Consider the following 230,686-nt stretch of genomic DNA (forward strand, 5'->3'; position numbering starts at 1 on the left):
TGCCGTATATTTGACGCATACGGCAGATGTCTTCCTCAACGGTGGGACCGGAACCCGAGAGCGGATGTGCAGGCGACCGCTCTGACAGGGCCGGTTAGGGGAGCAGATGGAATTCCGCATCCTGGGACCGCTGCACATCGTCGCCAACGGTCGTCCCGTCGACGTCGGCGGACCGCAGCAGCAGGCGGTGCTCGCCGCGCTCCTGCTGGCGGCCAACCAGGTCGTCCCGATCGACCGGCTGGTGGACGCGGTGTGGTGGACCTCGCCGCCGTCCGCCCGCGCCAACGTTCGCGGCTACATCGCGGCGCTGCGCCGGGCGCTGCGGAACGCGGGCGAGCCCGCGGACCGGCTGATCACGCGGTCGCCCGGCTACCTGCTCCGCGTCGAGCCCGGCGAGCTGGACCTGGCGCGGTTCGAGGAGCTGTTCGCCCGTGGCGAGCGGGCCTTCCACGACGGGCGGGTCGAGCAGGGGGCCCAGGACTTCGCCGAGGCGCTGCGCTGTTGCCGGGGGCGGCCACTTGAGGCCATGTCGCTGGGCGCCCCGCTGCTCGCCGACGTCGAACGGCTGGAGGAGCGGCGGCTCCTGCTCATGGAGCAGTACACCGACGCGTGCCTGCGGCTCGGCCGCTCCGACGCGCTCGTCCCCGACCTGCGCCGCCTCGTGGCGCGCCATCCGCTCCGGGAGCGGCTGTGGGAACGGCTGATGCTCGTCCTGTACCGGGCGGGCAGGCCCGCCGACGCGCTCGACGCGTACGCCCGGGTCCGCGCGCATCTCGCCGACGATCTCGGCATCGACCCCGGCCCCCGGCTGCGGGCCCTGGAACGCCAGATCATCAGCGGCGACCCGGTCCTGGACGAGGCCGCGTGGAACGCCCCGCCCGCGGGCCCGCCCCCGGGCACGGTGCGGCAGCTTCCCATGGACATCGTCGAGTTCACCGGCCGGGAGAAGGAGCTGCGCGCCCTGAACCGGCTGGCCGAGGACGCGGGCGGGGGCGGCACCGCGCTCACGGCCATCGCGATCGAGGGCATGGCCGGGGTCGGCAAGACCCGTCTCGCCGTCCGCGCCGCGCACCAGATCAGCGCCCGTGGCCGCTTCGGCGCGCTCCAGCTCTGGGCCGACCTGCGCGCCATGGACCCCGACCTGCCCGCCGCCGACCCGGCCGAGGTGCTGGGCGGCTTCCTGCGCCAGCTCAACGTGCCCCCGTCCCAGATCCCGGCGAGCGTGGGCGCCATGGCCGCGCTGTACCGCGACCGGCTGCACGGCGAGCGGGCCCTGGTCATCCTCGACGACGCCACCGACGAGGCCCAGGTGGAGCCGCTGCTCCCGGGCGACCCGACGAGCCTGGTGCTCATCACCAGCAGGCGCAGCCTGGCCGGTCTGGACGGCGTCCACCGGTTCCAGCTGGACGGCTTCGCGCCCGGGGAGTCACGCGACCTGATGGGCCGCATCGCGGGCCACGAACGGGTCACCGCCGACGACGCCGCGACCGCGCGGATCGCCGAGCGGTGCGGGCAGCTGCCGATGGCGGTGACCATGGCGGCGCGGCGGTTGCAGACCCGTCCCGCGTGGACACCGGCCGAGTTCGACGGACGGCTGGCGGACGAGGACCGGCTGCCGGGCGAGCTGGAGTTCCGCAACCGGTCCATCAGCGCGTCCTTCGAGCCGTCCTACCGGGCGCTCGCCGACGACCAGCGGCGCATGTTCCGGCTGCTCGGCCTGCATCCCGCCGCCGACTTCACGCCGTCGTCCGCCGCCGCGCTGGCCGACCTGCCGCGGGAGCGGGCCGAGCAGCTGCTGGAGGCGCTGCTGGACGAGAACCTTCTCCGGCAGGCGTCCCCGGGCCGCTACCGGCTGCACCACCTGCTGCGCGTCTACGCCCGGAAGAAGGCGCGAGCGGAGGAGGCGGCCGACTCGTGCGACGCGGCGGTCGGACGCGTCTGCGCCTGGTATCTCGGCGCCGCCCACTCGGCCGCCGAGGCGCTGAACCCGCACGGCCGCCGGATCGAGCCGCCCGGCGGGCCGGGCGGCAGGGTCGCCGCGCCCGCCTTCGACGCTCGGGCCGAGGCGCTGGCCTGGCTGGACGCCGAGGCGGACAACTTCGCGGCGGTGATCAGGGCCGCTTCCGGTCATGGCCATCACCCGGTCGTCTGGCGGCTGCCGGCGCTCCTGTTGCCCGTCTTCCGCTTCCGCCGGAGCCGGGACGAGTGGGTCGCGATCTACCAGGCCGGGCTGATGGCGGCACGGCGGCTCGGTGAGTGGCCCGGCATCGCCGCCATGCTCAGCGGCCTGGCGTTGGCCTGCGCCGACGCGCGGCGTTTCGGGGAGGCCGCCGGGCATCACCGCGAGGCCCTGCTCGTCCAGCGCAGGCTCGGTGACCTCGACGGCCAGGCCCGGAGCCTGAACGGGCTCGCCGCCGCCTACCTCGGTGACCGGCAGCCCCGCCGGGCGGTCGAGTGCCTGGCGGAGTCGGCGCGCGTCCTCCGGCGCCTGCGCGACCCGCTCGGCGACACCGCCACGGAGGTCGGGGAGGCCGACGGCGGCCATGTCCGCGTGCGTGAGGCCGTCACCCGGCCGGGCTCCGGCACGATCGCGGTGGCCGCCCGCCCGGCCACGGCCGACCGTCCCGCTCCGGACCTGTGGACCTACGGCCACTGATCACAACGCGCCGCACGCGAGAAAGCCGGGGAATTACGCATGAACATTCCACATGGTCAAAGCGTCCGGCTCCGACAAATCCCGGAGCGCGGCGAACGGCCGTATTCGGGGTGGTCCCCGTTCCAGGGGTCGATTATCGTGCGGGTTTTCCGGCCCACCGGTGAGAACGGCCGACCGTCAGTCGTCGATCCAACCGTGCTTGTGGGCGATCTCGACGAGGCTGCGGCGGACCTTGACGATCTGGGCGCCGGTGAGCTCCGGCACCTCCGCCAGCAGCACGTCGACGATCTCCCGGCTGAACTCGGCGCGCGACAGCACGTCGCACAGCATGTCGTCGGGGCCGTCGCCCGTGGGGGCGCGGTCGATCGAGGACGCGGCGCCGTTGGACGGCGGGCTCACCGCCCGGACGGCGAACGCCTTGAGACCGCGCTCGCCCTCGGTCACCTCGAACTCGACCGCCGTTCCGGGCCCGAACGCCGCCTTGTCATCGAGAAGCTCATTGGCGTGGACGAAGACGTCCTCGCCACCGCCGTCCGGAACGATGAATCCGTAACCACGGACTTCGTCGAACCGGAGAATTCTTCCTGAACGCACCGCAGACCTCCACACAACCAACAGAAAAAACGCTGCTTAACACGCTTCGCAGCGCCCAGGCTAGCACACGAATATGAGCGGTAACGCTCCGTGATCTGCGAAGACGGGCCGTTCGCCGGACCGCGGCCGCGGAGCCCCGGTGCCCGCGCCTGTGCACAGCGTGCCAGGAACGTGCCGACCGAAGGCGTCGGGGTTGACGGCGCGCCACGAAGGGTTCACCTTACTCAAAGGAAAGTTTCCTTTTGAGTTGGTTGCCGGGGCCGGCTCACCCTCGCCTCCAGGTACTTCGTACCTCCCGCCAAGGAGAAGCAGGATGCCAAGAAAGACCAGCCTCGCCGTGGCCGCGGCCGTGACCGTCGGACTCCCGGTGGTGCTCGCCGTGCCCGCGTGGTCGCACGGGTACACCACCTCGCCCCCGAGCCGCAGCTACCTGTGCGGCCAGCACAAGGTCACCAACTGCGGCCAGGTCCAGTGGGACCCGGACGGCGTCGAGGGGCCGAAGGGCTTCCCGGCGCGCGGACCGCGCGACGGCACCATCTGCGCCGGCGCCGACGGACGCTGGTCGCCGCTCGACGACCAGCGCGGCGGCACCGGCTGGCCCGCGACCAAGGTCACGGCCGGAAGTTCCTTCAGCGTTTCCTGGCACTTCACCGCCGCGCACTCCACCACGTCGTTCCGCTACTTCCTCACCAAGGACGGCTGGGACCGCACCAAGCCGCTGACCCGCGACTCCCTCGACCTCACGCCGTTCATCGAGCAGGCCTACCGCGGCCGGCAGCCGTCCGACCGGGACGTCCACACCGGGACGCTTCCGCAGCGGCAGGGCAGGCACATCGTGCTCGGCGTCTGGGACATCGCGGACACCGGTAACGCCTTCTACCAGTGCATCGACGTCGACTTCGGCTGACGTCCGAACCCCGGTCCACCGGCTGAGCGGCGCCGCGAACGCTCAGCCGGTGCGCCGGTCCCGAACCGCGCCGAACCCCCTCATCACGCGGGAAGAGATGACAACGGGGTCGGTCGGCTGCGAGGCTTTGCACGCACCCCGGACATCTCGCGGGTGGCCGGGTGCTGAAGGCCGGCGCGCTCCGGAGCGGGGCCGCGCGGCGTAGGGGACGACAAGGAGGCGACGGCTGTGACCGTCTCGATGGTGAAGGGCCAGCGGATCTCGCTGGAGAAGCCCGGTGGCACGCTGAGCATGGTCCGGATGGGGCTGGGCTGGGACGCGGTGAAGAAGAAGGGCTTCTTCGGCTCCCGGGAGCGGGACATCGACCTCGACGCGTCCTGTGTGCTCTTCGCCGACGGGGCCCTCGCCGACGTCGTGTTCTTCGGCAAGCTCGTCAGCGACGACGGCTCGGTCCGGCACACCGGCGACAACCTGACCGGCGCGGGCGACGGCGACGACGAGTCCGTCATCGTCGACCTCGGGCGGCTGCCCGTGCACGTCACCTCGCTGGTGTTCACCGTCAGCTCCTTCAACGGGCAGACCTTCAACGAGGTGGAGAACGCCTTCTGCCGCCTGGTCAACGAGATGGACGGCGGTGAGATGGCCCGGTACACGCTGACCGGCGGCGGCGCCCACACCGCCATGGTGATGTCCCGGATCTACCGGCACGGGGACGGCTGGAAGATGAACGCGATCGGAGAACCCTGTCACGGCCGCACCTTCCAGGACATGCTGCCGGTGATCGCCAACCACGCCTGAACCGCCCGATGGCCGAACTCTCCCGCGGCGCCAACGCGCCGCTGCCCGCCCGGCGGGTGACCGCCACCGTGTCCTGCGCCGTCCCCGTGGACGTCAGTGCCCTGCTCGTCGGCCCGGACCTGCGCGTGCGGTCCGACGCCGACCTGGTGTTCTTCAACGCCCCCGAGGCGCCCGGCGTCCGCTGGGCGGACGGCGGGGGACCCCAGCGCGTGGAGCTCGACCTCGACGCGGTCCCCGCCCACGCGCACGCGGTACTGATCGCGGTCAGCCTCGCGGGGACGGGGACGTTCGGTTCGGCGCCGCCGCCGCGACTCCGGCTCACCGGGGACGGCGGCGACCCGCCGACCGAGTTCACCGTCGCGGGGCTGGACGCGGAGAAGGCCATCATCGGGCTGGAGATCTACCGCCGGGCCGACCGGTGGAAGGTGCGCGCCGTCGGGCAGGGCTACGCCGGCGGGCTGGCCGAACTCGTCGAGGCGCACGGCGTCCAGGTGGACGACCCCGGCGACCGACCGGACGCGCCGAGCGCCACGAGCGGCGCGAGCGCTTCGGGCGCCCCGGGTCATTCCGGCGCCTCGGAACCGACCGCGCCGCGGCCAGGTCCCGCCGCCGGGGCGCCGCCGTCCGCGCCGCCCGAGGCGTCCGACTCGGAGGTCGGATATCTCGAACGGTGCTGGCTGGTCTGGGAGGACGCGAGCCGTTCGCTGGCGTCGTTCCGCGCGTCCACCGAACACGCGCTCAACCTCCGCAACGAGGAGATCGCCGGGCGGGCGCCGCGCGGCCGCTTCGACCAGCTCATGGCGGCGGCCGACGCGCGGCTGCGGGCCGACGCCGACCAGCTCCGCGACGAGCTGGCCCGAGTGGAGCCGCGGGTCACCGCCGAGGTCGCGCCGTTCGACGCGCCGTCCTGGCTGACCTGGCAGCCGGGTCCCGAACCGGCCGAGGGGCTGCTGGCCGGGCGGCTGTCCACCGCCGAACTGCCCGACCTGCGGATCCCGCTCGTGCTGCGGCTCCCATGGCGGCGCGGCGTGTGGATCTCCCCGGGCGCGATGCCCGGCGACGCTGCCGCCTACGCCTGGTCGCTCGTCACCCGGTTCCTGGCCTCCGTCCCGCCCGGGCTCGCCGGTCTGGAGGTCATCGACGCGTCGGGCCTGTCGGGCGCGGGCTGGCTGCGGGAGTTCGACCCGGTCACCAGTGTCCGGCTGCTCGGCGGCGGGGTGGCCTCCGGGCCCGCGGCGGCCGAGCGGCTGCGGCGGCTGCTCGACCTGGTCGACCTGCGCCGCATCGGCGGCCCCGACGGCGAGGCGTCCACCGGCCCGGCGGACGGCCCGCCGGTCCGCCTGGTGGTGATCCTCGACGCGGGCGCCGCGCTCGACGGCGAGGACGCGCACCAGATCCTGCGGCTGGTGGAGGACGGGCCGCTCGTCGGCGTCCCGGTACTGCTGGTCGAGACCGACACGCCCGCCACCGACTCGGTGCGGACGATTCGGGTCCGGCAGACCTGCAACAACCTTCCCTCCAGCGAGGGCACCATCGGCGACTCGTGGGTGGGGACGGACTGGACGCTCACCCCGGACGTGCTCCCCGACGCCACGGACACCACCAAGCCACCCGCGCTGTTCGCCCACGTCCTGGGTGTCCACGCCCGCGCTCTCGCCTCCTACGACTGATTTCTTGCAGGCCCGGCCACTGCGCTCGCCTTGCGGCTCGCTACGTGACCGTTCCTGTGCGAACGCGCATCGCTTCGCGATCCGCCCGGCTCCGCTTGCCTTCGGCGTCGCTCCACCGGGCAGGTAACGCGTTCGCGTGCGGGCTGAGGCCGCGTCGAGACGGGCCCTAGCCTGCGCGACCGGTCCGCCGGGCGCGCTACCGTGCGGAAGTGGATCATTTCTCGCGCTCGTGGACGGCCCTGCGCACGGCGGTCGGCGACCTCACCGACGCGGACATGGCACGACCGTCGGGCTGCGCCGGCTGGCTCGTCCGCGACCTGGTCTGCCATCTCGTCATCGACGCCCAGGACGTCCTGATCACGCTGGTCACGCCAGCCGACACCGAACCGACCGCGGACGCGGTCACCTACTGGGACCTCGTCGAACCCCCGACCGGCGACGACCCGCTCGACGCCCTGATCCCGCGGCTGGCCGCCGCGTACGGGGAGGCGAGCCTGCTCAAGTTCCATCTCGACGACGTCGGGTCCGCCGCCGGGCGCGCCGCCGAACTCGCCGATCCGGCCGCCCGTGTCAGCACGCAGGGGAAGGTGCTGACCGCCGGCGACTACCTGTCCGCGTACGTCCTGGAGTGGACGCTGCACCATCTCGACCTGGTCGCGCACCTGCCCGCCGGACGGGTCGCCGGACCGCCCGCCGAGACCCTCGCGGTCGCCCGCGCCCTGCTGGAGCGGATCGCCGGAACCCCGTTCCCCGCGTCGTTCTCCGACCGGGACGCGCTGCTGGCCGGGACGGGACGTCGCGCGCCGACCGACGCCGAACGGGTCGAGCTCGGCGAACTCGCGGCGAGGCTCCCGCTCGTCCTCGGCTGAGCGGAAAGCTTCGCCGGACGCCCCCGCATTGGATGTCGCGGGAGCGTCCGGCGAGATGAGAAGGGTCAGTTGGTGAACGGGGCGTGCTGGTTCCAGAAGTTGCAGTGGTGCGGCCCGGAGATCTCGCGGGTCATCCGGCTGGCCCCGGCGGGCAGCAGCGACATCTGCGCCTCCTTCTGGGAGGTGAACCGGGTCCAGCGCGGGGTGCCCTCCACGTTGGGGTCACCGGTGCGGGCGAAACCTGTCCACTGCGCGGTCAGCTGAGCCTGCATGGCCTTCTGGTTGGGGTCCAGCGCGGGCTGGGTGGGAAACGTGCCGTGGTACAGGTAGCTGAACTCGCCGACGTGGAACGCGCCGGTCGGCCGCGTCGCGTCGATGAACGGAAGCGGCGGCGCGTGCGTGTCGTCGAACCGGTAGGCGTACACCGGGACGTGCTCGGCCAGCCGCCGGTCGTTCAGCAGCGCCGGGCAGACGGACGTGGAGTCGGCGAGGATCGTCCGGGACGTGATGTACACGGCGGGCTCCGGGTACTCCGACAGCGGGTAGCGCTTGAGCACCTTCGGCGCGAGGTTCCCGTACTGGCTCTGGATCAGGGCCTGGAACTGCTGCGGGGTGTCGGCGGGGTGGATCTGCGTCTCGTCCCTGGCCACACCGTGAATGACGGGGACCTTGTTGAAGTCCCCGGTGTCGAACGCCTTCCCGGGCGACTTGGTCAGGGTCTTGCCGTCCACGATGGGCGCGAGCGTGCCGCTGTCGGGTCCGAGACCGTCGCCCGCCTTGTCGAGCAGGGTCTGCACCGGCACCTGGCGCAGGCACGCGGCGACGTCCGCCGCACCGCCGCAGCCGACCGCCGTGGCGAACCGGGCCCCGGCCTGCTGCGCCTCCTGCTGGGTGGGCAGCTTGGCCGCGCAGTCCTGCGCCTGCCAGGTGGCGTGGACGCCGCGCAGCGAGTTGTACTCCCCGCTCTCGATGATGCCCTTGTGGAACAACCCGGCGGCGGTGGGGGACGCCATGTTCGCGCAGACGCTCGACCCTCCGGCGGACGGGCCGAAGATGGTGACGTTGCCGGGGTCGCCGCCGAACTTGGCGATGTTGCGCTTCACCCAGCCGAGCGCGGCCTGCTGGTCCTCGATGCCGTAGTTCCCCGCGTTCGCGCCGAGGGACGCGTGCGACAGGAAACCGATGATGCCGAGCCGGTACCGCACCTCGACCTGGATGACCTTCCCGGCGGTGGCGAGCCGGGTGCCGTTGGACGGCACCCCGAGCCGGAACCCGCCGCCGTGCAACTGCACCATCACCGGCAGCGGACCGTTCCCGGCGTTCTCCGGGACGCGGACGTCCAGCTTCAGGCAGTCCTCGTTGGTGGAGCCGGGCCGGAAGTCGCCGGGCTGCGGGCAGGCGCTGCCGCTCTCGGTCGCCTGCAACGTCGAGGCCCAGCCCGGGTGCGGCGCCGGGGCCTCCCAGCGCAGGTTTCCGACGGGCGACGCGGCGTACGGAATGCCGAGCCAGTTCTTGATGCCGTCACCGTCGAGGCCGCAGACCGGTCCGTTGTCGGTCTGCACGACGGTGCCGTCGGAGCAGTCGGGCGGGGCGGCCGCCGGTGCCGCCGTCGCCGTATGCGCGGCCGTCAGCCCGGCCGCCGCGATGATGATGGACGCCGCCACCTTCAGAGTCGTTTTCAGGGTCGTGCTGGGTCTCATTCGGGGGTCCTCCGGTCGAGGCCTTGTGAAAACCGGGCAACCCTGATCCTCGCACCGTCGTTCGATTCATCGCCCTATCTGACATGTCTCTGTCGCATATCGAGTTGTTCGCGTCAGAGCCCCGAAGCCCTTTGGTTTCAGGCGGAGTGCACCACCCGGCCGCCCACGACGGTGAGGGTCGGCGCGAGTCCCTGCAACGCGGTGTCGTCGGCCCCGAGGAAATCGCCGTCGAGGACGACGAGGTCGGCGAGAGCGCCCGGAGAAATGGTGCCCTTGCGCTTCTCCGCGTTCTCCAAATAGGCGCCCGCGGTGGTCCACAGCCGAATCGCCTGTTCACGGGAAAGGCGCAGGTCGGGCGGCACGTCGGAGAACGGGCCCGGCGCGGCGCCCGCGAAGGTCGCGATGCCGCGCAGCCAGTCGGGATGGGTGATCGGCGCGTCGGAGCTGTCGGCGACGTGCACGCCCGCGGCGAGCAGCGCGCCCGCCGGGAACGCGCGGGCCCACCGGTCCGCGCCGATCGCCCGGGTCATGGACGCGCCGCTGTGCGACTTCATCAGCGAACTGGTGATCACGCTGATGCCGTGTTCGGCGAGCAGCGCGTAGGAGTCCTCCGACAGGAGCGTGCCGTGGATGAGCGCGTGCCGCGCGTCCGGCCACGGGTCGGCCTTGAGCGCGCGGACGATGCCGTCGGCCGCAGCGTCCGCCGCCCGGTCGCCGGTGACGTGCACCTGCACCTGGAGCCGGTTGCGGTGCGCCAGCTCGATCATCCGCAGGAGTTCCTCGTAGCGGGCCTCGTCGTCGTCGCCCGCGGTGATGAGGTGGCCGTGGTCGCCGGACGACGGGTACGGGTCGTGCAGCCACGCCGTGCACTGGGTCGGGACGCCGTCCGCGAACAGTTTCGCGCCGCCGATCCGGAGCCAGTCGTCGCCGAGGCCCGTGGACAGTCCGGCGAAGCCGAGCGCGGTCTCCAGTCGTTCCGACGTGCTCGCGGGGGAGGGCCAGTCCCAGTGCAGGAGCGCGTTCACGCGAACGGTCATCCGGTCGTCCCGGCGCAGCGTCGTGTAGTCGCGCAGCAGCTCCGGCCAGACGATCGGGTCGGTGACGCTGGTGATGCCCAGCGCGTTGAGCCTGTGCATCGCCGACTCGATCGCGGCCAGCCGCTCCCGCTCGGAGTAGTCCGGGACGTACTGGGTGATGAGTCCCTTCGCGCCTTCGAGGAAGAGGCCGGTGGGCTCGCCGGACGCGTCGCGGACGATGCGTCCGCCCGCCGGGTCAGGGGTGTCGCGGGTGACGCCCGCGATACGCAGCGCGGCCGTGTTGACCAGCACCGAATGCCGGGACGCGTGGTGCAGGACCGTGGGACGGTCCGCCGTGACCGCGTCGATGAGGGAGCGGTGCGGGCCGGGCACGTCGGCGTCGAACTCGGGGATGTTCGCCTCCCGCCAGCCCTCGCCGATCAGCCATTCGCTGCCGCCGGGGCCCACGGGCCCGTCGGTGAGCGCGTCGTTCAGCGCCCGGACCGAGTCGACGCCGTTGAGGTCGACGGAGAATCCGGCCAGCCCGAACATCGCCAGGTGCAGGTGAGCGTCGTTGATCCCGGGCAGCACCGTCCGTCCGGCGAGGTCGACCACCTCGGTGGACGGGCCCGCCAGCGCCCGGATCCGGTCGTCGTCGCCGACCGCCGTGATCCGGTCGCCGGTGATCGCGACCGCGCTCGCGACCGTGAACCCGTCGTCGACGGTGACGACCGAGCCTCCCGTCAGCACCATGTCCGCGTGTGCAGCGGTGTTTTCAGACATGTCACCAGCCCGTCGTGAGGATGTCGTCGAGTGTGTCGGTGAAGTCGTCGGCGTCCGCCCGCGTGAACGTGAGCGGCGGCTTGAGCTTGAGGATGTTCCAGTACGGGCCCGTCGGATACACCAGGACGCCCTGGTCCTTGAGCCGCTCGCAGATGATCAGGGTCTCGGCGGAGGCGGGCTCCTTGGTGTCGCGGTCGAGGACGAACTCGACACCGCTGTAGAAGCTCTGGCCGCGGACGTCGCCGATCAGCTCGTGCCGTTCGCCGAGCCCGGCCAGCCGGTCCCGTAGGTACTGGCCGACGACCAGCGCGTTGTGCTGGAGGCCCTCGTCGTCGACGATGTTCAGCAGTTCGAGGCCGACCGCGCAGGCGACCGGGTTGCCGCCGTAGGTGGAGAAGAACCGCCCGGTCGGGTCGAACGCCCGTGAGATCTCCCGGGTGGTGACCAGCGCCGCCATCGGGAACCCGTTGCCCATGGCCTTGCCCATCGTCACGAAGTCCGGAACGACGTCGGGGCCCTGCGTCTGGAAGCCCCAGAACGCCTCGCCGAGCCGTCCGAACCCGACCTGGACCTCGTCGGCGATCGTCAGCACCCCGCGCTCGGCCGCCGCCGCGAAGATCGGCGCGAGGTAGCCGGGCGGCAGCACCACCTGCCCGCCGCCCGCCAGCAGCGCCTCGAACAGGTACGCCGCGGGCGGGCGACCTGCGGCGGTCAGCCGGTCGAACTCGTCGATCACGTGCCGGGCGTACTTGGCTCCGGCGTCCGGGTCGTCGTACCCGTACGCGCCGCGATACCGGTCGGGGACCGGGGTCGGGTGCGTGGTGTCCGGTTTGCCGTAGTGCTTGTACCGGGACGGGCTCACGTCGGACACCACCGAGGTGTAGCCGTGGTAGGCGTCGTCGATGATGACCACGTCGTCGCGCTTCGTCAGATACCGGGACATGCGGAGTGCCAGGTCGTTGGCCTCGCTGCCGGAGTTGACGAAGTAGACGACGTCCAGGCCGTCCGGGAGAGTGGCGGTGAGCCGTTCGGCGTACTCGGTCAGCGAGTCGTACACGAACCTGGTGTTGGTGTTCAGCCTGCCGAGCTGCCGCGCGGCGACGTCGACGAGCCTCGGATGGCTGTGTCCGACCAAGGTCACGTTGTTCAGCGCGTCCAGGTACGAGCGGCCCTGCTCGTCGTAGAAGCGGGTGTCGCGGGCGCGGGCCATCGCGATCGGCTGCTCGAAGTACATCGGATGGCTGTCGGGCAGGTGGGCGCGGCGGCCCTGGAGCGACCTGCCGATCACCGGCGTCCACGCGGTGACCGTGTTCTGCGCGCCGAGCAGCGGTGTCGGGTCCGGGAGCAGCCCCTGCCACAGCGCCTGTTCGGAGTCGGTGGCTGCTGCGGGCACGGTCGTCCAGCCGTCGAGCGGCGTGACCGCGACCTGGACGCGGACGTGCGGCGGCAGCCCCTCACCTGGGGCGATCCGGCCGATCGTCGCTCCCGCCGCGACCGCCTCGCCCGCGGCGGGAGCGTCGTTCAGGCCGGTGTAGAGGGTACGGAAGCGGACGCCCTCGGCGGGCTCGTGCAGCAGCACGAGGTCGACACCGGCGGTGTCCGTCGCCTCGACCAGGCCGGGCAGCGGCGCGCGGACGAGTGTTCCCGCCCCCGCGAACAGGTCGATCCCGAGGTGGACGTTGTCCGGCTCGTCCGCGCTGGCGGCCCCGCGGCGGCGGCGCGGCTCCAGGAACCGGGGCTCGCCGTAGCGTCCGACCGCCACACCGGGACGGCGGCCGATGAGGGCGGCTGTCGCGGCCGCGCGCAGCGCGCCGGGGTCGCGGGGATCGACGTCGTCGAAGATCTCGGACGAGGCGCCGAGATCGATGGGGACGAGCGGCCCGTCAACCGGCGGCACCGCGGACGCGGCGTTGCCCGCCAGCCAAGCCGTCACCGCAGGGGCGTCCGGATACGCGGGCAGCCCGCACGCGTGCCGGACGGCGGCGCGCCCCACCTCGGCCGGAACCGGCGCCAGCGCGCGCACCAGGTCGGCGGCGGCCGCCGACCGGTGCCGGGGATCGCCGTGCCGCCGTTCCGCGTCGAGCCGCGCGGCGGTGACCGCGACCGTCGCGGCCCGCACGGCGATCAGCGGGAACAGCAGGTCGAGTTCCGCCTCCGTCAGCGGGTGGGCCTCGTGGTAGGCGGCGGCGAGCGTCGCCGCGACGGTCAGCGGGCGGGCGGCCCCGCGCATCACGCTGGACGCCAGCACCGCCAGGTCGGCGATCCGCGCGGTCGGCAGCGCGTCACCGAAGTCGATCACGCCGGAGACGCGGCGCCGCCCGCCGTCCCGGTGGACCAGGACGTTGAAGGCGTTGAGGTCGTGGTGGACGACCGCCGTCGGCAGTTCCGGCAGCCGCTCGGTCAGCAGCGGCGCGTACCGGTCGCGGATCGTGGTGGCCGCGTCGCGCAGGCCCGGGTCGGTGACGTACCCGAGCGACGCCTCCAGCACGGTGCCCGCGTGCGGGAACTCCCAGTAGTGCGGTGCCGGGGGAGCGGGATGGGAGAACGTCGCCGTGGCCGCCGCCAGCCGCCCGGCCGCCGCGCCGACGTCCGCCAGCAACTCCGCCGACCGGCCGCCCACCTCGGCGAGCGGGGTACCCGGAACCCAGGTGAGCAGCCGGACGGGGAGTTCGCGTTCCCCGTCCCGCACGGACGTGACGGGTGAGCCCGCCAGGTCCGCGACGGCGCGGGGCACGACCAGACCCGCGTCCCGCTCGGCGAGATGCGCGAGCAACGCCGTCTGGAACTCGATCGCCGGGAGGTCGGCGGGGTCGCTGATCTTGAGGACGTACTCGGTGCCGGAGCCGTCCACGACATGCGTGTTCTGGTCCGTCTCGCCCGCGAGCCGCCTCAGGGACACGGCCTCCAGCCCGTAGCGGTCGCGCAGCACGTCCCGTAGCCGCTCGTCGGAGAGCTCCGGAACACCGGCGGTGATGCGCTCGAAGCGTTCGTCGACGCCTTCGCGCTCGGTCTGGACTGCCATGGGTTAGCGACTCCTCCTTGTCGGCGGTGCGGGTGTCAGGTCAGGTGGCGGCGGCGCCGAGGGTCTCGGCGGGCCGTTCGGCGGTCGGCTCGTCGGCGGGGTCGGCCACGACCGACTGGTGCTCGGGGTCCCAGCTCACCGTGACCTCCTCGCCGGGCACCGCCGGGAGGTCCCGGCCCGCGACGCGCATGGCCGAGCCGTTCGTGCCGTCCGCGAACCGCAGCCCCACCTGGTGGTGGTTCCCGACGTAGACGATCTCGGTGACGGTGGCGCGGACCCGGTTGTGGCCGGTGGGCACGGAACCCGCGTCGGAGTGCAGGTCCAACCGCTCGGGACGGACGACGGCGACCCCGCCGCTGCCGTCGAGCCCTGCGTCCAGCCGCGGCGCCCGGGGCGTGAAGCCGCCGCACCGAAGGACGCCCGCGGACACGTCCACGGTCCCGCGGAAGCACGTGGACTCGCCGAGGAACTGCGCGACGAACAGCGTCTCCGGCCGCTCGTACAGGTCGGACGGGGTGCCGACCTGCTCGATCCGGCCCTCGTTGAACACCGCGATGCGGTCGGACAGCGTGAGCGCCTCATGCTGGTCATGGGTGACGAAGATGAACGTCATGCCCAGTTCCCGGTGCATGCGGGCGATCTCGCGTTGCAGCTCGTCGCGGAGCTTGCGGTCGAGGGCGCCGAGCGGCTCGTCCATCAGCAGCGCCCGCGGCCGGTACACCACCGCGCGGGCGAGCGCGACGCGCTGCTGCTGCCCGCCGGACAGCTGGCTCGGCAGCCGGTCCGCGTACTCCTCCAGGTGGACCAGCCGCAACGCCTCGTCGACCTTGGCGGCGATCTCCGCCTTCGGCATCCGCCGCTGCTGGAGCGGGAACGCGATGTTCTTGGTCACGCTCATGTGCGGGAACAGGGCGTACTGCTGGAACACGACGCCGAGGTTCCGTTTGTGCGGCTTCTGCCGGGAGACGTCCTTCCCGTCGATCTCGATCTTCCCGGCGGACACCGAGACGAACCCGGCGAGCATCGAGAGCATCGTCGTCTTGCCCGAGCCCGACGGGCCCAGCAAGGTGATGAACTCGCCGGGCGCGATGTCCAGCGAGACGTCGTCCACGGCCGGACGGGACGTGCCCGCGTAGACCTTCGAGACGCCCGCGATCCGGATGCCGTGACTGTTGCCAGGGCTCTTGCTGTGGTCGGCTTGGCTCATCGTGTGCTCCGCTTGCGGCGAACGAACTGCGGGATCAACAGGACGAAGCTGGTCGCCACCACCATGAGACTGGACGCCGCGGCGATGGTGGGGTCGATCTCCAGCGTGATGGAGTTGTACATCTTGACCGGCAGCGTCGTGATGTCGGGCGACTGGAGGAACAGCGCGATGACGACCTCGTCCAGCGAGTAGACGAACGCGAACGCGAACCCCGACATCACGCCCGGCGCGATCAGCGGCACGGTGATCCGGAGGAAGGTCGTCAGCGGGGTTGCGCCGAGCGTCGCGGCGGCGGTGTCCAGGGTCCGGTCGTAGCCGGACAGGCTGGTCAGCATGACCGTCACCACGAACGGCAACGCCATGACGGTGTGCCCGATCACGAACCCGATCGGGGTGCCGGTGAGGTGCCAGCGCAGGAAGACGCCGTAAATCGAGACGGCGACGACGATGCTCGGGACGATCAGCGGGGCCATCACCAGCGAGCGGATCGCGCCCCGGCCGGGGAACCCCGCCCGGTTCAGGCCGAACGCCGCCGCGCCGCCGAGGACCGTCGCCGTCACCGCCACGAGCAGCGCGAGCTGCACCGAGGTCAGCAGCGCGCGCATCCACGCCTCGGAGGTGAAGAACGACTCGTACCAGCGCAGCGACCAGTCCTTCGGCGGGAACGCGAAGGTGGTGCCGCCGGAGAAGCTCATCGGGATCACCACCGCGGTCGGCGCGATCAGCACGAGGCTGGTCAGCGCGACCACGGTCTTCAGGCCCCAGCCGAGACCGCCGTCCTTCCCGGCCCGCAGCGCGGCGGGCTCCACGGCGGGCTCGGCGGGCACGGCGTCCGGCTCCGTGGCGGTCGCCTCTTTACTCATGGGTCACCGCCTTCTCGGTGGTGGACGACAGGTTCACGAACCTCGACACCACGAACAGCGCCAGCAGCGTCACCACGAGCAGCACCGACCCGAGCGCTCCCGCGCCGCCGAAGTCCAGCAGATCGCTCACCCGGGTGGCGATCAGTTGCGGGATGAGGGACTGCTGCGGCGACCCGAGCAGCGCCGGGGTGACGTAGAACCCGAGCGTCAGGATGAACACGAGGGTGAACCCCGACAGCACCGCCGGCAGCGACAGCGGCAGGTACACCTGGACGAACGCCCGCCACCGCGGCGCGCCGAGGCTGCCGGCCGCGTTCAGCAGGCGCTTGTCGATGCCCTCCATCCCGCTGTACAGCGGCAGGACCATGAACGGCAGCATGACCTGCACCATCGCGACCGTCACCCCGGCGACCGAGCCCAGGAGGACCACGCCGTCGATGCCGATGAGGGAGAACGCGTCGTCGATGAGGCCGTCGCGCTGCTCCAGCATGTACCAGGCGAAGTTGCGGGCCATCATGGACGTCCAGAACGGCAGCAGGACCACCACCGTCATCAGGTTCCGGGCGCGCGGGCTCACCCTCGTCATCGCGTAGGCGTAGGGGTAGGCCAGCGCCAGCGTGCAGGCGGCCACGATCAGCCCCGTGACGAGCGTGCGCACCAGGATCTTGACCGAGACGCCGTCCTTCAGCAGCTCGGTGTAGTTCTCCAGCCCGGTGGACGGCTCGGTGAAGCTACGCCAGATGATGTTGCCGAGCGGGTAGGCGAAGAACACCAGGAGGAAGGCGGTGGCCGGCAGGATGAACCAGCCGACCAGCCGCCTCCGCGACCTGGGCGCTCGGGCCGTGCTCACCGGCGATGCGGAAACGGTCGATGCGCTCATCGTCCTCTTACCCGGAGAGCCACTGCGTGTAGCGCTTGGTCACCTGGTCGAAGTTCTGCCCCCACCACTGCGCGTCCGCGTGGACGATGCCGGCCCTGCGTTCCGGCGCGTACACGTAGACCTGCTGCTGGAACTGGTTGAGGTTCAGTTGCAGGTCCTTGTTGACCGGCAGCACCGACGCCGACTCCGCGATCTTCTTCGACGGTTCGTCACCGGCCGTGGAGGCGATGAACTTCATCGCCTGCTCCTTGTTCTTCGAGCCCTTCGGGACCACGAAGACGTTCCAGTTGACGATGGACTTGTCCCAGATGCCCTTGTAGGGGGCGCCGGCCTTGAGTCCCTGGTAGGCGCGGACGTTCAGCATCAGGCCCATGTCGAACTGCTGGTCCACCATCATCTGCTGCATCTGCCCGTAGGTCTTGGCGAAGGTGGTGACCGACTTGATCTTGTCGAGCTGTTTGAAGGCCCGGTCGAGGTCCAGCGGGTAGAGCTGGTTCGGCTGGACGCCGTCGGCCAGCAGCGCCGCCTCCAGCAGCCCCACGGAGATCTCGGGCGGAACGATCCGCTTTCCGGGGTACTTCTTCACGTCGAAGAAGGCGGCCATCGACGTGGGCGGGTCGCTGGCGTACTTCTTCGTGTTGTACATGACGAACGTGCTGTAGAAGAAGTTCGGCACGCCACAGTCGTTGACGGTCCCCTGCGGGTACTTCGACTTGTCGATGACCGAGAAGTCGAGCTTCTCGACGTACTTGCCGCAGTACTGCACGGCCACGGCGGGCGTGGTGTCGACGAGGTCCCAGGTCACCTTCTTGGCCTCGACCATCGTGACCATCTTCGCCTCGTCGACGGGGCTGTCGTTGCGGAACTTCACCCCGGAGTCGGCGGTGAAGGGCTTCTGCCATGCCTCCGCCTGCGCGTCCTGGAAGGGCGGGCCGGTGGAGACGTACGTCAGCGTGTCGCCTTCGTCGTCGCTCGCGTTGCCGATACTGCACGCCGTGGCCACCAGGCTCACGGCCAGACCGGCGGCCGCGAATCTCGCGGTCGGGCCCGTCTTACCTATTCTTCGCCCCACGATCTCCTCCTGGAGTGCTGCTACTGGGGTTCTCGCGTGCCCTGCCCCGTCAGGCCGTCGCGACGTGTTCGGTCAGGACGCGGGTGAGCGCGTCCAACTGCTGTTCGTCGATCACCAGCGGTGGTGAGAGGACGATGGTGTTCCCGGAGGCCCGGACGATGACGCCGTCGGCGCGGGCGCGGGCCTGGACCCCGGCCGCCGCGGCGGCGGTGTCGGGGCCGCGGTCCAGCTCGACGCCGAGCATCATGCCGACGCCGCGCACCTCCAGGACGTGGTCCAGCCGTTCGAGCGGCTTGAGCGCGTCGAGCAGGCGGCGACCGAGCCGGTCGGCCCGCGCGAGGAGCCCCTCGCGCTCCAGGATGTCGATGTTGGCCAGCGCGACGGCCGCGCCGACCGGGTGACCGTTGTAGGTGAACCCGTGCAGGAACGCGGCGCCGCCGGCGAGGTCGAGCACGCGTTCTCCGACGAGGACCGCGCCCATGGGGATGTACCCGCTGGACAGGCCCTTAGCGGTGACGATGATGTCCGGTTCGACGTCGTAGCGCTCACAGCCGAACCAGTGGCCGATGCGACCGAAAGCGGTGACGACCTCGTCCAGGATGAGCAGGATGCCGTGGCGGCGCAGGATCTCCTGGACCCGCGGCCAGTAGTCCGGCGGGGGCGGGACCATGCCGCCGACGCCGAGCACCGGTTCCCCGACGAACGCGGCGATCCGGTCCGCGCCGATCCGCTCGATCCGCTCCTCGATCTCGGCGATCAGGGCGTCGGTGACGTCGGCGCCGCGCACGGCGTGCGGCTTGGCGAGGAACTCGATCCCCGGCATGAGCGGCCCGTAGCCCGCGCGCAACCGGTCGATCCCGGTGGCGGCGAGGGAACCGCCGCCCATCCCGTGGTAACCGCCGGTGCGCGCGAGGATCACGGAGCGTTCGGGTCGGCCCGCGTGGTGGTGGGCCAGGCGGGCCAGCTTGATCGCCGTCTCGTTGCCCTCCGACCCGCCGTTGGTGAAGAACACCCGCCGCATGGTCGGCGGGGCCAGCTCCAGCAGGCGTTCGGCCAGCCTGATCGACGGCTCGTTGGAGTAGTCGCCGAACGACGAGTAGAACTCCAGCTTGGCGATCTGCTCGGCGGCGGCCTCCGCCAGTTCGGGCCGGCCGTGCCCGACGGGGCACTGCCAGAGGCCGCAGGTCCCGTCGATGTAGGCCTTGCCGGTGACGTCCCAGACCATCGCCCCGTCCCCGCGTTCGAGGATCAGCGGTTCCTCCGGGGCCCCGATGACGCTGTGCGGGTGGATGACCGTCCGGACGTCCAGCTCCGCGAGCCGCCTGGCGCGGTCGTCGTGCTCCCGTCCGGACGGCCCGGTCGAGGTGGTGGTCTGCTGTTCGATCGCCATGGTTTCGCCTTCAGAGTTCCTTCAGCGCGATGTCGTTCGGGGGCGCGGCCCGTCTCAGAGCCGCACCGCCACGGACTTGGTCTCCAGGTAGGCGTCGATGCCCTCGCTGCCGCCCTCCCGTTCCAGCCCGCTGTTCTTCACACCCCCGAAGGGAAGTTCGGGACGGACGGGGAACGCCTCGTTCACCGCCACCACCCCGAAGCTCAGCCGGTCGACGGCCCGCCACACCCGGGCGAGACCGTCGCCGAAGACATAGGCGGCGAGCCCGTAGTCGGTGGCGTTGGCGCGTTCGATCGCCTCGTCGTCATCGTCGAAGACGTAGATCGGCAGGACCGGCCCGAAGGTCTCCTCCGAGCTGATCAGCATGGTGTCGTCGGCGCCGGTGAGGACGGTCGGCTCGTAGAAGGCGCCGGTGAGCTCGGCGTCCTCGGGCGTCCAGCGGCGCCCGCCCGCCGCGACGGTGGCGCCGCGCTTCACCGCGTCGGCGACATGCCGCTCGACCTTGTCCAGCCCGCCGAAGTCGATCAGGGGCCCGGTGGTGGTGCCCTCGGCGGCGCCGTGCCCGAGGCGCAGCGCCGCGACCTTCTCCAGGAGCAGCGCCAGGAACTCTTCGTGCACCGCCCGGTGCACGAAGAGCCGGTTGATCGCGATGCAACTCTGGCCCGCGTTGGCGAACTTCGCGGCGGCGACCGCCGCGGCGGTGGCGGGGACGTCGGCGTCGTCGAACACGATGGCGGGGGAGTGCCCGCCCATCTCCAGCGACGTCCGGCGCAGATGGTCACGGGTCGAGGCGAGCAGGCTGAGGCCCACCTCGGTGGAGCCGGTGAAGCTGACCTTGCGGAGCCTGGGGTCGGCGAGCAGCGCGCCCGCCACCTCGCCGGGACGGGACGTGGTGAGCGACTGGAGCACCCCGGCGGGCAGCTCCCCGGCCTCGTTGATGATCCGGACGAGTTCGGTGCCCACCAGCGGGGTCTGTTCCGCCGGCTTGACGATCACGGGACAGCCGGCGGCGAGGGCGAGGCCCGCCTTGCGGACCAGCATGCTCGCCGGGAAGTTCCACGGGGTGATCGCCAGGGTCGGGCCGATCGGGACGCGCAGCACCATGCCGGGGCCGCCCGGACCGTCCGGCGTCGTCCGGCCGTTGGCGCGCCGGCCCTCCTCGGCCGCCCATTCGAGCATCCGGGCCGAGCCCAGGACCTCGCCCTTGGCCTCGGCGAGCGGCTTGCCGTTCTCGCTGGTCATCAGGGCCGCGAGGGAGTCGGCCTGGGCGCGGATCCGGCCCGCCGCCGCGCGCAGCGCGTTCGAGCGCTCCTCGGCGGTGGTGCGCCGCCAGGTCTCGGCGGCCTTGTCGGCGGCGTCGAGGGCCGCGAGTGCCTCCCCCGGTCCCGCGTCGGCCACCTGGGCGATGACCTGGAGCGTCGCGGGATCCGTCACGTCGAAGGTGGCGGTTCCCGATCGCCAGGTTCCGTCGATGAGCAGAGTGGCGGACGGGTCTGCGGGCATGTTGCGGACCTCCCTGTGCCTTCTGTTGCGCCGACCGTAATCCATTTCGCAGCAGTCTCATCGCACGGTGTTGTATTTGTCAACACCTTCCCATGGGGGAGCGTCGGATTGCTTTCTCCGCCTTACAGTGGGGGCATGAACGCCCTACCGTCACGCTCGGCGGACCCCGCCGCCGAGGAGTCCGAGCCGATCCCGATACGGGAGTTGCTGTCCTACCGGTTGCACCGGGTGGCGAACGCGCTGTCCCGCAGCGCAGCCCTCCGCTACCGGCGGGAATTCGACGTCAGCCTCCAGGAGTGGCGCACGATCGCATTGCTGGGAGAGGACGAGCCGCTGACCGTGAATCGGCTGGCTCGGTTGGCCGGGCTGGACAAGGCTCAGATGAGCCGGGTCGCGGCCAAGCTCGCCGAGGCCGGACTGGTCGAGCGTGAGCCCGGTCCGGGCCGGACGACCCAGCTCACCCTGACCCGTAACGGGCGCTCCCTCTACCGCGGTCTCATCGCCGCCGCCAACGAGCGGAACAACGCGTTCCTCGTCTGTCTCACCCCGCTTGAGCAGGAAGTTCTCGACTCGGCTCTGCGTAAGCTGGCCACGCTGGCCAAGGCGCTGGAGCGCTCCGAGCGCTAGATTCGGTCCGCCGTCGGGAGTCCGTCACCGAGGCCGGGTGTTGATGTTGTCAACAGTAGGTTATATTCCTTGCTGTGATGACCTCGACGCTCCCCTGGGAGGCGGACTCGCATGGCTGACCGCGTCACGATCTGCGAATGCTTCGCCCGTGACGGGCTCCAGCACGAGGAGACCTTCGTCCCGACCGAAGTCAAGATCGACCTGATCGGCGCCTTCGCCGCGGCCGGTTTCACCCGGATCGAAGCGACCAGCTACAGCCATCCCGAGCGCGTGCCCGCCTTCCGCGACGCCGGCGCCGTCCTGGCCGGGCTGCCCCGTCCCGCCGGCGTGGCCTACAAGGCCACCTGCCCCAACCCCCGGGCCGTGGAACGTGCCATAGCCGACCTCGACGCCGGGCACGGCGCCACCGAACTGAGTTTGCTGGTGTCGGCGACCGAGTCCCACACCGAGCGGAACATGCGCACCACGCGCGCCCGCCAGTGGGAGCGGGTCGCCGAGATGGTGCGGCTGGCAGCGGGCCGGTTCCGGCTCGTCGGCGTGATCTCCGTGGCGTTCGGCTGCCCCTTCGAGGGCGCCGTGGACCCCGGCGTGGTCGCCGACGACGCGGCCCGGTTCGCCGACCTCGGCGTGGACCTCGTGACCCTCGGCGACACCACCGGCCTGGCCACCCCGACCTCGGTCAAGGGCATGTTCCGGCGGGTCACCGAACGGATCTCCACGACGGGCGCGCAGGCCCCGCCGATCGTGGCGCACTTCCACAACACCCGCGGCGGCGGGCTGGCCAACTGCGTCGCGGCGCTGGAGGCCGGCTGCCGCGACTTCGACAGCTCCCTCGGCGGGGTCGGCGGCCACCCGGCGCAGATCCAGTACGGCGGCGGCATGACCGGCAACGTCTGCACCGAGGACCTGGTGAACCTCCTGGAGTCCGAGGGCGTCGACACCGGCCTCGACCTGGACGCGGTCATGGCGGCCTCGCGACGGTGCGAGGAGGCACTCGGCCGTCCCCTGCACAGCATGGTCGCCCGCGCCGGATTCGGCCTGGTGGGCGGGAAGACGGAGGAGAAGGTGGCGCACGATGCCTGAGCCCGGTGTCCTGATCGTCGAAGACCACGGCGCGGTGCGGCTGCTGCGGCTGAACCGGCCCACCAAGCTCAACGCGCTGAACACCGAACTCACCCGGGCCCTGCACGACGCGCTGCGCGCCGCCGACGAGGACTCCGCCGTCCGCGCGGTCGTCCTCACCGGCGCCGGCCGCGGGTTCTGCTCCGGCGCCGACCTGTCGGAGTTCGCCGACCTCACGCCCGCCGACCAGCACGCCGTCATCCGGCGCGCCGAGCTGACCACCCGCACCCAGATGCTGCTGCAACAGCTCACCAAGCCCATCGTGTCGGTGGTGCGCGGCCCGGCCATGGGCGGCGGCGCCGGGCTCGCGATCGGCTGCGACATGATGGTCGCCGCCACCGACGTGAAGTTCGGCTACCCGGAGGCGCGGCACTCGATCGTCCCGGCGATCGTGATGACCGGCATCCAGCGCAACCTCGGCCGCAAGCTCGCCTTCGAACTGATCAGCACCGGCCGCACGCTGGGCGCGGCGGAACTGGCCGAGTACGGCCTGGCCAACCGGGTCACCGAGCCGGACAAGGCCGAGGCCGCCGGGCTGGAGATCGCGGCGGGCTGGGCCGAGGTGAACCCGCTCGCCATGGCGGCGGCGAAGGACCTGTTCTACCGCGTCGCCGACCTGCCGTTCCCGGAGGCCATGCGGACCGGCGGCGACATCAACACGATCATGCGCGGGTTCCGGGGGGCCGGGGCATGAGGCCGCTGGACGGCATCACCGTCGTCGAGTTCTCCCGCGTCCTGGCCGGTCCGTTCGCCACCCAGATCCTCGCCGACCTCGGCGCCGACGTGATCAAGATCGAGCGGCCGGGCGGCGGCGACGAGTCCCGGAGCTTCGAACCGCGCCTTCCCGGCGGCGAGAGCGCCTACTTCTTCGCCTTCAACCGGGGCAAACGGTCGGTGACGCTCAACCTGCGGACCACGCGCGGGCAGGAGATCGCCCGCGGGCTCGCCGCCGGCGCCGACGTCCTGGTCGAGAACTTCATGCCCGGCACGATGGACAAGTACGGGCTCGGCTACGAGGCGCTCGCGACGCTGAACCCCGGCCTGGTCTACATCTCCAGCACCGGGTTCGGGCAGTCCGGGCCGTACGCCGACCGCAAGGGATACGACACGGTCTTCCAGGCCCTGTCGGGGATCATGTCGCTCACCGGGCACCCGGACACGCCGCCCGCCAAGGTCGGCATCCCGGTCTCCGACATGACCTCGGGTCTGTGGATCGTCATCTCGGCCCTGACCGGGCTCTTGGAACGGAAGAACAGCGGCCGGGGCGGGCATGTCGACCTGGCGATGATGGACGTCCAGGCGAGCCTGCTGGCCCTCGCCGCCGCCCGGATCTTCGCCCTCGACGAGGACCCGGGACGCACCGGCACCGCGCATCTCGGCCGGGTGCCGTCGTCGGCGTTCGAGTGCGCCGACGGGGGCTGGCTCCACATCAGCGCCAGCGACCAGCACTGGAAGCCGCTGTGCGAGGTCCTCGGCCTGGGCGAGCTGGCCGCCGACCCGGCGCTCGACGCCAACGAGGGCCGCATCGCGCAGCGCGAACGGGTGACCGCCGCCCTCGCCGCCGCCGTCGCCCGCCGGCCGCGCGACGAGCTGGCCGTCGCGCTGCGCGCCGTCGACGTCCCGGCGGGCGAGGTCAAGACCGCCCGCGAGGCGCTCGCCGACCCGCACACCATCGCGCGGGGCATGGTCGGCCACTTCGACCACCCCACCGAGGGCCGGTTCTCCGCGCTGCGGACCCCGCTGCGCCTCGACGAGACCGAGTACCCCGAACCCGGCGTCCCGCCGCTGCTCGGGGCCGACACCGAGGAAGTGCTCGCCGAACGGCTGGGCCTGGACCACGACGAGCTGGCCCGGCTCCGCGAAGAAGGGACGATCTAGCGTTGAGCGACGACGATCCGGTGCTGGTGCGCGCGGCCGATGGTGTCGCGCACGTGGTGCTGAACAGGCCCGGGGCGCGCAACGCGCTGAACCTGCCCATGTGCCACGGGCTGAGCGACGCGTTCGCGCGCCTGGACGCCGACGACTCCGTCGGGGCCGTCCTGGTGCGGGCGAACGGGCCCGCGTTCTGCGCCGGCGCCGACCTCAAGGAGCGCGAGGGCCGCGACGAGGTCTGGGTGCGCAACCGCCGTCTCGCGTCCTTCGCCGCCTACGAGGCCATCGAACGGTGCTCCAAGCCCGTGGTCGCGCTCGTGCACGGCCCGGTCGTGGGCTCGGGCGGGGAGATCGCCATGTCGTGCGACTTCATCGTCGCCGCCGACGACGCCACCTTCCGTTTCCCCGAGCCGCACTGGGGCACGGTCGGCGCGACGCAGCGGCTGCAACGCGTGATCGGCAAGCGCCGCGCCAAGGAACTGCTGTTCACGGCCCGGACGATGCCGGTGGACGAGGCCGCCGCCGTGGGGCTGGTGGCGCGGATCGTCCCGGCCGCCGAGCTGCTCGCCACCGGTGCGGAACTCGGCGCGACGATCGCGAGCGCGCCCCGGCTGGCGATGTCGCTGACCAAGCAGGCGATCGACCTCGGCTCCGAGACCGACCTGGCCAAGGGCATCCGGATCGAGATGGCCGCGATCGAACGCTGCCTCGCCGACGGCGCTTGGCGCGGCGGCGTGGAGGACTTCGCCAGCACCATGCGGGAGAACCGGGCGCGAGCGGCGACGCAGGAGGGGAACTAGGTGATGGAAGGGACCCACGGGCCGGCCGGGGTGTGCCCGTTGACCGTCCACGACGCGCTGCGTCGGGCCGCGGTCATCGGCCCGGACGTGGAGGCGGTCGTCGCCTCGCACGGCCGGATCACCTACGCCGCGCTGGACGCCGAGGTCGCCGCGGTCCGCGCCGCGCTGTCGGCCGCCGGGGTCCGTCGCGGCGACCATGTCGCCGTCTGCCTGGGCAACGGCCCGGAGTGGGTCACGCTCTTCCTGGCCATCGGGTCGCTCGGCGCGGTGACCGTGCCGATCAACACCCGGTGGCGTCCCCCCGAGATCGCGTACGCGTTGCGGCAGTCGCGGTCCTCGATGCTGTTCGTCGCCGACCGCTTCCTGAACATCGACTTCGTCGCCATGCTCCGCGAGATCTGTCCGGGCGTCGACACCGGGCTGCCGGACGCCGAGCTGCCCGACCTGCGGTCGGTGGTGGTGCTCGGCTCCGGGGGCTCCGCCGCTCCGGCCACCGTTCCCGAGGCGGCGCGGTCGTGGGAGGACTTCCGGGCGGCCGGGACGACTCCGGTGGAACCCTGCGGGACGCCCGACGACGTTGTGCTGATCCAGTACACGTCCGGCACGACGTCCCGTCCGAAGGGCGTGCTGCTGACCCAGCTCAACATGTGCGGGGACGCGTTCTTCTCCGGGGCTCGCCTCGGGCTGCGGCCGGGCGACCGGTTCCACAGCGTCCGGCCGTTCTTCCACGCCGCCGGCAGCACCCTGACGGTCCTGGCCTGCCTCCAGCACGTCGCCACGGTGGTGACCATGGACCGGTTCGAACCGGGCGAGGCGCTGCGGCTGATCGAACGCGAACGCTGCACCCATTTCTCCGGCAACGACACCATCGCCCTGATGTTGCTGAACCATCCGGACCGGCCGCGGCGCCGGCTCCGGTTGCGCGGCGCGTGGGCCGCGGCGTCGGCCGCCGTCGTCCGGCGGATCATCGACGAGCTCGGCGCCACCGAATGCGTCGTCGGCTACGGGCTGTCGGAGGCGTCGCCCAACGTGGCGCAGTCGGCGTGGTGGGAACCGGAGGACGTCCGGGCGAGCGGCCGGATGATGCCCGAACCGGGCGTCGAGGTCCGCGTCCACGACCCCGAGACCGGACGGGACGTCCCGACCGGGGACGTCGGCGAGATCCTCGTCCGCGGCTGGAACGTCATGCGCGGCTACTACGCCATGCCCGACGAGACCGCCGCGACGCTGTCGCCGGACGGCTGGCTCCGCACCGGCGACCTCGGCCGCCTCGGCGAGGACGGCCGGCTCGAATTCGTCGGACGGGCCAAGGAGCTCATCCGCGTCGGCGGCGAGAACGTGTCGCCCACCGAGGTCGAGGACGTCCTGCACGGCCACCCCAAGATCAGGCAGGCGGCGGTGGTCGGCGTGCCGGACGAGCGACTCATCGAGGTCCCGTTCGCGTTCGTCGTCCTCGCGGAGGGCTGCGCGGCCGACCCGGAGGAGATCACCGCCTGGGCCGCCGAGCGCCTCGCCCGGTTCAAGGTGCCGCGCCACATCCGGATCGTCGACGACTTCGAGCGGTTCGGGATGACGGCCAGCTCGAAGGTCCAGAAGCGGCACCTCGCCGCCCACGCGCGGCGGCTGCTCGACGCGGTGGAGGCGGGATGACCGGCGGCACGCGCGCCGGCCGGGCGCGCATCGACACGAGCGTCACCCGGCTGCTCGGCTGCGACCTGCCGATCGTCCAGGCGGGCATGTCCTGGGCGTCGTCGGACTCGCGGCTGCCGCTCGCGGTGTCCAACGCGGGCGGTCTCGGCGTGATCGCCGCCGGCCCCATGCGGCTCCCTGACCTGGACCGCTCCATTTCCGAGGTCGCCGCGGGCACCGACCGTCCCTACGCGGTGAACCTGCCGCTGTACCGCAAGGGCGCGGACGAGGTCATGGACCTGCTCGTGGCCCGGCGCGTCCCGATCCTCATCGCCTCCCAGGGCGGCCCGCGCCGCTACCTGCCGCGCTTCCGGGACACCGGAACCATCTGCCTGCACGTCGTGGCCACCGAGGAGCACGCGGCCAAGGCGATGGACGCCGGCGTGGACGGTCTCGTCGTCGTCGGCGCCGAGGCGGGCGGCCATCCGCCCGCCGGGCTCGTGTCCACGCTGGTCACGGTCCGCGCCGTCGCCCGGCGGTTCCCGGACGCCCCGATCATCGCCTCCGGCGGGTTCGCCGACGGCTCGGGACTCGCCGCCGCCCTCTCCCTCGGCGCCGGGGCCGCGCAGTTCGGCACCCGCTTCCTCGCCAGCGCCGAATCGAACCTGCACCCCGCCTACAAGGAGGCCGTGCTCGCCGCCGGCACCGGCGACACCCGCACCGTGGGCCGCGACCTCGGCATGATCCGGGTCCTGGCCAACGACTTCGCCGACCGCATGGCCGAGCTGGAGAGCACCGGCGCCGACCTGGAGCGGCGCCGGGCGGAGTTCACCGCGACCAGCCTGCGGACGGCCGCCGTCGACGGCGATGTCATCGGAGGAAAGGTCGAGATGGGCCAGTCGGCCGGGTTGGTCGACGCGCTCCTGCCCGCCGCCCGGATCGTCGAGCTGCTCGTCGAGGAGTACGCCGCCACGCTCACCCGCCTGCCCGAGGTCCGCCCCGCCGAGGACCTGCCCGCCCGTCCCGAACGGACACCGCTTCCCGCCTCCTAACCCGCCACCCGCCACCAAGGACTCGGGGGAAAGTCAGCCGACATCAGGATCTGGGAGGTCTTGAGTGAGGACGAACGACACGGACACGCGGACGGCGTCCGGCCCTAGAATCGGGCGAAGAGGTCTTCTAGGAGGTGCCACCCTGCTCGCGGCCAGCGGAGCGACCTTCGTCGCCGGAGGCGGGACGGCCCTCGCCGGCGACCCGCGCACCGACTCGCCGCTGCCCATCATTCCTATTCCGAAGCAGGTCCCCGCCAAGGAAGGCTACGTGCCGGTGCCCGGCGGGCGCCTGTGGTACTGGGACACCGGGGGCCGTGGCGCCCCGGTCATCTTCACGCACCCCGGAAGCGGCAGCGCGGAGTTCTGGCCGTACCAGCAGCCGTACTTCGCCAAGGCGGGGTACCGGGTCATCGGCTGGTCCATGCGCAGCAAGTACAAGTCGAGCGCGGCGGACCCGGCCAACCCGGGAACCGGCGCGGGCGACCTGCACTCGCTGGTCAACTACCTCGGCATCGACAAGTTCCACCTCGTCGGTGTCGCGCTGGGTGGGGGAGTGGCGCTCGACTACGCGCTGCTCCATGAGGAGCGGCTGCTCAGCCTCTCCATCAGCGGCAGCCTGCTCAGCGTGACGAACCAGGAATACGTCGACATGCTGCGGCGGCTTCGTCCCACGGGCTTCAGCAACATGCCGGCCAGCTTCATCGAGCTGGGCCCCACCTACCGGGCGATCAACCCGGCGGGCATGGCCATCTGGGACGAACTCCACGACCGGGCCTCGCACAGCAGCGTCGGTCAGCCGTACGCCACCCAGCCCACCTGGAAGGACGTGGAGCGGCTGAGGGTGCCGACCCTGCTGCTGTGGGGTGACGGCGACCTCTACAGCCCGCCGTCGGTGCAGCGCATCGTGGCGAGCCACTTCCGCAACGTCACGACCGTCGTCGCGAACGAGTGCGGTCACGCGCCGCAGTGGGAGCGTTCGGACATCTACAACCCCACCCTGCGCAAGTTCCTGCGCAGGAACTCGCGGTAACCACCGCCTGAGAACCGGGGAGCCTGATCCCGTTGCGGGCTCCCCGGCCCCGCCAATTCGCGCGGGTCGAACGGCTTGTGTCAGGCCAGGTGGGGCATGACCTCGGCGGCGAGCCGCTCCATCTGCTCCGCGTCGTCGAACAGCGGGGTGAACAGGACCATCTCGGCGCCCGCGTCGATCACCTCGCGGACCCCCTCCACGCACGCGTCCGCGGATCCGCAGACGGCGACCGGGGTGAGGTCGCTCCGTCCGTAGAACCGCTCCAGGGTGTCGGCCCCCCTCTTCCAGGCGCGGGCCTCGTCGTCGTCCACCCCGATGTAGACGCGCTTGGCGATCGAGAAGTCGGCGGCGTCCCGTCCCTGTTCCGCGAGCGCCTCCCGGACGACGCCCACCTGCTCGGCGAACTGCGCGGTCGTCGCCGACCCCGCGCCGAAGAACCCGTTGCCGAGTCGCACCGCACGCCGCAGCGCGTTCGGGTGGCGGGCACCGAACCAGACCGGGGGATGCGGCTTCTGGAACGGCTTGGGTTCCATCGCGGCGTCGTCGAGCCGCCAGAAGCGCCCGTCGAAGGTGACGCGGGGACGCGTCCAGCACGCCTTCATCAGGTCGAGCCCCTCGGTGAGCCGCGCGACGAGTTCGTCCGGTTCGACGCCGAACGCCGACAGCGACCGGTCGCGGGCGCCGATACCGACGCCGACGTCGACCCGGCCCCGGCTGAGCTGGTCCAGCGTGCTCAGGCTCTTGGCCAGGTGGACGGGGTTGTGCCGCGGGGTGACGAACACCGCGCAGCCCAGCCGGATCCGTTCGGTGCAGGCGGCGGCGTAGGTCAGGGTCTCCAGCGGGCTCGACCGCGCCGCCGTCCCGAGTACCTGCTCCTGCGTCCAGGCGCCGTCGAAACCGAGCTCCTCGGCCCGTCGGAGGAAGGCGCGGAAGGCCGCCGGGTCGAACTCGCCGTCGTTCAGGTCCTGGGGGATGGAGATCGCGAACCGCATCCCTCAAACTTATCGATCATTCAGCCCCCTGACCAGGCCGGATGGCAGCCAGAGCCAGGCCCGGACGTCCCTGACCTCCTTGCAGCTCACCCACAGCCGCCGGTACGCGGAGGACGGGACGGGACCGCCGCCGCGCAGGACCACGTCGGTGTGCAGCGAGTCGGACGTGATCAGGCCGAGGTCGGCGCCCGACGTCCGGAGGACCTCCCTGAACGCGTCCGCGTCCAGCAGGCGGAAGAGGAACATGGCGGCGGAGCCGAAGACGCCGTAGGCGTCCCGTTCCACGTCGCCGTGGTGGACGGCCACGCGCAGCCGCAGCCGGTCGCCGTCGCCGGCCGGCCCGTTGTGCCGCCGCAGGACGACCGCGAGCCCGTGCCCCAGCCGGCCGAGGAACGGAACGGGATCGACTCCGGGAGGCGCGACGATCAGGACCCCGTCACCGCGGTCCTCGTGGTCGCAGGTCGCCCAGGGCACCCCGGTCAGGCGGAGCGCCGCGCGGAGCGTGCCGTACAGCTCGCGGCGGACCCGCCGCTGGGACGCGGTGTCGGGGCAGCGCCGCCCGAAGTCGACGATGTCGACGGCGACCAGTGTCCTGAGCGGCGACCGCGACGACTCGGCGGGCCGGGGCGGCGACAGGTCGAGCATGCGAGATTCTCCTCCCTCGCTTTCGTCCGCGCCGGAATGGCGCGCGGATACCACTCTGGCGGTGTTCTCCGTACTTGCATACCGATTGGGATGAGTTGGGACGCCCTTCCCCTCGAAGAGCGCGGCGGAAGGAGATTCGAGTGGATTTTAGCCATTGTCATAATTGTCCGGATTGTCCGGTGGACTATGGTGGCACTTGGGTCTATGCGGAAGCATGTGAAATGTGTACGGTTACGCCGGTGTTGTGGTGGCGAGGTGGCGGATCATGAGAGCATCCGATAATGACCAATCGGTCATTCTTTGTCGCTTCATCGACCGGCTCAACGACATCTGGATCACGGCGTGCCCGTCCAGCTACCAGGAGGTGGAGGCGCTGTCCCGGAAGTTCGCCACTCCGGTGCAGGGCTTGACGGTGCGGCTGCTGGCGACCTCCACGCTCCAGGGCATCCTGACCCACCAGCGGAAGAACCTGCCCCGGTGGTCGTGGGTGGCTTCCTATGTGATCGTCCTGCGTGCGATCGCGTCCCGTAACGGGGTGAACCCCGACACCCTCGGCACCCTGGACGAGTGGAAGGCCGCCTACGACGACGCGTCGCGGCAGCTCCGCGGACTGCCCCCGGACGCGGCCGGTGCCGAGGCGGAGGAGGATGTCGCGGCGGTGCGCGAGGCACGGCGTGCGAGGACGCGCCCGGCGAGGCTTCCGGTCGCGGCCGGTGACCGCCCGCGCGGTCGTCCCGGCCGGGACGAGGCACTGGACGCGCTGACGCGGCGCTTCGGGACGGCCGGCTGGTGGCACCCGGACTACCAGGACGTCGTCACCCCATGGGTGGAGTCCTACCTGGAACTGGAGCAGGCGGCCCGGGTGATCTGGTGCTACGAGCCCCAGTTCGTCCCCGGGCTGCTCCAGACCCCCGCCTACGCCAGGGCGGTCATCGCGCACGAATACGGAACATCCCCCGAGACGCAGATCAGGCGGCGGGTCGAACTGCGGACGCGGCGGCAGCAGCGGCTGTGGGGGCCGAACCCGCCGCGTCTCTGGGCGATCCTGGACGAGACGGTGCTGCGCCGCGACCACGGCGGCCCCGAGACGATGCGCGCCCAACTGGACCATCTGCTGGAGGTCTCCTGCCGTCCCAACGTCAGGATCCAGGTGATGCCGCTGGCCAGAGGCGGATACGCCGCGGCGGGCGGCCCGATCACCGCCCTGCGGTTCGCCGCGGCGGAACTGCCCGATGTGATCTATCTGGAACATCTCGGCAGCGCCGACTACCTCATCGACCCCGAGGAGAAGGTCTGTTTCGGCCAGGTTCTGGATCGGCTCAAAATCGAGGCCGCAACCCCCGAGCAAAGCCGTGACATGCTGCGCCGCCTCCGCACGGAGCACTGACCGCGCAGCGGGTTGTCCGGCGGCCACCCACCTGATTCCCTGTCCGCGGAAAGCCTTTTCGTTGAAGCGCGCCCCCGGCGCTTCACCAGGTGGAAAGCGGCGGGGCCGCACGGTTGGAGGTCGTGATGAGTTCCGGCGACGCCTCGTACTCCTGGCGGGAGGCCGAGAAAGATCTCATGGCGGGGATCGACACGTCCGTGCCGCACTCCGCCCGCATCTGGAACTACTGGATGGGCGGCAAGGACAACTACCCCATCGACCAGGAGGCCGGCGAGCAGTTCGCCGCGATCTATCCGGGCATCCGGGACATGGCGCGGGTCTCGCGCTACTTCATCTCCCGCGTCGTCCGTTACCTGGCGAGAGAAGAGGGCATCCGGCAGTTTCTCGACATCGGCACGGGACTGCCGAGCCACGACAACACCCATGAGGTCGCGCAGCGCGAGGCGCCCGACAGCCGCATCGTCTACGTCGACAACGACCCCCTGGTCCTCGCCCATGCGCGCGCCCTGCTGACCAGCAATGACGTGGCGGGCACCGACTATGTCGACGCCGACCTGAACGAACCGGGGAGCATCATCGACATCGCGCGGACGAAGCTCGACTTCGACCGTCCGATCGCGCTGATGCTGATGGGCGTCCTCGGCCACATCCCCATGACCGAGGACGACGAGCGCGCCCGCTCGATCGTCGACCGGCTCAAGACCGCGCTCCCCGCGGGAAGCCTCGTGGCCGTCTACGACGGCGCGAACACCGACTACGCCTATGTCGAGGCCACCCGTCTGTACAACGAGGGCGGGTCCGTCCCCTACACCCTGCGCAGCCCAGGGCAGATCGCGCGTTTCCTGGACGGCCTGGAACCGGTGGAGCCCGGCGTCGTGCGGCTCGACCGGTGGCGTCCGGATCCCGGCCCGCTCGGCCCTTCCGTGGCCGTGGACGCCTGGGGCGGCGTGGCGAAGAAGACCACCTGAACGCTCTGGTCAAGTACCGCTCCATTCTCCCAAGATCGGGGGGGTGTGATTACCGTCGAAACCGAGCCAGGAGACCTGCAACGTGTAGGAGAAATCATGCCCGGACTCGAACGAATACTCCCGGGTGATTCTGAAATAGGCCCAGCCGACCGTGGGAACTATCATGTAGTCGCCGCTCCTATCCTTGTCGGCCTTCACGGTGTGGTCGCGGATGCCGTTGTAGAGGGTCACTGCGATTGAACCGGCATCACAATTTCTCACCTGGACGGTCACGACGAGCAGGCCGGGTCCCACGTCCAGATAATTCTTGTCGTACTCGTCTATCGTGCGTGACGTCGTCAACCAACCGTCTTCGGCGACGAGGGGTTTCGCGCAGGCGGGCGCGAGGCCCGCGATGGTCGCCTGGTGCGTGATGGTGGCGCGTTCCGCGGTGAGCCGTTTGGTGTCGACGTCGCCGCTGCCGACGATGACGGTGGTGGCCGTCGCGTGCCTGGCGTGTTCCTGGCCGTTCTGGTAGACGGCGACGAGCTGGTACACCGTGGTGGCGTGCAGGTCCCCGGTGCCCAGCGGAGGCTTGATCTTTTCCGATTTCAGGCCGCTGTTCTTGCCGTTCACGTGCAGCTCGTAGGTCACATGACTGTCGCCTCTGACCGTCCAGAGAAGGTCGGTGCCCTTGCCGTACTGAACGATGGGGCTGCTGGCCCGGAAGTCGGCGAGCTGGAATTCCTGCGGGAACTTGCCGATCGGGTAAATCTTCTGGACCGGCGATCCTTTCTCCGTCTCCAGCGCGCTGATCACCACATTGGTGACGCCTATCCGCCTGCTGAGCGGGACGTTGCTGAGCCTGATCCGTACCGTCTCGTTCAGACCCGCCTGACCCTTCTTGGGCCTGAAGAGGAACTCGCCGTCCTGGGAACTCCTGATCTGGTCCCATGCCGGCGGGGAGGTCGCGGAGCGAGTGACGTTGCCCCAGTCGGGGGTGAGGACACCGGGGCCGTCGTCGTCCCAGCTATTGGTCACGGTGAAGGTGACGGACAGCTCATAGAGGCGGAGCTCAATGAACGCGCCGGTGCTGACCAGGACTTCGACGTTTCCATAGGCGGGCTGGTCCTTTGCGGACGAGACGCTCATCGGTGAGGGCGTCGTGGTGACGCTGGTGCGCAGCGGGAAGTCCGTGTCGGTGAGCGCGACGGCGCCGCCGTCGGCGTGAATCGTCATGGTCGGCCCTTCTCTCTTGTGGCGGTGGTCAGCGAGGGGTGAGGCCGTTCTTGAGGTGGAGCAGCCCGGTGCGCAGATGGGCGCGCGATTCGGGGGTGATGCGGGCCGCGGCGTCGACGCCGGTGACGGGCAGGGTGCCGGAGTCGGGACGGCGCCAGGACCAGGTACCGGTCTCCACGACCGGTAGCGGGATGCCGAAGGCGGTGACCGTCGCCCTGGTGGAGTACCCCACGTCGACCGAGATCGGGCGCATCGTGCCGAGGGCCGGGCCGACGTGGAAGACGGCGTCCATGCGTTTGAGCGCGTGGGTCACGAGGTCGGGGTCCACGCTCAGCACACGGGTCGGCAGGATGTGGGAGGTGGCCTGCACACCGCCCCAAGGATCCGCCAGCAGAGTCACCAGGCGTGACTGGCCCAGCGCCAGTTCCGAGTTGGTGTCCTTGGCCCTGCTCAGCACGTAGGTCGTCTGAGGCGCGGGGTCGTTGGGCGTGCGGACGGCGTACAGCGTGCCGTAGTCGCTCTGGTCGAAGTAGCCGACAAGGCCGTCGGTGAAGGACGCTGCCGAGCCGAGCAGAACGGGCCAGGTGTAGGACTGGTACTCGGCCGTGGGCGGGTCGGCGGTCAGGCGGCTGGGCTTGAGCGGCACGACGGGGTCGGCGTCGGGTTCCAGGTGCAGCCGGGCGCGGATCAGGACGAGGGGCCGCCCGAGCATGCGCAACGTGGGGTGACCGGAATCCGCGCGGTACGGGGCGATGGTGTACCGGATCTCCTCCACGGTCGCGACCAGATCCTGCAGCGCCTTGACTGCGTCCGTCCGGGCGTGCAGGCCGTTGAGGAAGCGGGCGAGGTTCGGATGCTTGGTGCTGGCCTGTCCGAGGACGGGCGCGTCGGGGTGCAGGCGTTCGAAGGCCAGCGCGCCTGCGGGAGTGGGACGCAGCTCGCCGAGCAGCGTGCCGTCCGGCGCCATGCACAGCAGGGCCTCGTCGAAGTAGTTCGGCACGACCCATGCGCTGATCTGCTCGTCGGAGGACGCCGTGAGCGCCGTCCGGGCGTCGTCGAGCCGGGAGACCGCGTCGAAACCGAGCCGGACCGGTTGCGGCAGCCGCGGCCGCAGATGGAACAGGTGCGGCGCCCACAGGGTGGGCTCGGTGACGTGGACGACCGCGTCGGCCGCGTCGGGCTTGCCGGGGGTCTTGGAGTCGGGGATGACGCTGGCCGCCCGCGCGGGTTTGGGTCGCCGGGCGAGGTCGACGGCCGTGTCGATGATCTCGCGTCCACGGCCGAACCGGTCGACCAGGAACATCCTGCGCACCCGGAACTGTCCCGCGCGCAGCGGCCGGTAGTAGGGCGGGACGACCCAGTTCTCCAGTATTTCGGGCTGTGCGGGACGCCGGGTGACCGGTTGCAGGTCGCGGGGGGCGAAGGTGTGGCGGCCGTCCAGCAACCCGGCGACGCTCGCGGGTGGACGTGCGCGCACCAGCGAGCACCGGCCGGTGAGGAACTCGTTGAAGCCGTCCAGGGCCTGGGAGATCAGGTCCGAGCCGGTCGTGGCGCTGGAGAGGTGGTCGGCGAGCCTGCCGACCGCGGCGACGAAGTCCGGGGCCTGTCCGGGTGCCTCCTGGGCGATGCGGTGGAGCCGTTCCGTGAGGTTGTGCACGGCGTGTGCCGACAGCAGGGCCTTGCCGCGCACCGTGAGCGGGGTGGCCTCCTTGTCGTCCGCGTCGCCCTCGCCGCGCCACACGTACTGCCCCGGGCCGAACTCCCAGTTCTTCTTCGTGGGATCGCTGTGGTGGTAGTAGGGAATGGCGAAGTATTCCGCGTCCCACACCAGCAGCAGCGGCGTCCACGGCTGCCGCCACGCCTGCGTCCCGCGCATCGCCGCGCGGACCCGGCGGTCGGCTGATCCGGTTTTCCAGTCGGCTGTGGTGTCGTCGGCGAATGTGACCTTGGTCGGCTGCGGGTGGCGGTCGAGGGTGGCGAACTCGGTGAGCACCGCGTCGGGCAGCGCGGACGGCAACCTGTCGCCGATGACGGTCGGCAGCTTGGTCCAGCCCTCGGGCTTGACGGGGGGGACGGAGGTGCCGTCGGCCTTGGCGACGAGGTCTCCGGGCAGCCGGCAGGGCAGCAGGGCCGGATCGTCCAGGAGCCGCGCGGCCCGCGCGCCCTTGATCATGACGATCGGTTCGCGGGCCACGTGGAACGGCGGGCGCGGGGTCCGGGTGGGGCGGCCCTTGGGGTCGCGGCCCCACAGCTTCTTGAGGCGGGCGACCTCGGCGTCCACGGCCTTGGCCAGTTCCTCGGGCGTGGTGGCGCGCACCAGGGCCTTGGCCTTGGCGAGCTGTTCCCGGTCGCTCTTGACCCGGCCGATCAGCGTGGTGAGTTTGGGCTCGACCTCCTTGAGCAGCGCCTCGAGTTTCGGGCGGATCTCCGATGGCCTCTTGGCGAGGGCGCGGAGCTGCTGGACGTACCACCACAGCTCGTACATGCGTTCCTGCCGCCGGGCCAAGGCGCGCACGGCGGCGTCGTGAGTGTTCTGGTCGGCGTTGGTGCCGGTGAGCCAGGCGCGTTCCTCGTCGGGCAGCGGTCGCACGGGCGCCGAGGGCTTACCCGGGGCGGACGAGGGGGTGGTGAAGTCCCAGACGAACCCGCCGGCCCTGGGTTCGAACCGGGTCTCGCCGGTGCGCAGCTGGGCCGCCGCCGCGCCCGAGGCGCTGTCGAACTCGTGCAGCAGGCCGTACTGGAGCGCTTGCAGGCGCCTCAGCCGGTCGCCTTGACCCCAGGTGGACGGTTCGTAGGCCAGCGCGAGCGCGCTGACGCCGTCCGCCGTGGACTCCCCGACCCCGTAACGGATGGCGGGTTCCCCGGCGTCGGTGGCGACGGGCGGGGCCTCCTCCTTCTCCTTGTCCGGCAGGCCGGTGCTGGTCCACACGACGCCGGTGACGGTGCCCGCGCAAACGGTGCGCATGGTGCCCGACGGGGCGGGATCGAGATGCCAGCCGAGCTTCTTGAGCAGCTCGGCCGGTGTTCCCGCCGCCGCCAGGGGGTCGTCGTTGTCGCCGGCGTACCAGCCCATGACCAGGTAGGACAGCTCGCGCCGGTCGCCGGTGAGGCCGGACAGGTCGTCGTGGAGGGAGAAGACGCCGAGGTTGTAGGGCTGGTAGAGGCAGAACGTCGGCAGGCCCGGCCCGACGGCGGTGAGCGCCGCCGACTGCCCGGGTTCCGTCAGCGTCCCGGTGAGCGGCAGGACACGTCCGATGCGCTTGGCCGCCAGCGTGGCGTCGGTGTCGGAGGTGGCGACGGCGTAGGGCGAGTTGTCGGTGTGGTCGGACGGGTCGTCGCGCAGGCAGTTGCTCTGCACCAGCCACGCGGTCGCGGCGCGGTTGTCGGCGGGGCCGCTGTAGCGCACCACCAGCCACCGGGCGGGGACGGCGCGGTAGGTGGTGATGCCGTCGGAGCCCAGCGCGCCGTTGCGCAGTGCCAGGGGCAGTTCCCAGTGCACCGTCACCCCGGTACGGGGACGGCTGACGTCGAGGGTGAGCGGGTCGGGTTCGGGGCTGAGATGCGGCGCCCCGCTGAAATCGGGGACCCAGCGCCTCCAGTCCGTCCTGCGCACGTCGTCCCGCACGGCGCCGTTCACCATCAGGGCGGTGACGCGAACCGGGACCACGACGGGCTGGTGACTGCTCATGTGCGGGCTCCTGCGCTACTGGCGGCCGTCATCGGCCGCCGAAGGTGGTCAGCTGCCAGTTATGGTCAAGGTGGCCTTCTCGGGTGACTGCACCATCTGCAAGGCCAGGTCACCGGGCCCGGCCGCCGATCCGCCGGGGGGCCGGTACTTCGCGGTCAGCTTGTCCCACACCAGCGCCGCCAGGCCCGCGCCCGCCTGGTTGATCTTGATGGTGTGGGCGCCGGGGCCGCTGGTCCGCCGGAACGGGACCTCGACCCGCGCTTCGGCCAGCTTGCCCTTGAGCGACTGGCCCACCTTCACACCGTCGCCGGTGTCCTCGACCAGGCTGCGGAGCCCGATGTACGTCCTGCCGAGATCCTCGAACACGCCCAGGTGCAGGCCGTGCATGGGCTCGTGCAGCTCGATCCGCGCGGGCAGGCCGTCGAACAGGCACAGCAGGACGTCGGGCGCGATGCGGTCGCGGCGCAGCACTCGGCCCCGCGCGTCCTTAGAGCCGTCGGCCTGGCTCTTGGACACGACCACCTCCGTCCGCGGGTAGGCCGACACCAGCCGGGAGCGGATCAATACGCCCGCTTTGGGCGGGGCGGCCGCCCGCGCCCGGTACCCGGCGCGCAGCGCGTCGAGGGCCCTGCGGTCGAGCCGGGAGCGCTCGGCGGCCCGGAACGCGCCCTCGGTGAGCGCGTCCAGCCAGACGGTGTCCACCCGGAAGATCCGCAGGCTTTCCGGCGGCAGCATCGCGGTGTGCGGGACCAGGTGGTCGAACGGCACCTGCTCCAGGCGGCGCAGCCGGTCCAGCCACCGGATGATCTTCGGCTCGGCCGGGTCGGTCCCGCCCAGGGTGTGCTCCGCGATCGCGTCCAGGATGTCGTCCCTGGCCAGCAGGGTCTTCATCAGGTCCAGCAGGGCGGGCGCGCTGTGGTGGGACGCCAGGTCCTGTTCCCGCAAGATCTGGATCGTCTGCTGGTCGGTGAGCGGGCCGTCGTGCGGGCGGGAGGACGGTGCGGGCGAGGTGAGAACGGCGCCGTGGCGGTGCACGGGTTCGCCGCACGCCACCCGGTCGAACGCGGCACGCCACCGGTCGTCCGCGCCGGTCAGCAGGTCGTCGACGGCCCGCCGCAGGTCCGCGCGGTCACCGGTGTCCCGGGGGCGGGCGGCGAGGTCGGGGTCGAGCAGGGCGGGGTCCAGCAGCGGCGCGATGACCCGGCAGGCCTGGGCCAGGCCGCCGTGCGCCCGGTCCAGGTAGGCGCCGAGCGCGGCGGCCATCTCCTGGTCGGCGAGTACCAGCGCCCGGCCCAGCTCACGCGCCACGGCGTAACTGAGGTCGGCGGCCCCGTACTTGGCGTCGGTCTCGGACGGGGCGGTGACCTTGTAGGGGACGAGCGGGCCCCTGTACCAGGCGAAGTCGTCCGGGACGCCGTTGTCGTGCGCGAGCGGGATCCAGCCGTTGGCCAGCCGGTACCGCACGTGCCGGGTGAAGTCGTCGGTGCCCGTGGTGGCGGGCTGCGGGTGGCGCAGCAGGAACTCCCGCGTGCGGTCGGCGGTGTCGGAAGCCTCCCTGGTGAGGTTCCGACGCAGCTCAGAAAAGCTGGCCTCTCCCTGGGGGCTGGAGGTGAAGGACCAGGAGTACAGCGACAGCAGCCGGATGTCCTTGGTGAGCGAGCCCGGGTTGTCGAACATTTCGGTGTGGCCCTCAAGGGACACCAGGTGCGCCACATACGGGGCGCCCTTGGGGCCCGGGTAGGGCAGCCGGTTGGCGACCACGAACGAGTACTCGGTGGCCCTGCGGGTGGCCTCGTTGTCCTCGTCCTTGTCGTATCGCTCCTCGTCCTGGAGCCCGATGGCGGAGGTCTCGCCGGGCAGCGGGCCGCGCACGTGCGCCAGATGCGCGACCTCGGTTGCCAGCGGCGCCAGGGCGGCGAAGACGTCCTTGGTGACGCGGATGGTGTGGACGGGCGTGGCCTTCTCGGCGTCGGTCAGCGCGGGGGTGAACGTCGGCAGCCGCAGCGGGTCCTTGGCGTCCACCAGCAGTTCCCCGGCGGTCCCCTGGGTGGTCAGGCCGGCGGCCTCGGGATCGTCCACCAGCTCGCCCTTGGTGAACAGCAACAGAGCCAGCCAGGGCCGCTTCTTGTTCTCGCTGTCGCCGGCCTTCCAGTCCAGCCGCGTCTCCCACGGCAGGACCCGCCGTTCGAACGCGATGTGCGGCAGCAGCGTCTGCACCGGACCGCACGAGCCGGGCGGCGGGTAGGCGCCGTGCACCTCCTGCTCGCCCAGATGCAGGCGAAGGCCGGTGACCTGCACGGTCTGGACGAGGCCGGTGGGATTGGTGCCGCCCAGGCCGGGCGGCAGTTTTTGGGCGACCGTGATGGAGTAGGTGCCGCGCGGCGCGGACGGGGTGAGGTTGTCGCTGAACGTCAGCGTGCCCGCCGCGGCGGTGCCGGTCATGGCAGGACCTCCAGCAGGGTCATGTCGGTCAGGACCTTTCTCAGCCGGGCGGCCGCCGCCTTCTGGTCCATGCCGGGATCGCCCGGTGCGGTGCGGGTGGAGGCCCCGTGCTTGAGCGGGTTGGCGCGCGCCGTCTCCGGCGTGTACTTGATGACCTCCAGTGAGGTGTCGCGCCGGTCGCCCTCCAGCGCGGGCGGCGGTATCCGCACCTGGAGACCGACCGCGTACACCGCGGTGGTGTCCTCGGCGGCCTTGTCGGCGGGAGGCGGCGCGTCGAGACGGACACCCCACAGGGCGTCGGGCACGGCGGCGTACAACGGCTTCACCGGCCACCCTTCGGTGCTGGACGTCAGGTCGGTGTCGGCCGTCCCGTCCGAGGCCGTGCGGTCAACGGTGACGGTGAGGGTGCAGTCCTCCGAGGAGCCGGTGTACTGCACCGGGCGTACGTGCAGGTGCTTGCTGCGGTCGCGTTCCCGTCCGCCCACCTTCGGCCTGTCGTTGAGCGACTGCGCGGCGGTGTTGTAGACGAGCTTGGTGACGGGGATGACGGTGCGGGCGGCGAAGGTGAACCCGTCGGTGGACACCACCCAGCGGTCGCCCCTGGCGGTGGTGGCCTGCCTGACCTTCACCGGATCGGTCAGCAGCCCGTCCAGCGCGCCGATGGTCAGCGGTGCCGCGGGCAGCTGCCTGGCGGCGAAGTCCGTCCACGACATTTTCGACCCGAGCGGTCCCCAGGGCTCGCGGGAGTCGCCGAACCTGGCGGTGACCGAGAACGGGCCCGTCTTCAGATGGACGCGCCCGCCGGTCGGCGGTCCCCACACCACCAGCGTCGCGGCGATCTCCACCCGCGTCGTCACGCTGCACACCCAGGCGTCCAGGGTGTAGGACGCGCCGACCGTGACGCCGATCTCGGCGCGGAACGACAGCGGCGCCCACCACACCGTCACGTTGAAGTAGGCGATCAGCCAGGCCCGCAGCCCACCGGCGTCGTAGTGGACCTCCAGCCGCCCGCCGACCATGCCCGCCTTCGGCGTCACCGCCACGTACAGCTCGCCCTTCACCGCGACCGCCGAGCTGACCGACCAGCTCAACCCCAGCCGCGGCACCTGCGGATAGTGGCCGGGTACGGGGAACGCCGGGTGGTAGCCGCCGACGGTGGCGACGAAGTCACCCTCGTTCGCGCTGCCGGGGAACCACACGTACACCGCGGCGCCGCCGGTCACCTTGCAGTCCGGGTGGACGATCCAGGAGTTGTCGGTCAGCGCCGCCGTCAGCGAGAACTGCCGCTTGACGTGCTCGTACAGCGCGCGGAACCCGAGCTCCAGGTGCGCCACCGCGGGTGTCCTACCGCCGGTGGAGCGGGCGGGGAAGTCGGCCGAGACCCTGCCGAGCAGCGCCACCAGGAGATCGTCTCCGCCGAACTGCACCATCAGCAGGCCCGCGACGTCGACCGTCTCGGCGATCGAGCAGCTCAGGCCCGCCGCCAGCCACATCACCCCGTTGGCGGGCCCCACCACCGCGCCGGTTCCGCCGGTGACCCTGCGCAGGACCTCGGTCGCGCTGACCGGCTCGTCGGGGCCGACACCCGTCAGCTCCTTCATGTTGCCGAGCGCCCGCACGAACGGGAACTCGGTCACGCGGTCGGCCTCGGGCAGCGCGACACTGGAGTTGTACCCGAACCCCAGCGCCAACCCGGTGAACACCACCGGCGGCGGGCCGTTGACCCTGCCCTCAAGCGCACCGAACACGAACAGCGAGACGTAGTCCGGCTGGTTCGCGGTGCCCTTGATCCGGGCGTAGGAGCCCACCGCCAGCAGCCCCCACGTGGCCGCCTTCACCATGATCAGACCGTCGTAGGCGAAGTGGCAGGTCTCGTCGGCGGGACGCGCCACGAGCGCGCCCATCACCCGCAGTGGGTCACGCGCGTACGCCACCCCGAGCCCGCGCAGCACCACCCGTACGGTCGGCTCCTCGACCAGTTCGATCTCCATGCCGAGGCCGGTGGCCTCCAACTCGAACCCGGCCGCGACGAACGCCGCGTCCAGCTCGACGAGCAGCCGCTCCTTCCGTGACCCCGACGCGGGCAACAGCCGCAGCCGCACCTGCCGCAGATGCAGCGGCCCGAGCGTCCGCTCCGTACGGATCAGCGAACCGCCCTCTTCGGCGTCGTCCTCACCGATCGCGGCGGGGGCGGGCCTGCGGACCCGCAGCTTGTAGGTGGTGTCGCCGGTGCTGACCCACGTCAACAGCGTCAGCCCCGCCCCCAGCGCGGCGCGGTCCGGCAGCGGACCACCGCCCACCGCGGCGTTCAGCTCCGCGAGCGACTCAGCTGCGATCTTCTGGGAGGCGTACACGGCCTGAACCCGCACCCGGACATCGGCCTCGGCCGGGATCTGCCCGCGCAACAGCCCCAGGGAGGACAACCGTGTCGTGGCCCCCAGCGGCGCCAGCACCGAGACCACCACCGGCGGCCGGGACTCCTTCGCGCTCTTGGGCAGCAGGGCCACCAGCCACGGGGTGGTGGCCGGGGTCTCGTCAACGGCCCACAGCAGGAACCGGGTCCCCGAGCCTCCGGTGTCCATCATCAGGTTGAACGCCCGGACCTTGGGCAACCAGGGCGGAAGCCGGATCTCCTGCCCCCCGGTGATCTTCGCCAGCAGCGACGTCAACGACCAGCCGCCGCCCGGGGGCGGCAGCGCCATCAGCTGCGCACTGGTGACGCCCCCGGACTTCGCCACAGTGCCCAGAACCTCGACCCGCTTCCCGTTCTCCCAGGGCAGCCAGGCGCGGGCGTAGAAGCCGACCATCGGTTTCGACCATTTGCCGACGTGCCAGATCTCCAGGACGAGTGCCAGATCGGTGCCGCCGACGGAGCCCAGCGATTTGAGCGCGTCGGTGACGGGGAGCTCCAGCGCGATTCCGTAGACTCCGTCGCTTTCGGTGGGCGCGTCCTTGCGGGTCAACAACCGAACACCGATCGGGACATCACCCGCTTTGGCGCGAAATGACAGCTTTTCCCTGTTTTTGTCGGTGATGCTCTTCAGGGGCAGGTCCGTCCCGTCCGGGAGCGGCACCCACGATCGGGCCTGCCCCAGATCCCAGCCGCTCTTCACCTCGGCGAGTCCGGCGGGCAGTTGGCCGGGGAGGGTGACCTCACTCGACAGGGCGTCCAGCCAGCTTCGGACCTCCTTCACCGTGATGGCCATCCGGGCAGTCCTCTCGCCGCCGAAAAGAATCGAATCCGGTGATCAATGTAGGAGAGATCCGGCCGCGTATGGCCCTCGGCGGCGAAACCATGACACAGCCTTTGTCGAACGGCAATTTGAGGACCACGCGCCTTGCCATCCCTGGTGATCAGATGAGACGCCCACCGGTTTTGGCCCTTCTCGGCGGGGGAACCTGTGAACAGAACTATCTGCGCCGAGCTGCATGATCAAATGGAAGGCGAGCTTCTTGCCACTCACCAAGACGCTGGATCCGCTGGAGCTGGCCGAAAAGAAGCTGCCCGACGACCTGGCCAAGGCGGTGGCGAGTCTGTGCTTCACGAATTGCCTTGGACTGAGACGGGGACCCGGCGAGGTGGTGGGCGACGCCCACGCCTTCACCGATTGCATCGGAGTGGGACCCCTCATCCCGGTGGGAAGACCCCCGCTCTACGTCTGGATCGCCAGGCCGAACGACGAGAGGTTCCAACCGCGCTGGAACGGTCGGCTCTGGAACAGTTGCTTTTCGATCATCCAGAAGACCAGGGGGCAGGAGGCGACGGCCAGCGTCGTTTCCGGAAGCACGCCCGGCGCGGAACGGTATGCGGTGCGCAAGGGCCTGCTGACCGTCGATATCGACAAGGACTTTCCGGATACGTACAGTTTCGCCAAGATGGTGAAAAAGCAGCTCGGCAAGAGCTTCGGCGCCCCGATCCCCATTCCGGACTTCCTTGATACGGCGCCCAGGGTCGAAATGGTTCGCTGCATAGCGACCTTCTACCTTGCCGTTTACGACGTGCTGCTGGAATCGGTCACCGACGGGAAGAAGGGGCTGGCGCAAGAACTTCTGTTCAAGCTCGATGACATCGGTTGATCGAACGCCGTTCGGGCGCCCGGCGGTGAGCCGGGCGCCCGAACGTGGTGTGCGTCAGTGGTTGTACGGGGTGAGGCGGTCCCAGAAGGCGCAGTGGTGCTGGCGGCCGATCTCCCTGGTCAGTTGGCTGTCGCCGGCCGGGGCCAGGGACATCACGTCCGGGTTGTGGCGGGTGAACCTGGGCCACAGCGGCGCGCCCTCGACGGTCGGGTCGCCGGTGCGGGCGAAGCCGGTCCACTGGGCGGTGATCTGTGCGCCGAACGCCTGCTGGTTAGGAGTCAGTTGCTGTCCCGGACGCGGTGACAGGAACTGGTTCAGCAGGACGTGGTAGGCACCGTTCGGTTTGGTCTGGTCGAGCCAGGTCGCCGGTGGGGCGTCGGCGTTGTCGGACTGGTAGGCGTACACCGGGATGTGGCGCGACATCCGCCTGTGGTTGAGCAGGGACGGGCAGACGGAGTTGGAGTCGGCCACGATCGTCCGGTAGGCGATGAACGCGGAGGGCGTCGGGAAGCGTTCCAGCGGGTAGCGGGCGAACACCTGGTCCGCGTAGCGCCCGTACTGCTGCCGCACCAGCCTCCTGTAGTCGTCGGGGGTGTTGGCGGAGGCGAGCTGGGTCTCGTCGCGGTCCACGCCGTGCATGAGGGTGACGTCGTTGACGCGACCGGTGGCGAACGCCTTCGCCGGGGACATCGTCAGGGTCTTGCCGTCGACGATCGGCGCGATCGTGCCCATGTCAGGGCCCATCCCGTCGCCGGACCTGTCCAGCAGCGTCTTCACCGGCACCTGGCGCAGGCAGGCGGCGGTGTCGGCGGCGTCTCCGCAGCCGACGGCCGCGGCGAAGCGGTCACCGGTGCGGTGCGCCTCCGCCGCGGTGGGCAGTTCGGACTTGCAGTCCTGCGGCTGCCAGGACGTGTTCGTGCCCAGCAGCGAGTTGTATTCGCCGCTTTGCACGATGCCCTTGTGGAACAGTCCCTTGGCGGTGGGGGAGACGGCGTTGGCGCATACGCTCGACCCGCCGGCGGAGGCGCCGAAAATGGTCACGTTCCGCGGGTCGCCGCCGAATTGGGCGATGTTCCGCTGCACCCAGCGCAGCGCCGCCTGCTGGTCCTGGAACGCGTAGTTCCCCGAGTTGCGGCCCAGATCCCTGTGCGCCATGAATCCGAAGATGCCGAGCCGGTAATGCACTTCCACGGAGACGACGTTCCCGGATCGGACGAGGTGGCTGCCGTCTGCGGGGGTGCCGAACCGGAACCCGCCGCCGTGGATCTGCACCATGACCGGAAGCCGCTTGGAACCGGCGTTCTCCGGCGCCCTGACGTTCAGGTTGAGGCAGTCCTCGATGGTCGACCCGGAGCCGAGACCGTCCGCCTGCGGGCAGTTGGCGCCCCGCTCGGTCGCCGGGAACGTCGAGGTCCAGGGGCGGGCCGGCGTGGGCGGCGCCCAGCGCAGGTCGCCGACCGGCGGGGCCGCGTACCGGATTCCGAGCCAGGACGTGACGCCGCCGGTGACCGTTCCGCAGACGGCGCCCCTGTCCGTCCGGACGGTGGTGCCCGGTGCGCATTCGGGTGCCCCGGAGGCTTGGGGAGAGGTGCGCGCCGCGGACGCCGGGGCGGTGAACGTCAACGCCGCCACGGCCGCCACGACCAAGGCGGGCCATCGCATTTTCTTCGGCTCCATACCGACCTTCTCTCTCGCGGGAAAGGGAAACTCGCGGGGAAGTGAAGACGCCGTCGGGAGCAGCGGAAAGGCGCCAGGATCGTTGGCGGGGTGGACGGCGACTACGGTGGCGCCGCTGATTTTGCCGGATGGTGTGCACGCCCATCGTGATCACGGATGAACCGAAGATTAAATTGGTGTTGTAGAGCCGGATAGAGTTTCGTGGCGCCGCGATCGGCCAGTGGCCTCGAACGAGCGGCGACCGGCGCGCCTGGTCGATGAGCGGTCGGATCTCTGCGACCGGCGGTCGGTGCGCACCGCATGTCCCTCACCCGTCCCACCAGGCACAGCAGAGTGCGACATCGAGCGCGAAGTCTTCTGTTCATCGTGTGTTCCGGACCATTCGCCGCAGGGCCCGGGGGTGCTCGACGCGCCGGGTCGGCGGTTCGCCGCACTGACCGGCCGGCCCTCCTGACCACCCGGTGTGACCATGTGATGCTCCGCCCGACGGCGTCCGATGCTCGATCGAAGGGGAGCGGCGATGAGAACGAGACGGCGAATGACGAGGCGGCGGTTGTCCCTCGGGGGCGCCGCGGTGGTGCTGGCCGGCGCGGCGGCCGTCCCCGGGGCGAGCGCCGCGAACGGTGCCGGGGCCGCCGGTGACCGGTGTGAATTCACCGTCCAGAAGGACGTCCCCACCACGATGCGGGACGGGACCGTCCTACGGTCCAACGTGTTCACTCCGAAGGGAGACGGCGACTTCCCCGTCATCCTGATGCGGCTGCCGTACAACAAGGAGCGCGCGGAGAACATCTTCTACGCCGACCCCGACTTCTACGCGAAGGCCTGTTACCTGGTCGTGGTGCAGGACGTCCGCGGGCAGTACAAGTCGGACGGAACCTTCTACGCCTACCGCGACGAGGCCACCGACGGGTACGACACCATCGAGTGGGCCGCGCGGCTGCCGCGCTCGAACGGCAAGGTCGGCATGTACGGCTTCTCCTATCCCGGGTTGACGCAGTGGCTTCCGGCCACGCTCCGGCCGCCGCATCTCGTCACCATCGTCCCGGCGTTCACGTCGTCCGACATCTACGACGGCTGGACGTACGAGGGAGGCGCCCTGTACCAGTCGTTCACTCAGTCGTGGCCGCTGTTCTCCCTAGCCAACAGTTCGGTCGACCGTCTGCCCGACGGCGAGAAACTGAGCGCGGAGATGAACCAGGCGTCAGGGGACCTGTTCCGCAAGTGGTACTGGTACCTGCCGTTGAAGAAGTTCCCGCCGCTGTACCCGAAGGACGAGCGCGTCGCGCCGTACTTCTACGACTGGATCAAGCACCCGAGTAACGACTCCTACTGGAAGCGCTGGAGCATCCGTGACCGGTACCCGCAGGTCCAGGTGCCGTCGCTGAACTATGGCGGGTGGTACGACATCTTCCTCAACGGCACGGTCGAGAACTTCGCCGGGATGCGCGCCGAGGGCGGCACGCTTACGGCCCGGCAGGGCACGAAGATGCTCATCGGACCCTGGACGCACGGCGGCTCCGGCCGCAGGACGGGCGCGATCGACTTCGGGCAGGACGCCGTCGTGTCGATCGAGGAGGTCCAGCTCCGCTGGTTCGACCACTGGCTCAAGGGCGCCCGCAACGGGGCCGACAAGGACCCCGCCGTGAAGATCTTCGTGATGGGCGCGAACAAGTGGCGCACGGCCGACAGTTGGCCGATACCCGGCACCGCGTACACGAAGTACTACCTGCACAGCAACGGCGACGCGAACACCATCACCGGCGGCGGCACGCTCAGCACCAGCCCGCCCGCGGAGGGGGAGGAGCCCGACCGCTACCGGTACGACCCGGACAACCCGGTGCCGAGTTTCGGCGGACGGTTCCAGGCCTCGGTGCCCGGCGGCCCGCACGACCAGCGGCTCATCGAGCAGCGGCCGGACGTCCTCGTCTACAGCACACCGCCGTTGCAGCAGGACACCGAGGTCACGGGGCCGATCTCGGTGACGCTGTACGCGTCGTCCTCGGCCCGCGACACCGACTGGACGGCGAAGCTCACCGACGTCCACCCGGACGGGAGTTCGATGCTGATCCGGCACGGGATCCAGCGGGCCCGGTACCGGGTCTCGCTCGAGAAGCCGTCGCTGATCCGCCCCGGAAAGGTCTACAAGTACACGATCAAGCTGTGGCCGACCAGCAACGTGTTCAAGGCGGGCCATCGCATCCGGCTGGAGGTCTCCAGCAGCAACTTCCCGATGTTCGACCGTAACCCGAACACCGGCCACGAGTTCGGCACCGACCGCGGGACCAGGACCGCCGACCAGACGATCCGTCACGACCCCGAGTACCCGTCGTCGGTCACGCTGCCGATCATGCCGCGTCCGATCGACTGAAACTTTTTACACAGACAGTACTTAGCGAGTCGAACGACCCTCCACGGCCGGTGCTCCGGCAGGTGCGACGCCCCAGGTGACGCCTGCCGGAGCACCGGCCGTGGCCACATCCGGACCGAACCGCGCTTCCGTTCCGACCGCCGCCGGCCTGCGCGTCGGACGTCGAGGAATGTCGCGAGCCCCGGTCCCGTGGGCGGTCCGGCCCCCTACCGCCGAATCCTCGGTCGGGGGAGGTTTAGCGCACGCGGATCGGGAAGATCCAGCATCACGTCATTGACGGATGCTTCCGGAAGAAATACTTTTCTCAGAAAGTAAGAGACCTGGTGGCCGGGAGGCCCGTCATGGTGACCTATCAGTACCGCTGCGCCCAGTGCGGACCGTTCGACCTCACGCTGCCGATGGGCGAGGCACGACCAGAGCAGCGCTGCGCGCAGTGCGAAGGCACGGCCCGCCGCGTGTTCACCGCGCCGACCCTCACCCGTCCCGGCGCTCCGCTGACCCGGGCGCTCGACGCCCAGGAGGCGAGCCGGCACGAGCCGCGGGTGGTGACCTCGCCGCCTCCGGCGGGGCGCCGTCCGGCGCCGCCGTCCGATCCGCGGCACGCGCTGTTGCCACGGCCTTAGGGGGATCTCATGGGAAGCGTGGGCCTGCTCTACGTCGGCGCGGTTCTCTTCGTCAACGCGATGATGCTGCTGGGACGCGTCGAGGCGCGCTCGGCCGCACCCATCAACCTGTTCGTGGGCGCGATGCAGGTCATCCTGCCCACACTGCTGCTGGTCGCCGCGGGGACCGACGTCAAGCTGATCAGCGCGGCGGCGGGCATCTACCTCTTCGGCTTCACCTATCTCTACGTCGGCATCGGCCTGCTGGCCGGTCTCGACAACACCGGCGTCGGCTGGTTCTCGCTCTTCGTGTCCTTCTCGGCGATCATCTTCGCGCTCATCAACTTCTTCGACGTGGATGATCCTCCCTTCGGCGTCATCTGGCTCTCCTGGTCCTACCTGTGGTTCCTGTACTTCCTCGTCTTCGGGCTCGGTCGTGAGGAACTGACCGCGTACACGGGATGGATGACCCTCGTCAACGCGCTGGGCACCGTCACGATGCCCGCGTTCCTGCTGCTCACCGACAACTACACGACGGACACCTGGTTCGCCGTCGTCCTGGCGGTCTGCGTCGTGGTCCTCGCCGTCGCGCTGTGGCCCCTGACGCGTCCCGGACGCGGCGGGGCCGCCGCGCCCGGCCAACCGGCCACCGGCCCCTGACCGCGCGCCGCGCCGGGCGCCGCGTTCCGGCGCCCGGCGTGCGGCCCTCGCAAATTCCGAAAACTCCAAGGCACCTATCTCTGGGAGGACTCATGCCCGAAGTCGTGTTCAGCGTCGACCAGGCCCGTTCGATGCGAGATCAGGACGTGCCCGGCCACAACCGGTGGCACCCGGACATCCCGGCGGCCGCGACCGTGCGTCCCGGCGCGGAGTTCCGCGTCGAGTGTCGCGAGTGGACCGACGGCCAGATCGGCAACAACGACTCGGCCAACGACGTGCGCGACGTGAACCTCGCGCCCTGCCACATGCTGAGCGGACCCATCGCCGTCGAGGGCGCCGAACCCGGCGACCTCCTCGTCGTCGACATCCTCGACATCGGCCCCGTCCCGCAGGAGACCGGGCCGGTGCCTGGGCAAGGATGGGGTTACACCGGCATCTTCGCCAAGCAGAACGGCGGCGGCTTCCTCACCGACTACTACCCGGACGCCTACAAGGCGATCTGGGACTTCCACGGTCAGCAGGCGACCTCGCGTCACATCCCCGGCGTGCGGTTCACCGGCATCACCCACCCCGGGCTGTTCGGCACGGCCCCGTCCCCGGACCTGCTGGGACGGTGGAACAGCCGGGAACAGGCACTGATCGACACCGACCCGACCCGGGTGCCGCCGCTCGCGCTGCCGCCCCTGCCGGACGGGACCCTCGCCGGGACGCTCACGGGGGACGCCCTGGCGAAGGTCGGCGCGGAAGGGGCGCGTACCGTCCCGCCGCGTGAGAACGGCGGCAACCACGACATCAAGAACTTCACGCGCGGCGCCCGCGTGTTCTACCCGGTGCACGTGGCGGGCGGCCTGCTGTCCGGCGGCGACCTGCACTTCAGCCAGGGCGACGGAGAAATCACCTTCTGCGGCGCCATCGAGATGGGCGGGTTCATCGACTTCCACGTCGACCTCATCAAGGGCGGCATGGAGAAGTACGGCGTCACCAACAACCCGGTCTTCATGCCCGGCAACGTGGAACCGCGCTACTCCGAGTTCGTGTCGTTCATCGGCATCTCGGTCGACCACGACTCCAACACCAACTACTACAACGACGCCACCATCGCCTACCGCAACGCCTGCCTCAACGCCATCGAGTACCTCAAGACGTTCGGCTACAGCGGCGAGCAGGCGTACCTGCTGCTCGGCGCCGCGCCGATCGAAGGACGCGTCAGCGGCGTCGTCGACATCCCGAACGCCTGCTGCTCGCTCTACCTGCCCACCGAGATCTTCGACTTCGACATCCGTCCGACGGCCGAGGGCCCGCGCCGGGCCGACCGCGGCCAGTGCGCCGTCTCGTCCTGACCCCACGACGACACACGACGAACCACGACGACCGGTGAGGGCGGTTCACGCCGCGTCGCCCTCACCGTCCTCACGGCCCGGTCCCCGCACGGGGACCGGGCCGTCCCTTTCCCGGTCATTGCGGCGCGGGGCCCGATGTGCTCCGCTGGAGAGGCGGCGTCACTGTCAGCGACCTTTCGAATGCTGTAGCTTCGAGATGTGGGGTCGGAAATGCGCGATGGACGGCGGCTCACCCAGTACGCGCACGGCGGCGGATGCGCCTGCAAGATTCCGCCCGGTGAACTGGAGGAGGTGGTCGCCGGGCTCGGCGCGGACGGCCGGGGCGACCGGGACGACCTGCTCGTCGGGCTGGACTCCGGCGACGACGCCGCCGTCGTGCGGATCTCCGGGGACACCGCGGTGGTGGCGACCGCCGACTTCTTCACCCCCGTCGTGGACGATCCCTACGACTGGGGACGGATCGCCGCCGCCAACGCGCTGTCGGACGTGTACGCGATGGGCGGCCGCCCGCTCGTGGCGGTGAACCTGCTGGCCTGGCCCAGGGAGGTGCTGCCGTTCGAGATCGCTCGCGAGGTGCTGCGGGGCGGACGGGACGTCGCGGTCCTCGCCGAATGTCATCTCGGCGGCGGCCACAGCGTGGACGACCCCGAACCCAAGTACGGAATGGCGGTCACCGGGATCGCGGAGGCCGCGCGGTTGCTGCGCAACGACCGGGGACGCGCGGGAACGCCCCTCTCACTCACCAAACCCCTCGGGCTCGGCGTGCTGAACAACCGGCACAAGACCACCGGTGAGGTGTTCGAACAGGCCGTGGCCGTGATGACCGAGCTCAACCGGGCCGCCGCCGAGGCGGCGCTGAAGGCCGGCGCGACCTGCGCCACCGATGTCACGGGATTCGGGCTGCTGGGCCACCTGCACAAGCTGGCGCGGGCGTCCGGCGTGTCCGCGGTGATCGACGCCGCCGCCGTCCCGTACGTCGACGGCGCCCGCGAGGCGGTCCGCGACGGCTTCGTCAGCGGCGGGACCAGGCGCAACCTCGACTGGGTCGCGCCGCACACCGACTTCGGCGCGGCGGACGACGACACCCGGCTGCTGCTGGCCGACGCGCAGACGTCCGGCGGTCTTCTGGTCGCCGGGGAGGTACCGGGCGCGCCGATCGTGGGCGAACTGGTCGAGGCCCGCGAGCACAGCCTGCTGGTGCGCTGAAACGACGCCGCCCGGAGGTGCCAGTGAGCGCCACCCGGGAGTGAGCTCAGTCGCAATGTTGAGGTCGTCGATAGGTACATTGACCTGGGAGTGTGACCGGATTAGTGTTCGGAAGAAGAACACTTGTTTGCCATCCGAACCAACGGCTAGTTGGCGATAGGTCGATGACGGTGCGGGACGAGTCGAAGGACGAGGTCCGGGGGGCGCACTTCGTCCAGTCCCTGGAACGCGGCCTCAACGTGATCAGGGCGTTCGACGCGTCCACGCCCCGGCTGACGCTCAGCGAGGTCGCCCAGGCCACCGGCCTCACCCGGGCCGCCGCCCGCCGGTTCCTGCTCACCCTCGTCGACCTCGGCTACGTGCGGCTCGACGGCAGGCAGTTCTCGCTGACCTCGCGCGTGCTCCAGCTCGGCTACGCCTACCTGTCCGCGCTGTCGCTGCCCGACGTGGCCGAGCCGCACCTGGAGATGCTCGTGGCGATGGTCAACGAGTCGTCGTCGGTGTCGGTCCTGGACGGCGACGACATCGTCTACGTGGCGCGCGTCCCGACCACGCGCATCATGACGGTCGCGATCAACGTGGGCACCCGCTTCCCCGCCCACGCCACGTCCATGGGCCGGGTACTGCTCGCCGCGCTCCCCGAGGACGAGCTGGAAGAGCGCCTCGCCAGGATGGAGCGGCGCTCGCTCACCGCGCGGACGATCACCGATCCGGCCGCGCTCCGCACCGAGATCGGCCGCGTCCGCACGCAGGGATGGGCGCTGGTCGACCAAGAGCTGGAGGAGGGCCTGCGGTCGATCGCCGCGCCCGTCCGGGACGTGTCGGGCCGGGTCGTGGGCGCCGTCAACGTCTCCACCTCCGCGAGCCGCACCGCCACCGGGACGATGCGCCGCGAGATGCTTCCGCTGCTGCTCGACACCACCGCCAGGATCGAGGCCGACCTGCGCGCGGCGCGCGGCTGACCTCGCCCCGCCGACGGGGGCGATGAGGACATGGGGAGGACGAGGACCATGCACGTGATCGCCACCGCCGGCCATGTCGACCACGGCAAGTCCACGCTCGTCGCCGCCCTCACCGGCATGGAGCCCGACCGCCTCGCCGAGGAGCACAGGCGGCGGCTCACCATCGACCTCGGGTTCGTCTGGACGACGCTGCCCGGCGCGGGCGAGGTCGCGTTCGTCGACGTCCCGGGGCACGAGCGGTTCGTCGCCACCATGCTCGCCGGGGTGGGCCCGGTGCCCGCCGTGCTGTTCGTCGTGGCCGCCGACGAGGGCTGGATGCCGCAGAGCGCCGAGCACCTGGAGGCGCTGAACGCCCTCGGCGTGTCCCGCGGCGTCCTCGTCGTCACCCGCTCCGACCTGGCCGACCCGGCGGCGGCGATCGAGGAGGCGCACGAGTGGATGGCGGAGAGCACGCTGCGCGACCTGCCCGCCGTCGCCGTCAGCGCGGTCACCGGGGACGGGCTGGACGACGTCCGCGCGGCCATCGCCGACCTGGTCGCGGACCTGCCCCCGCCGGACACCGCCGCGCCCGTCCGGCTGTGGGTCGACCGGTCGTTCTCCATCCGCGGCGCCGGCACCGTCGTCACCGCCACGCTCGGCGCGGGCACGGTCCAACCGGGTGATGAGCTGCTCAACGCGACGGGGCGTGCCGTCCGGGTGCGCGGTGTCGAGGCGCTGGGGGAGCCCCGCGACCGGGTGACGGCCACCGCGCGGGTCGCGCTCAACCTGCGCGGCGTCGACCGCGACGACGTCCCGCGCGGCCTGCCGCTGCTCACCCCCGGCGCCTGGCGCCCGGCGGACTCGATGGACGTCGAGCTGCGCCCCACCACCTCGGCCCCGCTCCCGGAACACCTGATCCTGCACATCGGCACCGCCGCCGTGCCGTGCCGCCTGCGCCCGCTCGGGCCCGCGCACGGGCGGCTGCGGCTGGACCGGCCCCTGCCGCTGCGGTACGGCGACCGCGCCGTGCTCCGCGACCCGGGACGCCGCCGGATCGCCGCCGGGCTCGTCGTCCTCGACGTCGACCCGCCCCCGCTCACCCGGCGCGGCGCGGCCAGGGCGCGGGCCGCCGAGCTGGCGGGCGTGCGCGCCGCGAGCGACGTCACCGCCTCCCACCTGCGCCGCGGCCCCCGGCGCGGCGCGGAACTGGCCGCGATGGGCCTGCCGACCGTGGGCGCCCCCCGGCACGGCGACTGGTGGACGGGCGACGAACGCTGGGCCGAGTACGCGGCGGAACTCGCCGAGGCCGAGCGGCGGCACCGCGCCGCCCATCCGCTGGAGCCGGGAATGCCGGTCGCCGCCGCGGCCCGGCGCCTCGGCCTGCCCGACCCCGCGCTGGTGCCCGTGCTGGCCGCGGACGCCGGGCTGGACTGCGCGTCCGGGCTGCTGACCCCGCCCGGCGACGTCCCCGGCCTGCCGGACGCGCTCGACCGGGCCGTTCGTTTGCTGGAACGCGACCTGGCCGCCGACCCCTTCGGCGCGCCCACCGCCGACCGGCTCGCCGAGCTGGGCCTGGGCAACGCCGAGCTGGCCGCCGCCGAACGTTTCGGCAGGCTGCTGCGCGTCGCGCCCGGCATCGTCCTGCTGCCCGACGTCGATCGCCACGCCCTGAAAGTGCTCGCCGAACTGCCCCAACCGTTCACCTTGAGCGACGCCCGCCAGGCGATGCGCACCACCCGCCGCGTCGCCGTTCCGCTCCTGGAACTGCTGGCCGCCCGGAACCTGTCCCGCCGCACCGAGGACGACCGGCACATGATCCGCGACCCTGACTGACCGGTTCATCGATGTCCGACGAGAGGTGCACGGATGGCCGTGCGGGGCGGTGGTGACTCGGAGGGATACTCCCGTCCCGCGCAAGTAGGCGTCGGCGGACATGGGAGTTGTCGGGGCAGTTCGGCGTCCCTCCACGCTCACGCTTCGGTGAGAGGACTTGGGCGCCCGTCTACCGGCTGGGTGCCGTCCGGTCCACGTGGGCTGACCGCAACGAGGGTTACCGCGCCCGTTTTCGGTTACTCAAAGAGTGTATTCAGTCACTCTCGGTCATGGAGGTTGTCATGCGTGTTCGTTCACTGTCGTGGGCCGTTGCCGCCATCACCGGGGCGGTGGCCTGGATCGCGGGGAGCGGTCCTGCCCTGGGTGCGGTCGGCTCCGCCTCGGCCATCATCGTCTATGACTGCGCCGGCGTGGTCTTCAACCCGGTCACCGCCGAGGCGACCGGTCATGGTTGCGCCCGCGGCGCCGACGGCGCACCCGGCCTCACCGGGTACGCCCTGAACGACCAGGCGCAGGGAGAAGAGTACGCGTGCGACAACGTGAGCACCTCTCCGGACCCGAAGGGCGGGCTGATCGTCTCCGGCACCGGATGCGAACGGGTCGTCGCCCCGTAGAGCGTCGCGGACGGCCTGAACCTTCAACGGGGAACCGGGCGGCCGATCCCGGCTCCACCTAGGGCCGGTGATGACCCTGAAAAATCCGGCCAGTTCTGGCTCGGGCCTCACTGGCGCATCGGGCTGCCCCGGAGAACTGCGCGGCATCGCCCAGGGTTGGGAGTTCGCGCCATTGAGTGGTGCGAACTCACCGAACCGGCCCGACCGGGGCAGTGTTAAGAAATGAATTGCCTGGCGACTCACTGTAGGTTGACGGCTTCTCAACGTGACCGTTCTTGAGGCGGTCAACGGCGTATCCCGCACCTCTCGGATAATTCTGTGAACTCGTTGCCTTCCCTGCGCTATAGTCCTGCCGTTTTCATCCCATCCCCCCGCGCAAGGAAGCAGATGAACCTCGATTTCAGTGTTGATCCCATGTTCTCGTGGTATGTCGTCGCCCTGATGGTCTCGGGCTTACTGATGGCCGGTGCGGCGGCGCTGCCGGGCTCCAAGCCGCTGGAGCGTGTCGCGTACGTCGCGCTGGGCATCGCGATGCTCGGCTACGGCATCTACCTGGGCTTCGTTTTCGACGGCGGTGAGTACTCGATCTTCTTCTACGTGTTCGTGGTGCCGCTTCTGGTGCTGGCGCGGGCGTTCCGTGCCGTGACCGGCCGCACGGAAAGCGCCTGACGAATATCGCCCCCGCTCCTGTGCGGGTGGTGGCTGTGAAGCCGGTCGCCGGCGAGGTCGGCGGCCGGCTTCATCGGCGTTAAGGCTGCGCCAATTGCATCAACGCGCCGCCCACTCTGCTGCTACTCGGGCTTATTCGTGGAAGAAGCCACGGAACCCGCCTCTGTGAGCAGTGGCCCGGCCAGGAGGTACGGGGCATGATGGTTGCATGAGCGACGATCAGCGGCAGGAGAGCCCGGCGGACCGGTGGCGGTCCCTTCCCCCACGCATTCCCCTCGAAGACCTGGTGGCCATACAGGAGGTTCCCCCCAAACCGCAGGTCGTCGCGGAGCCCGGAAACGTCAAGCTCGAAGAGGCCATCCGCTATCCCGGCTAGGGCGACCGGCTCGATCGGTGGGCCGCCTTGTCACGAGCGGGAGAAATCGGCTGCGGTCATGCCGGGCGGATGGCCGGGGGGCCACTGGACGAGTTCGATTCTGTAGCCGTCGGGGTCGGTCAGCCATGACGTTCGGATTCCCGGGCCCGGTTCGGACGGAGGCTCGGCGATGATGCCGCCGTCCGCGAGGTCGGCGATCGTGGCGTCGAGGTCGTCCACCTGGATGACGAGGTGGTTGACGGCGCCGATGTCGTTGACCGGTCTCGCGGGGTCGTGCACGAGTTCGAGGCTGGCGAAAGGATCGTCCGGCAGTTGAAGCATGGTCAGGCTGCCGAATCCTGACTCGGGAACGCTGCCGAGTTCGGTGTACCCGAGCGCGGTGTAGAAGGCGAGCGAGCGTTCCAGGTCGGTGACCCTGAGCCCGAGGTGCAGCATGCGCATGCTCGGCACAGTAGTGCCGGACGAGGGGCGTCCCCCGAGGCGACGCACGTTCGGTCGGTGGGGGGAGCGGGCTCACCCGCGGGAGGGAGGCTCTCGGGAGGTGGCCCGGCGAGGATTCGGGCATGACAACGCTCGCTGTTTCCCGGCCTTCCCCTCGTCCCGAGCCCCCGACCCGTCCTGAGACCTGGCCTGTCACTGCGGTGACGTGGTTCATCGGAGTCTTCATCGCGGTGTGCGTCGTCCTGGTCGCGTCCAAGCCGCTTCGCGGTGAGAGCTTCAACGGCACCGATGGTGTGATCGCGCTCGCGTGCGGGCTGCGGGGGCTGACGATCGCGATGGCGCAGGCGACGATCCGTTCGTGGGGTCGCCGGGTGCCCGGCTGGTTGCTGCTCGGCGGGCTGGCGGGCGCGGCGGGGCTCCAGGCGTTCTATCCGCTCGCCGAACTGGTGATCAAGCTGGCGGTGGTGGTGGGGCTGGTGGACGAGACCGGCCTCGGCGCGACCCATACCGACGCCACGGCCTGGTTCAATCTGGTGATGACCGCGCTGATCTGGGGCGTCCCCGGCGCGCTGCTGGGACGAAGCGCGATGCAGTACCGGCGCCGGGCGGGCGTGCGGTTCCGGTGGGTGCTCCTCGGCATCGTCGGAGGCCTGGCCTTCCTGGGCTCGCTCGGCGTCGTGATCGGCTGAGGCCCACGCCGCATGCCCTAGATGTCGAATGGAACTTCTGCGGCGCTCAACGGCCCGGATGAGGTGGTCCTATCGGCGATATTCCATGGATGTGGCGGGCGGACGCGGGCCGCGTCCGCCCGCCACATCCATTGTCGGGGGCCGCTTCTCAGCCGAGGGCGACGGCGTTCATGTACCAACTGGTGTGGGGGAGCCACTGTTCGCCCCACCGCCAGTCGTCGTCCTTGCCGGTCTTGGCGAAGCCGTGGTCCCACAGGATGCCGCTGCCGTCCTCGTTCTTGCCGGTGATGCCGTTGACGACACCGCCCGCGGTCTGGAGGAACTGCCACGACCCGAGCCACAGATACTGCGGGTTGTTCTGGCCGGAACCGTCGAGCATGCACACCTCGTAGGGGTTGGCGCCGAGGATCCAGTCGAGCTGGTCCGCGGCGTACGAGCGCAGCCTCGCCGAGAACGCGCGGTCGTCGGAGAACGCCCGCGCGGTCAGACGCGCGGCCGTCGCGAGTGAGGCGATGCGCGCGTTCTCGCCCTGCCACCACTGGTCACGGGCCCGCGGCGTCACGTTGTGCGGGAAGAAGAACTGGGCGGCCCGGTCGCCGTTTCCGTCCTGGACGAGCTGGCGGGCGTATCCGAACGGGTTGGTGACCTCCCCGGTGACCGACAGTTCGAACAGCATCGACCGGCGCACGGCGTCCAGCACCCGGTCCTTGGCTTCGCCGTCGGCGATGCCCGCGTAGGTGAGCAGCGCGACGACCGGGAGTCCGGCGTCGGACGGGTGGAAGTAAGGGCGGTCCTCGTCGTCGGCCCGCCAGTAGTCGCGGTAGTCGCGCCAGGTGACCAGCCGGGACGCAAGGCTCGCCGCGCGTTTGTCGGCGCTCTTCCTGTAGGTGTCGTCATCGGTGGCCCGATACAGTTCGACGGCCGCGAGCAACGCGTTGTAGTCGTCCTGGATGTTCTCCTTGCCGTCATTGGTGAGCCGGGCATTGTTGGCTTCGAGATACGCGAAGGCGACCTTGGCGGTCGACAGGTACTCGGCGCTTTCGTAGTCGCCTGACACGTCGTGTGTGCTCGCGATGGCCAATGCGGCGATCGCCACCCCGCCGCCCTCGCGGAAGCAGACCTGTTCGGTGCCGAGGGTGCGCTTCAGCGGGTCCTTCGGGGGGCCGGGCTGGCGGATGCCGCTGTAGAAGGACTGTTCGGGAACGTGCACGCGCCGGATGTAGTCCGCTCCGTACAAGCCCTCGTCCTGCATCCAGGTGCGCAACTGTGTGAAGTTCTCGTCTTTTCGTGCGGTCAGTTCCCGATGGGAGACGAACAACGACCACGCGGTGAGCGGAAGTTGCAGGGTGTTGAAATAGGAGAGGCTCGACAACTGCGTGAAATGCTTACCGAAATCGCCGGTCGCGTCGTACCAGCCGCCGTGCGCGTCGTACGTCTTCCCGGTCCTGCCGAGCGGCACATGACGGTCGAACTTGTCGTACTGGCCGGAGCACCGCCAGCCCTTGAAGTGATGGACGACGTGCGAGAGCGTATACCGCTCCAGCACCGTCGCCTCGATCTTGAACGGTGCCGAGCGGGCCGCCCCCACGGCGACGAAGTAGTCGCCGGGCCGCTCCACCCGGGAGAAGTCGGCCGTCCAGTAGCGGCGGTCGTCCCAGTCCGCGACCCGGCCCGCGTCGACGAGCGGCCCGCTGAGGACGGTCTCCCCGGTGGCCGCGTCGACGAGCCGGAACCCTCCCGGCGGCGAACCCGCCGTGACGACCACGCGCTTCGGCGCGGCCGGGTCGAAACCCACATTATTGAGGAGGACCCGCGTCGTCGCGTCGTCGGGTTCCCGAGGCGCCGCCCCGGTGCCGGCCGCGGCCTCGCCCGGAGCGCCCACGACGGCACCGGCCGTGTACCCGGCGCCCACCGTGGCCGCTCCGATCAGGAAGCGTCGGCGGTCGTGCCCAGTTCTCATGTCGCACCACCCTGGTGTCGCTTTGATCCCCCGATCCCATTAGTTGTCCGATTTCTCGGTATCACGGTGGGGAACGACGTCAACCCCGGGCGGGCTGCGGGTGCGCTATCCGGTGATCGGGACGCGCTGGTCGGTGAAGATGTCCAACGGCAGGAACGCGGACACCAGGAAGTTCGGCACGTTCACCACCTGGCTGATCCTGAGATCGACGGCGACACTGCAGATCGCGTACGCCTGCTGGCGGCTCCAACCCCGCTCGCACAGGTGGTCGACCATGTTCAGCACCGCGTTGCGGGCGGCGAGGGACACGTCCTCCGCCACCACCGTGGCGCCGTCGCGGCTCATCGACAGGCCCGTGGTCGCGAAGAACCGGCGCGGCGCCGCGAACTCCGGCGCCACCCAGTACTCGTCGCGGGAGAACCTCGGGGCGGTGATGCCCTTCTCCCGCGCCTCGCCCTTGTGCACGGCGAACCGGACCCGCAGCGTCGCCCGCATCTCGATCGCCGTCCCGCACGTCTCGCCGTCGCCCTGCGCGAAGTGCGCGTCCCCGGCGCTGAACAGGGCGCCGGGGGCGTCGACCGGAAGGAACAGGCGGCTCCCGGCGGTGAGCTGTTTGATGTCGACGTTGCCGCCCTGCTCTCGCGGCGGGACGGTGCGCAGCCCGGTGGAGGCGATCTCCGGCTTGGACGGCACCGCGCCCGCCGCCGACGGAGGCAGCGCCGGAGCGCCGAGTTCCAGGACCGTCCGCTCGCGTTCGGTGATCCGCCGCAGCGTGTCGGGCCCGGGGGCCAGCCCGATCGTCCCCATGAACGGGGCGCCCGGGATACGGACGCCCGGCAGGTCGGCCGACGTCGCCCAGCCGTCCGCGATCGTCCAACGGACGAGGAACGGATCGGGAAACTCGTCGCTCAGGAACCCGACACCCGGCGCTTGCGCGGTGAATCCGAACGCGTCGGGCGTTACCTCCAGGATCTCCACTTCGAGGAGGTCGCCGGGCTCGGCGCCCTCGACGAACACCGGGCCGGTCAGCGGATGCACCACGCTCAGGTCGGCCGCGGCCACCGACTCCGCCGTACTGGACATGTCGAACTGCCCGTCGAACGCGTCCCGCGTCCCCAGAACGACCTCGTCGCCCGGCGCGCAGGACACCACCGGCGGGATGTCCGGATGCCAGCGGTTGTGACCGGTGCCGGGCTCCTCGCGCAGGGACAGCGCCGGGTCGATGCGGATCTCATGTACGGCCATCCGGACATTCTCCCTATGCGGGGCTGTGGATGGTCGTGAGGGTCCGCGCCGACCCGGCCCGGTGTCAACCGCTCTCGCCGAGTCGGAGCCGGTGGTGCAACCTGCGGAGTGGCCTCGGCGCCCACCAGGTGGACTCGCCGAGCAGCGTCATCGCCGCCGGGACGAGCAGGCAGCGCACCAGCGTCGCGTCCACGGCCACCGCGACGGCGAGCGCGACGCCGAGCTCCTTGATGCCGAGCAGCTCACCGGTCGCGAAACCGGCGAACACGATGATCATCAGGAGGGCGGCGGAGGTGATGATCCGCGCGGTCCGCTGGAGGCCGCGCTCGACGGCGAGGTGGGTGGGAGTGCCCTGGTCGTACAGCTCCTTGATGCGGGACAGCAGGAACACCTCGTAGTCCATCGACAGCCCGAACGCGAACGTGAACACCAGCACCGGCACCCAGACCTCGATGCCCCCGGAGGAGGTGAAGCCGAGCAGGCCCGCGCCGTGACCGTCCTGGAACACCCAGACCAGCACCCCGAAGGACGCGCCGAGCGACAGCGTGTTCACCACCATCGCCTTGATCGGGACCAGCAGCGACCCGGTCATCGCGAACAGCAGCACGAACATCGCGACCGCGATCCAGGCCGCCGCCCACGGCAGCGCGCGCCTGATCTCGGTCATATGGTCTTCCAGGACGGCGGCGCTCCCGGTGACCCAGGTCCGGAACTCCGGTCGCTCGGCCCGCAACGTCTTCACCAGGTCACGCGCGGCCTGCCCCTGCGGATCGCCCGCCACGTGCACCTCGATCAGCGACCAGCGCGGCGACAGCGGTTCCGGTGACTCGACCGCCGTCACCCCCCGCTCGGCCCGCACGGACGCCGCGTACTTCGCGGCCTTCTCTGCCGGTGCCTCGGCGACGATGAGGAGCGGGTCGAGGGTCCGGCCCGGGAACCGCTTCGCGACGGTCTCCTCGAACTGGCGCGGACCGGCGTCGGCGGGCAGCGCCTGCACGCGTGACAGCCGCGGCTCCGCGTCGAGGAACGGCACCCCCGCCAGCAGCAGGACGGCGGCGACGGCGACCAGGGTGAGCACCGGCCTTTTACGGGTCGCCCGCGCCATGCGGGCGAACAGGCCGTCGTCGGCACCCGCGCCCTCGGCCGACCGGCTCGGCTTGATCCGCCTACCGGCCAGCCCGAGCAGGGCGGGGACCAGGGTCAGCGACACGAACAACGCGACCAGGACCACCGACAGCGCCGCCGCGCCGAGGGCCTGGAACGTCGGGACGTCGAAGATGAACAGGGCCGCCACCGACGCGCAGACCGTCATCGCCGACCACGCGACGGTCCGTCCCGCCGTGGCCATCATGCGGCCGACCGCGTCCTCGACGGCGAGACCGGCTCCCCGCTCCTCCCGGTAGCGGTTCACCATCAGCAGGGCGTAGTCGATGGACACGCCCAGCCCGAGGACCGTCGTCACCGACGCCGAATCGGGATCCAGGTCCATGAGGTGGGAGAAGCCGTAGAGGGCCGCGAACCCACCGGCGATCGACCCCAGGGCCGCGAGGATCGGCAGCCCGGCGGCGATCAGCCCGCCGAACACGAACACCATGACGAGCAGGGTCAGCGGCAGCGCCACCGTCTCGCCGTGCTCGACGTCCGCGCGGGACTGTTCGGCGAAGGCGCGTCCGACCAGTTCGGAGCCGCCGAGGTGCACCTCGGCGCCGGTCCGGCGGAGCTCGTCGAGCCGCGCGGCCACCGCGTCGACCGTGTCGCGCTCCGTCCCGTCGGACAGGTTCTTGGCGAGGTCGACGTGGATGAGCAGCGCCCGCCCGTCCGGGGCGATCAGGGACCGGTCGGACGAGCCGTACGGCCCGCGCGCCACCGCCACGTGCGGAATCCGCCGCACGTCCGTGACGGCCTGGTCGACGGCCCGCCGCAACCCCGGATCGTCGACCGGCCGACCGGCCAGCACGGCGCTGACCCGCGGCCCATGCGGTCTGGCGGCCGCGAGCCGCTCGCTCCCCGCGACCGACTCCATGTGCGCGCCGTGGAACTCGGTGCTGAACCGGTCGAAGACCCGGTTGCCGACGACGAACAACGCGATGGCGGCTACCAGCCAGGCCAGCGCGACCGGTCTCCGATGCCGGTAGCAGAAACGTCCGAGTCGTTCGAGCACCCCACACCCCCTGTGGTTCTGGGCTTCGGTGACGTCCAACGGCAGCCCGCCACCGGGAGCGGGGCGTTCGCGGTCACGGCGCCGCGCGGGGTCTGAGGCCGTGGTCTCAGTCGTGCGGGAGGCAGTGGTCGCGGAGGGCCCGCGGCAGTTGGCTGCGGTTAGTGATGCTGAGCTTACGGTACGTGCGCGTCAGATGTGCCTCAACGGTGCGACGCGTGATACAGAGCCGCCGGGCGATCTCCCCGTTGCTGAGTCCCTCACCGGCGAGGACGGCGACCCGCTCCTCCCCGTTGGTGAGCAGGTGAGGGGGCGGGCGCCGCAGCCTGCCGCCCGCGACGACGAGTTCGTCCTCGGCGCGGGCGACGAGTTCGTCGGAGCCGCAGACGACGCCGAGCGTGAGACCTTCGCGCAGGTGGTGCCGCGCCTCCCGGTTCCGGCGGCGGCGGCGCAGCTCGGCGCCGAGGTCGACGTGCGCCTGCGCGGTGTCCAGCCGGGCGCGGGTCCCGGCGAGCAGCCGGGTCGCGCGCAGCAGCGCGTCGGGGTCGCCGTGGACGACGCCGAAGGCGTGCAGGGCCAGGCCGAGATCGAGGTGGCCGCCGGACGGATCGGTCGCCGCCCGGTCCGCCGGGGCCGCCGCCCGCGCCACGTCGAGGGCCCGGGACGCGAACCGGCGGGCGTGGTCGCCGAGGCCGGTGCGGTGGGCGAGCACGGCGGCGCGGGCCCGCCGGGACGAGATCAGCGCCGGGGCGTCGGACCGGCCGTCCAGCCAGTCGTGGAAGTTCAGCAGGTCGGCGCGGGCGCGGTCGACGTCGCCCGCCGCGACCCGGACCTCGGCGCGGGTGACGAGCAGCACCGCGTCCCACCACGCGGAGGTGAGGCGGTCGAAACCGGCCGTGGCGTCCAGGGCACGGGCCGCCGCGGCGGTGTCACCGGACCGGACGGCGGCCTCGGCCTGACCGGTGAACGCCAGCCGGAGCAGCGCGGAGGTCCGGGCGGCCCCGGCCTCGACCAGCCTCGCCTGGGCCTCGGCGAGCCCGCGGCGGGCCACGGCGAGCCGCCCGGCGGACAGGGCGAGATGGCCGCGCATCAGCAGCGCGACGGCCTCGTGGCACAGGTCGCCGCGCTGGCGGGCGCGTGCGGCCTCCCGGTCGCACGCCTCCTCGGTGAGCCGGCCGGCGCGGAACTCGCCGAGACAGTCGACCAGCAGGTCCAGGTGTCCGAGACCGGCCCGGGGCACCCAGCCCGCCGGGACGGGCGAGGTGGTGAACAGCGACCGCAGCGGCCCGCTGCCGGCGACGGGTTCGAGGGTGCGGCGGGCCTCGTCGTGGCGGCCGAGATGGAACAGGGCGGTGGCCTTGCCGACCGCCGCGTCCGCCAGCAGGCGGGGGACGGCGGTCAACGCCGCCGCCCGGTCGAAGCAGGGCGGCGCCCCCGCGATGTCCCGCCGCAGGAACGCCCGGCCGAGCTCGATCACCAGCTCCGCGCCGGTGGAGGCCGGCAGGTTCTCCCGCAGGGCCCGGTCGATGAGGGGGGCCGCGCCGGGACCACGATGCAGGATCTCGGCGTGGGCCGCCGACAGCAGCGTCTCGGCCGCCCACGGCCGGAAGCCGGGGGAGACGTGCAGGAGATGCCGCGCGATCCGCTCGGCCGGGGACCGGCGGCTGCGCAGCCGGCACGCCGCCGAGCCGTGCAGCGCCGCCCGGACCGTGGCGGAGGTGTGCGCGACGACGGTGGCTCGGACCAGCGGATGGACGAGACCGGCCCGGTCCGCGCGCACGAACCCGGCGGCGGTCAGGGCCCGGACGGCGTCCTCGCAGTCGTGCTCCAGCAGCCCGGTGACATGGGCCAGCATCTCCCGGTCGGCGGCGTCGCCGAGTTCGGCGATCGCCGAGACGACGGCGCGGGGGGCGAGCCGCTCCAGGTCCGCGGTCACGCGGGCGGCGAGCTCCGGACCGGCCGCGGTCTGGTCGGTGACGGCGACACGGGTGTCCAGGAGCCGGATCGCCTCGCGGAGCAGCAGCCGGTTGCCGCGGGTGAGGCGCCAGCAGACCTCACCCGCGGCCGCGGCCGCGAGGTCGGACGCGCCGGAGGCGTGGCGGCGCGCCACCTCGACGGTCTCGCCGTGCGTCAGCGGCTCCAGCGTGACGACGCCGTGGCACACGCCCCCGCCGGCCAGTTCCGCGACGCCGGCCGGGTCGGACGCCGGTTCCCCCTCCCGGACGGCGACCACGATCAGCAACGGCAGGTTCTCGATGCGCCGGGTCACGTAGCCGAGACACGACAGGGACGCCGGGTCGACCCACTGGACGTCGTCCACGCACAGCAGCACCGGAGAACGGCGGGTCAGGCCGCGCAGCACCCGGTACAGGGTCGGTCCGCAGTCGGGGAGCGAGCCGGGTCGTCCGTCCAGGCCCTCCAGCGCGTCCATCAACTGTTCGACGAGCCCGAGGGAAACGTCACGCTCGGCGATGTGGCCGAACATGCGCAGCGTCCGGAAGCCTCCCTGCTCCGCGTGCGAGGCGGCGGCGCGCAGCAGTGTGCTGCGCCCGGACCCGAAGCTGCCCCGGACGAGCAGCGTCCCCCCTTCACCACGGCGAACGCGTCGCAACGCCGTGGTCAGCGCGTCGAACGGCGCGCCGTCACCCCAGTCCCAGCGCGGCCCGGCGAACGAAACCCTCCCGGCGGTGACCTCCCGCGCGGGCGCCCCCGGGTGCAGGACGGGTCGCCCCGACCTTTCCAACATCCCGTACCCCCGGATTTTTTCAGGCCGCGGCGGCCTCGATAGCGCTCTCGGCGCGCGGGTCCGGCACCGGTGCCGGGTGCGAGGCCACCATCTCGAAGCCGGAGCGGTCGAGCAGGTCGCGGTACTCGGCCTCGGTCCGGTCGCGGCCGGTCACCATGACGAGCATCAGCAGGTCGACCAGCTTCGCGGGGCTGAACCCGTGCCCCTCCGGGATGAGCTTCTCCAGGATGACCAGGCGGCCGCCGGGTTCCATCGCGGCGCGCACCGTCCGCAGGATCCGGACGGCCTCGTCGTCGGACCAGTTGTGGAGGCAGCGGGCGAGCACGTACAGGTCGCCGCCGGACGGCACTTGGTCGAAGAAGCTGCCCTCGACCAGCTCGACGCGGTCCAGCACCCCGGGCCCGGCACCGGCGAGCCGCCCGCGCGCCTGCCGGACGGCCTCCGGTAGTTCCAGCAGCACCCCGCGCATACCGGGGTGCGCGCGCAGCGTGTCGGCGAGCAGGTTCCCCGTGCCGCCGCCGACGTCGACGAGCGTGCGGACGCCGTCCAGGCAGTGGCTCGCGGCGAGCACGGCGGGCGTCTCGCGCAGCCCGCCCATGGCCGCGTTGAATCTGCGACTCGCCTCGGCGTCGGCGTCCAGGTACTCGTAGAAGCCCATGCCGTAGGCCTTGTCGAAGGCGGGCCGTCCGGTGCGCGCGGTGTGCATGATCTCCGCGAAGGAGCGGAACACCTCCTCCCCGTACATGATCGCGCCGAGCCGGGCGGACCGCGCGGCGTCCGAGCGCAGCAGTGCGGAGGCGTCGGTGAGGCCGAAGGTGCGCGGGCCCGGCTCCTCGAAGAGGCCGACCGCGGCCAGCGCGCGCAGCATCCGGTGCAGCGCCTCCGGATGGGCGCCGCAGGCCGCGGCGAGGTCGTCGGCGGTGCGCGGGCCGTCGTCCAGGAGGTCGGCGACACCGAGCTTGGCCATCGCGTAGCCCGCCTGGGCCAGCCAGCTTCCGGACAGGACGCTCAGCAGCACCATCCGGTCGACGCCGCCGATGTCGCCCTCGGTACCGGCGTCGGTGGTGCTCGTGTCGGTGATGGTCGTGTCGACGGTGCTCGTGTCGATGCTCGGGTCGGCGGTCGGTGTGTCGGTGGTTCGCGCGTCGGACGGTGGATTCACGGCGGTACCCCCGGTGGAATTCATGTGCGTGGACTGATCAGGGCGGGCAGGGAGCGGTTCACGCCCAAGTCGATCAATTTCGTCCTTACCCACACGATTCTGTAATGCCGCACGAGCATTATGCAAGGGCGAAGTAGGGAGCATCGTCTAGCATTTTGTAGCAGGCGAGATATCGCGCTTGACAGCGCACCGGAGCGCGCACACACTCCTACTGACCACCGGTCGGTAACAATTGGGGGAGCTCCCGTGGCCCGTCGCGCATCGCGTCGCGGACACCGCCTCGCGCCGCTGGCGGTCCTGTTCCTCAGCGCCTTCATGGCCCTGCTGGACGTGACCGTGGTGACCGTCGCCGTCCCCGACATCGGCGCCGACCTGTCCGCCGGGCTGTCCGCCCAGCAGTGGGTCATCACCGCCTACACGCTGTTCTTCTCCGCCTTCCTGCTGACCGGCGGGACGCTGGGGGACCGGTACGGTCGCCGCCGCGTCCTGCTGGTGAGCGTGGCCGCCTTCGCCGTGACGTCGGTGCTCTGCGGCCTGGCCCGGTCGCCCGGCATGCTGATCGCCGCCCGCGCGCTCCAGGGCCTCGCCGCCGCGGCCATGCTGCCCGGAACGCTGTCGCTGATCGCGTGGATCTATCCCGATCCGAAGGAGCGGGGCCGCGCGATCGGCATGTGGAGCGGGGTGGCCGGGCTGGCGCTGGTCGCCGGTCCGGTGCTCGGCGGCTGGCTGGTCGGAACGTACGGCTGGCCGGGCATCTTCTTCCTGAACCTGCCGGTCGCCGTCCTCGTCCTGGTTCTCGGGCCGCGGACGCTGCCCGAGGCGCGCGGCGGGCGCGAGGGGCTCGACGTGGCGGGGCAGCTCACCGCCGTCGTGGGCGCGGGCGCGCTGGCGTACGCCCTGATCGAGGGCGGGACCGAGGGCTGGACGTCCCCGCGGATCCTCGCCGCGTTCACGGTGGGCGCCGTCGGACTCGCGGCCTTCGCGGTCGTCGAGACCCGGGCCACCGACCCGATGCTGCCGCCCGCGCTGTTCCGGCTGCGGCCGTTCCTGGTCGGCAACCTGGTCTCGTTCCTGCTGGGGTTCGGCCTGTTCTCGATGTTCTTCTTCCTGTCGCTCTACATGCAGCAGGTCAGGGGCGAGTCGGCGCTGCACACCGGGCTGGCGTTCCTGCCGGGCTCGGTCGCCATCGTGCTGACCGCGCCGCTGTCCGGCCCCCTGGCCGCGCGACTCGGGCAGCGGCTGACGATCGGCCTCGGGTTGACCGTCTCGGCCGTGTCGCTGCTCACCATGCACCGGCTCACGGTGGACGCGGACTACGGACGCTGGTGGTGGAGCCTCGTGCTGATGGGCGCCGGGATCGGGCTGGCGCTGAGCCCGACGACGGCGCTGGTGCTGTCGTCGGTGTCGCGGCAACGGTCCGGGGTGGGGTCGTCGATCGCCAACGCGCACCGGCAGTTCGGCATCGTGTTCGGCGTCGCCGTGCTGGGCGCGCTGCTCACCGAGCGGTTCACCGCGCTGGTCAGCACGAAGTTGGACGGCCTCGGCCTGCCGCCCGCGGAGCGCGATCGGGTCGCCGACGCGTTCCTGCGCGAGGGCGGGTCGGCGGCGACCGGCGCGAACGCGTCCCCGCGGCTCGCCGAGCGGGTGATCGCCGCCGCCGAGGAGGCGTTCGTGGCGGGGCTGCACGACGTCCTCACCGCCGGAGCGATCGTGCTGCTGGCGGGGGCGGCGGTCGCGGTGGCGCTTCCGGCAGGCTCGCGCGGGCGGGCGGGCGCGGACGCCGACGAGCTCCGGCCGGTATCCGCGCCGGGCGCCGAATAATTCCGACAAGGCCGACCAAACGGAAATCCTATTTCCGTCCGGCGAACAGTTGTACCGTGCGAATGCATTTGCATTGCGGGGTCGGCGGTCGGTGGCGCGTGATCGCGCCTTCTTAGCGTGACGGACCTACCCCGGTAAAGAGCACGGTACCTTCCCTGATGCGTCGATGGACCGTGATTTCGACAATTGACGGTGAGTGGGGCGAACGGCCCCGGCAATCGACGCTTGGGAGTGATCCGATGGGGCGGCATCCGACGGCTCCGCACCGTGCGATGGACCTCGTCGAGGGCGCACGCGCCCTGGCGGACCTCGAACCGGACGGCGCCGCGTTCCGGTACGCCCCCGACGGCCGCGCGGTCACCGACCTGCTCACCCGAGGCGACCTCGACCGGCGCGCCCGCGAGGTGGCCGCCGCACTCCAGGCCGCGGGCGTCGTCCCCGGCGACCGGGTGCTCCTGCTCAGCGGGCCCGGACCGGAGTTCGTGGCGGGCTTCTACGGTTGCCTCTACGCGGGGGTGTGCGCGGTCCCGTGCCCGCCGCCGCGCTCGGCCCGCCGCCGGGGACGGCTCGAATCGGTGGCCGCCGACGCGCGCCCCGCCGCCGTCCTGACCACGCGCGGTGTGGAGCCCGCCCTGGACGTCCCGGTCCTGTTCGTCGAGGACGCCGCCGACGCCGCGTCGTGGCGGCCGTGCCGCGTCCGTCCGGACACTCCGGCCCTCATCCAGTACACCTCGGGCTCCACCAGCGCCCCGAAGGGCGCCGTGATCACGCACGGGAACCTGGTCGCCAACATCGGCATGATCAGCGAGGGGACGGGACACGACGCGGCCGGTTCGCCGCTCGGCGCGGTGTCCTGGCTTCCCGTGCACCACGACATGGGCCTGATCGGGTGCCTGCTGGCGCCCGTGTTCTGCGGCGGCACCGCCACCCTGTTGCCGCCCGAGGCGTTCCTTCAGGACCCGGCCTGCTGGCTCCGCCTGATCGGAGAGTGCGGCGGCCTCGTCTCCAGCGCCGCGCCGAACTTCGCGCTGGACATGTGCGTGGACCGCGTCTCCATCGACCAGCTCGCGGACGTGCGGTTGGAGCACTGGCAGGCGCTCATCTGCGGCGCCGAACCGGTGCGCGCCGCGACCGTGGAGCGCTTCGCCCGGCATCTGCGGCCCCTGGGTTTGCGGCCGGAGACGCTGCTGCCCGCCTACGGCCTGGCGGAGGCGACACTGCTCGCGACGGTCGACCGCCGGGGTGCCCGCACGCTTCGGGTCGACGCCGCCGACCTGGAACAAGGACGGTTGACGCCCGCCCCCGCCGGAGGCGAGGGCGGAGTCGACCTCGTCTCGTGCGGCGCCCCGGCCGCCGGGACCCGGATCGCCGTCGTCGACCCCGACACCGCCGCCCGCTGCCCCGACGGCGTGGTCGGGGAGATCCACGTGACCGGCCCGCATGTGACGCGGGGGTACTGGGGCGACGCGCCGAGCCCGCTCGCCCCGCTGAAGGACGACCCGGAGCGGCGGGTGTGGCTGCGCACCGGCGACCTCGGAGTCGTCAACGACGGGGCCCTGTACGTGACCGGCCGGCTCAAGGACCTGATCATCCTGGACGGCCGCAACCTGCACCCGCACGACATCGAGCTGACCGCCGGACGCGACGCCCCGGTGGTCCGCCCGGGGCTCAGTGCCGCGTTCTCGGTGCCCGGCGACGACACCGAACGGCTCGTGGTCGTCCGCGCCGTCGACCCGCGCGTCCGCGCCGCCGACACCGAGGCGCTGCGCGAGGTCGCCGAACGCGTCCGCCGGGCCGTGATCGCCGACCATGCCGCCGAGCCGCACGCCGTGGTCCTCGTCCGGGCCGGGGAGATCAGGCTGACGACCAGCGGCAAGGTGCGGCGGCAGGAGATCAGGCGCCGCTACCTGGCCGGGGAACTGCGCGCGCTGCATGTCCACACGGCGTCCGCCGACCCGGGACCGGCTCCTGCCGGGACGCCCGTCGGAGTGCCTGCCGGGGGCCGGTCGCCCGACCGGAGAGGGCTGCTGGGCCTGGCCCCCGGCGCCCGGCCGGGAGCGGTGGAGGCGTGGCTGCGCGACCGCGCCGCCGCGCTCGCCCGCGTCGAGCCCTGGGAGATCGACCCCGACCTGCCGCTGCCCGCCGCCGGGCTGGACTCGCGGCGCGCCGCCCGGCTGCGCGCCGAGATCCTCGACGCGACCGGCGTCGCCGTCCCGGCGGGCGCCGACGACCTGCGGGCGCTGGTGGACGCCGTCGTCTCCGGCCTCGACCGCCCGCCCGCGGACGGCGCGCCGCCGCTCGTCCCGGCGCCGTCCGACCGGCACGAGCCGTTCCCGCTCACCGACATCCAGCACGCCTACCTCGTCGGACGCGGCGTCGAGCAGGAGTACGGCGGCGTCGCGGCGCACGCCTACCTGGAGATCGACGCCGGTGACCTCGACCTGGCGCGACTGGAGGCGGCGTGGCGGCGGATCGTCGCCCGGCACGACATGCTGCGCGCCGTCGTCACCGCCGACGGCCACCAGCGGGTTCCGGCCCAGTCGCCGCCGGACGCCGGCGGCTTCGACCTGTTCGACGTGCGCGGCGTCCCGCCGGAGGAGGCGCGGGCCGCGCTCGACCACGAGGTGCCGTCCCCGTACGAGGGACCGCTGCACCGGATCGCGGTGACCCGCGCGCCGGACGGGCGCGCCCGGCTGCACCTGAGCGTCGACCTGCTGGTCGCCGACCTGTGGAGCCTGTACGTCCTGTCGCGGGAGTGGCGGCGGCTGTACGAGGACCCGGCCGCCGACCTGCCCGAGCTCGTCCTCGGGTTCCGGGACTGGGCGGTCGCCGAGCGGTCCCCGCGTCCCGAGGACGTCGCCTACTGGCGGGACCGGCTGCCGGATCTCCCGTCCGCGCCGCGGCTTCCCGTGCTGGCGTGGCGTCCCGGCGAACCCGCCCGGTTCGCCCGCCGGGAGCACCGCGTCGACGCCGCGACGTGGACGCGGCTGGTGGACCTGGCGCGGTCCCATGGCGTGACGCCGTCGGCCGTGCTCCTGGCCGCCTACAGTGCCGTGCTCGGCGCCTGGAGCCGCGATCCCCGGTTCACCGTCAACGTCACGCTGTTCAACCGGCCGGACGCGCACCCGGAACTCGCGGACGTCGTCGGCGACTTCACGGCCGTCGACCCCCTCGCCGTGGACTGCGCCGCGCCGGGCCGGTTCGCCGACCTCGCGTCGGACGTCCAGCGTCGCCTGTGGCGCGACCTGGAGCACGCGTCGTACTCCGGCGTCCAGGTGATGCGGGACCTCGCCCGCCGCGACGGCGCTACCGGAGGCGCGATCCTCCCGTGCGTCTTCACCAGCGGCCTCGGGCTCGGCGACGGCGAGCCGCCGTTCGCCTGGCTGGGACGGGCCGTCCACGGCATCTCCCAGACGCCCCAGGTCCTGCTGGACCACCAGGTCTTCGAGGACGGCGGCGGCGCGACGCTCATCTGGGACGCGGCCGCCGACTACTTCCCGCCCGGGGTGCTCGACGACATGTTCGCGGCCTACCGTCTCCTCCTGGAGGAGCTGGTCGCGGGCGGTGACCGGTGGGAACGTCCGCCGACCGTGCCGCTTCCCCCGCACCAGGCCGAGATCCGGGCCCGGGTGAACGACACGGCGGGCCCGGTGCCCACCGGCACGCTGTCCGACGGGGTGTTCGCACGCGCCGCCGAACGCCCCGGCGCCCCCGCCGTGATCGCCGTGGACCGCACCCTCACCTACGGCGAGCTGGCGCGGCGGGCCGAGACCCTCGCCGCCGACCTGATCGCCGCGGGGCTCGGACGCGGCGACGTGGTGGGCGTGAGCCTGCCGAAGGGGTGGCGGCAGATCGTCGCCGTCCTCGCGGTGACGCGGATCGGCGCCGCCTACCTCCCCGTGGATCCCGGCCTGCCCGAGGAGCGGCGGCGGTGGCTGGTCGAATCGTCGGGGGCCACGATCGTGCTCCGGGACGTCCCGGACGAGACCGGCGCGCCGGTGACCGGGCCAGTGCTCGGAGACGCCCGGCCGCGCCCCGAGGACCTCGCCTACATCCTGTACACGTCGGGTTCGACGGGGACGCCGAAGGGGGTGGCGGTCAGTCATCGGGCGGCGTTGAACACGTGCGTCGACATCGTCGAGCGGTTCGCCATCGGCCCGAACGACCGCGTTCTGGGCGTCTCCTCGTTGAGCTTCGACCTGTCGGTCTTCGACATCTTCGGGGTGCTCGGCGTGGGCGGCGTGCTCGTCCTGCCCGACCCGACCCGACGCGCCGACCCCGCCCACTGGACGGATCTTGTCGACGAACACGGCATCACCCTGTGGAACTCGGTTCCCGCGCTCATGGAACTGGTCGTCGACCACGTGGAGCGGACGGGCTCACCGAAAACGCTGCCGTTCGGCCGAGTGCTGCTGTCGGGTGACTGGATTCCGGTGTCGTTGCCGGATCGGTTGCGTGCGTTGGCTCCGGACGCGTGGGTGGTGAGTTTGGGTGGTGCGACGGAGGCGGGGATCTGGTCGATCGCGTATCCGATCGAGCGGGTGGATCCTTCGTGGGAGTCGGTTCCGTATGGTCGGCCGTTGCGCAATCAGTGGTTCGAGGTGCTCAATGAGCGTTTCGAGCCGTGTCCGACGTGGGTGACCGGTGAGTTGTTCATCGGTGGTGTCGGTTTGGCCGAGGGGTACTGGCGTGACCCCGACCGCACCCTGGCGCAGTTCGTCAGTCATCCCGGTGACGGGCGCAGGTTGTATCGGACCGGGGATCTGGGCCGGTATCTGCCGGACGGGACGATCCAGTTCCTGGGCCGTCACGACCATCAGGTCAAGGTCGGCGGACACCGCATCGAACTCGGCGAGATCGAACACGCCCTGCGCGCCGCGCCCGGCGTCGGTGACGCCGTCGTCATCGCCCACGGCGACCGGCACCGCAGGCGGCTCGCCGCGTTCGTCACGCGGGCCGCCTCGTCCGCGCCCGGCGACGCCGCCCCGTCCCTGCCGGGCGCGGACGAACTCGCCCTCCTCGACGGCGACCTGGAAGGCGTCCTGCTCGATCCGGCGGAACGGCTGGAGTTCACGGCCGCCCGCCCCGGGCTGCGCCTCCTGCCCGCCGCCGACGCGATCACGCTGCCCGAGGTCGAGGCCGCGCCGCGCCGGTCGAGCCACCGCCGGTTCACCGCCGACCCCGTCCCGCTGGACGCGCTGTCCCGCCTCCTCGAAGGGCTGCGGGACGGCGACCGGCACGCCTACGGGTCCGCCGGCGGGCTCTACCCCGTCCAGGTTTATCTCGACGTCGCCGACGGCGGCGTGGACGGCCTCCCGGGCGGCGCCTACCACTACGGCCCGGACGGTCACCGCCTGTTCCCCCTCGACACCGAGCCCCTTCCGGCGCGTCCCGGCTTCACCTCGGTGAACGCGCCGCTCGCGGCGGGCGCGCCGTTCGCCGTCTACCTGGTGGCGCAGTCCCGCGCGATCAGACCGCTCTACGGCGGCCTGTGGCGGGACTTCAGCCTGATCGAGACCGGTCTGATCGCCCAACTCCTGGACGGTGCCGCGCCCGCCGCCGGACTAGGCCTGTGCCAGGTCGGCGACCCCCACTTCGGCCCCGAGCTGCGGGCACGGTTCGACCTGGACGACGGCCACGAACCGCTGCACGCCCTCGTCGGCGGCGTCCCCGACACGGCCCCGGCGGCGCCGCGCCCGACCCGCGCGGGGCTGCGCCGGTCACTCGCTGAACGCCTCCCGGCGGCCCTCGTCCCGTCGACGATCGTGATCCTGGACCGGCTGCCGCTGACCTCGATCGGAAAGGTCGACCGGAGCGAGCTGGAACGGCTCGCGGGCGAGGCAGCCGCCGCGGGCGAGGCGCCGGTGCCGCCCGCCACCGACCTGGAACGCGTGATCGCCGCCGTGGTGGCGGCCGAACTCGGCACCGACCGGATCAGCGTCACCGACGGCTTCTTCGACATGGGTCTCGACTCGGCGATGGTCACCCGGATCTGCGGCACGCTCCGCACCCGCCTCGCCGACGCGGACCTGCCGGGCGCCGACCTGCCGCTGCCGTTGATGTTCGAGGCCCCGAGCGTCCGGGCGCTCGCCGCCCGGCTGGACGGCAGCGCCGACCTCACCGCGGCGGCCCGCGAGGGCCGGTCCCGCGGCGCCGCGCGGCGCGCGAACCGCAACCCGACCCGGAACCGGCGCCACGCCTGCGCCCAGTGGAAGGACGGAGAGGAATGAGCACTGGTGACATCGCCGTGATCGGCATGGCCTGCCGCCTGCCGGGCGCGCGCACCCCCGACGAGTTCTGGACGAACCTCGCCGGCGGCGTCGAGTCGATCAGCGGGGTGGACGCCGCCGACCTCGCCGCCGCGGGCCTCGACCCGGAAGTGGCGCGGCGCGACGGCTACGTCGGGGCGTGCTCCGCCCTCGACGGCATCGAGGAGTTCGACGCCGCCTTCTTCGGCTTCGTCCCCCGCGAGGCCGCGCTGCTCGACCCGCAGCAGCGGGTGTTCCTGGAGATCGTGTGGGAGGCGCTGGAGGACGCGGGCCGTCCTCCAGCCACGGCCCCGGTCACGGGCGTCTTCTGCGGATGCAACGCCCCCAGTTACCTGATGAGCAACCTTGTTCCCGGGGGCCCGCTGCTGCCCGGCGGTGAGGCCTTCGACGTGCTCATCCACAACGACAAGGACTATCTCGCGACCCGGACGGCGTACCGGCTCGGCCTGACCGGGCCCGCCGTGACCGTCCAGACCGCGTGCTCGACGTCGCTGGTCGCCGTCCACCTCGCCTGCCAGTCCATCCTGGACGGCGAATGCGAGCTGGCCGTCGCGGGCGGCGTGTCGATCCGCGTGCCGCAGCGCACCGGCTACCTCCACGAGGAGGGCCTGGTGTTCTCCCCGGACGGGCACTGCCGCCCCTTCGACGCCGACGCCGCGGGCACCGTGTTCGGCAACGGCGCCGGGGTGGTCGTCCTCAAGGACTTCGACCGGGCCGTCGAGGACGGCGACCGTATCGAGGCGGTGATCCGCGGCTCGGCGGTCAACAACGACGGCGCCGCCAAGGCCGGCTTCACCGCGCCCGGCGTCGACGGCCAGACCGAGGTGATCAGCGCGGCGCTGGCCGTCGCGGGCGTCGACGCCGCCACGGTCACCGCCGTCGAGGCGCACGGCACCGGCACACCGCTCGGCGACCCCATCGAGATCACCGCGCTGACCCGCGCGTTCCGCGACTACACCGCCGAGTGCGGGTACTGCGCGATCGGTTCGGTGAAGTCCAACGTCGGTCACCTGGACACCGCGGCCGGGATCACCGGGCTGCTCAAGGCGATCCTCCAGCTCCGGCACCGGCGGCTCGCGCCGAGCCTGCACTTCCGCCGTCCCAGCCCGCACATCGACTTCGACAAGTCGCCGTTCCGGGTCGTCACGGAGGAGACCGCCTGGGACGCGCCGGGCCCGCTGCGCATCGGCGTCAGCTCGTTCGGGATCGGCGGCACCAACGCGCACGTCGTCCTGGAGGAACCGTCCCCGGCCGAGCCGCGCCCGGAGCCGTACCCGCCGCGTCCCGCGCAGATCGTCGTGGCCTCGGCGCGGACGCCGGACGCGGCGCGCACGGCCGCGGACCGGACGGCCGCGGCCGTGGCCGGAGCGCCGGACGCCGGGGTGCTGGCCGACATGGCGGGCACCACGCAGGCGGGCCGCCGCCACTTCCGGTACCGGCGCTTCGCCGTCGGAACCGACGGGCCCGGCGTGTCCGCCGGCCTGCCCGGCCAGGTCTTCGACGCGGGCGAGGGCGAGCCGCGCGTGGTGTTCCTCTTCCCCGGGCAGGGGAGCCAGTACGCGGGGATGGCGCGCGGCCTGTACGAGTCGGAGCGGGTGTTCCGCGACGAGGTCGACGCGTGCGCGGAGGTCCTCCGGGACGTCGCCGACCTCGACCTGTTGGGTCCGTTGTACGGCGGCGACGGGGACCTCACCGCGACCGGTCTGGCGCAGCCCGCCCTGTTCACGGTGGGGTACGCGCTCGTCCGGCTGTTCGCGTCGTGGGGTGTGCGGCCCGACGCGATGGCCGGGCACAGCGTGGGCGAACTGCTGGCGGCGTGCGTCGCGGGCGTGCTGTCCCGCGACGACGCGCTCCGCGCCGTCGCGGCGCGGGGCCGGTTGATGCAGCGGTGCCCGCCCGGCGCGATGCTGTCGGTCGGGACGGCCGCCGAGACGGTGCGTCCCCTGCTGACCGGCGGGTTGTCGCTGGCGGCGGTGAACGGGCCGGAGCTGTGCGTGGTGTCCGGCCCGGCCGAGGAGATCGAGGCGTTCGCCGCCGGGCTCGACGTGCCGCACCGCACGCTGCACACCTCGCACGCCTTCCACTCGGCGATGATGGACGCCGCCGTCGCGCCGTTCGCCGACGAGCTGCGCGGCATGTACCTCTCCAGCCCGCGGCTGCCGTTCACGTCCAACGTCACCGGGACGATGATCACCGACGAGCAGGCCCGTGACCCCGCGTACTGGGGACGGCAGTTGCGCGCTCCCGTCCTGTTCGCCGACGGGCTCCGCGCGGTCGCCGGGGACGGCCGGACCGTGCTGATCGAGATGGGCCCCGGCGACGTCCTCGGCCGGTTGGCGCGGCACGGCCTCGACCCGGCCGGACGGACCGTCGTGACCTCCACCGTCCCCGGCCCGGACGGCGCCGGCGACGGTCATGGCGACGACGTCTCCACGGCCCTGACCGGCCTGGCCCGAGCGTGGGCGGCGGGCGTCGAGGTCGACTGGGAGCGGCTGCGCGGCGGCCCGTTCCGCAGGGTGAGCCTGCCGACCTATCCGTTCCAGCGGCGCCGCTACTGGGTGGACCCCGTGCGCAACGGCGGCGGACCCGTGTCGGGCGGTCTCGCGGCGCGTCTCGACCTGCCGCCCGCCGAGACCGTCTCCGCCGACGACGCCGCCGAACTCCGCGAGGGACTGTCCACCGCGTACGTCGCGCCGCGCGACGAGACGGAGGAACGCGTCGTCGCGCTCTGGCAGGAGTTCCTCGGCCGCGGCCCGATCGGCGTCGACGACGACTTCTTCGAGCTGGGCGGCCATTCGCTGGCCGCGGCCCGGCTCGCCGCGCGGCTCCGCGACGAGCTCGGCGTCCCGGTGGCGCTGCGGACGCTCATGCGCCACCCCACCGTCGCCGGGATGCTGGCGCACGCCGGTGACGCCGAGCCCGACACCGCGCCGCCGGACGCTCTGCCGGAGATCGTCCCCGATCCGGCCGCCCGGTACGAGCCGTTCCCGCTCACCGAGATGCAGCAGGCTCAATGGCTGGGCCGGTCGGCCGTGTTCGAGGGCGGCGACGTCGCCGCGCACGTCTACCTCGAAACGGAGGGCCGGGACCTCGACCCCGACCGGCTGACCCGATCGTGGCAGCGGCTCGTCGACCACCACGACATGCTCCGTATGGTGGTGCTGCCCGACGCCACCCAGCGGGTGTTGCCGCCGCCGCTGACCTACGCGCCCGAGGTCATGGACCTCCGGGACGAACCGGACCCCGAGAGCGTCCTGGCGGCGGTGCGCGAGCGGATGCGCGCCCAGGTCCGCCCGGCGGACGAGTGGCCGCTGTGGGAACTGCGGCTGGCGCTGCTGCCGGACGGCCGGGTCCGTACCCTGCTCAGCTTCGACCTGCTGGTGGCGGACGTCGCCAGCCTGTTCTTCGGACTGCTGCCCGACTGGCGCCGCGCCTACGAGTCGCCGGACGAGGAGACCGGTGGCCTGGAGCCGTTGACGCTCACGTTCCGGGACTACGTCCTCGCCGAGTCGGCGCTGCACGACACCCCCGGCTACGAGCGCTCCCTCGACTACTGGCGGGAACGCGTCCGCACACTGCCCCCGGCGCCGCGCCTGCCCACCGTCCGGGCGGACGCCGACGACACCGACTTCGACCGCTACACCGCCCGCTTCCCCCGCGAGACCTGGGACGGGGTGAAGAGCCGCGCCGCCGCCCACGGCCTGACCCCGTCGGTGACGCTCGCGGCGGTGTACGCGTCCGTCCTGGCGACATGGAGCGCGAGCCAGCGGTTCACCGTCAACGCCACCGCCGTGAACCGGCTGCCGCTGCACCCCGAGGTCGGCGCGCTGGTCGGGGAGTTCGCCTCGTTCGGGCTGCTGGAAGTGGACGCCGCCGCTCCCGCCACCTTCCTCGACCTGGCCACGGCGATGCAGGAGCGCAGTTGGACCGACATGGAGCACCGCCTCGTCAGCGGCGTCCGGGTGCTCCGCGAACTGGCCCGCGTCCGCGGCGGCGTGCGCGACGCGATGATGCCGGTCGTGTTCACCAGCGCCCTGGCGCGGGAGGGCACGGACTCGCCGTTCGCCTGGCTCGGCGACATCGTCCACACGATCTCGCAGACGCCGCAGGTCACCCTCGACTGCTTCGTCGTGGAGGCCGAAGGTCAACTCGACGTGAGCTGGCACGTGCTCGGCGCGCTGTTCCCGGACGGGATGGTCGCCGACATGTTCCGCGCGTTCACCGCGCTCGTCGAGGGCCTCGCGGGTGACGACGGCTGGACGGCGCCCGCCGCGGCGCCCGCCCCGGAGGAGCACCTGCGACTCCGCGCGGAGGTGAACGACACGGCCGGGCGGATCCCGGACGGCCTCCTGCACGAACCGTTGCTGCGGCAGGCGGCGGAACGCCCCGACGCGCCCGCGGTGATCGCCGAGGACCGGACGCTGACGTTCGGGGAACTGCGCGGCCGGGCCGCCGCCCTCGCGACCGCGCTGCGCGAGGGGGGCGTGCGCCCGGGGGCGCCCGTCGCGATCGGCGTCCGCAAGGGGTGGCGGCAGGTCGTCGCCGTCCTCGGTGTGGCGCTGGCGGGCGGCGCGTACGTGCCGGTCGACCCGGACCTGCCCGTCGAACGGCGCGCGTGGCTGCTCCGGGAGTCGGGCGCCGCGTGCCTGGTCGTCCCCTTCGGAAGCCCGCAATGCGCGGACGTGCCCATCGTGGAGATCCCCGAGGACGCCGACTGGCGGACGGCGCGGTTCGCTCCCGTCCCCCGAGACCCCGGGGACGTCGCCTACATCCTGTACACGTCGGGTTCGACGGGGACGCCGAAGGGGGTGGCGGTCAGTCATCGGGCGGCGTTGAACACGTGCGTCGACATCGTCGAACGGTTCGCCATCGGCCCCGACGACCGCGCCTTCGGACTGTCGTCGCTGAGCTTCGACCTGTCGGTCTTCGACATCTTCGGGATGCTCGGCGCGGGCGGCGCGCTCGTCCTGCCCGGCCCGGACGCCCGCACGGACGCGGCAGCGTGGACGCGGATGGTCGTGCGGCACCACGTGACGGTGTGGAACACCGTGCCGGGCCTGGCGGAGATGCTCGTCGAGCAGGCGTCGGCCGACGCCGTCGGCCTGCCCCTGCAACTGGCGCTGCTGTCGGGTGACTGGATTCCGGTGTCGTTGCCGGATCGGTTGCGTGCGTTGGCTCCGGACGCGTGGGTGGTGAGTTTGGGTGGTGCGACGGAGGCGGGGATCTGGTCGATCGCGTATCCGATCGAGCGGGTGGATCCTTCGTGGGAGTCGGTTCCGTATGGTCGGCCGTTGCGCAATCAGTGGTTCGAGGTGCTCAATGAGCGTTTCGAGCCGTGTCCGACGTGGGTGACCGGTGAGTTGTTCATCGGTGGTGTCGGTTTGGCGGAGGGGTACTGGCGTGACCCCGACCGCACCCTGGCGCAGTTCGTCAGTCATCCCGGTGACGGGCGCAGGTTGTATCGGACCGGGGATCTGGGCCGGTATCTGCCGGACGGGACGATCCAGTTCCTGGGCCGTCACGACCATCAGGTCAAGGTCGGCGGACACCGCATCGAACTCGGCGAGGTCGAGCACACGCTGGAACGCCACCCGGACGTGCGCCGCGCCGTGGTCACCGCGACCGGCGACCGGTCGCACCGGCGGCTCACCGCCTACGCCGTCCCGGACGGCCAGGCCGACGCCGACGACCTGCGCGAGCACCTGGCGCGCTGGCTACCCGCCTACATGGTGCCGCGCGACGTCGTCCTGCTGGACGCCCTGCCGCTGACCGCCAACGGGAAGGTCGACCGGGCCGCGCTGCCCCGCGCCGAGACCCGGTCCGCCGACGCCGCCGGGCTCGCCGCCGAACTCGACCCCGACCAGCGCGCCCTCGCCGAACGCATGGCGGCCGTCGTCGCGCAGGTCCTCCGCCTCGACCACGTGGACCCGGACCAGAACTTCTTCACGCTGGGCGGCGACTCCATCCTCGGCGTCCAGGTGATCGCGCGGGTGACGGCGGAGGGCATCGACGTCACCCCGCAGGACCTGTTCGCGCACCAGAGCATCGCGGAACTGGTCCTGGCGCTCGCCGCCGAGAACCGCCTGACCTTCGGGCCCGTCCCCGACGCGGACGGCGGCGACCTGGGGTCCGTTCCGCTCACGTCCGGGCAGCGGGAGGTACTGGCGGGCGCCGTCCCGGCCACCCGCCGCCTGGTCCTGGACCTCGCGGGCGGACCGGACATGCCACGGCTCGAACAGGCCATGGCCAGGGTCGTCGCGCGGCACGACGCGCTGCGCCTGCGGATCGACGAGGCCACGGGCACGCAGCACGCCACCGAGCCCGGCGATGTCTCGCTCCCCGAGGTCGACCTGACGGCGCTCCCACCGGACCGGCGCGCGGACGCGGCCGACCGGATGGCCGCCGAGATGGCCGACGAGATCGACCCCCGCACGTCCCCTCCGGCCAAGGCCGCGGTGATCAGGGTCGGCGAGGACGCGTCGCGGCTCGTGTGGGTGGCGCACCGGGCCGCCGTGGACGCCCGTTCCTGGCGGACGCTCGTCACCGACCTTGCGGCAGCCCGCACAGGCCCCCTCGACGGCCCCGCCCCCTCGTTCCTCCGCTGGGCGTCCAGCCGTCCCGAACCCGAGGCCGACCACCCCGAAGCCGGCGAGGTCGCCGCCGCGCCGTCAACGGCGACGACCGGAGGCGACCTCGTCACCACGTCCTTCGAGCTGTCGCCCGAGGAGACCGCCCGTTTCCGTAGCGACCTGGAGGCCGCGTACCGGTTGCGTCTCGGCGACGGGCTCCTCGCCGCCCTGGCCTGGGCGTTGTGCGTCGACGCCCGCCACGGCGACGCCCGGGTCGTCGCCGAGACCCCCCTCGGCGGCGACGGCGTGGGCTGCCACAGCACGCCACGCCGCCTCGCCCTGCACGCGGACGACGCGGAGACCGCGTTGGCGGCCGTCAAGGACGCGCGTCCCGGGAGCGGCCCGCCGACCGCCGTGCTGACGGAGGTGGACGACGAGACCTGGACCGATGACCGTCCGGCCGGAGACGGCCCGTTCCGCCTCCCCGACGGCTTCGCGGGCCCGGAGTCGCCGTTCCCCGGCGGGGCGGCGCTCCTCGTCCAGGCGGCCGTCGTCCACGGCGCGCTCCGGGTCCGCTGCACACACCCGACCAATCCGGGCGGGACGGCCCCGCTCGCCGTCGCGCGCCTCGCGGACCGGCTGCGCGCGGTCGCCGCGCACTGCGCCGCACCCGAGACCGGCGTGATGACCCCCGGCGACTTCCCGCTCGCCGACCTCGACACCGACGACCTCGCCGACCTGCTTGCCGACGACGCCGACGACGCCGACGACCAGCCGCGGCACTGACGAAGAAGGGTTACCCGTGGCCACCCCACGTGACATCGAGGACATCTACGAGCTCTCCCCGATCCAGGCCGGGCTGCTCTACGAACTGACCCGCAGCCCGGACACCGGAACCTACGTCGAGCAGGTCAGCGTCACGCTCGCCGGTGAACTGGACACCAGGCACTTCGCCCAGGCCTGGCAGCGCGTCGTCGACCGCCACCCGATCCTGCGCACCGGCTTCCGCTGGCGGCGCGGTGGGACACCACTCCAGATCGTGCACCGCCGCGCCGCCCTGCGCATCGAACAGGAGGACTGGCGCGACGTGCCCGACGAGGAGTGGGACGCGCACTACCAGGCCTGGCTGGACGCCGACCGGATGCGCCCGTTCGACCTGGCGCGACCGCCGCTGATGCGCGCCACGCTGATCCGCCGCGCCGCCGACACGTGGGTGTTCGCGTGGAGGTTCAGCCATCTGGTGATGGACGGCTGGTCGTTCGGCATCGCGATCGCGGACTTCCTGGACGGATACCGCGCGCTCCGCCGTGGCACCGCGCCACTGAACCTGCCGACCCGCCCCTACAGCGACTATGTCGCCTGGTGGCGCGAGCACCCTTCAGGCGACGACTCCGTCCGCTACTGGCGGGAGACGCTCGCCGGTGTCGAGCACGGCGATCCGCTCGGCCAGGGCGGCGGGACCGTGACGACTGGTGAACCGAGCCACCACTTCGTCCACCTCACCCTTCCCGGCCTCGCCGAACGGATCCAGCGCGTCGCCCGGGAGCAGCGGCTCACCGCCGCCACCATCGTGCAGGGCGCGTGGAGCGTCGTCCTGGCCCGGCACCTCGGCACCGACGAGGTGGTGACCGGCAGCACTACCGCGCACCGGCCCCGCGATCTTCCCGGCGCCGCGGGCGTCCTCGGCCCGCTGATCGTGACGCTCCCGGCCCGCGCCCGGATCGACCCGCGCCGCCCGGCCGCGCAGTGGTTGCGCGACTTCCAGGCCGCGCAGGCGCGCGGCCGGGAACACGACAGCGTGCCGCTGGTGGAGATCCAACGGCTGGCGGGCTGGGACGCGTCCCCCATCGAGAGCAACGTCGCGTTCGAGAACGCGCCGATGCCCGAACTGGACCTCGCCGACATCCGGCTCAAGGTCCTCGGATACTCCTACGACGGCCGTCCCCATTTCCCGCTGACGCTGGTGATCCTGCCCGGCGACGACATGCCGCTACGGCTGGTGTACGACCGTCGCCGCTTCGACCGGCCAGGCGCGGAACTGCTCGTCCAGCACCTGAAGGCGCTGCTGGAGTCGTTCACCGCCGCCCCGGAGACACCGCTGCGCGAACTGGAGATGCTGTCCGCCCCGGAGAAGCGGATCCTCGACGACCACGCGAAGGGCGACCTGGCGGAGCCCGTCACCGACACGGTGCTGCACCGGTTCGCCGACCAGGTCGCGCGTGCCCCGGACGCCATCGCCGTCACCTGCGGCCCCGACCGCCTCACCTACGGGGAACTGGACCGGCGCGCCGCCCGCATCGCCGGACGGCTCACCGCGCTCGGCGCCGGACGCGGCGGCCTCGTCGCGCTGTGCCTGAACCGGTCCGCCGACATGATCGCCGGAATCGTCGGGACGCTCCGCACCGGCGCCGCCTACCTCCCCCTCGACCTCGCCAACCCGCCGGACCGGCTCGCGTACCTGGTCGCCGACTCCGGCGCCGACGTGGTCCTGACCGACGGCGACCCGGTGCCCTTCCTGCCGGAGAACGCGCGGCGGCTGCCCCTCGCCCGCATGGACGCCCTGGACGACTCCGCGGAGGACACCGGCGAAACACCGGAAGCGATCACCGGATCCGACCGCATGTACGTCCTCTACACCTCGGGTTCGACCGGGCGGCCGAAGGGCGTGCCGATCCTGCACCGGGACGTCGCCCAGTTCATGACCGCGATCCTGGCGGAGATGGACACCGGCACGGACGACGTCTGGGCGACGTTCCACCCCTACGGCTTCGACCTGTCGGTGTACGAGATGTGGGGAGCGCTGACCACCGGGGCGCGGCTGCGCGTCCTGACCGAGGAGGAGGTGCACTCGCCCGCGGCCCAGCTCCGGGTCATCGAGGACGAGGGCGTCACCGTCCTCAACCAGACCCCGTCCGCGTTCGACCTGGTGGTCGAGGCGGACGGGCTCCGGCCCCCCGGTGAACCCGCCGGGCCGTCGCCCCTGCGGTACGTGGTCCTCGGCGGGGAACGGCTGGATCCGTCGCGGCTGCGTCCCTGGGCCCGGCGCCACGGCGTCACCGCGCCCCGGCTGGTCAACGCCTACGGGATCACCGAGACGACCATCTTCAGCACGTGGTACGAGCTGACCGAACACGACGTGTTCACCGGCGGCGGCAGCCCCATCGGCCGGGCGCTGCGCCACCAGCGGGTCCTGGTCACCGACGACGCCGGACGGCAGTTGCCGATGGGCTGCGTCGGCGAGATCCGCGTCTCCGGGGCCTCCATCGCCAACGGCTATCTCGGCCGCCTCGACCTCACCGCGGAACGGTTCGTCCCCGACCCGGCGGGCGGGCTCCAGTACCGGGCCGGCGACCTGGGCAGGCTCCGCGCCGACGGCACCCTGGAGTTCATCGGCCGCAACGACCACCAGGTCAAGATCCGTGGATTTCGGGTGGAGCCGGGCGAGGTCGAGGCGGTCCTGGCGGAGCAGCCGGGGGTGACGGGCGCGGCGGTGGTGGCGCGTCCCGGACCGGACGGCGACGCGCGCCTGATCGCCTATGTCGTCGCCGACCCGGAGACGGCCGCCGGACTCGGCGAGCGGCTGCGCGCCCGGCTGCCGTCCTATCTCGTGCCGTCCGCGCTCATCACCATGGCGGCACTGCCCCGCAACCCGAACGGCAAGATCGACCGTCGCGCGCTGCCCGATCCCGGCCGGGCGGACGGACGGAACGTCCCGTACACCGAACCGCGCACACCGGCCGAACGCGAGGTCGCCGAACTCGTCCGGGAGGTCCTGAACACCGAGCGGATCGGTGTCCTGGACGATCTCGCCGACCACGGCCTGCACTCGCTCGGCGCGATGCGGATCGCGATGCGGCTGCGGGCCGAGCGGCGGGTGGACGTGCCGCTGACGCTGATGCAGCAGGACGCGACCGTCGCCTCGCTGGCCGAACTGCTGGACCGGAGCCCCGACCCGGAGGAACCGGCCGCCCCGACCACTTCGACCGCCTCGCAACTCACCGGCTGACAGGAGAGAACGTGACACGGCAACGGATCGTCATCGCGGGCGCGGGCATCGGCGGGCTGGCCACCGCCGCCGCGCTGGGCCACAACGGCGGTGATTACGACATCGAGATCTACGAGCGCGCCGACGCGGTGCGCGGCCTCGCCGGATCGGGCCTCACGATCTGGGGCAACGCGGTCGCGGCGCTCGGCCGCGTCGGCCTCGGCGACGCCGTCAAGGAACTCGGGTCGCCGCTGGAGAGCCAGGTGGTCGTGACCGACGGCGGCTCCACGCTCACCGAGGCGCCGATCGGGCGGTTCCAGCGCGAGCACGCCGACATCGGGGTCGGCATCCGCCGCCAGGCCCTGCTCGACATGCTGCTGCGCGCCGTCGGACCCGACCGGGTGCGCTACGAGGAACGCGTCGTCGGCTACCGCGCCACCGGCGACGGCGACGGCGTCGACGTCCTCCTCCAGAGCGGCGGTGCCGTCCGCGCCGACATCCTGATCGGGGCGGACGGGCTGCGGTCCGCGATCCGCAGGCAGATGCTCGGAGACGGCGACCCCACCCCGCTGAAGCACATGGTGTGGCGCGGCATCAGCGACAGCAGCGCCCACTTTCCCGCCGAGACCGTCCTGATGGTGTACGGCGCGCACGCCACCCGGATGGTCGCCTGGCCCGTGGACGACGACAGCGTCTGCTGGTCGATCGGCCGGAACGGGACGCCCGCACGGGACTCCGCGAGCCCCGCCGTCCTCAAGGAGCAGCTCCTGTCGTTCATCGACGGCTTCCCGAAGGCGAACCGGCACATCCTGGAGAACACGCCCGCCGAGCGGCTGATCCGCACCGACCTGTTCGCCCGCAAACGCCTGAACCGGCTGGTGGACGGGCGGGTGGCGCTGCTCGGCGACGCCGGTCACGCGATGCCCACGGTCTTCGGGCAGGGCGCCTGCATGGCGATCGAGGACGCCGTCGTCCTCGCCGACTGCCTCGCCGACGCGCCGTCCGACCAAACGCCGGACGCCGGGTTGCGGGAGTACGAGCGGCGGCGCCTGCCGCGGCTGGAGTGGGTTCGCGAACAGGTCTTCAAGGTGAGCCGCTACCAGGAGTGGGAGAGCCCGCTCCTCGTCACGATGCGCAACACCGTCATGCGGACCATGCCCGCGTCCCGGCAGGAGGCCATGTGGCGGCGGATGTTCGCGTTCGACCCGGGCCGTCCGGCGGAGGAGCGCGCCGATGCCGGACACTGACACCGGCGGCCCGGGCCCGTGGCGGGCCCGCGTCCGCGCCTTCGCCGAGGACGCCGTCGCGCCGCTCGTGGACGACATGGACCACAAGGGCCGCCTGGACGACGGTCTCGTCGCCGCGCTGTTCGCCGAGGGGCTGATGGGCATGGAGACGCCCGTCCACTACGGCGGGCAGGGCCGGACGTTCCCGGACGTCGTCACGGCCGTCGAGGAGATCGCCCGGGTCTGCTCCGGCGTCGCGGTCGCCGTGGACGTCCACAACATCCTCGTGACCGGCGCGATCCTGCGGGACGGCGACGGCGACCAACGCCGCCGCCATCTGCCGCGGCTGGCGTCCGCGACCATGGGCGCGTTCGCCCTCTCCGAGGAGGGCGCGGGCAGCGACGCGTTCGCGCTCGCGACCGTCGCCGAACCCGACGGCAGAGGGTGGCGGCTCACCGGACGCAAACGCTGGACCAGCAACGCGCTCGCCGCCGACCTGTTCCTGGTGTTCGCCCGGACGGGACCCCACTCCGTCACCGCGTTCCTCGTCGAACGCGACGCCCCCGGCCTGACGGTGACCGAGCCCGCCGACCAGCTCGGGGTACGCGCGGCCCGCACCGCCGACGTGGTGCTGGACGGCGTTCCCGTCCGCCACGACCGGGTGCTCGGCGGCGTCGGGCGCGGCGAGCTGCTGGCGTTGCGGGCGTTGACGCTGGGCCGGGTGGGCATCGCGGCGCAGCTGGTCGGCCTGGCGCGGGGCGCGCTCGACGTCGCGGCCCGCCACGTGTCCGGCCGGTCGCAGTTCGGACGTCCGGTCGCCGAGTTCCAGGGGGTGCGGTTCCCGCTCGCGGAGTCCGCCGCCGAGGTCGCCGCGGCCGGCGCCCTCACCCGGCAGGCCGCGGACGCCTGCGTGAACGGCGCCGACGAGCCCGAGCGGATCCGGCTGGCGGCGATGGCCAAGTACGTGGCGTCGCAGGCGGCGCAGCGCGCCGCGATCCGGGCGGTGGACGCGATGGGCGGCAACGGCACGCGGCGCGAGCACCGGGCGGAGAAGTTCTACCGCGACGCCAAAGTCGGCACGATCTACGAGGGCACGTCCAACATCCTGCTCAATACCATCGCGTCCGAACTGCTGTCACCGGCACGAACCTCCTGATCACCGACCCTCGGCGGCGGTCGCCGCACCGAACATTTCATTCTTCGACCCTGGCATCCGATATTTCGCCATGGAACGCATCAAACGCAGATTCATGCCGTCCCGCCGAAGAATGCCCCGAAGGGGGAACTGACCGGACGCGGCCACCGGGACAGATGGTGAATGGCGCGAAGGTCGCTTAGGTTTGCCTCAACAATGCCGACCGGCGCCGCGCCCCGGGCGCGGCCATCACCGCGAAGACTCCGGTGCCGGGCGCGATCTTCCAGTCGGGTCGTGCCCGGCACCGGTTCTTTCCGCGTTTCCATCGTTCCAGCCATTCGATTTCGCGTTCGTGGTATGGAGCGCCGCGGTCGGACAACGACGTGTTCGATGACGGAAAGGCGCTGTAATCGCAGCGGTCCCGTCAGGTGATGAGGAACTCCGCGTTCTCCGAAATCCGTCGTGGACGCGGAAGGCGCGGGTCGATGATCACTACTGGGCTTCGGGGGTCACGACACGGTGGCCGAGCGTGGCCGAAATGCGTGTTCGGCCAGGGCCGGGGCCCTTTGGCGTGAGACAATCTCGCGCAGCAGCGGACGGTTCTTCCATCAGGGGTGGTCTCGATGTACCCGGTTCCTTCGCACGATATGGAGCCCGTCGTGCTCCAGATCGGCGACATGGCCCTGACCAGCACGCACGTCATCCTTCCGTACGGGCGTTACCCGCTGCACGGCGCCACGTGGACGGTCCAGGACTCCACCCAGGTCACCGACGGCATCCCGGTCGTGGCCATCGTCCTCACCATCATCTTCGTCTGGTTCTGCCTCCTGGGCCTGCTCTTCCTTCTCATGAAGGAACGCCGGTACCTCGGATTCGTGACGGTCTCCGTAACCGGTCCCGGATTCCACCACGCCGCGCAGTTCCCGCCGGGCCCCCAGTCGGGCGCCTGGGCGGCTCAGATGGTGGGCCAGGCACGGGCCATCACGGCCGGCGCGCCGCCCGTCCTCTAGAACACCTGTTCTCTAAGACACCTGTTCTCTAGGGCGCGAGGCGCGGTCGCGGGAGAGCGCGGTCAGCAGGTCGCTGGTGTTGAGGACGACGGCGCACCGCTCGGCGGCGTAGGTGATGGCCATGGCGTGGTGGTCGGCGGAGAAGTCGGCGGTCGCGTCGGCGGCGAAGAAGGTCTCGATGTCGCGCATGAACGCCTCGCACGCCGTCATCAGGCAGCCGATGTGGGCGTAGACGCCGGTGACGACGAGCTGGTCACGGTCCAACTCGGTGAGGATCCTCGCGAGCGACGTCCGCTGGAACGCGCTGTAACGCCACTTGGTGAGCTGGATGTCGCTGTCGGCGGGGCGGAGCGGGTCGATGATCCGCGCGGCCGGGGGGTCACCGGGCACGCCGTCGCCCCAGAAGTCCTGGAGGAGCCCGCGCTGCGCGAGGGTCTGCGCGCCGGGCTGAGCGGTGTAGACGACGGGGATGCCGAGCGCGGCGCAGCGCGACCGCAGCGCGAGGATGTTGGCCACGAGCTCCGGAATGGGGGACGCGTCGCGCCTGTAGGCGTCCACGAAGTAGTTCTGCATGTCGTGGACGAGCAGGACGGCCCGCTCGGGGTCCGGAGTCCAGTCGACCCGGTTCGCGGGGAGGGTGTCGGGCATCGGATACGGGGTGATTCCGGGCAGGCCCATGACGCTCCTAAGGGGTGGGGGCGAGGCGTGCGGCCAGGGCGCGGCGCAGCTCACGCTTGCTGATCTTGCCGACTCCGGTGACCGGGAACGCGTCGACGATCTCGACCCGGTCGGGGATCTTGTACGGGGCCAGGCCCCGGTCGCGCAGGTGGGCCCGCAGCTCGGCCGGGGTCGGCGGCTCCCCGCGCGGGACGACGACCGCGCAGGTGCGTTCGCCGAGGAACCGGTCGGGGACGGCCACGACGGCCGCGTCCCGCACCGCGGGATGGGTGAGGAGGTGGTTCTCGACCTCCTCGGCGGCGACCTTCTCGCCGCCGCGGTTGATCTGGTCCTTCACCCGTCCCTCGACGATGACGTGCCCGGACGGCAGGCGGCGGACGACGTCACCCGTCCGGTAGAACCCGTCGGGGGTGAACGCGACGGCGTTGTGCTCGTCGGCCCGGTAGTAGCCGCGGATCGTGTACGGCCCCCGCGTGAGCAGTTCGCCCGGCTCGCCCGGCGGGACCTCGTTCCCGGCGGCGTCCACCACGCGGACCTCGTCGTCCGCCGAGATGGGCCGCCCCTGGGTGGTGAGGTGGAACTCCTGGGGCTCGCCCGCGCGGGTGTAGCAGACGAGCCCCTCGGCCATGCCGTACACCTGCTGGAGGTCGCAGCCGAGCGTGTCGCGGACGCGGGCCGCGGCCGTGTCGGCGAACCGCGCGCCGCCAACCTGGAGGACGCGCAGGCTGGACAGGTCGTGCGAGGTGGTCTTCGCCGTCTCCATCCATAGCAGCGCGAGCGGCGGGACGAGCCCGGTGAGCGTGACGCGCTCCGCCTCGATCAGCGGAAACGCGACGGTGGGGGAGGGCTGCGGCGCCATCACCACGGTCCCGCCGGCGTGCAGGACGCCGAAGACGCCGGGGGAGCTCATCGGGAAGTTGTGCGCCGCCGGAAGCGCCGCCAGGTAGACGGTGTCGGGCGTGAGCCCGCAGATCTCCGCGCTGGCGCGGACGCTGTACAGGTAGTCGTCGTGGGTCCGCGGGATCATCTTCGGCGTGCCGGTGGTGCCCCCGGAGAGCTGGAACAGGGCCACGTCGGACGGAGCCGACCCGGTGAAGGCGGAGCCGTCGGCGCCGGCGTGGACGCTCTCCAGCGACGTGAACTCCTCGGCGTCACCGGCGACGAGCACGTGCCGCACGCCGGGAACCTCGTCGCGGACCTGCCGGGCGAGCGTCCGGTAGTCGAACCCGGCGTGCTCGTCCGCCACCACGTAGGCGACCGCCTCCGCGTGCCGGGCCAGATGGACGATCTCGCTCGACCGGTGGGCGGGCAGCGTGAACACCGGAATCGCGCCGAGCCGGAACAGCGCGAACGCCGTCTCCAGGAACTCGGCGACGTTCGGCAGCTGGACGACGACGCGGTCACGCGGCCGCACGCCGAGGGCGGCCAGCCCGGCGGCGAGCCGCGACGCGCGGTCGTCGAGTTCCCGGTAGGTCAGGCGAACGGTCCCGGCGACGACGGCGACGCGGTCGGCGTGCTCGGCGGCGAGCCGGGTGAGCAGCGCCCCGAACGTCTCGCCGCGCCAGTGACCGGCTTCGCGGTACCGGGCGGCGGTCTCCTCGGGCCATGGTGTGCAGTGAGGGAGCATCACAGATCCTGGTCGATTCCGAGCGCACGCAGGAACGTGCGGAACTTCGCGGTCGTCTCGGCCAGCTCCGCTTCGGGGTCGGAACCGGCGACGATCCCGGCGCCCGCGTAGCCGCGGATCTCGTTCGGCGCCACCTCGGCGCAGCGGATGGCGATCGCCCACTCGCCGTCGCCGGAGGAGTCCGTCCAGCCGACCGCGCCGCTGTAGAAGCCGCGGTTGAACGACTCCAGTTCCCCGATGGCCTTGCGGGCCGGCTCACGTGGGGTGCCGCAGACGGCGGGCGTGGGATGCAGGGCCGCCGCGAGCTGGACGGACGCGATGTCGGGGTCGACGATGCGGCCCTCGATCCGGGTCGACAGATGCCACATCGTCGGCGTCCGCGACAGCGACGGCCCGTCCGGGACCTCCAGGTCACGGCAGTACTCCCGCAGGCCCTCGGCGACGGCGTCGACGACCACGGCGTGCTCGTGCCGCTCCTTCTCCGAGGCGAGCAGCGCCTCACCGACGCGGGCGTCGACCTCCGGGTCCGGGTCGCGGGGCGCGGACCCGGCGAGCGGGTTGGCCGTGACGACGCTCCCGTTGCGCTGGACGAGCAGTTCCGGGCTGGCTCCGAGCAGCGTGTGACCCCGCAGCAGATCGACCGCGAACACGTAGCCGGTGGGGTTGCCGTGCGCGAGGCGGTGCAGCATCGCGGGCACGTCGGCCCGGACGACGTCGTCGAGGTGGAACGCGCGGGCGAGGACGACCTTGCGGAGTGTTCCGTCGTCCAGCCGGTCGAGTGCGGCGGCGACGCTCCGCTTGTACGCCTCCGGGGAGGGCGCGTGCCGCAGCGACCCGAACTCGACGGGCGCCTCGCCCGAGGGCGGGCCCGTCCAGGACGGTCCCGTCCAGTGCACGGTCTGCGGGACGAGCAGCCGCGCGGGCGTCGTCGGCTGGAACGGCAGCGCGCCCACCACGATCGGGCGCGGCTGCCCCGCCGCCCGCGCCTGCGCCAGCGTCTCCCGCACCCGGCGCGCGAGCGTCTCGACGGGGTTGCCGACGTTGCAGGTGGGCACGGTGGCGGCGGTGCCGCGTGCGAGGATCGTGTGCCCGGGGGAACGGAAGAAGAAGGAGTCGCCGGGCCGGTAGTCGCTGAGGAGGTCGGCGTGGGGCTCGGTGAGGATCGTCAAGGGGATCGGCTCCGGGTGTTCAGGCGCGCAGGGTGGCGCCGCCGTCGACGTACAGCTCGTGCATGGTGATGTGGCGGGCCCGCTCGGACAGCAGGAAGAGCACGGCGTCGGCGATGTCGGCGGGTTCGGCGACACGGCCGAGCGGGATGCCGGTGCGGAACGCGGCGGCGTCCCCCGCGATGACGTCGCCGGCGCCGAGGGCACGCAGCATGGGGGTGTCGGTCGAGCCCGGCGAGACGATGTTGCAGCGCACCCCGTGGGGCGCCATCTCCAGGCCGAGGCAGCGGGTGAGATGGGCGGCGGCGGCCTTGGACGCCGCGTAGGCGGCCATGCCCCCGCGGGGGACGCCGCCCGCGTTGGAGCCGACGGTGACGATGGCGCCGTGTCGGCGTCCCCTCATCCGGCGGGCCGCCGCGCGGGAGACGACGAACACGCCGGTCACGTTGACCGCGAAGGTCGCGGCCCAGTCGGCGTCGGTGGTGTCCAGGACGGTCGCCGGGCGCAGCAGCCCGGCGACGTTGACGACCTCGGTGACGGCCCCGAGCTCCGCCTCGATCTTGTCGAAGGCGGTCTCGACCGCGGGCGCGTCGCTGACGTCGACGGTGTGCGCGGTGATGGCCGGCCCCTGTTCGCCGGCCTGTTCCACAAGGCCGCGCAGACCGTCCTCGTCAAGGTCGAGCGCGGCCACGCGTCGGCCGGATCCGGTCAACGCCTCGACGATCGCGGCGCCGATTCCACCGGCACCGCCGGTCACCACCGCAACACCTTCGCGTCTCATCGCCGTCCTCTAAATTAGGCCTACCTAAGTTAGGCAAGCCTTGCCTATCGTTCAGAGATCGCACAACCCCTTGATGGGAACGGCGATCGCCCGACGGGCGGGCTTGACAGATCATGGAGCACCGCGCCATCTTAGGCAAGCCTAACCTAACTTGATCTTCCAAGGGAGTACAGCATGGAGCGGACTCGGCTCACCCCGGACCGCATCCGCGCCGATGTGGCCGAGGTGCTGGGCGTGGCTCCGGGGGACGTCGCCGACGACGTCCCGGTCATCGACCAGGGCATGGACTCGATCCGGCTCATGACCCTCGTGGAGCGGTGGCGCGCCGAGGGCGCCGACATCGACCTCATGGACCTCGCGGAGCAGCCGACGGTGGCCCGGTGGCTCACTCTCCTCGCCCGCTGACCCCCTTCACCCCCTGACCCATCGCACGGGAGAATCATGATCCACGTCCTTCGGAGATCACGGCCGCTGGTCGCCGTCGTCGCGGCCCTCGTCGCCGCGCTCACCCTCGCCGGATGCGGCGACTCCGACGACGCCGGCTCCGACGGGAAGGCGGCGTCCGCCGAGAAGCGGACGGTCCAGGCCACCAACGGGTCCGTCACCGTCCCGGCGGACCCGAAGCGCATCGTCGCGATCAGCTACGCGGCGGGCGCCCTGCTGGACGTCGGCGTCGTCCCGATCGGCACCACGAAGGTCGAGGAGCCGCTGGAGCTGACGCCCGAGCAGACGGCGCAGATCTCCAAGAGCACCGAGATCGGCGCGGGCGACCAGATCAACCTGGAGAAGGTGGCCGAGCTGCGCCCGGACCTGATCATCGTCGAGGGCGCCGACTTCGGCTGGCCGATCGACAAGCTCGGCAAGATCGCGCCGACGCTGTACTTCGAGGTCGCCAAGCCCAGCGAGCTGGTCGGCGCCGCCGAGAAGATCGCCCAGGCGGTGGGCAGGGAGGCCGAGCTCAAGCGGCTCAAGGACGCCTACACGGCCAAGATCGACCAGGTCAAGGGCGCCTACGCCGGGCCGCTGCAGAAGAACAGGTTCGCCCTGGTCTCGACCTATGGGGACGGCAAGTTCTACATCGGCACCCGCACGTCCTGGATGGGCCAGGTGCTCCACTCGCTGGGCGCGGGCTTCGCCAAGGAGTCCGACCGGACCGACACCCACGAGAACGAGTACTCGCAGGAGAAGATCTCCTCGCTCGCCGACGCCGACGTCGTGCTCATCGGCAACTCGGGCGGCAAGCTCAGCCCGGCGACCGAGGAGATGCTCGCCACGTCGCAGTGGAAGCTGCTCAAGGCCGCCAAGAACGACCAGGTCCACGGCGTGAACTTCAGCTTCGCCGACCGTTACACGACGCTGACCGCCGTCCTCAGCCAGGTCGAGACCCTGCTTAAGGGCCTGGGCTGACCGCGATGTCCGAAGCTCCCCACCTCGGGCTGACCGGAGCCCAGAAGGGGGTCTGGTACGCCCAGCGCATCGACCCCGCCCATCCCGGCTTCAACGTCAGCCAGTACGTCGAGGTGCGAGGCCCGCTGGACACCGCCGCGTTCCGCGCGGCGGTCGTCCGCGCGCTCGGTGAGGCGGACGCGCTCGGCGTCCGCTTCACCGACGGCCCGCACGGCCCGTACCAGACCGTGGGCGCGGCACCGCCCTGGCGGGTCGAGCTCGTCGACCTGAGCGGGGAGGCGGAGCCGTCCGCCGCCGCGCACCTGCGGATGCGGGCCGACCTCGCCCGTCCGGTCGACCCGTGCGGGGACGACCTCGGCGCGCAGGTGCTCTTCGTCCTGGGACCGGGCGAGCACCTGTGGTACCAGCGCTACCACCACCTGCTGATCGACGGGTACTCGGTGACGTTGATCACCCGGCGGGCGGCGGAGCTGTACACGGCCGCGGTCCGGGGCGCGCAGCCGCCGCCGTGCCCGTTCCGGCCGCTGAGCGTACTGCTGGACGAGGAGGCCGCCTACACGGGGTCGGCGGAACAGGCCGCCGACCGGGAGTTCTGGACGGCCTACCGGGGCGCGGCGCCCGACCCGGTGCCGCTGGCCGCCGTGCCGCGGCCCGCCGCGCACACGTTCCTGCGGGAGCGGATCGCGGCGCCCGAGGAGACGAACGCCGCCGTCCAGGCCGCCGCCAAGGCGTGCGGCGCCACCTGGGCCGAGCTGGTCACCGCCGCGTTCGCCGCCTACAACCATCGCGTCACCGGCGCCGACGACGTCGTCCTCGGCCTGCCGTTCATGGGACGGGTCGGCACCACGGCCGCCCGCGTGCCCGCGATGGTGGTGAACGTCCTGCCGCTCGTCGTCCCCGTCCGGCCCGGCGGGACGCCCGCCGAACTCGCCGGGGAGACCGCCGCGCGGATCGCGCGGGCACGGACCCACCAGCGCTACCGCAGCGAGGACCTGCAACGCGACCTCGGGCTCGTGGGCTCGGACCGGAGGCTCACCGGCCCGACCCTCAACCTCAAGCCCTTCACCTACGAGCTGCGGTTCGACGCCGCGACCGGCCACGCCTTCAACCTCGCCGCCGGTCCCGTGGACGACCTGGAGGTCAGCGTCTACCAGCGCGCCGGGGCGCTGACGTTCGAGTTCGACGCCAACCCCGACGCGCACACGCCGGAGGCGCTGCGCGGGCACCGCGACCGCTTCCTGGGGTTCCTGCACGCCTTCGTGGGCGGGCACGACGCCCCGCTCGGCCGCCTCGACCTCGCCCTGCCGCACGAGCGGGCACCGCTGACCGGGCGGCCGGTCGACGCGGGGCACGGCGAGCCGCTGACCCGGGTGTTCGAACGACAGGCGGACCGCACACCGGAGGCGGTCGCGCTCGTCGCCGCGTCCGGAAGCCTGACCTTCCGCGAACTCGAAGCCCGCGCGAACCGGCTGGCGCGGCTCCTGCGCGCACGCGGCGCCGGGCCGGAACGCGTCGTCGCGCTCGCGCTGCCCCGCGACGCCGATCTCGTCGTCGCGCTGCTCGCGGTGCTGAAATCGGGCGCCGCCTACCTCGCCCTCGACCCCGAGCGGCCCGCCGCCCACACCGCCCGGCTGGTGGACGAGACCGACCCGCTCTGCGTCATCTCGGACGGTTCCGTGCCGACGCCCCCGGGCGTCGCGGTCGTCCGGCCCGACGACGCCGCCGCCTACGAGCCGGACCCGCTGCCGGACGCGCCTGAGCCCGACCAGCTCGCGTACGTGCTGTACACGTCCGGGTCGACCGGACGGCCCAAGGGCGTCGAGGTCACCCATCGCGGCCTGGTCAACCTCTTCCACGACCACCTCGGCACGGTCATGGCCGACGCCGCCGCCACCCTCCCGGACGGCGCCCGGCTGAAGGCCGCGCACACGTTCCAGTTCGCGTTCGACTCCTCGTGGGACTCCCTCCTCTACCTGTTCGCGGGCCACGAGATTCACCTGGTCGGGGACGACGAACTCCGCGAACCGCTGACCCTGGCCACCCGCGGCTACGACGTCCTGGACGTCCCCCCGGCACTGGCGCTGGAACTCCTGGACGCGGGCCTGCTCGACGACCCGGCGCGGCGGCCCCGGCTGCTGGTGTTCGGCGGGGACGCCGCCACCCCCGAGCTGTGGGCGCGGCTCCGCGACACCCCGGACGTGCCCGCCCACAACTTCTACGGCCCCACCGAGTACACCGTCGACGCGCTCGGCGCCCGCGTCGCCGAGCATGAGCGTCCGTCCATCGGGACGCCGATCGCCGGGACCCGCGCCCAGGTGCTCGACGCGGCGCTGCGGCCCGTCCCGCCGGGCGGGGTCGGGGAGCTGTACCTGTCCGGCCCGGGGCTGGCGCGCGGGTACCGGGGCCGCTTCGCGCTGACGGCGGAACGGTTCGTCGCCGACCCGTCCGGCGCGCCCGGGGAGCGCATGTACCGGACGGGCGACCTGGTGCGCCGCGCCGCCGACGGGACGCTGGAGTTCGCCGGACGCGCCGACCGGCAGGTGAAGATCCGGGGTCACCGGGTCGAGCCCGGCGAGGTGGAGGCCGCGCTCACGGCGGAGCCGGACGTCGCCCGCGCACTCGCCGTGGCCCGCGACGGACGCCTCGTCGCGTACGTGGTCGGCGACGGCGAGCGGCCCCTCGATCCCGCCGCGCTGCGCGACCGGGCCGCCGCGCTGCTGCCCGCCGCGTTCGTCCCCGCCGCCGTCGTCGTGCTGGACGCGCTGCCGTTGACGCCCGCGGGCAAGATCGACGTGGCGGCGCTGCCCGACCCGGAGTTCACCGCCACCGGACGCGCCCCGCGCACCGAGCGCGAGGAGGCGCTGTGCGGCGTCTTCGCGGACGTCCTCGGCCTCGCGTCGGTCGGCGCCGACGACGACTTCTTCGCGCTCGGCGGCGACAGCATCTCCGCCATCCAGGCCGCGACCCGCGCCCGGCGGCGCGGCCTGCTGATCGCCGCCCGGGACGTGTTCGACCACAAGAGCGCCGCCGCCGTCGCGCTCCACGCCACCGCCGTGGACGACCACGGCGACGACCCCGGTGCCGAGGACCGGTCGGGGCCGCTGCCGCTGCTTCCGATGGCCGCGTGGCTCCGCGACCTCGGCGGCCCCTTCGCCCGTTACAGCCAGTCCGTGGTCGTGCCCGTCCCGCGGATGGACGGGCCGGACCGCCTCATCGCGGCCTTGCAGACGCTCATCGACCACCACGACGCGCTCCGCCTGCGGGTCGGCGCCGACTGGACGGCCGAGATCATGCCGGTGGGCTCGGTCAAGGCCGCCTCGGTGCTGTGGCGGGCTCCCGGGGCCCATGACATGGGCGCCGAGCTGGACGCCTCCGCCGACCGGCTCGACCCGGCGAGCGGTGTGGTCGTCCAGGCCGTGTGGTGCGGCGGGCGGCTCGGTCTCACCGTCCACCATCTCGCGGTGGACGGCGTGTCCTGGCGGATCCTGCTGGCCGACCTCGCCGAGGCGTTGGCGGGGGCGGCGCTCGCGCCGTCCGGCACGTCGCTGCGCGGATGGGCGGCGCGGCTGGCGGCGCACCGCGACCCCGACGCCGTCCCGTTCTGGACGCGGATGCTCGGCGGCGCGGACCGACCGCTCGGCGGACGGGCCCTCGACCGGGCCGTCGACACGGTCGGCGCCGCGCGCACGGTGCGCCGTTCCGTGCCCGCCGCGCTCACCGCCGAGCTGCTCGGCCCGGTCCCGGCCCGGTTCCGCGCCGGGGTGAACGACGTGCTGGTCGCCGGGCTCGGCCTGGCCGTCGCGGCGCGCACCGGCCACGACGACGTGACGGTCCAGGTGGAGGGGCACGGCCGGGAAGAGACGTTCGGCGGCGGACGGCCCGCCGACCTCGGCCGGACGGTCGGCTGGCTCACCAGCGAATACCCCGTCCGGCTCGAACTCGCCGGGGCGGACGCCGGTGAGGCGCTCAAGCGGGTGAAGGAGCGGCTGCGGGAACTGCCCGGCGGCGGTCTCGGCTTCGGTGTCGCCCGCCGCCTCGACCCGGACGCCGGACCCGAACTCGCGGCCCTGCCGACGCCGCAGATCCTGTTCAACTACCTCGGTCGGTTCGCCGGGGCGGAGGAGGACGCCTTCACCGTCCGGACCGACCCGGCGATGCCCCTCGCGCACGCCCTGGAGATCAACGTCTTCGTCCACGAGACCGCGTCCGGGCCGGTGCTCGACGCGCACTGGACCTGGGCTCCGGGGGTCCTGGACGAGGCGGACGTGACCGCCCTCGCCGACGCCTGGCACGCCGCGCTCGGCGACCTCGCCGGGGCCACCGGCGGGCTGACCCCGTCGGACGTTCCGCTCGCCGGCCTCGACCGCGCCGGGCTCGACGCGCTGCTCGCCCGGTACCCCGACACGACGGACGTGCTGCCGCTGTCCCCGCTCCAGGAAGGGCTGCTGTTCCACGCCGCGTACGCGCCGGACGAGGCCGACGTCTACACCTCGCTCGTCCACCTCGACCTGGCGGGCGATCTGGACGCCGCCGCCCTGCGCTCGGCCGTGTCGATCCTGCTGGCCAGGCATGACGGGCTCCGGGCCGGGTTCGTCCACGAGGGGCTCGACCGGCCGCTCCAGCTCGTCCCGGCGCACGCCGTACCGGACTGGCGGGAGCTCGACCTGTCCGACCTCACCGGGGCGGACCTCGCGGAACGGCTCGCGGCGGTCGCGGACGAGGAGCTGGCGTTCCGGTTCGATCCGGCCCGGCCGCCGCTGCTGCGCTGCCTCCTCGTCCGGACGGGCCCGCACTCGCATCGCCTGCTCGTGACGAGCCACCACCTGATCATGGACGGCTGGTCCACGCCGACGTTCCTGCGGGAGCTGATGGCCGCCTACCGGGGTGAGCCGCTGCCCGCCGCCGTCCCGTACCGCTCCTACCTGCGGTGGCTCGCGGGCCGGGACACGGCGGCGATGACGGCCGCGTGGCGGGACGCCCTCGCCGACCTGGACGGCCCGACGCTGCTCGCCCCGAACGCCGCCCGGACCGCGCCGGGGGAGGCCGCCGAGCTGACCTGCCCCCTGCCCGGCGCCGAGCTGACCGCGTACGCGCGCCGCCACGGGCTCACCCTGAACACCGTCCTGCAAGGGGTGTGGGCGCTGGTCCTCGGCTCACTCACCGGACGGACCGACGTGGTGTTCGGCGCGACCGTCTCCGGGCGCCCGCCCGAACTCGACGGCGTCGAGGGAATGGTCGGGCTGTTCAGCAACACCGTTCCCGTGCGGGTCCGGCTCGACCCGGCGCTGCCGCTCCCGGAGGCGCTAGCCCGCCACCAGTCGGAGCAGGCCGCGCTCCTCGACCACGCCTATCTGGGTCTTGCGGAGATCCAGGCGGCGGCCGGGCCCGGCGGCGCCCTGTTCGACACGCTCCTGGTGTTCGAGAACTACCCGTCGAAGGACGACGCGTCCGGGGAAGGCGGGCCGCGCGTGACGGGGGTCGGCAACCGTGGCTACACCCACTACCCCCTCGCGCTCATGGTTCTGCCGGGGGACGACCCGAGGGTCGTCCTGGAGTACCGGCCCGACCTGCTGCCCGCCGCGGCGGTCGAGGCGATCGCCGAACGCATCGGCTCCGTCGCCGCGCGGCTCCTCGCCGACGACGGCCTCACCGCCGCCCGCGCCGACCTGCTCACCTCGCGGGAACGCGCCGCCTTCGAGGAGGTGAACGCGACCGACCTCCCCGGGGACGTCCCCGACGTGCTGACCGCCTTCCACCGGCAGGTCGACGCCACCCCCGACGAGATCGCGGTCGTCGCCGGCGCCGAGCGGCTGACGTTCGCCGAACTGGACGACCGCGCCGCCCGCCTCGCGACCGTGCTGGCGCGGCGGGGCGCGGGACCGGAGCGCATCGTCGCGCTGGCGCTGCCGCGCACCGCCGACCTGGTCGTCGCGCTGTTCGCCGTCCTGAAGACGGGCGCCGCCTACCTCCCGCTCGACGTGGACCATCCGGCGGAACGGATCAGGCTGACGATCGAGGACGCCGCGCCCGTGTGTGTCCTGACGGCCGACGACCTCGACCCGGCGGAGATCGCCGCCGCCGCGCCGCACCCGCGCACCGCCCCCGGGGCCGAGCAACTCGCCTACGTCATCTACACGTCGGGTTCCACGGGCCGCCCCAAGGGCGTGCTAGTCCAGCACGGCGGCCTCGGCGTCATGCTGGCGCACCACCGCGCCACGGTGTTCGCCCGCGCGGTCGACGGGCGGCGGCTGCGCGCCGCGCACACGGCGTCGTTCGCGTTCGACTCCTCCTGGGAACAGCTCCTCTGGCTGATCTGCGGGCATGAGCTGCACCTGTTCGACGACGTGACCCGCCGCGACCCGCAGGCGGTGGTGGCGGCGTGCGCGGAACACGCCATCGACACCCTTGACGTCACCCCCTCGTTCGCGGCGGAACTGTTCGCGTGGGGGCTGCTGGAGAAGGCGCCGCCGCGGCTGCTGCTCCTCGGCGGCGAGGCCGTGAGCGAACCGGTGTGGACGCGGCTGCGCGACGCGGACGGCGTCCTCGGCCACAACTTCTACGGACCGACCGAGTACACCGTGGACGCGCTCGGCGCCGACCTCGCCGAGTCGCCGGTGCCGGTCGTTGGCCGTCCCATCGCCCGGACCCGGATCCATGTGCTGGACGGCCTGCTCCGTCCCGTCCCGGAGGGGGCGGCGGGCGAGCTGTACCTGGCGGGCGACGGCATCGCCCGCGGCTACCTGAACCGGCCCGACCTGACCGCGCAACGGTTCGTCGCCGCCCCGACCGGCGTGCCCGGCGAGCGGATGTACCGGACGGGCGACCTGGTCCGGCGGCTGCCCGGTGGCACGCTGGAGTTCCTCGGCCGCACCGACGACCAGGTCAAGATCCGCGGGTTCCGGGTGGAGCCGGGCGAGACCGAGGCCGCGCTCGCCGCGCTCCCGGGCGTCGCCCGCGCCGCCGTCGTGGTCCGCGACGGGCGGCTCGTCGGCTACGCCGCCCCCGGCGATCTGGACGGGGCCGCGCTGCGGTACGCGCTGGCCGAGGTCCTGCCGGGGCATCTCGTCCCGGCCGCCGTGGTGGTGCTGCCGGAGCTGCCGCTGAACGTGAACGGCAAACTCGACCGGGCCGCGCTGCCCGAGCCGTCCGCCGACACCGCCGCCGAGGACGAGCGGACAGTGCGCGACGCTCGGGAGGAACTGGTCGCCGCCGCCTTCACCGACGTGCTCGGCGTTCCGGCCGGCCCAGACAGTGACTTCTTCGCGCTCGGTGGACATTCGCTGCTCGCGACCCGTCTCGTCGGCCGGATCCGCGCACTTCTCGGCAAGGATGTGGCCATCCGCGACCTGTTCGAGGCGCCCACCCCGGCGGGCCTGATCCGCCGGGCGACCGGCCCGTCGACGAACCGGCCCGCACTGGTACCGGCGACGCGGCCGTACCCGGAGCGGATGCCGTTGTCTGCGGCTCAGGCGCGGCTGTGGTTCCTGCACCGGCTCGACGAGGCCGCCACCGCCTACACGATCCCGTTCGCCGTCCGGATCGACGGCGAACTCGACGTCTCCGCGATGGGCTCGGCGTGGGACGACCTGATCGGGCGGCATGAGATTCTGCGCACGATCTACCCGGACGTGGACGGCGTCCCCTACCAGGAGGTGCTGCCGTCCGGGCCGATGCTCCGCATCGCCGACGCCGCCCCCGGCGACGTGCCCTCGCTGCTCGAAGCGGCGGAGCGGACGCGGTTCGCGCTCACGACCGACCCTCCGGTGCGCGGCGTCCTGTACCGGCTCGGTGAGGGGATGTCGTCCTGGTTGCTGTCGGTGGTGGTCCACCACATCGCGGGCGACGAGTGGTCGCAGGCCGTGCTGCTGCGCGACCTCGACGCCGCCTACCGCGCCCGCGCGGCGGGCCGGGCACCGGACCTCGCTCCGCCGCCGGTCACCTACCGCGACTACACCCTGTGGCAGGCCGCGCTGCTGGAGGGATCCGAGGGCGACCGGCAGGCCGCGTTCTGGCGGGATCGGCTGGACGGGCTGCCCGAGGAGATCCCGCTGCCCGCCGACCGGCCCCGTCCCGCCCGGCCTGACCAGGTCGGCGCCGCGATCCGTGTGCCGCTGCCGTCCGGTCTGCACCGGGACGTGGCCCGGCTGGCGCGCGCCGCCGGGGCGACGCCGTTCATGGTGTGGCAGGCGGTCGCGGCGGTCCTGCTGGGACGGCTCGGCGGCGGCTCCGACATCCCCCTCGGCGTGCCCGTCACCGGCCGCTCCGACACCGTCCTGGACGACGTCGCGGGACTGTTCGTCAACACGCTCGTCCTGCGGGTCGGCCTGGACGAGGACGCCTCGTTCGCCGACCTGGTGTCCCGGGTCCGCGCCGAACAGCTCGCCCTGCTCGACCACCGTGATCTGCCGTTCGAGCGGCTCGTCGAGATCGCCGCCCACGAGCGCGTCACCGGTAGGCACCCGCTGTTCCAGGTGATGGTGCTGCACCACCGCGACACCGGTGACGACGGCGACATGTTCGGGCTGCGCACCGCCTTGCAGGACGACACGTTCTCCACCGCCCGGTTCGACCTGGCGTTCGCCGTCAGGGAAGGGGACGACGGCACCGACCTGACCCTCATCTACGCCACGTCGAGATTCGACGAGTCGACCGCCCGGAAGCTCGCCGAACGGTTCGAGACGCTGGCCGGGCGCCTCGTCGCCGCCCCGGACGCGCCGCTGGCCTCCGCCGACGCGTTGACCCAGGGCGAACGCGACCTGATCAGCGGCCGGTGGAACGCCACCCGTCACGACGTCCCGGACGGCACCCTCATCGACCGGCTGGAGGCGCAGGCAGCCCGCACCCCGGACGCCCCGGCGGTGCTGTTCGAGGACGAGACCCTCACCTACGCCGAGCTGCACGCCCGCGCCGACGCCCTCGCCGCCGACCTGCGCTCGCGTGGCGCCGGACCGGACCGGGTCGTCGCGGTCGCCCTGCCGCGCTCGACGCGGATCATGGTGGCGCTGCTCGCCGTGCTGAAGGCCGGCGCCGCCTACCTGCCGGTCGATCCCGACGACCCGCCCGCCCGCCGCGCCGACCTCGTCGGCGACGCGGACGCCGTCGCGCTCCTCACCGACGACCCCGCGGGCCTGGACGGCTTCGTCCCCGGCGGCGTGCCGGGTCTGTTCGTCCGGGAAGGGGCGCCCGCAGCCACGGCAGGGCGGGCGCGGCCCGACGACGCCGCCTACGTGATCTTCACGTCGGGGTCGACCGGACGGCCGAAGGGCGTGGTCGTGTCGCATCGGGCGATCGTCAACCGGCTGGCGTGGATGCAGGCCGAGTACGGGCTGCGCGCCGACGACCGGGTGCTCCAGAAGACGCCCGCGACGTTCGACGTGTCGGTGTGGGAGTTCTTCTGGGCGCTGTGCGAGGGCGCGTCGGTCGTTCTCGCCGTCCCCGGCGGGCACCGCGACCCCGCCCATCTCACCGGGCTGATCCGCGAACGCGGTGTAACGACGCTGCATTTCGTGCCGTCCATGCTCAAGGCGTTCCTCACCGACCCGGACGTGCCGCGCTGCCAGACCCTCCGCCGCGTGTTCACCAGCGGGGAGGCGCTTCCCGCCGACACGGCCGCCGCCCTGCACGCCGTCCTGCCGATGCCGCTGCACAACCTGTACGGGCCCACGGAGGCGGCCGTGGACGTCACCCACTGGGAGTACCGCCCGGGCGCCGAGACCATCCCGATCGGCGCGCCCGTGTGGAACACCCGGGTAAGGGTGCTCGACGCGAGGCTGCGGCCGGTGCCCGTGGGCGTGCCCGGCGAGCTGTACCTGGCGGGCGTGCAACTCGCCCGCGGCTACCTGAACCGGGCGGGGCTCACCGCCGAGCGGTTCGTCGCCGACCCGTTCGGGGAGCCGGGGGAGCGGATGTACCGGACCGGTGACCTGGTGCGGTGGAACGCCGACGGCCTCCTGGAGTACCTCGGCCGCACCGACCACCAGGTCAAGCTCCGTGGGCTGCGCATCGAGCCGGGCGAGATCGAGGCGGCGCTGCGCGCGCTGCCCGGCGTCGCCGATGTCGCGGTCGTCGTCCGCCGCGACGGTCCCGGCAGCGGGCGGCTCGTCGCCTACCTCACCCCGGCCGGACTCGACGTCGACGCGTTGCGCGCCGCGCTGGCCGACGTGCTGCCCGCGCACATGGTGCCGGACGACTTCGTCCCGCTGCCCGGCTTCCCGTTGACCTCCAGCGGCAAGCTCGATCGCAAGGCCCTGCCCGCCCCCACCCGCCGGGCGCGATCTCGCCGGACGCCCGCCCGCCCGGCGCCAGTTCGTCGCACGCCGGTCGAGACGGTGTCCGACGACCGGACCTCCCTGCTCGCGGGAGTGTTCGCCGAGGTACTCGGCCTCGACGAGGTCGCAGACGACCAGGACTTCTTCGGGCTGGGCGGCGACAGCATCCTGTCCATCCAGGTCGTCGCCAGGGCCCGCAAGGCGGGGCTGCGGGTGACGCCCCAGGACGTCTTCGAGCACCGCACGCCCGGCGCGCTCGCCGCGGTCGCCCGGCGCGAGCAGGAGCCGCAGCCCCAGAGCGGCACGGCTCTCGACCCGGTGGGGCCGATGCCGCCGCTGCCGATCATGCACTGGCTCGCCGACCTCGGCGGGCCGATCGGCCGGTTCCACCAGTCGGTGCTGCTGCGCACGCCGATGCGCGCCGACCTCGGGTCACTGACCACCGCCGTGCGGAGCCTCGTGGACCACCATGACGCGCTCCGGCTCCGCCTCGACACCACCAGCGGTGTCTGGGCCCTCGCGGTGACCCCGCCCGGCACCGCTCCGGTGAGCGTCCGGCGGGTGGACGCCGCCGGAGCCGACCTCGACGGTCTCGTCGCCGCCGAGTCGCTCGCGGCGGCCGACCGGCTCGACCCGGAGGCGGGCGAACTGCTCCAGGCCGTCTGGTTCGACACCGGCCCCGGAACGGCCGGGCGGTTGCTGCTCTGCGTCCACCACCTGGCCGTCGACGGCGTGTCCTGGCGGACGCTCCTGCCCGACCTGCGCACGGCATGGGAGGCCGCGATGTCCGGGGGACCGGCCGCGCTGCCCGCCACGGGAACGTCCCTGCGGGCATGGGCGCACCGGCTCCTGGCCGAGGCGCACGACGGTGCCCGGGTGGCGGAACTTCAGTACTGGAAGGGACTCGCCGCCCCGGACGCGCCGCTCACCGCGCGGCGCCCCGATCCGTCCCGCGACACGGCCGCCACCCAGGAGACCCTGGTCGTCACCGTGCCGGAGGCCCAGGCCACCGCCCTGCTCACCGACCTGCCGCGCCTCTACCACTGCGGCGCCGAGGACGTCCTGCTCGCCGGGCTGGCCACGGCCGTCGTCCAGTGGCGGGCGGGCGATCCGTGGCTGCTCGTCGACCTCGAAGGGCACGGACGGCACCTTCTCGACGGCACCGACCCGTCCCGCACGGTCGGCTGGTTCACGACCGTCCACCCGGTGAAGCTCGACCTCGGCGGCGTCGCCCAGGACGCCCCCGGCGCCGTGCTCAAGGCGGTCAAGGAACAGGTGCGCGGCGCCCCCGACCACGGCTTCGGCCACGGTCTGCTGCGCCATCTCAACGCGCGGACCGCCCGCGAGCTCGCCGACGCGGCCCGCCCGCAGATCCTCTTCAACTACCGGGGCCGCGTCGACGGCCCGGCGACGGACGAGCACTGGCCGCAGGCCGACGAGTCCGGTGCGCTGTCCACCGCGCCCCACCCCGACCTGCCCGCCCGCTACCCCCTGGAGATCGACGCCGCCGCACTGGCCGGCGCCGGGCTGCGCCTGGAGCTGACCTGGCCGGCCCACCTTCTCGACCGGGCCGCCGTCGCGCGGCTCGGCGAGGCCTGGCGGGCCGCGCTGGACGCCCTGGCCCGCCACGCCGCCGACCCCGCCGCGGGCGGTCGCACCCCGTCCGACCTGTCGAAGTCGCTGCCGCAGCGGCAGATCGACCGGCTGGAATCCCTGCTGAGGAGCCGACGCAAGTGACCGAGGAATCGTCCGGATCCATGCTGGAGGACGTCTACCCGCTCTCCCCACTCCAGCGCGGTCTGCTGTTCCACGCCCTGTACGACGACGCCGAACGCGACGTCTACACCGTCCAGGCCCACCTGGACCTGGACGGGACGGTCGACGCGGCGCGGCTCGAAGACGCCGTCGCCGCCGTGCTGCGGCGCCACCCGAACCTGCGGGCCGGGTTCTGGTTCGAGGATCTCGACGAGCCCGTCCAGTTCGTGCCCACCGACATCGACACGCCGTTCACCGCGACCACCGAGACCGACCTGGACGCGGTGCTGGAACGCGAGTGGTCCGTGCCGTTCGACGTGACCGGCCCGCCGCTGATCCGCTTCGCGCTCGCCTCCGCCGACCCCCGCCGCCACCGGCTCGTGGTGACGTCGCACCACCTGCTCATCGACGGCTGGTCGATGCCGGTGCTGCTGCGCGAACTGTTCGCCTGCTACGAGGGGACGCCGTCGCCCCCGGCCCCCCGGTTCCGCGACTACCTGCTGTGGCTCGGCGAACGGGATCCCGCCAAGGGGGCGCAGGCGTGGCGGGAGGCGCTGCGCGGGCTGCCCGGCCCGGTCCTCGTCGACCCGGCGGGGGCGGGCGGTGACCTGCGGGAGCTGCCCGTCGCCGTCCCGGACGAGACGGCGTCCGCGTTGACCGCCGCCGCGGCGAGTGCCGGGGTGACGGTCAACACCGTCCTTCAGACCGCCTGGGGGCTGACCGTCGGCGCGCTGGCCGGGACGTCGGACGTGGTGTTCGGCGCGACCGTCGCCGGACGGCCCGCCGACCTCGACGGCGTCGAGGACATGGTCGGGCTGTTCGTCAACACCGTGCCCGTCCGGGTGCGTCCGGCGGGGCCGGGCGACACGTTCGGTGACCTGGCACGGGCCGTCCAGGACGAGCAGGTCCGGCTGCTCGACCACCACTACCTCGGTCTCGCCGACATCCGCCGCGCCGCCGACGTCCCCGGCACCGGCCCGCTGTTCGACACGCTGCTGGCGTTCGAGAACTACCAGGGCGACGCGTCCACGCTCACCGCCGGAGGCCTCACGGTCACCGGGCTCGGCGCCCGCGACGCCACGCACTTCCCGCTCACGCTCACCGTCCAGCCGGGGCCCGGCACCCTCGGCCTCGTCCTCGCGCACCGCACCGGCGCCGTCGACGAGCCGCTCGCCGCGCTCCTCGCCGCACGCCTCACGCTCCTGCTGCGGACCTTCGCCGCCGACCCGCACGGTCCCGTTCCCGCGCTGCCCGCACTCGGCGACACCACCACGCCGGTGATCGTCCCGGACGCCGGACCCGCGCCTTACCGGACGCCCGCGCAGGGCCGTGAGGCGCTGCTCGCGGAGCTGTTCGCGGACGTCCTCGGCGAGCCGGACATCGGCGCCGACGACGACTTCTTCGCCCTCGGCGGCGACAGCATCGTGTCGATCACGCTCGTCGGGCGGGCCCGCGCGGCCGGACTGAACCTGACCGCGCGGCAGGTGTTCGAGCTGCGCACCGTCGCCGCCCTCGCCGAGGCCGTCACCACCCTGGAACCCGCACAGGACGCGGCCACGGAAACGGAGACCCCGGCCGACCGGCCGCTGGTCGAGCTGACCGCCGAGGAACGGGCGCTGATCCGCCCGGACGCCGAGGACGTCATGCCGTTGTCGCCGCTCCAGGCCGGGCTGCTGTTCGAGTCCACGTACGACACCTCGGGCCGCGACCTTTACATCACCCAGCTCGTCGTGGACATCCGCCGCCCGCTCGACGCGGACGCGTTGCGCGCCGCCGGGAACGCGCTGCTGGACCGGCACGCCAACCTCCGCGCGGGCTTCGTCCAGGAGGGCCTCAGCCGCCCCGCGCAGGTCGTGGCGCCCGCCATGCCGATGCCGTTCCGCGAGGTCGACCTGCGCGGCCAGGGCCCCGAGGCGCTCGACGCGCTGATGGACGCCGACCGCGCCGAACGCTTCGACCTCGCCGAGCCGCCGCTGATCCGCATGACGGCGGTGCGCCTCGCCGACGACCGGCAGCGGATCATCGTCACGCACCACACGCTGCTGTGGGACGGCTGGTCGTCCGGCCTCGTCGTGCAAGAACTGCTGGGCCTCGCGCACGAGCCGGACACCGTCCCGCCGACCGTCCCGTTCCGCCGCTACCTGGAGTGGCTCGACGGCCAGGACGCGGACGAGAGCGCCCGCGCCTGGGCCGCGACCCTGGACGGCGTCACCGAACCGACCCTGGTCGCCCCCGGCCACACGCTGCGCGGCGACACCCTGCCCGGCATGGTCCTCACCCCGGTCGGCGACGACCTCGCCGCCCGGCTCGGCGAGTTCGGCCGCCGCCACGGCCTCACCCTCAACACCCTCGTCAGCGGCGTGTGGAGCCTGCTGCTGGCGTCCCTCACCGGCCGCGACGACGTCGTGTTCGGCGCGACGGTGTCCGGCCGCCCCGCCGAGATCCCCGGCATCGAGAACACCATCGGCCTGTTCCTCAACACCGTGCCCGTCCGGGTACGGCCGCGCCCGGACGAGACGCTGCTCGGCTTCCTGACCCGCTCGCAGGCCGAGCAGGCCGCGCTGCTGCCGCACCACCATGTCGGCCTGGCCGAGATCCAGCGCGCCGCCGGGATGTCACAGCTCTTCGACACGTTGCAGGTCGTCCGGAACACCCCGGTCGACATGACGGCCCGCGACCGGCTCACCGAGCATTTCGGCATCGACGAGGTCGACACGCTCGACGCCACCCACTTCCCGCTGTCGTTCACCACCAACACCGGCCGTGAGCTGTCGTTCGAGTGGAAGTACCGGCGGGACGTCTACGAACGCGCCGACGTCGAGGCGATGTCGGCGCGCGTGATGGGCCTCCTCGAAAGGCTCGTCACCGCACCCGACACGCCGCTGGCGGCGCTGGACGTCCTCACCGCCGACGAACGGACGACCGTCCTGGAGCGCTGGAACGCGACCGAGCGTCCGGTGCCGGAGGTGACGATCGCGGATCTGCTGGAGGAGCAGGCGTCCCGGACTCCGGACGCGCCGGCCCTGGTGTTCGGGCCCGAGCGCGTGTCGTACGGCGAACTGTCGTCCCGGGTGAACCGGTTGGCGCGGTTGCTGATCGCGCGTGGCGCGGGCCCGGAATCGGTGGTGGCGCTCGGGCTGCCACGGTCGGCCGACATGGTCGCCGCGCTGTTCGCGGTGTTGCAGACGGGTGCGGCGTATTTGCCGCTGGAGTTGGACTATCCGGCGGAACGGCTGGCGTTCATGGTGGACGACGCCCGGCCCGTGTGCCTGGTGACGACCGGCGCGGTGCGTCCCTCCCTGCCCGAAGCGCCGCATGTGGTCGTGCTGGACGACCCGGAAACGGCGGCTGAGCTTGCCGGGTTGCCGGACGGCCCGGTCACCGACGCCGAACGGACGGCCGACCTGAACCTCGACCGTCCGGCGTATGTGATCTACACGTCTGGGTCCACGGGCCGCCCCAAGGGCGTGGTGACCCCGTACCGAGGCCTGACGAACATGCAGTTCAACCATCGGGAGGCGATCTTCGCCCCGGTGGTCGAGGCCCAAGCAGGGCGGCGGCTGCGGATCGCCCACACCGTGTCGTTCTCGTTCGACATGTCGTGGGAAGAACTGCTCTGGCTGGTCGAAGGCCACGAGGTGCACGTCCTCGACGAGGAAGTGCGCCGCGACGCCGACGCGCTGACCGCCTACTGCGCCGACCACCGCATCGACGTCATCAACGTCACCCCGTCCTACGCCCAAGAACTCATCGACTTCGGACTCCTCGATCCCGCCCGCCACCGGCCGCCGCTCGTCCTGCTCGGCGGCGAGGCCGTCCCCGAAGCGCTCTGGACGACCCTCCGCGACACCGAAGGCGTACTCGGCTACAACCTGTACGGGCCGACCGAGTACACCATCAACACCCTCGGCGGCGGCACCACCGACAGCGCCACCTCCACGGTCGGCCGCCCGATCTGGAACACCAGGGCGCTCGTCCTCGACTCGTGGCTGCGTCCCGTCCCCGTCGGCACACCGGGCGAGCTGTACATCGCCGGGACCGGCATGGCGCGCGGCTACCTCAACCGCCCCGACCTCACCGCCGAACGGTTCGTCGCCAACCCCTTCGGAACCCCCGGCGAACGGATGTACCGCACCGGCGACCTCGTCCGCTGGCGCCCCGACGGGCTCCTCGACTACCTCGGCCGGACCGACGACCAGATCAAGATCCGCGGTTACCGGGTCGAGCTCGGCGAGATCGAGGACGCGCTGACCCGCTACCCCGAGGTCGCGCAGGCGGCCCTCGTCGTCCGGGAGACCGGGGAGACCAAGCGGCTCGTCGGCTACGTCGTCCCCGCGTCCACCGGCGGCGACGGCGAAGGCGACCTCGACCAGGTCGGCGAGTGGCGCGAGGTGTACGACGCCCAGTACGGGCAGGGCCCGGCCGACGCCTTCGGCGCGGACTTCGTCGGCTGGACCTCCAGCTACGACGGCGCGCCCATCCCGGTCGCGGAGATGCGCGAATGGCGCGACACGACCGTCGCGGCGATCCGCGCGCTGAACCCGCGCCGCGTCCTCGAACTCGGCGTCGGCACCGGGCTGCTGATGTCGCGGCTCGCGCCGGACGCCGACGACTACTGGGCCACCGACCTGTCCGCCCCGCTGATCGAGACGCTGCGCGGCCAGGTCGCCGCCGAGCCGTCCCTCGCCGGGAAGGTCACGCTGCGGGCCGCGCCCGCGCACGACCTCACCGGCCTGCCGCGCGGGCACTTCGACACGGTCGTCCTGAACTCGGTCGCGCAGTACTTCCCGAGCGTCTCCTACCTCGCCGACGTCCTGCGCGGCGCCCTCGACCTCCTCGCCCCCGGCGGCGCGATCTTCGTCGGGGACCTGCGGAACCTGCGCGGCGCCCGCTGCTTCCACACCGCGATCCAGCTCGCCCGCGCGGGTGCGGGCGCGGACGCCCCCGCCCTGCGCGCCGCCGCCGACCGCGCGCTGCTGCTGGAGAAGGAACTGCTGCTCGACCCGGCGTTCCCCGCGACGCTGGACCTGCCGGGTGTCACCGGCGTGGACGTGCGGACGCGGCGCGGACGGGCCCACAACGAGCTGACCCGGCACCGGTTCGACGTCATCCTGCACACCGGGCCCGTCACCGACGTGTCCGCGCTGCCCGTCCTCGACTGGACGGCGGACGTCCGCGACCTCGACGGGCTCGCCGGGCGGCTCGGCTCCGGCGCGGCTCCGGTCCGCGTTAAGAACGTGCCTAACGCGCGGATGGTCGGCGAGAGCGCCGCCCGCCGCGTCCTCGCCGACGACGTCACCGCCGCCGCCGCGCTCCGCGCGCTCACCTCGCCCCGCGGCGTCGACCCCGAGGACCTGCACGACCTCGGCGACCGGCTCGGCCTGCGGACCGTCGTCACCTGGGGCGACACCGACGACACCGTGGACGTGCTGTTCCTGCCGCCCGGCGGCGGCCCGCTCGGCGGGGTCCGGCCCGCCGCCGCGCCGCCCGTGCCCGCGAACGAGCCGGGCCGCTCCCGGGCCGCCGGAACGCTGCCCGCGCTGCTGCGCGAACGGCTGCGCACCGCCCTGCCCGAACACATGATCCCCGCGACGATCATGGCGTTGGACCGGCTTCCGCTCACCACCAACGGCAAGCTCGACCGCCGCGCCCTGCCCGTCCCCGACGAGGGAGCCGCCGCCGGGCGCCCGCCCGCCACGCCGGAGGAGGAGACGCTGTGCCGGCTGGCCGCCGAGGTGCTCGGCGTGCCGTCCGTCGGCGCCGACGACGACTTCTTCGCGCTCGGCGGGCACTCCCTGCTCGCCACCAGGCTCATCACGAAGGCGCGCGCCGCGCTCGGCGTCCAGCTGTCCATCCGCGACCTGTTCGAGGAACGGACCGCCGCCGGGCTCGCCGCCCGCGCCGTGCCCAGCGTCCGCGACGACAGCCCGGACCTCGTCCGGCGGGTCCGGCCCGACCGCGTCCCGCTGTCGTACGCGCAGCGCCGCCTGTGGTTCCTGCACCAGCTCGGGGACAGGACGGCCGCGTACAACATCCCGCTGGCGCTCCGCGTCCACGGCGACCTCGACCTGGCCGCGTTGCGCGCCGCGCTCGGCGACGTGATGGCCCGGCACGAGAGTCTCCGCACGGTCTTCGCCGAGCACGACGGCGTCGCGTACCAGCACGTCCTGGACGACGCCGAACCCGTCCTGGAGATCCTCGACATCACCGAGGACCGGGTCGGCGCCGAGGTCGACGCGGCCGTCCGCCACCCGTTCGCGCTCGACCGTGAGGCGCCGCTGCGGGCGCGGGTCCTCAGGATCGGGCCCGGCCACCAGGTCGTGGTGTTCCTGTTCCACCACATCGCCGGGGACGAATGGTCGATCCGTCCGTTCATGGACGACCTGACCGCCGCGTACCGGGCCCGCCGCGACGGCCGCGCCCCGGACTGGGAGCCACTGCCCGTCCAGTACGCCGACTACACGCTCTGGCAGGCCGAACTGCTCGGCGACCCCGCCGACCCGGAGAGCCGCCTCGGCCGCCAGGCCGCGTTCTGGAAGGACGCGCTCGACGGCATCCCCGAGGAACTGGCGCTCCCGACCGACCGGCCCCGGCCCGCCGCCGCCAGCTTCCGGGGCGGCACCGTCGAACGGGTCCTGCCGGACGCGCTCGCCGCCCGGATCCGGGAGGTGGCCGCGAACACCGGCGCGACCACGTTCATGGTCATGCAGGCCGCCGTCGGCGCGCTGCTGCACCGGCTCGGCGCGGGCGATGACATCCCGCTCGGCAGCCCCTCAGCCGGACGCGACGACGACGCCCTCCAGGACCTCGTCGGATTCTTCGTCAACACGCTCGTGCTGCGCGTGGACGTGTCCGGCGACCCGACGTTCGCCGAGCTCGTCGACCGCGTCAAAACGTTCGACCTGGCCGCCTTCAACAACAAGGACATGCCGTTCGAACGGCTCGTGGAGGTGCTCAACCCGCCCCGGTCCCGGGCCCGGCACCCGCTGTTCCAGGTCATGCTCGGCTACCAGAACCTCGCGAGCGGCAGCGACAGCCTCTTCGGCCTGCGGACCAGGACCGAGCCGTTCGGCACGGCCGCCGCCAAGTTCGACCTCGACCTCAACGTCATCGAGTACACCGCCGGCGACGGCATGGAGTTCGAGCTGGAGTACGCCGAGGACCTCTTCGACGCGTCGACGGCGGAACTGCTCCTCGCCCGCCTCGAAGCGCTCCTCACCCAGGTCACCGCCGACCCGGCACGCCCGGTGAGCGAGGTCGACCTGCTCACCGCCGCCGAGACCGGCCTCATCGACCGGTGGAACGCGACCGACCGTCCGGTGCCGGAGGTGACGATCGCGGACCTGCTGGAGGAGCAGGCTTCTCGTACTCCGGACGCCACGGCGCTGGTGTTCGGTGCCGAGCGGGTGTCGTACGGGGAGTTGTCGTCTCGGGTGAACCGGTTGGCGCGGCTGTTGGTGGCGCGCGGGGCGGGCCCGGAGGCGGTGGTGGCGCTCGGGCTGCCGCGATCGGCCGACATGGTCGCGGCGCTGTTCGCGGTGTTGCAGACCGGGGCGGCGTATCTGCCATTGGAACTCGACTATCCGGCGGAGCGGCTGGCGTTCATGGTGGACGACGCCCGGCCGGTGTGCCTGGTGACGACCCGCGCGGTGCGTCCCTCGCTGCCGGACGCACCCCATGTGGTCGTGCTCGACGATCCCGCGATCGGAGCGGAACTCGCGGGTTTGCCGGACGGGCCCCTGGACGGGGTTGAGCGGACGGGCCCGGTGCGGTTTGATCATCCGGCGTACGTGATCTACACGTCCGGTTCGACGGGTCGTCCCAAGGGTGTGGTGACCCCGTACCGGGGTCTGACGAACATGCAGTTCAACCACCGCGAGGCGATCTTCGCCCCGGTCGTGGCGGCGGTCCGCGCCGCCGAGGGCGAGCGGCGGTTGCGGATCGCGCACACCGTGTCGTTCTCGTTCGACATGTCGTGGGAAGAGCTGCTCTGGCTGGTGGAAGGGCATGAGGTGCACGTCCTGGACGAGGAGGTGCGGCGCGACGCCGACGCGCTGACCGCCTACTGCGCCGACCACCGCGTCGACGTCATCAACGTCACGCCCTCCTACGCGCGGGAACTGCTGGACCGCGGCCTCCTCGACGCCCCCCGGCCGCCGCTCGTCCTGCTCGGCGGCGAGGCCGTCCCCGAAGCGCTGTGGACGGAACTGCGGGACACCGAAGGCGTCTTGGGCTACAACCTGTACGGGCCGACCGAGTACACCATCAACACCCTCGGCGGCGGCACCACCGACAGCGCCACCTCCACGGTCGGCCGTCCCATCTGGAACACCCGCGCTCACGTCCTGGACGACCGGCTGCGGCAGGTCCCCGTCGGAGTCCCCGGCGAGCTGTACATCGCCGGGATCGGCATGGCGCGCGGCTACCTCGATCGCCCCGACCTCACCGCCGAACGGTTCGTCGCCGACCCCTTCGGGGCGCCGGGTGACCGGATGTACCGGACCGGCGACCTCGTCCGCTGGCGCTCCGACGGGCTGCTCGACTACCTTGGCCGCACCGACGACCAAGTCAAGATCAACGGCTATCGGGTCGAACTCGGCGAGATCGAGAACGCGCTCGTCGAACGCGCGGACATCGCGCAGGCCGCCGTCGTCGCCGGTGACCACAACGGCCTCAAACGGCTCGTCGCCTACCTGGTGCCGAGCGACGGCGCCGACCTGGACACGGCGGCGGTCCGGGCGGCGCTCGCCGTGCGGCTGCCGAAGCACATGGTGCCGGGCGCGTACGCCGTGCTGCCCCGGCTGCCGCTGACCGTCAACGGCAAGCTCGACCGCCGCGCCCTCCCCGACCCCGAACCGGTCGCGCCGTCCCGGCCGCCGCGCACGCCGCTGGAGACCTCCCTCTGCGCGATCTTCGCCGAGGTGCTGGGCGTCGCGGACGTCGGCGCCGACGACGACTTCTTCGCCCTCGGCGGCCACTCCCTGCTGGCGATGCGGCTCGTCGGCAGGGTGCGGACGGTCCTCGGCGTCCGCCTGCCCGTCGGCGCCGTGCTCACCGCGCCCACCGTCGCCGCGCTCGCCACCGTCGTCGCCGACGCGCCCCCGGACGCCGGTACCGGAACCGGCCCGTTCGACCCGGTGCTGACGCTGCGGCCCGGCACCGGCACACCGGTGTTCTGCCTGCCCGCCACGACCGGGCTGAGCTGGAACTACGCCGGAATCGCCGAATGGCTGCCCGCCGACGTGCCGCTGTACGGGCTCCAGTCCCCGCGCCTGTCCGGCGCCTGCGTCCCCGCCGCGTCGATCGGTGACCTCGGACGGCACTACGCGGCCCGGGTCCAGGGCGTCCAGCCGGACGGTCCGATCCGCCTGCTCGGCTGGTCCTACGGCGGGCAGCTCGCGCACGCGACCGCGACCGCGCTCCAGGCCGCGGGCCGCGACGTCGCCCTCCTCGCGCTGCTCGACGCCTACCCCCGCGACGACACCGACACCTTCTCCTGTGGGGGGACGACCCCCCACACCCCCCGGAACGGCCCGATAGACGTGTCGGAAGGCGAAGCCGCCCGATTCCTGCTGCGTCTGGCCGGGCATGCCGGGACGCATGCCGAGTCCCTCACCGAGGCGGTCGCCGTGATCGAGGCGGGCGACGGGCCGATGTCCTCGTTCGACGCGGCGACGCTGGCCCGGGTCGCCGACACCGTCCACGAGTCGGTGACGCTGCCACTCGACTTCGGGGTGTTCGACGGCGACGCCGTCTGCTTCACCGCGACCGCCGACGCCACCCTCAGCCCGGAGTTGTGGCTGGCCCACCTCACCGGCCGCGTCCACCTGTACCCCGTCGACTGCGTCCACGACGCCATGCTCGACGCCGCCCCGCTGGCGGCGATCGGGGCCGTCATCGCCGAGCGCCTCGGGGAACGCCGGTGACGGACCTGCTGCGCTCCTGCGCCCGCGCCCGGTGGCGGACGCTGGCGTTCGCCACCGCCGGGGGAGTGGTCCGGCAGGCGACCCTGCTCGCCATCCCGTGGTGCGTCCAGCGCGCCCTCGACGACGGTGTCGTCGCCGGGAACCCGGGGGCGACGGCGCGGTGGGCGCTCGCCGCCGCCGTGCTCGCCGCCGTCCAGTTCGTCGCGCTGGCGACCTGGCAGTGGCAGGCGCGGATGGCGGAGGCGCGCACCGGCGCCGACCTCCGGAACCGGCTCACCGCGCACCTGGCCGGGCTCGACCGGGCGGCGCTCGCCGGATACGGGCACGGCGACCTGGCGATGCGCGCCTCCCGCGACATCGACCAGATCCGCATGTGGGTCTACGGGCTGCCGGTCTGGGCGATCATCGCCACCACGTTCGCGATCGTGCTGCCCGGCGTCGCCGCCCTCGACCTCGTGCTGCTCGGCGTCACGGTGCTGATGGTGCCGCTGCTCGCCGCCGTCAACCTCGTCTTCCCCGCCCCCTACGAGCGGGCCGGGAAACGGCTGTCGGACGCGCACGCCGCCCGCGCCGACGCCGTGGAGGATCTGCTGTCGTCCGGTGCCGCCGTCCGCGGCATCGGGGGCGTGCCCGCCCTGCTGGAACGCCACGACGCCCGCAGCGCCGAGGTGGAACGGCTCACCGGGGACGTGGCCCGCATCCAGTCGGCGTGGGCGGCGCTCGGTCCCGCCGTCCCACGGCTCGCGATCGCCGCCGGGGTCGCCCTCGGCGGCTTCGCGGCGCTGGACGGCAGGATCACGGTCGGCGGGCTCGTCGCGTTCGCCGTCTGGATGGGCACGTTCACGATCGCCGTGACGGTGCTCGTCGACCGGCTCGTCGACCGCGGCAACGCCGCCGTCGCCGCGCGCCGCCTCGACGAGCTCTTCGCGCTGCGGCCGTCGGTGTCCGACCCCGCCGACCCGGCGCCGGCCGGCCGGCGCGGCACCCTTACGGCGTCCGGGGTCACCGCCCGGTACGGTGGCCGCGTCGTGCTCGGCCCGGTCGACCTGAAGATCAGGTCCGGTGAGTTCGTGGCCGTGACCGGGCCGACCGGCTCCGGCAAGTCGACGCTGCTGCGGCTGCTGGCGCGCCTCGACGACCCCGACACCGGCACCGTCGTCTGGGACGGCACGGACGTGCGCCGCCTCGGACTGGACGGCCTGCGCGCCGCGCTCGTCACCGTCCCGCAGCGGCCCGTGGTGCTGTCGGGGACGGTCGCCGACAACCTCCGCGTCGGCCGCGACGTCGACCAGGCGGCGCTGGAGAGGGCGTGCAGGGACGCCTGCGTCCACGACGACGTCATGGCCCTCCCGGACGGCTACGCCACCGAACTCGGCGAGGGCGGGTCGAGCCTGTCGGGCGGCCAGGTTCAGCGGCTCGCCCTGGCCCGCGCGTTCCTGCGCGCCGGTGAACGCGCGGGCGGCGTGCTGCTCCTCGACGACGTCACCTCCGCGCTCGACACCGACACCGAACGGCGGATCCTCGAACGCCTCGCCCGCCGCGACCCCGGAACGTCCGTCGTGTTCGTCACCCACCGGACGGCCGTCATGTCCGCCGCCGACCGCGTCGTCGAGCTGTCCGGCCCGGGAGGAGAGCGCCGTGGCTGAGGTGGTGATGCTCGCCGAGCAGGCCCCGGAACGGCACATCTTCCGCCGCGTCCTGCCCTACCTGCGCCCGCACCGCGCCGTCCTCGCCAGGACGCTGCTGGTCGTCCTCGGCTGCGCCGGGACCGTCGCCGCGACACCGCCGCTGATCGGCCGCGCCGCCGACGCCATCGTCGCCCGCGACCGGGGCGCGCTCACCGTCACGGTCGCCGCCCTCGCCGTCGTGGTCGTCGCGCAGATCGCGCTGGCCCGCTGGAGCGAGCTGATGCTGCTGCGCGCCGGTGAGCGCGTCGTCCGGGACCTGCGCGACCAGGCCGTGCACCGGCTCGCGCACGCGCCGCTGCGGTTCCTGGAGGCCCACCGGTCCGGCGACCTGCTGCGCCGCACCACCGGTGAGGTGACGGAGCTGGCCCAGTTCGTCCGGCGTGACCTGCCGAACCTCGTCGTCATCACCGCGACGCTGCTGCTCACCACCGTCACCCTGCTCGTCTACTCGTGGCTCCTCACCCTCGTCGTCGCCGTGGTGTTCGTGCCGCCCGCGCTGGTCGCGCTGCGGACCTTCCAGCGCGGCGCCGAGGCGGCGTTCGGCGGGCAGGCCGCGGCGGAGGCGACCGTCGCCGCCACCCACGGCGAGACGCTGGTCGCGCGGGAACTGCTCCAGACGAGCGGGGCGCTGCCGTCCTGGCTGGACCGCGTCCGCCGGGAGAACGGTCACGTCGTCACCAAGGCGCGCCGCACCGCCCGCGTCGAGGTGAACCTCGAACTCGTCAGCCTCATCGAGGGCGTGGCCCTCGCCGTGCTGCTCGGCCTCGGATCGTGGATGGCGGCGAGCGGCCGGCTCAGCATCGGCGCCGTCGTGGTGTTCGTCCTCGCCAGCCGCACCCTGTTCGAGGGGCTCGGCGACGGCTCCCAGCTCGTCGGGGAACTCCAGATCGCCCGGACCGGCCTGGCCCGGCTGCTCGACCTCCTCGAATCGCCCGGCTCCCGGCCCATCACCGCCCCTACCAGCGCCCCGTCCAAGACCAGGATTCTGCCGCCGCGTGGGGAGTTGAGGGTGGAGCGCGCGACATTCGGGTACCTGGACGGGACGCCCGTCCTGCGCGGCATCGACCTGTCGTTCCCGCCCGGCGACCGCGTCGCGATCGTCGGCGTGACCGGATCGGGCAAGACCACCCTCGGCAAACTGCTGTGCGGCCTCTACCCGCCGGACGCGGGACGCGTCACCTACTGCGGCACCGACCTGCGGGAACTGTCCGGGCCCGCGCTGAGCCGCGTCGTCGCGCTCGTCCCGCAGACGGTCCACATCCTCACCGGGACCGTCGCCGACAACCTCGCGCTCGTCCCCGGTTCCCCGGGACGCGCCGAGATCGCCGCCGCCGTCGACCGGCTCGGCCTGCGGGCCTGGGCGGACGGCCTCCCGGACGGCCTCGACACCCGCGTCGGCGTCCGCGGGGAACGGCTGTCGGCCGGGGAACGCCAGCTCATCGGCCTGGCAAGGGCCGCTCTGATAGACCCGGCCGTGCTCGTCCTGGACGAGGCGACCGCCGACATCGACCCCGTGACCGCCGGATGGGCCGAACGGGCGCTGGGCGAACTGTGCGGCGACCGAACCCTCATCGTCATCGCGCACCGCCCCGCGACCGTCGAGCTGTTCCCCCGCGTCATCCGCGTCGCGGACGGAACCGTAACCGAAAGGAAAGCCCCGCCATGGCACATACAGACCGCCTGGTCCGCATCGTCGAACACCCCATCACGCCGCGCCTGACCGAGGTCAAACGCGTCGAGCGGCTCACACCGAGAATGGTCCGTGTCACACTCGGGGGTGAGTGCCTGGACGGCTTCTGCGAGCAGGCGCCCGCCGACCACGTCAAACTCTATTTCGCACAGGGCGACGACCCCATGCCCGTGACGCCGTACATCCGCGCCGGTTACGGTCTCGACGATCCCCCCGACGGCAGGCCGCAGGCCGTCATGCGCGACTACACCGTCCGCCAGTACCGGCCGGACGAGCGGGAACTCGACATCGACATGGTGATCCACGGCGACGGGCCCGGATCGTCGTTCGCCGCCGCCGCGCGTCCCGGTGACCTCGTCGGCGTGCTCGGCCCGCGCGGCTCCGAGGTCGTCCCGTACGTGTTCGACTGGTACCTGCTCGGCTGCGACGAGACCGGGCTGCCCGCCCTCGCCCGCTGGCTGGAGGCGCTGCCCGCCGGGGCCAGGGCGTTCGCGTACTGCGAGGTCGCCGACGCCGCAGAGGAGCAGAAGCTCTGGTCGGAGGCCGACGTGACCGTGACCTGGGTGCACCGCGACGGCGTGCCCCCGGGCCGCAGCGACGCCCTGGAGAAGGCCGTCCGGGCGTTCTCGCCTCCCGCCGGAGACGGGTACGCCTGGTTCGGCGCGGAGGCCACCACCCTCAAACCCATCCGCCGTTACCTGCGCAACGAGATCGGCATGCCGAAGGAGCGCGTCGACGTCGACGGCTACTGGAAGGTCGGCGCGGCCGACCACAACCATCACGACGGCCTGGACTGATGCCCGAGGCGAAGCGAACGGGGAAGGGTGACCGTGGGGCGTGGAGGGGCGCCTCCCGCGGGGGACGGGCACCGGTGGTGCTGGCCGGCCTGGTCGTGCTGCTCGCGGGGGTCGCGGTGCTCAGCCTCGTGGTCGGCGCCAAGTCCATCGCGCCCGGCGAGGTGTGGCGGGTGCTGCTGCACCGCGACGGCTCCGACGACGCGTTCGTCATCTGGGACCGGCGCGTGCCGCGCACCCTGCTCGGTGTCGCGGCGGGCGCCGCCCTCGGCCTCGCCGGCGCCCTCATGCAGGCGCTGAGCCGCAACCCGCTCGCCGACCCCGGTCTGCTCGGCGTCAACTCCGGCGCCGCGGCCGCCGTCGTCACCACTGGGACGCTGCTGCCGTCGGCGGGCGGCGTCGTCAACATCATGTTCGCGTTCGCCGGCGCGGGGCTCGCCACGACCGTCGTGTACGCGCTCGGCCGTGGCGGGGCCCGCCGGGCGACGCCCGTCCGGCTCGTGCTCGCCGGGATGGCGACGTCCGCCGTCCTCGTCTCGTTCACCGCCGCGCTCACCCTGCTCGACGACGACTCCGCCAACAGCCTGCGGTTCTGGCTCGTCGGGTCGCTCGCCGCCGCCAAGGCGGACGAGGTCGCGCTCGTCACCCCGTTCATCGTCGTCGCCGCCGTCGCCGGGGTGGCGCTCAGCGCGCGCCTCAACGCGCTCGCCCTCGGCGACGAGGCGGGACGGGCGCTCGGCGTGCACCCGGGACGGGTCCGTGCCGTCACCCTCGTCGTCGTGACGATCCTGTGCGGGGCGGCGACCGCGGCGATCGGTCCGATCACGTTCGTGGGGCTGATGGTCCCGCACGCCGTCCGCCTTCTCACCGGCCCCGACCTGCGGTGGCTGCTGCCGTTCTCGATGCTGCTGGCACCGGTGGTGCTGCTCGCGTCCGACGTGCTCGGCCGGGTCGTGGCGCGTCCCGGCGAACTGGAGGCGGGCGTGGTGACCGCCTTCGTCGGCGCGCCCCTGTTCATCATGCTCGTCCGGCGGCGGAAGATGGCGGACCTGTGATCGCGCCACCCGTCGACGCGCCCACCACGGTGATCCGCCACCACCGGGTCCGGGCCCGGCCGGTCGTCGTCGCCGTGCTGCTCACGGTCGTCCTCGCCGCCGTCGTCGTCGCGGCCCTCGGCATCGGCGACTACCGGTTGCCGCCCGACCAGGTCGTCGCGACGCTGCTCGGCGGCGGGCCGCCCGGCGCCGAGTTCATCGTCATCGACCTGCGGCTCCCGCGCGTCCTCGTCGGCTGCGCGGTCGGCGCCGCCCTCGCGGTCGGCGGCGCCATCCTGCAGAGCCTCACCCGCAACCCCCTCGGCAGCCCCGACATCATCGGCTTCACCATCGGCTCGGCGTCCGGCGGCATCGCCGTCATCCTCCTGTTCGGCGGGGGAGCCGCGCAGATCTCGGCGGGCGCCGTCGGCGGCGGGCTGCTCACCGCGCTGGCCATCTACCTGCTGGCCTTCCGCGACGGCGTGCACGGCATCCGCCTCGTCCTGGTCGGCATCGGCATCAGCACCATGCTCGAGGCGCTGAACGCCTACCTGCTCAGCCGCGCCGAGGTGAACGCGGCGCAGAGCGCCTCCGCGTGGCTCATCGGCAGCCTCAACGCCCGCGGCTGGGAGGATCTGGGGCCGCTCGTCGCCGTCCTCGCCCTCCTGCTGCCGTGCGTCGCGCTGCTCGGCCGCGACCTGCGGATGCTCGAACTCGGCGACGCCACCGCCGGGGGCCTCGGCGTCCGTGTCGAGCGGTCCCGGCTGGCGCTGATGGCCGTCGCCGTCGGGTTGACCGCCACCGCCGTGGCCGTCGCCGGTCCCGTCGCGTTCATCGCGCTCGTCGCCCCGCAGCTCGCCAAGCGGCTCACCCGCGCGCCGGGCCCCAACCTGCTCACCGCCGCGCTCATGGGCGCCGTGCTGCTGTCGGTCAGCGACATCGCCGCGCAGCGGATCGTCGCCCCCACGCAACTTCCCGTCGGCGTCATGACCGGCGTGGTCGGCGGCCTGTACCTGGGCTGGCTCATGCTCACCGAATGGAGGGCCGGACGTGCCTGAAACCGAGACTCGGCTCGCCGCCCGCGACCTCACCGTCGGCTACGACCGCCGTGTCGTGCTCGAACACCTCGACCTGGACGTGCCGGACGGCTCGTTCACCGTCATCGTGGGGCCGAACGCCTGCGGCAAGTCGACGCTGTTGCACACGCTCGCCCGCGTCCTGCGCCGCTCGGCGGGGGCCGTCCTGCTGGACGGCGCCGACATCGCGCGGCTGCCGTCCAAGGAGGTCGCGCGGCGGCTCGGCCTGCTCGCCCAGCAGCCCGTCACCCCCGACGCGATCACCGTCGCCGACCTGGTGTCGCGGGGCCGCCATCCGCACCGGCGGCTGCTGCGCGGCTGGTCGCGGGAGGACGACGAGGCCGTCGCCCGCGCGCTCGCCGCCACCGACGTCACCGGCCTCGCCGACCGGCATGTCGACGAGCTGTCCGGCGGCCAGCGCCAGCGGGTGTGGCTCGCCATGGTCCTCGCCCAGGACACGCCGCTCATGCTCCTCGACGAGCCCACGACGTTCCTGGACATCGCCCACCAGATCGACATGCTCGACCTGTGCGCGTCCCTGCACGAGGACCACGCCCGCACCCTCGTCGTCGTCCTGCACGACCTCAACCACGCCTGCCGCTACGCGACCCACCTGATCGCCATGCGGGACGGCGCGATCGTCGCGCAGGGAGCGCCGACCGAGATCGTCACACCCGAACTGATCGAGAAGGTCTTCGGCCTGCCCTGCGAGGTCGTGCCCGACCCGGTCACCGCGACCCCGCTGATCGTCCCCCTCTCCCGCAGGCACGCGACCGCCGCGAACAGCGACCGCGTCAAGAAGTGAGCGCGGCTCACGGTTTGCGGGCGACGCCTCCGTAGATGGTGACGTGCGTGTCGTCGAGCCTGGCCGCCTCCTCGTCGGGGTGCCAGTGGTGGACGAGGACGACCCCCGGGTCGAGGAGCTCCAATCCGTCGAAGAACGGCTCCACCTCGGCCTTGGTGCGCGCGACCGTCGGGATGCCGTGGGCGTTGTAGGCGGCGACGCCCGCGTTGACCTCCTCGGGGGCGCTGTCGGCGGTGGTCGTGGACAGCGCGAGGACGCTGCCCGGGGCCAGCGGTTCCATCAGCCGGTCGATGATCCGCCGCACCTCGGCGTCGTCGACGATGAAGTGCAGGATCGCGATCAGGCTCAGCGCGACGGGACGGTCCAGATCCAGGGCCTCGCGCAGTTCGGGGGACTCCAGAATCGTGTCCGGGTCCCGGAAGTCGGCCTCCAGGTACCGGGTCGTGCCCTCGGGGGTGCTGGTCAGCAGGGCACGCGCGTGGACGAGCACGATCGGGTCGTTGTCGACGTACACGACCCGTGACTCCGGCGCGACGGCCTGGGCCACCTCATGCAGGTTGGGTGAGGTGGGCAGGCCGGTGCCGATGTCGAGGAACTGCCTGATGCCGTGCTCGGCGGCGAGCCGGTGGGCCATCCGCGCCATGAAGTTCCGGTTGGCCCGCATGGAGATCGGCAGATGACGCCAACCCTCGACGATGTTCGCCGCGGCGGCGCGATCGGCGGGATAGTTGTCCTTCCCTCCCAGTAGATAGTCGTAGATTCGTGCTGAATGGGGGATGTCGGTGTTCAAGTCCACGTTGCCGTCGGTCACGTCCACACCCTAGGTATCTGGCGGCAATAGTGAGACCTGCCCGGGATGGGCAGGTCGTTCACTGGCATCCTAGTGTGGGGCGCGGGCCGGATTTCCCAGCCACCGACCGTTGGGAGGTACTTCCTCACCCTTCATGAGGAACGAATCGGTGGCGAGAACGGAACCGTCCTCCATGGTCACGTCGTAGTGGACGAACGATTCGACGCCCAGGGTGCAACCCGCGCCGATGCTGGTCCGGCCGGATTTGAAGACGCCCTCTTCCAGGGAATGGCACTGAATGACGCTCCCCGCGTTCAGGGTGGCCTCGTCGCCGATGGTCACCAGGGTCTTCTCCGGGATGTCGCAGCCGTCGTCGAAGACCCGGCGGCCGATGCGCACGCCCAGCATGCGCCACGTCAGGTTCTTGAACGGGGTGCCGTTGAAGAGGGCCCGTCCGCCCAGCTTCCAGAGGCGCTCGTGCCACCAGAAGTACGGATCGTAGATCGAGCAGATCCGTGGCTTGAGGGACCGGAAGCGCAGCAGGGCGCGCTCGACCACAATGCCATAGCCGACGGTGAACAACAGCGTGCCGATCGTGGCGATGACGATCGCCGTCACCGGATGCCCGCGAAGCTGGTCCTCGGCGATCAGCAGGAGCACCGTCACCGCGAAGAACTGGAACCATCTCACCAGAAGGAACAGGCCCATGGTGGCGATGTTGTAGCGATTCTTGGCCGACAGGCGGCGACGGTACTCCTCCCCTTTCTCCAGTTCGTCGAAGGCGTGGTCGCGCTCAACCGAGCGCGGGATCTCGAAGCACGGTGAGCCGAGCAGTCCGGTGTTCTCCCTGACCGGCCCGTCGACCGGGACCGCCACCTTCGTCCCGAGGAGGACGTTGTCGCCGACGGCCGCTCCCGCCGGGTAGGCGATGTTGTTGCCGAGGTAGTTCCGCGACCCGATCCTCACCTCGGACACCTTGAACGAACTGCTGGAGTAGTCCGCGTTCAGAATCCACAGCGCGTCGGAGATCATCGTGCCGCTGCCCACGGTGGTCAGGTAGGGCGTGTGGTGCGCCAGCTCGGTGCCGAAGTTGCTGCCGGTCTGCACGATCGGCTTCGCGAAGCGGTACCCCAGGGCGCGCAGGTACCCGACGACGTAGGAGCTGTCGCCGAAAAGGTCCATGAAGAATTTCGGGTTGGTGAGGCGCTTGGTCGTCATGATCGCCCAGTAGTGCCGTCCGAAGAGCCGGTAGACCCGGTCGGGACGGACGATCAGCGCGAGCAGGCGGGGCAGGGTGAGCACGAAGGCCAGGGAGGCCAGGATGCCACCGAAGAACACCAGGCTCGACAGTATCGCGGCCTCCTGGTACAGCTCCAGGCGGCCGATCCCCTCCGGCGTCTTCCGCATGATCTCGGCGAGCATCGGGACCTCGGTGAGCAGGGTGATCAGGACGACGATCCCCAACGGCCCGGTGATCACGAGCTGGGTGAAGAGTTGCGCCAGGCTGTAGCCGACGCGCCGCAGGGTGCCGCAGTCCCTCGGCGGGACCCTCAGGTACGTGCTGTCGGTCGGTCGGGCCGGGCAGCCGTGCCAGCGTTCGCCCCCCGGCACGGCCTGCCCGGCGTGCAGGGACGAGGCGTGCCCGAGCTGGGTGTCGTCGCCCATCACGGTGTCGATGTCCAGGACCGTCTTGTCGCCCACGAAGACCCGGTCGCCGAGCGTGATCGGGCCCGTCCGGATGACGCCGTCGTCGGCCCGGTACCCCGCCATGGCGCAGTGCTCCCGGACGATCGTTCCGGCGCCGACGGTGAGCAGGTCGGTGCACACCGGCGTCGTCGAGAAGATCACGGCGCCGCGGCCGATCCGCGCGCCGAGCATCCGGAGGTAGAGGGAGTAGACCGGTGATCCCGCCAGGAGCCGCATCGGGCTCGACCGGATGAACGCCTTGACCGTCCAGAAACGGACGTAGTCCAGGGTCCAGACACGGATCTGCCGGGGTTTCCACCGGCCGATCAGCGTCCACTTCGCCGCGACCGGCATCAGGCACGTGAACGCGAACAGCCCGCAGCCGGCCGCCAGGCCCCGCAGGTAGAGGTCGATGGGGCCCGACGCGTCGACCGTCCACCGATAGCCGACGAGAAGGGCGGCGGCGCCGAGGTAGGCGGTCGCGACGAACAGCAGCAGTTGCAGGACGCCGCAGACCACGTACTCGAAGGTCCGCTTGCGCACCGGGGGTTTCGGCGGGGGCGGGGGAGCGTCCGGCGCGGGTTCCGGGGCCGTGGCGACGGCGGTGGCCGCCGTGCCGTCCAGCACCGCGGCGAGCGACCTGATGTCGGGGTTCTGGTAGACGTCCGGCATCGACACCGACAGTCTCGTGCGCTCGCGGATCGCCGCGCACAGACGCGCCATCAGCAGCGAGTCGGCCCCCAGATCGTCGAAGAAGTGGCTGTCGGCCGACACCCGCTCCAGCCGCATCACCTCGACCAGCGCGTCGGCGATCTCCTGTTCCGTTCCGGCCGCCGGGGCGACATGCCCGTTGGACGCGGCGGCGGCGCGCGGGGTCGTCGGCGGAGGGAGCCTGCCACGGTCGGCCTTGTCGCTCGGCAGCATCGGGATGGCGTCGAGTTCCTCGAAGTACGCCGGGACCATGTAGGGCGGCAGGTGCTCCCGCGCCCGCTCCCGGAGCCCGTCCCGGTCCACGAAGCCGTTCCGGCGTGTGTAGTACGCCACCAGCTCGACCTTGCCCGGGTGGGCCTCGTGCGTGCCGACCACGACCTGCCCGACGCCCGGCGCCTGCGACAGGACCGACTCGATCTCCGTCAGCTCGATGCGATATCCCCGAATCTTGACCTGGGTGTCGATGCGCCCCTGGTACTCGATCTCGCCCTCGGCGTTGATCCGGCCGAGGTCGCCGGTGCGGTAGATCCTGTCGGACGGGTTGTCGTCGATGCCGACGAAGTCGCGGATGAACTTGAGCGAGGTGAGGTCGTCCCGGTTGACGTAGCCTCGCGCCAGCCCGATGCCCGCGATGCCGATCTCGCCGGCCTCGCCGGGTGGCAGGACCCTGTCCTCGTCCGGGTCCAGGATGACCACCGCGTAGGTGGGCAGCGGGATGCCGATGGTCACCGGCCGGTCCGGGTGCAGGGGCGTCCACGTCGCGGTGACGGTCGTCTCCGTCGGCCCGTACACGTTGAGGAACCGGCGTCCCGGGCGGTGCCAGCGGAGGACGAGGTCCTGCGGGCACGCCTCGCCCGACACCAGCAGGAAGCGCAGCCTCGGAAGGTCACGGTCGAGGGTGGCCAGCAGCGTCGGAACGACGCACATCGCGGTGACGTGCCGGTCTTCGAGGAACGCCCGCAGGTCTTCGCCGACGAGGACCGTTCCGCTCGGCTTGGGGACGAGCGTCGCGCCGGAGAGCAACGGCACCCAGATCTCCTCGACGGAGAAGTCGAAGGCGATCGTCATGCCCTGGTACATGCGGTCGTCCGGCCGGACACCGTAGACCTCCACGGCGACGCGGACAAAGTTGCAGATGGCGGCGTGCTCGATCGCGACACCCTTGGGACGGCCCGTCGAACCGGAGGTGTAGACGATGTAGCAGAGGTCGTCGGTGGGGGCGCCGTTCTCGTCGGCCGTGAGGCGGTGGCCGGGTTCCGCGTCGACGTCCGCCTGCGCCTCGTCGACGCACAGCACCACCGCCTCGGCCTGCCGCAGGTGGTCGCGCAGACGCGTCAGGGACAGCACGGTCCGCACGCCCGCGTCCCCGACGATGTAGGAGAGCCGGTCGGGCGGGTATCCGGTGTCGAGCGGCACGTACACCGCGTTGATCTTGAGGACGGCCAGCATGGCGACATAGGAGTGCACGGCCTCGTCGAACAGCAGCCCGATGCGGTCTCCGGGCCGTGTTCCGCATGACAGCAGGTGGCGGGCGAGCCGGTTGGCACGCTCGTCCAGCTCGCCGAACGTGAGGACGGCCTCACCGGTGTCGACGGCCGCGCGGTCGGGCCCTAGGTCGCATCGCTCCTCGAAGAGTCGTTCCAGGCGGTCGCCCGGTCGTCGGTGGAACTCCCATCCATGTCCCGTCGCGACCAGCACGTGGTCGGCGGTGATGCGTCGGCCCGTTTCCCCCGATGTGGTGAGCGCCTGGCCGGTGGCGTTCGTCGTCATCTTCTCTCCGCCCAGCAGAAAAAGTCTCGAAGTACCTCCGCGGGTCGGTCAGACCGCGCAAGATGTGAGGTCAGGACCGGAAGATGATCCAACTTCCACCTTTATGGGTCCAATGACCATGGCCGGAGCCGGTCATGGGCAAACCTGGCCAGAATTCCCATTGACAACGCCGTGACCCGCATTTAAACGTTTCATTTGCTTTGCCGCCCCTGCCATTGCCGAGTTATGGCCCCTGAAACGGGCGGACTTTAAAGACGTCCGCCGAGGGGAGCAAGTGAGTCCATCCGGCCTCGGCGGGCATGGTGTCGGAACGTTCCCGACATATCTGGACCGTTCCTGAAATGAGCATACCGGTCCCGGCTCGGCGGCGGGACGGTCGGCCGGGTTCGGTCAGTGGCCGGCCGGGAGGGCCTCGTCACGGCCGAAGACCGTCACACATTGCCATTTACGGCGCAGATCGACGCGCATAACATCCACGATGCTCCCCCTTCTGGTGCGCATGCGCCAGGGCCCCCGCAGGAGGGAACGACGAGTGCGCACGTTATCGGCCCGCTGAGCGGCACCCGCCCCCGGATGGGCGGGCCGCGGCCGTGCCCGATGGCTCCCAGCCCCCTCGCACGCTCCCGCATGCAGACTCGATTGGTTAGGTCCCCCCGCATGAAGAAACACAGAAGCCTCCTCAGCACCGCCGCGCTCGGCGCCGGCCTCCTCGTGGCGCTGACGGGCCTGCCCGGCGGCGCCGCGGCGCAGTCCGTGCAGCCGGCCGCGGCCGTCGTCCAGGCTCCGGAGATCCCCCCGGCGAACGCGATGGCGCACGCCCGGCAGTTCCAGTCCATCGCCTCCTCCAACGGCGGCAACCGCGCGCACGGCAGGCCCGGCTTCCGCGCGTCCGCCGACTACGTGAAGGCCAAGCTGGACGCGGCCGGGTTCCAGACGACGTTGCAGTCCTTCACCCACCAGGGCGCGACCGGCTACAACGTGATCGCCGAATGGCCGCACGGGGACGCCAACCAGACCGTGTTCCTCGGCGCGCACCTCGACGGCGTCACCGCCGGGCCCGGCATCAACGACAACGCGTCGGGCTCCAGCGCCATCCTGGAGGTCGCGCTCGCCGTCGCCCGCGCCGACGCCAGGCCCACCAAGCGGCTCCGGTTCGGCTGGTGGGGCGCCGAGGAGCTCGGACTGATCGGCTCCAAGTACTACGTCTCCAGGCTGGCCGCCGCCGACCGGCGGAAGATCAGCTCCTACCTCAACTTCGACATGGTGGGCGCGAAGAACACGCGGACCTGGGGCATCTACACCGAGTCGGCGTCGCTCGGCGCGACGTTCCGGGAGTACTTCACCGCCAAGGGCCTGGCCACCCGCGGAATCAACGTCGCCGGACGGTCCGACCACTCCTCGTTCGCCAACGCCGGGGTCGAGGTCAGTGGCATCTCCAGCGACAACGACCCCTGCTACCACGCGCGCTGCGACGACATCAACAACATCGCCGAGTCGGTGCTGGGGCACGCCACCAACGCCGCCGCCCACGCGGCGTGGAAGCTGTCGGGTATTCCCGGCCGCGTTCCGGTGCCGGTGACGCCGCTGCGGCCGGCCGCCTGAGGTGCCCGTGATGAGGACACGGACCCTCAAGGCCGCGCTGCTGGCGGCCTGCCTCGTCGGCGCGCTGCTGCCCGCCGTCCCGGCGTCCGCGACGTCCGCGTCCGGGTCCCCGGCGACGGGCGCGCAGGCCGCCCCGGCGAGCGCCGCGAAACGTTACCTCGTGACCGGGCCCGACTCGGCCCGGGAGCGGTCGCGGGTCGCCCGTACCGGCGCGGCGATCGACCGGGTGCGCCCCGACGGCGCGCTGGAGGTCAGCGCCATCCCGGCGGAGGCCGCCGCCATCGAGCGGCTCGGCTTCACGCTCACCCCACTGGGCGGTTTCCCCCGGTACCGGGAGACCGCGCAGTCGTACCACACCCACGCGGAGACCATGGCCGAGCTCGACCAGGTCGTGGCCGCCTACCCGCAGATCGCGAAGAAGTTCAGCATCGGCCGCTCCCACGAGGGCCGCGACATCGTCGGCGTCAAGATCAGCGACAATGTGGCGTCGGACGAGGACGAGCCCGAGGTCTTCTACCAGGCCAACATCCACGCCCGCGAGCGCATCACCAACGAGCAGGCGCTGTACTTCATCGGCGTCCTCACCAAGGAGTACGGCTCCACCGCGCGGATCACCAAGCTGGTGAACGAGCGGGAGTTCTGGATCATCCCGATCCTCAACCCCGACGGTCAGATCTACGACATGACCAGCGACACGCAGGCGGGCCGGATGTGGCGCAAGAACCGCCAGGGAGTCGACCTCAACCGCAACTACCCCTACAAGTGGGGTTGCTGCGGCGGCTCCTCCGGCACCCCGTCCAGCGACACCTACCGGGGTCCGTCGGCGGGTTCGGCGCCCGAGGTCAGGGCCGTCACCAGCTTCATCCGGAGCCGGAACATCGGCGGCAAGCAGCAGATCAAGATGTTCCTCGACATCCACTCCGTGGCGAACCTGGTGCTGTGGCCGATGGGCTACACCTACAACGACACCGTGCCCGGTGAGTTCACGGCCGACGACGAGTCGGCGCACCGCACCATCGGCCGCGAGGTCGCCCGCCACAACCGCTACACCCCGCAGCAGTCGAGTGACCTCTACATCACCGACGGCAGCTCCAACGACTGGACGTGGGGAGACCAGCGCATCTTCTCCTACACGTTCGAGCTTGGGGGCGGCAACTTCTACCCGCCGCCTTCGCAGATCGAGTCGCTGACCCAGGTCAACCGTGAGCCGCTGCTGCTCCTGGCCGAGTACGCGGACTGCCCGTACCGCGCCATCAACAAGCAGGACCAGTACTGCAAGTCACTCTGAACCGCATGAGAAGCGGTAGGTGACGAAGTCGCGGCCCGGTCTTCTGGACGAACGTCCAGGGGACCCGGGCCGCGGCCGTTCAGCCCGCGAGGACGCCGCGTGCGATGGCGCGGATCTCCTGGTCGGTGAGCAGCCGCCCCCCGCGCGCACCCAGTTCCGCGCGGCACCGCTCCGCGATGGCCGGGATCAGCGCCGGGTCCGCGTCGACACCGAGGCGTTCCAGGACGGCGGCGGTGGCACGGGGACCGCTCTGCGGGGTCAGCGGGATCCGGCGCTCGTTGCCGAACAGGGCCGGTTCGACGCTGTTGTGCAGCAGGGGGTCCACGTCGCGTTCCACGAGGACCCAGTCGGCGCCGCCCCAGCAGAACGCGTCCCGTCCGGTGATCGGCTGGTTGGCCGCAGGGGCGCGGCCGGTCAGTCCCGCCGCGGCCCGCGCCAGCCCGGTCAGCGCGTCGAGCCGGATGCCGGTGCGCACCCCGTACAGCGCCTCGAACGCGGCCGTGGTCGCGGCGAGATCGGCGTTGCCGGTGCCGCTGCAGTACCCGTTCACCGACGACTCGACGACGGTCGCCCCGGCCCGCGCCGCGCTCACGGCGCACGCGACCCCGAGCCCGAACGTGTTGTGCGGGTGGACGCCCACGCGAAGGTCCGGTGCGGCCGACCGGGCCACCTCGACGAGCCGACCGTACGCCTCCGGACCGACGGCGCCCGGCCCGTCGAACAGGATGACCTCCTCCGCCTCCGCGTCCGCCATGGCCGTCACCGTCTCGGCCAACGTCTCGTCCGAGAGGAAGGACACCATGGTGATCGGGGCGGCGACCCGCAGCCGCCGGGCGCGCGCATACTCGACCAGCTCGGCCGTCTCCTCGACGACCTCCCGCCGGGACGTCGGAGCGGACGCGCGGTAGATACCCGCCGCCGGTCCGAAGGGGGGCACGGGCACCTGGACGGCGTCGAACCCGACGTCCGCCGCACGGTCGATCCCTTCCGCGGTGGACACGAACGGGCAGTGCACCACGCAGTCCGGGTTCTCCTCCCGGATCACGGCGAGTTCGGCGCGGACCGTGTCGGCGTCGCGGCCCCCCGGATGCGGGCCGCGTCCACCCGGTCCCGGCGCGGCCAGCACGATCTCCGGGACCCGGGACCGCGCCAGCGTCCGGAGGAACGCCAGCTTCGCCTCCGGGGACGCGGCGACCCCGGGCATCGACTCGATCGCGCGCATCGAGGCGTCCCGCAGCCGGACCCGGTCGGGCAGCTCACCGGTCACCGCGGGATCCCGGTTCGCCGGGGCCACCGACCAGCGGCCCGGCTCGTACGCGCCCGGCTCCCGTGAGCGGTCGACGTCCTCGCGGAACCGTTCGATCTGCGCCTCGGTCACGTCGTCCACGGCTACCGCCCGTTCCTGCCGGTGAGCGCGCCGATCGCGGCGGCGAACAGCGCGCCGTGCCGTTCCACGTCCGTCTCGGCGGTCAGCGGCGACATCAGCCCGCCGCCGCTCATGGGATTGACGACGATGCCCCGGTTGGCCATGTACAGCCACAGCGCCTTCCGCGCCGCCGAGCCGACGCTCGGATACAGCCGCCCGGCGTCGCGCGGGGGATCGGGCGTGAACGCGTACGACACGCGGCCGCCGAGCCGTCCGACGTGCCACGGCAGGTCGTGCCGGGCGATGACCGCCGCGATGTCGCGCTCGTAGCGCTCGCCCAGCCGGTTCATGCGGGCGTAGGTGTCGTCGGTCATCACCTCGCCGAGGACCGCCCGCATCCCCCGGACGGCCAGCGGCCCGCTCGCCATCGTGCTGCCGAGACCGCCGTCCCCGTGCTCGGTGTAGCGCGCCGCGGCGGCGGCCACGGTGTCGGACATGCCGTACAGGCCGGCCGGGACGCCGCCCGCGATGCACTTCCCCATGGTGATCAGGTCGGGTTCCAGGCCGAACTCGCGGGTGCAGCCGCCGGGGCCGGCCGGGATCGTCTGGGTCTCGTCGATGATCAGCAGGGTGCCGGTGCGGCGGGTGAGGTCGCGCAGCGCGGCGTGGAACCCCGGCTCCGGCCGGATCACCGCGCCCCCGTTGGTCATCACCGGTTCGGCGAGGACCGCGGCGACGTCACCGGGGGCGAGGGCCCGTTCCAGCGCGTCGAGGTCGTTGAACTCCACGACCTTCGTGGTCTCCCGGACGTCCACGCCGTTCGGTTCGACACCGGGTTGCGGGATCACCTCGCCGTCCGGGGACAGGACGGCGGCCGTCAGCTCCAACGACCCGTGGTAGGCACGGTTGAACATCAGGATCCGCCGCCGTCCGGTGGTCACCTTGGCCAGCAGCAGGGCGAACCGGTTCGCGTCCGACGCCGACACGGTGAACTGCCAGAACGGCAGCCCGAAGCGGTGATGCAGCTCCTCGGTCACCCACACGTGGTCCTCGTGCGACCAGAGCGTGACGCTGCCCCGGCCGAGCTGGTCCCGCAGCGCCGCGACCACCGCCGGATGGTCGTGCCCCCAGAGCGCGGCCGTGCCCGCCAGCCCGAAGTCGGCGTACTCGTGCCCGTCGACGTCGTACAGGCGGGCGCCCGCCGCGCGTTCCACCGTCAGCGGCACCGGCGGCGGGAACTGGTTGATCCAGTGCTGCGGGGTGCCGTGGACCTGGGAGCGGCGCGCCCGTTCGCGCAGCGCCGCGGACTTCGGCCGGGCCTCGATCCAGCGGGCCCGTTCCTCGTCCAGCATCCCGGCGAGCCGTTCCGGATCGAGCCCCGGAGGTACGTCGGTCGGCTGGTCGCCCATCGTCGCTCCCGGACGGTGTGCCCGCGTCGTCATCAGCGGCGTGCCGCGGTCAGCGCGGACGCCACGTCCCCGAACGCCTCCAGCTGGGTCGTCCGGTCGTACATCGGGTAGAGGATCAGCTCCTCCGCCCCGGCGTCGAACAGTTCGAGCAGTTGCCGGGCGCAGCGGTCCGGCGGGCCGTACACCGCGACCCGGTCGACCATGCTGGACGCGTCGTACACCGGGTTGCCGCCGAAGGCGCGGTCGAACGCGGGGACCAGGTGCCGCCGCGCCTCCTCCTCGGTGTCCTCGACGGCGATGTAGACGCTCTTGGAGACGGTGAAGGTCGCGGGGTCGCGTCCCTGCTCCTCCATGGCCTGGTGGACGATCTTCAGCTGGTCCAGGAAGTCCTCGGTCGCGGCGGGCCCGGCGCCGGTCCAGCCGTCGGCGATCCGTACGGCGCGCCGCAGCGCGGGTTCGGCGCGGGCGCCGATCCAGATGGGCGGGGCGGGCCGCTGGACCGGGTCCGGCTGCGCCCGGATGCCGGAGAACTTGTAGATCTCGCCGTCGTAGTCGGCCTCGGTCCCGCTCCACAGGGCCCGCATCACGCCGATGCCCTCGATCAGGCGGCGGACCGGCCGATCCGTCGGAATGCCCAGCGCGCTGAGGGTCTCCCGGTGGTAGTCGAGGCCGACGCCGAGCCCGACGGTGAGCCGCCCGCGGGACAGCTGGTCGATGGTGGCGAGTTCGCGGGCCTGCACGGCCGGGTTCCGCCGCCCGGAGTACAGCACGCCGATGCCCAGCCGGAGCCGGGAGGTGACGGCGGCCAGGTACGACAGCACGTGCAGCCCGTCGAGGGAGAAGTTCTTGGCGCTCAGGGTGTCCTGCGTCCAGATCCCGGTGAATCCGAGTTCTTCGGCGCGCCGCGCGAACGGCACCAGCGCCTCGGGGTCGGTCGGCGCCCCGACCGACAGTCTGGGCGCCCGCGACTCGGCCTCGTTCGTTCCGGACTTCACTACCCACCGCCCCGTCTCGTGTGTTTTCGTGGGAGCGGCTCCGAGTATGCGAGCGCACTGTTGTGATTGTCAACAGAAGGGCTAGGGGAATTTGGTTGATTTCGCCATGACTCCGCTGTGGCCGGGTGGGGGCGATGTGCGGGCGAACGCCTGTCTACCAGCGGTTCTTCGTGTTCGGACGGATCTTCCAGCGTGTCTCTGTTCGCGCTTCGGGAGGGAACTCGGCTGTCTCACGACCGAGACGCTTTCCTCTGGTCGTCTGTTGACATTGACAACTCAATAGAGATTTCAGTCCGGTGACTGCAACCAGAAATCGCGCAGATCGTAGAACTCGGCGTCTTCGTCGAAATGCGTCATCTGCTCGTCCCGCCAGGCCTTGTAGTCCGGGGGCATCTGCATGCGCTCCCCCTCGCGGGCCGCGTCCCTGGAGGTGAAGTAGGCCACGCCGGTGACGAAGCCGTCCGGACGGACGCAGAACATGCCGCCGATCATGTCTGGCCGCAGCCGGTTCAGGGTCTCCTGCGCCTCCTCGGGCACGAACGGGCGCACCGCCTCCCGGTCGCGGACCCGTGTCTCCAGGATCTGGACGAAGCCCGTCCGGTAGGTGCCGCGCCGCCCGAACGTCTCCACGTCGGTGCACTCGTGGACGTCGACGTCGCCCCCGGACAGCTCCTGGAGCCGGTTCCACCACCAGACCTGCTCGCGCCGCCTGTCGTTGCGCCGCGCCGCCCGCTCCGACACGAAGCGCGTCAGGTTGAAGAAGACGCCGTCGTCGGTCACCCCGCCGGTGGTGCCCAACCATCCCCGCGCGCCCGGCGCCGCCTCCCGGTGCCAGCGTTCGGCTGCCTCCTTGAGGGCCGCCGCGTCCCGCGTCCGGCCCTTGACGACCTGGACGCACGGCTTACGCTGGCCGAACACCGCTCACCTCCGGCCCCACCCTACCGACCGGCGAGCAAACCGGAGGCCATCGCCGGTCGACGATCGCGCCGACCGGCGGGGAGCCTTCAGCGCAGCCGGGACTCGATGGCCTCGATGATGCGGGGACGCAGTTCCGCGGCGCGGACGACGGCGTCGACGGAACCGACCTCGACCGCGCGCCGGATGTCGTGCACGCGGTCGAACTCGGCGGCGACCTCACCGACCTTCTCCGCGCGGACCGACGAACGCAGCTCGTCCAGCTCGGCGGTCAGCGCGGCGCGGTCGGCGCCGGTGGCGGCGCCGACCCGTGCCTCAAGGTCCCGGACGCGGGGATCGCCGGCGGTGCGGGCGTCGACGTCACGGGAGAACACGACGGCCGCGGCCGGGGCCCCGCCCAGGACCGAGGCGAAGGAGCCCTCGACGGCCAGGACCGTCATCATGGGGTTGAGGGTCTTGGAGAACACCACGAACGCGCCGCCGTGGTAGCGGGAGATGACGCAGAACACGATCGGGCCGCGGAAGTTGACGATGGCCCGGCCGATCTCGGCTCCGTATTCGAGTTGGAGCTTGCGGAGCGACTCGGGAGAGCCGTCGAACCCGGACAGGTTGGCCAGGACGACCAGCGGCCGGTTGCCGGACGCGGCGTTGATGGCGCGGGCCGCCTTCTTCGACGACTGCGGGAACAGGGTTCCGGCGGTGTAGGAGTCGGGGCCGTCGGTGGGCGGGAACCCTCGCCGCGGGACGGACCGTGACTCGATGCCGAGCAGGCAGACGGGGATGCCGCCCAGATGGACGTCGTGGACGACGGCGGTGTCGGCGTCGGCCATGGCGGCCCAGCGCTCCAGGACCGGATGGTCCTGGTCGGAAAGCGCGCGCATGACGGTGCGGATGTCGAAGGGCTTCTTGCGGTCCGGGTTGGTGTCGGCGGAGAAGATCTCGCCGACGGTGCTGAAGTCGCTGCCCTCGACGGTGTGCGGGAACTCGCGGATGTCACGGTCGACGGGGTCGATGGTCGGGGCACGCCGAGGTGTGGTCTCACCGGGCGCGATGTAGGTGTGGTCGTAGTGGGACATCAGGATGTCCCGGGCGCCGGTCAGGTTGGGCGCCCAGTACTGGGCCTGGCCGTTGGGGCCCATGACCCGGTCGTGGCCGCCGATGCCGAAGTTGTCCTCGGCGGACACGCCGCCGGAGAAGTCGAGGGCCTGCTTGCCGGTCAGGACCATGGCCGAGTCCGGCGTCATGATGAGAACGCCCTTGGTGTGCATGAGCATGGTCGCCTCGGCGTTCCAGTAGGGCTGCGCGCCGACGTTGATGCCCGACACCACGACGTTGATCTCGCCGCCGTCCTGGGTGAACTCCACGATCCGCTTGAGCGCGGCGGCGACCCAGTCCATGTTCTCGGTCCCCGAGTCCATCGAGATCCGGGCGCCCGACGACAGCGCGTACCACTCCACCGGAACCCGCATCCGCTCCGCCAGGTCCAGCGCCGCGATCACCCGGCGGCACTCAGGCTCCGACAAGGCCCCCAGCGACTTCGTGGGGTCCCCGAGCAGCACGACGCGCGTGACGCCCTCCGGGTACCGCGCGGTCGGCGTCCTGACCACACCGGCGACCATCGCCGCGGTGTTGCGGCCCTTCGGCCGGTCGACCGGAACCAGCGCGTTCGCGTCGTCGAGGTCGTGCTCGACGAAGTCGCCGAGCAGGCCCGTCAGCTCGTACGGGTACACCGTGTTGCGGCTGCTCGCCCCGAGCACCTTCTGCCGGTAGGCGTCGACGGGTTCGACCGGCTCGTCCGACGGCGCCCCGACGGTCAGCTCCGCGCCCCCGGTCACGTCGAACGCGATCCGCACCGCGATCTTGTCGAGCCCGCCGGTCCGCGGGTCGCGCTGCCGCGCGATGAACAGGATCTCCTCCAGCCCGGCGCCCACGGTCGTCGGCAGCACCCGCCCGGCGATCATCTCCAGCTCGGCGCGGGTGAGGTGGCTCGGCGGCCACACGTACACGACGACGCGGTTGGTGTTGAAGCGCTTCTTGGACGACCGCAGCGCCTGTGCCCGGCGGATCGAGTCGAGGCAGGCGGCGACCGTGTACTCGGCCGTCGGCAACGCCAGCAGCCTGCCCTCGTGGTCGCGCAGCTCGGTCAGGTTGCGCACCTGCGCGAACGCGACGAGCCGCTCGTCCGACGGGTTCTCCCGCGCCACGCCCCGGAAGAGGTAGACCTCCTCGTCCGCCGACGGCAGCCGGGTGAGGTCGAACCCGCTCCACCGCTCCATCTGCATCCGCTGCGCGATGTACGGGTGCAGGCCACGGATCAGCCGCTCCTCGACCATCCCGCCGGCCTCCGGACGGAACGTGAAGTGGTGGTGCATCACCGCGCCGCCGCTGCCCGCGACGGTCGCGGTGAGCCTGCGGACACGCTCGGGCAGCGGATGCGCGTTGACGACCTCGTGCAGCGCGGCCGCCATCGCGTCGAAGTCCTCCGGCTGGTTCTCCCAGGCCAGGTAGATGTCGGCGTCGGTGTCGGCGCCGGGCGCGTCCGCGCCGCCCGTCAGCTCCGCGAGCCCGCGCAGCGCCCCGCCGAACGCGTCGAAGCCGACCGCGGCGGAGACCACACAGGAATCCGCGCGTTCGGCGACCACGAACTCGCAGCCGCCGACCTCGCGGGTGTGGACGCCGGTGAGTCCCTTGTTGCCGTAGTAGCGCCGGGTCAGGACCTCCAGCATGACCGTGTTGTCCCGGTCGTGGCGGACGAGCCGCCGCCCGAGCAGCCGGACCAGCGGCTCGGTGCTGCGCACCATCTCCGCGATCCGGTCGGCGCGGTCCGGCGCGTCCGGGTGCGCGTCCAGGTAGCGCAGGTGCCGGCGGACGTCGGCGTACACGCGGGCGCGGTTGCGGCGCAGCAGCGGCTGGGCGAACCAGGCGAACACGACGCCGCGGGCGAGGTCGGCGACCGCCGGGAACCGGACCTGTGTCGCGGCCACCAGCCGCTCCAGCGCGAGCCCGATCGGCTCGTGCGTGGCCTGGTCGGGCGGCGGCTCACGCAGCCAGGTGCGCAGCAGCGTCGCGACGACCCTGACGTCGGCGGACGTGCGCTGCTGGGCGAGGAAGAGCCGGAACACCGCGGTCTCCAGCTCGGGCGAGCGGTCCAGCCCGGTGACGCCGTAGTGCCCGAGCGCCTTGGTGAGCTTGGCCTGGAACGCCTCGGGCAGCCCGGCCCGGTCGACGTCGAGGCTCTTCAGATAGGTGTGGAAGTACTCGCGGTCGCTGTGGACGTGGCTGCCCTCCCCACCGCCGGCTCCACCGACCTCGATACCCGCCGGACGGTTGCGGCCCAGCTCGGCGACGTCGGTGAACACCTCGACGAGTTCGAGTTCCCCGGCGAGCGTGCGGTCGCCGCCGCTCTCCTCCCGCGCGGCGAGGTAGTCGCCCAGCACCCGGCCCTCGTCGTGCGGGTCGACGTCGAAGCCGAGGAGGAGGCTGCGCAGTTCCTCCTGGCAGCGGGCGGCGCGTTCCCAGGCCGAGACCGTTCCGGGCCCGTCGGGCAGGTCGAGTTCGACCGTCCCGGTCGCCTCGTCCTCGGCGTCCTCGGCGTCGTCGGCGAGCGGCTCCAGCCGCAGCAGCGCCGCGCCGGTCTCCACCTGGGCGCCCACGGACACGACGCATTCCTTCAGCCGCGCCTTGAACGGCGCCCGCAGCACCGTCTCCATCTTCATGCTCTCCAGCACCAGCACCGGAGCGCCCGCCTCGACCTCGGCCCCGACCTTCAACGGGGTGGCGACCACCAGCGCCGGGGCGGGGGAGCGGACGACGCCGCCCTCGTCGCGGCTGACCCGGTGCGTCACGCCGTCCACCTCGACCAGGTGAACGGGCCCGTGCGTCGCGGTGAGCAGCCGGTACCGGGTGCCGTTGACGACGATCTGCCCGGTGTGCCGGTCGAAGCGGTCGAGTTCGACGACGGCGGTACGGGCCGTCTCCTCGTCGCCGCCCACGACCTCGACGCCGACGCGGAACCGGTGCGCGCCGACCCGCGCGACGCGCAGGCGGTAGCCGACGCCGCGCAGCTTGAGGTCCAGCGGCCGGCCGCTCTCGTGCCGGACCTGCGGGCGTCCGCCGAACGCCGTCGCCAGCAGCCGCTGCCGTTCGGCGCGCTCCTCCTCCTCGTACGCGTCGATGGCGGCGGCGGCCAGCGCGACGGCGGAGTGCCGGTGCGAGACGAGTTCGCCCGCGGCGCGGACCCGGTCGATCCAGCCGGTGTCGGCGGAGGCGTCGATGACCTCGGGCCGGTCGAGCAGGTCGAGCACGAAGCTCTTGTTCGTCGCGCCGCCCTCGATGACCACCGTGGTCTGCGCCATCGCCCGGCGCAGCCGGGCGAGCGCCTCGGCACGGTCCCGGCCCACCGCGATGATCTTGGCGATCATCGAGTCGAAGTCGGCGGGAATGGTGTCGCCCTCGCGGACGCCGGTGTCCACGCGGACGCCCGGCCCGGCGGGCAGGACCAGCCGGGCGATGCGGCCCGGGGACGGCGCGAAGTCGCGGTCGGGGTCCTCGGCGTTCAGCCGGGCCTCGATGGCGTGCCCGCGCTCCGCCGGCGGCGCCCCGTCGAGCCGTCCGCCGGACGCCACCCACAGCTGCGCCCTGACCAGGTCGAACCCGGTGGTGGCCTCGGTGATCGGATGCTCCACCTGCAACCGGGTGTTGACCTCAAGGAACGCGAACAGCCGGTCGCCCGGGTGGTACAGGAACTCGACGGTCGCCGCGCCGCGGTAGCCGACCGCGACGGCCAGCCGTTCGGCGGACGCCTTCAGCTCGGCGGCCTGCTCGGCGCTCAGCACCGGCGAGGACGACTCCTCGATGACCTTCTGGTTGCGGCGCTGCACCGAGCAGTCGCGGACGCCGAGCGCCCACGCCGTCCCCTGACCGTCGGCGATCACCTGGACCTCGACATGCCGGGCGCCGGTGACCAGCCGCTCCAGGAACACGACGCCGCTGCCGAACGCCCGCGCCGCCTCCTGGCTGGTGCGCTCGTAGGCGTCGATCAGCTCGGCCTCGTTGGAGATCACGCGGATGCCCCGGCCGCCGCCGCCCGCGGTCGCCTTCAACATCAGCGGATAGCCGACCTCGGCCGCCGACCGCAGCGCGGCCTCCAGGGTCTCGACCGCGCCGCGGCTCCACGGCGCGACCGGCACCCCGACCTCCTCGGCGATCAGCTTCGCGCCGATCTTGTCGCCGAGTTTGCGCATCGCGTCCGCGCTCGGCCCGACGAACGTGACGCCGATCCGGTCGCACAGCTCCGCGAACGCCGGGTCCTCCGCGACGAAGCCCCAGCCGACCCACGCCGCGTCCGCGCCGCTCTCCACCAGCGCGCGTTCCAGCACCTTCAGATCGAGGTAGGGGCGCGCGGACGCGGGACCGAGATCGTAGGAGAGGTCCGCTTCGCGGACGAAGGTGGCGGTGCGGTCGACGTCGGTGTGCAGTGCCACCGTCTCGATCCGTGTCCCGGTCTCCGCTGCGATGTCCCGTACGGCATGGATGAGGCGCATGGCGGCCTCACCGCGGTTGACGATGGCGACACGACTGAACACCGGACAGGCCCTCCAGTAGACGACGATGCGCGCGCCGGGACGCGGGGACCCCCGACGATGATGTTCACTGTTCCGCGAACCGCCCCCGGGCGCCATGTCGGAGACATCGCACACTGAGCGCCTTCAGTTGTGGGAAACGTGCAAAAGCCACGTCAGCGCGCCCGCCCGCGCCCCTTAAGATCTTGGCCATGTCGCGGCGCCGTTTCGAGCTCGCCATGCAACGCATGCGGGAGCGGGATCCACAGACGCGGGAGAACGCGTTCGACTTCCTCCGCGAGCACGCCGACGCGTACGTCGACGACCTGATCGCGGAGTTCGCCGCCGAGGACGAGGACCACGACCTGCGCTGCCGGTTGCTCGAACTCCTCGCGGAGGCCCGGTCGGCGAAGGCGCTGCCGGTGTTCCGCGACCGGTTGGAGGGCCCGGACGAGTCCCTGCGGTTCTGGGCGGTCCGCGGTCTGGAGATGCTCGACAGCCGCGAGGCCGACCAGGTCCTCGACGAGGCCCGCGCGGACGGCTGGATCGCCTGACGGCCTTTGGAGGGATTCCACAGCGAAACCGGGCCCCTCGGACGGTCGTCCCGTCCGGGAGGCCCGGTCGCCTTCGGCGGCCCTAGCTCGCCAGCCCCCCGAAGAGCGGGGAGGTGACGGAACCGATGGTGTCGATGATGGGACCCGACGGTGTGCTCGTCGGGTTCGCCTCGTCCTCCGGCGGCTCGGACGGCTGCTCCGGTATAGGGGTCTCCTCCGGGTCCGGGGTGGACGGCGTGGGCGTCGGGGTGCCGTCCGTCGGTATCGGCGGGGGAGTCCGCTCTGGGCGGGTGGGGGTGCCGCCGCCGCCCGGAACCCGGGTCGGCTTGGGCCCGGGGGCGGTGGGCCGCGCCGTCGGGGAGTCCTCGGTCGTGGCCGGGGGCTGCGGGAGGGCCGGATCCGGGTCCAACACCCGTTGCGCGCCGACCCGGGGCGCCACGGCGGTCGGATCACCGGCGTCGCCGTCCGTCGGGGCGGGCGCGGCGCGGGTGCTGCCACCCGCCGGGCCGGAGCCGCCGCGGCCGTTGCCGTCGAACGGTCCGAGGGCGTTCAGCGAGCCCTCACCGCTGGACGGCCAGGTCATCATCAGCCCGACCGTGATCGTGGCGGCCACTCCGGCCATACCGCCGACGCCCTTCAGCGCGGCGCGGCGGCGGGCGCGGTCCCGTCCCCGGTCGGGGAACTCGAAGCCGGGGCCGATCACCACGAGCTGATCGGTGGACTCGGCGGAGACCACGGGCTCGTCGGGGAGCCGGTCGTGAGCGGGGATCCGGTCGTGGTCGGATTCCCGGTCGCGGTCGGCGACGGCCAGCACCCGGTCGCGCAGCGGCGCGGGCGCCAGGGCGGGCGCTCGACGGGCCAGGAGGTGCGGGAGCCTTCCCTTCTCGAACGCCGTGATGACGTCCATGTGCTTGGCGGCCTCGGCGGTGCCGCGCATGAGCGCGTCCAGGACGACGCGTTCGAGCGCGGTACGCGCCTGGTGCAGGAGTTTGCGGACGTCGTCGGGCGTGACGCACAGGACCCGGGCGATGTCGCGGATCTCCAGCCATTCGCCCGCGTACAGCAGCAGCGCCTCACGGTGGTCGGCGGCCAGATGACCCGCGGCGTTCAGCAACGGGTCGGTGGCGGACTGGGCGAAGGCGAGATGGCCGTCGTGGTTGAACGCGCCGCGCTCGGAACAGACGGTGCGGGCCAGGTGGTGGAGCCACAACACCGTCTCGCCGCGTGGCGGGTGCCGCAGCGCTTCGACGAAGACGCTCGTGAGCGCGTCGGCCGCGCCGTGGTCACCGACCAGCGACCAGCAGTGCGCGTAGAGCCGGTGGGCGTGAGCGTCGTAGAGAGTTTCCAGGTCCCCAGGCATGTGACCTCCTCGTGAGGGGCCGTGGGAGCAGCCGTTCTGGAGAGCGGACAGGGGGACGGCCCGTTCGGGGCACGCCAGGGCACAGGACTCTAGTGCAATGTATGTCGGGTGAGAAGAGAATGATGTCTGAGAGTAGTGATATTCCACGCAGAGTAAGGCGACGATCGTAATCTGTGATCTCCGACACAACGGCGGGCCGAATAACGTTCAGTCGCGGGCGCGTCGTTCGATTCCGAACGTCAGCTCCTTGTTCCGTTCCACCAGATCCCATTTCCCTGCGCGCTGCGCGTGATTGCTGATCCAGAACACCATCACGCGATGGTCGGGGAACCGTGCGAATTCGCCGAAGGACCAGTCGTTGCCGCCGTCGTGTTCATTGATGAGACGGCCGTTGGCACGGACCACCCCCCAGCCGTAGCCATAATGCATTCGAATACCGTCCTGGGCACCGACGAACACATGCGGTGTGAACATTTCGCGCTTGGCGCGTCCGGACAGGACCCGGGTCCCCTCCAGGGCGCGGTGCCAGCGGAACATGTCGCGCGGGGTGGACAGCAGCCCGCCGTTGCCGCGCAGGAACCAGTGGGGCCCGTCGGCGGCCCAGGGATGCTCGTACGGTCTGCCCTGCGGGACGCCGCGCTCGTCGTACTCGACGGCCACCTCGTCGCGCCTCCACCGCGGCAGCACGTACCCGGTCCGCGTCATCCCGGCCGGTCCGAACAGGTGATCGGCCAGGAAGCGTTCGTAGCCGACGCCGGAGACCTTCTCGATGATCGCCGCGAGGACGCTGTATCCGAGGTTGGAGTAGTGGAACTCGGCGCCCGGAGCGGACCGGAGCGTCGACCCGAGCGCGCCGCTCAGCATCTCCTCGCGCGAGACGGGATCGTAGTCCTCGCCGCCGGCGACCTCGTCGTCCAGTCCCGCCGTGTGCGTCAGCAGGTGATGCAGTGTGATGTCCCGCTTGTCCGCGGGCACCCCGGCGAAGTGGGCGCCGATCGGGTCGGACACCCGGAGCCGGCCCGTCATCTCCAGTTTCATGACGGCGGCGGCGGTGAACTGCTTGGTCATCGACATGATGTCGTAAACGGTGTCGCAACGCGCGGGGATCCCCTTCTCCCGGTCGGCGAGGCCGAATCCGCGGCAGTGCACGAGCCCGCCGTCACGGGCGGCGACGACCGTGCCCGCTGGCCCTTCGGGCAGGGCGCCGTCCAGGAAACTCTGAATGGACCGGTCGATGGGCTCCCCCGTTTCCGCCGCGAGCGGACGGTCGTCGCCCCGAAGGGCGGCGTCGCGACCATCCCGACCATCGCGGCCGGGGCCTTCCCCACATCCGCTGAGGCCCATGACGGCGACGGCGACCGCCGCGATGCCGATTCTCGTACCGGGAGAAGAATGGTTGGCTCTCACCCGCCGAAACGCTACGGAGATCGTCGCCGGGCGTCGTCCCTCGACCGGGGGAAATGCGCGTCCATCGCGGCGGGGACACCGTGCCCCTCGCGCCGGTGAGCAGGGCTCGGCCACCAACGTGACCCCGGTCGATTTGTCGGGTGCCGACCTTGTGGTCGGAGCGCGCCCCCGCCGATCATGACGGCCATGACGCCGATCGCGCTTGACGCCCTGCTCGACGCCCTGGTCCGAAAGGCCCTCGCCGGTGAACGCCCGGCCCGGGAGGAGCTGCTGGAGGTGTTGCGCACGCCCGACGAGGACGTGCTCGACGTCGTGACGGCCGCCTCCAAGGTGCGGCGGCGCTTCTTCGGACGGCGCGTCAAACTGAACTACCTGGTCAACATGAAGAGCGGCCTGTGCCCCGAGGACTGCGGCTACTGCTCGCAGCGGCTCGGGTCGACGTCGCAGATCCTGAAGTACTCCTGGATCTCAGCGGCGGAGGCGACGGAGAACGCGACGCGCGCCGTCGAGGCGGGCGCCCGGCGGGTGTGCCTGGTGGCCAGCGGGCGCGGACCGTCCGACCGCGACATCGACCGGATCGGCGCCACGGTCGCCGCCATCAAGGAGGCCGCGCCGCGCGTCGAGATCTGCGTGTGCCTCGGACTGCTCAAGCCGGGCCAGGCGGAACGGCTCGGCGAGATCGGCGCGGACGCCTACAACCACAACCTCAACACCAGTGAGCAGACCTACGGCGACATCTGCACGACCCACACCTTCGACGACCGGGTCCAGACCGTGGAGCAGGCCAAACAGGGCGGGCTCTCCCCGTGCTCCGGCGCGATCTTCGGGATGGGGGAGAGCGACGACGACATCGTCGACGTCGCCTTCGCCCTGCGGGAACTGGACCCCGACTCGGTGCCCGTCAACTTCCTGATCCCCTTCGAGGGCACGCCGATGGCGGGACGGTGGGACCTGACCCCGCTGCGCTGCCTGCGCATCCTGGCGATGTTCAGGTTCCTGTTCCCCGACAGCGAGGTGCGGGTGGCCGGTGGACGCGAGATCCATCTGCGCGGCCTCCAACCGCTGGCCCTGCACCTGGCCAACGCCATCTTCCTCGGCGACTACCTCACCAGCGAGGGCCAGCCCGGCGAGCGTGACCTCGCGATGATCGCCGACGCCGGGTTCGTCGTCGAGGGCGCCGAGGACACCGAGGACGCCGGGGACACCGAGCGCGGCGACGAAGGCGCGGGCCCCGCCGCGCGGCACGACCTCGTCGCGCTGCGCAGGCGGGGCCCGGGCTCTTCGCTACCGGCCAATACCTGACGGGGTGTCCTGACGGGTGTTACGCCCTGACCTTCCGGCGCCGCCGCTGCTGCGTGAGAAGCAGCCGGGCCCGGGGGTCGACGAACGCGCGCAGGCTGCCGCCCGCCAGGTTCAGCAGGAACACGAAGACCGCGATGGACAGGCCGGGGAACAGCACCATCGTCGGATGCTCCTGGAGATAGGTGCGCCCGTCCGCGACCATGTTCCCCCAGGTGGCCGTGGGCGGTGAGATGCCGAGCCCGAGAAAGCTCAGCGTCCCGTCGATCAGCATCGTTCCCGCCGACAGCAGGACGCACTGGACGACGGCGAGCGGCAGCGTGTTCGGCAGGACGTGCACCGCCAGCGTCTTCCAGGGCCCCATCCCGGACACCCGCGCCGCCTTCACGTACGTGCGGGTGGCCAGGCTCAGCGTGCGGCTGCGGATGATGCGCGCCGTGTACGGCGTGAAGATGATCGTCACGGCGAGCAGCTCGCTGAGCATGCCCGGTCCGATGACGACTGCGAACACGATCGCCAGGATGATGGACGGGAACGCCATCCACGCGTCCACGATCCGCATGATCACCGAGCCGACGCGGACGAAGTAGCCCGCCACCAGCCCGATGAACGTGCCGAGACTCGCCGCGCACAGCGTGATCAGCAGGGTCATGCCGATCGACACCCGTCCCGCGGTCGCCCACCGCGCGAACAGGTCCCGGCCGAACTTGTCGGTGCCCATGGGATGGTCCAGGGACGGTGACAGCAGCCGCCGCGCCGGATCCGTGGCGTTGGGGTCGGTCAGCAGCAGCGGCAGTACCAGGACCAGGACGGTGATCGACACGAGCAGGGTTCCGGCGACGACGAGCGTCTTGTTGTGCCGGGCGAAGGACGCGACCGGCGCGAGGGGGCGCCGCCGTGGCGGCGCCCCGGCCTTCTTGACGAGGGTCGCCGTCACGCGACACGCACCTTCGGGTTGACCAGCGAATAGGTGAGGTCCACCAGCAGGTTGACCGCGACGAACAGGAACGCGATGAACATGACCACCCCCTGGATGAGCGGGAAGTCGCGGGCGTACACGGCGCCGAGCAGCGTCGTGCCGAGCCCGGGGATGACGAAGATGCTCTCGATGACGACCACCCCGCCGATCAGCGAGGCGAAGTTGAGCCCCACCGTGGTCAGCACCGGCAGCATCGCGTTGGGCAGCACGTGTCGGATGGCGATCCGCCGCTCGGTGACCCCCTTCGCCCGCGCGGTGCGCAGGTACGGCTGGCTCAGCTCACCGAGCACGCCCTCCTCCATCGTGATGGTGAAGAACGCCGTCTGGCCGATGACGAGCACCGCCACCGGGAGGACGAGTTGCGGGACGGCCGCGACCGGGTCGGCGAAGAACGGCGTGTAACCGCTGGTCGGGAACCAGCCGAGGTTCAGCGCGAACACGTACACCACCAGCAGCGCCAGCCAGAACTCCGGCAGGGCGAGGCCGAACTGGGTCGCCCGGTTCACGAACCGGGCGACCCAGTTGTGCGGCGACACCGCGGCCCAGCTGACGATCAGCACGGTCAGCACGAAGCTGATCGCGGTGCTCGTCACGGCCAGCGTCAGTGTCGGCGCGATATGGTCCCCGATCACCTGGAGCACCGGTTGCTGGTAGTGGATCGATGTGCCGAAGTCACCGGTGACGACGTTGCCCAGCCAGTTCAGATACTGCTCGTACTTCGGTCCCGTGAGCCCGAGGTCCGCCCGCAGGCGGTCGAGTTGTTCCGGCGAGGCCTTGGTGCCGAGCAGCACCTGGGCCGGGTCGCCGGGGATCGACCGCAGCAGGAAGAACAGGGTCGTGCCGACGACGAACAGCACCAGTACCAGGTCACGCAGTCGACGCAGGATGACGAGGACCATGGCCGCCTACTTCTTGATCCACACGTCGGCGAACTCCATGCCCCAGCCGTCGTAGCCACCGACGTTCGGCCGGTGCGCGACATAGTTCTTCGCCATGTAGAGGGTGATGGTCGGCAGGTTCTGGCTGGTGAACCCCTGGATGGCGTCCACCGCCTTCTTGGCCTCCTCCGGTGTCTTGGCCCGGTCGTAGGCCTCCAGCAGCGGCGCCAGCTTGTCGCGCGGGTAGCCGGAGTTGTCGAGGCCGTTGACGTTGTCGGTGTACGAGGGGACCGGCGGGTTGCCGTCGTCCATCAGGGCGAGGACGTCCCAGCTGTTGGGCTTGTTGTTCTTGCGGCCCATCAGCGTGGCGAAGTCGTAGCTCTCGATGCTCGACTTGATGCCGATCTTCTTCAGCTGGTTCTGGATGACGAGCAGCGCGTCCTTGAACTGCGGGAACTCATCGGTCGTGATCATGCGGATGGTCTGGTCGGGACGGAGTCCGGCGGCGGCGAACATCTGCTTGGCCTGCTCGGGGTCGTTCTGCTCCCACTTGGCCTTGCCCGCGTCGGAGTACAGGTTCTTGTTGGTCAGCGTGGCGAAGGCGCCGTTGCTGGGCTGGGTCAGCTCCGGCACGCCCTGCGCGGCCATGATCGCCTTCTTGTCGATGAGCATGTTCATCGCGTCCCGGGCCTGCGGCTTGGAGAAGATCGACCCGGAGTTGTGGTTGAGCGCCACGTACTGGACGTTGGCGGCCGCCTCGACCTTGATCTTGAGCTGGGCGTCGCTCTTGATCTGGTCGTATTGGTCGTGCGAGGGCTCGGCGACGTCCCACAGGCCGGTCTTCAGGCCGTTCAGCACGGCGTCCTCGTCCGCGACGATCTTGTAGGTGATCGTGTCGAGGAAGGCGCGCTTGGCGCCCGCGTACCCGCTGGACGGGCCCTTCGGCGGCTTGTAGTTCGTGTTGCGTTCGAGGACGATCTGCTGCCCGCGCGTCCAGGACTTGACCTTGTAGGGGCCGGTGCCGACGATGCGGTCGTTGGGGATGCCCGTCGGACCGGACGCGGCGATGTCGGCGGCCTTGTGGATCTCCGACCCCGCGCTCGCCGCCATCAGCGCGATGAGGTTGAACGGCCGTTTGAGGCTGACCTCGACGGTCGCGTCGTCCTTCGCGGTGACGTCCTTGAGGACCGGCTTGAGCGATCCGGCGTAGCTGCCGTTCTCGACCCAGTACTTCAGCGAGGCGACCACGTCGGCGGCCTTCAGCGGCGTCCCGTCGGAGAACGTGACGCCCTGACGCAGGGTGAAGGTGAACGCGAGCCCGTCGTCGCTTTTCTGGTACGACTCGGCCAGCACGGGTTGCGGCTGGTAGTTCTTGTCGATGGTGACGAGCTGTTCGAACACCTCGTGGCTGATGTAGCTGACGCCCGCGTTGGTGTTCTTGACCGCGTCCAGCGAACCGGGGTCCTGGGCGATGCGCACCGTGAGGTTGCCGCCCTTGACCGGCGGCCCGTCGGCACCGTCGTTCGTTCCCGTCGCCTGTGAGTTGCAGGCCGACGCCAGTCCGGCTGCGACCAGGACGGCCGCCGTGGCGGCCAGGATGCGGCGAGGAAGTTGGCGCTTCCGGTGCCGTCGTGAGGGGAGCTGTTGGTTGAGGGGGGTGTCTCTGATCATGGGTGGGCTCCTCACCCCAAGTCCGGCCTCGTGGCGGTAAAAGGTAATCGCGGTCACGCCCCCGCAGTAGGCGTCAGCTTCCGTGATTCTGTCACTGATGAGAACTTTCGCCTGTCCAGTAAATCCTCGTCCGATTCGCCCCTTGTCGGCGCGGTAGGGGTTGGCGCAGACTTGCCCGTACTCGGAGTTTTGGCTGCTCATGGCGCGCGCCCGCCGGAAGGTGCGCGGTGCCGGTCGGGCGGGAGGGATGGCACACATGTCGTTGCTCGAGATCGATGATTTCTGTGTCGGAGTGGACACGGGGGACGGCAGTGTGGAGCTGGTGCGCGAACTTTCGCTGAGCCTGGAACGCGGCGAAACCCTGTGCATCGTCGGCGAGTCCGGCAGCGGCAAGACGGTCACCGCTCTGTCGGTGATCCGGCTCTTGGAATTCGTCACCCCGACCCGGACGAGCGGTGCGGTCCGGCTGGAGGACGTCGATCTGACGGCGCTGACCGCCGAGCAGATGCGCGCCATCCGGGGCCGGCGTATCGGCATGGTGTTCCAGGAGGCGATGGACAGCCTCAACCCGGCGAAGCGGATCGGCGCGCAGCTCGTCGAGGCGTACCGCCCCGCGGGCGGCCCGGTGGGCACCTCCGCCCGCGACCCGCGCCGGCGTGAACTCCGCGACAAGGCCGAGGCCCGCGCGCAGGAGCTGCTCGGCGAGGTCGGATTCCCCGATCCGGCGGGGATCATGAACCGCTACCCGCACCAGCTGTCCGGCGGGATGCAGCAGCGGGTGATGATCGCGATGGCCCTGATGTCCGGGCCCGACCTGCTGCTGGCCGACGAGCCCACGACGGCGCTGGACGCGACCACGCAGAAGGAGATCCTGCGGCTGTTCCGCGACGTGCAGCGCGCGCACCAGATGGCCTGCGTGTTCATCACCCACGACATGGGCGTCGCGGCGGAGATCGCCGACCGGATCGCCGTCCTGTACGCGGGCCGGCTCGTCGAGATCGGCCCGGCCGGGCAGGTGCTCGGCGCGCCGCGGCACCGCTACACCCGCGCGCTGGTGGAGTGCGTTCCGCAGGCGCGGGTGCGCCGCACCGAGAACCTGCCGTCGATCACCGGCTCGGTGCCGGGGCCCGCCGAGACGCTGCCCGGCTGCCGGTTCGCGCCGCGCTGCTCGCACTCAGTGGACCGCTGTGTCAGCGCCGAACCCGTCCTGAGCCCGCTGGACGAGCCGGACGGCGGCGAGGTCGCCTGCTGGAACCCCGGCGACGGCCCGGTGATCGCGTTGGACGCCCCCGTCACGGACGCCCCCGTCACGGAGTCCTCGACCACGGACGCCCCGCCGACGGAGGCCGCCGGGCCCGTCCTGGTGGTCGAGGACGTGCGCAAGACGTTCACCACCCGCGGCGGCCGCGGCGGTCTGCTCGGGCTGCGCCGCCGCGAGGAGGTGGCTGCCGTCGACGGGGTGAGCCTGGAGATCCGGCCGGGCGAGTTCTTCGGCCTGGTCGGCGAGTCGGGCAGCGGCAAGACGACACTGGGCCAGCTCGTCACCGCCCTGGACGACCCGACCGGCGGTCAGATCACCGTCGCCGGATGGCGGCACGACCCGAAGGGCGTGGACGGCGGCACCCGGGACTTCCGCCGCACCGTGCAACTGATCTTCCAGGACCCGCAGAACTCCCTCGACCCCAGGCACACCGTGGAACGGATCATCGCCGAGCCGCTGCGCGAGCTGACCGGCCTGCGCGGTGAGCCGCTGCGCCGCCGGGTGGCCGAACTGCTGGAGGAGGTCGGGCTGCCCTCGTCGATCAAGGACCGGATTCCCGCCCAGATCTCCGGCGGCCAGTGCCAGCGGGTCGCGATCGCCCGCGCCATCGCGCCCGAGCCGCGCCTCATCGTGGCGGACGAGCCGACCTCCGCACTCGACGTGTCCGTCCAGGGTCAGGTCATCAACCTGCTCCTGGAGTTGCGCCGCGAACGCGACCTCGCCTACCTGTTCATCTCCCACAACCTGAGCCTCGTCCTGTCGGTCGCGGACCGGGTCGGGGTGATGAAGGACGGCCGCCTCATCGAGGTCGGCACCGCGGAGGAGATCGCCTCCCGTCCCCGGCACGAGTACACGAAGCGGCTGCTGGCCGCGAGTCCGGACCTGGCGCCACGACGGGACCGGGCCACGCCGGACGCCGCACGGTCCTGACACGGAGGTGACGGAGGATGCGTGAGCGAAGGCCCCTGCCGACGCACAAGTTCGACGACCCGCTGATCGCGTCCGGGCCGCCCGGCTTCGCGATCGCCTCGTTCGGCGACCTGGCGCCGTGGTCGTACGCGTCGTTCCCGCACCGGCACGAGTTCTACGAGCTCGTGTGCGTGACACGCGGATCCGGCACCCATGTCATCGACTTCGTGCCCTACGAGGTGGCCCCGGTGACGCTGTACTTCGTCGCCCCCGGCCAGGTGCAGTTCTGGGAACGGCGGTCCCCGCTCGAAGGGTTCATCATCGTCTTCCTGGAGGAGTTCCTGGCCGCCCAGTACGGCGACCGGGTGTCTCCGCGCCGGTTCCTCGCGCTCGACCCGCTGGAGGTCGGGCACGCGCTGCGGCTCGAACCCGACCAGGTCGACCCGACCCTGGGGCTGTTCGCCTCGATGGACCGCGAGTACCGGCGCGCCGCGGGCGCCGACGTGTCGGTGCTCCAGGCGTACCTGCACATCCTGCTGGTCGAGATGCGACGGGCGCACAAGGAGGCCGGGGTCGGCACCGTCGAGGACCGCCGCACCGCGCTGGCCCGCAGGTTCCTGCGCCTGGTCAGCGACGAGATCATGCAGGAGCAGACCGTCGGCGGGTACGCCGCGCGCATCGGCATCACCCCGAAGTACCTCGCGGACGTGGTGAAACGCTCGACCGGCAGGACCCCCGCCGAGATCATCCGCGCGGCGCTGACCGTCGAGGCCAAACGGCTGCTCGCCCACACCGATCTGAGCATCGCGCAGATCTCCAAGCGGCTGTCGTTCGACAACCCGTCCTACTTCGGCCGGTTCTTCAAACGCGAGGTCGGCACGAGCCCGGGGCAGTTCCGGCGCCAGGCCGCGGCCACCGCGGGCGGGGCGGTCCTGGCGTCCGCGCAGGCCATGTCGGCCATGCCGCCCATGTCAACGGTGTCGGTCAACGGCGCAGGTGTCACCTCGGTTCCGTGACACAGTCACCGACCCCAGTAGCTGTCAGGCCCACGACGCGCCCGCTTAGCGTTGCCACATGGAATCGACTGTTCCGGCCGTCGAGGCCCGGTTCGCCGAGCGCCGCGCGGCACGGCTCCGCTCACTGATCACCGACGACCTGGTCACCGCGTGGGTGCGGGACCCCGATACCGGCAACCGCGAGCCGATGTCCTGGATCCTGCGGTTCCTGGACCGGCGGCCGCCGAGCGAACGGACCACCGTGTACGAGGCGGTCCCCGGCGCCGAATACCGGCTGGTGCACCCTCCGGCGCGGCGCGGGGCGCCGTTCCGGGTCGCCGACCGGCGCCGCTTCACGGATCTGGACGCGGCGCGCGAGGCGCGGCTGCGCCGCGAGCTGCACGAGGTGTTCGGCTGGGGCGAGGCGCCCGCCGACGCGGTGGACGGCCCCGACCTGCCGCCGACCGAACAGGTCCTGCTCGGCTACCCCGACCGGATCAGCGTCGCCCCCGGCGAGGACATCACGTTCATGGTCAGCGCGGAGGGCGTCGAGGAGTACACCACCGAGCTGGTCCGGCTGCGGCACGTCGACGACGACCCCGAAGGTCCGGGTGTCCGTGTCGACGCCGTGCCCGGGGCATGGCGCGGACGGCACCGGGGACGCGCGCAGGCCATCCGGCCCGGCGCGCACATCGTCGTCACGGACCCCGGCGGCGTCACCGGGGGCGCCGCCGGTTTCACCATCGCCGCCGCCGTCCAGCCCACGATCGTCACCGGCGCGCGACAGGCGATCGTGGCCCGCTGGGGCGACGGCCCGCGCGGCTACGCCCTCGGCCTGGACGAGGAGGGACGCCTCGCGCTGTGGCTCGGCGACGGCACCGCGGAGGAGGCGGCCCGTCTCGACGACCCGCTCGACCCGCACCTGTGGTGGGGCGTCGGCGCGAGCCACGACCCGGCGACCCGGCAGGTGACCCTTGTCGCCCGCCCGCTCGTCACCAGCGTCAACAGCCGGTTGAGCCCGATCGTCGTGGACGACAGGCCGCGGGTCGCGCGGCACCGGATCGACCTGGAGATGGCCCCGGCGACGCGCGGCGAGCTGCTGTTCGGCGCCCTCACCCCCGGCGAAGGCCACTACAACGGCAAGATCGAGAGCCCCGGCCTGTGGCCGTACCCGCTCACCCGGGAGGCGCTGGTCACCGCGGTGGACGAGCACGAGGCCCCGCTGCGCTGGTGGTTCGGCCCGCCGGAGGGCGGCGGCAACGCCGCCTCCCTCACCGTGCCGTGCCTCGGCCACCCCGGCCTGGACGGACGCCTCGTCAACCTGCCGGTGCGCGGCGTGACCGGACGGCACTTCACCGGACGGATCGAGCACTACGCCGTCGACCCGCGCGGCTACGGCGCCGTCCACTTCCACGACGACGCCGTCACCGACGCGGACTGGGCGCCGTCCCACGAGCTGACCGTGCCCGAGGACCTGCACAGCGGCGTGTACGCGCTGAAGGTCACGGCCGCCGACGGCTCCTGTGAACGCTCCGTGCCGTTCTTCGTCCGGCCACCCCGGGGGCGGGCCACCGGGGACCTCGCGTTGCTGCTGCCCACCGCCACCTACCTGGCGTACTCGAACGAACGCGGCCTCGGGTACGTGCCGCTCGTCCCGCCGGGCACGGCGTTCCTCGAACACCGCTACGACCTCGGCCTCTCCATGTACGCCAGCCACACCGACGGCAGCGGCGTCTGCTACGCGTCCTGGCGGCGGCCGATCCTCACGCTGGCGCCGGGCTTCGACATCCACCTGTCGCCGTTCACCCTGGCCAACGACCTGTACGTGCTCGACTGGCTCACCGAGCAGGGCTACTCCTTCGACGTCATCACCGACCACGACCTGCACGCCGAGGGGGTCGAGCTGCTGCGCCGCTACCGGGGCGTGCTCACCGGCGCGCACCCGGAGTACGCGTCCGAGCAGATGCTGGAGGCGCTCGAACAGTACGCGGACGGCGGCGGCAACATCGGCTACCTCGGCGGCAACGGCTACTACTGGATCGTGTCGTTCCACCCGGAACTCCCGCACGTCATGGAACTGCGGCGCGGCGAGGGCGGCACCCGGAGCTGGCAGGCCCGCCCGGGCGAGTACCACCACGCCACCACCGGCGAACGCGGCGGCCTGTGGGTGAACCGCAACCGCGCCCCGCAGAAGCTGTTCGGGGTCGGTTTCAGCGCCCAGGGCGGCGTGCCGTCCGGGCACTACCGCCTCGGCCCGGACCTCGACGACGAGACGGCCAAGCGGCTGGTCGACGGGGTCCCCGACGTGTTCGGCGACACCGGCCTGGACGGCGGCGGCGCGGCCGGCGGCGAGATCGACCGGTACGAGCCGTCCCTCGGCAGCCCCCCGAACGCGCTGGTGATCGCCACGTCCGAGGGGATCGGCGACGGCTACCAGTTCGCCGTCGAGGAACTGGGCGGCACCAATCCCGGGCAGGGCGCCACCGAACACCCCGGCGTCCGGTCGGACATCGTGTACTTCCGCACCCGCGGAGGCGGCTCGGTCTTCTCCGCCGGTTCCATCGCCTACAGCGGCGGGCTGTCCGTGAACGGCTACGACAACGGCGTCTCCCGACTCACCCGAAACGTCATCGAGCATTGGTTGGCCGCCCATGACTGAAATCCACAGCATCACCGTCGACCGGATGGTCCCGGTGCCCATGCGCGACGGCGCCGTCCTGCGCGCCGACGTGTACCGGCCCGCCGGGCAGCGCTGCCCGGCCCTGCTGTTCCGCACGCCCTACGACCGCACCGGCCTCGGCATGTACGGCACGTTCGCGATGCGCGCCGCCTCCGCCGGGTACGCCGTCCTCTTCCAGGACACGCGGGGACGCGGCGCCTCCGGGGGCACGTTCACCCCGTTCGTCCATGAACTCGAAGACGGTTACGACACCATCGACTGGGTCGCCGGGCAATCGTGGTGCGACGGCGGCGTCGGGATGTTCGGCGGCTCGTACGACGGTGTCACTCAGTGGCAGGCCGCCATGTCGGGGCATCCGGCGCTGAAGGCCATCGCTCCGAACGTGACCGCGGCCGACTACCACCACGGCTGGGTGTATCGCGGCGGCGCGTTCCAACTCGGCTTCAGCCTGGGTTGGACGCTGTCGCTCGCGGCGCACAACGCGGCCCGCGACACGAACTTCGCGTCGATTCGCGGCGGCATCACCGACGCCCTCGACGACCTGCCCGGCAGCGCGCTGCGGTTGCCCCTCCACGACCACCCGTACCTCGACCGTGTCGCGCCCTATTACCGGGAATGGCTGGAGCACCCCGCGTACGACGCGTACTGGGAACGGCTCGACGTGTCCCGCGCCCACCCCGACATCGACGTCGCCGCGTTCAACATGGGCGGCTGGTACGACACGTTCCTCGTCGGGACGCTCGCCAACTTCACCGGCCTGCGCGAACACGGCCGGGACCCGGTCCGGTCACGGCAACGGCTGCTGGTCGGGCCGTGGCCGCACGAAGGACTGTTCTCCGGCAACCCGGTCGGCGAATGGAACTTCGGCGGCCGCTCGACCGGCCCCGCCATCGACGCAGACGGCCTGCAACTGCGCTGGTTCGACACGTGGCTGCGGGACGCCGACACCGGCATGGCCGGCGAACCGCCCGTCCTGCTGTACACCATGGGCGCGTCCGAATGGCGCGTCGCCGAGTCCTGGCCGCTGCCCGGCACCGAGTTCCAGGACTGGTACCTGCACAGCCGGGGCCGTGCCAACACCCTCGACGGCGACGGGACGCTGCGCCGCGACAAGCCGGACGGCCAACCGCCGGACACCTATCTCTACAACCCGCGCAACCCGGTGCCGACGCGCGGCGGCGCACTGTGCTGCAACTCCGTCCACTCACGCGCCGGGGTCTTCGACCAGCGGCCGATCGAGGCCCGCGAGGACGTGCTCGTCTACACCTCGGAGCCGCTGACCGAACCGCTGGAGGTCACCGGACCGGTCAGCGTCGTCCTGCACGCGAGCACGTCCGCGCCCGACACCGACTGGACCGCCAAACTCGTCGACGTCGAACCGTGCGGATACGCGCGCAACCTCACCGACGGCATCATCCGGGCCTCCTACCGCTACAGCACCCGGGAACCGAGCCCGGTCACGCCCGGCGACGTCGTGGAGTACCGGATCGACCTCGGCGCGACCAGCAACGTCTTCCTGCCGGGGCACCGCATCCGGCTGGAGGTGTCGAGCAGCAACTTCCCGCACTTCGACCGCAACCCCAACACCGGTGAACCGGCCGGCCGGTCGGACCGCGTGGCGAGCGCGTTGCAGACCGTCCACCACGACGGCCCCTACCTGTCGCGCGTCGAACTGCCGGTCGTCCCGGAAGGCGCGGCGACCCCGTACAAGAGGGAGTCCTGACCATGCGCACCAGGCCGTTCGGCACGACCGGCATGGACATCACCGTCATCGGGTTCGGCAGTTGGGCCGTCGGGGGACCGGGGCTCATGGGCTGGGGCGCGCAGTCCGACGACGAGTCCGTCGCCGCGATCCACCACGCCGTCGCGCTCGGCGTGAACTGGGTCGACACCGCCGCCGTCTACGGCTTCGGCCACTCCGAGAAGGTCGTGGGGCGGGCGCTCGCGGAGCTGCCCGCCGCCGACCGTCCGCTGGTCTTCACCAAGTGCGGGCTCGTCTGGGACGACGACGGCGTGGAGAGCAACGACCTGCGCCCCGAGTCGATCAAGCAGCAGTGCGACGACTCGCTGCGACGTCTCGGCCTCGACCACATCGACCTGTACCAGATCCACGACCCCGACCCCGACGGCCCGCCGATCGAGGACTCCTGGGGCGCGATGCTGGAGCTCGTCGACGCCGGCAAGGTCCGCGCCGCGGGCGTCTCCAACTTCGACGTCGCGCTCCTGGACCGCTGCGCGGCCGTCGGCCCGGTCGCGTCCCTGCAACCTCCGCTGTCGCTGCTGCGCCGGGAGGCCGCCGCGGACGTCGTCCCCTGGTGCGCGGAGCACGGCGCCGGGGTCATCGTGTACAGCCCGCTGGCGTCCGGGCTGCTGTCCGGATCGTTCACCCGGGAACGGGCCGAGCGGCTGCCGGACGGCGACTGGCGGTCCCGCGCCGCCGCCTTCAAGCGGCCCGCGCTCGACCGCAACCTCGCCCTCCAGGACGCCCTGCGCCCGGTGGCGGCCCGGCACGGCGTGTCCGTCGACGCGGTCGCGATCGCCTGGACGCTGGCCTGGCCCGGTGTCACCGCCGCGATCGTCGGCGCCCGCACGCCCGCCCAGGCGGACGGCTGGCCCGAGGCCGCGGCGCTGCGCCTCACCGGCGAGGACCTGGCCGAGCTCGCGGCGGCGGTCGAGACCACGGGCGCGGGGAGCGGACCAGTCACGCCCGGCGCCTTCGACAAGTGACGGCGCTCGAAACGAGTGACACGGCGCCGGGACGAGTGACAGGGCCGCTGCCACCAGTGCCTTACCGCGAAAGCGCACTCCCAGAAGACTTGTCAGTAACGGTCGGGTAGGCGAGGCGCCACCCGTTCGGTCCGTAGATCGAGGAGAGGCATGGGCAAGTACGACCACCTGTTCATCACGCAGATGCTCGAGTGCGGCGACGACCTCGTGAACGAGGGCGCGGCCGCGGGCGGGGAGCGCCCGGCGAACATCGGCCTCCCGTTCGGCCTGATGCGCGGCGCCGACGTCGAGGCCAGCCAGGTCCACATGGCCTACAGCTGGATCAACCCCACGTCCGACAAGACCCACTGGGTGAACGACCATCAGCACACCTACGACGAGGTGCTGATGTGGATGGGCAACGACCCTGACGACGTCCACGACCTGGGCGCAGAGTTGTACCTCGACATCGAGGGCGAGCGGCACACCGTCACCACGACCGGCGCGGTGTACATCCCCGCCGGGATCAGGCACTGTCCGCTCGGGTTCAACTACGTCAACAGGCCCTTCACGTTCATCTCGCTGTCGTTGAGCCCGACGTACTCGTCGGACGAGAACATGCCTCGTCCGGCGCACACGTAGCCCGGCTCACACCCAAGGGCCTCCCGGCCGTCGCCCCGAATTTTCGCGGGGAGGGCGGCGGCCGGGACTCCACCCGGTCACCGGGATCGGATGAGGCATCGGCGGGCCGAGACGGCGAGCAGGAGGCAGAGCGTCACGGTCACCACGGTCGCCGCCGCCACGGCGGGGGCGAGCAGCAGCTCCCAGGAGACGAAGGTCGCGGCGGCGGCGCTCAGCGTCATGGCCGCGGTGTAGCAGCCGAGCGCGGCCAGCACGAACGCGCCCAGCAGCCTCCGGCCGCGCGACGGCCGCCGGAACGGGCGCGGGCGATGGTCGGCGATCAGCCGGACGTACCACACCACGCCGATCGCGACGAGGTTGACGGCGTCCGCGCCGTAGCCGAGCGCCCTGATCACGTCGGCCCACGCGGGTTCGATCGCGGGCCAGGGCGTCGTCCAGTGCGCGAGCTGCCACACGACGAGCAGCAGCGGAAGACCGGCCGAGGCGTGCAACGCGGTCCTGCGCCCCTGGACGACGTCGAGTTCCTCCTGGAACTCCGCGGAGACGACGTCCAGGTCGCCGAAGTCGGCGACGGCCCGGCGCTCCGCCTCCGCGTCGGGACAGCCGGTGAGCCTGTACGCCTCGGCGACGTCCACGAGACCGTCGCGGGCCTCGCTCAGCAGCTCGTCCCTGACGCGGCCCGGCCCGGTGAGCCGGTCGCGCAGCCTCAGGAGGTAGCCGTCGATCGACGGAGCACCGTCCCCGGGGGCCGCGCGGCGCGGCTCAGGTCGTCCGGGTACGGAGTTCATTGCCGAGGATGCCCTCCATGGCGCCCGCGAGGGAGCGCCACGACTCGCGTTCCTTCGCCAACGCCCCGCGGCCTTCGGGCGTGAGCGTGTAGGTGCGGCGGTCGCGTCCGGACACGTTGCTCCACGCGCTCCGGACGTGGCCGACGCGCTCCAGCCGCCGCAACGCCGGGTAGATCGTGCCCGCGGGGACGTCCACCACCCCGCCGCTGCGCCGGTGCAGCGCCTCCATGATCGCGTAGCCGTGCCGGGGCTCGTGCTCGATCACGGCCAGGATCATGGCGTCGAGATGTCCGCGCACCGCATGCGGCTTCACGCGAGCGAGTCTACCGGCGCCTCCTCCGCGGCTGGCTTCGTCGCGCCCTTGACGTGCAGGTCCGGCAGCCGGCGCAGGGCGCGGGGCAGCCACCACGCGCGGGAGCCGAGGGCGCCGAGCACGGCCGGCGCCACGGCCAGCACCAGGACCGCCTGGACCAGGACGGCGACGGCCAGCCCGAGACCGAACTGCTTCATGATGCGGTCGGGCGACAGCGTGAAGCTCCCGAAGACGGCGGCCATGATGAGCGCGGCGGCGAGGATCACCCGGCCGGACGCGCGCAGCCCCTCGGCGATCGCGTCGCGGGCGTCCCGCGCCGTCTCGGCCGCCTCCTTGATCCGGGAGAGCAGGAACATCTGGTAGTCCATGCTCAGACCGAACAGGAGCGCCATCAGGGTCATCGGCGTGTAGCTCTCCAGCGGCCCGGTCCGTCCGACGCCGAACAGGCTCATGGCCCAGCCCCACTGGAACACCGCGACGAGGACCCCGTACGCCGCGCCGAGGGACAGCACGGTGAGCGCGACAGCCAGGAGGGGCACGACGACCGACCGGAACACCAGTACCAGCAGGACGAGGGACAGGCCGAGGACGGCGGCCACGAAGATCGCGAGCCGGGAGGCCATCCGGTCGGCGAGGTCCTCGAAGGTGGCGGTCACCCCGCCGACATGGAACCGCGTCCCGGTGCCCGCGGTCGCCTCGGGCAGGATCTCCTCGCGCAGCTCGCGCACGAGTTCGGTGGTGGCGGGGTCCTGCGCGTCGGTGCGCGGCGTCACCGTGATCATCGCGGCCTCGCCGTCGGCGCTCGTCAAGGGCCGGGCCGCGTGGGCGACGCCGTCCGCCGCCGACACGCGCCGCATGACCGTGTCGAGGGCGCGCCGGTCCGCTCCGTCGAGTTCGGCGGCCAGCGTGAGGGTCGCGGTGGAGCCGACGCCGAATGCCTCCGTCTTGAGGTCGTGCGCCCGCCGGGTCGTGTCGGACGCCGGAAGGTTGCCGGCGTCGTTGCTGCCGAGCCGCATGCCGAGGGCGGGCAGGGCCACCGCGCCGGTGACGACGACGCCGAGCACGATGAGCGGGGCCGCGCGGCGCTGGACGAACCCGTTCCAGCGCACCCAGCCCGTGCCAGCGCCGCTCCGGCGGTCGGCCCACCGGCGCAGGCGCCGTTCCCCGAACAGGCCGAGCAGGGCGGGGACGAGGGTGACCGCGACGACCATGGTGATCAGCACGCCCAGCGCGCAGCCGAGGGCCAGGCCGTGCACGAAGCCGACGCCCATGAACAGCATGCCCGTCAGCGAGATGATCACCGTGACGCCGGCGAACAGCACGGCGCGGCCCGCGGTGGCCGTGGCCTCGCCCGCGGCGTCCTCGGGGCCTCGCCCCGCCCGCAGGGCGGTCCGGTAGCGGGTGACGAGGAACAGCGCGTAGTCCACCCCCACGCCGAGGACGATCATGATGGCCACCGACATCGTGAAGTCGGGCACCTCCATGACCTTGGTCAGCAGCATGACCAGCCCGAGGGAGCCGAACAGGCCGACCAGCGCGGTGAGGATCGGCATGCCGACGATCAGCAGGGAGCCGAAGGCCACCAGCAGGATGACGGGGCATGGAAGACGATCTCTCCCATGCCGGTGGACCGGTCGGGGAAGTGCTCGGTGAGCACCTCGTACGCGCGCTGGGAGTCGGCGTCCTGGAGCGCGAACTCGGAGTCGAAGTCGGGCTTGACCATGCCTCCGACGCTCACCAGCGTGAACGCGAGCAGGATCCAGGACACGACCACGGTCCTGCGCCGCCGGTGACACCAGCGTCCGAGCCGTTCGAGCATCGTCCACACCTCCACCACAGTTTGGTACTACGAGCTGTAGTACTACTACGGGTAAAGGGTGTATGTATAGAGGACGCATATATGGCGTGTCTACACGTTGCGGAACGAGTGCATGGAAACCTTGCTCGAACGACCCGACCGATCAGCCGGTCTGCATCAGGGACGCCGCGTCCCGCCCCGCCCAGTCGTGCGGTTGCAGGAACCGCGCGACATCGCTCTCCGGGCTGCCCGGAAGCGGCCTGATGTCGAAGCCCCAGCGCGCCAGCGGCGGCATCGACATCAGCACCGCCTCGATGTTCGCCTTGGTCTGGAGGCCGAACAGCGTGCCGCGGTCGTAGACGAGGTTGAACTCCGCGTACCGGCCCCGCCGGGCCAACTGCCACGACCGTTCGCGCTCGCCGTACGTCATGACCGAACGGCGCCGGACGATCGGAAGGTAGGCGTCGAGAATGGTCCGCAGGCCGTCCTCGACGAAGGGGAGGTACCTGAGCGGGCCGTCCGGCGTCCCCTCGGTGATCCGGTCGAAGAAGATGCCGCCGATGCCGCGCATCTCCGCCCGGTGCTTGATGTAGAAGTACTCGTCGCACGCGGCCTTCCATTCCGGATACCGGGCGAACTCGTGCCGTGCGCACCAATCCTTGAGCGAACGGTGGAAATGGACGGCGTCCTCCTCGAAGCCGTACATCGGAGTGAGATCCATTCCGCCGCCGAACCACCATTCCGCGCCGTCGATCTCGAAATAGCGGAAGTTGGCGTGGAACGAAGGCGCGTACGGATTCAGCGGATGCAGGACCATCGAGATCCCCGTCGCCCGAAACGGCTTGTCGGCCAGCCGGGGCCGCGACCGGCTGACCGCGGACGGCACGTTCGAACCCGCGACCAGGGACACGTTCACACCCGCGCGTTCGAACACGCGCCCCTGCTCCAAATTCCTGGCCCGCCCGCCGCCCAGGTTCGGGCGCGTCCATTCCGAGCTCAGGAAGCGTCCCACGCCGTCCTGCTCCTCGAAGGCGGCGACCAGACGGTTCTGGTGCTCGCGCAGCACGTCCGCGATCGTCTCCGCGTGCGCGGGTCCGGCCTGGCTCATCGTTCCCCGTCCTCTCCGTCCTCGTCCCCGGCGGACTCGGTGGCGCGGGGGAACTCGTGAACGAGATCCACGAGGCGGGCGACGTTGTCGGGTGGCGTGCCCGGCAGGACGCCGTGGCCGAGGTTGAAGATGTGGGCGCCGCCGAGCCCGTCGCGCAGGACCTGGCGTCCGGCGGCGAGGACGGTCTCCCGGTCGGTGAGCATCACGGTCGGGTCGAGATTGCCCTGCAACGCCTTGCCCGGAAGCGCGGCGCGGCTCACGTCCAGGGGCTGCCGCCAGTCGACGCTGATGACCTCGGCGGGCAGCCGCGCGATCTGCGGGTACAGGTGCGAGGCGCCGACGGCCAGGTAGATGCGGGGGACGCCGGTGTCGGCGAGCTCGTCGAGGACGCGCCGCGCGTACGGCATCCCGAACGTCGCGTAGACCCGGCGGTCGTGGATGCCCGCCCAACTGTCGAACAGCTGCACCGCCCCGGCCCCGGCGGCGATCTGTTCCCGCAGGTACGCGGCCGTGACGGCGGCGAGCTTGTCCAGCAGGGCGTGCGCGGCGAGCGGTTCCCGGCGCAGCCACGACCGGAACTCGGCGTAGTCGGCGGAACCGGCGCCCTGCACCGCGTATCCGGCGACGGTCAACGGGGCTCCCGCGAACCCGATCACCGGGACCGGGCTCTGCTCGCGGACCAGCCGGATCGCCTCCCCGACGAAGGGGGCCAGTTCGTCCCCCGGCGGGACGGCCAGCCGCGCGACGTCCTCGGCCGTCCGGACCGGCGCCCGGATCACCGGCCCAGGCGCGAAGTCGACCGGCACGCCCATCGGCGGCAGCGGCGTCATGATGTCGCTGAAGATGATCGCGGCGTCGAGGGGGAACCGGCGCAGCGGCTGGACGGTCACCTCCGCGGCGATCTCGGGGGTGCGGCACATCTCCCAGAACGAGTGGCGCTCCTTCAGCGCCCGGTACTCCGGCAGGTAGCGCCCGGCCTGCCGCATGAGCCAGATCGGCGCCCGCGGCGTCGACGCGCCGCGGGCCGCGTCCAGAAAGACGCTCGTCGCCTGTTCGGTGGTAGTCACCCGGCCCTCCAGGAATTCCGTCGGATCGTCGCGACGCTAACAAGCGCGCCGATCCGGAATCCATACGGTGCATCGCATTACCGCACTTAGCCGCCCTTAGTACGGGGACCGCGAACGACTACGGCGGTTACCTGGACGGCGCCGAACGCGCCGGCTTACGTTCGCCTGGCCCCGCCCGGTATTTCGCCGCTCCAGCGAACAGGGCGGCGGCCCTAGAAATGTGAGGCTGATCAAACTCGTGATGCGCATTCACCACATCGGGATCGATCACAGGACCGCTCCCATCGCGTTGCTCGAACGGCTGGTGATCCCGCGGGCCCGCCTCCCCGAGGCGCTGCGGCGGATCTCCGATCATCCGGGGATCGGGGAGGTCGTGCTCCTGACGACCTGCCACCGGCTGGAGGCGTACGTCGCGACGGACCGGCACAGCGAGGCCACCTGCCATGTCGTCGACGCCTTCGCCGGGTTGGCGGGCGTGCCCGCCCACGCGGTCTGGGAGTCGGCGTCGATCCGCCGCGAGACCGAGGCCGTCACGCACCTGTTCCGGGTCGTCTGCGGGCTGGAGTCCATGGCGGTGGGGGAGGAGCAGATCGTCGCGCAGGTGCGGGCGGCGCTGCGGAGGGCGCGGGCCGCGTCGACGGCGGGCCCCGTCCTGACGGCACTGACCGAGAGCGCGCTGCGGGTGAGCAAGCAGGCGCGCACCGAGACCCGGGTGGGACGGGCCGGGGTGTCGCTCGTCCACGCCGCCTTCGACGTCGCGGCCGGGGAGCACGGCGGCCTGGCGGGACGCACCGCGCTCGTCGTCGGGACCGGGACGATGGGCGCGCTCGCGGCCCGGCTGCTGCGCGACCGGGGCGCCGGGGACGTGCACATCACCAGCCGCACGCACGCCAACGCCGTACGTCTCGCCGAGGAGGTCGGCGGGACGGCCACGACGTCCGACGCGTGGGACCCGGTGCTGGAACGATGCGACCTCGTCGTCACCTCGACCGGGGCGCAGGGGCACGTACTGGACGCCGACCGGCTCCGGGTCGCGCGGAAGGCGGCGGGCAACCGGCCGATGGTCGCCCTGGACCTGGCGATGCCGCGCGACATCGACCCCCTCTGCGCCGACGTCGAAGGCGTGCGGCTCATCGACATCGAGGAACTCGGCCGCCTGCTCACCGGCCACGGGGCCGCGGGCGACGTCGCGCGGACCGAGGAGATCGTGACCGAGCAGGCGGCGGTCTTCCTCGCCCGCCGCCTGGAGGCGACGGTCAAGCCCCTGATCGTCGCCCTGCGCGGCCGGGCCCGCGAGGTCGTGGACCAGGAGCTGGCCCGGCTCGCGCACCGGCTGCCCGACATGGCGGACCGGGAGCGCGCCGAGACCGTCGCCGCCGTCGACCGGATCGTCGGCAAACTCCTGCACACCCCGATCGTCCGGGCGAAACAGCTGTCCACCACGCCCGAGGGGCGCCTCTACCTGGAGGCGCTGTTCCGACTCTTCGACCTGGACCTCAGTGAGGCGAACGCATGACCAGCAACGACACCGCCAACCACACCGCGTTCGGTGACCGCCGCCCGCTGCTGCTCGGCACGCGCCGCAGCAAGCTCGCGGTGGCGCAGGCCGGCTGGGTGGCCGACCGCGTCACCACCGCGACCGGACGTCCCGTCCGGCTGGTGACCCTGTCCACGGAGGGCGACGAGACGACCGCCCCGATCGAGCGGATCGGGTCGACGGGCGTGTTCGTCACGGCGCTGCGCCGCGCGCTGCTGGCGCGCGAGGTCGACTTCGTCGTCCACTCCTACAAGGACCTTCCGACGGCGCCGGAGCCCGACCTGCGCGTGGCGGCCGTCCCGGAGCGGGAGGACCCCCGCGACGCGCTCGCGGGCCCGGCCGGGCTGCCCGGCTCCCTGCCCGAACTGCGGGCGGGCGCCAGGATCGGCACCGGCTCGCCGCGCCGGGCCGCGCAACTCCGCGCCTACGCCCCCCACCTGGACATCGTGCCGATGCGGGGGAACGTCGACAGCCGGCTGCGCAAGACCATGGACGGCGAACTCGACGCGGTGGTCCTCGCCATGGCCGGGCTGTCGCGCCTCGGCCGCCTGGGCGACGTCGCCGCGCCGCTGCCGCCCGACGTGCTGCTGCCCGCGCCCAGCCAGGGTGCCCTCGCCGTCGAGTGCCGGGCGGACGACACGGACACCGTCGCGCTGCTCGGCACCGTCGACGACCCGCGTTCGCACCGGGCCGTCGCCGCCGAACGCGCCTTCCTCACCGAACTGGCGGCGGGCTGCACCTCCCCGGTCGCCGCCCTCGCCGAGCACACCGGCGCCGGGACGCTGCGCCTGGAGGGCCTGATCGCCGCCCCCGACGGTTCGGCCGTCGTGCGCCGCGCCGTCTCCGGTTCCGCCGCCGACCCCGTCGAGATGGGCAGGGGCCTCGCCCGGACGCTCCTTGCGGACGGCGGCGCGGACCTGCTCGCCCTTCCCGCCCAGGCGGCCGCCGACCCCCACGGCGACCCCCGCCGCCGACCCGTGCACGTCTCGCAACCGCTCGGCCAGAGATGACCGGCCGACGCCGACAGCGCTGGAGGACCGACACATGACCAGCCCACCGTCCCCGACCCCGCCCGAGTCCGTGATCCGTCCCCGCATCAGGCCGAGGCGGCTGCGCCGGACCGCTCCGCTGCGCCGCCTCGTCGCCGAGACCCGGCTGTCGGCGGCCGACCTCGTCCTGCCGCTGTTCGTCAAGGAGGGCGTGAGCGCGCCCGTCCCGGTCGGCTCGATGCCCGGGGTCCTGCAACACACGCGCGACTCGCTGCGCAAGGCCGCCCGCGAGGCCGTCGAGGCGGGTGTGGGCGGGCTGATGCTGTTCGCCGTCCCCGCGACCAAGGACCCGATCGGCCGGGCGGCCACCGACCCCGACGGGATCCTGAACGTCGCCGTGGCCGACCTCGTCGCCGAGGTCGGGGACGCGACGATCGTGATGGCCGACCTGTGCCTGGACGAGTTCACCGACCACGGGCACTGCGGCGTCCTCACCGACGACGGGCACGTCGACAACGACGCGACGCTCGACCACTACGCGCGGATGGCCGTCGCCCTCGCCGAGGCGGGCGCGCACATGGTCGGCCCGAGCGGCATGATGGACGGCCAGGTCGCCGCCATCCGCGCGGCCCTCGACGCGGCCGGTCACACGGACGTGTCGATCCTCGCCTACGCCGCCAAATACGCCTCCGCGTTCTACGGGCCGTTCCGCGAGGCCGTCGACTCCTCCCTCACCGGGGACCGCAAGACCTACCAGATGGACCCGGCGAACACCGCGGAGGCGCTGCGGGAGATCCGCCTCGACGTCGCCGAGGGCGCCGACATCGTCATGGTCAAACCCGCCATGGCGTACCTGGACGTCGTCCGGCGCGCCGCCGAGACCGTCGAGGTCCCCGTCGCCGCTTATCAGGTGTCCGGCGAGTACGCCATGATCGAGGCCGCCGCCGCCAACGGCTGGATCGAGCGGGACCGCGCCGTCACCGAGACGCTCACGTGCATCCGCCGGGCGGGCGCCTCGATCGTCCTGACCTACTGGGCCACCGAGGTCGCGAGGAGGCTGCCGTGACCGCTCCGAACGGATCGCACGACGTCGTCGTCATCGGCGGCGGGATCACCGGTCTCACCGCCGCGTACCAGATCACCAAGCAGGCGCCGGGACGTTCCGTCGTCGTGCTGGAACGCGCGGAACGGGTCGGCGGCATCGTCGGCTCACGCCACCAGCAGGGCTTCACGGTCGACACCGGCCCGCACGGCTTCGTCGTCTACGGCCCCGGCGGCGTCGGCGACCTCGCCGACGAACTGGATCTCGGGGACGAACTGCTGCTCGCCACCGACGAGGCGCAGAAACTGCTGCTGCTCCGCAACGACGAGGAGCTCCTCACGCTGCCGACGACACCGCGCGAGTTCCTGCGCAGCCCGCTGCTGTCGGCGCGCGGCAAGCTGCGGGTGGCCCTCGAACCGTTGGTCCGGCGGGACCTGCGCGAGGAGCCGGTGTACGAGTTCACCGCGCGGCGCTTCGGGTGGGAGCTGGCCCGGACGCTCGCCGTCCCCGCGGTCCTCGGCGTCACCGGCGGCGACGCGCGGCGGCTCAGCATCGACGCCAAGTTCGCCTACGTCCGCTACCTGGAGGAGCGGTACGGCAGCATCCTGCTCGGCGCGCTGCGCGTCCAGCTGCGCGGGACGCAGACCGGACGGTTCTACGTTCCGCGTCTGCCCAAGTTCGGCGAGTTCGGCATGCGGCTCCACACCTTCCGCGGCCACGGCATGCAACGGCTGATCGACGCGCTGGAGAAGGCGCTCGCCGGGCAGATCCGCCTCGGCACCCGGGCGGAGCGGCTGGAGCGCCGGACGGCGGCGGACGGTCGCCGCTGGCGAATCGTCCTGGAGGACGGCGCCGCCCTGGAAGCCGACCACGTCATCCTGGCGCTGCCCTCGTACACGGCCGCAGAGTTCCTCGAACCGCACCTGCCGGACGCGGCGTCCGCGCTGGCGTCCGTCCCGCATCCGGACGTGCGCGTCGTCGCGCTGGCCTACCGGCGCGACGACGTCCGGCGCGAACCCGGGGGCATCGGCTTCCTGACGATCCCCACCGACCGGACCCGCATCCTCGCCACCATCCACACCTCCACGATCTTCCCCGAGCAGGCGCCCGAGGACATGGTCCTGATCCGCACGCTCGCCGGCGGAGTGCAGGACCCGGCGTTCTCCTCGCTGTCGTCGGACGAGGCCGTCCGCATGGTGCACCAGGACCTGGTCCACATCTTCGGCGTCCACGGCGAGCCGGTGTTCGCCTTCGACCACCTGTGGCGCCGGGCCATCCCCGAGTACCCGCTCGGGCACCGCGACCGGATCGCGGACGTGCTGCGCGACGTCGCCGGGAGCGGGGGGCTGCACGTGGCCGGGAACACCTACCACGGCGTGGGTATCAACGACTGTGTCCGCGACGCGCGCCGTGTCGCAGCGGACGTGGCCGGAGAGCTGACCGGCTGACGAACCGTGTCCCGGGAGGGCAGCAGTGTCCGCACCTCGACCCGCTCACCGGTGGTTGTGCCTGGCCACGCTCAGCGTCGGCATCTCGTTGATCATGGTGGACGGCACGATCGTCAACGTCGCGCTGCCCACCGTGATCACCGATCTGCGGATCACCGCGACCGAGGCCGAATGGGTCAACGCCGGGTACATGCTGGTGTTCGCGGCCCTGCTGCTCCCGGCCGGGCGGCTCGGCGACGTCCTCGGGCACCGCCGCCTCTTCGGCCTCGGCGTGGTGACGTTCGTCGTGGCCAGCGCCCTCGCCGGGCTGGCCCAGGGCGGGGCGACCCTGCTGGGCGCACGCCTCCTCCAGGGCGTCGGCGCCGCGATGATCCTGCCCGCCACCCTCTCCACGATCAACACCGCCTTCCGCGGCCGGGACCGGGCCATGGCCTTCGGGGTGTGGGGCGCGGCCATCGGCGGCACCGTGGCGATCGGCCCGGTCCTCGGCGGCTGGCTCACCGACGCCTACGGCTGGCGCTGGATCTTCGCCGTCAACGTGCCGCTCGGGCTGCTGGTCCTGGCGGGCACCGCGCTGTGGGTGCCGGAGAGCCGCGACCGCACGGCGGCGCTGCGCACCGGCATCGTGGGCACGCTGTCGGCGAGCGCCGGTTTCGCCGCCCTGGTTCTCGTGCTGATCGAGGGGCAGTGGTACGGCTGGTGGACGCCGACGCGGCCGTTCGAGGCCGGTTCCTTCACCTGGCCGTTCGACGCCGTCTCGCCCATCCCGCCGGTCGCGGCGCTGGGCGTCCTCCTCATCGGCGTGTTCGTCGTCGCGACCCGGCGTCGGCGCCGACGCGGCGAACCCGTCCTGCTGGACGTGACGTTGTTCGCCATTCCGAGTTTCCGCATCGGCAACGCCGCGATCGCCATCGTGGGCCTCGCCGAGTTCGGGCTGGTCTTCGTCCTGCCGCTGTACCTCCAGTCCGCTCTCGGGCTGAGCCCGTTACACGCCGGTGTGATCATCCTCGCGCTCGCCCTCGGCTCGCTGCTCGCCGGGCCCGGCGCCGGGCCGCTCACCCAGCGGTACGGCCCCCGCCGGGTCGTCCTGGCGGGGCTGCTCCTGGAGACGGTCGCGATCGCCGCGATCGGCGTCGTGATGAGCCCGTCCGGCAACCTGTGGCCGATGGCGCTGCTGCTCTTCGGCTACGGCGTGGGCGTCGGTCTGGCCAGCGCCCAGCTGTCGAACATGGTGCTCGCCGACGTTCCCGTCGAACGCTCCGGGCAGGCGTCCGGGGCGCAGAACACCACCCGGCTGTTCGGGTCCGCGCTGGGCATCGCCGTGCTCGGCACCGTCCTGGTCTCCCTGCTCGGCGCCGACGTGGACGACCGGCTCCGCGCGATGGAGAACCTGCCGCCGCAGACGCGGGAGACCGTGTCGGCGTCCGTACGCGACAGCCTCGGCGCCACGATCCCGGATCTGCGGTACGCCCCCGAGACCGCCCCGGCCGCCGCCGAGGCCGAGCGCGCGCTCACCCGGGCGGCCCGCACGGTCACGTTCCTGACGGCGCTGTTCATGCTCGCCGGATTCCTGTTGAGCCTGCGGCTGCCCCGCGACGCCGGACTCCGCGGACACGCGAGGAAGGCGCCGGGGGGCACGCTCGAAAAGACCGCCGAACACTGACGCGGGAGGGTCATTCCGCCTGAGCCGCCGCGCGGGCCGCGTGCGGCAGGGCGTCGACGACCCGCTCCAGCGCGGCGTCGTCGTGCGCGGCCGACACGAACCACGCCTCGAAGCTCGACGGCGGAAGGTACACGCCACGTTCGAGGGCGGCGTGGAAGAAGGCCGCGTACCGTGCCGTGTCCTGCGCCCGCGCGTCGTCGTAGTCGTGGACGTCCGCGTCGCGGAAGAACACCGAGAACAGGTTGCCGCCCCGCTGGACGCGGTGGGGGACGCCCTCCTTGTCCAGGGCCTCGGCCACGGCGGACGCCAGGGTCGCCGAGGCCCGGTCCAGGTGGGCGTAGACGTCGGGGGTGGCGTGCCGCAGCGTCATCAGCCCCGCCACGGTCGCGAGCGGGTTCCCCGCCAGGGTCCCGGCCTGGTAGACGGGCCCGGCGGGCGCCACGGCGTCCATGAGGTCGGCCCGTCCGCCGAACGCGGCGGCCGGGAGCGCGCCGCCCATGACCTTCCCGAAGGTCATCAGGTCGGCGTCAACCGGGTCCAGGCCGTGCCAGCCGGACGGTGACACCCGGAAGCCCGTCAGCACCTCGTCCATGACGAGCAGGGCACCGTCGCGGCGGCACAGGTCTCGCAGCAGCGCGTTGAACCCGGGCCGTGGCGGCACGACGCCCATGTTCGCCGGGCACGCCTCCGTGATCACGCACGCGATCCGGCCCGGGTACCGGACGAAGACCTCCGTCACCGCCGACACGTCGTTGTACGGCAGGACGATCGTGTCCGCCGCGGCCGCCGCCGGGACGCCCGGCGAGTCGGGCAGCCCGAAGGTCGCGACCCCGGAGCCCGCCGCGGCCAGCAGCCCGTCGGAGTGGCCGTGATAGCAGCCCGCGAACTTCACCAGCTTCGCCCGCCCGGTGACGCCGCGGGCCAGCCGGATCGCCGACATCGTCGCCTCGGTCCCCGAGCCGACGAGCCGGACCTTCTCCACGGGGGCACGGCGCACGATCGCCTCGGCCAGCTCGACCTCCTCGCCGGTCGGCGCGCCGTACGACGTCCCCCACAGCGCGGTGTTGCGCACCGCCTCCACGATGACCGGATGGGCGTGCCCGAGCAGCGCCGCGCCCCAGGAGCAGACCAGGTCGACGTACTCGTCTCCGTCGACGTCCACCAGGTACGGTCCGCGCCCGGAGGCGACGAACCGTGGGACGCCGCCGACCGCTCCGAACGCCCGGACCGGGGAGTTGACCCCGCCCGGGATCACCCGCCGCGCACGGTCCCACAACTTCTCCGAACACTCCATCCGGCTCATCGCGTCTCTCCCGTCCGTCCTACTCGTCGGCGTCCGCGACCGTGACGGTGCCGGGCGGCGTCTTGTACCAGTCGTGGACGTCGGAGATCTCGGCGATATGGCCCTTGACGACCTCACCGGGCCGCTCCTCCTCGCCCACGGCGAGCACGAACCGCGCGGGCACCGGACCGGTGATCTCCATCGTGTAGGTGCCCTGCTCGGCCGACATGCGCCCGACGCTGTAGCTGATGTACGACGTGTCGGTGTACGGCTCGTCGAACACCTCGCTGCGGTTGGCGGTGAACACCTGCGTCTCCCCGGACGGCGCCACGAGCGTGAGGGTGGGAAGCCGCTCCGGCGGGATGTCGGTCTCCGGCGGGAGCTTCGGAATGAGCATCTCCACGTAGAGGACGTCGTCCTTCTCCAGGTCGGCCTGCACGGCGCGCTTCTCACCGGGCTCGTCGATGACGCCGTAGAAGGCGAAGGACACCTTCCCGTCCGGGAGCTTCGGCGCGGCGAGCGCGTCCTTGTTGAGGCTGGTCAGCACCACCGGCAGGTGGGCGGCGAGGACGCCGCCGCGCACATCGCCCGCGGCGGCGACCAGGGCCCCGAACCCGGCGACGGCCGCCTGCGCCCACCAGCCCAGGCGGCGGGGGATGGTCAGTTCGAACTTCATGATGTCTCCTCCAGATCGGGTCGTGTCGTGGTGGCCGTGTCGCGGGAGTAGCGGAAGACGCAGACCCGGGCCCCCTCGGCCCGTCGCGCCAGCGCCCGGACGCGCAGGCGTGGGAACGCCCGCCGGGTCGCCTCCAGTTCGAGGTCGCACAGCAGGGGTTCGGTCTGGGCCGCGTCGAGGCCGAGTTCCTCGGCGGCGGTGACGCAGGTGCAGGTCAGCGCGATCTCGATGGCCGCGTCCTCGTCCGGGCGGGAGTCGTCGACGACCTCGTGGACCAGCCCGGCGGCCTCCAGCCAGGGCAGGGCGCGGGCCATGCCCTCGGCGAGCGAACCGGCCTCCACCGCGGGGCCGAGCCGGGCGGCCTGCTTGTCGGGCAGGCCGTCCAGCATCTCCTCCCGGGCCCGCTCCGGGCCCTGTTCGGCGCGCAGTTCGAGATGGCGGCGCAGCTGCTCGCAGAGGCCGCGCCGGAGTCTCGGGTCGGTGATCTCAGGCAAGACGAACCCCTCTCAGCCGAGCGGCGTTCATGGACGGCGCGTTCACGGCCCGCGCGTTCACGGCCCGCGCGTTCGCAGGCGGGGCGTCCTCGGCGGCCAGGGTGACGCAGGCGTGGGCGAGGAGCGCGAGGGTGATGTAGCGGTACCAGGCCTTCCACAGCCGGACCTCGTAGTGGTCCAGGCCGACCTCGTGCCGGGCGGACTCCACGCACGACGGCGCCCGTTCCGCGCGGCGCGCCACGTCGACCAGTTCGCGCAGGGACGCGGACGGGGGAGCCGAGCAGAGGTACACGCGCGTCCGGCGGATGTCCCTCCGGACCAGCAGCCACTGGGCGGGCCGCCGGTCGCCGCCGCGGCGGAGCAGGGCGCGCGCCGAGTGGCAGACGCTGCTGCGCCGCACCGGATCGTCATGGTCGGGGGTCGGCAGCCAGTCACGCGGCGGGATGCCCGCGATGATCTCCTCGGGCACGGCCTGGACCGTCCGGCCGTCGAGCGGCAGCAGCAGCCGCTCGTCGGGCCGCACCCCGAGCACGTGGGGGACGCCGCGCTCGGTGAGCCACCGGCGCAGCTCGGCGTCCTGGCCGTACGGGCTCGACGCGGCCACCCAGGAGGCGGGCGTGCGCGCCGCCACGGCGCGGCGGATCATCTCCCGGCCCAGCAGCCCCCGGTCGCGGTACGGCACGTCGGCCGGTACCCGGGCGCGGGCCCGCCGGGCCGGGTCGCGCGCCCACCGCGTCGGCAGGTACAGCTCCCGGTCGACGATCGCCTGGGCGCGCGGGGCGGAGTAGGTGAGGAAGACGGCGACCTGGCAGTTCTCCACGACGCCCGTGGACGGGGAGAGCTGCGGTGACACGCCGACCGAGCGGTCGCCCTTCTTGCTGAACCCGGCCTCGTTCAGGACCAGCACGGACCGTGGGTCACCGAGGTGCTCCACGATGACGTCGCGCAGGTCGTCCCTGAGCGCGTCGGCGCTCCACCGCGCCGACGTCAGCAGCCGCTGCATGCCGTCCGGTCGCGGCTCCCCGGCGTTCTCGGCGAGCCGCCGGCCGTTGCGGCGCTCGGCCGAGGACACCATTCCGCGGAGGAAGGCGAAGGCGCGGTCACGCGGCTCGGCGCGGGCGAAGCGGGGGGCGATCGACCGGTGCAGACGCCGCAGCATCAGTTCCGTCCGGTCGGCGTACGCCCCGTGCGGCACCGGCGGTCGGGCCGGGCCGAGGCCGCGGGGGGAGCCGGGGCGAACCCGTAAGGGGTCCACGACGGGTGCGGACTGTCGTGGAGTCGAATGTGGGGGAAGGTCGTTCTTCCATGAACCCGTTTTCACAGTTTCAGCCATTCACCCAGACGGTTTCGTTGTTCTCCTGCGATTACGACACCGTCATAGTAATCTGGCCCGCGATCAGCTGTCTTCCGTCAGAGGTTGATCTTTGACGGGGGAAATCGGATGGCCATGGAGGGATCAACGAATCGTCGTGGAATGCGATCGGAAGTTGATCAACGGGCGGTCGGATCGCGCCGGATCGAGTTCCCCGTCCGTGGAGAAGGCACCGGGTGTGGATCAACATATGTGGATCGCGCCGACGCTCGCCCTGCTGGACGAATGGAGCCGCACGACGCGCCGGGTTCCGGTGCCCTCCGGCGCGCGAACATATATGCAGCCTAAACGCATTTGCGAATAATTTGCAATAGCGATCGCGCGGCAACCGGCGCGCCGTGACCGTTCGGAAGAGAGTTCGGCGACCCCGCTCAGCACGCGGTGGTCGGCGCCTCCACCACCAGGCCCTGCCGGTAGGCGAAGGCGACGACCTGCGTCCGTCCGGACATGCCGAGCTTCGAGGTGATGTGATGGATGTGGGAGCGCACGGTCGCCGTGGAGACGTGCAGTTCGGCGGCGACCTCCTCGTCGGACATCCCGCTGGAGACCAGTTCCAGGACGGTCCGTTCGCGCCGGCTCAGGGCGTCCACGACCGAGGTCTGCGCCCGCGACGCCATCGGCACCCGCGACGCCCACTCCAGCAGGTGCCGCGTCATCGTGGAGGTGAGCACGGCCCCGCCCGCCGCGACCGACCGGATCGTGCGGACGAGCTCGGACGGCGGGCTCTCCTTGCTCGCCACCCCCCGAACACCCGCCCGCAGCGCGTCCAGCAGCGAGTCCTCGTGCGTGGGCGTCGTCATCACGATGACGCCCGGAGCGTGCTCCGCGCCGACGTCGAGGATGCGGCGGACCAGGTCCAGGACGTCGGTGTCCGGTAACGGCAGCCCGACGAGGACCACGTCGGGAGCGTGCTCGCGCGTGAGCGCGACGAGCCGGTGGGCGTCGCGGGTCTCCCGGACGACCTCGATGTCACGTTCCGCTTCGAGGACGGTGCGCACGCCGAGCAGGGTGAGCGTCTGCTGGTCGTGAACCAACACGCGCACGGTCATCCGCGCCTCCGCGCAAGCCGCCGCCCGCCGTCGCACGACGCCCCCGGACGTTTTCGTCGGGCCGCGACCCCCCAGAACGGTCGCGGCCCGCGTTCACCGGCATGGTTCATCTTCCCCGGCCGCACTCCGCGCGCCACGATGGTCGCCCCTCCGCACGATCCCCTTGGCCATGGCCGTCAGGCTCAGCCCGGACCTCCGCCGAGAACACTGTGGGCGACCACTCCTTGCACCCCCGAGTCACTTTCCGTAATCACCCCTGTCGTGCCCCTTTCACTGTGTATACATGCCGGTCAGCGCATAGGCAATGCGTTCGAGGGTGCGGGACGCCTGACCAAAAGTCGATCAAGCAAATGGCGATTTGGAACCCATGGTCATGCGGGGGGACCCGGGATCGTGAGGGCGAGCGCGGGCCTTGAGTCGCGTAGGGGACGGCTGCCGCAGATGGACACCACTGCCGCACATCCCGCGGCTCTCCAAGGAGATTGTTGGCTTTTGAAACATCCGGGGAGGCGATTCTTCGGCCGTGCGGATGTTCAGGTCCAGAAAACCGCCACCGCCACGTTCGTGAGGGCGAGCGCGCCGATCGCCATGAAGACCGGCTTGTCGAGCGGACGCCTGCGTCCCAGCAGAATGAGGGCCAGCACCACGAGCACGACCAGCAGTTTGACGCCGATCTTGAATTGGTTCATATCGTTGTCGAGCGCGCCCTCGTTCACCCCGACGAGGGCGACGCCGGTCACGAGCTGGGTCAGCGCGCCGTGCAGCATCCCGGTGCCCGGCCGGACCCGGCCCGCCCGCGCCTCGGAGAGCTGGGCGAGGAAACCGCCGATGACGACCGACAGGCCGACGAAGTGAAAGAACAGCAGCAGGAGCCGGACGAACTCCATGGCGACCTCCGTTGGACGGCACGGCGAGCACGCGGATCAATGGGGCAGGGCGACACTACAACACGTAGTACTTCAGCGCCGCGGGGGCGTCCGGCTTCGCGGAGCGACCCGACGGCGGCGCCCTCAGGACGGGTCCGCGCCCAGGCTCCTGAGCACGAACGTGGTGACCCTGTCGGTCGTCTCGTCCACGTCCCGGGTGCCCTGCCCCAGCGGGTAGCGCTCCGCGCCGAGGCAGGCGTGGATCAGATGGGCCGTCGCCGTCGGGTCGCACGGAGCGAACTCCCCGGTCTTGACGCCCTCCTCGATGATGTCGGTGAGAAGCCGCCCCAACGGGCTCACGTGCGCGTGCATCTGCCGGTACCCGTCGGGGCCCAGCAGCGTTGCGAGCTCCGGCCCGGCGGGCTGCGGGTAGGCCGCGAAGTCGGCCAGTTGCCGCCGCACGTAGACGGTGATCCGCTCGGTGGGTGAGACCGCCGGTTCCAGCGCGCGGTGCAGTTCCTCGGTGAACCGGGTCGTCTCGTACTCGGCGTGCGCGATGAGCAGCGCCCGGACGTCGGCGAAGTAGTTGTAGACGACGCTGCGGTTCAGCTCCGCGCGCCCCGCGACCTCCGCCATGGACAGCTTGTCGACGCCGTCCGTCGTCATGATCTCGCGCACCGCGATCAGGATGCGCTCGCGCATGGCGGCGCGATGTTCGTCCAGGGAACCGGAGATTCGAGGCACGATCTGCATGGTAGGCGAAGTCTTTGGAGGTTCCGGAGCGGCCGCCAACTCGGTACTACAACACGTAGATACAAGATGTCGGTATGGTGTCCCTCGTGCTGATCAACGGCAGGGCGGCGTTCCCGCCACCGTCCCCTCGGCCGTCGCCGCCGCCGTCCACCGGCGGACCGGACGGCGCCCACGCGGCGGCCGTCTGCGTGGCCGACGGTCTGACCAGGAGCTTTCCCGGCGCGTCCCGGCCCGCGGTCGAGTCGGTCACCCTCGCCGTGCGGCCCGGAGAGGTGTTCGGGGTCCTCGGACGCAACGGCGCGGGGAAGTCGACGCTGGTCAGGCTGCTCATGGGGCTTCTGCGTCCGGACCGTGGCACGGTCCGGCTCATGGGCGCCGACGTCACCGCGCACGCCGCCCGCGCCGCCGCGCACGTCGCGTACCTGCCGCAGCGCGAGTCCGCGCTCGGCGACATGGACGTGCGCACGGCGGTGGAGACCACCGCGCGCCTGCGCGGGATGTCCCGGGTCCGGGCCCGCGCGCAGCGCGCCGACGTGCTCGCCGAACTCGGCCTCACCGGCCTCGCCGGGAAACGGGTCGCGCGGCTCTCGGGCGGGCAGCGCAGGCTCGTCGGTGTCGCCGCCGCCCTCGTCGCCGACCGTCCCCTGCTCGTCCTCGACGAACCGACCACCGGGCTCGACCTCGACGCCCGCCGCGCCGTCTGGGACGCCATCGAACGGCGCCGCGACGGCGACGGCACCTCGGTCGTCCTCGTCACCCACGACGTCCGGGAGGCGGAGACGGTGCTGGACCGCGTGCTGGTCCTGAGCACCGGCCGAACCGTCGCCTGCGACACGCCCGGCCTCCTGAAGGAGGGGCTCGGCGGGCTGGTGCGCCTCGAACTCGCCTGGCGGGACGACCCGCCGATCGACGCCCGCGACATCGCCGACCACGTCGCGGTGCGGGGGCGCCGCTGGTCCGTCCGCCTCCCCGTCGACGAGGCGCGGCGCGCCCTCGACGACGTGCTGGCCGGGCCCGCCTACGCGGCCCTGGACGACTTCGTCCTCGCCCCGCCCTCCCTGGAGGACGTGCTCCTCGCCGACGGCATCGAGGAGGACCGTTGACGATCGCCTGCCGCCGGAGTCCGGCGCCGAAGGCCCTCACCCCCCTGCCCACCACGATCGCGGCCGTCTACATCGCCCAACTCGGACGGGCCCGTGCGGGCGGCGGCGCCGTCGTCGTCATCGCCACCGTGCAGTCCCTCGCGATCCTCGCCCTGCTGCGCGGCCTCGGCCGCGCCGCCGCCCCGGACGTCCGGGCCGCCATCGTGTCGGGCGCGATCCTGACCGTCGTGGCGTTCATCGCCTGGAACCTGCTCGCCCAACGCCTCTCCGCCTTCAAGGCCGGTGGGGGACTCGAATACTTCGGCGCCCTTCCCGTCCGCCCGTCCGCCGTCATCCTCGGGTTCTGCGCCTGCTACGCGACGTTCGCCGTCCCCGGCGTCGTCATCACCGCCATCGCCGGAACCGCGATGTTCTCGCTGCCGATCACCCATCTGTGGGTGCTCGTCCCGGCCGTCCTCGCGTCCGGCGTGGCCCTCGGCGGGCTCGGCGCCCTCAGCGGCCTCGGCCCGTCCCGTCCGGAGTTCGCCGCGCTCGCGGGCCAGTTCGGGCTCACGCTCGTGATCTTCTTCGGGCTCGTCCCGCCGCAGTCGCTGCCGGACTGGCTCCGGTCCGCGCGGGCCGTCGCCCCGCTCGCCTACGACATCGACGCGCTGGCCTCGGCGCTCACCTCGACCCCCGACTGGCCGGGAATCGCCCTCCGGCTGGTCGGGTCCGTCCTGTTCGGCGCGTGCTGCCTGGCCGCCGCCGCCCGCTCCTACCGCACCGCACTCGACCGCTGAGGAGAATTCATGCCGTCCGACTCGACCCTGGCGACGCTGAGCGACAACCTCACCAACGGCGCCACCGCGATCTACCTGTTCGCCGCCCTGGCGTTCGCCGCGGTCTTCGCCTACCGCCGCACCCGGGAGACCGTCCACGCCGAGGCCCCCGCGGAGAGGGTCGCCGAACGGGTCCTCGTCGGCGTGGGCGGCGGCGTGGGCGGCGGCGCGGCCCCCGCCGAGAGCCCGCCGCCACCGCCCGAGGTCCCCCGGCAGAGCAGCGTGTTCACCGCCGACTCCCTGAGCCGCTGGGCCGTCGGCCTCACCGTCGTGGGCTGGGCCGTCCACCTGGGCGCGCTCACCGCCCGCGGGTTCGCCGCCGACCGCGCGCCGTGGGCGAACATGTACGAGTTCGTGTGCTCGGTCGTCTTCGCGGCGGTGACGGCGCTGCTCGTCCTGTTCACCCGCAACCGGGCGTACTACCTCGGCGTCTTCGTGATGTTCCCCGCCGTCCTCGGCATGGGCCTGGCCACCACCACCCTGTACACCCCGGTCAGCGCGCTCCAGCCCTCACTCCAGTCGTACTGGCTGGCCATCCACGTCCTCGCCGCCATCATCGCGAGCGGCGCGTTCACCGTGGCCACGGCCCTGACCGCCCTGTACCTGTACCGCGACAGGAACGCCGGGACCGGGCCCGCCACCGGCCTCTCCACGCTCGCGTCCCTGGCGACCCGGCTCCCGTCCGCCCGGACCCTCGAACGGCTGGCCCGCCAGACCGTCGTCTTCGCCTTCCCCATCTGGACGTTCGCCATCATCGCGGGCGCCATCTGGGCCGACAGCGCCTGGGGCCGCTACTGGGGCTGGGACCCCAAGGAGGTCTGGGCGTTCATCACCTGGACCGTGTACGCCGCCTACCTCCACGCGCAGGCCACCACCGGCTGGCGCGGACGCCGATCCGCCATGATCTCCCTCGCCGGCTACGCCTGCCTGATGTTCAACCTCGTCGGCATCAACATCTGGGGTTCCGGCCTGCACTCCTACGCGGGCCTGTAACGACCACGGCTGCCGCCCCACCACGGGGCGGGGCGGCAGCCGTGCCGGACCGGAAGGCCGCGGTGGGCTTCACGGCGCCGGTGTCAGGGCCTCGATCAGGTCGCGGATGACGCCGCGGTGGTCGCCGGGACGCCAGGCGACGGCCAGTTCGCAGGGGGACAGGCCCGTGACCGGGATGCTCGTGATCCCCGGCCGCCGGTAGATCTCGGCGTTGCCGGCGGCGAGCAGGACGACGGCGCCGCTGCTCTCCAGCGCGGCGAAGGTCTCCTCGGCGTTGGTCACGGTCGCGCAGACGATCGGCGGACGGCCGTCGCGCTCGTCGATCGCGAGCCAGTGGTCGCGGAGCCGGCCCGCGCTCTCGGGGAGTGCCAGGAACGCCTCGTCCAGGAGTTCGGCGAAGTCGACCTCGGTACGTCCGGCCAACCGGTGGTCGTGCCGGAACGCGACCCAGCGCGGCTCCCGGGCCACGACCCTGACGTTGAGGTCGTCCTGGCCGGGGAACGGCAGCCAGAGGAACGCCACATCGACCTCGCCGTCGGCCAGGCCCGCGGTGGGATCGTTCCAGTTGACCTGTCGTACCCGCAGGTCGCAGCCGGGGCGGCGCTCGGTGAAACGGTTCCGCAGCGTTTCCAAGAGGCCGCGTCCGACGCTGGTCGACATCCCCACGGTCAGCCGTGACGACTCGGTCGCCGCGGCGTCGCCGACGGCGCGCTGCGCCTCGTCCCACCGCTGGAGCAGTTCGCGGGCGATCGGCAACAGGGCCTCGCCCGGCACGGTGAGCCGCACCTCCCGCCGGTCGCGCTCGAACAGCCTCACCCGCATCAGCTCCTCGAGCTGGCGGATCTGCTTGCTGAGCGCCGGCTGCGAGATGAACAGGCGCTCGGCCGCGCGGGTGAAGTTGAGTTCCTCCGCCACGGCCACGAAATATCTCAGGTCACGCAGATGTGCATCCATAACCGCCGGTTATTACAGCAGGTATTGGACGTTCCCCGGTAATCGACGCCAGGATGGCGGCATGAGCGACACGGACGATCGCCTTGCGATCATCGAGACCTGCACCCGTATGGCCTGGCACGCCGACCAGCGTGAATGGGACCGGCTGGGCGAGGTGTTCGCGGACTCGGTGACCCTGGACTACACCAGCCTGAACGGTGGCGACCCGGCCGTGCTGACACCCGCGCAGATCGTCGAGGCGTGGTCGGGCGTGCTCGGCGCGTTCGACGCCACCCAGCACCTGATCACGAACCATCTGGTCACCGTCGACGGGGACACCGCCGTCTGCACGGCCGCGTTCCAGGCCACGCACCGCCTCGCCGACCCGTTCGGCTCGTCGCTGTGGACGCTCGGCGGCGACTACCGCTTCGACCTGGTCCGGTCGGACGGCGCGTGGCGGATCGGCGGCGTGGTGATGACCGCCACGTGGGGCGACGGCAACAGGCACCTGATGACCCTGGCGGCGGGACAGGGATGATCGCGCTCGTCACCGGCGGCAACCGGGGGATCGGCCGGGAGGTGTGCCGCGCCCTGGCCGGGCTCGGTCACACCGTCCTGCTCACCGCCCGGTCGCCGGAGGCGGCCGAGCGCGCGGCCGGGGAGCTCGACGGAGACGTCGTCCCGCTCCGGCTCGACGTCACCTCCGCGGACGACGTCGCGGCGGCCGCGGCCACCGTCGCGGAACGGTACGGACGCCTGGACGCCCTGGTCAACAATGCCGCGATCACCTACGACACCTGGCAGGGCGCCGTGTCGGCCGACCTGGACGTCGTCCGCGAGGCCGCCGAGACGAACCTGTACGGGCCCTGGCGACTGACCCAGGCGCTGCTGCCGCTGCTGCGCGGGAGCGCGCATCCCCGGATCGTGAACGTGTCCAGCGAGGCGGCCTCGCTGACCAACATGGGCGGCGGCACCCCGGCGTACAACTCCACGAAGGTGGCCCTCAACGCGCTGACCCGCATGCTGGCGGCCGAGCTGCGCGGCGACGGCGTCCTGGTGAACGCGATCTGCCCGGGCTGGGTCGCGACGGAAATGGGCGGCCCCGGCGGCCGTCCCGTCTCCGCGGGCGCGGCCGGTGTCGTCTGGGCGGCCACGCTCCCCGACGACGGCCCGACCGGCGGCTTCTTCCGCGACGGCCGCCCCCTCCCCTGGTGACCTCTCCGATGAAGGACGATGCGATGATCTTGGTGACGGGCGCGACGGGCAATGTCGGCTCCGAGGTGGTCCGGGCCCTGGCCGCGGCCGGCCGACCCGTCCGGGCGCTGGTGCGCAGACCGGACGCGACACCGCTGCCGGACGGCGTCGAAGCCGTGACCGGCGACCTCAACCGTCCCGAGAGCATGACCGGGGCCCTGGAGGGGGCCCGAGCGGTGTTCCTGCTCCCCGGGTACGCGGACATGCCGGGCCTGCTGGCCGAGGCCCGCCGCGCGGGAGTCGAGCACGTCGTGCTGCTGTCGGGCGGCTCCGCCGGGCTCGGCGACATGACCAACGCGGTGACCCGGTACATGGCCGCGTCCGAGACCGCCGTGCGGGAGTCCGGACTGTCGTGGACGTTCCTGCGGCCGAGCGCCTTCATGTCCAACGCTCTGCGCTGGCTGCCGCAGCTGAAGTCCGGTGACCAGGTGAGGGTCCCGTTCCCGGACCTCCCCACGGCGACCATCGACCCGTACGACCTGGGGGCCGTGGCCGCCCGCGCGCTGCTGTCGGACGAGTACCACGGCGAGATCCTCTGGCCGACCGGCCCGGTCGCGATCCTGCCCGCCGAGCAGGTCGCGGTGCTGGGCGAGGTCCTCGGCCGCGACCTGAGGTTCGTGGGCCTGACGAACGAGGAGGCGCGCGCCGACATGCTCGCCGACATGCCCGCCGAGTACGTGGACGCGTTCTTCGACTTCTACGTCAACGGCTCACTCGACGAGTCGATCGTCCGCCCGACCGTCCGCGAGGTCACCGGCCGCGAGCCCCGCACCTTCGAGCAGTGGGCACGGGCCCACGCGGACGACTTCCGCTGAAGTCCCCGCGCAAGGGACCTCGACGCACCGGCCGCCGCGTCACGGCACCTGCCTCGATTGCGCCAGGTGCCGTGGTGCGCTCAGCTCAGCGCGTTTCCGTGCCGACCGCGACGGGCTTCGTGTGCGCACGGTCATAGGCGTCCCGGGCGGCGCCGATCGCGTCCTGGTGGCGCAACGCCCACGCCGCGAGTTGTTCGAAGGCGCCCTTCAGTTCGCGGGCCATCGCGGTGGCGGTGTACTCGACCTTCGGAGGGACGGTCGGGTACACCGTGCGGACCAGCATCCCGTCCCGTTCCAGGTTGCGCAGCGTCCGCTTCATCAACGGCCGCCGCGAATACGGGAGCCAGGTGCGGGATCGCCTTGACGAACGGCGGGCCACCGGCTCCGCCCGAGGACGGCGGAACCAGTGCTCACTCGGGCGGGCTTGTGGTGGCGAGTTCCTAGGTTCCTTGTCGCCGGCGCGCACCCAGGCTTGGCGGGCCTGGTGCGCGTTCGGTTAGGGGGTAAGGATCGCGGCGGCCGCTTCGGCTGTTCGCGGGTGGGCGCGTATGAGCGAGGCGACCGCGGGTGGGAGCGCGGTCGCCGTGGTGTCCGCCGGGTTCGGCCAGGACGGGTCGTGGCCCAGCAGGGCCGCCGTCGCGGAAACGGGCTCACGGTGCGTGGCCAGGAGCGCTGCCACAGCAGTGTTGGTCGGGGCCGCTCGCAGGGACCCGGGAGGTTCCGGGGAAGGAGTCCAGGGAGGTGTCCAGGCGTCCACGGCCGGGAGGGTGGCCGGGAAGGTGCGGTCGGCCTCGCCGATCAGGACGGGGAGCATCTCCGCGGCCTGCTCCTTGAGCGTGGTGATCAACCTGGGCAGCCAGGGCAGCAGGATCGTGTCGGGCAGGCGGCCGAACGCCTTGGACAGCAGCTCCACGACCAGCGGGGAGAGCGACGGGACGGCGTCCAAGGCTTGCACGAAGCCGCTCAGGTACTGCGGGAACGCGCCGACCAGCATGGGGTTGTCCAGCAGGTCGTCGCAGCGGCGACGCAGGTCGGCGAGCGGGCGCAGGCCCAGCTGGGACTCGGCCGCCCACAGCAGGGCGACCTTGGCCGGGTCCTCGGGATGGGACTGCTTGACCGCCAGTTCCAGCTGGGTGTGGTCGCACCCCAGCGAGATCGCCAGGCTTTCCAGGCTGACCAGGAAGCCCAGCATCGCCGCGACCTGCCGTACGCCGGTGTCGTCGTCGGTGAACGCCGTGGGCAGCAGCGTGCAGTAGTGGGCGTAGCCGGTGGTCACGAAATCCTCGCACCAGCGCGGAAGAGCCGGTTCCGTCGCCCTGTAGTGGGTGAGGAGCCGGCGGACGCGGCGCAGAACCTCGGGGGCGTCGTCCACGGTGCGTTCGCTCGAAAGCAGTTCGACCGCGCGGGCGCCGAGTTCGTTCGTGAAGCGGCGGCTGCGCAGGTAGAGGAGGGATTCCTCGACCGCTTCGAGTGCCGTGGCGGCCGTCGCCTTCGGGTCGTGGACGGATTTGCGCAGTCGCTGCTCCAAGACCTGCTCGACGGTGACGCCCTCGTAGCCGAGTTCGACGAGGTGGCGCTGGTTCCGGCCGATCGCCAGGTCCCAGCTCTCCTGGATGGGGCGTTCGCCCAGGCGGCGCGAGCCCATGATCGGACGGACGGCGTCGTCGGGCAGAAGGCGGCGCAGAACCCACAGAAGGTCGGAGCAGGGTTCGAGGTCGGGCTCGGTCGCGAAGTCGAGCAGGGCCCGCTGGATCTGGCGTTTGTCCAGGGCGAGGCCCAGCGGACGGAGCCGGTCGAAGACGTCCTTCGCCAGCGGCGGGAGCGCCTCGTAGGCGACCTGGCCGATCCGGTCGCCGCCGAGCAGGATCTCGCACAGCCGCCGGACGTCGCGGCGGCCCGGCACGGCGTCCTTCTCGATACAGGTGATCGCCGCGTCCTGGAAGTCGTACGGCGTGGGACGGGCGCGCCCCCGCAACCCGGCCAGCAGCATCGACGTCTCGAACACCGCGATCGCGTCGGCCGTGCTGGACAGGTAGCCGTTGCGGCGCGCCAGCCGGACGATGTCCACGGACCAGCCGAGCAGCTCGGCCTCGTCCAGACCGTCCGGCGCGGGCGCGTTCGACAGGAACCCGCTCAGCCGGTCGGCCACCGGAGCCGAGGGGGCGGGCGCCGCCGGCTTCGGCGCGGCCGTCTTGCGCGTGCCGCGCTGCCCGGCCAGGCGGAACGGCTTGACCCGCGTACGCTTGAGCGCCTTCTCCCAGGTCGTCGCGGCGACCGACACCGAGCCCGGCGCCAGCCCGAACTGTGCCTCGATCGCCGAGTGACTGGACGGGATCAGCCCGTACTGCCACCGGGTCGCGGTGCGCGGCGCGATGTCGAAGCCCGCCGTGGACCGGAGCCCGAACTGCTCCACGCGGCTGGAGGCGTGGAAGGCGCCGCACACGTGCAGGCAGCGGGACGGGTCGGCGCCGGACGAGGCGAGATGCTCGCGGATCCGCGTCCACATGTACCGCTCGCGGTCCTCGTCGGTGGTCAGGCGCCGGTCGTCGCCGGGCCGCAGCCGCCGGAACAGGCTGCCGATCAGCACCATGACCTGCCGGTAGGTGTCGTAGTCGGCGCCCGTCAGCGGCTGCTCGACGTACTGGTCCCACCATTCGGACCAGTGCCGCACCTTGCCGTGCCGCAGCAGATGCTCCTCCAGCTCGGCGAACCCGGGACGCAGATCGCCGATCTCGATCCCGACCGCGTCACCGTGCAGGGCCCCGTCCTCCTCGTCCTCACCCGATCGGGCGGGCGACTCGTCGGGAAGGTCCAGGGGTTGCCACTGGAAGACGTGGTCGGACGAACGGTCGACCAGCACCAGCTCCACGTCCGGAGTCTCCAGGGCGTAGGCGATCGCCTGGTACTCGGCCGATGCCTCGGTGATCGGCGCGACCACGCTCAGCGGCGCCTGGTCCTGCGGAAAGCCGTCCAGTTCGGACGCGAACGCCTGCAACGCCACGGGCAGCCGGCAGTTGCGCAGCTCGTCCAGCAGGGGACGCAGGTCCTCGCACAGCTCCAGGTAGATCACCCGCGGCTGCTTCTCCCGCAGCCGCCGCGCCATCGCCAGCGCCGAGGCGGGCGAGTGATGGCAGACCGGGAAGATCTCCAGTTCCTCGCGCAGCGCCCGGTCGACGTCGTCCACCAGCCCGGCGAGAATGTCCGGCAGCCCGCGCGGCCCACCGGCGAACTCCTCGGCGGCCCCCGACAACTGCTCCCGCAACGCTCCGAACGGCCCGGTCGCGGCGTCGACTCCGACTTCGCTCACCCCTGCCCCCCTCTCTCGATCATGACGGGCTCGGTCATGACGGGCTCGGTCACGACAGCTTCGCGATCGCTTCGCGCCCGCCTTCCAGGAAGCCCTCCCAGGGGCCGCCCTCGTCCTTGCGGCCACGGGGCTCGACCACTCCATGCCAGAACTTGTTGAGGACGGCGAGGTCCTCGGGGGAGCGGCGGGCGAGTGATCCGACGAGTGAGCTCGCCAGGGTCTCGGCCTTCAGGGCGCGGTCGCCGAAGAACTGGCTGTGCAGGATCGCGTCCTCCAGCACGCCGATCTGCTCGGCCGTGGACAGCGCCGACTCCAGCTTCTCGTCGTCGCTGGTGGCCGAGGTGGACGCGGCGCGCAGGTCGGCGAAGCTCTGCAGCAGGATGTCCAGCAGCGTCGGCGGGACGTCCAGCTCGATCGAGTGCCGCCGCATCAGCTCCGCCGTGCGGAACCGGACGATCTCCGCCTCGCTCTTCTTGTTGGTCACCACCGGGATGCGGACGAAGTTGAACCGCCGCTTCAGCGCCGACGACAGGTCGTTGACGCCGCGGTCCCGGCTGTTGGCCGTCGCGATGATCGAGAAACCGGGTTTGGCGAAGACGATGTTGTCATCGTCCAGCTCCGGGATCGAGACGTACTTCTCCGACAGGATGGAGATCAGCGCGTCCTGGACGTCACTGGTGGAGCGGGTCAGCTCCTCGAACCGGCCGATCACGCCCCGCTCCATCGCGGTCATGATCGGGGACGGGATCAGCGACTCCCGGGACTGCCCCTTGGCGATCACCATGGAGACGTTCCACGAGTACTTGATGTGGTCCTCGGTCGTGCCGGCCGTGCCCTGGACGACCAGGGTGGAGTCGCGGGAGATCGCGGCGGACAGCAGCTCGGCCAGCCAGCTCTTACCGGTGCCGGGGTCGCCGATCAGCAGCAGACCGCGGTCGGACGCCAGCGTGACGATGGCGCGCTCGACGAAGCTCCGGTCGCCGAACCACTTCTGCCCGATCTCGCGGTCGAGGCCGTCCGAGCGCTCGGACCCGAGCACGAACAGCCGCACCATCCGGGGGCTGAGCCGCCAGGCGAACGGCTTGGGACCGTCGTCGACCGACTCCAGGTAGTCGAGCTCCTCGGCGTACTTGGCCTCGGCGGGGGCGCGCAGCAGTTCGTCGGACATCGCTCTCCTCGTCTTTCGGGACGTCGGGCAGATGAGGCTTCCCGGTGCGGCGGGGCTCTCCGGCGGGTCGGCTCTCCGGATACGGCCCCGCCCTCGGGCGGTCAGAGTTCTGACAAGGCCGGTTCTTCGGGAACGGTTCTTGTCCGGAGGCGCGAGCACGCGGCCGAGAGCCCGGCCGTCGCGGGGGTCACGGGAGGAAGTTCTTCAGCTCGTCCACCAGCTTCTGGATGCGGCCGGAGATCACCGGGGTGCCGAGCCGCTTGAAGCGCTCCCGGAACCACGGGTTCACGATCTGGGTGCCTGAGCTGGTCACCGACCCGACCGGGATGAACTTCACCTCCGACCGGTGCACCGCCTCGATCCCCTCGAACAGCTGCGGGGGGTCGGACTCGTAGAAGTCCGAGATCCACACCATCACCGTGTCGCGCGGATCGGTGATCTTCGGACGGGCCATGTTCATCGCCACCCGCCCGTCGGTGCCACCGCCGAGTTTGGTGCGCAGCAGCATCTCGAACGGGTCGTGGACCCATGGCGTCAGGTCCAGCGCACGCGTGTCGTAGGCGATCAGGTGGACGTCCACCTTCGGCAGCCCGGCGAAGATCGACGCCAGGATCGTGCAGTTCACCATCGAGTCGACCATCGAGCCCGACTGGTCCACCACCACGATCATCTTCGCGGGCGTGGTGCGCTTGGCGGTCTGCTTGTAGAACAGCCGGTCGACGTAGAGCCGCTCGTCCTCGGGGCTCCAGTTGGTGAGGTTCTTCCAGATCGTGCGGTCGATGTCGAGGTTGCGGAACACCCGCTTCGGCGGGACGGAGCGGTCGATCGTCCCCGACGAGGACTTCTCCACCTGCGTGCGCAGCACCTGGGCGACCTCGTCGACATATCGTCGGATCAGCGACTTGGCGTTGGCCAGCGCCACCCCCGACAGGTTGGCCTTGTCCCGTAGCAGCTGCTCGATCAGCGACATGCTCGGCGTGAGTTTGCCCGCCAGCTTCGAATCGGCCAGTACCTCGCGCAACGCCATCCGCTTGACGAGGTCACCCTCCATCTCCGACAGGGTTCCCGCGAGTTCCTGTGCGCCCTCCTCACCGAGCGTCGCCTTCAGACATGAGGCGTCCTTCTGCCAGGCCGCGAGCTGGGTCGCCGTCACGTTGCCGTTGCCATTACAGGGCGCGAACACGTTGAGCAGCAACTTCGACACCAGCGCGGCCCGCCGCACCCGCATGGCGGAGCCACCGGAGTCGTCCGCGGGCGCCAACAGGCCGTCGAACTCCGGCTCCAGCTCGGGGAACCGCTGGAAGACGTTGTCCATCGAGACGCCCGGGTCGAGCAGCGCCGGAGGCAACCCGAGGTCGTCGACGATCGCGACACTGGCCGATTCGAGCGCGGGCTGCTCGTCGGACGCGAACAGCCGCGCCATCAGCCGCCAGTAGAGCACCTGCCGCCGATTCGCGTCCGGCCCTTCCCCGGCCTCGACGCCCTCTATCCCGGTCACTTCCGCAGCAGCCTTCCCGCGCGTTCGCGTAGCACGGCCACGGCGTCACCGGCACGGGCCTCGGCCTTCACGACCTTCGGATCCGTCGGGCCGAGCGCCCAGTCACCCGTGTGCGCCTCGACCGGCTTCTTCCTGACCGTGGCCTGGAGCGCGAGGGGCTGGAGCAGCCACCGGCCGCCGTCCCAGCGCACCAGTCCGATGCAGGCCGTGGACGCCTTTACCAGCGCTGGTGTGATCGGTCCGCACGCCGGCAGCCGACCGGCGTCGATCTCCAGGCTGGTGCCGTCGAGCGAGACGGCACCATCGGCGTACCGATATCCCTCCAGCAGCACCGGCTCGGCGATGCGCACCGGGTGCCGGTCCAGCGGCGGGACGGAGGGAGCGGTCGCCCCGCCCAGCCGGACCCGGGCCGTGGTGAACGGGTCGGCGGGCTCTCCGGCCCGCGCCGCGTCCTCTCGCCAGAGCAGGTCGCCGCCGGCGGTCAGCGGCATGTCCGTCACGTCCAGGACGCGCCGTTCGGCCAGCGCCGCCAGGAGCACGGGATAGGCGTTGAGCAGCCGCCACACCGCCGGGCCGACGATCGTGTCGACCTTCGCCGCCGCCACACCGGCCCGCACCAGCCGCGCCTCGCCGCCGTCCGCGGGCTCCAGCACCCCGTGGACCTGCACCTGGACGGCCGTTCCATGCTCGTGGACGTCCACGCCCAGCACCAGTAACCGTCCCGACACCGGCTCCGCGTCGCCCGTCCACGACCCGGCGCGGGCGAGCAGGACGGCCCGCGTCCACAGGTCGGCCCAGCGCCGCTCGGGCACGCGCTCCATGGTCGCGACCGGGCAGGACGCCCGCAGCTCCGAGGCCAGCCCGTCGAGCAGGACCGCGAGCCGCCGCGACGCCGGTTCGCCCCACAGCCCCTCGATCGTCCGCCCGGCCGCCGAGACCAGATCGTGGTCGACGCCGCGCCACCCGGCGATCGCCAGCTCGTGCAGCCACGACCGCGCCCCGGCCAGCAGATTCTCCGGCGTCACGGCGCCGGGCTCCCCGGCGCGATCCTCCCAGGGCGACCTTGACCTGCCCAGTGCGCCGTCGAGGCGTTCCAGCAGGGCGTCGTGGACGGCGCCGAGCAGCGCGGCCCGTCCGCCCGCCAGCGTCGCGAGCCGGTCGTCGCCGATCGACCCGGCGACCACCTTCCCGGCCGCCTCGCCCACCGGCCCGCCGAGCGGCGAGCCGGCCAGCGCGCCCGCGAAGGCCGACAGCGCCGCCGCCTGCCGGTCGCCCATCCGCCCCAGACCGCCGGTGAGCGAGCCGTCGAACCCGGCCACCAGGTCGAGCGCCTCATCGACGGCCTCGGGCGCTCCGACCAGTTCCCGCAACTGCACCGCGAGCATCAGCCCACCGCCCCCGCCGCCGGGAACCAGTGCAACTCGGGAACCGGCTCGGTGCTCTCCGGTACCTCCAGGTAGGCGAGATGCCGCAGGAACCGGCTGAACACCGCCGCCGCGGGCGCCGGGTCCTTGTGGCTGTTCAGGCAGTCGATGAGGTCCTTGCCCTCGCCGACCTCGACGCGCAGATAGCGGGCGACCCGTTCCTGCCCGTACTGGCGGATGCCCTCCGTCACCAGCGCGTCGAGGTGCTTGCACAGATAGAGATCGGTCAGCCCGCCGCACGGCCGGTTGTTGTTGGTGCTGCAACTGTTGCCGTGAGTTCCGGCCGTGATGGACGAGACGTACACGCGGGCCGCGTCGGACCCGCTCGACACCACGCCCTGCAACCGACCGTCCGCCAGTTCGACGAACGGCACCTTCGCAAGCTTCCGTGCCTGGACGGGCGGCACCACCCTCACGGTGCTGCGCCGCTCCCACGCGTCGTCGTCCTCGTCCAAGACCCACGCCCTCCGGTCGCCCGTCGCGATGACGCGTCCGATGATGTCGACCGCCACCGACAGAATCCGCCGCCCACCTGTCATGGATCTCGAACGTCCGGCCGCGATGCTCCGGGGTGGCGGGTCGCTGCCTGGCCTGTGGCGGGCGAAGCCGGTCGAGCCGCTGGGGGAGCCGCAGGTCAGTACTGGTTTGTTCGGGCGTCGCGGGCGATTTCCTTGTCGATCGATTCCGCGGACATCTCCTGGAGGTCCAGGTGGTCTTTGGCGATCCGTCCGAGGGAGGGCAGGGTGCTGCGGTCCGGCCAGGTTTCGGGATCCCACAGGGACGCGCGCAGGAACGCCTTCGCGCAGTGCATATAGAGTTCGTCGACGTCGACGAGGAGGGCGAGGCGCGGTCGCTTGCCCTTGACGGTCAGGTCGTCGAAGAACGGCGCGTCCGAGACGAGCGTCGCGCGACCGTTCACGCGCAGCGTCTCGTTCATTCCCGGCACGATGAACAGCAGCCCGGCATGGGGGTTGTGCAGCACGTTGCGGAGACTGTCGACCCGGTGGTTGCCGGGACGGTCGGCGAGCGCCAGCCGATGGTCGTCCAGGACGAGCACCGATCCGGCGGGGTCCCCGCGAGGCGAGACGTCGCAGGTCCCGTCCGGGTTGGAGGTCGCCAGCAGGACGAACGGCGAGTGCGCGATGATCGTGCGCGCGTGTTCGTCGATCCGGCCGATGTCCTTGTCCCAGATGTGCTGCGCGGGCGGCCTGATGATCTCCCGGAGTTCGGCCTCGGTGCGCACCGTCTGGATCTCGGAGGGCTTCACGGGCCCCACACTAGGGCAGGCCCGCTCCGCCACCCCGCCGCCACGTTGCCTAGAATGCCGCTTATGTCCGACCGTGTACTTCCGTGACCAGGGAGTTCCGCGCGCTGCCCACCCTGGCGGCGGGGCCGGTCGAGATGCCGTCGGCGATCCAGAGCTGGGCCGAGGACTTCACCCGCGACATCGTCTGGAACGAGCATTCCCATCCGTTCCATGAGCTTCTCTGGAACGAGTGGGGCGCGTCGACGTTCGTGGTGGGGTCGCGGGTCTGGACGGTCACCTCCACCGTGGGCCTGTGGATGCCCGCGGGCACGCTGCATTCCGGCTCGGCGCCCGCGGGCACTCGGTGCCGGGCCGGATTCTTCGGATTCGGCGCCACGTCCTCCATCTCCCCGACGCCGGTCGGTGTCGAGATCACGCCGCTCCTGCGGTTGCTGCTGGAGCGGCTCGCCGACACGGAACTGGCGTCCGAGTCGCGGGCGGTGACCGAGGCGATGGTGGTGGACGTCCTCGTCCCGTCGTCGCGTGAGCTGCTCGTGCGGATGCCCGCCGGCGAGTTGTTGCGGCCGATCGCCGACGCCGTCCGGAGCGATCCGGGCGATCGGCGGACGCTGGCGGACTGGGCGGTCCGGCTGGGTGTGAGCGCCCGTACGATCAGCCGGGCGTTCAACGACGAGACGGGCATGAGCTTCGTGCGGTGGGTCGCGAGGGTGCGCGCCCAGCATGCGATCGAGTTGCTGGCCCGAGGTCGGGAGATCGACGCCGTCGCCGAGGAGGTCGGCTACCGCTCGGCGAGCGCGTTCGGCGCCGCGTTCCGGCGGACGACCGGGCTGACCCCGGGAGCGTTCCGCGCGCCCTGACCCGTCCGGCACGCCGTACCGCGCCGCCCGCGGTGTCCGAATCTCGACAACGGATGTCCAAAACGAGTGATTGCGACAGACCGTTCGCCTCTTCTAAGGTGCGAGCAAGGTAAGCCTTGCCTAACTAGGCGCGGTTTGCGGCAGTACGGTGTACCGCTCCACGGACGCACACCCGCGATCCAGACGTGCGAGGGCCGGCACCAACGGATTTCTGGGAGTGGAGTACGGAGTGAAGCGTCTACACGGCCTTCGCGTCATCGCGGTGCTGGTCGTCCTGCTGGGCGGCCTCGTGGCCTGCGGCGACTCCAAGGAGACGAAGAAGAGCGGCGCGAGCGCCGAAGCCGGCGCGTTCCCCATGACGATCAAGCACGCGCTGGGGACGGTCACCATCGAGGAGAAGCCGAAGCGGGTCGCGACGGTCAACTGGGCCAACCATGAGGTGCCCCTGGCGCTCGGCGTCGTCCCGGTCGGCATGGCGTCCGCCGACTTCGGCGACGACAACGGCGACGGACTGCTGCCGTGGGTGGACAAGCGGCTGAAGGACCTCAACGCCAAGACGCCCGTGCTGTTCGACGAGACCGACGGCATCGACTTCGAGGCCGTCGCAGACACCAGGCCGGACGTGATCCTGGCCGGCTACTCGGGTCTGACCAAGAAGGACTACGACACCCTGAGCGAGATCGCTCCCGTGGTGGCCTACCCGGACGCCCCGTGGGCGACACCGTGGCGCGAGATCATCCGGATCAACAGCAAGGCGATCGGGCTCGCCGCCGAGGGCGAGAAGCTCATCACCGACCTGGAGGGCCAGATCAACGGGGTCGCCGCCAAGCACCCGCAGATCAAGGGCAAATCGGTGATGTTCCTGGCGCACGTCGACGTCAACGATCTGAGCCAGATCGGCTTCTACACCACCCACGACACCCGCACGCTGTTCTTCAAGGACCTCGGGCTGACGATTCCGGGCAGCGTCGCCGAGGCGTCCAAGGGCACCGACAAGTTCCTGCTGACGCGCAGCGCCGAGCAGATCGACGCGTTCGACGACGTCGACATCATCGTCGGGTACGGCGACGACGGCCTCTTGCAGAAGCTGCACAAGGACCCGCTGCTGTCGAAGATTCCGGCGGTGGAGCGCGGCGCGGTGTACATGCTGCCCGGGAGCAAGCCCCTCGGAACCGCCGCGAACCCGACGCCCCTGGCGATCTCCTGGGTGCTGGAGGACTACGTCGCGGCGCTCGCCGAGGCCGCCGGCAAGGTCAAGTGACGCCGTCCGTCCGCACCGACCGGTCCGTGGCCCTCGACCGTCCGCCGGACGCCGCGCTCATCGTGCGGCGTCCGGCGCGCGTCCGGGTCCTGTGGCTCGTGGTCCTGGTCATGGTCCTGGCGGTGCTCATGGCGGCGTCCGTGGTCTTCGGGTCGCGCGACGTCGCCTGGTCCGACGTCTGGACGGCGCTCGGCGGCGCGGACGAGTCCCTCGGGCAGGCGGCGGTGGCCAAGCGGATACCGCGCACCCTGCTCGCGGTGACGGTCGGCGCGGCCCTCGGCCTGTCCGGCGCCGTCATGCAGGGCGTGACCCGCAACCCGCTCGCCGACCCCGGGATCCTGGGCATCAACATGGGCGCGTCCCTGGCCGTGGTCACCGCGGTCGCGTTCTTCGGGCTCGCGTCCCCGACCGGGTACATCTGGGTCGCCATGGCGGGCGCCGCCGGCTCAGCCGTCTTCGTGTACACGGTCGGATCCCTGGGACGCGGCGGAGCCACCCCGTTCAAGGTCGCGCTCGCCGGCGCCGCCACGTCGGCGGCGTTCGCGTCGCTGGTCAGCGCGGTCGTGCTGCCGCGCAACGACATCGCCGGGGGCTTCCGGCTCTGGCAGATCGGCGGGGTGGGCGGCGGGTCCTACGAACGGATCGGGCAGGTGCTGCCGTTCCTCGCCGCCGGGTTCGCGCTGTGCCTGCTGTCCGCCCGGGCGCTGAACTCCCTGGCCCTGGGCGACGAACTCGCCGCCGGGCTCGGTGAGCGCGTCGCCGTCGTCCGCGCCGTGGCCGCCCTCGGCGCCGTCGTGCTGTGCGGCGCGTCCACGGCCGTCGCCGGGCCGATCGGTTTCGTCGGGCTCGTCGTCCCGCACGCGTGCCGGCTGCTCGTCGGCGTGGACCACCGCTGGCTACTGCCGTTCTCCGCCCTGGCCGGCGCCGCGCTGCTCACCGCCGCCGACGTCGTCGGACGCGTGGTGGCCCGCCCCGCGGACATCGAGGTGGGCATCGTGACCGCGCTGATCGGCGGCCCGTTCTTCATCCACATCGTCCGCCGGCAGAAGGTGCGTGAGCTGTGACGGCCCCCGCTGTCCCGGTGACCGTCGTCCAGACCGTCGCCCGCGGCCGCCGCCGGCGCGCCGCCCGGCGCCGGCTGGTCATGGCGACGCTGGCGGCGCTCGTCGCCGCCGGGTTCGCCGTGACCCTCATGGCCGGGCACACGTTCTACCCGCCCGGGGAGGTGGTCCGCGTCGTGCTCGGCGAGCAGGTGCCCGGGGCGTCCTTCACGGTCGGACGGCTCCGGCTGCCGCGAGCCGTCCTCGCCGTCACCGCGGGCTTCGCGTTCGGGCTCGGCGGCGTCACCTTCCAGACGATGCTCCGCAACCCCCTGGCCAGCCCCGACATCATCGGCATCAGCTCGGGGGCGAGCGCCGCGGCGGCGATCGCGATCGTGTCGCTGTCGCTCGGCGGGACCCAGGTGTCGGTCCTGGCGATCGCCGCCGCGCTCTCCGTCGCCCTGCTGATGTACACGCTGGCGTTCCGCGACGGCGTCGCCGGCACGCGGCTCATCCTGATCGGCATCGGGATCTCCGCGATGCTCGACAGCGTCACCTCCTACGTCCTGTCACGGGCCGCCGAGTGGGACCTCCAGGAGGCCATGCGCTGGCTGACCGGCAGCCTCAACGGCACGACCTGGGCGCAGGCACTGCCCGCCCTCGTCGCGGTGGCCGTGCTCACCCCCGTCCTGCTGTCCCTGGCGCGCGACCTGGCGGCGCTGCGGCTCGGGGACGACACCGCCGCCGCGCTCGGTGTCCGGACCGAACGCAGCCGCCTCGCGGTCATCGTCGCCGCCGTGGGCCTGATCGCCTTCGCCACCGCGGCGGCCGGGCCGATCGCGTTCGTGGCGTTCCTGTCCGGCCCCATCGCGGCCCGGCTCGTCGGCGTGGGCGGCTCCCTGCTCCTGCCCGCCGGGCTCGTCGGCGCCCTCCTCGTCCTCGCCGCCGACTTCACCGGGCAGTTCGCCTTCGACACCCGCTACCCGGTCGGGGTCGTCACCGGCGTCCTCGGAGCGCCGTACCTGGTGTACCTGATCGTCCGCACCCATCGGGCCGGAGGCTCGCTGTGACCACGTCCCACACCCTGGCGGCCGAGGGCCTCACGCTCGGCTACGGCGACCTCGCCGTCATCGACTCCCTCGACCTGACCGTGCCGCCCGGCGAGATCACGGTCATCGTCGGCGCGAACGCCTGCGGGAAGTCGACGCTGCTGCGTTCCCTGTCCCGACTGCTCACACCCCGGGCGGGCCGCGTCGTCCTGGACGGCAGGGAGGTGCACCGCACACCCGCCAAGGAACTGGCCCGCACGCTGGGGGTGCTGCCCCAGTCGCCGGTGGCGCCCGAGGGCATCACCGTGCTCGACCTCGTCTGCCGCGGACGCCACCCCCACCAGGGAATCTTCTCCCGATGGAACGGCAGGGACGACGCCGCGGTGGCCGAGGCGCTGGAGGCGACGCGGACGACGGATCTGGCCGACCGGGCCGTGGACGAACTGTCGGGCGGCCAACGCCAGAGGGTCTGGATCGCGATGGCACTGGCCCAGCGGACCGACCTGCTCCTCCTCGACGAGCCCACCACCTTCCTCGACGCCAGCCACCAGATCGAGATCCTCGACCTGCTGACCGACCTCAACCGCACCCGCGGCACCACCATCGTGATGGTCCTGCACGACCTCAACCTCGCCGCCCGCTACGCCGACCACCTCATCGCACTCGCCGACGGCCGCGTCCACTCCAGCGGCACCCCGACCGAAGTCCTCACCGAAGACACCGTTCGCACCGTCTTCGACCTCGACAACCGCATCATCGAAGACCCCCTCACCGGTCGCCCCCTGATGCTCCCCATCGGCCGCCACCACATCCGAACACCGAACCACTGACCGGCGGCGACACCACCTGCCCAGATGGCGCGGGGTCAGGCGCCATCAGGCCTTGGCCTGGTGACGCGTGGCCGGTGTGGGGCTTTTCGAAGGCAATGGCCTTGCGGCGGGCGCGGGGTTGGGGCTGAGTGCCCAGGTGGCGAGTGCGCAGAGCGCGAGTACGGCGCCGAGGACGGTGGGCCCCGTCCAGCCCGCGACGTCGAACAGGGCCGTGGTCGCGGCGGCGCCGGCGGCGGAGCCGAGGGAGTAGAAGACCATGTACGCGCCGATGGCGGTGCTGGTGCGGCCGGGGTAGGCGCCGGCGAGGGTGTGCTGGTTGCTCACGTGCACGGCCTGGACGGCGAAGTCGAGCAGGATCACGCCGAGGACCAGCAGCGGCAGTGACCAGGTGAGCTGTCCGATCGCGGCCCAGGAGACGGCCAGGAGTGCCAGCGCGAGGCCGGTGACCCGGCGCGCGTGCCCGCCGTCGCCCCAGCGTCCGGACCGGGCGGCGCCGAGCGCTCCGGCGAGCCCGGCGACGCCGAACAGCCCGATCTGCGTCTGGCTGAGGTGCCAGGGCGCGCCGGCCAGCGGCAGGGCCATGCCGCTCCACAGCGCGCCGAACGAGGCGAACAGGAAGAACGCGATCAGCCCGCGGCCGAGGAACACCGGCCGGGTGAACATCACGCCGAAGGACCGGAGGAGCCGCCCGTACCGCACAGCGGTGTCCGGACGGGCGTCCGCGGGCAGCGCGGTACGGACGAGCACCGCGAGGACGGCGGCGAGGACCGCCAGGGTCAGGTAGATGCTCCGCCATCCCCACACGTCCGCCAGGACTCCCGCGATGATGCGCGCGCCAAGGATGCCGATCACCACGCCCGAGGTCACGATGCCGAGGTTGCGACCGGCCTCGCCGGGCGGGGAGATCGACGCCGTGTACGCGACGGTGGTCTGCACGACCACCGCGAACACCCCCGCCGCGGCCAGTCCGGCGAACGCCGTCCAGGCGAGCGGGGCGACCGCCGTGACCGCGAGCCCCGCCGCCACCAGGGCGAGGTGCACGGTGATCAGGCGCCTGCGGTCGAGGACGTCGCCCAGTGGCACCAGCAGCACCAGTCCCGCCAGGTAGCCGAGCTGTCCGATGGCCACGAGCCAGCCGAGGGAGCCGGTCGGCACGCCCAGATCGCGTCCCATCGGCCCCAGAACCGGTTGCCCGGCGTAGACCCCGGCCACCGCGACCCCGCACACGGCCGCCAGCAGCGACCTCGTTCTCCACTTCACCGGCACTCCTCCATTCAGTTGCAGTTTGCAACTGATCGGAGGGTAGGGCAGAATAGTTGCATTCTGCAACTCATTGGAGGAGCGATGACGCGCGACGACCCGCGGAGCCCCGCGTGGACGGACCCGAACTGCCCGGTCGCCCGCACGGTCGATCTCGTCGGCGACCGCTGGAGCCTGCTGATCATCCGCGACGCCATGGACGGCGCCCGCTCGTTCACCGACTTCCAGCAGCGCACCGGCATCGCCCGCAACATCCTCACCGACCGGCTCCGCAAGCTCACCGCCCGCGGCCTGCTCGCCCAGGTGCGGGCCGAATCGGGCAGGCGCGGTCTGTACGCGCTCACCCAGGCGGGCAAGGACCTGTTCCCAGTGATCGTCACACTGCGGCAGTGGGGTGAGCGCCACGCCTTCGAACCGGACGAGACGCACTCGCTCCTGGTCGACGGCGACGGCGCCCGCGTCCCCGACCTCCTGCCCGCGGCGGCGGACGGATCACCACTGACGAGCGACACGACCTCGGTGCGACGACACCCCTGACCGGCACTCCACCGATCTCCGGAAGGAGCGCCGTCGCGATCGTTCGAGCAGGCCGGGCGGGTCAGTGCGCGAGCACGTCCGGGAAGCCGAACGTCGCGGCCAGCGCGGGATCGTGGAACTTGACCACGCGGGAGACGCCGGTGGCGGTGGGGGCCAGCACAACGGCGCCGTCGGCTCGCAGGACGCCGTCCGCGTCCCGGTGATACACGACGGCGGCGGGCTGGCCGTTGGCGGCGGTGGCGATCATCCGCCAGTCGCCCGGTGTGCCCAACACGTACGCGTCCAGGATGTGGACGCACATCGCCCGGCCCGCCTGCCAGTCGCGGAACGGCGTGGCCTCCAGCGTGGCGTCGGTGCGCAGCACCTGTTCCAGCAGGCCGGCGTCGGAGCGCTCGAAGGCCGCGATGTAGCCGTCGAGCAGCGCGCGTGCTCGCCTGTCGGTCGGTTCGAGCAGTTCCGCCGGCTCGGGCTCCAGTTCGTCGAGCCTGGCGCGGGCACGCTGCAGACCGCTCTTGACCGCCGCCGGAGTGGTGCCGAGGACCTCCGCGATCTCGGCCGCGGAGAACGCCAGCACTTCGCGCAGGATGAGGATCGCGCGTTGGCGGGAGGGCAGGTGCTGCAGGCCGGCGATGAGCGCCAGCCGCAGCGACTCGCGTTCGACCACCACCGCCGCCGGGTCGTCGGCGGGCGGGGCGATCCATGCGTCCGGCAGCGGTTCCAGCCACGAGACCTCGCCCGCCGCGACGGGACTCGGCGGACGATCGGGTCCGTCGTACGGTCCCGTCAGACCCGAGGGCAGCACCCGGATCGGACGCGGCTTCAACGCCGTCAGGCAGACGTTTGTGGCGATCTTGTAGAGCCAGGACCGAAGCGATGCCCGCCCCTCGAATCCGGAGTAGGACCGCCACGCCCGCAGATAGGTCTCCTGCACGAGGTCCTCGGCGTCGTGCGCCGAGCCGACCATGCGGTAGCAGTGCGCCAACAACTCCCGGCGGAACCGCTCGGTCTCGGCGGTGAACCGGTCTTGATCCGATGCTGCCCGCGGACGCGACGTCACGCCGCGAGCCTAGGGGTTCGGTCCACGAAACCTCCGCGACCAGACCTCGTCGAGAACTCGATGCTGTGGTTCTCTCAGGGCAGCAGGGCCAGTTTGCCGATGGTGGCCCTGCTTTCCAGCTCCGCGAGCACTTTCGGGCCGTCGGCCAGTTCATAGGCGGTGGGCCGACCGGGAGTGAGCACGCCTGCGGCGATGAGCGCGGACAGCTCACCCATGACCTCGCCGAAGATCTGCGGCGCGGCCTGGATCAGCACGCCGATATTGAAGCCGATGACGTGGACCTGGTGCCGGTACACCAGCTCCCAGTTGGTGATCGAGGCGTCGCCTCCCGCCACGCCGTAGACGACGACCCGGCCGGTGACCCGCTTGGCCGCGGCCAGGCTGGCCTCGAAGGTGGCGCCTCCCGCCGACTCCAGCACCACATCGGCGCCCGCGCCGCCGGTCAGCCGCAACACCTCGGCGGCGATGTCGCCGTCGAGGGAGTCCAGGACATGGTCCGCGCCCAACGCCAGCACCGTCTCGTGCTTGCCCGGCGAGGCGGTGGCGATGACCGTCGCCCCGTAATGCCGGGCCATGGTGACCGCGGCCTGGCCGGTCGCGCCCGCCGCGGCGTGGATCAGCACGGTCTGCCCCGCGGTCACGCCGCCCAGAGGCTTGAGTGCGGCCAGCGCGGTGGGCCAGTTCACGACCAGGCCCAATGCCTGCTGCTCCGTCCAGCCGGGCGGCACCGGCATCGCCGCCGCCGCGGGCAGGACCATGTACTCGGCGAAGGCGCCGGTTCCGACGCCGACGACGCGGGCCCCCGGTCGCGGGCCGGTCACCGCCTCGCCCACCGCGACGACCTCACCGGCGGCCTCGAAACCGGCCAGGTACGGTGGCCGCGGTCCGTTCAGAAACGTGCCGTGGGCCTTCGAGACGTCGGCGAAGTTAACCCCGGCGGCGGTGACGCGGATCAGAACCTCGCCCGGGCCAGGACTCGGCACCGGCGCGTCGATGATCAGTCGCATGTCCTGCGGCCCGTCAAGGGACGTCTGCCGCAGCGCGCGCATGGTCGGGGGAATGCCCATCGGCGATCAGCCTTTCTTTTCTTGGTCTCCCTCATGTAGACCCCGGCCACCACGAAAAGGAATCGGCCGATGCCGGCACCCTGCCCCCGGGGGCCTGCTTCGGCTCGATTCGGTCACCATCCCCGTCCTCAAGGCATACCGAGAGCAGGCGTCCGAGGAGTTGGGGGGAGCGCCTGAAAGACTCGGCCTACTGGTCCGCGTGATCGTCGGCGTGCCCGCGATCGTGGGCGACCTGCAACAGAGACGACCTGATGCGACCCGTGCACGTACTGCGTCACGTCCCCGCCAGGGGCACCGCCCCACGTCCCGACGCAAACACCTGCCACGACCGAAACCGGCCCCCACGCGGAGATACCTCCGCGTGGGGGCCGCCGTTCTACCTGCTCACTGGTCGATGGTGACCTTGGTGAAGTGGTACAGGTTCCCCGAGGGGAATTCCGGTTCGAGGCCGTGCACCTTCGAGGAGTACACGCTCACGACGGGGTTCGACGCGGAGAGGATGCTCGCGCCGCGCTCGTATTCGATCTTCTTCATCTTCTTCTGGATCTCGCATTGCTCCTGCGCGTCGGCGGTGGCGTAGAGCTTCTTGGCCAGCGATTCGAACTCCGGGTCGTGCCAGTGCTGGTGGTTGAACGAGGCGTCCGCGCTGATCTGCTCGTCCACGGCCTCCATGTAGGGACGCGTGTCGTAACTGGTGTAGAACGTCCGCTCGCCCCACTTCTCCAGGTAGGCGCCGAGCTCCATCTTCTTCACGTTGATGGTCACGCCGATCTTCTTGGCGTCCTCGGACAGGAGCTGGACGAGCTGGAGCATGCCGGGCTTGTTCGCGGGCGTCTCGAGGTCGACGGTGAGGTTCGGTTTCCCGGCGTCCGCGAGCAGCTTCTTGGCCTGGGGGAGGTTCTGTACACGCTGGGGGACGTCAGGCAGGCAGGTGCCGAAGCCCGGGTGGTCGTTCGCCGGCACCCCGAGGCCGTCGAAGGCGTTGGACAGCGCGAGCTTGCGATCTATGATCAGCTGCATCGCCTGGCGGACGCGCACGTCGTCGAAGGGCGACTTGTCGGCGCGCATGTAGATACCGACCTTCAGGACGTCGTCGCTCTTCATGACCTTCAGGCCCGGCGTCTTCTCGATCGTCGGCAGCGAGGTCTGCAGGACGTTGGAGCTCGCGTCGATCTGCCGGCCGATCAGCGCGTTGGTCGCCGACTCAACGCTCTTGAAACTGATGATCTTGACCCGGTCGAGTTTGGGCTTCGGCCCCCAGTAGCCGTCGAACCTCTGGAGCTCCGTCTCCCGTCCGGGGGCGAACTTGGCGAGCTTGAACGGACCCGTCCCGATCGCCTGCTCGGGCTTTGATCCCATCTTGTCGAAGATGATGGTCCGGTTGGTGACGGCGAACTCGAACGGCCCGTACGGCTTGGGCAGCTTGAACTTCACCGTGAGGTCGTCGACCTTCTCGATGCCGTCCGGGTCCATGAAGTCGATGAAGTTGCGCTCGATGAGCCCGTTCTTCTTGTCGAGGAGCCGCTTGAAGACCGCGACGACGTCGTCCGCGCCGAACGGGGACCCGTCGTGGAACTTGACGTTCGGACGGAGCTTGACCGTCCACTCGGTGTTGTCCTCGTTGTGCGTGATGCCGGTGGCGAGCGCCCACCTGGAGGGCCCCTCCTTCGTCCGGTGGGCGAGCGGCTCGAACATCCCGGCGTTGCGCACGTAGAAGTCCTGCGACCGCAGGTTGGTGTAGGCGCCGAGGGTGGAGATCGTGCTGGCGACCACGCCGACGCGCAGCGTGCCGCCGGACGAGCCCCCGTCCCCGTCCGCCGATTCTGACGAACATCCGGCCGCGAGGCCGGCGGCCATGACGGCGGCCACCATTGCCGCGAGTATCCGGGGACGCCTCCTGTGCCCCTTGCCGTCCGATCGACTCAACATCCTTCCTCCTTAGAAAGACGCTGGTGGGGGTGGGATCGGAGCTCTTGCCCGGAACGATGCCGGTGGCCGTCCGTGGGTGCGGCGCTCCGCGAACGCACGCGGACAGAAGGTCGTCCTGCCCGGCAGAGTCGAACTCTTTGTATGACGTACCAAAGCAGACGTACTACCTAGCGTCAATGACGAGGCCGGACGTGGACCGCTGAGAAGGTCACCTCATCGACCATGACCATTGATTACGCCGCATCGTCGACGCGTGGACCCGTCCGCTGAAGGTTGACCGCGGCATGGTTGTGTGACTGAATTACGTCATACAAAACCCAGGAGAACCGCATGCCAGAGCGTCGGACGGGACCTGCGGATCCATCGCCCTGCGGCTCACCGCCGTGAGCCGCATCTCGATCCGCGAAGCGGTCCTCCACCTCCAACGGTCGGCCCAGCACCCGACTTCTGCACGGGACGGCTGAGGACGACGCCGACACCACCGGCGATCTCGCAACCACTGGACGTTCCCCCAAGTCGAGCACCCGGAGGCCGTCGCATGAGCACGCACGCGAGCGAACCACTCATCCCCCGGGAGGACTCCGGCGGCGATCTATCGCCAGGCCCGAGCGCAGCGCCTGCGGCACCCTTCTCAAGCGATTTCCTGTACTGGATCGCTCTCGACTTCGCCGGCTCAGACCCAGCGGACATCGAACGTTTCAACCGCTTCTACGACGAGACCCACGTCCCCGAAGTCCTCTCCAGGCATTCGGGCTTCGCGGCCGCGCACCGCTATGCCCTTCGCCGGCCAGACCCACGGGGTGACTTCGGCGGAGGGTACCTGACGGCCTACGAGGTCCAGGACGAGCAGGCGGTCACCGAGTACCTCACCGCAACGACCGCCGGCGAGCCCTATTCGACCGACCCGCCGTTCCGGCCGGAGCTGCTCACCACCCGTTGGCGGGTCGTCTACGAGAAGGTCGCGGAGACCGCGCCCTCGACGGGCACCCCGGACCTGATCTACATCATCGGGATCGACCCGCCCAGCGACATCGCCGACGACGAACTGGCCGAGTTCGACGCCTTCTACACCAACACCCATATGCCCGAGGCAGTGTCCAACGCGGGCCTCAGCCGCGGGACCAGGTACAAGGTGCGGCGCGCACTGGAGCATCCGGCTCCCGGCTGCCCGTTCTACCTCGTCGTCTACGAACTGGCAGGCGACACCGACGAACTGCTCGCCGAAACGCAGCGCAAAATGGGCCGGGAAGGCCCCTGGTGGACCCAGGGCCCCACCTCCTGGACCAGACGCACAACACCGTGGCGCCTCTGGTACCGCCACATCTCGTCCACCCCCCAGCCGCCACCCCCACCCGCAGCCCACCGACAACCGTGAGCCAAGAAGGCGTGCCACCCTCCAACTCCAGATCCAAAATGTACCTGTCAAGTCTCCGCCCGTGCTGGTGTTGCAGAAGGCGGGTGATGACGAGGAGATCGCGGGGGCGGGCGACGGATCGCTGACCGGGCCGACGCGGCCCGGCCCGAGGAACAGGGGGCTGAATCGCTAGGAGGTCACATCGTCGGTCAAAGTAGTCATAGAGGTGCTCGCCTGAGGTCGGCGCCGGAGTTTCCAGCTACGCGACCATCTCCAGGTCGACCGTGCTGAAGCTCGATCGCGAGCACATCCCGCTCGGCAGGTCGAGCAATCGCAACTGCGACGGGGCATGGCCCACAAAGCATGTCCCGATGCCCTGTTCCGCAGCCCCAGGGGGTCTGGGGGAGACCCCAGATCGGGGGTTGGGGCGTCGCCCCCAAAAGGACACCACAAAAACGGGAAGCCACCCCAACAGGTACGGCGGACAGGAGTGGGCGAGTGCGCCGTCAGGGACTTGAACCCCGAACCCGCGGATAGAGAGTCGGCGACCAGTCCAATCAGGATGATCTGGACGGCGACGAATGATGCCGATCCGTGCCGTTCATCCGGATCTTCGAGGCCGTTCGTGCCATCCCGCGTCGATCTGTTCCGCCCCGCTCTGGTCCAGCCGTTCCCATACCGCTCCCATTCTGCCCCCTCTCGACCCCTGGGGATGGATGACCGTGGCTGAGGACGCGGGCGATGGGAGGATCGGCTGGTGCAGCGGTACGGGGAGACGTCGTGGACGGAATGATCGTGAGCGTTGTCGCCGACTCTGCCGGCCGACTCGCGAGCCGGGCGTCGCGGTGGCCGAACCGTCGGCGATCGGCCGCATGATCGCCGCTTGGCCGACTCGTGCGCTGATCGGGGCGTATGAACCGCTGATGCGCCGGGTCAGGCGCGTCCCGGGTCTTTGGCCTTAAACGGCCGATGTCGGGCAGGGGGCCGAATGGGTGGAGGACGCCGAGGTCGCCGGGCTGTGCGGCGTCCGGGGGATGCCGAAAACCTAAGAGGATCTTAACAAAGCCTCAAATCCGTTGAACCGGGAGTCCGGCCGAGATCGTACGGTCTGCTGACCGCCTGTCCCTCTAGGGCCAACCCTCTAAGACCCGGAGACGCTCGGCCATGGCAGCAGCAGGAACCAACGGCGGGTTCAGGAACCTCGTCCGCTTTTCCCGGACCGCGCCCGAAACCGATGACGAGCGCATCGTCACCGAGTTGTACCGCGAGTATCGTCGGCCGCTGACGAGCTTCGTCATGCGGCTCACCGCAGGCGACCGGCAGTGGGCCGAAGACGTCGTTCAGGAAACCTTCATCAGGGCGTGGAAGGGTGCGGACCGGCTCGACTGCTCGACCGGCTCGCTGATGCCCTGGTTGGCCACGGTCGCCCGGCGTATCGTGATTGATCATCGGCGAGCCCGGGACATCCGGCCGCCCGAGGTCGGTGACGGGGCCCTGGCGCACCTGCCGACGGAGGACCAGATGGACGGACTCCTGCGCAAGGTCGTGGTGTCGGAGGCGCTGAAGACGCTGTCGGCTCCCCATCGGGAGGTGTTGACCGAGACCGTGCTGCGCGACCGTTCGGTCAACCAGGCGGCCGAGGTGCTGGGCATTCCGGTGGGGACGGTCAAGTCCCGCGTCTACTACGCGTTGCGCGCGTTGCGCGTCGCTCTGGAGGAAAGGGGGATGACGGCATGACCTCACGGATCGAGCACACCGATATCGGCGCCTACGCCCTTGGCCTGCTTGAGGAGGATGACCGCCGCGCCTTCGAGACGCATCTCGCGCAGTGCGCCTCGTGCGCGGAGGAACTGGGCGAAATGAGCGGCATGGCCGAGGCGCTCTCCGGCCTCGGCGAGTTCACCGGCGCCACCGAGGGCGTGGATCGCGAGATCGAGGTCGGCGGCGCGACCGGTGCGGCGGAGGCCGCCTCAGCGACCGCATCGGAGCGTCCCCCGGCCGAGGTGATCGATCTTCTGCGCCGGGAGCGGCGGTCCGATCGACGCCGGCGGCGCGGGACGTACGTGATCGGCGCTGCGGCCGCGGCCGCGCTGATCGGCACGGGCGTCACCGTGGGCGCCGGCCTCGGCGGCGACGGCCTCCCGGCGCGTGGGCACGGGCACGGTCCTGCCCAGGCGCTGGTCGTCTCCGGCGAGCGCCACACCGGCTCTGACGCCAGGACGGGGGTGAACGGCCTGGTGGGCTTGAGTTCCGTGGGCTGGGGAACGCACGTCGGGCTGGAGTTGAAGGGCGTCCGCGGGCCCCTCAGATGCCGGTTGGAGGCGGTGTCCCGCACCGGTGAACGAACGGTCGTCACCGCCTGGCAGGTCCCGGTGAAGGGCTACGGAGTGCCCGGCTCGCCGGAGCCGCTGATCACCCATGGCGGCACGCCGATCCAACGTAAGGACCTCGACCGCTTCGAGGTGAGGATCGAAGGCGGAGGGACCCTGCTCACCATTCCGATCTGACCCGACGTCCGACAGAGCGCCCGGCCCGGTTGCGCCGTTCCGGGCGCTGTCGTTCTCTTGGGTGGGGCGGGTGAATCCGCGGAACGCGACGGGACAGGACAAGACCACCTTCCAGTCCGCTTAAGGTGATTGGCCGCTCTACTACTACGCGGGCGACGCGCAGCCGGGCGATTCCGGCGGGCAGGGCGTCGACGGAGAATGGTTCGCGGTCGGAGTCGACGGCCGGCTCATCAAGCGTGAACTGTGATGTCCGCGTCGGGTGGATCCGTCACATGGCACGGATACGCCCGATTTCACGCTCCATTCCGGGCGCGACCTGAAATGCGGTTGTCACTCGACTGTGACAAAACGCCGATGCGCCTGTGCGGAGGTGTGCCTGCGCGCCGCCCGCTGTGGCATCTCGCGTCCGTCAGACGGGGATGCTGAGCAGATCTCCGGCGCCGTCGGCCCGGACGATGAGGCGTTTCAGATCGCCGCGCGGGATGGCGATCCCGCCGTGCACCTGGAGGTGGTCGGGCGAGTCGATCGCGCCGTAGCCTTGCGCCGGAACGGCCCAGCCGGTCACCACGCTCTCCTCGCCTTTGGTGGAGACGGCGATGAGGTGGCAGGTGAGCGGGCCCTCCAGATTACCGAGGTCGAGCGCCACATGCGTCCCCCAGCCCTTGCCCTGCACCGCCGCGACGGCCTCCAGGCCGGACTTCGCGTCCGAGGCCGACCGAATCTCGCCCCAGCCGCGCAGATCGGCGGGGATCGGCTCGCCGCCTCGGATCGCCCCGGCGAGGACCCCGCCGGTGAAGAGGACCACCGCGGCGGCGGCGAACAGGAGGCGAGTGCGCCGCACGGGCCCGCGCGCCCGGGCGCGGTGCCGCAGGAGGGCGACGGCTCCGGCCTCCGGGTCGGGCGGCGGATCGCCTTTGACCGGTCCGAGCCCGGTCAGCAGGTCCGCCATCGCGGCGAAGCCGGTGAGGTCGTCGGAGCAGCGGCGGCACCCGGCGAGGTGGCCCTCGAAGGCCCTCGCGTCGTCGGGCTGTAGCAGACCCAGCGCGTAGGCCCCGACATCGGTGTGCTCGGCGTCGGCGGTCACGTCGCCACACCCCGCTCCTCCAAAGCGACCCGCAGTGCCCGGAGCGCGTAGTAGACGCGTGACTTGATCGTTTCGACGGGAAGCCCGAGCACCTCGGCGGCCTCGTTCACGGTCCGCTTACTTAACACCGTCTCGTTCAGGACCTCGCGGTGGGACGCGGACAGCGTGCGGATGGCCTCCGCGATCACGACCATGCTCGACTGCCTTTCCCTGGCCGGACGCGCCGATATTCAGTGTGAACCGTTCGTGACGATACCGCCCGGGAAATGTGGGTTTCGGATTCGCTGTGATTTCTCGGTGGGCGTGCCGGAGGGTGCGGGCGCCCAGGTGAGGGGCCGATGACATCGCTTCCCCGGCGAACGCCGCCGTAGGGCGCGGCATCGTCTTTGATCTGGGTGAGGAGGATCTTGGTGGTGAGCAGCTCGCCGGCGCCATGGCGGTGAGCTTGGTCAGGTGCGTGGTGAGCGCGGCGGCGGCTTCGGTGCCCATGTAGGCGGGGCGGCCAGGCCGTAGGCGAGAGAGGACGGGGCGGTGACCGGGCCGACCGAGCCCGGCGGCGCCGATCCGAGTCCGGAGGCCGCGCCGACCTCGGTGAAGGCGTGTTCGCTGGTTCGCGGGGGTGGGTTGAGGCGCCACCAGATCACCCGCGTACAGGAGAACCGGTCCCGCGACCACGGGGAAGGTTGCGGGACCGGAGAACGGTCGTGTTCGACCTTGGTGGATCAGAGCTGTTTAACGACCGGCTTGGCCTTGCTGCCAGCCGTCTCGAACTTGAGTTGGGACTTGTCGCTCACCACCGACTTATCGGCCGAGCCGCCACCCTTGACGATCACATTGACGCTGACCGCGGTGCCCTTCGGCGGGGCCACCGTGAACGTTTTGGTCTGGCCCTTGCGGACGTTGTCCGCGCACCGGGCCTCAAGGATGTCGCCGACACAGATCGCCGCTGTGTAGTTGCCCTTCTGCGTGACCTTGACGGTGACCTTGGCGGCGGCGGTGGCGTTGGCCGGGGAGGCCAAGCCGAGTCCGATGGCTCCGACAGCGCCGGCGAGGGCGGCGGCGGTGGCGATTCGGCGGGCCGGGAAGCTGCTTGCAGACATTTCTTCTCCCTGGTCTCTGGGAAAGTCGAAGATCGCGGTCTCAGTGCGACCTCCGTGTGCCCTGAAGCACGAGGACCCCGGTCAATCGGGTTCAATTTCTTTTGCGGAATTTGTGCTCGGCAATGCTTGTCAATCGGTCGCCGAGAATTGGCACGTTCCGGGTCGCGCCATGCGTCTGGCGTGACCGGGCGGGCCGTCGTGGTACGTGTGGTGGCCGCGCGACGGTTCCTGCCGCCAGGTCCGTGTGTTCGGACGGCCGTTGACAAATCGGTGCGCATGGTGTGGCGGCGACCGGATGACCGTGCGTGTGAGCGACGCCACCATCGACGACCATCGCCGTCCTCAAGGTCTCACCGCGAGCAACGGGGCACGGCAGCGGAGGCGTGCGGAGACGCGTGGGTCGACTCCAGCTTCTTTACCCGCGAGGACGGCTCGGCGCTCCATCCGGCGCATGTGACCGATCAGTTCGAGCGACTGGCCTTTGAGTCCGGACTGCCACCGATCCGGCTGCACGACCCGTCCTCGGACGGTGCACGCAGGAAGATCGTGAGCACATCCGGCCTGGTAGACCGAGCACTCACCACTGCGACGGGTCATAACCCACAAAGCATGTTCCGCTGCCCGGTTCCGCGGCCCCAGGGGGCCTGGGGGAGACCCCAGATCGGGGGGTTTGGGGGGTCGTCCCCCCAAAAGACACCCCAAAAACGGGAAGCCGCCCCAAAAGGGGCGGCGAACAGAGGAGGGCGAGTGCGCCGTCAGGGACTTGAACCCCGAACCCGCGGATTAAGAGTCCGCTGCTCTGCCAATTGAGCTAACGGCGCGTGTCGGTGGGCCTGGGGCCCGCTGCGACAGGAAGAACAGTATCAGGAGCCGTGGACCTGTGCGAATCGGTTTAGTCGCGGGCGGGGAGGACGCTGACCATGCCGCGCCAGAGGGCGATGGCGGTGGCGCGGGAGCTGACGCCGAGCTTGGAGTAGATGCGGTTGACGTGGTTCTTGACGGTCTTCTCGCTGAGGAAGAGCTGGCGGGCGATCTCGCCGTTGGAGCGGCCGGTGGCGATGAGGTCCATGACCTCGGACTCGCGGGCGGACAGGCCGAGGGAGGTGCGGGAGGCGTCGCGGACGCTGCGGATGAGGTCGGGGACGGTGAAGGAGCCGGGGACGAGGTGGCCGCAGGCGCCGGCGCGGAGGGCGTCCTGGACGGCGGGGTGGTCGTGGGCGGCGAGGACGAAGACGCGGGCGGTGTGGCTGAGGGGGCCGGTGTGGTCCGCGGCGGCCGCGTCCAGCAGGACGATGTCGGGCCGCAGGCGCTCGGCGAGGGAGAGGGCCGCGGTGGGGTCGGGAGTGTCGGCGACGACGCGGAGTTCGTCGCCGGCGTCGAGCAGCGCGGTCACGTCAGCGCGAACCTGGGGGTCGCCGTCCACCACGAGGACGCGCAGTGGGGCGGTCTCGTCGACACTCATCCGTTGCCTCTGGGTTGGCTTTTATAGGGACGGAGCATAACGGCCCGATCATTCTGAGTCGATGGAGCCGGAACGCGAAAGGCCCCGGCCTGGTGGGCCGGGGCCTGCGATGAGGGTGAGTGAGGGGACTTGAACCCCCGACATCTTGGACCACAACCAAGTGCTCTGCCAGCTGAGCTACACCCACCGTGGCCGGGAATCGGGACCCGGCTCCCAGTAGTGTAGCGGTTTCTGTGGGGTGGGTCAGCCGGAGGCGATCCTGGCGGCGATGGCGCGGGCGGTCTCGGAGTCGGGGCCGGGCTGCGGGACGAAGACGGCGGCGCGGTAGTAGCGCAGTTCCTGGATGCTCTCGGTGATGTCGGCGAGGGCCCGGTGGCCGCCCTTCTTCTCGGGGCTGGCGAAGTAGACGCGCGGATACCAGCGGCGGGCCAGTTCCTTGATGGACGAGACGTCCACCATGCGGTAGTGGAGGTGGCCGTCGAGGGAGGGCATGTCGCGGGCGAGGAACGAGCGGTCGGTGGCGATGGAGTTGCCGCACAGGGGCGCCTTGTTGGCCTCTTTGATGTGGCCCTTGATATAGGTGAGGACGGTGTCCTCCGCCTCGGCGAGGGTGACGCCGGCGGGCAGCGCCTCCAGGAGGCCGGAGGTGGTGTGCATGTCCCGGACGACCTGCGTCATCTGGGCGAGCGCCTCCGGCGGGGGCTTGATGACGACGTCGACGCCCTCGTCGAGGATGTTGAGCTCACTGTCGGTGACCAGCGCGGCTATCTCGATGAGCGCGTCCCGGCGCAGGTCGAGGCCCGTCATCTCACAGTCGATCCAGCAGAGGCGCTCGTTCATGGGTTCACCCTACGGCCATGAACGGCCCCGTGGGTCACCGATTTGGAACGAATTAACTGGTCACGCGGCGGGTGATGTGCCCGGGTACGGGGATGCCGGGACGCAGCGCGGGATCGGGGACGGGGGCGCCGAAGGTCTGCTGGACGGGCAGTACCCCGGCCCACACGTCGAGCGCGTAATCGTCGTCGTCGTCCTTGGGCCCGCCCCGGCGGATTTTGACGGACGCCTCGTCCAGGGAAAGGGCGAGTACGGTGACCGCCGCCATTTCCTTCCGGGTGGGCAGGCGGGCGATGTCCCATTGGCCGGGGGTCAGGTTCTCGGTGATGGCGCGGAGACCGGCCGTCTTCTCGTCCTCGTCGTCCACGAGGCGGGGCCTGCCGTAGATCACCGCGCTGCGGTAGTTGACGGAGTGGTGGAACAGGGACCGGGCGACGACGAGGCCGTCGAGGTGGGTGACGGTGACGCAGATGTCGTCGGACGGCCCGGCCCGCAGGCTGCTCGCCCCGCTGGACCCGTGGACGTAGAGGGTGTCGTCCAGGCGCCCGTAGCCGGTGGGGATGACCCGCGGGGTGCCGTCGACGATGACGCCGAGGTGGCAGATCATGCCGTCGTCGAGGATGTCGTAGAGGACGGAGCGGTCGCCGGTGGACCGTCCGGGGAGCCTGCCGAGCCTGGTCCGGGCGGTCGAGGAGAGTGCCTTCATGACCGTTTACGCTAGAAAGAAAGTGGCCTGGTCGGTAGGGCCACTCATGCCGTACAACGGGAGACCACTTTGTCGATCGACCTGCCGCTCTCCGTCGACCGGGGCGCGGACGAGCCGATGAGCGCGCAGCTGGTCGGCCAGTTGCGCGTGGCGATGGGCGAGGGGCGGCTGGCGGCGGGGGAGCGGCTTCCGGCGAGCAGGGCGCTGGCCGGGGTGCTCGGGGTGAGCCGGACGGTCGTGACGGCCGCGTACGAGCAGCTGTACGCGGAGGGCTGGCTGGAAGGACGGCACGGCTCGGGGACGTACGTGACCGACGGCGTCGCCGCCTCCCGGGCGCCGGAGCGGCCGCCGCCGACGAGGACGGCCCGGCGGGCGGCGATCCCCGGGGAGATCGACCTGAGGTCGGGGCTGGCCTGGGTGGGGGCGCTGGACAGCCCGGCGTGGCGGCGGGCGTGGCGGCTCGCGTCCGGCATGCCGCCGCAGCAGCGCCAGGACCCGCACGGCCTGCCGGGTCTGCGGGTCGCGCTGGCCGGCTACATCAGGCGCAGCCGCGGCGTGCCGTGTCCCGTGGACGGGCTGCTGGTGACGAGGGGCGCGACGAACGGGCTGGATCTGCTCGCCGCGACCGTCCTGCGCGCCGGTGACCGGGTCGGGGTGGAGGAGCCCGGCTACCTGCGGGCGCGAGCCGTCCTGGCGGGACGGGGCGCGGAGCTGGTGCCGTGCCCGGTCGACGAGCACGGCCTCGTCGTCGACGGCCTCCCGGACGATCTGCGGCTCGTCTACACGACGCCGTCGCACCAGTTCCCGATGGGAGGCGTGCTGCCCGTCCCGCGCCGCCGGGCCCTGCTGGCGTGGGCGAGGCGCACGGGGGCGATCGTCGCCGAGGACGACTACGACGGCGAGTTCCGGTACGACGTGGCGCCGCTGCCCGCGCTGTACGGCCTGGACCCGGACGTCGTCGTCTACCTCGGCACGACGTCGAAGATCCTGACCGCGGACATGGGGGTCGGCTGGCTGGTGGGCCGTCCCGACCTGGTCGCCGACATCGCGCTGCGCCGCGAGGAGCTGAACGACCGGACGGCCGTCGTCCCGCAGGACGCGCTGAGGCTCCTGCTGGAACGCGGCGATCTGGACCGGCATGTCCGCCGGATGCGCGGGGAGTACGCGCGGCGGCGGAACGTGGTGGTCGACGCGTTGCGGGGGTTGCCCGTGCGCGGTGACACGGCCGGGTTGCATCTCGTCGTGGAGGTTCCGGCGGCGGTGGCCGGGTGGGTCGTCGGCGCGGCGGTGGAACGGGGTGTGCTGGTGGAGACCCTGGAACATCACCCCAGGGGGCCGTGGCGGGCGTCCGGCCTGGTCATCGGGTACGGGACGGCCGCCGATCTGGCGGAGCTGCGCAAGGGCTGCGAGGTCGTCCGCGAACTCGTGGAACGCGGTCAGTTGGACATGGCGGGCGGGCCGACGGGTACGGGCTCCGAGGTCGGCTGACGGCGTGCGGTGGGCGGCGAGTCACCCTGCGGCGGACAGACGGGTTCCGGTGTGCGCGTGGGCCGGGGGAGGCGGCGCGTCGTGGCCGCGGTGTCCGGCAGGCGCGGGCGGGGCTTCGGGATCGGGGCGACGGGGGTGTCGGGGCCGGTGATGCGGCGGATGTCGATGGCGCCCGGATCGGGACGGTCGACGAGCGGCACCTGGGACGCTCCATAATGCCCGCCGCGCGCCCAGTCCTTCCGGCCGCGGCTCGCGTGGTAGGACTGCGGGGACGGCAGCGGCGGTCCGGCGGGCCAGCGGCGCGCGACTCCCCAGGCGTCCAGCCACTGGACGATCGCGTCGAGGCCGCAGAGCGGCGCCCCGGTGAACGGGACCCGGCACTGGCCGATCACCATGATCTGCACACAGATCCGGCCCTCGCGGTCGACGGGTGCGCCGAGCAGCCGGGCGGCCCGCGTGGCGGGCACGAGCTGGACGATGTCGCCGGTACCGGGATGCCAGACCAGATGCGACGGCCGATCCTCCTTGAGCAGATCGGCGGCCGCCGAGCGGGCGGAGACCGCGCGTGGGTCGTGCTCGCCGACGCACCACACGGCCCGTGGAGCACCCCCTCTGAGCGCTCCGCCGTCCTGTCGTGCCGGCATGCGGCCGGCTCCTGGCAGCCATGCGTCTGCCACGGTGCGTCCCCCCAATCGGGCGGTCTAGCCCCGAATGGTCTAGTCCTCGTCGATGACCCGGCGGGACCTCAGGAGTCCAGCTCGCCGCCGTGGGCCGGTTATGACGGCTATCGACCTCCGCGCCGGGTAGAGACCACTCTGCTCGGGTGTCGTCGCAGATGCGTACCCCGGGCGTCTCTCAAATCCACCTGGTCTCCCCCTTTTCCTGAGAGATTCTCGCGGAATCGCCCGGCTCGACCCGGTCGTCACCACATTGTCGCAGGTCAACGGCAAAACTGAAGGTCAGGGGGAACCTGCCCGCAAGTCGGCCGGAAGTGGCCGACGCGGGACGTGGCGCGTGGCGGCGGACGCACCGCGTCACGCCCGTCACCTGCGAAGGGTGACCCTCGGCGAGCGCTCCCTCCGCTCGGCGTCGCACCTCCGCCGAGCCGGGCCTCCGGGGCTCGGCGGAAGGCTCAGCAGAAGTAGGACGCCGACGCCGAATCGCCGGACGAGAAGCTCACGTATCCGGTCTGGCCGCCCAGGCAGATGGTCGGCTCGTCGCGCGACACCGGCACGCCGCGGGTCTCTCCCGCGCCGAGGTGCCCGGCACCGCCCGCCTGGACGGGCCCGGACGTACCGGTCACCCGCCAGCTCACGGGGCCGCCGACCGCCGTGATCCTGATCAGGCAGAAGTCCCTGCCCCGCATGTCGCACCCCTGCACCGATAGATCGCCGGGCCTCGGTGGCCGCGGGGTGTCGGTGTCCGGGGGCGGCGGCGGGGCCTTGGTGGTCGGCGTCTTCGACGGGGTCTTGGACGGCGACTTCGACGGCGACTTCGACGGGGACTTGGTCGGTGACGGCGAACCGACCGTGGGGGACGGGTCGGTCGGCGTCGGCTCGGCACCGCCCGAACTCGGCGCGCGGCTGCCGGGCGCGCCCGGCCCGGTCGCCGCGGCGTTCGTGCCGCCGTCGCCGCCGAGCCACGACATCGCGCCGACGAACAGGGCCGCGGCCCCGATGGCCACGGCGACGGCGCCGACGAGCGGGCCGCGCCGCCGTGGCTCCCGCTCGCGGGCGCGCCCGGGCGACGGCTCGTAGGGGAGTGGCCAGCCGTACTCGTCGAACGGCTCGGTCCAAGCCGCGATGGCGCGACGGTTCCCGGCCCGGTCCTCGGCGGTCGCGGCGGTCAGCACGTCCAGCCTCAGGTCCGCGGGGATCGCCGCGATCGGCAGGACGGACAGCAGCCGGTCGGCCGGCAGCGGCGGCGTCTCGCGCTCACCGCACACCGGGCAGCTCGCGACATGCCGGACCAGCGACGTCGACGCCTGCGGGGACAGCGGCCACGCCTCGGTCAGCGCCGAGACGCTGGGGCAGGCCTTCCAGTGGTTCTGCGCGATGAGGGCCGCGTGCAGCGCCTCGGCGAGGTCCTCGCGGGCACGTTCCACCAGCGCGAGCGTCTCCTCCAGCGGCATGCCGAAGACGCCGGCCAGGTCCACCTCGTCCAACTCGTGCCGCACGGACAGGTCGATCGCCTCGCGCTGCCGCCCGTTCAGCGCGGCGAGCGCGCTGTGCGCGAGCAGCCGCCGCTCCTCGCGGCGGGCGAGCTGCTCGTCGGTCAGGTCGTCGTCGGCCTCCGGCGCCTCCTGCCCGGTGTGCCGGTTCGGGCTGTCGCGGCGGCGCATGCACTCCTTGCGGGCGACCGCGTACAGCCAGCCGCGGAGCCGGTCCGGTTCGGTGAGCCGGTCGATGTGCTCGCGGGCGGCGATGACGACGTTGCGCAGCGCCCCGGCGGCCTCGACCCGGTCGCGGAGCAGACCATGGCAGTAGTCGTAGAGGAACGGGGCGTACGTGTCGTAGACCTCGGTCAGCGCGATGACGTCCCCGGCTCGTAGCGAGTCCGCGAGCCTGAGGTCGTCGTCCCGCCCGGGTCCTGGCGCACCGGCCACGGAACCCTCCCAGTCGAAATTTCGGCGTCGTTGATCGAGCCCCCGTAAGCGCCGACATCCGTCGGCTCACTCGTGGTTGCCTGATCTTGCCACCAAGTGACTGAGATATCTCCCCCAGACGGGGATTTTTGTGACGATGACGGTACAGCCCGTGGCCGTCCCGCCTAGTAAACGGCCAATTCCGGCCAACTATGTGATATGCGCCACAGCAGTCACTGTGGCCTCATCCGTTGCCGGGTTCGGGGTTCTCGGGGCACTGCCAGTTGATGGCGCGGGTCGCGCCGCCGGGCGAGAAGGTGACGGTCGCGGAACCTGAGCCCGGCTGGCCGCACGTGAGGCTGACGCTCGCAGACCTCGACTCGCCGCTCGGGATGCGCCCGCCGCCGCCTGTGACACTCAGCGGAGCCCCGGCCGATGCCGACCAGCGCACCGTCCCGCCGGACGCGCTCACCGGGATCGAGCAGCTGTCACCGGGACCGAGGACGCCGCAACTGGGGCTGCCCACCACCAGCGTTCCGTTCCTGGGCCTGGTGCGCGTCGGTGTCGGCGTGGGCGTGCGGCGGGTGCGTGTCGGGGTCGGGGTCGCGGAGGTGGGCGTGGGCGTCGGGGTGTCGCTCTCCGTGGGCGTCGGCGACTCCGACGGCTCCTCGCTCTCGGTCGGCAGGCTCGAGTCGGGCGGTGACACGACCGGCCCGCTCGGCGCGCCGTGCGCGCTGTGGCTGCTCTGGGGCGAGTCGGACATGACGTAGTACGCGCTCGCCACGACCACGACGATGGCGGCGACGGCGGCGAGGATCGGCCACAGCGCGCGGGGGCCGCCGCGCCCGGACGAGGGCGCCGCGGCGACCATGTCGACGGCGACGGGCCAGCCCCAGGCGTCGAACGGTTCGGCCCGCCGCGCGATCGCGGCCAGGTCGCCGGCGAGCGCCGGGTCCGTCGCGGTGGCCATGGCCCGGCCGCGCAGGTCGGTCGGCATCATCGCGACGGGCAGCACCTGAAGGAGCCGCGGCGCCGACAGCGTGCGGTCGCGCCGCGCGATGCAGGTCGGGCACGTCTCCATGTGGTGGACGAGCTTGCGGACCGTCTGCGGCGGCATCGGCCATCCGCCGTCGTCGGCGAGCGCGGCGACGCTGGGGCAGTCGCGTCCGTCGCGGGCGATGGAGGCGGCGGCGAGCGCCTCGTCGAGGCGGACGCGGGCCTCCCCGGTCAGGTCCGTGGCCGCCTCCGCGCTGATGCCGAGGACGCCGCCGATCTCCACGACGTCCAGGCCGTGCCGCAGCATGAGGTCCAGGGCCTCGCGTTCGCGTCCGCGCAGGCTCGACAGGGCGCCGTGGACGAACTGGCGGGTCTCCCGCCGCTGCCCCTGCTCAGCCTCGTCCAAGAAGCCGTCCTCGACCTCGGGGGCCTCGCGGCGTTCGGCGGGACGGTTCGGGTCGCGCAGCCGCCGCATGCACTCGTTGCGGACGAGCGCGTACAGCCAGCCGCGGAACCGGTCCGGCTCACGCAGGAGCGACACGTGCGCGTAGGCGGCGATGAGCGCGTCGTGCAGCGCGCCCGCCGCCTGTTCCTGGTCGCGCAGCAGCGCGTGACTGTAGTCGTACAGGCGTGCCGCGTAGCGGTCCATGACCTGGATGAGGGCGCTTGGATCACCTGCGGCCAGCGACCGCGCCAAGCGCTCGTCGTCGGCTCGATCTAGATTGGGCCAACCGGACACACGGTCCTCCCGCGGGCTGAGTTCAGAATCCTCGTCCGCATCAGGGACGGGCTTGAAGATTCGATGGGGAGCGACGCGCCTCCCGGCCAGGGCTCCAGCCGGCGGCCGGTGAGCCGAACCTCGTCCGGCGGCTCACTCTCCCCGTGACGGGCCAGGAGGGAAGGCGGTCGGAGGCCCGACGGCCCCGCTCCCCGTCGGGCCTCCATATGAATTGACGATCGACACCCGCGCCCGGTTGACACCGATCGCGGGAAAAATCCGGAACTACCTGGCGCGACCACATGATCACTGGATGCGGCGCGACAGCATCTGGAGGAAGATCTTCTTGATCTCGCCGGGCGTCATCGCGACCTGGACGCTGCCGTTCGTGGCCCGCGCGATCTGGTCGAGTTCGTCGCGGTCCACGCCACCGCCGAATCCGATCATGTTGACCTGGATCGGCTTGTTCGGGTCCTGCATGTCCCGGAGCTGCTTCAACGTCGCGGGCAGCGACGGGCCGCCGGGATCGTCGTTCTTCCCGTCCGTCAACAGCAGGATGGAGTTGCCGAACTCGGGCTTGTACGTCTCGTTCATCATCTTGTACGCGGCCAGCATCGTCCGGTAGAGGCCGGTGTCGCCGTTCGGCTTCGGCCGCATCTGGTTGAGCGTGGACAGGACGAGCCCGCGCCGCGTGGTCGACCCGACGCGGTCACTGAGCGGCCCCATCGGCACCACTTCCTTGTACGGCGTCTCGCCGTTCATGTTCGTGGAGAAGAGCCACTGACCGACCTCGGTGTCGTTCGACATCATGCTCAGCCCGCCCTGGGAGACCTGCGCGATGGCCTGCAACCGGTTCACGTTCGGCGCGACCTGTTCGGCCATCGAGCCGGACACGTCGATCAGTGAGAGGATCCGCAGCCCGAGCGTCAGCTTCGACCACGCCTGCATGATCCTCGCCACGTCCGGGTCCTTCGGCGGGGGCAGCCGCCGCGGCGGGGCCGGGTCGACGCCGGACCTGTCCGTGAAGCCGGTCGGCGCCCTGCCGTCCGTGGTCCGGAACCCCTGCTGCCGGACGTCGCCGCGGGTGGCCTCGGTCGTCATCGCCTTCTCCAGCAGGCGGGCGCCCTCCCGCTTACCGGCGTCCTCGCTGGTGACGGTGAACGGGTAGTCCAGCGGCAGCGTGCCCTCAAGCGGATACAGCGCGACCGCGGGCTCCTCCGGCCCGGTCTGGTTGTACTTCCACAGCGCCTGCTCGGACGACAGCGTGATCGGCTGTTTCCCGCCGCGCCCCTTGCGGAATTGCGTGAACTCCGCGTCCACCGTGGGGACGGTGCTTTCTCGGACGGTGCGGACGATTCCGGTGAAAATCGAGTTCCGGTTCGGATCGTTGGCCAGCAACGTACTAGTGATCATCAACGCGCCCATGCCCGCCGCGTTCTTCGTCGGATCGGGCATGACCAACCGGACGGTTCCCGCGGGAATGACCTGGTTCTTGGTCACCGCGCCGCCCGCGTCGGCGCCCGCCGCCTGGAGCAGGCTCTCCCAGGTCGGCGCGGCGGTGATGCCACGCTGTCTCAGCCCCGCCGCGAGCGTCCGCGGCAGCCCGACGACCACTGGGCTGAGCGCGACCGACGTCCCCGTGGCGGTGACGCCGCCCTTGTCGCCGCTTCCGTCGCTCGACCGAGCCAGCGAGAGCCACAGCGAGGAGTCGGGGATCCACACGTCCGGGCGTTCGTTGGACGGGTTCGCGACGCCCTGTCCCGACAGCAGCGTCGACACCGCCGACGGCTCGACCTTCTTCACGGTGGCCGTGACGCACTTGCCGTCGACGTTGTGCCTGCCGTTGTTGAAGCGTTCGGCGGCCTTCTCCACGACCGGCGCGATGTCCGGTGCCGCCGCGACCGTCAGGCTCATCGTGTTGTCGCCCGTGCAGGCGCTGCCGCTCTCCGCGAACGCGTACACGCCGACGCCGAGAAGCACCGCCAGGCCGACCGCCCCGGCCATCGGCCCGATCAGCGCGGACGCGCTCCGCCTGGGCCTGCGGCGCCCGTACTCGTAACCGCCCGTCCCGCCCCCGGAACCGCCCCCGCCACCACCGCCCTGACCTCGGCCGCCGCCGCTGCCGCCGGAACTCCCCAGGGAGTCGTACGCGCTGTATCCGCCCCCGGGGAGCGACGAGGAACTCTCGGAGGAGGACGGTCCCTGCCGACTCGCGGCGGACCGCTCCCCGCCGTACGCACTGCCGCTTCTCAACCTGTACCCATCGACCTCGTATACACCGGCCCGGTACTCACCGGCCCGAGACGTGTCGGGCTGATAGGCACCGGGCCGATACGTGCCGGGCTGGTCTCCATCGGCTTCGCCGGGACCGGTCGTGGGGGTGCCGCCGAACCCGCCGGAGCCGTACACGGGCCGCTCGCCCGACTGTCTCGGCGTGAACCACTCCGGCGTCTCGCCCGACGGGCCGGACGGGCTCCCCGAAGGAACGCTCCCGCCGTCCCGGGTTCCGAACCAGTCGGCGGACCCGTCGTTGGCGGGGCCGAAGACGGGCCGGGACGGATCATGGCCGCGCTCGTCCGCCCCCTCGGGGAAGTCATCGCGATGAGGTCCGCTCATGCCCTGCCTCGATTCACCCGAAACCCGTCGATGTTTGACGGCACTGTAGTAGTACGAACTAGAGGTTACAAAGAACTCAAAAGTGATAATGACGCAGGTCATCAGCGTAAGGCGGGACACTCCCGGCATCCCTGACCTGCCGCGAATTGGATCAAGGACTCCGCGTCCGAAACCGGCCGCATTCTGCGGGAGACTTGGGGATATGGCCCGCCTGGTGACCGTCTCCGACCCCGCCGATCCGCGCCTCGCCGACTATGTCCGGCTCCGCGACGTGAACCTGCGCAAGAGCCTGGAGGCCGAGCACGGCCTGTTCCTCGCCGAGGGCGAGAAGGTGATCCGCCGCGCGGTCGCCGCCGGTCACCCCGTCCGCTCGCTGCTCATGACGCGCCGCTGGTTCGAACCGCTCGCCGACGTCCTGGAGGGCCTGGACGCCCCCGTCTACGTCACCGACGACACGGCCATGGAGTCGATCACCGGGTTCCGGGTGCACCGGGGCGCGCTGGCGTCCCTCGAACGCCTCCCGCTACCGACCGTGGACGCCGTCCTCACCGGCGCGCGCCGCGTCATCGTCTGCGAGGACATCGTCGACCACACCAACATCGGAGCCATCTTCCGGTGCGCCGCCGCCCTAGGCGTGGACGCCGCCGTCCTGGCGCCCCGCTGCGCCGACCCGCTGTACCGCCGGTCGGTCAAGGTGTCCATGGGCGCGGTGTTCGCGCTCCCGTACGCCCGGATGACCGACTGGCGCGACGGGCTGTCGACGCTCCGCGAACGCGGCTTCCAGCTTCTCGCGCTCACCCCGGCGCCCGACGCCGAGCCCATCGACGACGTGAAGACGGCCGACCGGCGCGCGCTGCTGCTCGGCTCGGAGGGGGACGGGCTGTCGTCCCGCTGGCTGCACGAGGCCGACCACCGCGTGCGGATCCCGATGAGCGAGGACGCCCTGAGCCGCGGCGTCGACTCCCTCAACGTCGTGGCCGCCGCCGCGATCGCCTGCTACAGCCTCACGCGCTGAACCTGTCGGCTCACTCGCCGAACATGCCGTGGCGGGGACGGCGGTGCGTGCCCTTGGGCCGCTTCGGAGCCTCGGCGGGCAGCCGCCGCCGTCCGAGCCGGAGCTGGGTCAGCAGCAGTGAGAACGCCACCAGCAGCGCCGCGAGCCACGCGACCTGCGTGCTCGCCATCCGCTCGAACGTGAGGTCCTGCGCGACGGGCGCCTTGTTGCCCTGCAACCGGCTCTGCGGCGTCATGGACGTGCCCGGCGCCACCGAAGGGTTCGGCGCGCCGGGCGGCGCGATCGGTGGCAGCGCCACCTGCGGGTTCCGCGGGTCGAAGGACGCGTTCGGCGCGGGCGGAATGACCCCGCCCGTCGTTCCGGTTCCGGACGAGCCGCTGCGCCCGGAGCCGGAGCCTCCGCTCCCGGCCGACGTGGTGGAGGCCTTCGACTTGGACTTGGTCGGCGACGGTTTCGGCGGGGTGGTCTTGTCCTTCGGGCCCTTGGGATCCTTGGGGTCCGAGGGTGTCTTGGGTGGTGGGGACGACGGCGGCGTGTAGTCGAACTTCACGGTGGCGGGCTTGGCCTCAAGGGTCACCGGCTTCTCGTCCACGGTGGCCTCGACGGTGACGATGACCGACAGCGTGACGTCCTCGTTGACGGTCCTGCCGAGCTTGACGACGGACCTGACCTGCTTGGCGTTGCCCTTGTCGTCGACGAGGACGCAGGCGTCCGAAACGACGGGACAGCCCTCCGTGACCTCGGGAGCGCCCTTGTTGGGCTCCACCGTCAGGTGGACCTTGGTGACCTTGAGCGGTTTAAGCGGTTTGGACGTCTCGTCGCCGACCTCGGCCGTGGTGAGGATGACGGCGGAAGCGCCCATCGTGACGGTGGAATTCTTCGCGATGACCGAGATCTTCGGGGCTGTGTCCCCGACACCGCTCGCGGTGGCGGTCGGGGTGGGTGGGCCGGCGAGGGCGGTCGCGCCTCCGGCGGCCACCACGGCCGCGGCGCCGAGCCCGATGATGGCGGGTATGGCCGCTGATCGGCAGATCACTGCCGTAGCACCTCCGTTGCGTCGCCTGGGAGCGCACGTGTCGCTACTGTGAGGGATCGCCTCGGGACACATGCGACCACGGATGCGAGGACCAAATCAACCCCATCCGAAATCATGTCAACTCTTCCCGAATGTCCTCAACTTCTGTTCTGGGGGCCCACGCCTGCCAGATTCCCTGGTCGATGCGGTCGAGGCCGAGATTCTCCGCGACCGGAGCGCGTCCGCCCGTGTATTCAACGCGCAACCAGCTTTCATGCTCCCCGACAACGATGAAATGTTCACCGCGCCAGCGGCACGTGGTTCGAACGTAGCGAAGGTCCTCCACCTCGGAGGAGGGAACGACGCGGCGGAACCGCCCCGGGCGCAGCTCCTCGAACCCGTCCGTCGGCTCGGGCGCGTACAGCCTGATCTCGCCGTCCGCGCCGGGTGCGGCCTCGAAGTCGCGGCCGAGCCACCGTGCGACGTACCCGTCCCGGATCACTGGGCCGCCTCCGTCCGTCCGTCCCAGGCCTCGGCGTTCGCGTCGGGCCTGAGCCAGGCGAGCCGGTCGGGGTCGTACATGGCGACGAACCGCTCGGACCGGTCAGCACCGATGTAGTACATCTCCGCACCGAACGGCAACCGGACACTGTCCACCTTGTACTCGCGGATGGATCCGGCGCTGCCCGGCGCGAAACCGCCGCCCTGGAACGGTGCCCGCTCGATCACCCATCCGGCGTCGCCCCAGGCGGCCATCTCCTCCTCGTCCCGTCCGCCGAACGGGATCCGGTAGAGGCTCGGGCAGTAGGCGGGCCACCGGATCACATAGACGCCCTCGTCGGCGGGCGAGAACGACGAACCCTCGTACAGCAGCCCCAGCGCCTCGTACAACTGGACGGGCGTCTGAAGGTCCGACACGTCGCCCGTCGAGTGCACGAAACCGCCCACCCGGTCGTATCCCTGTTCCAGGTACCAGGTGACATGCGCGTGCGGCACGACCTTCTGCATGACGGCCGGTGACGCGGCACGGTCGTCGGGGTCGAGCGGCGGCGTCCGCGGCACGGGTTCGCGCCGGTCCGCCGCCTCCGGCTCGTGAGGCTCCGCCGCCTGCGGTTCGGGAAGCTCCGCCGTCTGCTCGGGTCGCGGGGGCGGCGGCGGAACCTCCGGGCGCGCCGGGACGAGCCCGACCCGCGCCGCCCATTCGCCCAGCACCCGCACCTGGTCGCCCCGCAGCGACGCGCCGATGCGCGTTCCCGGGTTGAGCAGCATCGTCCACTCGTCCCGGGGCCAGGCGCCGATCAGCTCACGGAAGTCGGCGTACACGAACCGGGACTCCGGCATCACCTCACGGAGCCGCACCAGCGACGTGAACACCCGCACGTCCGACTCGCCGCGCAGCGCCGCGTCCCACCGGAACTCCCGCTGGACCGGCATCACCTCCAGCGGCGCCTCGTCCGGGATCGGCACCAGCACGTTCGCGTTCAGCAGGACCCGCAGGAACGCGTCGGAGTCGCCGTCGGACGCCGCCTCGTACAGCTCCTGGTCGATCCGGTTCCCGGGCTCGAACGCGGGCTCGGGTTCCGGCACGGCCCGCAGCCGCCGTTCCCCCGTCGCCTCCTCGACATCCGCCGGGGGGCCGCCCGGACCACTCGGCTCCGGTGGTCCGTGCTCCTGGACCTCGGTCGGTTCCGCGGCGTGCCTGCCGCGTACCCGGGCGGACGCGTCCGGTGTCTCCGGCGCCGTCCCGTCCACCGCCTCGGACCCACCGGACGCGACCGGGACGGACGACGACGCGGGAACGGTCGGTTCGCCGGGAACGGCCGACCCGGCGGGGACGGTCGGCTCAGTCGGGACGGCCGGCTCGGTGGCGGCTGCCGGTTCTGCAGGGGTGGTCGGCTCAGCGGGGACGGCCGATGGGGCGGCGGCGGTCGGTTCGCCGGGGACGGACCGCTGGGCGGCGACGGTCGGCTCAGGCGGGACAGTCGGCTGGGCGGGGGCGGCCGGTTCCGCAGGCGCGGTCGGGTCGCCGGGGAAGGACGGCCGCGCGGCGACGGTCGGCTCAGTCGGGACAGCCGGTTCCGTAGCGGCGGCCGGTTCTGCGGGGGAGGTCGGCTCAGTGGGGACGGTCGGCTGGGTGGGGGTGGTCGGCTCAGCCGGGGCGGTCGGCTCTGTGGCGGCGGCCTGTGCGGCGGGGGCGGTCGGCTCGGCCGGGACGGCGGGTGCCACGGGGACGTCCGGGGTGTCCGGCGGTGGCGGTGTGGACGCCGACGGGGGAGTCGCCGCGGTCTCCGGGCCGCGCAGGGAACGGACCTGGTCGCCAGGCATCGTCGCGTCGATGGGGGTGCCCGGGTTGAGGACGAGCGTCCAGCCGGTGTCCGGCCAGGCGGCGACCAGGTCGGCGAGGCTCGGCATGACGAAACGGGACGAGCCGATGGCCTCGTTCATCCACTTCAGGGACGTGAAGATCTGGATGGACGTCCGGCCGTGGACGGGCACGGGCCGCCACGGGAACCCGGGGTCGCCCGGGTCGATGCCCCACGGCGTCTCGGCCTCGGCGGGGACGAGGACCTGCGCGCCGAGGAGGATGGCGAAGAAGGTGTCGGTGTCGCGGCGCCGGGCGGCGTCGAAGAGCCGCTGCTCGATGTCGTTCTGCGGGTCGAAGTTCTCCGTCATGCGCTGCGCGGCGCGCTGGTCGGCCCAGGTGGCTAGCCCGGGAAGCTGCTGGGCGAGGATCGTCCCACCGGCGGGGGAACCGGAGTTGATGGCGAGCAGCCAGTCGTGGTTCGGCCAGTAGCGCAACGCCACGGTGAACGGCAGCTTGATGTACTCGGTGCCGGTCCCGGCGGCCCGGGCGGCCTCGATGAGGCGTTCGGGCGAGGTGAAGACGGGCACGACGATGGCCCCGTCGACCTCGCGCGTCTGCCAGGGGAATCCGGGACGGCCCGGACGCATCGTGTAGTCGGTGTCGTCCGGGACGGGCAGCAGCACGTCCGTCGCGGCGAGAGTCTGCAGGAACAGGTCGTGGTCGTTGTTGGCCGCGGCGCGCAGCAGCTCGCGCTCCACCTCGTTGGCGGGTTGGAACTCCTCCCGCGACGTCTCGCGCGGCGCTTCCGGAGGCGTTCCGGCGGGCGCCTCCACCCGTGTCTCGGCCGGGGAGGCCACGGCGGCCCCCTCGACGGCCCCCTCGACGGGCGCTTCGGCGGGGGTGTCGCGCGGCAGCTCGCGATGCTGGTCGCGGAGTTCCTCCCAGGGCGCGGCCGCGCGGCCGACCTGCGGCGGGCGGCCGTCCCCGCCCGCCACCTGGCGGACGAACCACGACGGCAGCCGCGACTCGATGGGCAGGGCCGCGCCGACACCACGCGCGGGCGCGTCGACGGCGAGCCACCAGCGGTCGTCGGGCCACGTCTGCGCGATGTCCCCGAACGCGATCGTCACGAAATGCTGGTAGGACGGGCCGAGGCAGGCCCGCATCGCCGACGCCGACGTGTAGACGAGAACGTGGACCCGGCCGTCCTCCTCCTGGGTCGGCCACGACGGCTGCGCCCGGTTGGCGAGCACGCCGTCCACCTGGTCCGGGGGGACGGGGACGAGAAGTTCGCTGTCCGCCAGGAGCCGGAAGTAACTCTCCTGGTCACCGGCCTGGACGGTCTCCTGAAGCCGCCGTTCCAGTTCCGATGTGGGTCGCCACGCGTCGGCCACGGTCGCCACCCCCTGATTCCTCCATGCTCGTCCCCGCGCGACTGCCTACGCTACAGGGGCGAACCGGGCCGTCGGGCATCGTCATCCGGCGGCGCGGGTGACGGTGCAGGTCAGCTCGGCGAGGGCGGTGAGGAGGCGGTCGACGTGCTCCTCGCTCGTCCCGAGGCCGAGTCCGGCGCGGACGGCGGTGTCCTGGACCGCGTCGTCCCCGCCCAGAAGATGCCGGACGAAGGGATGGGCGCAGAACCTTCCGTCCCGGACGCCGATGCCGTACTCCTCGGACAGCGTAAGCGCCACGTCCCGTGCGTTCCACCCGTCCACGGTGAACGACACGATTCCGACGCGGGGCGCGCCCTCGCCCCAGAGGGACAGTTCGTGGACGGGCGCGAGCGTCGCGAGGCCCGACCGGAGGCGCGTCACCAGCGCCTCCTCGTGGGCGATCATCGCGTCCCAGCGTTCCGACAGGGTCTCGCAGGCGGCCGCGAGCGCGATGACGCCGAGCACGTTCGGGGTGCCGGCCTCGTGCCTGGGTTCGGGGGCCGCCGCCCACCGGGTCGTCCGCCCGACGGACGCGCTGGCACCGCCCCCCTTCAGGTACGGGTCGGCGGCGCGGAGCCAGTCGGCGCGTCCGGCGAGGACGCCGGCGCCGAACGGCGCGTACAGCTTGTGTCCGGAGAACGCGACGTAGTCGAGGTCGAGGGCCGTCATGTCGAGGGGACGGTGCGGGACGAGCTGAGCCGCGTCCACCGCGATGCGTGCGCCGTTCCGGCGGGCGACGTGCGCCAGTTCCCCGATGGGCCACAGTTCCCCGGTGACGTTGGACGCGGCGGTGACGACGAGCAGCCGCGGCCCGATGGGGGACTCGCGCAGCGCCCGGTCGGCGGCGGACACGGCCTCGGCGGGGGTGGCGGGCGCGGGCAGCCGCACGGCCCGCTTCCATGGCAGCAGGCTCGCGTGGTGCTCGGTCTCGAAGACGACGACGCTCGTCCCGGTGGGCGCCGCGTGCGCGAGCAGGTTCATCGAGTCGGTGGTGTTGCGGGTGAACACGACGGCGGAGCGGCGCCACGCGCCGACGAACGCGCGCACGGTCTCCCGCGCCGCCTCGTACGCGTCGGTGGTGACCCGCGACAGGCGGCCCGTCCCACGGTGCACACTGCTGTAATACGGCAGCGCGCGGGTGACCGCCTCGTGCACCGCCTCCAGGCAGGGGGCGCTGGCCGCGTGGTCGAGGTTGGCGTACGGGACGTGCCCGCCGCCCCGGATCGGCACCGGGACGTCGGCGCCGACGACGCGGGGAAGGCCGCGAACCGGGACCCCCTCGGCGCGCGTCAGAGCCGTCGGGACGTGAGAGCGGGCGGGGGGAACGAGACGGGTGGGCGACGTGCGCATACCAGCACCTTCCGGGTCAGGGACCCCGGAGCATCCGCCGGGATCCGCGCTTGCCGGAACGCGGGAGCGACGTCCGGCCAGGTCTTCTCCCGGGGCACCCCGTCGCGGACGAAGGGTTGCCGGCCAGCGAGCCGGGGCTTGACGCTGACGCTCATGACCTAGTGCGGAATTATATGCGGGGCCGGACGGGGATCAAGCGGGAGGAACGGATGGGACACGGTGTGGTACGGGCGTTGGCCGGAGGCGCGGTGGCGCTCGGCGCGTCCGGTCTGCTCGGCGGCTGCGGCGCGCTGGGCGGCGATTCCGCCCAGGTCTGCACCGACACCAAGAAGGCGTTCCAGCAGTACATGACCCAGGTGAAGAGCGTCCCGGCGGCCGAGCCCGCGCGGTGGCGGCAGGCGACGGAGCAGCTAGCCGGACGGCTCGACGCGCTGGCGAAGGAGGCGGGCGACGACGAGTTGAAGAAGGCGCTCACGACCGAGGCCGGCCAACTTCGCGCCGCCGCCCCGGCCGTCGGCACCGGCGACGTGGCGCAACTCGACGCCGTCATGCGGGAAGCCCCCGCCCGGATCGGCAAGGCCTGCTGAGCGCCTCCCCGGCCCTCTCGGACGACGGCCGGGGAGACCCTCTCGGGTGACGGGCGGGTGACGGTGGGTAAGTGCGGTCGCGGTCAGCCGGGGACGCCGGGAACGGTTCCGCCGGGGTCTCCGCCGCCTCCACCGGGATCGCCGCCGTCTCCGCCGTCTCCGCCGCCGGGGTCGCCTCCACCTCCGTCACCTCCGCCGGGGTCGGGCGGCAGGATGGTCGGCAGGTCCGTCGGCGGCGTCGGGAAGTCCGGCTCGTCGGGGCCGGACGGCGACGGTTCGGACGGCTCGTCGGTGTCCGGGGACTCCTGCTCGTCGGGTTCGAGACCGTCCGTGGGCTCGCCCCAGCCGCCGCCCGGCCGCGTCGACGGTGACCCGAACGACTCCCGCTCGTACCCCTTGATGTTCACGGCGTCGCTCATGTACGTCCGCCAGATCTGCGCGGGGAGCTGACCGCCGTACGCGCCGTAGCCGGGGATGTTCAGCGGCTTGCCGTCGCTGCGGAACATCGCGACCGACGTCGCCATCTGCGGGATGAAGCCGTTGAACCAGATCGCGCGGCCCTCGTCGGTCGTGCCGGTCTTGCCCGCGACGTCCCGGCCGTCCGGCAGTTGCGCGCCGGTTCCCGTCCCGGCGCGGACGACCTGCTGCATCGCGTACGTCGCGTCGCGTGCGTTCTGCTCGTCGAGGGCCCGTTCGCCCTCCTCGGCGAAGGTGCGCTTGTGGTTCTCGTCGTCGGTGACGGCCTTCACCACGAACGGTTGCCGGTAGACGCCCTCGGACGCGAACGTCGCGTACACGCCCGCCTGCTGGACGGGGTGCAGCGACACGATGCCGAGCGGGAGCGAGGCGGCGGCGCGCTGCTCGGGTTTCATCTGCGACCGCGGGATGCCCATCTTCTCGGCCATCTTGACGATCTTCTCGTTGCCGATGTCCTGGCCGAGGTTCACGTACGCGGTGTTGACGGAACGCTGGGTGGCGGTGACGAGGTTCACCATCCCGAAGCTCTCACCGGCGTTGTTCTTCAGCGGCTTGCCGTTGAAGTACTGCGGGGAGCTGCCGTCGTAGACGGAGTTGAGGGTCTTGCCGTCCTCCAGCGCGGCGGCCAGCGCGATCGGCTTGAACCCGGACCCGGCCTGCGCCCAGTCGCCGAAGGAGCTGCTCAGCGCCTCCTCCAGATAGCCGCGGCCGCCGTAGAACGCCAGGACCTGCCCGGTGGACGGGTCGACCGACACGGCGCCCGTCCGGATCTTCTCGCTCATCCCGTCGGGGGCGTTCTGGTTCACCGAGCGGCGCAGCGCGTCCATCAACCGCTTGTCGAACGTCGTGGTGATCTTCAGACCGCTGCGGTTCAGTTCGTCCTCGCTGTAGCCACGGCGCTCGATGAGCTCCTTCTTGGCCACGTTGACCATGTAGCCCTTCTGGCCCTTGAGGATGTCGGTGATGTGCTGTTTGCGAGGCGCCGGGAACGTCATCGACGCCGCCTCGGCGGACGTCAGGGACCCGTCCCTGACCATGTTGTTCAGCACGGAGCGCCAGCGCTGCTCGGCGGAGGGGCGCTGCGCGCCGGTGGGGTCGGAGAACTTGCTGGGCTGCTGGATCGCGGCGGCGAGGTAGGCGCCCTCCGCGGGGGTCAGCTTCGAGACGTCCTTGCCGTAGTAGGCCTTGGCGGCGGCCTGCACCCCGTAGGCGTCGCGGCCGAAGTAGATGGTGTTGAGGTACTGCTCCAGGATCCAGTCCTTGGACTTCTCCCGCCCGACCTTCAACGACACCATGATCTCTTTGAGCTTGCGGGTGACCGACACCTCCTTGCCGATGCCGCCGTAGTAGTTACGGACCATCTGCTGCGTGATCGTCGACCCGCCCTGGAGTTGGCGTCCCGTCACCGTGGACCAGAAGGCCCGGGTCGTCCCGGCGACCGACACCCCGGGGTCGCCGTAGAAGCTGCGGTTCTCCGCCGCGATCACCGCGTCGCGGGTGCTCTCGGGAATCCGGTCGAGCTTGACCGCGTCCCGGTTGACGCCCGTCTTGGCGATCTGCGTCTTCCCGTCGGAGTAGTAGAACGTCGGGCCCTGCGCGATCGCCTGCTCCTGCGGCGACGGCACCGGCGTGAGCAGGTAGGCGATGCCGAACGCGGCGATGAGGAACCCGATGAACCCGAGGAGTAGGAACAGCGCCCGCCGCAGGTACCGCGACCTCCGGCTCCGGGGCTTGCGCGGACCCTTGCCGCCGCGCCCGCCGGCACCGCGTGCACCGTCGCGTCCACCGTCGCGGCGGCCGGGCGGTGGCTCTTCTCGCTCGGACCCGACGGCGCGCATGCTTCGAGTATCGCCCTTCGCGGCTTCGGTGGAACCCTTGTCGTCGTTCCGAGATCTGTCGTCCCCGCGAGCGAATTCCGCGTCTTGCGTGGATTCTTCCGATTGTTCCGTCAGCGTGACGGTCGTCCCGCCGTCCCCGCCGCCCGACGGCGCGTCCTCGTCTTTCCGCAGGTCCGCCTCCTGCGGACC

At 71.9% G+C, this 230,686-nt stretch carries 156 protein-coding genes, 2 tRNA genes, 1 pseudogene and 1 riboswitch; of the genes and pseudogenes, 78 read left to right on the forward strand and 81 right to left on the reverse strand.

The window, feature by feature from the left end; translation table 11 throughout:
- Positions 1-106: 106 nt before the first annotated feature.
- Positions 107-2,656, forward strand: coding sequence for an AfsR/SARP family transcriptional regulator (locus tag D0T12_RS22270; protein WP_117401630.1), 2,550 nt, complete (start codon positions 107-109; stop codon positions 2,654-2,656).
- Between the two features lie 177 nt (positions 2,657-2,833).
- Here D0T12_RS22270 and D0T12_RS22275 read toward each other — a convergent pair whose 3' ends face one another.
- Complete coding sequence (locus D0T12_RS22275; protein ID WP_117401631.1) at positions 2,834-3,250, reverse strand: cold-shock protein; 417 nt, start codon at positions 3,248-3,250, stop codon at positions 2,834-2,836.
- 313 nt (positions 3,251-3,563) lie between these two features.
- Between D0T12_RS22275 and D0T12_RS22280 the strand changes: the two genes are divergently transcribed.
- The 4 genes from D0T12_RS22280 to D0T12_RS22295 all read left to right on the forward strand — a co-directional run bounded on the left by D0T12_RS22280 (position 3,564) and on the right by D0T12_RS22295 (position 7,494).
- The gene (locus D0T12_RS22280) at positions 3,564-4,157 is read left to right on the forward strand and encodes a lytic polysaccharide monooxygenase auxiliary activity family 9 protein (RefSeq protein ID WP_117401632.1); all 594 of its coding nucleotides are present in this window, start codon (positions 3,564-3,566) and stop codon (positions 4,155-4,157) included.
- Between the two features lie 228 nt (positions 4,158-4,385).
- Entirely contained in the window at positions 4,386-4,955 is a 570-nt protein-coding gene (locus tag D0T12_RS22285) for a TerD family protein (RefSeq protein WP_117401633.1), read from the forward strand.
- A gap of 8 nt (positions 4,956-4,963) precedes the next feature.
- On the forward strand, positions 4,964-6,625 hold the full coding sequence (locus D0T12_RS22290; RefSeq protein ID WP_117401634.1) for a TerD family protein: 1,662 nt from the start codon (positions 4,964-4,966) through the stop codon (positions 6,623-6,625).
- Between the two features lie 209 nt (positions 6,626-6,834).
- Positions 6,835-7,494, forward strand: a complete 660-nt coding sequence (locus D0T12_RS22295; RefSeq protein WP_117401635.1) for a maleylpyruvate isomerase N-terminal domain-containing protein — start codon at positions 6,835-6,837, stop codon at positions 7,492-7,494.
- Between the two features lie 65 nt (positions 7,495-7,559).
- On the opposite strand, the gene D0T12_RS22300 is transcribed toward D0T12_RS22295, so the two are convergent.
- From D0T12_RS22300 to D0T12_RS22340, 9 genes are all read right to left on the reverse strand, one after another.
- Complete coding sequence (locus D0T12_RS22300; RefSeq protein WP_117401636.1) at positions 7,560-9,194, reverse strand: carboxylesterase/lipase family protein; 1,635 nt, start codon at positions 9,192-9,194, stop codon at positions 7,560-7,562.
- Positions 9,195-9,331: 137 nt separating this feature from the next.
- Positions 9,332-10,963, reverse strand: a complete 1,632-nt coding sequence (locus tag D0T12_RS22305; RefSeq protein ID WP_199487627.1) for an amidohydrolase — start codon at positions 10,961-10,963, stop codon at positions 9,332-9,334.
- A gap of 31 nt (positions 10,964-10,994) precedes the next feature.
- Positions 10,995-14,015 (reverse strand): aminotransferase class III-fold pyridoxal phosphate-dependent enzyme, encoded by a 3,021-nt coding sequence (locus D0T12_RS22310; RefSeq protein WP_117401638.1) that lies wholly within the window; start codon positions 14,013-14,015, stop codon positions 10,995-10,997.
- 40 nt (positions 14,016-14,055) lie between these two features.
- Positions 14,056-15,222 carry an ABC transporter ATP-binding protein gene (locus tag D0T12_RS22315; protein WP_117401639.1) on the reverse strand — a complete coding sequence of 389 codons (1,167 nt, stop codon included), beginning with the start codon at positions 15,220-15,222 and terminating at the stop codon, positions 14,056-14,058.
- A complete protein-coding gene (locus D0T12_RS22320) occupies positions 15,219-16,085 on the reverse strand; it encodes an ABC transporter permease (protein WP_117401640.1) in 867 nt (288 codons plus the stop codon). Before D0T12_RS22320 ends, D0T12_RS22315 begins: the two co-directional genes overlap by 4 nt.
- Positions 16,078-16,935 carry an ABC transporter permease gene (locus D0T12_RS22325; RefSeq protein ID WP_233526227.1) on the reverse strand — a complete coding sequence of 286 codons (858 nt, stop codon included), beginning with the start codon at positions 16,933-16,935 and terminating at the stop codon, positions 16,078-16,080. Before D0T12_RS22325 ends, D0T12_RS22320 begins: the two co-directional genes overlap by 8 nt.
- Positions 16,936-16,972: 37 nt before the next feature.
- Entirely contained in the window at positions 16,973-18,037 is a 1,065-nt protein-coding gene (locus D0T12_RS22330; protein WP_158581586.1) for an extracellular solute-binding protein, read from the reverse strand.
- 49 nt (positions 18,038-18,086) lie between these two features.
- Positions 18,087-19,427 (reverse strand): aminotransferase family protein, encoded by a 1,341-nt coding sequence (locus D0T12_RS22335; RefSeq protein ID WP_117401643.1) that lies wholly within the window; start codon positions 19,425-19,427, stop codon positions 18,087-18,089.
- Positions 19,428-19,481: 54 nt separating this feature from the next.
- The gene (locus tag D0T12_RS22340) at positions 19,482-20,930 is read right to left on the reverse strand and encodes an NAD-dependent succinate-semialdehyde dehydrogenase (protein WP_117401644.1); all 1,449 of its coding nucleotides are present in this window, start codon (positions 20,928-20,930) and stop codon (positions 19,482-19,484) included.
- A gap of 135 nt (positions 20,931-21,065) precedes the next feature.
- Between D0T12_RS22340 and D0T12_RS22345 the strand changes: the two genes are divergently transcribed.
- From D0T12_RS22345 to D0T12_RS22380, 8 genes are all read left to right on the forward strand, one after another.
- Positions 21,066-21,557: a MarR family winged helix-turn-helix transcriptional regulator gene (locus tag D0T12_RS22345; RefSeq protein WP_117401645.1), complete on the forward strand. Its 492-nt coding sequence runs from the start codon at positions 21,066-21,068 to the stop codon at positions 21,555-21,557.
- Positions 21,558-21,668: 111 nt separating this feature from the next.
- On the forward strand, positions 21,669-22,640 hold the full coding sequence (locus D0T12_RS22350; RefSeq protein WP_117401646.1) for a hydroxymethylglutaryl-CoA lyase: 972 nt from the start codon (positions 21,669-21,671) through the stop codon (positions 22,638-22,640).
- Positions 22,633-23,373: an enoyl-CoA hydratase/isomerase family protein gene (locus D0T12_RS22355; RefSeq protein WP_117401647.1), complete on the forward strand. Its 741-nt coding sequence runs from the start codon at positions 22,633-22,635 to the stop codon at positions 23,371-23,373. Before D0T12_RS22350 ends, D0T12_RS22355 begins: the two co-directional genes overlap by 8 nt.
- On the forward strand, positions 23,370-24,557 hold the full coding sequence (locus D0T12_RS22360) for a CaiB/BaiF CoA transferase family protein (protein ID WP_117401648.1): 1,188 nt from the start codon (positions 23,370-23,372) through the stop codon (positions 24,555-24,557). Before D0T12_RS22355 ends, D0T12_RS22360 begins: the two co-directional genes overlap by 4 nt.
- Positions 24,558-24,559: 2 nt before the next feature.
- Positions 24,560-25,351, forward strand: coding sequence for an enoyl-CoA hydratase/isomerase family protein (locus tag D0T12_RS22365; RefSeq protein WP_117401649.1), 792 nt, complete (start codon positions 24,560-24,562; stop codon positions 25,349-25,351).
- Positions 25,352-25,354: 3 nt separating this feature from the next.
- Positions 25,355-27,001 carry an AMP-binding protein gene (locus D0T12_RS22370; RefSeq protein ID WP_117401954.1) on the forward strand — a complete coding sequence of 549 codons (1,647 nt, stop codon included), beginning with the start codon at positions 25,355-25,357 and terminating at the stop codon, positions 26,999-27,001.
- Positions 26,998-28,032, forward strand: a complete 1,035-nt coding sequence (locus D0T12_RS22375; protein WP_117401650.1) for an NAD(P)H-dependent flavin oxidoreductase — start codon at positions 26,998-27,000, stop codon at positions 28,030-28,032. The genes D0T12_RS22370 and D0T12_RS22375 overlap by 4 nt, the downstream gene beginning before the upstream one ends.
- A gap of 64 nt (positions 28,033-28,096) precedes the next feature.
- Positions 28,097-29,062: an alpha/beta fold hydrolase gene (locus D0T12_RS22380; protein WP_199487628.1), complete on the forward strand. Its 966-nt coding sequence runs from the start codon at positions 28,097-28,099 to the stop codon at positions 29,060-29,062.
- An 80-nt stretch (positions 29,063-29,142) separates the two neighbouring features.
- Here the strand turns inward: D0T12_RS22380 and D0T12_RS22385 are convergent, their stop codons facing one another.
- Together D0T12_RS22385 and D0T12_RS22390 are read right to left on the reverse strand one after the other, a co-directional pair.
- Positions 29,143-30,054 carry an LLM class flavin-dependent oxidoreductase gene (locus D0T12_RS22385; protein WP_117401651.1) on the reverse strand — a complete coding sequence of 304 codons (912 nt, stop codon included), beginning with the start codon at positions 30,052-30,054 and terminating at the stop codon, positions 29,143-29,145.
- A 9-nt stretch (positions 30,055-30,063) separates the two neighbouring features.
- Positions 30,064-30,699 carry a nucleotidyl cyclase domain-containing protein gene (locus D0T12_RS22390; protein ID WP_117401652.1) on the reverse strand — a complete coding sequence of 212 codons (636 nt, stop codon included), beginning with the start codon at positions 30,697-30,699 and terminating at the stop codon, positions 30,064-30,066.
- Positions 30,700-30,964: 265 nt separating this feature from the next.
- Between D0T12_RS22390 and D0T12_RS22395 the strand changes: the two genes are divergently transcribed.
- A complete protein-coding gene (locus D0T12_RS22395) occupies positions 30,965-32,086 on the forward strand; it encodes a DUF5753 domain-containing protein (protein WP_147339595.1) in 1,122 nt (373 codons plus the stop codon).
- Between the two features lie 125 nt (positions 32,087-32,211).
- On the forward strand, positions 32,212-33,054 hold the full coding sequence (locus tag D0T12_RS22400; protein WP_117401956.1) for an SAM-dependent methyltransferase: 843 nt from the start codon (positions 32,212-32,214) through the stop codon (positions 33,052-33,054).
- 9 nt (positions 33,055-33,063) lie between these two features.
- On the opposite strand, the gene D0T12_RS22405 is transcribed toward D0T12_RS22400, so the two are convergent.
- From D0T12_RS22405 to D0T12_RS22420, 4 genes are read right to left on the reverse strand one after another with little or no spacing between them, the layout of a single operon-like run.
- Positions 33,064-34,272, reverse strand: coding sequence for a hypothetical protein (locus tag D0T12_RS22405; RefSeq protein WP_117401654.1), 1,209 nt, complete (start codon positions 34,270-34,272; stop codon positions 33,064-33,066).
- 28 nt (positions 34,273-34,300) lie between these two features.
- Positions 34,301-37,960 carry a hypothetical protein gene (locus D0T12_RS22410; RefSeq protein WP_117401655.1) on the reverse strand — a complete coding sequence of 1,220 codons (3,660 nt, stop codon included), beginning with the start codon at positions 37,958-37,960 and terminating at the stop codon, positions 34,301-34,303.
- Positions 37,961-38,008: 48 nt separating this feature from the next.
- Complete coding sequence (locus D0T12_RS22415; RefSeq protein ID WP_117401656.1) at positions 38,009-40,402, reverse strand: hypothetical protein; 2,394 nt, start codon at positions 40,400-40,402, stop codon at positions 38,009-38,011.
- Positions 40,399-43,608: a DUF6603 domain-containing protein gene (locus D0T12_RS22420; protein WP_117401657.1), complete on the reverse strand. Its 3,210-nt coding sequence runs from the start codon at positions 43,606-43,608 to the stop codon at positions 40,399-40,401. The genes D0T12_RS22415 and D0T12_RS22420 overlap by 4 nt, the downstream gene beginning before the upstream one ends.
- A 223-nt stretch (positions 43,609-43,831) precedes the next feature.
- On the opposite strand from D0T12_RS22420, the gene D0T12_RS22425 reads away from it, so the two are divergent.
- On the forward strand, positions 43,832-44,479 hold the full coding sequence (locus D0T12_RS22425; protein ID WP_117401658.1) for a hypothetical protein: 648 nt from the start codon (positions 43,832-43,834) through the stop codon (positions 44,477-44,479).
- 54 nt (positions 44,480-44,533) lie between these two features.
- Here D0T12_RS22425 and D0T12_RS22430 read toward each other — a convergent pair whose 3' ends face one another.
- Positions 44,534-46,156 (reverse strand): carboxylesterase/lipase family protein, encoded by a 1,623-nt coding sequence (locus D0T12_RS22430; RefSeq protein WP_233526228.1) that lies wholly within the window; start codon positions 46,154-46,156, stop codon positions 44,534-44,536.
- 538 nt (positions 46,157-46,694) lie between these two features.
- Between D0T12_RS22430 and D0T12_RS22435 the strand changes: the two genes are divergently transcribed.
- From D0T12_RS22435 to D0T12_RS35485, 10 genes are all read left to right on the forward strand, one after another.
- Positions 46,695-48,527, forward strand: a complete 1,833-nt coding sequence (locus D0T12_RS22435) for a CocE/NonD family hydrolase (protein WP_117401660.1) — start codon at positions 46,695-46,697, stop codon at positions 48,525-48,527.
- A gap of 341 nt (positions 48,528-48,868) precedes the next feature.
- Positions 48,869-49,150, forward strand: a complete 282-nt coding sequence (locus D0T12_RS22440) for an FmdB family zinc ribbon protein (RefSeq protein ID WP_117401661.1) — start codon at positions 48,869-48,871, stop codon at positions 49,148-49,150.
- 9 nt (positions 49,151-49,159) lie between these two features.
- Positions 49,160-49,789 carry an AmiS/UreI family transporter gene (locus tag D0T12_RS22445; protein WP_117401662.1) on the forward strand — a complete coding sequence of 210 codons (630 nt, stop codon included), beginning with the start codon at positions 49,160-49,162 and terminating at the stop codon, positions 49,787-49,789.
- A 92-nt stretch (positions 49,790-49,881) separates the two neighbouring features.
- The gene (fmdA, locus tag D0T12_RS22450; protein WP_117401663.1) at positions 49,882-51,129 is read left to right on the forward strand and encodes a formamidase; all 1,248 of its coding nucleotides are present in this window, start codon (positions 49,882-49,884) and stop codon (positions 51,127-51,129) included.
- Between the two features lie 210 nt (positions 51,130-51,339).
- Positions 51,340-52,335 carry a selenide, water dikinase SelD gene (selD, locus tag D0T12_RS22455; RefSeq protein WP_117401664.1) on the forward strand — a complete coding sequence of 332 codons (996 nt, stop codon included), beginning with the start codon at positions 51,340-51,342 and terminating at the stop codon, positions 52,333-52,335.
- A gap of 164 nt (positions 52,336-52,499) precedes the next feature.
- Positions 52,500-53,297, forward strand: a complete 798-nt coding sequence (locus D0T12_RS22460) for an IclR family transcriptional regulator domain-containing protein (protein ID WP_117401665.1) — start codon at positions 52,500-52,502, stop codon at positions 53,295-53,297.
- A gap of 48 nt (positions 53,298-53,345) precedes the next feature.
- Positions 53,346-55,109, forward strand: coding sequence for a selenocysteine-specific translation elongation factor (gene selB / locus D0T12_RS22465; RefSeq protein WP_117401666.1), 1,764 nt, complete (start codon positions 53,346-53,348; stop codon positions 55,107-55,109).
- A gap of 281 nt (positions 55,110-55,390) precedes the next feature.
- The gene (locus D0T12_RS22470) at positions 55,391-55,723 is read left to right on the forward strand and encodes a hypothetical protein (RefSeq protein ID WP_117401667.1); all 333 of its coding nucleotides are present in this window, start codon (positions 55,391-55,393) and stop codon (positions 55,721-55,723) included.
- Between the two features lie 387 nt (positions 55,724-56,110).
- The gene (locus tag D0T12_RS22475; RefSeq protein ID WP_147339596.1) at positions 56,111-56,392 is read left to right on the forward strand and encodes a hypothetical protein; all 282 of its coding nucleotides are present in this window, start codon (positions 56,111-56,113) and stop codon (positions 56,390-56,392) included.
- A gap of 208 nt (positions 56,393-56,600) precedes the next feature.
- Positions 56,601-56,768, forward strand: coding sequence for a hypothetical protein (locus D0T12_RS35485; protein WP_158581587.1), 168 nt, complete (start codon positions 56,601-56,603; stop codon positions 56,766-56,768).
- A 30-nt stretch (positions 56,769-56,798) separates the two neighbouring features.
- Here the strand turns inward: D0T12_RS35485 and D0T12_RS22480 are convergent, their stop codons facing one another.
- Positions 56,799-57,209, reverse strand: a complete 411-nt coding sequence (locus D0T12_RS22480; protein WP_117401669.1) for a VOC family protein — start codon at positions 57,207-57,209, stop codon at positions 56,799-56,801.
- A gap of 200 nt (positions 57,210-57,409) precedes the next feature.
- On the opposite strand from D0T12_RS22480, the gene D0T12_RS22485 reads away from it, so the two are divergent.
- Entirely contained in the window at positions 57,410-57,898 is a 489-nt protein-coding gene (locus D0T12_RS22485) for a hypothetical protein (protein WP_117401670.1), read from the forward strand.
- Between the two features lie 148 nt (positions 57,899-58,046).
- Here the strand turns inward: D0T12_RS22485 and D0T12_RS22490 are convergent, their stop codons facing one another.
- From D0T12_RS22490 to D0T12_RS22510, 5 genes are all read right to left on the reverse strand, one after another.
- Positions 58,047-59,858 carry a glycoside hydrolase family 9 protein gene (locus tag D0T12_RS22490; protein WP_117401671.1) on the reverse strand — a complete coding sequence of 604 codons (1,812 nt, stop codon included), beginning with the start codon at positions 59,856-59,858 and terminating at the stop codon, positions 58,047-58,049.
- A gap of 105 nt (positions 59,859-59,963) precedes the next feature.
- Positions 59,964-61,103 carry an acetamidase/formamidase family protein gene (locus tag D0T12_RS22495; RefSeq protein WP_117401672.1) on the reverse strand — a complete coding sequence of 380 codons (1,140 nt, stop codon included), beginning with the start codon at positions 61,101-61,103 and terminating at the stop codon, positions 59,964-59,966.
- A 64-nt stretch (positions 61,104-61,167) separates the two neighbouring features.
- On the reverse strand, positions 61,168-63,264 hold the full coding sequence (locus D0T12_RS22500; protein ID WP_117401673.1) for an MMPL family transporter: 2,097 nt from the start codon (positions 63,262-63,264) through the stop codon (positions 61,168-61,170).
- A gap of 106 nt (positions 63,265-63,370) precedes the next feature.
- Positions 63,371-66,007 carry an AAA family ATPase gene (locus D0T12_RS22505; protein WP_117401674.1) on the reverse strand — a complete coding sequence of 879 codons (2,637 nt, stop codon included), beginning with the start codon at positions 66,005-66,007 and terminating at the stop codon, positions 63,371-63,373.
- Between the two features lie 19 nt (positions 66,008-66,026).
- The gene (locus D0T12_RS22510; protein WP_147339597.1) at positions 66,027-67,169 is read right to left on the reverse strand and encodes a methyltransferase; all 1,143 of its coding nucleotides are present in this window, start codon (positions 67,167-67,169) and stop codon (positions 66,027-66,029) included.
- Positions 67,170-67,415: 246 nt separating this feature from the next.
- On the opposite strand from D0T12_RS22510, the gene D0T12_RS22515 reads away from it, so the two are divergent.
- The 7 genes from D0T12_RS22515 (at position 67,416) to D0T12_RS22545 (ending at position 89,184) form a co-directional block, all read left to right on the forward strand.
- Positions 67,416-68,990 (forward strand): MFS transporter, encoded by a 1,575-nt coding sequence (locus tag D0T12_RS22515; RefSeq protein WP_158581588.1) that lies wholly within the window; start codon positions 67,416-67,418, stop codon positions 68,988-68,990.
- Between the two features lie 239 nt (positions 68,991-69,229).
- Positions 69,230-75,220 carry a non-ribosomal peptide synthetase gene (locus D0T12_RS22520; protein WP_158581589.1) on the forward strand — a complete coding sequence of 1,997 codons (5,991 nt, stop codon included), beginning with the start codon at positions 69,230-69,232 and terminating at the stop codon, positions 75,218-75,220.
- Positions 75,217-82,614 carry a non-ribosomal peptide synthetase/type I polyketide synthase gene (locus D0T12_RS22525; RefSeq protein ID WP_117401678.1) on the forward strand — a complete coding sequence of 2,466 codons (7,398 nt, stop codon included), beginning with the start codon at positions 75,217-75,219 and terminating at the stop codon, positions 82,612-82,614. The genes D0T12_RS22520 and D0T12_RS22525 overlap by 4 nt, the downstream gene beginning before the upstream one ends.
- Before the next feature lie 16 nt (positions 82,615-82,630).
- Positions 82,631-85,834 (forward strand): non-ribosomal peptide synthetase, encoded by a 3,204-nt coding sequence (locus D0T12_RS22530; RefSeq protein WP_158581590.1) that lies wholly within the window; start codon positions 82,631-82,633, stop codon positions 85,832-85,834.
- Between the two features lie 11 nt (positions 85,835-85,845).
- Positions 85,846-87,060, forward strand: a complete 1,215-nt coding sequence (locus D0T12_RS22535; RefSeq protein WP_158581591.1) for an FAD-dependent monooxygenase — start codon at positions 85,846-85,848, stop codon at positions 87,058-87,060.
- Positions 87,047-88,195, forward strand: coding sequence for an acyl-CoA dehydrogenase family protein (locus D0T12_RS22540; protein WP_117401680.1), 1,149 nt, complete (start codon positions 87,047-87,049; stop codon positions 88,193-88,195). Before D0T12_RS22535 ends, D0T12_RS22540 begins: the two co-directional genes overlap by 14 nt.
- 638 nt (positions 88,196-88,833) lie before the next feature.
- Positions 88,834-89,184: a hypothetical protein gene (locus D0T12_RS22545; RefSeq protein WP_199487629.1), complete on the forward strand. Its 351-nt coding sequence runs from the start codon at positions 88,834-88,836 to the stop codon at positions 89,182-89,184.
- A gap of 12 nt (positions 89,185-89,196) precedes the next feature.
- Here D0T12_RS22545 and D0T12_RS22550 read toward each other — a convergent pair whose 3' ends face one another.
- Genes D0T12_RS22550 through D0T12_RS22565 form a run of 4 tightly spaced genes read right to left on the reverse strand, consistent with a single transcriptional unit; the run spans position 89,197 to position 93,436 of the window.
- Complete coding sequence (locus D0T12_RS22550; RefSeq protein ID WP_117401681.1) at positions 89,197-89,862, reverse strand: isochorismatase family protein; 666 nt, start codon at positions 89,860-89,862, stop codon at positions 89,197-89,199.
- A gap of 7 nt (positions 89,863-89,869) precedes the next feature.
- Positions 89,870-91,489, reverse strand: a complete 1,620-nt coding sequence (locus D0T12_RS22555; RefSeq protein WP_117401682.1) for a (2,3-dihydroxybenzoyl)adenylate synthase — start codon at positions 91,487-91,489, stop codon at positions 89,870-89,872.
- Positions 91,489-92,658 (reverse strand): isochorismate synthase, encoded by a 1,170-nt coding sequence (locus D0T12_RS22560; protein WP_233526229.1) that lies wholly within the window; start codon positions 92,656-92,658, stop codon positions 91,489-91,491. Before D0T12_RS22560 ends, D0T12_RS22555 begins: the two co-directional genes overlap by 1 nt.
- A 19-nt stretch (positions 92,659-92,677) precedes the next feature.
- The gene (locus D0T12_RS22565; RefSeq protein WP_117401683.1) at positions 92,678-93,436 is read right to left on the reverse strand and encodes a 2,3-dihydro-2,3-dihydroxybenzoate dehydrogenase; all 759 of its coding nucleotides are present in this window, start codon (positions 93,434-93,436) and stop codon (positions 92,678-92,680) included.
- A 174-nt stretch (positions 93,437-93,610) separates the two neighbouring features.
- On the opposite strand from D0T12_RS22565, the gene D0T12_RS22570 reads away from it, so the two are divergent.
- From D0T12_RS22570 to D0T12_RS22615, 10 genes are all read left to right on the forward strand, one after another.
- Positions 93,611-93,841: a phosphopantetheine-binding protein gene (locus D0T12_RS22570; protein ID WP_117401684.1), complete on the forward strand. Its 231-nt coding sequence runs from the start codon at positions 93,611-93,613 to the stop codon at positions 93,839-93,841.
- 36 nt (positions 93,842-93,877) lie between these two features.
- On the forward strand, positions 93,878-94,843 hold the full coding sequence (locus tag D0T12_RS22575) for an ABC transporter substrate-binding protein (RefSeq protein WP_117401685.1): 966 nt from the start codon (positions 93,878-93,880) through the stop codon (positions 94,841-94,843).
- A gap of 5 nt (positions 94,844-94,848) precedes the next feature.
- Positions 94,849-106,848 (forward strand): non-ribosomal peptide synthetase, encoded by a 12,000-nt coding sequence (locus tag D0T12_RS22580; RefSeq protein WP_117401686.1) that lies wholly within the window; start codon positions 94,849-94,851, stop codon positions 106,846-106,848.
- A complete protein-coding gene (locus D0T12_RS22585; RefSeq protein WP_117401687.1) occupies positions 106,845-116,792 on the forward strand; it encodes a non-ribosomal peptide synthetase in 9,948 nt (3,315 codons plus the stop codon). Before D0T12_RS22580 ends, D0T12_RS22585 begins: the two co-directional genes overlap by 4 nt.
- The gene (locus D0T12_RS22590) at positions 116,789-118,438 is read left to right on the forward strand and encodes an ABC transporter ATP-binding protein (RefSeq protein ID WP_147339598.1); all 1,650 of its coding nucleotides are present in this window, start codon (positions 116,789-116,791) and stop codon (positions 118,436-118,438) included. The genes D0T12_RS22585 and D0T12_RS22590 overlap by 4 nt, the downstream gene beginning before the upstream one ends.
- Entirely contained in the window at positions 118,431-120,200 is a 1,770-nt protein-coding gene (locus D0T12_RS22595; RefSeq protein ID WP_199487630.1) for an ABC transporter ATP-binding protein, read from the forward strand. Before D0T12_RS22590 ends, D0T12_RS22595 begins: the two co-directional genes overlap by 8 nt.
- Entirely contained in the window at positions 120,143-120,967 is an 825-nt protein-coding gene (locus D0T12_RS22600) for a siderophore-interacting protein (RefSeq protein ID WP_117401689.1), read from the forward strand. Before D0T12_RS22595 ends, D0T12_RS22600 begins: the two co-directional genes overlap by 58 nt.
- A 74-nt stretch (positions 120,968-121,041) precedes the next feature.
- Positions 121,042-122,019, forward strand: a complete 978-nt coding sequence (locus D0T12_RS22605; RefSeq protein ID WP_233526230.1) for a FecCD family ABC transporter permease — start codon at positions 121,042-121,044, stop codon at positions 122,017-122,019.
- On the forward strand, positions 122,016-123,056 hold the full coding sequence (locus tag D0T12_RS22610) for a FecCD family ABC transporter permease (protein ID WP_117401691.1): 1,041 nt from the start codon (positions 122,016-122,018) through the stop codon (positions 123,054-123,056). Before D0T12_RS22605 ends, D0T12_RS22610 begins: the two co-directional genes overlap by 4 nt.
- Positions 123,049-123,879: an ABC transporter ATP-binding protein gene (locus tag D0T12_RS22615; RefSeq protein WP_117401692.1), complete on the forward strand. Its 831-nt coding sequence runs from the start codon at positions 123,049-123,051 to the stop codon at positions 123,877-123,879. The genes D0T12_RS22610 and D0T12_RS22615 overlap by 8 nt, the downstream gene beginning before the upstream one ends.
- Positions 123,880-123,886: 7 nt before the next feature.
- Here D0T12_RS22615 and D0T12_RS22620 read toward each other — a convergent pair whose 3' ends face one another.
- Both D0T12_RS22620 and D0T12_RS22625 read right to left on the reverse strand, forming a co-directional pair.
- Positions 123,887-124,690, reverse strand: coding sequence for an SAM-dependent methyltransferase (locus D0T12_RS22620; RefSeq protein WP_233526231.1), 804 nt, complete (start codon positions 124,688-124,690; stop codon positions 123,887-123,889).
- A 69-nt stretch (positions 124,691-124,759) separates the two neighbouring features.
- Positions 124,760-128,836, reverse strand: coding sequence for a Pls/PosA family non-ribosomal peptide synthetase (locus D0T12_RS22625; protein ID WP_117401693.1), 4,077 nt, complete (start codon positions 128,834-128,836; stop codon positions 124,760-124,762).
- A 657-nt stretch (positions 128,837-129,493) separates the two neighbouring features.
- On the opposite strand from D0T12_RS22625, the gene D0T12_RS22630 reads away from it, so the two are divergent.
- Together D0T12_RS22630 and D0T12_RS22635 are read left to right on the forward strand one after the other, a co-directional pair.
- On the forward strand, positions 129,494-130,438 hold the full coding sequence (locus tag D0T12_RS22630) for a M28 family peptidase (protein WP_199487632.1): 945 nt from the start codon (positions 129,494-129,496) through the stop codon (positions 130,436-130,438).
- Positions 130,439-130,448: 10 nt separating this feature from the next.
- Positions 130,449-131,726 (forward strand): M14 family metallopeptidase, encoded by a 1,278-nt coding sequence (locus tag D0T12_RS22635; RefSeq protein WP_117401695.1) that lies wholly within the window; start codon positions 130,449-130,451, stop codon positions 131,724-131,726.
- A 79-nt stretch (positions 131,727-131,805) separates the two neighbouring features.
- Here D0T12_RS22635 and D0T12_RS22640 read toward each other — a convergent pair whose 3' ends face one another.
- The 5 genes from D0T12_RS22640 to D0T12_RS22660 all read right to left on the reverse strand — a co-directional run bounded on the left by D0T12_RS22640 (position 131,806) and on the right by D0T12_RS22660 (position 141,996).
- Positions 131,806-133,113 carry a hypothetical protein gene (locus tag D0T12_RS22640; protein WP_117401696.1) on the reverse strand — a complete coding sequence of 436 codons (1,308 nt, stop codon included), beginning with the start codon at positions 133,111-133,113 and terminating at the stop codon, positions 131,806-131,808.
- 2 nt (positions 133,114-133,115) lie between these two features.
- Positions 133,116-134,501, reverse strand: a complete 1,386-nt coding sequence (locus D0T12_RS22645) for a transaminase (RefSeq protein WP_158581592.1) — start codon at positions 134,499-134,501, stop codon at positions 133,116-133,118.
- A gap of 32 nt (positions 134,502-134,533) precedes the next feature.
- A complete protein-coding gene (locus D0T12_RS22650; protein ID WP_158581593.1) occupies positions 134,534-135,496 on the reverse strand; it encodes an LLM class flavin-dependent oxidoreductase in 963 nt (320 codons plus the stop codon).
- Positions 135,497-135,784: 288 nt separating this feature from the next.
- A complete protein-coding gene (locus D0T12_RS22655) occupies positions 135,785-136,414 on the reverse strand; it encodes a hypothetical protein (protein WP_117401699.1) in 630 nt (209 codons plus the stop codon).
- Between the two features lie 86 nt (positions 136,415-136,500).
- Complete coding sequence (locus D0T12_RS22660) at positions 136,501-141,996, reverse strand: ATP-binding protein (protein ID WP_117401700.1); 5,496 nt, start codon at positions 141,994-141,996, stop codon at positions 136,501-136,503.
- A 188-nt stretch (positions 141,997-142,184) separates the two neighbouring features.
- Between D0T12_RS22660 and D0T12_RS22665 the strand changes: the two genes are divergently transcribed.
- Positions 142,185-142,526: a HEAT repeat domain-containing protein gene (locus D0T12_RS22665; RefSeq protein ID WP_117401701.1), complete on the forward strand. Its 342-nt coding sequence runs from the start codon at positions 142,185-142,187 to the stop codon at positions 142,524-142,526.
- 82 nt (positions 142,527-142,608) lie between these two features.
- Here D0T12_RS22665 and D0T12_RS22670 read toward each other — a convergent pair whose 3' ends face one another.
- A complete protein-coding gene (locus D0T12_RS22670) occupies positions 142,609-143,886 on the reverse strand; it encodes an RNA polymerase sigma factor (protein WP_117401702.1) in 1,278 nt (425 codons plus the stop codon).
- A gap of 207 nt (positions 143,887-144,093) precedes the next feature.
- Positions 144,094-145,293, reverse strand: a complete 1,200-nt coding sequence (locus tag D0T12_RS22675) for a serine hydrolase domain-containing protein (RefSeq protein ID WP_199487633.1) — start codon at positions 145,291-145,293, stop codon at positions 144,094-144,096.
- Positions 145,294-145,479: 186 nt separating this feature from the next.
- Between D0T12_RS22675 and bioB the strand changes: the two genes are divergently transcribed.
- On the forward strand, positions 145,480-146,595 hold the full coding sequence (gene bioB, locus D0T12_RS22680; protein WP_117401704.1) for a biotin synthase BioB: 1,116 nt from the start codon (positions 145,480-145,482) through the stop codon (positions 146,593-146,595).
- A gap of 19 nt (positions 146,596-146,614) precedes the next feature.
- On the opposite strand, the gene D0T12_RS22685 is transcribed toward bioB, so the two are convergent.
- The 3 genes from D0T12_RS22685 to D0T12_RS22695 are packed head-to-tail and all read right to left on the reverse strand — an operon-like array spanning position 146,615 to position 150,120.
- A complete protein-coding gene (locus tag D0T12_RS22685; protein WP_117401705.1) occupies positions 146,615-147,529 on the reverse strand; it encodes an ABC transporter permease in 915 nt (304 codons plus the stop codon).
- Complete coding sequence (locus D0T12_RS22690) at positions 147,526-148,470, reverse strand: ABC transporter permease (protein ID WP_117401706.1); 945 nt, start codon at positions 148,468-148,470, stop codon at positions 147,526-147,528. The genes D0T12_RS22685 and D0T12_RS22690 overlap by 4 nt, the downstream gene beginning before the upstream one ends.
- Positions 148,471-148,476: 6 nt before the next feature.
- Positions 148,477-150,120: an ABC transporter substrate-binding protein gene (locus D0T12_RS22695; RefSeq protein WP_158581594.1), complete on the reverse strand. Its 1,644-nt coding sequence runs from the start codon at positions 150,118-150,120 to the stop codon at positions 148,477-148,479.
- A gap of 256 nt (positions 150,121-150,376) precedes the next feature.
- Between D0T12_RS22695 and D0T12_RS22700 the strand changes: the two genes are divergently transcribed.
- The 6 genes from D0T12_RS22700 (at position 150,377) to D0T12_RS22725 (ending at position 159,313) form a co-directional block, all read left to right on the forward strand.
- Entirely contained in the window at positions 150,377-152,311 is a 1,935-nt protein-coding gene (locus D0T12_RS22700; RefSeq protein ID WP_117401707.1) for a dipeptide ABC transporter ATP-binding protein, read from the forward strand.
- A gap of 17 nt (positions 152,312-152,328) precedes the next feature.
- Entirely contained in the window at positions 152,329-153,306 is a 978-nt protein-coding gene (locus D0T12_RS22705; protein ID WP_117401708.1) for a helix-turn-helix domain-containing protein, read from the forward strand.
- A 58-nt stretch (positions 153,307-153,364) separates the two neighbouring features.
- Positions 153,365-155,944: a N,N-dimethylformamidase beta subunit family domain-containing protein gene (locus D0T12_RS22710; protein ID WP_117401709.1), complete on the forward strand. Its 2,580-nt coding sequence runs from the start codon at positions 153,365-153,367 to the stop codon at positions 155,942-155,944.
- A complete protein-coding gene (locus D0T12_RS22715) occupies positions 155,937-157,688 on the forward strand; it encodes a CocE/NonD family hydrolase (protein WP_117401710.1) in 1,752 nt (583 codons plus the stop codon). The genes D0T12_RS22710 and D0T12_RS22715 overlap by 8 nt, the downstream gene beginning before the upstream one ends.
- Positions 157,689-157,690: 2 nt before the next feature.
- Complete coding sequence (locus D0T12_RS22720; RefSeq protein WP_233526232.1) at positions 157,691-158,692, forward strand: aldo/keto reductase; 1,002 nt, start codon at positions 157,691-157,693, stop codon at positions 158,690-158,692.
- A 150-nt stretch (positions 158,693-158,842) separates the two neighbouring features.
- Positions 158,843-159,313, forward strand: coding sequence for a cupin domain-containing protein (locus D0T12_RS22725; RefSeq protein ID WP_117401711.1), 471 nt, complete (start codon positions 158,843-158,845; stop codon positions 159,311-159,313).
- 77 nt (positions 159,314-159,390) lie between these two features.
- Here D0T12_RS22725 and D0T12_RS22730 read toward each other — a convergent pair whose 3' ends face one another.
- The 6 genes from D0T12_RS22730 to hemE all read right to left on the reverse strand — a co-directional run bounded on the left by D0T12_RS22730 (position 159,391) and on the right by hemE (position 164,387).
- Complete coding sequence (locus tag D0T12_RS22730; protein WP_117401712.1) at positions 159,391-160,101, reverse strand: permease prefix domain 1-containing protein; 711 nt, start codon at positions 160,099-160,101, stop codon at positions 159,391-159,393.
- Positions 160,076-160,414: a PadR family transcriptional regulator gene (locus D0T12_RS22735; RefSeq protein ID WP_117401713.1), complete on the reverse strand. Its 339-nt coding sequence runs from the start codon at positions 160,412-160,414 to the stop codon at positions 160,076-160,078. Before D0T12_RS22735 ends, D0T12_RS22730 begins: the two co-directional genes overlap by 26 nt.
- Positions 160,411-161,997, reverse strand: coding sequence for an MMPL family transporter (locus D0T12_RS22740; RefSeq protein ID WP_158581595.1), 1,587 nt, complete (start codon positions 161,995-161,997; stop codon positions 160,411-160,413). Before D0T12_RS22740 ends, D0T12_RS22735 begins: the two co-directional genes overlap by 4 nt.
- Positions 161,976-162,248, reverse strand: a complete 273-nt coding sequence (locus tag D0T12_RS35490) for a hypothetical protein (RefSeq protein WP_158581596.1) — start codon at positions 162,246-162,248, stop codon at positions 161,976-161,978. Before D0T12_RS35490 ends, D0T12_RS22740 begins: the two co-directional genes overlap by 22 nt.
- A gap of 127 nt (positions 162,249-162,375) precedes the next feature.
- Positions 162,376-163,320 (reverse strand): oxygen-dependent coproporphyrinogen oxidase, encoded by a 945-nt coding sequence (gene hemF, locus D0T12_RS22745; RefSeq protein ID WP_117401715.1) that lies wholly within the window; start codon positions 163,318-163,320, stop codon positions 162,376-162,378.
- Positions 163,317-164,387, reverse strand: coding sequence for a uroporphyrinogen decarboxylase (hemE, locus tag D0T12_RS22750; protein WP_199487634.1), 1,071 nt, complete (start codon positions 164,385-164,387; stop codon positions 163,317-163,319). The genes hemF and hemE overlap by 4 nt, the downstream gene beginning before the upstream one ends.
- 241 nt (positions 164,388-164,628) lie before the next feature.
- Between hemE and hemA the strand changes: the two genes are divergently transcribed.
- The 5 genes from hemA to D0T12_RS22775 are packed head-to-tail and all read left to right on the forward strand — an operon-like array spanning position 164,629 to position 171,066.
- Positions 164,629-165,903, forward strand: a complete 1,275-nt coding sequence (gene hemA, locus D0T12_RS22755) for a glutamyl-tRNA reductase (protein WP_147339599.1) — start codon at positions 164,629-164,631, stop codon at positions 165,901-165,903.
- On the forward strand, positions 165,900-166,934 hold the full coding sequence (gene hemC / locus D0T12_RS22760) for a hydroxymethylbilane synthase (RefSeq protein ID WP_117401718.1): 1,035 nt from the start codon (positions 165,900-165,902) through the stop codon (positions 166,932-166,934). Before hemA ends, hemC begins: the two co-directional genes overlap by 4 nt.
- Positions 166,935-166,968: 34 nt before the next feature.
- The gene (hemB, locus tag D0T12_RS22765) at positions 166,969-167,979 is read left to right on the forward strand and encodes a porphobilinogen synthase (protein ID WP_117401719.1); all 1,011 of its coding nucleotides are present in this window, start codon (positions 166,969-166,971) and stop codon (positions 167,977-167,979) included.
- On the forward strand, positions 167,976-169,403 hold the full coding sequence (hemG, locus tag D0T12_RS22770) for a protoporphyrinogen oxidase (RefSeq protein WP_158581597.1): 1,428 nt from the start codon (positions 167,976-167,978) through the stop codon (positions 169,401-169,403). The genes hemB and hemG overlap by 4 nt, the downstream gene beginning before the upstream one ends.
- A 25-nt stretch (positions 169,404-169,428) precedes the next feature.
- Positions 169,429-171,066, forward strand: a complete 1,638-nt coding sequence (locus tag D0T12_RS22775) for an MFS transporter (protein WP_147339601.1) — start codon at positions 169,429-169,431, stop codon at positions 171,064-171,066.
- A gap of 10 nt (positions 171,067-171,076) precedes the next feature.
- On the opposite strand, the gene hemL is transcribed toward D0T12_RS22775, so the two are convergent.
- The 7 genes from hemL to D0T12_RS22810 all read right to left on the reverse strand — a co-directional run bounded on the left by hemL (position 171,077) and on the right by D0T12_RS22810 (position 177,549).
- Positions 171,077-172,369 carry a glutamate-1-semialdehyde 2,1-aminomutase gene (gene hemL / locus D0T12_RS22780; protein ID WP_117401721.1) on the reverse strand — a complete coding sequence of 431 codons (1,293 nt, stop codon included), beginning with the start codon at positions 172,367-172,369 and terminating at the stop codon, positions 171,077-171,079.
- Between the two features lie 19 nt (positions 172,370-172,388).
- Positions 172,389-173,024, reverse strand: a complete 636-nt coding sequence (locus tag D0T12_RS22785; protein ID WP_117401722.1) for a hypothetical protein — start codon at positions 173,022-173,024, stop codon at positions 172,389-172,391.
- Positions 173,021-173,518, reverse strand: a complete 498-nt coding sequence (locus D0T12_RS22790; protein WP_117401723.1) for a hypothetical protein — start codon at positions 173,516-173,518, stop codon at positions 173,021-173,023. The genes D0T12_RS22785 and D0T12_RS22790 overlap by 4 nt, the downstream gene beginning before the upstream one ends.
- Positions 173,511-174,773 (reverse strand): IS701 family transposase, encoded by a 1,263-nt coding sequence (locus tag D0T12_RS22795; RefSeq protein WP_158581598.1) that lies wholly within the window; start codon positions 174,771-174,773, stop codon positions 173,511-173,513. Before D0T12_RS22795 ends, D0T12_RS22790 begins: the two co-directional genes overlap by 8 nt.
- Positions 174,774-175,261: 488 nt before the next feature.
- On the reverse strand, positions 175,262-175,939 hold the full coding sequence (locus D0T12_RS22800; protein ID WP_117401725.1) for a LuxR C-terminal-related transcriptional regulator: 678 nt from the start codon (positions 175,937-175,939) through the stop codon (positions 175,262-175,264).
- Positions 175,940-176,472: 533 nt separating this feature from the next.
- Entirely contained in the window at positions 176,473-176,826 is a 354-nt protein-coding gene (locus D0T12_RS22805; protein WP_117401726.1) for a hypothetical protein, read from the reverse strand.
- 123 nt (positions 176,827-176,949) lie between these two features.
- Positions 176,950-177,549, reverse strand: coding sequence for a TetR/AcrR family transcriptional regulator (locus tag D0T12_RS22810; protein WP_158581599.1), 600 nt, complete (start codon positions 177,547-177,549; stop codon positions 176,950-176,952).
- An 83-nt stretch (positions 177,550-177,632) separates the two neighbouring features.
- Here D0T12_RS22810 and D0T12_RS22815 point away from each other — a divergent pair, with 83 nt between their 5' ends.
- From D0T12_RS22815 to ccsB, 3 genes are read left to right on the forward strand one after another with little or no spacing between them, the layout of a single operon-like run.
- Positions 177,633-178,661: an ABC transporter ATP-binding protein gene (locus D0T12_RS22815; protein WP_117401728.1), complete on the forward strand. Its 1,029-nt coding sequence runs from the start codon at positions 177,633-177,635 to the stop codon at positions 178,659-178,661.
- Entirely contained in the window at positions 178,658-179,440 is a 783-nt protein-coding gene (locus tag D0T12_RS22820; RefSeq protein WP_117401729.1) for an ABC transporter permease, read from the forward strand. The genes D0T12_RS22815 and D0T12_RS22820 overlap by 4 nt, the downstream gene beginning before the upstream one ends.
- Positions 179,441-179,449: 9 nt before the next feature.
- Positions 179,450-180,472, forward strand: a complete 1,023-nt coding sequence (gene ccsB, locus D0T12_RS22825) for a c-type cytochrome biogenesis protein CcsB (protein ID WP_117401730.1) — start codon at positions 179,450-179,452, stop codon at positions 180,470-180,472.
- A gap of 69 nt (positions 180,473-180,541) precedes the next feature.
- Here the strand turns inward: ccsB and D0T12_RS22830 are convergent, their stop codons facing one another.
- On the reverse strand, positions 180,542-181,426 hold the full coding sequence (locus D0T12_RS22830) for a LysR family transcriptional regulator (RefSeq protein ID WP_117401731.1): 885 nt from the start codon (positions 181,424-181,426) through the stop codon (positions 180,542-180,544).
- 61 nt (positions 181,427-181,487) lie between these two features.
- Between D0T12_RS22830 and D0T12_RS22835 the strand changes: the two genes are divergently transcribed.
- Genes D0T12_RS22835 through D0T12_RS22845 form a run of 3 tightly spaced genes read left to right on the forward strand, consistent with a single transcriptional unit; the run spans position 181,488 to position 183,474 of the window.
- Positions 181,488-181,943 (forward strand): nuclear transport factor 2 family protein, encoded by a 456-nt coding sequence (locus D0T12_RS22835; RefSeq protein ID WP_117401732.1) that lies wholly within the window; start codon positions 181,488-181,490, stop codon positions 181,941-181,943.
- Positions 181,940-182,620: an SDR family NAD(P)-dependent oxidoreductase gene (locus D0T12_RS22840; RefSeq protein ID WP_117401733.1), complete on the forward strand. Its 681-nt coding sequence runs from the start codon at positions 181,940-181,942 to the stop codon at positions 182,618-182,620. Before D0T12_RS22835 ends, D0T12_RS22840 begins: the two co-directional genes overlap by 4 nt.
- A 23-nt stretch (positions 182,621-182,643) precedes the next feature.
- The gene (locus D0T12_RS22845) at positions 182,644-183,474 is read left to right on the forward strand and encodes an NAD(P)H-binding protein (RefSeq protein ID WP_117401734.1); all 831 of its coding nucleotides are present in this window, start codon (positions 182,644-182,646) and stop codon (positions 183,472-183,474) included.
- A gap of 85 nt (positions 183,475-183,559) precedes the next feature.
- Here the strand turns inward: D0T12_RS22845 and D0T12_RS22850 are convergent, their stop codons facing one another.
- From D0T12_RS22850 to D0T12_RS22880, 7 genes are all read right to left on the reverse strand, one after another.
- A complete protein-coding gene (locus D0T12_RS22850) occupies positions 183,560-183,940 on the reverse strand; it encodes a winged helix-turn-helix transcriptional regulator (RefSeq protein WP_325050840.1) in 381 nt (126 codons plus the stop codon).
- A gap of 30 nt (positions 183,941-183,970) precedes the next feature.
- Positions 183,971-186,781, reverse strand: coding sequence for a DUF5682 family protein (locus tag D0T12_RS22855; protein ID WP_117401736.1), 2,811 nt, complete (start codon positions 186,779-186,781; stop codon positions 183,971-183,973).
- A gap of 49 nt (positions 186,782-186,830) precedes the next feature.
- Positions 186,831-187,949, reverse strand: coding sequence for an ATP-binding protein (locus tag D0T12_RS22860; RefSeq protein ID WP_117401737.1), 1,119 nt, complete (start codon positions 187,947-187,949; stop codon positions 186,831-186,833).
- Between the two features lie 187 nt (positions 187,950-188,136).
- Positions 188,137-189,372 (reverse strand): vWA domain-containing protein, encoded by a 1,236-nt coding sequence (locus D0T12_RS22865; protein WP_117401964.1) that lies wholly within the window; start codon positions 189,370-189,372, stop codon positions 188,137-188,139.
- A 71-nt stretch (positions 189,373-189,443) separates the two neighbouring features.
- Positions 189,444-190,832, reverse strand: a complete 1,389-nt coding sequence (locus D0T12_RS22870) for a hypothetical protein (RefSeq protein WP_117401738.1) — start codon at positions 190,830-190,832, stop codon at positions 189,444-189,446.
- On the reverse strand, positions 190,832-191,410 hold the full coding sequence (locus tag D0T12_RS22875) for a hypothetical protein (protein ID WP_233526234.1): 579 nt from the start codon (positions 191,408-191,410) through the stop codon (positions 190,832-190,834). The genes D0T12_RS22870 and D0T12_RS22875 overlap by 1 nt, the downstream gene beginning before the upstream one ends.
- Before the next feature lie 95 nt (positions 191,411-191,505).
- A complete protein-coding gene (locus D0T12_RS22880; RefSeq protein ID WP_117401739.1) occupies positions 191,506-192,138 on the reverse strand; it encodes a pyridoxamine 5'-phosphate oxidase family protein in 633 nt (210 codons plus the stop codon).
- An 83-nt stretch (positions 192,139-192,221) separates the two neighbouring features.
- On the opposite strand from D0T12_RS22880, the gene D0T12_RS22885 reads away from it, so the two are divergent.
- The 5 genes from D0T12_RS22885 (at position 192,222) to D0T12_RS22905 (ending at position 197,175) form a co-directional block, all read left to right on the forward strand.
- Entirely contained in the window at positions 192,222-192,995 is a 774-nt protein-coding gene (locus D0T12_RS22885) for an AraC family transcriptional regulator (RefSeq protein ID WP_117401740.1), read from the forward strand.
- 229 nt (positions 192,996-193,224) lie between these two features.
- Positions 193,225-194,256 carry an iron-siderophore ABC transporter substrate-binding protein gene (locus tag D0T12_RS22890; protein WP_233526235.1) on the forward strand — a complete coding sequence of 344 codons (1,032 nt, stop codon included), beginning with the start codon at positions 193,225-193,227 and terminating at the stop codon, positions 194,254-194,256.
- Entirely contained in the window at positions 194,253-195,320 is a 1,068-nt protein-coding gene (locus D0T12_RS22895; RefSeq protein ID WP_407642103.1) for a FecCD family ABC transporter permease, read from the forward strand. The genes D0T12_RS22890 and D0T12_RS22895 overlap by 4 nt, the downstream gene beginning before the upstream one ends.
- Positions 195,317-196,366, forward strand: a complete 1,050-nt coding sequence (locus D0T12_RS22900; RefSeq protein WP_117401741.1) for a FecCD family ABC transporter permease — start codon at positions 195,317-195,319, stop codon at positions 196,364-196,366. The genes D0T12_RS22895 and D0T12_RS22900 overlap by 4 nt, the downstream gene beginning before the upstream one ends.
- A complete protein-coding gene (locus tag D0T12_RS22905) occupies positions 196,363-197,175 on the forward strand; it encodes an ABC transporter ATP-binding protein (protein ID WP_117401742.1) in 813 nt (270 codons plus the stop codon). Before D0T12_RS22900 ends, D0T12_RS22905 begins: the two co-directional genes overlap by 4 nt.
- 45 nt (positions 197,176-197,220) lie before the next feature.
- Here the strand turns inward: D0T12_RS22905 and D0T12_RS22910 are convergent, their stop codons facing one another.
- Complete coding sequence (locus D0T12_RS22910; RefSeq protein ID WP_233526236.1) at positions 197,221-198,435, reverse strand: MFS transporter; 1,215 nt, start codon at positions 198,433-198,435, stop codon at positions 197,221-197,223.
- Between the two features lie 84 nt (positions 198,436-198,519).
- Between D0T12_RS22910 and D0T12_RS22915 the strand changes: the two genes are divergently transcribed.
- Positions 198,520-198,972, forward strand: coding sequence for a winged helix-turn-helix transcriptional regulator (locus D0T12_RS22915; RefSeq protein WP_117401743.1), 453 nt, complete (start codon positions 198,520-198,522; stop codon positions 198,970-198,972).
- Between the two features lie 61 nt (positions 198,973-199,033).
- Here D0T12_RS22915 and D0T12_RS22920 read toward each other — a convergent pair whose 3' ends face one another.
- From D0T12_RS22920 to D0T12_RS22930, 3 genes are all read right to left on the reverse strand, one after another.
- Positions 199,034-200,029, reverse strand: a complete 996-nt coding sequence (locus tag D0T12_RS22920) for an RNA polymerase subunit sigma-70 (protein WP_117401744.1) — start codon at positions 200,027-200,029, stop codon at positions 199,034-199,036.
- Positions 200,030-200,103: 74 nt separating this feature from the next.
- On the reverse strand, positions 200,104-201,096 hold the full coding sequence (locus tag D0T12_RS22925) for a zinc-binding dehydrogenase (RefSeq protein WP_117401745.1): 993 nt from the start codon (positions 201,094-201,096) through the stop codon (positions 200,104-200,106).
- A 384-nt stretch (positions 201,097-201,480) separates the two neighbouring features.
- On the reverse strand, positions 201,481-203,025 hold the full coding sequence (locus D0T12_RS22930) for an ABC transporter substrate-binding protein (RefSeq protein ID WP_117401746.1): 1,545 nt from the start codon (positions 203,023-203,025) through the stop codon (positions 201,481-201,483).
- 538 nt (positions 203,026-203,563) lie between these two features.
- On the opposite strand from D0T12_RS22930, the gene D0T12_RS22935 reads away from it, so the two are divergent.
- From D0T12_RS22935 to D0T12_RS37440, 4 genes and pseudogenes are all read left to right on the forward strand, one after another.
- Complete coding sequence (locus D0T12_RS22935; protein ID WP_117401747.1) at positions 203,564-204,400, forward strand: DUF4286 family protein; 837 nt, start codon at positions 203,564-203,566, stop codon at positions 204,398-204,400.
- 1,143 nt (positions 204,401-205,543) lie between these two features.
- The gene (locus D0T12_RS22940; RefSeq protein ID WP_117401748.1) at positions 205,544-206,116 is read left to right on the forward strand and encodes a sigma-70 family RNA polymerase sigma factor; all 573 of its coding nucleotides are present in this window, start codon (positions 205,544-205,546) and stop codon (positions 206,114-206,116) included.
- A complete protein-coding gene (locus D0T12_RS22945; protein ID WP_117401749.1) occupies positions 206,113-206,886 on the forward strand; it encodes an anti-sigma factor family protein in 774 nt (257 codons plus the stop codon). Before D0T12_RS22940 ends, D0T12_RS22945 begins: the two co-directional genes overlap by 4 nt.
- Before the next feature lie 139 nt (positions 206,887-207,025).
- Positions 207,026-207,133: pseudogene (locus D0T12_RS37440) on the forward strand (hypothetical protein); the annotation flags it as partial.
- Positions 207,134-207,295: 162 nt separating this feature from the next.
- Here the strand turns inward: D0T12_RS37440 and D0T12_RS22955 are convergent.
- From D0T12_RS22955 to D0T12_RS22995, 8 genes are all read right to left on the reverse strand, one after another.
- Entirely contained in the window at positions 207,296-207,970 is a 675-nt protein-coding gene (locus D0T12_RS22955; RefSeq protein ID WP_117401750.1) for an anti-sigma factor family protein, read from the reverse strand.
- Positions 207,967-208,164, reverse strand: coding sequence for a sigma factor-like helix-turn-helix DNA-binding protein (locus D0T12_RS22960; protein WP_117401751.1), 198 nt, complete (start codon positions 208,162-208,164; stop codon positions 207,967-207,969). The genes D0T12_RS22955 and D0T12_RS22960 overlap by 4 nt, the downstream gene beginning before the upstream one ends.
- 528 nt (positions 208,165-208,692) lie before the next feature.
- Positions 208,693-209,070 carry a hypothetical protein gene (locus D0T12_RS22965; RefSeq protein WP_117401752.1) on the reverse strand — a complete coding sequence of 126 codons (378 nt, stop codon included), beginning with the start codon at positions 209,068-209,070 and terminating at the stop codon, positions 208,693-208,695.
- Between the two features lie 748 nt (positions 209,071-209,818).
- Positions 209,819-209,891 (reverse strand) — tRNA-Lys (locus D0T12_RS22975).
- Positions 209,892-209,962: 71 nt separating this feature from the next.
- Positions 209,963-210,532, reverse strand: a complete 570-nt coding sequence (locus tag D0T12_RS22980; RefSeq protein ID WP_117401753.1) for a response regulator transcription factor — start codon at positions 210,530-210,532, stop codon at positions 209,963-209,965.
- 114 nt (positions 210,533-210,646) lie between these two features.
- Positions 210,647-210,719 (reverse strand) — tRNA-His (locus D0T12_RS22985).
- A 56-nt stretch (positions 210,720-210,775) separates the two neighbouring features.
- Positions 210,776-211,372: an oligoribonuclease gene (gene orn / locus D0T12_RS22990; RefSeq protein ID WP_117401754.1), complete on the reverse strand. Its 597-nt coding sequence runs from the start codon at positions 211,370-211,372 to the stop codon at positions 210,776-210,778.
- A 52-nt stretch (positions 211,373-211,424) separates the two neighbouring features.
- On the reverse strand, positions 211,425-212,075 hold the full coding sequence (locus D0T12_RS22995; protein ID WP_117401755.1) for a pyridoxamine 5'-phosphate oxidase family protein: 651 nt from the start codon (positions 212,073-212,075) through the stop codon (positions 211,425-211,427).
- 69 nt (positions 212,076-212,144) lie between these two features.
- Here D0T12_RS22995 and pdxR point away from each other — a divergent pair, with 69 nt between their 5' ends.
- Complete coding sequence (gene pdxR / locus D0T12_RS23000) at positions 212,145-213,563, forward strand: MocR-like pyridoxine biosynthesis transcription factor PdxR (protein WP_407642104.1); 1,419 nt, start codon at positions 212,145-212,147, stop codon at positions 213,561-213,563.
- Here pdxR and D0T12_RS23005 read toward each other — a convergent pair.
- From D0T12_RS23005 to D0T12_RS23020, 4 genes are all read right to left on the reverse strand, one after another.
- A complete protein-coding gene (locus tag D0T12_RS23005) occupies positions 213,512-214,207 on the reverse strand; it encodes a hypothetical protein (RefSeq protein WP_199487635.1) in 696 nt (231 codons plus the stop codon). The genes pdxR and D0T12_RS23005 overlap by 52 nt on opposite strands.
- A gap of 488 nt (positions 214,208-214,695) precedes the next feature.
- Entirely contained in the window at positions 214,696-216,168 is a 1,473-nt protein-coding gene (locus D0T12_RS23010; RefSeq protein WP_117401756.1) for an RNA polymerase sigma factor, read from the reverse strand.
- A 223-nt stretch (positions 216,169-216,391) separates the two neighbouring features.
- Positions 216,392-217,882 (reverse strand): RNA polymerase sigma factor, encoded by a 1,491-nt coding sequence (locus D0T12_RS23015; protein WP_147339602.1) that lies wholly within the window; start codon positions 217,880-217,882, stop codon positions 216,392-216,394.
- Positions 217,883-218,167: 285 nt separating this feature from the next.
- Positions 218,168-220,477, reverse strand: coding sequence for a substrate-binding and VWA domain-containing protein (locus D0T12_RS23020; protein ID WP_117401758.1), 2,310 nt, complete (start codon positions 220,475-220,477; stop codon positions 218,168-218,170).
- Between the two features lie 202 nt (positions 220,478-220,679).
- On the opposite strand from D0T12_RS23020, the gene D0T12_RS23025 reads away from it, so the two are divergent.
- Positions 220,680-221,492 (forward strand): TrmH family RNA methyltransferase, encoded by an 813-nt coding sequence (locus tag D0T12_RS23025; RefSeq protein WP_117401759.1) that lies wholly within the window; start codon positions 220,680-220,682, stop codon positions 221,490-221,492.
- 10 nt (positions 221,493-221,502) lie between these two features.
- On the opposite strand, the gene D0T12_RS23030 is transcribed toward D0T12_RS23025, so the two are convergent.
- The 4 genes from D0T12_RS23030 to D0T12_RS23045 all read right to left on the reverse strand — a co-directional run bounded on the left by D0T12_RS23030 (position 221,503) and on the right by D0T12_RS23045 (position 227,595).
- A complete protein-coding gene (locus tag D0T12_RS23030) occupies positions 221,503-222,528 on the reverse strand; it encodes a hypothetical protein (protein WP_117401760.1) in 1,026 nt (341 codons plus the stop codon).
- 112 nt (positions 222,529-222,640) lie between these two features.
- Positions 222,641-223,009 (reverse strand): hypothetical protein, encoded by a 369-nt coding sequence (locus D0T12_RS23035; RefSeq protein WP_117401761.1) that lies wholly within the window; start codon positions 223,007-223,009, stop codon positions 222,641-222,643.
- Positions 223,006-226,215, reverse strand: coding sequence for an SseB family protein (locus D0T12_RS37070; RefSeq protein WP_117401762.1), 3,210 nt, complete (start codon positions 226,213-226,215; stop codon positions 223,006-223,008). The genes D0T12_RS23035 and D0T12_RS37070 overlap by 4 nt, the downstream gene beginning before the upstream one ends.
- A gap of 72 nt (positions 226,216-226,287) precedes the next feature.
- Positions 226,288-227,595, reverse strand: coding sequence for an aminotransferase class V-fold PLP-dependent enzyme (locus D0T12_RS23045; RefSeq protein ID WP_117401763.1), 1,308 nt, complete (start codon positions 227,593-227,595; stop codon positions 226,288-226,290).
- Between the two features lie 41 nt (positions 227,596-227,636).
- Positions 227,637-227,754: riboswitch (SAM riboswitch) on the reverse strand.
- Between the two features lie 50 nt (positions 227,755-227,804).
- Here D0T12_RS23045 and D0T12_RS23050 point away from each other — a divergent pair.
- Positions 227,805-228,182 (forward strand): hypothetical protein, encoded by a 378-nt coding sequence (locus tag D0T12_RS23050; protein ID WP_147339603.1) that lies wholly within the window; start codon positions 227,805-227,807, stop codon positions 228,180-228,182.
- 83 nt (positions 228,183-228,265) lie between these two features.
- On the opposite strand, the gene D0T12_RS23055 is transcribed toward D0T12_RS23050, so the two are convergent.
- A complete protein-coding gene (locus D0T12_RS23055; protein ID WP_117401970.1) occupies positions 228,266-230,497 on the reverse strand; it encodes a transglycosylase domain-containing protein in 2,232 nt (743 codons plus the stop codon).
- Positions 230,498-230,686: the final 189 nt, after the last annotated feature.

This window comes from Actinomadura spongiicola (assembly GCF_003432485.1).
GTDB classification, from domain to species: Bacteria; Actinomycetota; Actinomycetes; order Streptosporangiales; family Streptosporangiaceae; genus Spirillospora; species Spirillospora spongiicola.

What these genes read in the sequence shown, in the direction of transcription:
- D0T12_RS22580 (WP_117401686.1), top strand. Translation starts at nt 94,849, where the DNA reads ATGTCCGAAGCTCCCCACCTCGGGCTGACCGGAGCCCAGAAGGGGGTC.
- D0T12_RS22565 (WP_117401683.1), bottom strand. Translation starts at nt 93,436, where the DNA reads ATGAGACGCGAAGGTGTTGCGGTGGTGACCGGCGGTGCCGGTGGAATC.
- D0T12_RS22860 (WP_117401737.1), bottom strand. Translation starts at nt 187,949, where the DNA reads ATGTCCGACGAACTGCTGCGCGCCCCCGCCGAGGCCAAGTACGCCGAG.
- D0T12_RS22730 (WP_117401712.1), bottom strand. Translation starts at nt 160,101, where the DNA reads ATGAACTCCGTACCCGGACGACCTGAGCCGCGCCGCGCGGCCCCCGGG.
- D0T12_RS22460 (WP_117401665.1), top strand. Translation starts at nt 52,500, where the DNA reads ATGACGGTGCGGGACGAGTCGAAGGACGAGGTCCGGGGGGCGCACTTC.
- hemA (WP_147339599.1), top strand. Translation starts at nt 164,629, where the DNA reads ATGCGCATTCACCACATCGGGATCGATCACAGGACCGCTCCCATCGCG.
- D0T12_RS22540 (WP_117401680.1), top strand. Translation starts at nt 87,047, where the DNA reads ATGCCGGACACTGACACCGGCGGCCCGGGCCCGTGGCGGGCCCGCGTC.
- D0T12_RS22630 (WP_199487632.1), top strand. Translation starts at nt 129,494, where the DNA reads ATGAAGAAACACAGAAGCCTCCTCAGCACCGCCGCGCTCGGCGCCGGC.
- D0T12_RS22425 (WP_117401658.1), top strand. Translation starts at nt 43,832, where the DNA reads ATGATCAAATGGAAGGCGAGCTTCTTGCCACTCACCAAGACGCTGGAT.
- D0T12_RS22945 (WP_117401749.1), top strand. Translation starts at nt 206,113, where the DNA reads ATGACCTCACGGATCGAGCACACCGATATCGGCGCCTACGCCCTTGGC.
- hemC (WP_117401718.1), top strand. Translation starts at nt 165,900, where the DNA reads ATGACCAGCAACGACACCGCCAACCACACCGCGTTCGGTGACCGCCGC.
- D0T12_RS22695 (WP_158581594.1), bottom strand. Translation starts at nt 150,120, where the DNA reads ATGATCAGAGACACCCCCCTCAACCAACAGCTCCCCTCACGACGGCAC.
- D0T12_RS22870 (WP_117401738.1), bottom strand. Translation starts at nt 190,832, where the DNA reads ATGCTCGCGGTGCAGTTGCGGGAACTGGTCGGAGCGCCCGAGGCCGTC.
- D0T12_RS23020 (WP_117401758.1), bottom strand. Translation starts at nt 220,477, where the DNA reads ATGAGCGGACCTCATCGCGATGACTTCCCCGAGGGGGCGGACGAGCGC.
- D0T12_RS22525 (WP_117401678.1), top strand. Translation starts at nt 75,217, where the DNA reads ATGAGCACTGGTGACATCGCCGTGATCGGCATGGCCTGCCGCCTGCCG.
- D0T12_RS22310 (WP_117401638.1), bottom strand. Translation starts at nt 14,015, where the DNA reads ATGGCAGTCCAGACCGAGCGCGAAGGCGTCGACGAACGCTTCGAGCGC.
- D0T12_RS22430 (WP_233526228.1), bottom strand. Translation starts at nt 46,156, where the DNA reads ATGGAGCCGAAGAAAATGCGATGGCCCGCCTTGGTCGTGGCGGCCGTG.
- ccsB (WP_117401730.1), top strand. Translation starts at nt 179,450, where the DNA reads ATGCCGTCCGACTCGACCCTGGCGACGCTGAGCGACAACCTCACCAAC.
- D0T12_RS22710 (WP_117401709.1), top strand. Translation starts at nt 153,365, where the DNA reads ATGGAATCGACTGTTCCGGCCGTCGAGGCCCGGTTCGCCGAGCGCCGC.
- D0T12_RS22315 (WP_117401639.1), bottom strand. Translation starts at nt 15,222, where the DNA reads ATGAGCCAAGCCGACCACAGCAAGAGCCCTGGCAACAGTCACGGCATC.
- D0T12_RS22520 (WP_158581589.1), top strand. Translation starts at nt 69,230, where the DNA reads ATGGGGCGGCATCCGACGGCTCCGCACCGTGCGATGGACCTCGTCGAG.
- D0T12_RS22320 (WP_117401640.1), bottom strand. Translation starts at nt 16,085, where the DNA reads ATGAGTAAAGAGGCGACCGCCACGGAGCCGGACGCCGTGCCCGCCGAG.
- hemF (WP_117401715.1), bottom strand. Translation starts at nt 163,320, where the DNA reads ATGAGCCAGGCCGGACCCGCGCACGCGGAGACGATCGCGGACGTGCTG.
- D0T12_RS35485 (WP_158581587.1), top strand. Translation starts at nt 56,601, where the DNA reads ATGAGCGACGATCAGCGGCAGGAGAGCCCGGCGGACCGGTGGCGGTCC.
- D0T12_RS22865 (WP_117401964.1), bottom strand. Translation starts at nt 189,372, where the DNA reads ATGGCGCGGCTGTTCGCGTCCGACGAGCAGCCCGCGCTCGAATCGGCC.
- D0T12_RS22600 (WP_117401689.1), top strand. Translation starts at nt 120,143, where the DNA reads ATGGCACATACAGACCGCCTGGTCCGCATCGTCGAACACCCCATCACG.
- D0T12_RS22505 (WP_117401674.1), bottom strand. Translation starts at nt 66,007, where the DNA reads ATGTTGGAAAGGTCGGGGCGACCCGTCCTGCACCCGGGGGCGCCCGCG.
- D0T12_RS22305 (WP_199487627.1), bottom strand. Translation starts at nt 10,963, where the DNA reads ATGGTGCTGACGGGAGGCTCGGTCGTCACCGTCGACGACGGGTTCACG.
- D0T12_RS22445 (WP_117401662.1), top strand. Translation starts at nt 49,160, where the DNA reads ATGGGAAGCGTGGGCCTGCTCTACGTCGGCGCGGTTCTCTTCGTCAAC.
- D0T12_RS22645 (WP_158581592.1), bottom strand. Translation starts at nt 134,501, where the DNA reads ATGGGCGACCAGCCGACCGACGTACCTCCGGGGCTCGATCCGGAACGG.
- D0T12_RS22270 (WP_117401630.1), top strand. Translation starts at nt 107, where the DNA reads ATGGAATTCCGCATCCTGGGACCGCTGCACATCGTCGCCAACGGTCGT.
- D0T12_RS22475 (WP_147339596.1), top strand. Translation starts at nt 56,111, where the DNA reads ATGAACCTCGATTTCAGTGTTGATCCCATGTTCTCGTGGTATGTCGTC.
- D0T12_RS22940 (WP_117401748.1), top strand. Translation starts at nt 205,544, where the DNA reads ATGGCAGCAGCAGGAACCAACGGCGGGTTCAGGAACCTCGTCCGCTTT.
- bioB (WP_117401704.1), top strand. Translation starts at nt 145,480, where the DNA reads ATGACGCCGATCGCGCTTGACGCCCTGCTCGACGCCCTGGTCCGAAAG.
- D0T12_RS22845 (WP_117401734.1), top strand. Translation starts at nt 182,644, where the DNA reads ATGATCTTGGTGACGGGCGCGACGGGCAATGTCGGCTCCGAGGTGGTC.
- D0T12_RS22435 (WP_117401660.1), top strand. Translation starts at nt 46,695, where the DNA reads ATGACGAGGCGGCGGTTGTCCCTCGGGGGCGCCGCGGTGGTGCTGGCC.
- D0T12_RS22690 (WP_117401706.1), bottom strand. Translation starts at nt 148,470, where the DNA reads ATGGTCCTCGTCATCCTGCGTCGACTGCGTGACCTGGTACTGGTGCTG.
- D0T12_RS22360 (WP_117401648.1), top strand. Translation starts at nt 23,370, where the DNA reads ATGAGGCCGCTGGACGGCATCACCGTCGTCGAGTTCTCCCGCGTCCTG.
- D0T12_RS22345 (WP_117401645.1), top strand. Translation starts at nt 21,066, where the DNA reads ATGAACGCCCTACCGTCACGCTCGGCGGACCCCGCCGCCGAGGAGTCC.
- D0T12_RS22385 (WP_117401651.1), bottom strand. Translation starts at nt 30,054, where the DNA reads ATGCGGTTCGCGATCTCCATCCCCCAGGACCTGAACGACGGCGAGTTC.
- D0T12_RS22555 (WP_117401682.1), bottom strand. Translation starts at nt 91,489, where the DNA reads ATGCTCCCTCACTGCACACCATGGCCCGAGGAGACCGCCGCCCGGTAC.
- D0T12_RS22715 (WP_117401710.1), top strand. Translation starts at nt 155,937, where the DNA reads ATGACTGAAATCCACAGCATCACCGTCGACCGGATGGTCCCGGTGCCC.
- D0T12_RS22415 (WP_117401656.1), bottom strand. Translation starts at nt 40,402, where the DNA reads ATGACCGGCACCGCCGCGGCGGGCACGCTGACGTTCAGCGACAACCTC.
- D0T12_RS23055 (WP_117401970.1), bottom strand. Translation starts at nt 230,497, where the DNA reads ATGCGCGCCGTCGGGTCCGAGCGAGAAGAGCCACCGCCCGGCCGCCGC.
- D0T12_RS22930 (WP_117401746.1), bottom strand. Translation starts at nt 203,025, where the DNA reads ATGTTGAGTCGATCGGACGGCAAGGGGCACAGGAGGCGTCCCCGGATA.
- D0T12_RS22670 (WP_117401702.1), bottom strand. Translation starts at nt 143,886, where the DNA reads ATGCCTGGGGACCTGGAAACTCTCTACGACGCTCACGCCCACCGGCTC.
- D0T12_RS22395 (WP_147339595.1), top strand. Translation starts at nt 30,965, where the DNA reads ATGAGAGCATCCGATAATGACCAATCGGTCATTCTTTGTCGCTTCATC.
- D0T12_RS22375 (WP_117401650.1), top strand. Translation starts at nt 26,998, where the DNA reads ATGACCGGCGGCACGCGCGCCGGCCGGGCGCGCATCGACACGAGCGTC.
- D0T12_RS23005 (WP_199487635.1), bottom strand. Translation starts at nt 214,207, where the DNA reads ATGCCGGCACGACAGGACGGCGGAGCGCTCAGAGGGGGTGCTCCACGG.
- D0T12_RS22700 (WP_117401707.1), top strand. Translation starts at nt 150,377, where the DNA reads ATGTCGTTGCTCGAGATCGATGATTTCTGTGTCGGAGTGGACACGGGG.
- D0T12_RS22805 (WP_117401726.1), bottom strand. Translation starts at nt 176,826, where the DNA reads ATGGAGTTCGTCCGGCTCCTGCTGCTGTTCTTTCACTTCGTCGGCCTG.
- D0T12_RS22815 (WP_117401728.1), top strand. Translation starts at nt 177,633, where the DNA reads ATGGTGTCCCTCGTGCTGATCAACGGCAGGGCGGCGTTCCCGCCACCG.
- D0T12_RS22665 (WP_117401701.1), top strand. Translation starts at nt 142,185, where the DNA reads ATGTCGCGGCGCCGTTTCGAGCTCGCCATGCAACGCATGCGGGAGCGG.
- D0T12_RS22290 (WP_117401634.1), top strand. Translation starts at nt 4,964, where the DNA reads ATGGCCGAACTCTCCCGCGGCGCCAACGCGCCGCTGCCCGCCCGGCGG.
- D0T12_RS22800 (WP_117401725.1), bottom strand. Translation starts at nt 175,939, where the DNA reads ATGACCGTGCGCGTGTTGGTTCACGACCAGCAGACGCTCACCCTGCTC.
- D0T12_RS22835 (WP_117401732.1), top strand. Translation starts at nt 181,488, where the DNA reads ATGAGCGACACGGACGATCGCCTTGCGATCATCGAGACCTGCACCCGT.
- D0T12_RS22875 (WP_233526234.1), bottom strand. Translation starts at nt 191,410, where the DNA reads ATGACAGGTGGGCGGCGGATTCTGTCGGTGGCGGTCGACATCATCGGA.
- D0T12_RS22495 (WP_117401672.1), bottom strand. Translation starts at nt 61,103, where the DNA reads ATGGCCGTACATGAGATCCGCATCGACCCGGCGCTGTCCCTGCGCGAG.
- D0T12_RS22625 (WP_117401693.1), bottom strand. Translation starts at nt 128,836, where the DNA reads ATGACGACGAACGCCACCGGCCAGGCGCTCACCACATCGGGGGAAACG.
- hemL (WP_117401721.1), bottom strand. Translation starts at nt 172,369, where the DNA reads ATGAGCCGGATGGAGTGTTCGGAGAAGTTGTGGGACCGTGCGCGGCGG.
- D0T12_RS22980 (WP_117401753.1), bottom strand. Translation starts at nt 210,532, where the DNA reads ATGAGTGTCGACGAGACCGCCCCACTGCGCGTCCTCGTGGTGGACGGC.
- D0T12_RS22390 (WP_117401652.1), bottom strand. Translation starts at nt 30,699, where the DNA reads ATGCTCGACCTGTCGCCGCCCCGGCCCGCCGAGTCGTCGCGGTCGCCG.
- D0T12_RS22915 (WP_117401743.1), top strand. Translation starts at nt 198,520, where the DNA reads ATGACGCGCGACGACCCGCGGAGCCCCGCGTGGACGGACCCGAACTGC.
- D0T12_RS22635 (WP_117401695.1), top strand. Translation starts at nt 130,449, where the DNA reads ATGAGGACACGGACCCTCAAGGCCGCGCTGCTGGCGGCCTGCCTCGTC.
- hemB (WP_117401719.1), top strand. Translation starts at nt 166,969, where the DNA reads ATGACCAGCCCACCGTCCCCGACCCCGCCCGAGTCCGTGATCCGTCCC.
- D0T12_RS22960 (WP_117401751.1), bottom strand. Translation starts at nt 208,164, where the DNA reads ATGGTCGTGATCGCGGAGGCCATCCGCACGCTGTCCGCGTCCCACCGC.
- D0T12_RS22335 (WP_117401643.1), bottom strand. Translation starts at nt 19,427, where the DNA reads ATGGCGATCGAACAGCAGACCACCACCTCGACCGGGCCGTCCGGACGG.
- D0T12_RS22720 (WP_233526232.1), top strand. Translation starts at nt 157,691, where the DNA reads ATGCGCACCAGGCCGTTCGGCACGACCGGCATGGACATCACCGTCATC.
- D0T12_RS22965 (WP_117401752.1), bottom strand. Translation starts at nt 209,070, where the DNA reads ATGTCTGCAAGCAGCTTCCCGGCCCGCCGAATCGCCACCGCCGCCGCC.
- D0T12_RS22340 (WP_117401644.1), bottom strand. Translation starts at nt 20,930, where the DNA reads ATGCCCGCAGACCCGTCCGCCACTCTGCTCATCGACGGAACCTGGCGA.
- D0T12_RS22350 (WP_117401646.1), top strand. Translation starts at nt 21,669, where the DNA reads ATGGCTGACCGCGTCACGATCTGCGAATGCTTCGCCCGTGACGGGCTC.
- D0T12_RS22300 (WP_117401636.1), bottom strand. Translation starts at nt 9,194, where the DNA reads ATGAGACCCAGCACGACCCTGAAAACGACTCTGAAGGTGGCGGCGTCC.
- D0T12_RS22995 (WP_117401755.1), bottom strand. Translation starts at nt 212,075, where the DNA reads ATGAAGGCACTCTCCTCGACCGCCCGGACCAGGCTCGGCAGGCTCCCC.
- D0T12_RS22705 (WP_117401708.1), top strand. Translation starts at nt 152,329, where the DNA reads ATGCGTGAGCGAAGGCCCCTGCCGACGCACAAGTTCGACGACCCGCTG.
- D0T12_RS23050 (WP_147339603.1), top strand. Translation starts at nt 227,805, where the DNA reads ATGGGACACGGTGTGGTACGGGCGTTGGCCGGAGGCGCGGTGGCGCTC.
- D0T12_RS22370 (WP_117401954.1), top strand. Translation starts at nt 25,355, where the DNA reads ATGGAAGGGACCCACGGGCCGGCCGGGGTGTGCCCGTTGACCGTCCAC.
- D0T12_RS22925 (WP_117401745.1), bottom strand. Translation starts at nt 201,096, where the DNA reads ATGGGCATTCCCCCGACCATGCGCGCGCTGCGGCAGACGTCCCTTGAC.
- D0T12_RS22440 (WP_117401661.1), top strand. Translation starts at nt 48,869, where the DNA reads ATGGTGACCTATCAGTACCGCTGCGCCCAGTGCGGACCGTTCGACCTC.
- D0T12_RS22570 (WP_117401684.1), top strand. Translation starts at nt 93,611, where the DNA reads ATGGAGCGGACTCGGCTCACCCCGGACCGCATCCGCGCCGATGTGGCC.
- D0T12_RS22550 (WP_117401681.1), bottom strand. Translation starts at nt 89,862, where the DNA reads ATGGGCCTGCCCGGAATCACCCCGTATCCGATGCCCGACACCCTCCCC.
- D0T12_RS22575 (WP_117401685.1), top strand. Translation starts at nt 93,878, where the DNA reads ATGATCCACGTCCTTCGGAGATCACGGCCGCTGGTCGCCGTCGTCGCG.
- D0T12_RS22480 (WP_117401669.1), bottom strand. Translation starts at nt 57,209, where the DNA reads ATGCGCATGCTGCACCTCGGGCTCAGGGTCACCGACCTGGAACGCTCG.
- D0T12_RS22470 (WP_117401667.1), top strand. Translation starts at nt 55,391, where the DNA reads ATGCGTGTTCGTTCACTGTCGTGGGCCGTTGCCGCCATCACCGGGGCG.
- fmdA (WP_117401663.1), top strand. Translation starts at nt 49,882, where the DNA reads ATGCCCGAAGTCGTGTTCAGCGTCGACCAGGCCCGTTCGATGCGAGAT.
- D0T12_RS22935 (WP_117401747.1), top strand. Translation starts at nt 203,564, where the DNA reads ATGAGCACGCACGCGAGCGAACCACTCATCCCCCGGGAGGACTCCGGC.
- D0T12_RS22410 (WP_117401655.1), bottom strand. Translation starts at nt 37,960, where the DNA reads ATGAGCAGTCACCAGCCCGTCGTGGTCCCGGTTCGCGTCACCGCCCTG.
- D0T12_RS22355 (WP_117401647.1), top strand. Translation starts at nt 22,633, where the DNA reads ATGCCTGAGCCCGGTGTCCTGATCGTCGAAGACCACGGCGCGGTGCGG.
- D0T12_RS23025 (WP_117401759.1), top strand. Translation starts at nt 220,680, where the DNA reads ATGGCCCGCCTGGTGACCGTCTCCGACCCCGCCGATCCGCGCCTCGCC.
- D0T12_RS22400 (WP_117401956.1), top strand. Translation starts at nt 32,212, where the DNA reads ATGAGTTCCGGCGACGCCTCGTACTCCTGGCGGGAGGCCGAGAAAGAT.
- D0T12_RS22840 (WP_117401733.1), top strand. Translation starts at nt 181,940, where the DNA reads ATGATCGCGCTCGTCACCGGCGGCAACCGGGGGATCGGCCGGGAGGTG.
- D0T12_RS22490 (WP_117401671.1), bottom strand. Translation starts at nt 59,858, where the DNA reads ATGAGAACTGGGCACGACCGCCGACGCTTCCTGATCGGAGCGGCCACG.
- D0T12_RS22405 (WP_117401654.1), bottom strand. Translation starts at nt 34,272, where the DNA reads ATGACGATTCACGCCGACGGCGGCGCCGTCGCGCTCACCGACACGGAC.
- D0T12_RS22830 (WP_117401731.1), bottom strand. Translation starts at nt 181,426, where the DNA reads ATGGATGCACATCTGCGTGACCTGAGATATTTCGTGGCCGTGGCGGAG.
- orn (WP_117401754.1), bottom strand. Translation starts at nt 211,372, where the DNA reads ATGAACGAGCGCCTCTGCTGGATCGACTGTGAGATGACGGGCCTCGAC.
- D0T12_RS22280 (WP_117401632.1), top strand. Translation starts at nt 3,564, where the DNA reads ATGCCAAGAAAGACCAGCCTCGCCGTGGCCGCGGCCGTGACCGTCGGA.
- D0T12_RS22785 (WP_117401722.1), bottom strand. Translation starts at nt 173,024, where the DNA reads ATGAAGTTCGAACTGACCATCCCCCGCCGCCTGGGCTGGTGGGCGCAG.
- selD (WP_117401664.1), top strand. Translation starts at nt 51,340, where the DNA reads ATGCGCGATGGACGGCGGCTCACCCAGTACGCGCACGGCGGCGGATGC.
- D0T12_RS22420 (WP_117401657.1), bottom strand. Translation starts at nt 43,608, where the DNA reads ATGGCCATCACGGTGAAGGAGGTCCGAAGCTGGCTGGACGCCCTGTCG.
- D0T12_RS23045 (WP_117401763.1), bottom strand. Translation starts at nt 227,595, where the DNA reads ATGCGCACGTCGCCCACCCGTCTCGTTCCCCCCGCCCGCTCTCACGTC.
- selB (WP_117401666.1), top strand. Translation starts at nt 53,346, where the DNA reads ATGCACGTGATCGCCACCGCCGGCCATGTCGACCACGGCAAGTCCACG.
- D0T12_RS22725 (WP_117401711.1), top strand. Translation starts at nt 158,843, where the DNA reads ATGGGCAAGTACGACCACCTGTTCATCACGCAGATGCTCGAGTGCGGC.